This is a genomic window from Pseudorhizobium flavum (genome assembly GCF_044142885.1).
In the GTDB taxonomy this organism is placed as follows: domain Bacteria; phylum Pseudomonadota; class Alphaproteobacteria; order Rhizobiales; family Rhizobiaceae; genus Neorhizobium; species Neorhizobium flavum.
Genome location: NZ_JBIOKZ010000003.1, coordinates 122016 through 351053, shown reverse-complemented (window position 1 = coordinate 351053; position 229038 = coordinate 122016). Strand labels below are relative to the sequence as shown.

General features: G+C 61.9%; 204 protein-coding genes, 1 tRNA gene, 1 pseudogene and 3 riboswitches (2 of these 209 running past the window's edge). Of the genes and pseudogenes, 99 read left to right on the top strand and 107 right to left on the bottom strand.

Annotation, left to right across the window (positions count from 1 at the left end; all coding sequences use genetic code 11):
- Positions 1 to 569, bottom strand: partial view of a sulfite exporter TauE/SafE family protein gene (locus ACEPP2_RS08535; protein ID WP_395516321.1) — the 5' portion only. Its footprint begins 178 nt before the window's first position; 569 of the gene's 747 nt are visible here — the first part of the coding sequence; the start codon lies at positions 567 to 569; its stop codon lies beyond the left edge, outside the window.
- A gap of 292 nt (positions 570 to 861) precedes the next feature.
- Here ACEPP2_RS08535 and rplS point away from each other — a divergent pair, with 292 nt between their 5' ends.
- Positions 862 to 1395, top strand: a complete 534-nt coding sequence (gene rplS, locus ACEPP2_RS08530) for a 50S ribosomal protein L19 (protein WP_052640465.1) — start codon at positions 862 to 864, stop codon at positions 1393 to 1395.
- A 79-nt stretch (positions 1396 to 1474) separates the two neighbouring features.
- On the opposite strand, the gene ACEPP2_RS08525 is transcribed toward rplS, so the two are convergent.
- Positions 1475 to 2110 (bottom strand): NrsF family protein, encoded by a 636-nt coding sequence (locus ACEPP2_RS08525; RefSeq protein WP_077549291.1) that lies wholly within the window; start codon positions 2108 to 2110, stop codon positions 1475 to 1477.
- A gap of 1 nt (position 2111) precedes the next feature.
- Positions 2112 to 2663, bottom strand: coding sequence for a sigma-70 family RNA polymerase sigma factor (locus ACEPP2_RS08520; RefSeq protein WP_395516320.1), 552 nt, complete (start codon positions 2661 to 2663; stop codon positions 2112 to 2114).
- A 182-nt stretch (positions 2664 to 2845) separates the two neighbouring features.
- On the opposite strand from ACEPP2_RS08520, the gene ACEPP2_RS08515 reads away from it, so the two are divergent.
- The 6 genes from ACEPP2_RS08515 to ACEPP2_RS08490 all read left to right on the top strand — a co-directional run bounded on the left by ACEPP2_RS08515 (position 2846) and on the right by ACEPP2_RS08490 (position 7649).
- A complete protein-coding gene (locus ACEPP2_RS08515; RefSeq protein WP_077549290.1) occupies positions 2846 to 3127 on the top strand; it encodes a BufA1 family periplasmic bufferin-type metallophore in 282 nt (93 codons plus the stop codon).
- A 61-nt stretch (positions 3128 to 3188) separates the two neighbouring features.
- Positions 3189 to 4037: an MNIO family bufferin maturase gene (gene bufB, locus ACEPP2_RS08510; protein WP_395516319.1), complete on the top strand. Its 849-nt coding sequence runs from the start codon at positions 3189 to 3191 to the stop codon at positions 4035 to 4037.
- Positions 4038 to 4046: 9 nt separating this feature from the next.
- Positions 4047 to 4817, top strand: a complete 771-nt coding sequence (locus ACEPP2_RS08505) for an HvfC/BufC family peptide modification chaperone (RefSeq protein WP_395516318.1) — start codon at positions 4047 to 4049, stop codon at positions 4815 to 4817.
- Positions 4814 to 5284, top strand: coding sequence for a DoxX family protein (locus ACEPP2_RS08500; protein WP_395516317.1), 471 nt, complete (start codon positions 4814 to 4816; stop codon positions 5282 to 5284). Before ACEPP2_RS08505 ends, ACEPP2_RS08500 begins: the two co-directional genes overlap by 4 nt.
- A 255-nt stretch (positions 5285 to 5539) precedes the next feature.
- The gene (gene leuC / locus ACEPP2_RS08495; protein ID WP_052640478.1) at positions 5540 to 6946 is read left to right on the top strand and encodes a 3-isopropylmalate dehydratase large subunit; all 1407 of its coding nucleotides are present in this window, start codon (positions 5540 to 5542) and stop codon (positions 6944 to 6946) included.
- 154 nt (positions 6947 to 7100) lie between these two features.
- The gene (locus ACEPP2_RS08490; RefSeq protein ID WP_281977147.1) at positions 7101 to 7649 is read left to right on the top strand and encodes a SixA phosphatase family protein; all 549 of its coding nucleotides are present in this window, start codon (positions 7101 to 7103) and stop codon (positions 7647 to 7649) included.
- 98 nt (positions 7650 to 7747) lie between these two features.
- Here ACEPP2_RS08490 and ACEPP2_RS08485 read toward each other — a convergent pair whose 3' ends face one another.
- Positions 7748 to 8296, bottom strand: coding sequence for a L,D-transpeptidase family protein (locus ACEPP2_RS08485; RefSeq protein WP_395516316.1), 549 nt, complete (start codon positions 8294 to 8296; stop codon positions 7748 to 7750).
- Positions 8297 to 8433: 137 nt separating this feature from the next.
- On the opposite strand from ACEPP2_RS08485, the gene ACEPP2_RS08480 reads away from it, so the two are divergent.
- Positions 8434 to 9117, top strand: coding sequence for a response regulator transcription factor (locus ACEPP2_RS08480; protein ID WP_077549283.1), 684 nt, complete (start codon positions 8434 to 8436; stop codon positions 9115 to 9117).
- Positions 9118 to 9122: 5 nt separating this feature from the next.
- A complete protein-coding gene (locus ACEPP2_RS08475; RefSeq protein WP_395516315.1) occupies positions 9123 to 9575 on the top strand; it encodes a cyclic nucleotide-binding domain-containing protein in 453 nt (150 codons plus the stop codon).
- 3 nt (positions 9576 to 9578) lie between these two features.
- Here ACEPP2_RS08475 and ACEPP2_RS08470 read toward each other — a convergent pair whose 3' ends face one another.
- From ACEPP2_RS08470 to tesB, 6 genes are all read right to left on the bottom strand, one after another.
- Entirely contained in the window at positions 9579 to 10382 is an 804-nt protein-coding gene (locus tag ACEPP2_RS08470; RefSeq protein WP_395516314.1) for an exodeoxyribonuclease III, read from the bottom strand.
- A gap of 89 nt (positions 10383 to 10471) precedes the next feature.
- The gene (locus ACEPP2_RS08465; RefSeq protein WP_395516313.1) at positions 10472 to 11125 is read right to left on the bottom strand and encodes an outer membrane lipoprotein carrier protein LolA; all 654 of its coding nucleotides are present in this window, start codon (positions 11123 to 11125) and stop codon (positions 10472 to 10474) included.
- 69 nt (positions 11126 to 11194) lie between these two features.
- A complete protein-coding gene (locus ACEPP2_RS08460; protein WP_395516312.1) occupies positions 11195 to 13837 on the bottom strand; it encodes an FtsK/SpoIIIE family DNA translocase in 2643 nt (880 codons plus the stop codon).
- Between the two features lie 239 nt (positions 13838 to 14076).
- Complete coding sequence (locus ACEPP2_RS08455; RefSeq protein WP_395516311.1) at positions 14077 to 15438, bottom strand: ammonium transporter; 1362 nt, start codon at positions 15436 to 15438, stop codon at positions 14077 to 14079.
- Positions 15439 to 15463: 25 nt separating this feature from the next.
- On the bottom strand, positions 15464 to 15814 hold the full coding sequence (locus ACEPP2_RS08450; protein ID WP_281977142.1) for a P-II family nitrogen regulator: 351 nt from the start codon (positions 15812 to 15814) through the stop codon (positions 15464 to 15466).
- 212 nt (positions 15815 to 16026) lie between these two features.
- Positions 16027 to 16911, bottom strand: coding sequence for an acyl-CoA thioesterase II (gene tesB, locus ACEPP2_RS08445; RefSeq protein ID WP_281977141.1), 885 nt, complete (start codon positions 16909 to 16911; stop codon positions 16027 to 16029).
- A 41-nt stretch (positions 16912 to 16952) separates the two neighbouring features.
- Between tesB and ACEPP2_RS08440 the strand changes: the two genes are divergently transcribed.
- Positions 16953 to 18212 carry a ubiquinone biosynthesis hydroxylase gene (locus ACEPP2_RS08440; RefSeq protein WP_395516437.1) on the top strand — a complete coding sequence of 420 codons (1260 nt, stop codon included), beginning with the start codon at positions 16953 to 16955 and terminating at the stop codon, positions 18210 to 18212.
- Positions 18213 to 18221: 9 nt separating this feature from the next.
- On the opposite strand, the gene ACEPP2_RS08435 is transcribed toward ACEPP2_RS08440, so the two are convergent.
- From ACEPP2_RS08435 to ACEPP2_RS08420, 4 genes are all read right to left on the bottom strand, one after another.
- Entirely contained in the window at positions 18222 to 18410 is a 189-nt protein-coding gene (locus ACEPP2_RS08435) for a Trm112 family protein (protein ID WP_052640499.1), read from the bottom strand.
- Between the two features lie 6 nt (positions 18411 to 18416).
- Positions 18417 to 19091 (bottom strand): LON peptidase substrate-binding domain-containing protein, encoded by a 675-nt coding sequence (locus ACEPP2_RS08430; RefSeq protein ID WP_395516310.1) that lies wholly within the window; start codon positions 19089 to 19091, stop codon positions 18417 to 18419.
- Between the two features lie 106 nt (positions 19092 to 19197).
- A complete protein-coding gene (gene trxA / locus ACEPP2_RS08425; protein WP_395516309.1) occupies positions 19198 to 20178 on the bottom strand; it encodes a thioredoxin in 981 nt (326 codons plus the stop codon).
- 56 nt (positions 20179 to 20234) lie between these two features.
- On the bottom strand, positions 20235 to 20756 hold the full coding sequence (locus tag ACEPP2_RS08420) for a prolyl-tRNA synthetase associated domain-containing protein (protein ID WP_395516308.1): 522 nt from the start codon (positions 20754 to 20756) through the stop codon (positions 20235 to 20237).
- 279 nt (positions 20757 to 21035) lie between these two features.
- Between ACEPP2_RS08420 and ACEPP2_RS08415 the strand changes: the two genes are divergently transcribed.
- Positions 21036 to 21110, top strand: a tRNA-Gly gene (locus ACEPP2_RS08415).
- 152 nt (positions 21111 to 21262) lie between these two features.
- On the opposite strand, the gene ACEPP2_RS08410 is transcribed toward ACEPP2_RS08415, so the two are convergent.
- From ACEPP2_RS08410 to ACEPP2_RS08395, 4 genes are all read right to left on the bottom strand, one after another.
- Positions 21263 to 22276 (bottom strand): aldose epimerase family protein, encoded by a 1014-nt coding sequence (locus ACEPP2_RS08410; RefSeq protein ID WP_395516307.1) that lies wholly within the window; start codon positions 22274 to 22276, stop codon positions 21263 to 21265.
- Positions 22277 to 22338: 62 nt separating this feature from the next.
- Positions 22339 to 23520, bottom strand: coding sequence for a vWA domain-containing protein (locus ACEPP2_RS08405; protein WP_395516306.1), 1182 nt, complete (start codon positions 23518 to 23520; stop codon positions 22339 to 22341).
- A 1-nt stretch (position 23521) separates the two neighbouring features.
- Complete coding sequence (metA, locus tag ACEPP2_RS08400; RefSeq protein ID WP_077549269.1) at positions 23522 to 24442, bottom strand: homoserine O-acetyltransferase MetA; 921 nt, start codon at positions 24440 to 24442, stop codon at positions 23522 to 23524.
- Between the two features lie 54 nt (positions 24443 to 24496).
- A riboswitch (SAM riboswitch) is annotated at positions 24497 to 24574 on the bottom strand.
- A 52-nt stretch (positions 24575 to 24626) separates the two neighbouring features.
- Positions 24627 to 25466 (bottom strand): AAA family ATPase, encoded by an 840-nt coding sequence (locus ACEPP2_RS08395; RefSeq protein ID WP_395516305.1) that lies wholly within the window; start codon positions 25464 to 25466, stop codon positions 24627 to 24629.
- Between the two features lie 100 nt (positions 25467 to 25566).
- Here ACEPP2_RS08395 and ACEPP2_RS08390 point away from each other — a divergent pair, with 100 nt between their 5' ends.
- The 7 genes from ACEPP2_RS08390 (at position 25567) to ACEPP2_RS08360 (ending at position 33914) form a co-directional block, all read left to right on the top strand.
- Positions 25567 to 26217 carry a thiamine diphosphokinase gene (locus tag ACEPP2_RS08390; RefSeq protein WP_281977135.1) on the top strand — a complete coding sequence of 217 codons (651 nt, stop codon included), beginning with the start codon at positions 25567 to 25569 and terminating at the stop codon, positions 26215 to 26217.
- Position 26218: 1 nt separating this feature from the next.
- On the top strand, positions 26219 to 28042 hold the full coding sequence (locus ACEPP2_RS08385) for an ABC-F family ATP-binding cassette domain-containing protein (RefSeq protein ID WP_395516304.1): 1824 nt from the start codon (positions 26219 to 26221) through the stop codon (positions 28040 to 28042).
- 151 nt (positions 28043 to 28193) lie between these two features.
- Positions 28194 to 28643: a response regulator gene (locus ACEPP2_RS08380; RefSeq protein WP_395516303.1), complete on the top strand. Its 450-nt coding sequence runs from the start codon at positions 28194 to 28196 to the stop codon at positions 28641 to 28643.
- 60 nt (positions 28644 to 28703) lie between these two features.
- Positions 28704 to 28803: riboswitch (TPP riboswitch) on the top strand.
- A 70-nt stretch (positions 28804 to 28873) separates the two neighbouring features.
- Complete coding sequence (thiB, locus tag ACEPP2_RS08375; protein ID WP_395516436.1) at positions 28874 to 29842, top strand: thiamine ABC transporter substrate binding subunit; 969 nt, start codon at positions 28874 to 28876, stop codon at positions 29840 to 29842.
- Positions 29843 to 29848: 6 nt separating this feature from the next.
- Positions 29849 to 31480: a thiamine/thiamine pyrophosphate ABC transporter permease gene (gene thiP / locus ACEPP2_RS08370; protein WP_395516302.1), complete on the top strand. Its 1632-nt coding sequence runs from the start codon at positions 29849 to 29851 to the stop codon at positions 31478 to 31480.
- A complete protein-coding gene (locus ACEPP2_RS08365) occupies positions 31467 to 32192 on the top strand; it encodes a thiamine ABC transporter ATP-binding protein (protein WP_077549263.1) in 726 nt (241 codons plus the stop codon). Before thiP ends, ACEPP2_RS08365 begins: the two co-directional genes overlap by 14 nt.
- A gap of 219 nt (positions 32193 to 32411) precedes the next feature.
- A complete protein-coding gene (locus tag ACEPP2_RS08360; protein WP_449619204.1) occupies positions 32412 to 33914 on the top strand; it encodes a M48 family metalloprotease in 1503 nt (500 codons plus the stop codon).
- An 11-nt stretch (positions 33915 to 33925) separates the two neighbouring features.
- Here ACEPP2_RS08360 and ACEPP2_RS08355 read toward each other — a convergent pair whose 3' ends face one another.
- The 5 genes from ACEPP2_RS08355 to ACEPP2_RS08335 form a co-directional block, all read right to left on the bottom strand.
- The gene (locus ACEPP2_RS08355; RefSeq protein ID WP_077549261.1) at positions 33926 to 34786 is read right to left on the bottom strand and encodes an RNA polymerase factor sigma-32; all 861 of its coding nucleotides are present in this window, start codon (positions 34784 to 34786) and stop codon (positions 33926 to 33928) included.
- A 293-nt stretch (positions 34787 to 35079) separates the two neighbouring features.
- Positions 35080 to 35649 (bottom strand): CarD family transcriptional regulator, encoded by a 570-nt coding sequence (locus tag ACEPP2_RS08350; RefSeq protein WP_077549260.1) that lies wholly within the window; start codon positions 35647 to 35649, stop codon positions 35080 to 35082.
- 356 nt (positions 35650 to 36005) lie between these two features.
- A complete protein-coding gene (fdxA, locus tag ACEPP2_RS08345) occupies positions 36006 to 36344 on the bottom strand; it encodes a ferredoxin FdxA (RefSeq protein WP_077549259.1) in 339 nt (112 codons plus the stop codon).
- 239 nt (positions 36345 to 36583) lie between these two features.
- On the bottom strand, positions 36584 to 36928 hold the full coding sequence (locus ACEPP2_RS08340) for an RNA-binding S4 domain-containing protein (RefSeq protein WP_395516301.1): 345 nt from the start codon (positions 36926 to 36928) through the stop codon (positions 36584 to 36586).
- A 6-nt stretch (positions 36929 to 36934) separates the two neighbouring features.
- Positions 36935 to 39931 (bottom strand): helicase-related protein, encoded by a 2997-nt coding sequence (locus ACEPP2_RS08335; RefSeq protein WP_395516434.1) that lies wholly within the window; start codon positions 39929 to 39931, stop codon positions 36935 to 36937.
- A 329-nt stretch (positions 39932 to 40260) separates the two neighbouring features.
- Here ACEPP2_RS08335 and ACEPP2_RS08330 point away from each other — a divergent pair, with 329 nt between their 5' ends.
- Positions 40261 to 40416 carry a DUF3309 family protein gene (locus tag ACEPP2_RS08330; protein WP_065814554.1) on the top strand — a complete coding sequence of 52 codons (156 nt, stop codon included), beginning with the start codon at positions 40261 to 40263 and terminating at the stop codon, positions 40414 to 40416.
- A 28-nt stretch (positions 40417 to 40444) separates the two neighbouring features.
- On the top strand, positions 40445 to 40702 hold the full coding sequence (locus ACEPP2_RS08325) for a YMGG-like glycine zipper-containing protein (protein WP_172972469.1): 258 nt from the start codon (positions 40445 to 40447) through the stop codon (positions 40700 to 40702).
- Positions 40703 to 40774: 72 nt separating this feature from the next.
- Here the strand turns inward: ACEPP2_RS08325 and phbB are convergent, their stop codons facing one another.
- Positions 40775 to 41500: an acetoacetyl-CoA reductase gene (gene phbB / locus ACEPP2_RS08320; RefSeq protein WP_395516300.1), complete on the bottom strand. Its 726-nt coding sequence runs from the start codon at positions 41498 to 41500 to the stop codon at positions 40775 to 40777.
- 95 nt (positions 41501 to 41595) lie between these two features.
- Positions 41596 to 42777 (bottom strand): acetyl-CoA C-acetyltransferase, encoded by a 1182-nt coding sequence (locus ACEPP2_RS08315; RefSeq protein ID WP_395516299.1) that lies wholly within the window; start codon positions 42775 to 42777, stop codon positions 41596 to 41598.
- Between the two features lie 238 nt (positions 42778 to 43015).
- On the opposite strand from ACEPP2_RS08315, the gene phaR reads away from it, so the two are divergent.
- Positions 43016 to 43591, top strand: a complete 576-nt coding sequence (gene phaR / locus ACEPP2_RS08310; RefSeq protein WP_142586509.1) for a polyhydroxyalkanoate synthesis repressor PhaR — start codon at positions 43016 to 43018, stop codon at positions 43589 to 43591.
- 83 nt (positions 43592 to 43674) lie between these two features.
- Here the strand turns inward: phaR and rpmF are convergent, their stop codons facing one another.
- The 3 genes from rpmF to mtgA all read right to left on the bottom strand — a co-directional run bounded on the left by rpmF (position 43675) and on the right by mtgA (position 45421).
- Positions 43675 to 43860 (bottom strand): 50S ribosomal protein L32, encoded by a 186-nt coding sequence (gene rpmF, locus ACEPP2_RS08305; protein WP_006724402.1) that lies wholly within the window; start codon positions 43858 to 43860, stop codon positions 43675 to 43677.
- Between the two features lie 145 nt (positions 43861 to 44005).
- Entirely contained in the window at positions 44006 to 44653 is a 648-nt protein-coding gene (locus ACEPP2_RS08300) for a glutathione S-transferase family protein (RefSeq protein WP_395516298.1), read from the bottom strand.
- A gap of 69 nt (positions 44654 to 44722) precedes the next feature.
- The gene (gene mtgA / locus ACEPP2_RS08295) at positions 44723 to 45421 is read right to left on the bottom strand and encodes a monofunctional biosynthetic peptidoglycan transglycosylase (protein WP_395516297.1); all 699 of its coding nucleotides are present in this window, start codon (positions 45419 to 45421) and stop codon (positions 44723 to 44725) included.
- A 171-nt stretch (positions 45422 to 45592) separates the two neighbouring features.
- Here mtgA and ACEPP2_RS08290 point away from each other — a divergent pair, with 171 nt between their 5' ends.
- Positions 45593 to 46507, top strand: a complete 915-nt coding sequence (locus tag ACEPP2_RS08290; protein WP_142586512.1) for a polyprenyl synthetase family protein — start codon at positions 45593 to 45595, stop codon at positions 46505 to 46507.
- 18 nt (positions 46508 to 46525) lie between these two features.
- Positions 46526 to 47158: a LysE family translocator gene (locus ACEPP2_RS08285; RefSeq protein ID WP_395516296.1), complete on the top strand. Its 633-nt coding sequence runs from the start codon at positions 46526 to 46528 to the stop codon at positions 47156 to 47158.
- Between the two features lie 19 nt (positions 47159 to 47177).
- Here ACEPP2_RS08285 and ACEPP2_RS08280 read toward each other — a convergent pair whose 3' ends face one another.
- The 5 genes from ACEPP2_RS08280 to ACEPP2_RS08260 all read right to left on the bottom strand — a co-directional run bounded on the left by ACEPP2_RS08280 (position 47178) and on the right by ACEPP2_RS08260 (position 54852).
- Positions 47178 to 47828: an OmpA family protein gene (locus tag ACEPP2_RS08280; RefSeq protein ID WP_052640548.1), complete on the bottom strand. Its 651-nt coding sequence runs from the start codon at positions 47826 to 47828 to the stop codon at positions 47178 to 47180.
- Positions 47829 to 47903: 75 nt separating this feature from the next.
- On the bottom strand, positions 47904 to 49154 hold the full coding sequence (gene ispG, locus ACEPP2_RS08275; RefSeq protein ID WP_077549252.1) for a flavodoxin-dependent (E)-4-hydroxy-3-methylbut-2-enyl-diphosphate synthase: 1251 nt from the start codon (positions 49152 to 49154) through the stop codon (positions 47904 to 47906).
- Between the two features lie 95 nt (positions 49155 to 49249).
- The gene (locus ACEPP2_RS08270) at positions 49250 to 50437 is read right to left on the bottom strand and encodes an MFS transporter (protein ID WP_077549251.1); all 1188 of its coding nucleotides are present in this window, start codon (positions 50435 to 50437) and stop codon (positions 49250 to 49252) included.
- A gap of 113 nt (positions 50438 to 50550) precedes the next feature.
- The gene (gene pyc / locus ACEPP2_RS08265; protein ID WP_395516295.1) at positions 50551 to 54012 is read right to left on the bottom strand and encodes a pyruvate carboxylase; all 3462 of its coding nucleotides are present in this window, start codon (positions 54010 to 54012) and stop codon (positions 50551 to 50553) included.
- Between the two features lie 99 nt (positions 54013 to 54111).
- Entirely contained in the window at positions 54112 to 54852 is a 741-nt protein-coding gene (locus ACEPP2_RS08260; protein WP_077546961.1) for a helix-turn-helix transcriptional regulator, read from the bottom strand.
- 295 nt (positions 54853 to 55147) lie between these two features.
- On the opposite strand from ACEPP2_RS08260, the gene ACEPP2_RS08255 reads away from it, so the two are divergent.
- A complete protein-coding gene (locus ACEPP2_RS08255; protein WP_281977122.1) occupies positions 55148 to 56911 on the top strand; it encodes a glucan ABC transporter ATP-binding protein/ permease in 1764 nt (587 codons plus the stop codon).
- A 40-nt stretch (positions 56912 to 56951) separates the two neighbouring features.
- Here the strand turns inward: ACEPP2_RS08255 and ACEPP2_RS08250 are convergent, their stop codons facing one another.
- Positions 56952 to 65459 (bottom strand): GH36-type glycosyl hydrolase domain-containing protein, encoded by an 8508-nt coding sequence (locus ACEPP2_RS08250; RefSeq protein WP_395516294.1) that lies wholly within the window; start codon positions 65457 to 65459, stop codon positions 56952 to 56954.
- Positions 65460 to 65776: 317 nt separating this feature from the next.
- Between ACEPP2_RS08250 and ACEPP2_RS08245 the strand changes: the two genes are divergently transcribed.
- Complete coding sequence (locus ACEPP2_RS08245) at positions 65777 to 66949, top strand: M20 aminoacylase family protein (protein WP_395516293.1); 1173 nt, start codon at positions 65777 to 65779, stop codon at positions 66947 to 66949.
- Positions 66950 to 66963: 14 nt separating this feature from the next.
- Here ACEPP2_RS08245 and ACEPP2_RS08240 read toward each other — a convergent pair whose 3' ends face one another.
- From ACEPP2_RS08240 to ACEPP2_RS08215, 6 genes are all read right to left on the bottom strand, one after another.
- Positions 66964 to 67935 (bottom strand): threonine ammonia-lyase, encoded by a 972-nt coding sequence (locus ACEPP2_RS08240; RefSeq protein WP_395516292.1) that lies wholly within the window; start codon positions 67933 to 67935, stop codon positions 66964 to 66966.
- A 39-nt stretch (positions 67936 to 67974) separates the two neighbouring features.
- A complete protein-coding gene (locus ACEPP2_RS08235) occupies positions 67975 to 69408 on the bottom strand; it encodes an aldehyde dehydrogenase family protein (RefSeq protein ID WP_395516291.1) in 1434 nt (477 codons plus the stop codon).
- Between the two features lie 71 nt (positions 69409 to 69479).
- Complete coding sequence (locus ACEPP2_RS08230; RefSeq protein ID WP_395516290.1) at positions 69480 to 70319, bottom strand: endonuclease/exonuclease/phosphatase family protein; 840 nt, start codon at positions 70317 to 70319, stop codon at positions 69480 to 69482.
- A 35-nt stretch (positions 70320 to 70354) separates the two neighbouring features.
- The gene (locus tag ACEPP2_RS08225; protein WP_395516289.1) at positions 70355 to 71812 is read right to left on the bottom strand and encodes a phospholipase D-like domain-containing protein; all 1458 of its coding nucleotides are present in this window, start codon (positions 71810 to 71812) and stop codon (positions 70355 to 70357) included.
- Positions 71813 to 71881: 69 nt separating this feature from the next.
- Positions 71882 to 73240, bottom strand: a complete 1359-nt coding sequence (locus ACEPP2_RS08220; protein WP_395516288.1) for an aspartate aminotransferase family protein — start codon at positions 73238 to 73240, stop codon at positions 71882 to 71884.
- 87 nt (positions 73241 to 73327) lie between these two features.
- Complete coding sequence (locus ACEPP2_RS08215) at positions 73328 to 74761, bottom strand: amidohydrolase (RefSeq protein ID WP_395516287.1); 1434 nt, start codon at positions 74759 to 74761, stop codon at positions 73328 to 73330.
- Positions 74762 to 75236: 475 nt separating this feature from the next.
- Between ACEPP2_RS08215 and ACEPP2_RS08210 the strand changes: the two genes are divergently transcribed.
- The 5 genes from ACEPP2_RS08210 to ACEPP2_RS08190 all read left to right on the top strand — a co-directional run bounded on the left by ACEPP2_RS08210 (position 75237) and on the right by ACEPP2_RS08190 (position 80629).
- A complete protein-coding gene (locus ACEPP2_RS08210) occupies positions 75237 to 76832 on the top strand; it encodes an ABC transporter substrate-binding protein (protein WP_152341695.1) in 1596 nt (531 codons plus the stop codon).
- Positions 76833 to 76981: 149 nt separating this feature from the next.
- Positions 76982 to 77986 carry an ABC transporter permease subunit gene (locus ACEPP2_RS08205; RefSeq protein WP_142586527.1) on the top strand — a complete coding sequence of 335 codons (1005 nt, stop codon included), beginning with the start codon at positions 76982 to 76984 and terminating at the stop codon, positions 77984 to 77986.
- A gap of 14 nt (positions 77987 to 78000) precedes the next feature.
- Positions 78001 to 78924, top strand: a complete 924-nt coding sequence (locus tag ACEPP2_RS08200) for an ABC transporter permease subunit (protein ID WP_077546970.1) — start codon at positions 78001 to 78003, stop codon at positions 78922 to 78924.
- Positions 78925 to 78926: 2 nt separating this feature from the next.
- Positions 78927 to 79781: an ABC transporter ATP-binding protein gene (locus ACEPP2_RS08195; RefSeq protein ID WP_395516286.1), complete on the top strand. Its 855-nt coding sequence runs from the start codon at positions 78927 to 78929 to the stop codon at positions 79779 to 79781.
- On the top strand, positions 79778 to 80629 hold the full coding sequence (locus ACEPP2_RS08190) for a dipeptide ABC transporter ATP-binding protein (protein WP_395516285.1): 852 nt from the start codon (positions 79778 to 79780) through the stop codon (positions 80627 to 80629). Before ACEPP2_RS08195 ends, ACEPP2_RS08190 begins: the two co-directional genes overlap by 4 nt.
- On the opposite strand, the gene pbpC is transcribed toward ACEPP2_RS08190, so the two are convergent.
- The 3 genes from pbpC to ACEPP2_RS08175 form a co-directional block, all read right to left on the bottom strand.
- On the bottom strand, positions 80630 to 82714 hold the full coding sequence (pbpC, locus tag ACEPP2_RS08185; protein WP_395516284.1) for a penicillin-binding protein 1C: 2085 nt from the start codon (positions 82712 to 82714) through the stop codon (positions 80630 to 80632).
- A 1-nt stretch (position 82715) separates the two neighbouring features.
- Positions 82716 to 88154 (bottom strand): alpha-2-macroglobulin family protein, encoded by a 5439-nt coding sequence (locus ACEPP2_RS08180; RefSeq protein WP_395516283.1) that lies wholly within the window; start codon positions 88152 to 88154, stop codon positions 82716 to 82718.
- 90 nt (positions 88155 to 88244) lie between these two features.
- Positions 88245 to 89414 carry an acetyl-CoA acetyltransferase gene (locus ACEPP2_RS08175; RefSeq protein ID WP_395516282.1) on the bottom strand — a complete coding sequence of 390 codons (1170 nt, stop codon included), beginning with the start codon at positions 89412 to 89414 and terminating at the stop codon, positions 88245 to 88247.
- Positions 89415 to 89698: 284 nt separating this feature from the next.
- Between ACEPP2_RS08175 and ACEPP2_RS08170 the strand changes: the two genes are divergently transcribed.
- The 3 genes from ACEPP2_RS08170 (at position 89699) to ACEPP2_RS08160 (ending at position 93163) form a co-directional block, all read left to right on the top strand.
- Positions 89699 to 90031, top strand: a complete 333-nt coding sequence (locus tag ACEPP2_RS08170) for a hypothetical protein (RefSeq protein WP_281977110.1) — start codon at positions 89699 to 89701, stop codon at positions 90029 to 90031.
- Between the two features lie 85 nt (positions 90032 to 90116).
- A complete protein-coding gene (gene secD, locus ACEPP2_RS08165) occupies positions 90117 to 92657 on the top strand; it encodes a protein translocase subunit SecD (RefSeq protein ID WP_395516281.1) in 2541 nt (846 codons plus the stop codon).
- A 134-nt stretch (positions 92658 to 92791) separates the two neighbouring features.
- On the top strand, positions 92792 to 93163 hold the full coding sequence (locus tag ACEPP2_RS08160) for a YqaA family protein (protein WP_395516280.1): 372 nt from the start codon (positions 92792 to 92794) through the stop codon (positions 93161 to 93163).
- A 1-nt stretch (position 93164) separates the two neighbouring features.
- Here the strand turns inward: ACEPP2_RS08160 and ACEPP2_RS08155 are convergent, their stop codons facing one another.
- Together ACEPP2_RS08155 and putA are read right to left on the bottom strand one after the other, a co-directional pair.
- Entirely contained in the window at positions 93165 to 94325 is a 1161-nt protein-coding gene (locus ACEPP2_RS08155) for an iron-containing alcohol dehydrogenase (protein WP_395516279.1), read from the bottom strand.
- Between the two features lie 92 nt (positions 94326 to 94417).
- Positions 94418 to 98119, bottom strand: a complete 3702-nt coding sequence (gene putA, locus ACEPP2_RS08150) for a trifunctional transcriptional regulator/proline dehydrogenase/L-glutamate gamma-semialdehyde dehydrogenase (protein ID WP_395516278.1) — start codon at positions 98117 to 98119, stop codon at positions 94418 to 94420.
- 128 nt (positions 98120 to 98247) lie between these two features.
- Between putA and ACEPP2_RS08145 the strand changes: the two genes are divergently transcribed.
- Positions 98248 to 98709, top strand: coding sequence for an Lrp/AsnC family transcriptional regulator (locus tag ACEPP2_RS08145; protein ID WP_395516277.1), 462 nt, complete (start codon positions 98248 to 98250; stop codon positions 98707 to 98709).
- 3 nt (positions 98710 to 98712) lie between these two features.
- Here ACEPP2_RS08145 and ACEPP2_RS08140 read toward each other — a convergent pair whose 3' ends face one another.
- Positions 98713 to 99402: an NnrU family protein gene (locus tag ACEPP2_RS08140; protein ID WP_281977104.1), complete on the bottom strand. Its 690-nt coding sequence runs from the start codon at positions 99400 to 99402 to the stop codon at positions 98713 to 98715.
- A 28-nt stretch (positions 99403 to 99430) separates the two neighbouring features.
- Positions 99431 to 99586 (bottom strand): hypothetical protein, encoded by a 156-nt coding sequence (locus ACEPP2_RS08135; RefSeq protein WP_172972370.1) that lies wholly within the window; start codon positions 99584 to 99586, stop codon positions 99431 to 99433.
- A 118-nt stretch (positions 99587 to 99704) separates the two neighbouring features.
- On the opposite strand from ACEPP2_RS08135, the gene ACEPP2_RS08130 reads away from it, so the two are divergent.
- The 6 genes from ACEPP2_RS08130 to ACEPP2_RS08105 all read left to right on the top strand — a co-directional run bounded on the left by ACEPP2_RS08130 (position 99705) and on the right by ACEPP2_RS08105 (position 105378).
- Positions 99705 to 100256, top strand: a complete 552-nt coding sequence (locus tag ACEPP2_RS08130) for a cytochrome c oxidase subunit 3 (protein ID WP_281977103.1) — start codon at positions 99705 to 99707, stop codon at positions 100254 to 100256.
- Between the two features lie 5 nt (positions 100257 to 100261).
- Entirely contained in the window at positions 100262 to 100546 is a 285-nt protein-coding gene (locus ACEPP2_RS08125; protein WP_395516276.1) for a hypothetical protein, read from the top strand.
- A 233-nt stretch (positions 100547 to 100779) separates the two neighbouring features.
- On the top strand, positions 100780 to 101232 hold the full coding sequence (locus ACEPP2_RS08120) for a c-type cytochrome (protein WP_052640603.1): 453 nt from the start codon (positions 100780 to 100782) through the stop codon (positions 101230 to 101232).
- A 23-nt stretch (positions 101233 to 101255) separates the two neighbouring features.
- Positions 101256 to 102599 carry a nitric-oxide reductase large subunit gene (locus ACEPP2_RS08115; RefSeq protein ID WP_281977101.1) on the top strand — a complete coding sequence of 448 codons (1344 nt, stop codon included), beginning with the start codon at positions 101256 to 101258 and terminating at the stop codon, positions 102597 to 102599.
- Positions 102600 to 102659: 60 nt separating this feature from the next.
- Positions 102660 to 103472 (top strand): CbbQ/NirQ/NorQ/GpvN family protein, encoded by an 813-nt coding sequence (locus ACEPP2_RS08110; protein WP_395516275.1) that lies wholly within the window; start codon positions 102660 to 102662, stop codon positions 103470 to 103472.
- A gap of 7 nt (positions 103473 to 103479) precedes the next feature.
- A complete protein-coding gene (locus tag ACEPP2_RS08105) occupies positions 103480 to 105378 on the top strand; it encodes a nitric oxide reductase activation protein NorD (protein ID WP_395516274.1) in 1899 nt (632 codons plus the stop codon).
- 82 nt (positions 105379 to 105460) lie between these two features.
- On the opposite strand, the gene hemN is transcribed toward ACEPP2_RS08105, so the two are convergent.
- A complete protein-coding gene (gene hemN / locus ACEPP2_RS08100) occupies positions 105461 to 106813 on the bottom strand; it encodes an oxygen-independent coproporphyrinogen III oxidase (protein WP_395516273.1) in 1353 nt (450 codons plus the stop codon).
- A 203-nt stretch (positions 106814 to 107016) separates the two neighbouring features.
- Here hemN and ACEPP2_RS08095 point away from each other — a divergent pair, with 203 nt between their 5' ends.
- The 4 genes from ACEPP2_RS08095 to ACEPP2_RS08080 are packed head-to-tail and all read left to right on the top strand — an operon-like array spanning position 107017 to position 109470.
- A complete protein-coding gene (locus tag ACEPP2_RS08095; RefSeq protein WP_052640613.1) occupies positions 107017 to 107289 on the top strand; it encodes a DUF2249 domain-containing protein in 273 nt (90 codons plus the stop codon).
- Positions 107290 to 107300: 11 nt separating this feature from the next.
- Positions 107301 to 108656 carry a hypothetical protein gene (locus ACEPP2_RS08090; RefSeq protein ID WP_395516272.1) on the top strand — a complete coding sequence of 452 codons (1356 nt, stop codon included), beginning with the start codon at positions 107301 to 107303 and terminating at the stop codon, positions 108654 to 108656.
- Positions 108653 to 109177: a DUF2249 domain-containing protein gene (locus tag ACEPP2_RS08085; protein ID WP_395516271.1), complete on the top strand. Its 525-nt coding sequence runs from the start codon at positions 108653 to 108655 to the stop codon at positions 109175 to 109177. The genes ACEPP2_RS08090 and ACEPP2_RS08085 overlap by 4 nt, the downstream gene beginning before the upstream one ends.
- Positions 109177 to 109470: a metal-sulfur cluster assembly factor gene (locus ACEPP2_RS08080; protein ID WP_281977095.1), complete on the top strand. Its 294-nt coding sequence runs from the start codon at positions 109177 to 109179 to the stop codon at positions 109468 to 109470. The genes ACEPP2_RS08085 and ACEPP2_RS08080 overlap by 1 nt, the downstream gene beginning before the upstream one ends.
- Positions 109471 to 109502: 32 nt before the next feature.
- On the opposite strand, the gene ACEPP2_RS08075 is transcribed toward ACEPP2_RS08080, so the two are convergent.
- Entirely contained in the window at positions 109503 to 110714 is a 1212-nt protein-coding gene (locus ACEPP2_RS08075) for an NnrS family protein (RefSeq protein WP_395516270.1), read from the bottom strand.
- A gap of 183 nt (positions 110715 to 110897) precedes the next feature.
- On the opposite strand from ACEPP2_RS08075, the gene nirK reads away from it, so the two are divergent.
- From nirK to ACEPP2_RS08060, 3 genes are all read left to right on the top strand, one after another.
- Positions 110898 to 112028: a copper-containing nitrite reductase gene (gene nirK, locus ACEPP2_RS08070; RefSeq protein ID WP_077546991.1), complete on the top strand. Its 1131-nt coding sequence runs from the start codon at positions 110898 to 110900 to the stop codon at positions 112026 to 112028.
- Positions 112029 to 112120: 92 nt separating this feature from the next.
- Positions 112121 to 113029: an SUMF1/EgtB/PvdO family nonheme iron enzyme gene (locus ACEPP2_RS08065; protein WP_281977093.1), complete on the top strand. Its 909-nt coding sequence runs from the start codon at positions 112121 to 112123 to the stop codon at positions 113027 to 113029.
- A 79-nt stretch (positions 113030 to 113108) separates the two neighbouring features.
- Positions 113109 to 113804: a Crp/Fnr family transcriptional regulator gene (locus ACEPP2_RS08060; RefSeq protein WP_077546993.1), complete on the top strand. Its 696-nt coding sequence runs from the start codon at positions 113109 to 113111 to the stop codon at positions 113802 to 113804.
- 25 nt (positions 113805 to 113829) lie between these two features.
- Here the strand turns inward: ACEPP2_RS08060 and ACEPP2_RS08055 are convergent, their stop codons facing one another.
- The 3 genes and pseudogenes from ACEPP2_RS08055 to ACEPP2_RS08045 form a co-directional block, all read right to left on the bottom strand.
- On the bottom strand, positions 113830 to 115554 hold the full coding sequence (locus ACEPP2_RS08055) for a response regulator (RefSeq protein WP_395516269.1): 1725 nt from the start codon (positions 115552 to 115554) through the stop codon (positions 113830 to 113832).
- A 7-nt stretch (positions 115555 to 115561) separates the two neighbouring features.
- Positions 115562 to 121762, bottom strand: a pseudogene (locus tag ACEPP2_RS08050) (HAMP domain-containing protein); the annotation flags it as partial.
- 258 nt (positions 121763 to 122020) lie between these two features.
- The gene (locus ACEPP2_RS08045) at positions 122021 to 123073 is read right to left on the bottom strand and encodes a LacI family DNA-binding transcriptional regulator (RefSeq protein ID WP_395516432.1); all 1053 of its coding nucleotides are present in this window, start codon (positions 123071 to 123073) and stop codon (positions 122021 to 122023) included.
- A gap of 139 nt (positions 123074 to 123212) precedes the next feature.
- Here ACEPP2_RS08045 and bglB point away from each other — a divergent pair, with 139 nt between their 5' ends.
- From bglB to ACEPP2_RS08010, 7 genes are all read left to right on the top strand, one after another.
- Entirely contained in the window at positions 123213 to 124313 is a 1101-nt protein-coding gene (gene bglB / locus ACEPP2_RS08040; protein ID WP_395516268.1) for a beta-galactosidase BglB, read from the top strand.
- Positions 124310 to 125146, top strand: a complete 837-nt coding sequence (kduI, locus tag ACEPP2_RS08035) for a 5-dehydro-4-deoxy-D-glucuronate isomerase (protein WP_395516267.1) — start codon at positions 124310 to 124312, stop codon at positions 125144 to 125146. Before bglB ends, kduI begins: the two co-directional genes overlap by 4 nt.
- 11 nt (positions 125147 to 125157) lie before the next feature.
- The gene (locus ACEPP2_RS08030; protein ID WP_395516266.1) at positions 125158 to 127632 is read left to right on the top strand and encodes a hypothetical protein; all 2475 of its coding nucleotides are present in this window, start codon (positions 125158 to 125160) and stop codon (positions 127630 to 127632) included.
- 51 nt (positions 127633 to 127683) lie between these two features.
- On the top strand, positions 127684 to 128952 hold the full coding sequence (locus ACEPP2_RS08025; protein ID WP_281977087.1) for an ABC transporter substrate-binding protein: 1269 nt from the start codon (positions 127684 to 127686) through the stop codon (positions 128950 to 128952).
- A 125-nt stretch (positions 128953 to 129077) separates the two neighbouring features.
- Positions 129078 to 130100, top strand: a complete 1023-nt coding sequence (locus ACEPP2_RS08020) for a carbohydrate ABC transporter permease (protein ID WP_395516265.1) — start codon at positions 129078 to 129080, stop codon at positions 130098 to 130100.
- A complete protein-coding gene (locus ACEPP2_RS08015; RefSeq protein ID WP_281977251.1) occupies positions 130100 to 131164 on the top strand; it encodes a carbohydrate ABC transporter permease in 1065 nt (354 codons plus the stop codon). The genes ACEPP2_RS08020 and ACEPP2_RS08015 overlap by 1 nt, the downstream gene beginning before the upstream one ends.
- 10 nt (positions 131165 to 131174) lie before the next feature.
- Positions 131175 to 132287, top strand: coding sequence for an ABC transporter ATP-binding protein (locus tag ACEPP2_RS08010; RefSeq protein WP_395516264.1), 1113 nt, complete (start codon positions 131175 to 131177; stop codon positions 132285 to 132287).
- A gap of 6 nt (positions 132288 to 132293) precedes the next feature.
- Here the strand turns inward: ACEPP2_RS08010 and ACEPP2_RS08005 are convergent, their stop codons facing one another.
- From ACEPP2_RS08005 to ACEPP2_RS07990, 4 genes are read right to left on the bottom strand one after another with little or no spacing between them, the layout of a single operon-like run.
- Entirely contained in the window at positions 132294 to 133313 is a 1020-nt protein-coding gene (locus ACEPP2_RS08005; protein WP_395516263.1) for a YeiH family protein, read from the bottom strand.
- A 2-nt stretch (positions 133314 to 133315) separates the two neighbouring features.
- Positions 133316 to 133840: a flavin reductase family protein gene (locus tag ACEPP2_RS08000; RefSeq protein WP_281977082.1), complete on the bottom strand. Its 525-nt coding sequence runs from the start codon at positions 133838 to 133840 to the stop codon at positions 133316 to 133318.
- Complete coding sequence (locus tag ACEPP2_RS07995) at positions 133840 to 134733, bottom strand: aldo/keto reductase (RefSeq protein ID WP_395516262.1); 894 nt, start codon at positions 134731 to 134733, stop codon at positions 133840 to 133842. The genes ACEPP2_RS08000 and ACEPP2_RS07995 overlap by 1 nt, the downstream gene beginning before the upstream one ends.
- Positions 134733 to 135890, bottom strand: coding sequence for an LLM class flavin-dependent oxidoreductase (locus ACEPP2_RS07990; protein ID WP_281977080.1), 1158 nt, complete (start codon positions 135888 to 135890; stop codon positions 134733 to 134735). The genes ACEPP2_RS07995 and ACEPP2_RS07990 overlap by 1 nt, the downstream gene beginning before the upstream one ends.
- Positions 135891 to 135983: 93 nt before the next feature.
- Here ACEPP2_RS07990 and ACEPP2_RS07985 point away from each other — a divergent pair, with 93 nt between their 5' ends.
- The 3 genes from ACEPP2_RS07985 (at position 135984) to gdhA (ending at position 139493) form a co-directional block, all read left to right on the top strand.
- Positions 135984 to 136688 (top strand): GntR family transcriptional regulator, encoded by a 705-nt coding sequence (locus ACEPP2_RS07985; protein ID WP_395516261.1) that lies wholly within the window; start codon positions 135984 to 135986, stop codon positions 136686 to 136688.
- 11 nt (positions 136689 to 136699) lie between these two features.
- Positions 136700 to 137818, top strand: coding sequence for a Gfo/Idh/MocA family protein (locus ACEPP2_RS07980; protein ID WP_395516260.1), 1119 nt, complete (start codon positions 136700 to 136702; stop codon positions 137816 to 137818).
- A gap of 313 nt (positions 137819 to 138131) precedes the next feature.
- Positions 138132 to 139493: an NADP-specific glutamate dehydrogenase gene (gdhA, locus tag ACEPP2_RS07975; RefSeq protein ID WP_395516259.1), complete on the top strand. Its 1362-nt coding sequence runs from the start codon at positions 138132 to 138134 to the stop codon at positions 139491 to 139493.
- Between the two features lie 45 nt (positions 139494 to 139538).
- Here the strand turns inward: gdhA and ACEPP2_RS07970 are convergent, their stop codons facing one another.
- Complete coding sequence (locus tag ACEPP2_RS07970) at positions 139539 to 140192, bottom strand: phosphoribosyltransferase (protein WP_395516258.1); 654 nt, start codon at positions 140190 to 140192, stop codon at positions 139539 to 139541.
- Positions 140193 to 140246: 54 nt separating this feature from the next.
- A complete protein-coding gene (locus ACEPP2_RS07965) occupies positions 140247 to 140678 on the bottom strand; it encodes a DUF3775 domain-containing protein (RefSeq protein ID WP_395516257.1) in 432 nt (143 codons plus the stop codon).
- A 364-nt stretch (positions 140679 to 141042) separates the two neighbouring features.
- Here ACEPP2_RS07965 and ACEPP2_RS07960 point away from each other — a divergent pair, with 364 nt between their 5' ends.
- Complete coding sequence (locus ACEPP2_RS07960) at positions 141043 to 141681, top strand: CopD family protein (RefSeq protein WP_395516256.1); 639 nt, start codon at positions 141043 to 141045, stop codon at positions 141679 to 141681.
- Here the strand turns inward: ACEPP2_RS07960 and ACEPP2_RS07955 are convergent.
- Positions 141659 to 142159 carry a DUF2231 domain-containing protein gene (locus tag ACEPP2_RS07955; RefSeq protein ID WP_395516255.1) on the bottom strand — a complete coding sequence of 167 codons (501 nt, stop codon included), beginning with the start codon at positions 142157 to 142159 and terminating at the stop codon, positions 141659 to 141661. The genes ACEPP2_RS07960 and ACEPP2_RS07955 overlap by 23 nt on opposite strands.
- A gap of 57 nt (positions 142160 to 142216) precedes the next feature.
- On the opposite strand from ACEPP2_RS07955, the gene coxB reads away from it, so the two are divergent.
- From coxB to ACEPP2_RS07935, 4 genes are all read left to right on the top strand, one after another.
- Positions 142217 to 142888, top strand: a complete 672-nt coding sequence (gene coxB, locus ACEPP2_RS07950) for a cytochrome c oxidase subunit II (protein WP_395516254.1) — start codon at positions 142217 to 142219, stop codon at positions 142886 to 142888.
- Complete coding sequence (ctaD, locus tag ACEPP2_RS07945; RefSeq protein ID WP_395516253.1) at positions 142885 to 145398, top strand: cytochrome c oxidase subunit I; 2514 nt, start codon at positions 142885 to 142887, stop codon at positions 145396 to 145398. The genes coxB and ctaD overlap by 4 nt, the downstream gene beginning before the upstream one ends.
- Positions 145395 to 145748, top strand: a complete 354-nt coding sequence (locus ACEPP2_RS07940) for a hypothetical protein (RefSeq protein WP_395516252.1) — start codon at positions 145395 to 145397, stop codon at positions 145746 to 145748. The genes ctaD and ACEPP2_RS07940 overlap by 4 nt, the downstream gene beginning before the upstream one ends.
- Before the next feature lie 197 nt (positions 145749 to 145945).
- A complete protein-coding gene (locus tag ACEPP2_RS07935; protein ID WP_395516251.1) occupies positions 145946 to 147700 on the top strand; it encodes a SulP family inorganic anion transporter in 1755 nt (584 codons plus the stop codon).
- A gap of 18 nt (positions 147701 to 147718) precedes the next feature.
- Here the strand turns inward: ACEPP2_RS07935 and ACEPP2_RS07930 are convergent, their stop codons facing one another.
- Genes ACEPP2_RS07930 through napE form a run of 6 tightly spaced genes read right to left on the bottom strand, consistent with a single transcriptional unit; the run spans position 147719 to position 152334 of the window.
- Complete coding sequence (locus tag ACEPP2_RS07930; RefSeq protein ID WP_077548876.1) at positions 147719 to 148423, bottom strand: NapC/NirT family cytochrome c; 705 nt, start codon at positions 148421 to 148423, stop codon at positions 147719 to 147721.
- A 3-nt stretch (positions 148424 to 148426) separates the two neighbouring features.
- Positions 148427 to 148915 carry a nitrate reductase cytochrome c-type subunit gene (locus tag ACEPP2_RS07925; RefSeq protein ID WP_052640652.1) on the bottom strand — a complete coding sequence of 163 codons (489 nt, stop codon included), beginning with the start codon at positions 148913 to 148915 and terminating at the stop codon, positions 148427 to 148429.
- Positions 148885 to 151389: a periplasmic nitrate reductase subunit alpha gene (gene napA / locus ACEPP2_RS07920; RefSeq protein ID WP_395516250.1), complete on the bottom strand. Its 2505-nt coding sequence runs from the start codon at positions 151387 to 151389 to the stop codon at positions 148885 to 148887. Before napA ends, ACEPP2_RS07925 begins: the two co-directional genes overlap by 31 nt.
- Positions 151364 to 151651 carry a chaperone NapD gene (locus ACEPP2_RS07915; RefSeq protein ID WP_077548874.1) on the bottom strand — a complete coding sequence of 96 codons (288 nt, stop codon included), beginning with the start codon at positions 151649 to 151651 and terminating at the stop codon, positions 151364 to 151366. Before ACEPP2_RS07915 ends, napA begins: the two co-directional genes overlap by 26 nt.
- Positions 151644 to 152135 (bottom strand): ferredoxin-type protein NapF, encoded by a 492-nt coding sequence (locus tag ACEPP2_RS07910; protein ID WP_077548873.1) that lies wholly within the window; start codon positions 152133 to 152135, stop codon positions 151644 to 151646. Before ACEPP2_RS07910 ends, ACEPP2_RS07915 begins: the two co-directional genes overlap by 8 nt.
- Before the next feature lie 7 nt (positions 152136 to 152142).
- A complete protein-coding gene (gene napE / locus ACEPP2_RS07905; protein WP_077548872.1) occupies positions 152143 to 152334 on the bottom strand; it encodes a periplasmic nitrate reductase, NapE protein in 192 nt (63 codons plus the stop codon).
- Positions 152335 to 152549: 215 nt separating this feature from the next.
- Between napE and ACEPP2_RS07900 the strand changes: the two genes are divergently transcribed.
- A complete protein-coding gene (locus ACEPP2_RS07900) occupies positions 152550 to 153023 on the top strand; it encodes a hemerythrin domain-containing protein (protein ID WP_175637683.1) in 474 nt (157 codons plus the stop codon).
- Between the two features lie 58 nt (positions 153024 to 153081).
- Here the strand turns inward: ACEPP2_RS07900 and ACEPP2_RS07895 are convergent, their stop codons facing one another.
- Positions 153082 to 153846, bottom strand: coding sequence for a GNAT family N-acetyltransferase (locus ACEPP2_RS07895; protein WP_077548870.1), 765 nt, complete (start codon positions 153844 to 153846; stop codon positions 153082 to 153084).
- Positions 153847 to 154089: 243 nt separating this feature from the next.
- Between ACEPP2_RS07895 and ACEPP2_RS07890 the strand changes: the two genes are divergently transcribed.
- Positions 154090 to 156729 carry a bifunctional diguanylate cyclase/phosphodiesterase gene (locus ACEPP2_RS07890; protein WP_395516249.1) on the top strand — a complete coding sequence of 880 codons (2640 nt, stop codon included), beginning with the start codon at positions 154090 to 154092 and terminating at the stop codon, positions 156727 to 156729.
- A gap of 73 nt (positions 156730 to 156802) precedes the next feature.
- On the opposite strand, the gene ACEPP2_RS07885 is transcribed toward ACEPP2_RS07890, so the two are convergent.
- Positions 156803 to 157045, bottom strand: a complete 243-nt coding sequence (locus ACEPP2_RS07885) for a DUF6074 family protein (RefSeq protein WP_395516248.1) — start codon at positions 157043 to 157045, stop codon at positions 156803 to 156805.
- A gap of 239 nt (positions 157046 to 157284) precedes the next feature.
- Here ACEPP2_RS07885 and ACEPP2_RS07880 point away from each other — a divergent pair, with 239 nt between their 5' ends.
- From ACEPP2_RS07880 to ACEPP2_RS07850, 7 genes are all read left to right on the top strand, one after another.
- Positions 157285 to 158790, top strand: a complete 1506-nt coding sequence (locus ACEPP2_RS07880; RefSeq protein ID WP_281977060.1) for a globin-coupled sensor protein — start codon at positions 157285 to 157287, stop codon at positions 158788 to 158790.
- A gap of 141 nt (positions 158791 to 158931) precedes the next feature.
- Positions 158932 to 159702 (top strand): SDR family NAD(P)-dependent oxidoreductase, encoded by a 771-nt coding sequence (locus ACEPP2_RS07875; RefSeq protein ID WP_395516247.1) that lies wholly within the window; start codon positions 158932 to 158934, stop codon positions 159700 to 159702.
- Positions 159699 to 160640, top strand: a complete 942-nt coding sequence (locus ACEPP2_RS07870) for a 2-dehydro-3-deoxygalactonokinase (RefSeq protein ID WP_281977058.1) — start codon at positions 159699 to 159701, stop codon at positions 160638 to 160640. The genes ACEPP2_RS07875 and ACEPP2_RS07870 overlap by 4 nt, the downstream gene beginning before the upstream one ends.
- Complete coding sequence (locus ACEPP2_RS07865; RefSeq protein WP_281977250.1) at positions 160640 to 161272, top strand: 2-dehydro-3-deoxy-6-phosphogalactonate aldolase; 633 nt, start codon at positions 160640 to 160642, stop codon at positions 161270 to 161272. The genes ACEPP2_RS07870 and ACEPP2_RS07865 overlap by 1 nt, the downstream gene beginning before the upstream one ends.
- Before the next feature lie 81 nt (positions 161273 to 161353).
- Positions 161354 to 162064: a FadR/GntR family transcriptional regulator gene (locus tag ACEPP2_RS07860; protein WP_395516246.1), complete on the top strand. Its 711-nt coding sequence runs from the start codon at positions 161354 to 161356 to the stop codon at positions 162062 to 162064.
- A 15-nt stretch (positions 162065 to 162079) separates the two neighbouring features.
- Positions 162080 to 163282, top strand: a complete 1203-nt coding sequence (locus ACEPP2_RS07855; RefSeq protein ID WP_395516245.1) for a mandelate racemase/muconate lactonizing enzyme family protein — start codon at positions 162080 to 162082, stop codon at positions 163280 to 163282.
- A gap of 26 nt (positions 163283 to 163308) precedes the next feature.
- Positions 163309 to 164226 carry a DMT family transporter gene (locus ACEPP2_RS07850; RefSeq protein ID WP_395516244.1) on the top strand — a complete coding sequence of 306 codons (918 nt, stop codon included), beginning with the start codon at positions 163309 to 163311 and terminating at the stop codon, positions 164224 to 164226.
- Between the two features lie 188 nt (positions 164227 to 164414).
- Here the strand turns inward: ACEPP2_RS07850 and ACEPP2_RS07845 are convergent, their stop codons facing one another.
- From ACEPP2_RS07845 to ACEPP2_RS07820, 6 genes are all read right to left on the bottom strand, one after another.
- A complete protein-coding gene (locus ACEPP2_RS07845; RefSeq protein ID WP_395516243.1) occupies positions 164415 to 165419 on the bottom strand; it encodes a TRAP transporter substrate-binding protein in 1005 nt (334 codons plus the stop codon).
- Positions 165420 to 165459: 40 nt separating this feature from the next.
- Entirely contained in the window at positions 165460 to 166737 is a 1278-nt protein-coding gene (locus tag ACEPP2_RS07840; RefSeq protein ID WP_142586599.1) for a TRAP transporter large permease, read from the bottom strand.
- The gene (locus ACEPP2_RS07835) at positions 166738 to 167271 is read right to left on the bottom strand and encodes a TRAP transporter small permease (RefSeq protein WP_077548859.1); all 534 of its coding nucleotides are present in this window, start codon (positions 167269 to 167271) and stop codon (positions 166738 to 166740) included.
- Between the two features lie 17 nt (positions 167272 to 167288).
- Positions 167289 to 168434 carry a fumarylacetoacetate hydrolase family protein gene (locus ACEPP2_RS07830; protein ID WP_395516431.1) on the bottom strand — a complete coding sequence of 382 codons (1146 nt, stop codon included), beginning with the start codon at positions 168432 to 168434 and terminating at the stop codon, positions 167289 to 167291.
- Between the two features lie 161 nt (positions 168435 to 168595).
- Positions 168596 to 169315, bottom strand: coding sequence for a FadR/GntR family transcriptional regulator (locus ACEPP2_RS07825; RefSeq protein WP_395516242.1), 720 nt, complete (start codon positions 169313 to 169315; stop codon positions 168596 to 168598).
- 29 nt (positions 169316 to 169344) lie between these two features.
- Positions 169345 to 170790 carry an FAD-binding oxidoreductase gene (locus ACEPP2_RS07820; RefSeq protein WP_395516241.1) on the bottom strand — a complete coding sequence of 482 codons (1446 nt, stop codon included), beginning with the start codon at positions 170788 to 170790 and terminating at the stop codon, positions 169345 to 169347.
- Between the two features lie 178 nt (positions 170791 to 170968).
- Here ACEPP2_RS07820 and denD point away from each other — a divergent pair, with 178 nt between their 5' ends.
- From denD to ACEPP2_RS07805, 3 genes are read left to right on the top strand one after another with little or no spacing between them, the layout of a single operon-like run.
- On the top strand, positions 170969 to 171955 hold the full coding sequence (gene denD, locus ACEPP2_RS07815) for a D-erythronate dehydrogenase (protein ID WP_395516240.1): 987 nt from the start codon (positions 170969 to 170971) through the stop codon (positions 171953 to 171955).
- Positions 171952 to 172839, top strand: coding sequence for an NAD(P)-dependent oxidoreductase (locus tag ACEPP2_RS07810; protein WP_077548855.1), 888 nt, complete (start codon positions 171952 to 171954; stop codon positions 172837 to 172839). Before denD ends, ACEPP2_RS07810 begins: the two co-directional genes overlap by 4 nt.
- Positions 172840 to 172841: 2 nt before the next feature.
- Positions 172842 to 174626 carry an IlvD/Edd family dehydratase gene (locus ACEPP2_RS07805; RefSeq protein ID WP_152341629.1) on the top strand — a complete coding sequence of 595 codons (1785 nt, stop codon included), beginning with the start codon at positions 172842 to 172844 and terminating at the stop codon, positions 174624 to 174626.
- A gap of 17 nt (positions 174627 to 174643) precedes the next feature.
- Here the strand turns inward: ACEPP2_RS07805 and ACEPP2_RS07800 are convergent, their stop codons facing one another.
- Positions 174644 to 175339: a TetR/AcrR family transcriptional regulator gene (locus ACEPP2_RS07800; RefSeq protein WP_281977050.1), complete on the bottom strand. Its 696-nt coding sequence runs from the start codon at positions 175337 to 175339 to the stop codon at positions 174644 to 174646.
- A 149-nt stretch (positions 175340 to 175488) separates the two neighbouring features.
- Here ACEPP2_RS07800 and ACEPP2_RS07795 point away from each other — a divergent pair, with 149 nt between their 5' ends.
- Positions 175489 to 176439: a homocysteine S-methyltransferase family protein gene (locus ACEPP2_RS07795; RefSeq protein ID WP_395516239.1), complete on the top strand. Its 951-nt coding sequence runs from the start codon at positions 175489 to 175491 to the stop codon at positions 176437 to 176439.
- A gap of 64 nt (positions 176440 to 176503) precedes the next feature.
- Here the strand turns inward: ACEPP2_RS07795 and ACEPP2_RS07790 are convergent, their stop codons facing one another.
- Together ACEPP2_RS07790 and ACEPP2_RS07785 are read right to left on the bottom strand one after the other, a co-directional pair.
- Positions 176504 to 177271 (bottom strand): SDR family oxidoreductase, encoded by a 768-nt coding sequence (locus tag ACEPP2_RS07790; protein WP_077549012.1) that lies wholly within the window; start codon positions 177269 to 177271, stop codon positions 176504 to 176506.
- A 148-nt stretch (positions 177272 to 177419) separates the two neighbouring features.
- Entirely contained in the window at positions 177420 to 178460 is a 1041-nt protein-coding gene (locus ACEPP2_RS07785) for a glutamine synthetase beta-grasp domain-containing protein (protein WP_077548851.1), read from the bottom strand.
- Positions 178461 to 178821: 361 nt separating this feature from the next.
- Here ACEPP2_RS07785 and ACEPP2_RS07780 point away from each other — a divergent pair, with 361 nt between their 5' ends.
- Both ACEPP2_RS07780 and ACEPP2_RS07775 read left to right on the top strand, forming a co-directional pair.
- Positions 178822 to 179010: a DUF2735 domain-containing protein gene (locus tag ACEPP2_RS07780; protein ID WP_077548850.1), complete on the top strand. Its 189-nt coding sequence runs from the start codon at positions 178822 to 178824 to the stop codon at positions 179008 to 179010.
- Between the two features lie 143 nt (positions 179011 to 179153).
- A complete protein-coding gene (locus tag ACEPP2_RS07775; protein ID WP_077548849.1) occupies positions 179154 to 179909 on the top strand; it encodes an SDR family NAD(P)-dependent oxidoreductase in 756 nt (251 codons plus the stop codon).
- Between the two features lie 10 nt (positions 179910 to 179919).
- On the opposite strand, the gene ACEPP2_RS07770 is transcribed toward ACEPP2_RS07775, so the two are convergent.
- From ACEPP2_RS07770 to ACEPP2_RS07760, 3 genes are read right to left on the bottom strand one after another with little or no spacing between them, the layout of a single operon-like run.
- A complete protein-coding gene (locus ACEPP2_RS07770) occupies positions 179920 to 181137 on the bottom strand; it encodes an SAM-dependent methyltransferase (protein WP_077548848.1) in 1218 nt (405 codons plus the stop codon).
- Positions 181137 to 181922, bottom strand: coding sequence for a DUF1365 domain-containing protein (locus tag ACEPP2_RS07765; protein ID WP_395516238.1), 786 nt, complete (start codon positions 181920 to 181922; stop codon positions 181137 to 181139). The genes ACEPP2_RS07770 and ACEPP2_RS07765 overlap by 1 nt, the downstream gene beginning before the upstream one ends.
- Positions 181919 to 183238 (bottom strand): NAD(P)/FAD-dependent oxidoreductase, encoded by a 1320-nt coding sequence (locus ACEPP2_RS07760; RefSeq protein ID WP_198467611.1) that lies wholly within the window; start codon positions 183236 to 183238, stop codon positions 181919 to 181921. Before ACEPP2_RS07760 ends, ACEPP2_RS07765 begins: the two co-directional genes overlap by 4 nt.
- A gap of 251 nt (positions 183239 to 183489) precedes the next feature.
- Between ACEPP2_RS07760 and ACEPP2_RS07755 the strand changes: the two genes are divergently transcribed.
- From ACEPP2_RS07755 to ACEPP2_RS07730, 6 genes are all read left to right on the top strand, one after another.
- A complete protein-coding gene (locus tag ACEPP2_RS07755) occupies positions 183490 to 184074 on the top strand; it encodes an RNA polymerase sigma factor (protein WP_139346284.1) in 585 nt (194 codons plus the stop codon).
- Positions 184071 to 184748 carry a ChrR family anti-sigma-E factor gene (locus ACEPP2_RS07750; protein WP_077548845.1) on the top strand — a complete coding sequence of 226 codons (678 nt, stop codon included), beginning with the start codon at positions 184071 to 184073 and terminating at the stop codon, positions 184746 to 184748. The genes ACEPP2_RS07755 and ACEPP2_RS07750 overlap by 4 nt, the downstream gene beginning before the upstream one ends.
- A 25-nt stretch (positions 184749 to 184773) precedes the next feature.
- A complete protein-coding gene (locus ACEPP2_RS07745) occupies positions 184774 to 185175 on the top strand; it encodes a DUF2177 family protein (protein WP_395516237.1) in 402 nt (133 codons plus the stop codon).
- Between the two features lie 146 nt (positions 185176 to 185321).
- Positions 185322 to 187520 (top strand): ATP-binding protein, encoded by a 2199-nt coding sequence (locus tag ACEPP2_RS07740; RefSeq protein ID WP_395516236.1) that lies wholly within the window; start codon positions 185322 to 185324, stop codon positions 187518 to 187520.
- A complete protein-coding gene (locus ACEPP2_RS07735; RefSeq protein ID WP_395516235.1) occupies positions 187513 to 187971 on the top strand; it encodes a response regulator in 459 nt (152 codons plus the stop codon). The genes ACEPP2_RS07740 and ACEPP2_RS07735 overlap by 8 nt, the downstream gene beginning before the upstream one ends.
- Complete coding sequence (locus tag ACEPP2_RS07730; RefSeq protein ID WP_077548841.1) at positions 187958 to 188968, top strand: sensor histidine kinase; 1011 nt, start codon at positions 187958 to 187960, stop codon at positions 188966 to 188968. The genes ACEPP2_RS07735 and ACEPP2_RS07730 overlap by 14 nt, the downstream gene beginning before the upstream one ends.
- Before the next feature lie 12 nt (positions 188969 to 188980).
- Here ACEPP2_RS07730 and ACEPP2_RS07725 read toward each other — a convergent pair whose 3' ends face one another.
- Both ACEPP2_RS07725 and ACEPP2_RS07720 read right to left on the bottom strand, forming a co-directional pair.
- Positions 188981 to 189355, bottom strand: a complete 375-nt coding sequence (locus ACEPP2_RS07725) for a response regulator (protein WP_142586618.1) — start codon at positions 189353 to 189355, stop codon at positions 188981 to 188983.
- 83 nt (positions 189356 to 189438) lie between these two features.
- Positions 189439 to 189879 carry a hypothetical protein gene (locus ACEPP2_RS07720; RefSeq protein ID WP_152341617.1) on the bottom strand — a complete coding sequence of 147 codons (441 nt, stop codon included), beginning with the start codon at positions 189877 to 189879 and terminating at the stop codon, positions 189439 to 189441.
- A gap of 105 nt (positions 189880 to 189984) precedes the next feature.
- On the opposite strand from ACEPP2_RS07720, the gene ACEPP2_RS07715 reads away from it, so the two are divergent.
- Both ACEPP2_RS07715 and ACEPP2_RS07710 read left to right on the top strand, forming a co-directional pair.
- Positions 189985 to 191766: an ABC transporter ATP-binding protein/permease gene (locus tag ACEPP2_RS07715; protein WP_395516234.1), complete on the top strand. Its 1782-nt coding sequence runs from the start codon at positions 189985 to 189987 to the stop codon at positions 191764 to 191766.
- 112 nt (positions 191767 to 191878) lie between these two features.
- Positions 191879 to 193360 (top strand): S10 family peptidase, encoded by a 1482-nt coding sequence (locus ACEPP2_RS07710; protein WP_142586758.1) that lies wholly within the window; start codon positions 191879 to 191881, stop codon positions 193358 to 193360.
- 34 nt (positions 193361 to 193394) lie between these two features.
- Here ACEPP2_RS07710 and pcaF read toward each other — a convergent pair whose 3' ends face one another.
- Genes pcaF through ACEPP2_RS07695 form a run of 3 tightly spaced genes read right to left on the bottom strand, consistent with a single transcriptional unit; the run spans position 193395 to position 196014 of the window.
- Positions 193395 to 194600 (bottom strand): 3-oxoadipyl-CoA thiolase, encoded by a 1206-nt coding sequence (pcaF, locus tag ACEPP2_RS07705; RefSeq protein WP_142586621.1) that lies wholly within the window; start codon positions 194598 to 194600, stop codon positions 193395 to 193397.
- 8 nt (positions 194601 to 194608) lie between these two features.
- Positions 194609 to 195310 carry a CoA transferase subunit B gene (locus ACEPP2_RS07700; protein ID WP_395516233.1) on the bottom strand — a complete coding sequence of 234 codons (702 nt, stop codon included), beginning with the start codon at positions 195308 to 195310 and terminating at the stop codon, positions 194609 to 194611.
- The gene (locus ACEPP2_RS07695; RefSeq protein WP_395516232.1) at positions 195307 to 196014 is read right to left on the bottom strand and encodes a 3-oxoacid CoA-transferase subunit A; all 708 of its coding nucleotides are present in this window, start codon (positions 196012 to 196014) and stop codon (positions 195307 to 195309) included. The genes ACEPP2_RS07700 and ACEPP2_RS07695 overlap by 4 nt, the downstream gene beginning before the upstream one ends.
- A 111-nt stretch (positions 196015 to 196125) precedes the next feature.
- Here ACEPP2_RS07695 and ACEPP2_RS07690 point away from each other — a divergent pair, with 111 nt between their 5' ends.
- Positions 196126 to 196881: an IclR family transcriptional regulator gene (locus tag ACEPP2_RS07690; protein ID WP_077548834.1), complete on the top strand. Its 756-nt coding sequence runs from the start codon at positions 196126 to 196128 to the stop codon at positions 196879 to 196881.
- A 179-nt stretch (positions 196882 to 197060) separates the two neighbouring features.
- Positions 197061 to 197747, top strand: coding sequence for a L,D-transpeptidase (locus ACEPP2_RS07685; protein ID WP_077549009.1), 687 nt, complete (start codon positions 197061 to 197063; stop codon positions 197745 to 197747).
- Positions 197748 to 197779: 32 nt separating this feature from the next.
- On the opposite strand, the gene ACEPP2_RS07680 is transcribed toward ACEPP2_RS07685, so the two are convergent.
- From ACEPP2_RS07680 to pcaD, 5 genes are read right to left on the bottom strand one after another with little or no spacing between them, the layout of a single operon-like run.
- Positions 197780 to 198838: a 3-carboxy-cis,cis-muconate cycloisomerase gene (locus tag ACEPP2_RS07680; RefSeq protein ID WP_395516231.1), complete on the bottom strand. Its 1059-nt coding sequence runs from the start codon at positions 198836 to 198838 to the stop codon at positions 197780 to 197782.
- A gap of 7 nt (positions 198839 to 198845) precedes the next feature.
- Positions 198846 to 199463 carry a protocatechuate 3,4-dioxygenase subunit alpha gene (gene pcaG, locus ACEPP2_RS07675; protein WP_077548832.1) on the bottom strand — a complete coding sequence of 206 codons (618 nt, stop codon included), beginning with the start codon at positions 199461 to 199463 and terminating at the stop codon, positions 198846 to 198848.
- Between the two features lies 1 nt (position 199464).
- A complete protein-coding gene (gene pcaH, locus ACEPP2_RS07670) occupies positions 199465 to 200205 on the bottom strand; it encodes a protocatechuate 3,4-dioxygenase subunit beta (RefSeq protein ID WP_077548831.1) in 741 nt (246 codons plus the stop codon).
- Positions 200202 to 200621, bottom strand: coding sequence for a 4-carboxymuconolactone decarboxylase (gene pcaC / locus ACEPP2_RS07665; RefSeq protein WP_077548830.1), 420 nt, complete (start codon positions 200619 to 200621; stop codon positions 200202 to 200204). The genes pcaH and pcaC overlap by 4 nt, the downstream gene beginning before the upstream one ends.
- Complete coding sequence (pcaD, locus tag ACEPP2_RS07660; RefSeq protein WP_077548829.1) at positions 200618 to 201424, bottom strand: 3-oxoadipate enol-lactonase; 807 nt, start codon at positions 201422 to 201424, stop codon at positions 200618 to 200620. Before pcaD ends, pcaC begins: the two co-directional genes overlap by 4 nt.
- A 51-nt stretch (positions 201425 to 201475) precedes the next feature.
- Here pcaD and pcaQ point away from each other — a divergent pair, with 51 nt between their 5' ends.
- The gene (pcaQ, locus tag ACEPP2_RS07655) at positions 201476 to 202444 is read left to right on the top strand and encodes a pca operon transcription factor PcaQ (protein ID WP_395516430.1); all 969 of its coding nucleotides are present in this window, start codon (positions 201476 to 201478) and stop codon (positions 202442 to 202444) included.
- A gap of 6 nt (positions 202445 to 202450) precedes the next feature.
- Here the strand turns inward: pcaQ and ACEPP2_RS07650 are convergent, their stop codons facing one another.
- Entirely contained in the window at positions 202451 to 203518 is a 1068-nt protein-coding gene (locus tag ACEPP2_RS07650; RefSeq protein ID WP_395516230.1) for an ornithine cyclodeaminase, read from the bottom strand.
- Positions 203518 to 204438 (bottom strand): arginase, encoded by a 921-nt coding sequence (rocF, locus tag ACEPP2_RS07645; RefSeq protein ID WP_395516229.1) that lies wholly within the window; start codon positions 204436 to 204438, stop codon positions 203518 to 203520. The genes ACEPP2_RS07650 and rocF overlap by 1 nt, the downstream gene beginning before the upstream one ends.
- A 113-nt stretch (positions 204439 to 204551) precedes the next feature.
- On the opposite strand from rocF, the gene ACEPP2_RS07640 reads away from it, so the two are divergent.
- On the top strand, positions 204552 to 204989 hold the full coding sequence (locus ACEPP2_RS07640; protein ID WP_142586633.1) for an Lrp/AsnC family transcriptional regulator: 438 nt from the start codon (positions 204552 to 204554) through the stop codon (positions 204987 to 204989).
- A gap of 6 nt (positions 204990 to 204995) precedes the next feature.
- Here the strand turns inward: ACEPP2_RS07640 and ACEPP2_RS07635 are convergent, their stop codons facing one another.
- Positions 204996 to 205334 carry a hypothetical protein gene (locus ACEPP2_RS07635; protein WP_152341604.1) on the bottom strand — a complete coding sequence of 113 codons (339 nt, stop codon included), beginning with the start codon at positions 205332 to 205334 and terminating at the stop codon, positions 204996 to 204998.
- A gap of 130 nt (positions 205335 to 205464) precedes the next feature.
- On the opposite strand from ACEPP2_RS07635, the gene ACEPP2_RS07630 reads away from it, so the two are divergent.
- Entirely contained in the window at positions 205465 to 206721 is a 1257-nt protein-coding gene (locus tag ACEPP2_RS07630) for a glycerate kinase type-2 family protein (protein WP_152341603.1), read from the top strand.
- Here ACEPP2_RS07630 and ACEPP2_RS07625 read toward each other — a convergent pair.
- A complete protein-coding gene (locus tag ACEPP2_RS07625; protein WP_395516228.1) occupies positions 206718 to 207590 on the bottom strand; it encodes a helix-turn-helix domain-containing protein in 873 nt (290 codons plus the stop codon). The genes ACEPP2_RS07630 and ACEPP2_RS07625 overlap by 4 nt on opposite strands.
- A 119-nt stretch (positions 207591 to 207709) precedes the next feature.
- Between ACEPP2_RS07625 and pobA the strand changes: the two genes are divergently transcribed.
- Complete coding sequence (pobA, locus tag ACEPP2_RS07620; RefSeq protein ID WP_395516227.1) at positions 207710 to 208879, top strand: 4-hydroxybenzoate 3-monooxygenase; 1170 nt, start codon at positions 207710 to 207712, stop codon at positions 208877 to 208879.
- A 6-nt stretch (positions 208880 to 208885) separates the two neighbouring features.
- On the opposite strand, the gene ACEPP2_RS07615 is transcribed toward pobA, so the two are convergent.
- Positions 208886 to 209296, bottom strand: a complete 411-nt coding sequence (locus ACEPP2_RS07615; protein ID WP_395516226.1) for a TIGR02588 family protein — start codon at positions 209294 to 209296, stop codon at positions 208886 to 208888.
- 7 nt (positions 209297 to 209303) lie between these two features.
- On the bottom strand, positions 209304 to 210119 hold the full coding sequence (locus tag ACEPP2_RS07610) for a TIGR02587 family membrane protein (RefSeq protein ID WP_395516429.1): 816 nt from the start codon (positions 210117 to 210119) through the stop codon (positions 209304 to 209306).
- Positions 210120 to 210423: 304 nt separating this feature from the next.
- On the opposite strand from ACEPP2_RS07610, the gene ACEPP2_RS07605 reads away from it, so the two are divergent.
- Positions 210424 to 212112, top strand: a complete 1689-nt coding sequence (locus tag ACEPP2_RS07605) for a sensor histidine kinase (protein WP_395516225.1) — start codon at positions 210424 to 210426, stop codon at positions 212110 to 212112.
- A gap of 38 nt (positions 212113 to 212150) precedes the next feature.
- Here ACEPP2_RS07605 and ACEPP2_RS07600 read toward each other — a convergent pair whose 3' ends face one another.
- From ACEPP2_RS07600 to ACEPP2_RS07590, 3 genes are all read right to left on the bottom strand, one after another.
- Positions 212151 to 212840 carry a DUF1194 domain-containing protein gene (locus ACEPP2_RS07600; protein ID WP_395516224.1) on the bottom strand — a complete coding sequence of 230 codons (690 nt, stop codon included), beginning with the start codon at positions 212838 to 212840 and terminating at the stop codon, positions 212151 to 212153.
- Between the two features lie 188 nt (positions 212841 to 213028).
- The gene (locus tag ACEPP2_RS07595; protein WP_077548817.1) at positions 213029 to 213187 is read right to left on the bottom strand and encodes a YqaE/Pmp3 family membrane protein; all 159 of its coding nucleotides are present in this window, start codon (positions 213185 to 213187) and stop codon (positions 213029 to 213031) included.
- A gap of 65 nt (positions 213188 to 213252) precedes the next feature.
- Positions 213253 to 214233 (bottom strand): 1-phosphofructokinase family hexose kinase, encoded by a 981-nt coding sequence (locus ACEPP2_RS07590; protein ID WP_395516223.1) that lies wholly within the window; start codon positions 214231 to 214233, stop codon positions 213253 to 213255.
- Between the two features lie 207 nt (positions 214234 to 214440).
- On the opposite strand from ACEPP2_RS07590, the gene ACEPP2_RS07585 reads away from it, so the two are divergent.
- The 3 genes from ACEPP2_RS07585 to ACEPP2_RS07575 are packed head-to-tail and all read left to right on the top strand — an operon-like array spanning position 214441 to position 216048.
- Entirely contained in the window at positions 214441 to 214815 is a 375-nt protein-coding gene (locus ACEPP2_RS07585) for a GFA family protein (RefSeq protein ID WP_077548815.1), read from the top strand.
- Complete coding sequence (locus tag ACEPP2_RS07580) at positions 214812 to 215219, top strand: HD domain-containing protein (RefSeq protein ID WP_077548814.1); 408 nt, start codon at positions 214812 to 214814, stop codon at positions 215217 to 215219. The genes ACEPP2_RS07585 and ACEPP2_RS07580 overlap by 4 nt, the downstream gene beginning before the upstream one ends.
- Positions 215220 to 215265: 46 nt before the next feature.
- Positions 215266 to 216048 carry an SDR family oxidoreductase gene (locus ACEPP2_RS07575; protein ID WP_152341595.1) on the top strand — a complete coding sequence of 261 codons (783 nt, stop codon included), beginning with the start codon at positions 215266 to 215268 and terminating at the stop codon, positions 216046 to 216048.
- An 81-nt stretch (positions 216049 to 216129) separates the two neighbouring features.
- Here ACEPP2_RS07575 and ACEPP2_RS07570 read toward each other — a convergent pair whose 3' ends face one another.
- Both ACEPP2_RS07570 and ACEPP2_RS07565 read right to left on the bottom strand, forming a co-directional pair.
- Entirely contained in the window at positions 216130 to 216333 is a 204-nt protein-coding gene (locus tag ACEPP2_RS07570; RefSeq protein WP_395516222.1) for a hypothetical protein, read from the bottom strand.
- A 9-nt stretch (positions 216334 to 216342) separates the two neighbouring features.
- Positions 216343 to 216528, bottom strand: coding sequence for a hypothetical protein (locus tag ACEPP2_RS07565; RefSeq protein WP_052640714.1), 186 nt, complete (start codon positions 216526 to 216528; stop codon positions 216343 to 216345).
- Positions 216529 to 216649: 121 nt separating this feature from the next.
- Here ACEPP2_RS07565 and ACEPP2_RS07560 point away from each other — a divergent pair, with 121 nt between their 5' ends.
- The 4 genes from ACEPP2_RS07560 to thiD all read left to right on the top strand — a co-directional run bounded on the left by ACEPP2_RS07560 (position 216650) and on the right by thiD (position 220808).
- Positions 216650 to 218335, top strand: coding sequence for a glycoside hydrolase family 13 protein (locus tag ACEPP2_RS07560; protein WP_395516221.1), 1686 nt, complete (start codon positions 216650 to 216652; stop codon positions 218333 to 218335).
- Positions 218336 to 218442: 107 nt separating this feature from the next.
- Positions 218443 to 218537: riboswitch (TPP riboswitch) on the top strand.
- A gap of 38 nt (positions 218538 to 218575) precedes the next feature.
- A complete protein-coding gene (thiM, locus tag ACEPP2_RS07555; RefSeq protein ID WP_395516220.1) occupies positions 218576 to 219382 on the top strand; it encodes a hydroxyethylthiazole kinase in 807 nt (268 codons plus the stop codon).
- Positions 219379 to 220014, top strand: a complete 636-nt coding sequence (gene thiE / locus ACEPP2_RS07550) for a thiamine phosphate synthase (protein WP_395516219.1) — start codon at positions 219379 to 219381, stop codon at positions 220012 to 220014. Before thiM ends, thiE begins: the two co-directional genes overlap by 4 nt.
- Positions 220011 to 220808 (top strand): bifunctional hydroxymethylpyrimidine kinase/phosphomethylpyrimidine kinase, encoded by a 798-nt coding sequence (thiD, locus tag ACEPP2_RS07545; protein ID WP_281977018.1) that lies wholly within the window; start codon positions 220011 to 220013, stop codon positions 220806 to 220808. The genes thiE and thiD overlap by 4 nt, the downstream gene beginning before the upstream one ends.
- 57 nt (positions 220809 to 220865) lie before the next feature.
- Here the strand turns inward: thiD and ACEPP2_RS07540 are convergent, their stop codons facing one another.
- The 7 genes from ACEPP2_RS07540 to ACEPP2_RS07510 form a co-directional block, all read right to left on the bottom strand.
- A complete protein-coding gene (locus ACEPP2_RS07540; RefSeq protein WP_395516428.1) occupies positions 220866 to 222359 on the bottom strand; it encodes an acetyl-CoA hydrolase/transferase family protein in 1494 nt (497 codons plus the stop codon).
- A 222-nt stretch (positions 222360 to 222581) separates the two neighbouring features.
- Positions 222582 to 224852 carry an FdhF/YdeP family oxidoreductase gene (locus tag ACEPP2_RS07535; RefSeq protein WP_395516218.1) on the bottom strand — a complete coding sequence of 757 codons (2271 nt, stop codon included), beginning with the start codon at positions 224850 to 224852 and terminating at the stop codon, positions 222582 to 222584.
- A 224-nt stretch (positions 224853 to 225076) separates the two neighbouring features.
- The gene (locus ACEPP2_RS07530) at positions 225077 to 225799 is read right to left on the bottom strand and encodes an ABC transporter ATP-binding protein (RefSeq protein ID WP_395516217.1); all 723 of its coding nucleotides are present in this window, start codon (positions 225797 to 225799) and stop codon (positions 225077 to 225079) included.
- Positions 225796 to 226542, bottom strand: a complete 747-nt coding sequence (locus tag ACEPP2_RS07525) for an ABC transporter ATP-binding protein (RefSeq protein WP_395516216.1) — start codon at positions 226540 to 226542, stop codon at positions 225796 to 225798. Before ACEPP2_RS07525 ends, ACEPP2_RS07530 begins: the two co-directional genes overlap by 4 nt.
- Entirely contained in the window at positions 226539 to 227546 is a 1008-nt protein-coding gene (locus ACEPP2_RS07520) for a branched-chain amino acid ABC transporter permease (RefSeq protein WP_395516427.1), read from the bottom strand. The genes ACEPP2_RS07525 and ACEPP2_RS07520 overlap by 4 nt, the downstream gene beginning before the upstream one ends.
- A 29-nt stretch (positions 227547 to 227575) precedes the next feature.
- A complete protein-coding gene (locus ACEPP2_RS07515; RefSeq protein WP_395516215.1) occupies positions 227576 to 228436 on the bottom strand; it encodes a branched-chain amino acid ABC transporter permease in 861 nt (286 codons plus the stop codon).
- A gap of 49 nt (positions 228437 to 228485) precedes the next feature.
- Positions 228486 to 229038, bottom strand: partial view of an ABC transporter substrate-binding protein gene (locus ACEPP2_RS07510; protein ID WP_395516214.1) — the 3' portion only. Its footprint extends 620 nt past the window's final position; the window shows 553 of its 1173 coding nt (coding positions 621-1173); the start codon falls outside the window, past its right edge; it ends in the stop codon at positions 228486 to 228488.

The following is a 229038-nucleotide window of genomic DNA, read 5'->3' as shown; positions in this document are numbered from 1 at the left end:
ACGATGGCAACTGCCGCGATCAGGATCGACAGAAGGTTCTTGAGCGCATTGAGGTGGTGATAGGTGCCGCCGGAGGTGATGCCGAGCACGGCGAGCATCATGATGCCCATACCGGCGCCGAAGAAGCCGCCATAGATGGACGTGAAGAACTGGGCCACGACGCTGATCTTCGAATTGACCGGCTTGCCTGCACTCGCCTTGGGCTTGAGCCAGGGTCCGGCTGCGAAGATGATCGTCGCTGCCGCAAGCAGCCAGGGCACGATCTGGCGGAAGGAGGGATTGTCGAGCGACAGGAGAAGCAGCGACCCGCCAAGGGCGCCGATGACCGAGACCACAGAGAGGGCGATCGCGCTGCGCCAGCTCCTGGCGATCTCGTCGCGATAGGCGAACGTGGAGGTGATATAGCCGGGGAACTGGGTGATGGAGGACGTCGCATTGGCTGTGATCGGCGGCATGCCGACGAGAGTGAGCGCCCCGAAGGTCAGGAAGGTCCCGCCGCCGGCGATCGCATTCACCGCGCCGGCTAGAAATGCCGACGTGAACAGCAGCAGGATGGTTGCGATTGTCATGATGTCCCCCTTGGCTGGCGAGAGCACATAGCGGGGAGCGCATGCAACGGCAAGCCAGGCGGCAGCGGAAGCGTTACGGTGCAAAATCTCTGGCGCGCATGATGACAAACAGGATTCTTTGGTGTATTGGCGCACCCGGACATGGGCTCCGCGCATGCGCGTGATCTCCCGTCGACCAGCAAGAAAGAATGGCGAACCCGCTTTTGTTCCGCAAGGGACACCCTCCGGAGGCCCGGCCGAAGGACGATGGACGAGCGCTCTGGCTGTTTCAGAAGAACGGAAAGGTTTGACAATGAACATCATCCAGGAACTGGAAGCCGAACAGGCCGCCAAGATCGAAGCCCAGCGCAAGCTCCCCGAGTTCGAAGCCGGCGACACGGTCCGCGTCAACGTGCGCGTCCGTGAAGGCACCCGGACCCGCGTACAGGCCTATGAAGGCGTCTGCATCGCCCGTTCCGGCGGCGGCATCAACGAGAGCTTCACCGTCCGCAAGATCTCCTACGGCGAAGGCGTCGAGCGCGTATTCCCGGTTTACTCGCCGCTCGTCGAAGGCGTCGAAGTCATTCGCCGCGGTAAGGTCCGCCGCGCCAAGCTCTACTACCTGCGCGATCGTCGCGGCAAGTCGGCTCGTATCGTCGAGAACACCGGCACCCGCGCACGCAAGCTGAACGAAGCAGAGCGCGCTGCCATTGCCGAGGAAAAGGCACGTCTCGAGGCCGAGAAGGTAGCAGCCGCACAGGCGCTTGCCGCCGAGAAGGCCGCAGCAGAGGCTGCCGAAGCGAAGGCAGCGGAAGAAGCAAAGGCTGCCGAAGGTTCGGCAGAATAAGCTTCCTCCCACTGGAATTGAAAAGGCGGCTCTCGGGCCGCCTTTCTTATTGCCATCGGTGCCCTTCCGGCTTCGATTGCTACCAGACCAGCCAGCGCCGGCCGGCAAGATAGCCGGCACGGGTGACGATACCGATTGCAAGCGTGTACCAGAGCGCCACGAAGAGCGGGCTGTCGTCGGTACAATTCGCTGCGTAAAATGCGGCTGCAATGCCGCCTGCAGCCAGTCCGGCAACCGCGCCGGCCTTGCCCGGATCTGCCGGAGCGCCCTGGCGAAGCGCGAGCAGGAAGGCTGCGAGAGGGCCGATCGACAGAAGCGGTATCAGCGTCAGGCACTCATAGGCGTTGTGGCCGATCATGTTGAGCGCCCAGTCGGTCGGGCGAACCGCCGCCAGTTCCGCCAGCACCGCAAAGGCGAGCAGCATGGGGACCGCCAGAACCACGGCACGTGAGAAGAGGATCGGCACCCCGGGACGAGCCATCCGCGCCATCAGGTTGGCGGCAGCCAGGAACAGTGCCAGGGTGATCACGAACTTGAAGAGGAATCGCACGCTCTCCAGCGCCTCGTAGAAATCCGGCCGCGCGCCCATCGCGGCGAAGAAGAGCAGGCCGGCAAGCAGAACCGCAGCAACGAGTGCGCTCACCATGATGGTACCGAAGCGGAACCGGACATCGGAATCCTGGGACAGCATGTTGATCAGTTCATCAGTCTTCACGTCATTGGCTCCGATAGGTGAGACTTAGCGCCTTCAGCGCGCGGTGCAGTACCACCCGCACCGCCCCCTCGCTCATATTGACCCTGCCCGCAGTTTCCCGGACGCTGCTGCCCTCGACCGAAATCGCCTGCACGATAGTCCGCTGGGGCTCCTTCAGCGTCTTCAATATCCGGTCCACGTCCAGCCGCTCCTGTGTTTCCACCTGCTCGTCGATCTGCAACACCGCGACGACGTCCTCGAGCGGCACGTCCACGTGGCGACCGCGGCGGCGCAGGCTGTCGATCAGCTTGTTGCGGATGATGGTCGATATCCATGGTGCGATCGGCCGCGACGGGTCCCAGGTTGCGCGCTTCAGGTGTATCGACAGCAGGACCTCCTGCACGACATCCTCCGCTTCGCTGGCAGGCGCCCCGAACTGGGCGCAACGGCGGCGGGCCATGACGCGCAGGTGCGGTGTCACGGACGTCAGGAAGCGGTGATATGCCTGGGCATCACCGCGGACTGCCGCCCGCATCCATGCAGACCATTGCTCTTCGCGCACAACTTCACTCATCAATGAGCCCTACGCCGCCACAAAGCCGAATGTTACATGGATATCTGCAGATTTGGAGGGCGGGATTCCGATCGTTCGAGGGAGCAGCCAAGAAGTTTTGCTCGGGCGTCGTAACGGTCCGCCGAGTTCGCCCGTAGGTCTTCATGCAAGCCAGCAAGGCCTGCTCGAACGGGAGACCTGACATGAAGAACTCAACCATTTCGCTTGCCGTCGCGGCATCCGTCACCTCGGCACTGGCGTCGATCGCATCGCCGGCCCTTGCCCAGGAAGGCAAGGAGAAATGCTACGGCGTCGCCCTGAAGGGCCAGAACGACTGCGCTGCAGGCCCCGGCACCACCTGTGCCGGAACCTCCAAGGTCGATTACCAGCAGAATGCCTTCAAGCTGGTTCCCGCCGGCACATGCGAGGCGATGATGACGCCAAACGGTCACGGCAAGCTTGAGCCCGGCCCAGCCCCAGCCTGACATCGCAGTGCAGCCGCGGCGTCGCAGCAGGTGCGACGCCGGTTTCTTCAGGGAGAGAGACATGCAGCCTCCACAGCTTCCGGCCCGCGCCGGCGTCGGCTTCAAGCCGGAACACTTCGCCAGCATCGACATGTCGCGGCAACCCGTCGGCTTCTTCGAAATCCATGCCGAGAATTACATGGGGGATGGCGGCGTGCCGCATGCGCAGCTTTCGCGCCTGAGAGGAGACTACGCGCTATCGTTGCATGGAGTCGGGTTGTCGATCGGCTCCATGCAGCCGCTCGACCGGGATCACCTGCAGCGCCTGAAGACCCTCTGTGATCACTACCAGCCGGAGAGCTTTTCCGAGCACCTCGCCTGGTCGACGCATGACACGACCTTCCTGAACGACCTGCTGCCTCTGCCCTACACGGAGGAAACGCTTGCGCAGGTATGCCGGCATATCGACGAGGTGCAAACGACACTGGCGCGTCAGATGCTGCTGGAAAACCCGGCGACCTACCTCTTCTTCACGGAAAGCACCTATGAGGAAACGGATTTCCTCAGGCAAGTCGTGGCGCGGACCGGCTGCGGGCTGCTGCTCGACGTCAACAACGTCTTCGTGGCGTCCACGAACCACAACACAGATCCTCGCAGCTACCTCGCCCGTTTTCCGGTGAGGCACGTTCGCGAGATCCATCTGGGCGGTCATTCGGTCACCGAGGATGATCTCGGCGCACCCCTTCTGATCGACTCTCACGATAATCCGGTGCGCGACCCGGTCTGGGCGCTCTATGCGGAGGTGATCGAGCGCACGGGGCCGGTGGCGACGCTGATCGAATGGGACAATGACGTGCCAGACTGGCCGGTGCTGAGGGCGGAGGCCGAGGCCGCAGATGCAATCCTGCGCCGTTCCGCGCTCGCGGCATAGGAGCAGGCGATGTCGACGATGCATGATCGGTTCGCGCGCCCGCTGATGCACCCCGACAGGCCGCCTCCCGCCGGACTTGCGTCCTGGAATTCCAGCGACCCCGGCGTCCGGTACGATGTCTACCGCAACAACGTGATGATCAGCCTGCGACGTGCGCTGGCAAGCCGATTTCCGGTGACCGAAAGGATCGTCGGAGAAGCCTTCTTTGCGGCGATGGCGGACAGCTTCATCCGCCTCCATCCGCCGCGCTCCCCCCTGCTCTTCCGCTATGGTGATGAGCTGGCCGGATTCGCTGCAGACTTTCCGCCGGCCGCGGCGCTGCCCTACCTGCCGGACGTCATCCGTCTGGAGAGCGCGGGGGGACGCGCCTATCATGCCGCCGACATTGCCCCGCTCGATCCCGCGCGCCTTTCGGAAGTTCCGCCGGCACGGCTGCCGGGGCTGCGGTTTGCACTTCACCCCTCCGTCTCCGTCATCCGTTCCGCCTATCCGGTGGTGACCATCTGGGCGATGAATGCCGGCGAGGCGACGGTCGCGCCGGTCACCGACTGGGCAGGCCAGGACGCCCTTGTGGTTCGACCGCACTTGACGGTCGAAGTGCTGCAATTGCCGCGAGGCGGTGGCGCCTTCCTCGACGCGCTCGCCGCCGGACGAGACCTGCAGTCCGCGGCCGGGGAGGCGGCGGGAGCCAATCGTGACTTCGATCTTGCAGCCAACATCGCCGGCGCACTCCGTTCCGGCGTCTTCACTGCCATCCGCGATCAGGGAGAAGAGCCATGAGCAGTGCCGTTGCCGCATCCGCAGACAGGAGCCTAGCCCGCCGCCTGCGGGCGGGCGCAAGCCTGCTCGAGCGCATTCCCCATGACCTGATCGCGCTGGTCGCCAGGGTCTCCATTGCCGGGGTCTTCTGGCAATCGGGGCAGACGAAGCTCAAGGGATGGCGTGTGTCAGAAAATGCCATCTATCTTTTCGAACACGAATACGCGCTGCCGTTCCTCAACCCCTCGATCGCAGCGCATATGGCGACGCTGGCGGAGCATCTGCTGCCGGTCCTGCTGGTCCTCGGTCTCGGCAGCCGCCTCGCGGCGCTTGGGCTTCTCGCCATGACGCTGGTGATCCAGATCTTCGTCTATCCCGGCGCCTGGCCGACCCACGGGACCTGGGCCGCCTGCCTGCTGCTGATTGCCGCACGTGGTCCTGGGCGCCTATCGCTGGACCATGTGATCGCCTCTCGCCTCGGGCGCTGACGACGCCGGGCTCGCGGCATCGATATTGAATGGACCTCTCAAAACTGCTAATAAGGCGGCCATGGGATCGAAATTCGGATGCCTCGCGAACCAGTTCATCGTGCTGCAGGACCACAAGCGCCTGCCGGCACGGTTTTTCGCGCGCGTCCATGGCGCTCTGAACAGCCGACTTAGCTGAGCCGATCCATGCTCGCGCCGGCAGCGACACATGCCGGAACTCCCTTTTCGTGATAATCCCTAAATTGGATGGCAGCCATGAGCGCACCCCGTACCCTCTATGACAAGATCTGGGACGACCACGTCGTCAGCGACGACAACGGTACCTGTCTCCTCTATATCGACCGCCACCTCGTCCATGAGGTAACGAGCCCGCAGGCCTTCGAGGGCCTGCGCATGGCCGGCCGCAAGGTTCGCGCTCCTGAGAAGACGCTTGCCGTTGTGGACCACAACGTGCCGACGACGCCGGACCGCCACATCGGCATCAAGAACGAGGAAAGCCGCATCCAGGTCGAGGCACTGGCGCAGAACGCCCACGACTTCGGCGTCGAGTACTACTCGGAAAAGGACAAGCGGCAGGGCATCGTGCACATCGTCGGCCCGGAGCAGGGCTTCACCCTGCCCGGCATGACGATCGTCTGCGGCGACAGCCATACCTCTACGCATGGCGCCTTCGGTGCGCTGGCGCATGGCATCGGCACGTCTGAGGTGGAACATGTTCTCGCCACCCAGACGCTGGTGCAGAAAAAGGCGAAGAACATGCTGGTGCGCGTCGACGGGAAGCTTCCCGAAGGCGTGACCGCCAAGGACATCATCCTCGCCATCATCGGCGAGATCGGCACCGCCGGCGGCACCGGCCACGTCATCGAATTCGCAGGCGAGGCGATCCGCTCGCTATCGATGGAAGGCCGCATGACGATCTGCAACATGACGATCGAAGGCGGCGCCCGCGCCGGCCTGATCGCGCCCGACGAGACGACCTTCGCCTACATCAAGGACAAGCCCCGCGCGCCGAAGGGTGCGGCCTGGGACATGGCGCTGGAATACTGGAAGACGCTGCACACGGATGAAGGTGCCCACTTCGACAAGGTGGTCGTGTTGGACGCTGCCAACCTGCCGCCCATCGTCTCCTGGGGCTCTTCCCCGGAAGACGTCATCTCGGTGCAGGGCGTGGTGCCCAATCCCGATGACATCAAGGATGAGACGAAGCGCGCCTCCAAGTGGCGGGCACTGGACTATATGGGCCTGAAGCCGGGCACGAAGATCACCGACATTGCTATCGATCGCGTTTTCATCGGCTCCTGCACCAATGGCCGCATCGAGGATCTGCGCGCCGCTGCAAAGGTGCTCGAAGGCCGGCATGTGGCGCCGACCGTCTCGGCGATGGTTGTCCCGGGTTCCGGCCTCGTGAAGGAGCAAGCCGAGGCTGAGGGCCTGGACAAGATCTTCAAGGAAGCTGGCTTCGAATGGCGCGAGCCGGGCTGCTCCATGTGCCTGGCGATGAACGACGACCGGCTGAAGCCGGAAGAGCGCTGCGCCTCGACCTCGAACCGCAATTTCGAGGGTCGCCAGGGCTACAAGGGCCGTACGCACCTCGTTTCGCCGGCGATGGCGGCGGCTGCTGCGGTAGCGGGGCACTTCGTCGACATTCGCGAATGGAACTAGGGCCTCCTGCCTGATCATGTCTCCAGAAAAAATGCCGTTGACGTCCCCGTTGGCGGCATTTTTTCGTTTCGCTCCTGCTCCAAGGGAGGGAACGACTGGCCCCGTCGGCGCTTTGACGCCATATTGGCAGAGCGTGACAACGGGCAGGTGACCTGTGGCCGACACAACCGACAAGGACGCTCATCAGGGGCAGCGCCGTCTGCTTCTCCTGCGGCATGCGAAGTCTGCCTGGCCGGACGCAGTCGCCGATCACGAGCGGCCCCTTGCGGAGCGCGGGGAGAAGGCCGCACCTGCCATGGGCAACTACATGGCACGGGAACACCTCATTCCGGATCTCGCACTGGTTTCCGATGCGAGGCGAACACGAGAGACCTGGGAACTTGTGCAGCGCAGGCTGCCGGCCGAGGTCGCGAAGCGCATCGACCCGACTATCTATGAAGCCCCGGCCGACCGGCTTCTCGATACGATCCGCGCCCTGGGCGATTCCGCTGCCACGCTGCTGTTGATCGGTCACAATCCCGGGCTTCAGGATCTGGCACTGATGCTGATCGGCGACGGGGATGCACGAGCTCACGACGCGTTGGCAGCGAAGTATCCGACGGCCGCGCTGGCGGTCATCGACTTCCCCGTGGCGGACTGGCGGCAGGTCGGACCGGGCTCCGGCCTTCTGACCCGCTTCGTGACACCACGTTCCTTGCGGTAGGTCTCATCGGCACCCAGACCCGGGGACGCGCCGATATATGGTCGGTCGCAATGCCACCAAAAACCATGTCCTGCGAGGGATGGTGGGACAACGTAGACCTATAGGACGCGTATGATCGTCCCGCGGCGCAGGTGGGGAAGGAGCCTTAGCATGTCTCTGAGGCTGACGGCAACGCAGCCGGCGGTCGGCTGGTAGCCTGGCCTGATCAGGTGGAAGAAGATCGCCGACCCGCGATGGCGGCGGCGCGAGGTGACGTTCCAGTCGAGGACAAGGCAGATGTCGTAAAGGCCATCCTGCCGCATCATCTCCTCATGGCTTGGCCTGAACGGTGCGCGCACCAGCCGGTTGTAGCTCGGATGGTCCGGCTGATCACACCAGAGCATGTCATTCCTGATCCTCCGGATCGGCAGGGCCGTTTTCAGCGACTTCATCCGGTCGCCGCGGGTGAAGCCGTAGAGAAGCCGCATGTTCGCGATCGGCGTGGCGCCATCTCCTTCCCGCTTGAAGGCCGTGCGGCCACTACGGCCGAGCGCGGCCGGTACAGTGACGCCAGAGAAGGAAACAAACCCCCGGCGGGGATTGCCGGGGGCAGCCCGGACGGTCACGACACCTCGAGGGGAGCGCCCCTGTCTGCACAAATTCGCCATCCTTCCTCACGAATTCTTGCTTTGAAGATGATTTGGTTTGAAATCATAGCACGATGCGACTTAGATCAAGTGCCTGATCTATTTACCCTCGGCCGCCGTAGGACCTTTGGGACGCGAAAAACGAGAGGCAGGAGCATATGGCAGTTCGCACGATATTGCTGGTGGATGACGATGACGACCTGCGCGAGACGCTGTCCGAACAGCTCGCGCTCTACGAGGAGTTTTCTCTCCTGCAGGAGCCGAATGCCACCAGGGCGATGCAGGTGGCCAAGTCGAGCCAGGTCGACCTGCTGATCATGGATGTCGGTCTTCCGGACATGGATGGACGCGAGGCGGTGAAGCTCCTGCGCAAGAACGGCTTCAAGGCTCCGATCATCATGCTGACCGGCCACGACACGGATTCCGACACGATCCTCGGTCTCGAGGCCGGCGCCAATGACTACATCACAAAGCCCTTCCGCTTTGCGGTCCTGCTCGCCCGGATCCGAGCACAGCTGCGCCAGTACGAGCAGAGCGAGGACGCAACCTTCACGGTCGGCCCCTATATTTTCAAGCCAAGCCAGAAGCTCCTGACTACCGAAGACGGGAAGAAGATTCGGCTGACGGAAAAGGAAGCGGCGATCATCCGCTACCTCTATCGCGCCGACCAGAAGGTCGTGACCCGCGACGTGCTGTTGGAGGAAGTCTGGGGATACAATTCCGGGGTGACCACCCATACGCTCGAAACCCATGTCTACCGCCTGCGCCAAAAGATCGAGCGCGACCCCTCCAGCGCCGAAATCCTGGTGACGGAGAACGGTGGCTACAAGATCGTCCCGTAGCACCCATGGCGCTCAACGACGATATTCGCCTTCTTTCACAGGTCACCCTATTCAGGGAACTCGACGAGGACCAGTTGCGGCTCCTGGCATTTGGGGCGGAACGTCGTGCCATTGCAGCAGGGCAGGAACTGTTCCGCGAGGGGTCACCGGCGGAATGCGCTTTCGTGGTCGCCAAGGGCACCTTTGAACTCCACGCGTCCGATCGGGGTACCGCCCGCCTCCAGGACGTTGCGGTACCGGGGACACTTCTGTCGGAGCTGGCGCTGGTCACGATGGTGGAACGGAAATTCACGGCCATCGCGGTTGAGGACGCCGAAGTGCTTCGCGTCACCCGCACCCTCTTCCACCGACTGCTGGAGGAGTACCCGCAGGTAGGCCGAATAGTGGAAGCGCGAATCCGCGACAATATCGTTGCGATGGCCGGCGCCGTCGCGGGGCTACAGAGCCGTTTCAGCTAGGCGTCAGAACCTGAAGACGGCAGTGACCGGGACATGGTCGGATGGTTGGTTCCATCCGCGCGCCTCCTTCAGGACCTCTACCCGATCGAGGAAGGGGCCAAGATCCTGTGACGACCAGATGTGGTCGAGACGGCGGCCTCGATCGGCTGCTGCCCAGTCCTTGGCGCGGTAACTCCACCACGTGTAGAGCTTCTCGGTGTCCGGCACGTGCTGGCGCATCAGGTCCAGCCAGTTCCCCTTTCTCATCACCTCCAGCAGACCTTCCGTCTCGACAGGCGTATGGCTGATGATCTTCAGCATCTTCTTGTGCGACCAGACGTCGTGCTCGAGCGGGGCGATGTTGAGGTCTCCCACGAGGATCGAGGAGATGCCGGGGGTGAGGTCCGCCTTCAGGCACTTCATCTCCTCGACGAAATCCAGCTTGTGGCCGAATTTCGGGTTGACGGCACGGTCAGGCTCGTCGCCCCCGGCCGGCACGTAGAAGTTATGCAGCCGGATGCGCCGCGAACCGCGCTCGAAGATCGCCGAGATGTGGCGGGCGTCACCGACGCCGCAATAGTTCTGCCTATGGTCTTCGGTGAGGGGTACCCGCGAGGCGATCGCGACGCCATGATAACCCTTCTGACCGTGGATGATGATGTGCTGGTAGCCGAGATCCTTCAACGGCTGCAGCGGGAACTCATGCTCCTGGCATTTGATCTCCTGCAGGCACAGGATGTCCGGCTGGTGACGCACGATGAACTGCTCGACGATGGGCATGCGCAGCCGCACCGAATTGATGTTCCAGGTGGTGATGGAGAATGTCATTCCTAAACCTCGGCGGGGATGCCGGAGGTTTAGGAGATTTCACGGAAGCGGTGAAGCGAAAAAGGCCGCCGTTGCTGCTCCACCAACAGCTAGAGCTTGCGGACCTCGTCATACGGGATGCGGAAGACCCGGTCGTCGAACCCGACCCCGTTCTTGACGTTGTAGATCATCACCGACGTATCCTTGTTCTGCGCGTCGGTGATGGTCCACTGTCGAAGCTCGAAGGTCTTGGAATCGAACATCATGGTGATGGTCGAGTCGCCGAAGACCGTCTTGTTGCCAAGCACGATCGTGGTGAGATCGGGTTCTTCGCGAACACCCCGCACCATCTCGTGCGACAGGTCGATCCGATCGGAGAGAAGGAGGCTCAGCGGCGTCTTGGAGAGCGGGTACAGGTCCCAGGTCTTGAGCTTCATGTTGCCGATGACGACATTCTTGCCGTCGGCTATGACGCGCACGGGAGACGGGTCCTCGAAATTGAAGCGCAGCTTGCCCGGCCGCTCGATGAAGAACTTGCCGCCCGTCTGCTCGCCGCGCGGGCCGAACTGGACGAACTCGCCCATCATCGTCTTCACCGACGAAAAATGGTCGGCAATCCGTTGCGCGGCCGCCGATCCGGCGGCACCCTGGGCCGCGCCGGTTGACGGAAGCATCGCGGACACCCCGATACCGAGCAATCCGGCCGCAAAGGATCGACGGCTGATGGAGCCGAACTGACTGGAGCGAACGGTCTTTTTCTTCATTCTGTGTTCTCCTTCCGCCGCTTTCTGGGATCAAAACGCGGCGGCTTCATGACAACGCGTCGCAGAGCCTCAGCGTTCCAGAATGTCGCCCTCGGTGGGCACGAGGATCTCGCGTTTCCCCGCATGGTTGGCCGGGCCGATCAGCCCCTCCTGCTCCATACGCTCGATCAGTGAGGCGGCGCGGTTGTAGCCGATGCCCAGGCGCCGCTGGATATAGGAGGTCGAGGCCTTACCGTCACGCAATACGATCGCCACCGCCTGGTCGTAAGGATCGTCCGATTCCGACAGGTTGCCGGTCCCGGCTGGACCCATGCCGTCCATTTCCTCGTCCTCGTCCGCCGTGATGGCCTCGAGATATTGCGGCGCCCCTTGCGTCTTCAGGTAGGCGACGATTTCCTCCACCTCGGTATCGGATACGAAGGGGCCGTGGACGCGCTGGATGCGTCCGCCACCGGCCATGTAGAGCATGTCGCCCATGCCCAGAAGCTGCTCAGCCCCCTGCTCCCCGAGGATGGTACGGCTGTCGATCTTCGAAGTGACCTGGAAGGAGATGCGGGTGGGGAAGTTCGCCTTGATGGTACCAGTGATCACGTCCACCGACGGACGCTGCGTGGCCATGATGACGTGGATGCCGGCGGCACGCGCCATCTGCGCCAGGCGCTGTACGGCACCCTCGATATCCTTGCCGGCGACCATCATCAAGTCGGCCATCTCGTCGATGATCACGACGATGTAGGGCATAGGCTGGAGGTCGAATTCCTCCGTCTCATACATGGCCTCGCCGGTCTGGCGGTCAAAGCCCGTCTGCACGGTTCGGGTAAGGACCTCGCCCTTGGCCAACGCCTGCTCCACCCGGCTGTTGAAGCCGTCGATGTTGCGCACGCCGATCTTCGACATCTTCTTGTAGCGCTCTTCCATCTCCCGGACGGTCCATTTGAGCGCCACCACGGCCTTCTTCGGGTCGGTCACGACTGGTGACAGGAGATGCGGAATACCGTCGTAGACCGAAAGTTCGAGCATCTTCGGGTCGATCATGATCAGGCGGCACTTCTCCGGCGTATAGCGGTAGAGCAGCGACAGGATCATCGTGTTGATGGCGACAGACTTACCGGAACCGGTGGTACCTGCGACGAGCAGATGCGGCATCTTGGCAAGATCCGCCACCACCGGCTCGCCGCCAATCGTCTTGCCGAGCGCCATGGCAAGCTTCGCCTTGCTGGATTCGAAATCCTTCGACCCGATCATCTCCCGCAGGTAGACGGTCTCGCGGGTGCGGTTCGGCAGTTCGATACCAATTGCGTTGCGGCCCGGCACGACGGCGACGCGCGCGGCGATCGCGCTCATCGAGCGGGCGATGTCGTCGGCGAGGCCGATGACGCGGGACGACTTGATGCCCGGCGCCGGCTCCAGTTCGTAAAGCGTGACGACCGGGCCGGGACGGACGTGAATGATCTCGCCCTTGACGCCGAAATCCTCCAGCACGCCTTCGAGCATGCGGGCATTCTGTTCGAGCGCATCGGCCGAGAGCGTCGCATCCCGTGCAACCGCCTTAGGTTCGGCAAGGAGGTGCACCGAAGGCAGCTGGAAACCGTCCGGGTCGATGAAGGACGCCTGTGCTTCCCGAGCCACGCGGGGACTGGGTTTCGGAGGTGCCGGCGGTGCGGCCACCCGCGGCTGAACGCGCGGGCCCGGAGCGGATGGCCGGCTCGTCGCGCTGAACGGCACGTCATCGTCGTCAGCAAGGATGCCGGCCGGCCGGACGAGGGGCTCATCATCGAAATCATCGTCGTCATGAGCCATGGGCGGTGTCACGATCGACCGGCGGGCGGCGCCATCCAGAGAGGGCTCAATGCGACCGACGCCTGGCGCCTGGACCTTCGCGCGAACCGGCTCGTTCAGCGTCCCGAACTCATCCTCGTTGAAATCATACGGCTGGTCGAAACTCGGGCTCGCATGCCTGATGCCAAAGAGACGCCGGAAGCGCGCCTGGGCAATATACCAGTAATGTGCAAGGGCACCGAGTGCCAGGAAGCCAACAAAACCGCCTTCGTCCTCTTCATCGTCATCGTCCCCCTGCGCACGCGCACGCGGGCTTGATGGGACGGCAGGAGCATAAATCTCGTCGTCCGCTTCGAACGCTTCGCCCACAAGGCCCGACGCAAACAGCAGCAACCAGACGGCTGGCACGGCGAAGACGACACCCAGAGCAGTTGCCAGGACGCCTGTAGGATATGCGCCGACAAAGAGGGCAGGGAAGCGGAGGATCATGTCGCCGATCACGCCGCCGATGCCGTTCGGGATTGGCCACGTCAGCGGCGCCGGAAAGCAGCCGAGCGAGGCCGACGCCAGAAGAGTGCCGCCGCCCCAGGCCGCAAGTCTTGCGGGAATGCGGTTGAACTCGCGGCCGGAAATCAGGGCAAGCGCAAAGGCCAGAACCGGCAGGAGCGCGACGAGGCTCGACAAGCCGAGGAACTGCATCATCAGGTCGGCGAAGGCGGCACCGCCATGGCCGAGGAGGTTCGTGGGCTCGTTGTCAGTAGCATAGGAGAAGCTGGGATCGGCAACGTTCCAGGTGGAAAGCGCCGCGATCGCCAGCGCAAGACCGAGGAAGATCGCGAAGCCCGCCAGGGCCATCGCCTGTCGTATCACGAAGGCCAGCAGCATTGCCCGGGTCGTCCCGCTTCCCATCGCCGCTGATGTACTTCTGCCCATTACGATTCCGCCGTGCCAACACTCGTGGAAGATTGCGGTCGCATGAGGTCACACGCCGCCACATTGGGTCGCAAGGTAGCCCGGCGGTGGTTAATGCGTCTTTAACCACGATCGTAAGACCCGGCAGCCTGCCAGAAACAAAAAGGCCCGGACCGAGGTCCGGGCAAGCGCGACAACCGGAGGCGGCCGCGACGGGAGGTTCTACGGCGATCCTGGGGATCGCCGTAAGCTCTCTTTGATCAGGAGTGGTAGGCAGCTTCGCCGTGGGAGGCGAGATCAAGCCCCTCGCGCTCCGCTTCGACAGTGACCCGCAGTCCAACGATCAGGTCGACGATCTTGTAGAGGATCACCGAGCCGATACCGCACCAGACGATGGTGATGACGACGGCGGTCAGCTGGGTCATGAACTGGCCACCCATGGTGACGCCTTCGGCATAGCCAATGCCACCGAGCGACGACGAGGCGAAGATCCCGGTTGCCAGAGCGCCGAAGAAACCCCCGACACCGTGGACACCGAAGACATCCGCCGTGTCGTCATAGCCGAACTTGTTCTTGATCACGGCGATGAAGAAGTAGCAGATCGGCGAGACGAGGATCCCCATGACGATGGCACCCATCGGCCCGGCGATGCCGGCCGCCGGGGTGATGGCGACGAGACCGGCGATCATGCCGGAGGCGGCACCTAGCATGGAGGCCTTGCCGCGGGTGAACGTCTCGACGACGCACCAGGACAGGATGGCCGCGGCCGTGGCGACGAAGGTGTTGACTGCAGCCAGCATGGCGCCGCCGGAGGCTTCCAGGTTGGAGCCTGCGTTGAAGCCGAACCAGCCGATCCAGAGCATGGCTGCACCGACGAGCGTCAGCGTCATCGAATGCGGGGCCATCATGTCCTTGCCGAAGCCGATGCGCTTGCCGACCATGATTGCCCCGATGAGGCCCGCAACGCCGGCGTTGATGTGAACGACCGTGCCGCCTGCGAAGTCAAGCGCGCCCATGCCGAAGAGGAGACCGTTGGCATCCCAAACCATGTGCGCGACCGGGAAGTAGACGAAGGTTACCCACAGGATGCAGAAGAGGACGGATGCCGAAAATTTGATGCGCTCCGCAAACGCACCGACGATGAGCGCCGGCGTCAACGCCGCGAAGGTCATCTGGAACATCATGAACACGAATTCCGGGATGACCGCATCCGAGAAGGTCGCGGCCGTGGAATCCATGGTGACGCCCGACAGGAACATCTTCGCCGTGCCGCCGAAGAAGGCGCTTTCCGATCCGCCGAAGGCGAAGGAATAGCCGTAGAGCACCCAGACGATCATCATGCATGCGCCGACGACCGTGCACTGCATGAGGACGGACAGCATGTTCTTCGCCCGGACGAGGCCGCCGTAGAACAGGCCGATCCCTGGCATCAGCATGAAGAGCACGAGAAGCGTGCAGATGAACATGAACGCGGTGTCGCCCTTGTCCGGGACCGGAGCCGCGGCCGCAGCCTCGGCAGCGGGTGCAGCCGCCTCCTGGGCAAAGGCGACAACCGGCGCCATCAAGGCTGCAGACGCAGCCCCCAGGCGGCCGAGCGAGGTGGTAAATCTGGAAAATTGCATTGTTAGCTCCCCAATCAGCCGTTCGTTAAAGCGCTTCTGTGCTGGTTTCGCCGGTCCGGATGCGCACGGCCTGTTCGATTGAATAGACAAAGATCTTGCCGTCGCCGATCTGGCCGGTCTTGGCAGCCGAAGCGATGGCGTCCACGGCCTTGTCGACGAGGTCCGAAGGCACGGCCACTTCGATCTTCAGCTTCGGCAGGAAACTCACGGCGTATTCGGTACCGCGATAGATCTCTGTGTGTCCCTTCTGGCGGCCGTAACCTTTGACTTCGGTAACGGTCAGGCCCTGGATACCGACGGCTGTGAGAGCTTCGCGCACCTCGTCCAGCTTAAACGGCTTGATAATGGCCATCACGATTTTCATCTGGCTTCCCATCCTCTGTTAGTCCGGCCGAAGCCGAATTCCCTCATCGCCGGCGGATCAAGCCGAGGCGACTGACAGAGGAGATACAAGGGCCGTGCCAGACTGAGGTGGGGGAGCCTATCACTATGATTTCAATGAGAGAAAAGTGAACCGCCTAAGATGACGGCACTACGCGCGGCCCGCGCCGCATAAAAATTAATCACACTTACAATAATGCCGAATAACTATTCATCTGCTCGTTTCCGAATCAGGCCTTCCTGGGCAACGGATGCCACGAGCGTACCGGAGCGGGTGTACAGGCCGCCGCGCGTCATGCCGCGGGCACCTGAGGAACTGGGGCTGTCCTGCGTGTAGAGCAACCAGTCATCCATAGTGCAGGGCCTATGGAACCACATGGCGTGATCGAGGCTCGCCACCTGCAACTTCGGATTGAAGATGGACGTGCCATGCGGATAGAGCGACGTGTCGAGAAGCGTCATGTCGGAGAGGTAGGCGAGGATGCAGGCCTGGTAGTGGCGGTCGGCAGGTACCGCGCCGACCGCGCGCACCCAGATGTCCTGTCGAGGTTCCAGCTTATCCTTGGTGAGGTAGTGCACGAGCGAGACGGGACGTATCTCGATCGGCCGGTCCTGGCTCCAGTACTTCCGCACGACCTCAGGCGCCTGGGCGAGGAACAGCTCCTTGAACTCCTTTTCACCCATCAGCTTCTCGGGCGGCGTGACCGGCGGCATCGGCACCTGGTGATCGAGACCACCCTCCTCCACCTGGAAGGACGCCGACATCGAGAAGATCGGATGCCCATGCTGGATAGCGACGATCCACCGGGTCGCGAAGCTCGAACCGTCGCGTATACGGTCCACCTGGTAGACAATCGGGACGGACGGGTCGCCGGGCCGAATGAAATACGCATGCAGAGAATGGACGAACCGGTCATCGGCGACTGTCCGTTGCGCGGCCATCAGCGCCTGAGCGATCACCTGCCCGCCGAAGACGCGCTGCCAGCCAACCTGCGGACTGCTGCCGCGGAAGAGGTTCTCCTCCAGCTTTTCGAGATCGAGCGTGGCCAGAAGCTGGTCCATGGCGGCTTGCGATTCAGGCGGACGCGACATTCTGGAGACTCCGATGGTAGGAAGCTGGTGCCGGATGATCTATATGGACCCTATCGTCTTCTCAAGTCTCTCGGGAGAGTGCACAAATGCTGGATATGCTGGTGGTCGGCGGAGGCTATGTCGGGCTTTCTGCGGCGGTCGCGGTGAAGCAGTCTGCTCCACACCTGAAGGTCGAAGTGATCGAGGCCGCGCCCGAACATGTCTGGCAGAATGACCAGAGAGCATCCGCGATCATCGCCGCTGCAAGCCGCATGCTCGAGGTCCTCGGCGTTTGGCAGGACATCCTGCCGCAAGCGCAGCCGATCAACAGGATGGTCGTCACCGATTCCCGCACCGCCGATCCCGTCCGGCCGGTCTTCCTCACCTTTGACGGCGCCGTAGAGGAAGGCCGCCCATTCGCGCACATGGTGCCAAACGTCGAGATGGTCAGAGCATTGCGGGGCGCTTGCGAGCGGCTCGGCATTGCGATCCGGCACGGATTGTCCGCGACCGGCTTCATAACCACGAGCACGAAGACAACCGTCACCCTCTCCGATGGCAGCACGGTGGAAACACGCCTGCTCGTCGCCTGTGACGGCGTAAAGTCGAAGCTGCGCGATATGGCGGGGATCAAAACCGTCAGCTGGGACTACGGCCAGTCGGGAATCGTGACGACGGTGGAACATGAGCGGCCGCATGAGGGCGTTGCCGAAGAACACTTTCTCCCCTCGGGCCCCTTTGCCATCCTGCCTCTCACCGGCAATCGGTCGTCGCTGGTCTGGACCGAGCGGCGCGAGGAAGCGGAGCAGCTCGTTCGCGCTGATGAACTGGTGTTCGAGGAAGAACTGCAGCGTCGGTTCGGCCACAAACTCGGCGCGATTACCGTCGCCGGTAGCAGAAAGGCATTCCCGCTCGGGTTGACCCTGGCACGCGCTTTCGTTGCGCCGCGTTTTGCGCTGGCGGGAGACGCTGCACACGGGATCCACCCGATCTCCGGGCAGGGCCTCAACCTGGGCTTCAAGGATGTCGCCGCGCTCGCCGAGACGGTCGTGGAGGCGGATCGGCTAGGTCTCGACATCGGCGCGCTGAACGTGCTCGAGCGCTACCAGTCCTGGCGCCGTTTCGACACGTTCCGCATGGGGGTGACCACGGACGTGCTGAACCGCCTCTTCTCCAACGACATCACGCCGATCCGGATCGCCCGTGACTTCGGACTGTCGCTGGTGGAACGGCTGCCCGGACTGAAATCCTACTTCATCGGAGAGGCTGCCGGCACGTCCGCACCCAATCAGCCAAAGCTCCTGGCGGGCCAGCCGATCTGATGCCGGCGGCTAGTCTTCCAGCCGTCTGGCCTCCGAGACCAGCATGATCGGCACACCATCGCGGATGGGATAGGCGAGCCGCGCCTTTTCGGAGACGAGTTCATTTGCCTCGCGATCGAAACTCAGTCTTGCCTTCGACAGCGGGCAGACCAGAAGTTCGAGCAGTTTGGGGTCGACCTTGCTGACGATCTGATCCATGGCGCCCTACTGTAGCACGGTGTCGGTGTCGCCGGGCCCGCGGGCAAGCAGTATCTCCGTGATGGCGATCAGCGTCTCTGCCCGTGTCCTGAGGTCAGGAGCCTCGAGCAACGCCTGCTTCTCCGCCGGACCGAACGGCGACATCATCGAAAGCGAGTTCACCAGCGTCCGGTTGCCGGCCCGCTCTACGCTCTCCCAGTCAGCTTCGAGCTTGTTGGCATCGAGATAGGCACGAAAGACGCGCAGCAGTTGGGCGCGGTCGACCGCAGCCTCGTCGTCCTCGGCGGAGAGGTCCGTCATCAATGGAGCGATCCTGAAGCTGCGGAACGGATAACCCTCGCCGATCTCTTCCAGGAGGCGACAACGGCAAACCCCGCTGAGCGAGGTGATGTAGCGACCGTCTCCTGTTTCGGCAAACGATGTGATGCGCCCGATGCATCCGACGCTGCTGAGCGATGGCCTTGCGACGTCGTTTCCGCCGTGATCCGACAAGGCCGGCTGCACGATGCCGATCAGGCGGTCGCCTGCCAATGCAGCATCGAACATGGCAAGATATCGCGGCTCGAATATATTGAGCGGCAGCTGGCCACCAGGCAGAAGAAGCGCCCCGGTCAAGGGAAATACCCGCACCGTCTCCGGCAGGTCCTCCCGCTTCACATATCTTGCATTACCCACAATCATCAGGCCCAATCCTCCACAGGACCACCGGGCATGGTGCCCACACCGCCGTTGCCGGTAATGTGGGGCGCCAGACGCGGAGCGCAAGGCCGCCTAACGGCAGCCGGGCTCAGGCAAACAGGATGGACGACATCCGGCGGCGTGCGGCGATCGTGTTCGGATCCTTAGGCCCCCAGGCCTCGAAGAACTCGACGAGCTGGCGGCGTGCGCCGTCGTCGTCGAAGCTGCGGTCCTTGCGCATGATGATCAGCAGGTGCTCCGCTGCCTCCTCGCGCTTGCCTTCGGCGTTGCGGATCTTGGCAAGCTTCAGCCGCGTCTCGTGATCGTCCGGATGGAGCGACAACTGGTGTTCGAGCGCAGCCGGGTCACCGAGCTTACGCGCCTCCTCGAATTGCTCGAGCTTCTTCGCCACGGCCTGCACGGCAGGGTCGCCGGCAATCTCGGGGGGAAGTGACTGCAGCATCTGGGAAGCGCGCGCCAGATCACCCAGTTCGATCATGCAGCGCATCATCCCGGCAGCGGCCTTCGCATTTTCCGGATCCGCCTGCAGGACAGCACCGTAGAGCTGGGCGGCCGACTGGACGTCGCCGGCAGCAAGCAAACCGTCCGCCTCGCCAACGGCGGCCTCGATCTCGGCAGCCTGATCGGCACCCGCCGGACCGGCGACCTTGTCGATGAACTGCCGGATCTGGGTCTCCGGCACCGCCCCCATGAACCCGTCGACCGGCCTCCCGTCAACAAAGGCGACAACGGCCGGAATAGACTGGATTCCCATCTGGCCCGGTATGGCAGGGTGATCGTCGATGTTCAGCTTGACGAGCTTCACCCGCCCCTGCGCCTCGTTGACGACGCGCTCCAGGACGGGCGTGAGCTGCTTGCACGGGCCGCACCACGGCGCCCAGAAATCCACCAGGACAGGCTGGCGGCGCGATTCCTCCATCACGTCGGCAGAAAAGGCCGCCGTGCTGGTATCCTTGACGAAGGATCCTGCGCCATTGCCGCCGCTCGTTGCGGCCGCACCGCCGAACTGCGCCTTGGCCGTCATCTGGCCACCATAGGAGCCGCCATAGGGGTTGTCTGTACCGCTCATGAATGCTGTCTCCCGGTCTCGTCTTCGCCGCGTTATACGCCGCGAAACATCGTATGTCAGTCGGTGACTTTCAAGACAAGCGGCGTGTGGCCGGTCGCCTCCAGGAAGCGCAGCAGGTCGTCACGACTGACGGACGTGGTGGCATCGTTGGAAAGCGGGTGGCCGTTGATGACCTCGTGTTTCATCAGGTCCTCGTCGAGAACGAAGGTGACATTCCCGGCCGTATCGTTGATCGCGCCGAACACCGTGACCGAGCCCGGCACGACGCCGAGATATTCCATCATCTTCTCCGGACGGCCGAAGGAGACCCGGCCCGACGCACCGATCACCTTGTGGACCGCCTTCAGGTCGACCGTGGCGTTCTCTTCCACGGTCAGGACGAAGTAGCGGTCCTTCTTGTCCTTGACGAAGAGATTCTTCGTGTGCCCGCCAGGGATCTCGTCGCGCAGGCTCACCGACTCCGCCACCGTGAAGACCGGGGCATGCGTCTTCGTCTTGTGGGCTATGCCGAGCTTGTCGAGAAAAGCGTAGAAAGCCTCGGGGGTCGTGGGCGCAGGCAGGATCGCGATGTCGTTCATGTCAGCACTTTTCCATTGTTCAGGTCGGGCGGCCGTGCCGCCGCAGGCACCGGATTATCCTGTCTGCAGGAAGGGGGCAAGCACAGGAGCCTCATGGGTGGCTTGCGTCTCGCCGCTTGCCCATTGGCAAGCTCAGTCCGGGCGCCGGCGGCAGTCAAAAATTTCTCAACACCATCGTCTTTTCCCTGTTGCATTCAAAAACGAGTTAGGCCATATACCGCCCGTCGCCGCCACACGGCGGCCCACGATCCACCCACTACCCCAGGGTCGCGGATATGAGCGGGTGTAGCTCAGGGGTAGAGCACAACCTTGCCAAGGTTGGGGTCGAGCGTTCGAATCGCTTCACCCGCTCCAATTGTCTCTCCCAATGACGGTTCCGACCAAGGCTGACAACCCTCAGCAGTAGCGCGTGCGCTCGGTTTACTTGCCGTTTTACCCTCGTCGTCGCGCAGACGACCCGCCGCCGTGGTGCAGCGGTTCCAGCCTGCCGGTAGCCGAAGGCGGCTTCAGTTCTTCATGAAGACGTAATCCGTCTCCTGGCGCAGCACTTCGCCCGGCCGCAGGATCGCGCCAGGGAAGCCGGAATGGTTCACCGCATCCGGCCAACCCTGCGTTTCGAGGCAGAAGCCTGCAAAGGCCGGATACTGACGGCGTTCGAGGCCAGGGGTCGGCACTCTCAGCTTGTAGCCCGAATAAAACTGGATGCCGGGCTCCGTTGTGCGGACTTCCAGCGAGACGCCGGAATTGACGCTGCGGGCAAGCGCCACGGAGCGCTTCGCCGCCCGCTCCTCCGAAAGGCAGAAGTTGTGGTCGAAGAGGAGACGCTCGCCGTTCTGCAACCGGTCCATCGGGCCCATGACCCGCAGGTCGTAGGGGGTACCCTCGACAGCCGTCAGGTTTCCCGTCGGACACTGCCGCTCGTCGACCTCCAGAATGTGGTCGGCTGCAATCATGATGTCGTGGCCGAGCGCCGTCTCCGCGCCGTCGAGATTGAAGTAGCTGTGCTGGCAGATGTTGCAGGGTGTCGGCTGGTCTGCTGAGGATTCGTAGAGCACGCGGAGCACGCCATCGGCGGCAAGGTGATAGGTGGCGGTAATGGTGCAGTTGCCCGGATACCCCGCCCGGCCATCGGGATCGGTGATCCGCAACACGACCCGGTCTGCCGCAAGATCTCCGATGTCCCAGAGCCGCTTCGCGATTCCGTCGCTGCCGCCGTGGAGATGGGTGACGCCATTCTCGTTGAGTTCCAACTGGTGAAGCTTGCCGTCCAGCCTGAAACGGCCCCCGGTAACGCGGTTGGCGACGCGACCGGGCGTTGCCCCAAAATAGGGGGAGTAGCGGGGATAGTCGTCGAAGTTCTCGAAGCCGAGCACCAGCGGCGGCTTGTGACCCTCCAGGCGCAGGTCCTGGATCACCGCCCCCCACGTCAGGATGGAAGCCGTGAGACCACCGCCGGAAATCCGCAGACGGTGGACCGTCTCGCCCCGTGACGTTTTGCCGAAGACTTCCCGCTCTGCCATTGCACCCTCCCGGTCAGCGCCGCAGAACCTGATCGATTCAGGCGGATGATGCAACGACAAAGCTAGCGGCTGAGGACCCGCGTAACCTGCTCTAGGCCGCCGAGGGTGAGCGGGTACATCCGCTCCGACAGTATGTGGCGCATCATCGCGATAGACTGCACGTAGCTCCAGTGCGCTTCCGGTACCGGATTGATCCAGGCGAAGCGGTGGAAGTGTGCGATGATGCGGCGAAGCCAGGCTTCTCCCGGTTCCTTGTTCCAGTGCTCCACGGAACCACCCGGATGGCTGATCTCGTAGGGGCTCATCGATGCGTCCCCAACGAAGATCACCCGGTAGTCGCTGCCGAACCCGTTGATGATCGCTTCCGTGGGCAGTCGTTCCGACCGCCGGCCATTGTTCTTCCAGACGCTCTCGTAGAGGCAGTTGTGGAAATAGAAATGCTCCAGATGGCGAAATTCGCTGCGGACGGCGGAGAAAAGCTCCTCTACCTCCCGCACATGGTCGTCCATCGAGCCTCCGACATCGAAGAACATCAAGAGCTTGACGGCATTGCGGCGCTCCGGTCGCGTCTGCACGTCGAGATATCCGTGTTCCGCTGTGGAGCGGATTGTCCCCTGCAGGTCAAACTCCTCCGCCGCACCTTCCCGCACCCATCGCCGCAGCCGGCGAAGGGCGATCTTGATGTTACGGGTGCCGAGTTCCACCGTGTCGTCGAGATCGGAAAATTCCCGCTTGTCCCAGACCTTGACGGCGCGCCGATGCCGCGACCCTTCCTGCCCGATACGGACGCCCTCGGGATTGTAGCCATAGGCGCCGAAGGGCGAAGTGCCGGCAGTTCCGATCCACTTCGATCCACCTTGGTGGCGGCCTTTCTGCTCCTCCAGCCGCTTGCGCAGCGTCTCCATCAGCTTCTCGAAGCCGCCGAGCGTCTCGATGAGCCGCTTCTCCTCCTCCGTCAGGTGCTTTTCCGCGAGCCTGCGCAGCCACTCCTCGGGAAGTTCGCTCGCCTCCACTCCGGCCTCTCCCGATACCGCCTGCAGCCCGCGGAAATGCGACGCGAAGACCCGATCGAACCGATCGATATGTCGCTCGTCCTTTACCAGGCAGGTGCGCGCGAGAAAGTAGAAGGCGTCGACATCGAAATCCGCCAGGCCCTGCTTCATCCCCTCGATGAGGCTCAGGTATTCGCGCAACGTGACGGGCAGCTTTTCCGCCTTCAGCTGCAGGAAAAACGAAAGCAGCATTCTACTCGGTCCCGATCCGCTCCAGGTCGTAATGGGTGGTCTGGTAGATCTCGTTGATCCAGTTGCCGAACAGGAGATGCGCATGGCTGCGCCAGCGGTTCTGCGGCGGCAGCGTCACGTCATTGTGCGGAAAGTAGTCATGCGGCATCTTGATAGGCACGCCCGCATTGACGTCGCGGAAGTACTCCTCCGCCAGCGACGTGGAATCATACTCCACGTGATTGAACATGTAGAGGCGGCGGCCTTTCGCTTCCTCGACGAGGCAGACGCCCATCTCCTCCGATTCCATCAGGATCCTGAGGTCCGGGATCTTGTCGATGTCCTCGCGCCGAACCTCCGTCCAGCGCGACACCGGCACCTGGAAGTCGTCCGAGAAGCCGGTCAGGTAAACGGACGACGGGCAGAGATTGCGGTGGCGGTAGACTCCGAACGCCTTCTCCTTCAACTCGTGCTTCGGCACACCATGGAAGTGGTAGATCGCCGCCATTGCACCCCAGCAGACATTCATCGTCGAATGGACATTGGTGGTTGTCCAGTCAAGGATCTGCTGCATCTCGTCCCAGTAGGTCACGCTCTCGAAGGGCAGCGTCTCTACCGGCGCACCGGTGATGATGAAGCCGTCGAACTTCCGATGCTTCACCTCGTCCCAGGTATCGTAGAAGGAGAGCAGGTGCTCCTCCGACGTGTTCTTTGCCTTGTGGCCACCGATCCTCACCAGCGACAGCTCCACCTGAAGCGGAGTCGCGCCGACGAGGCGCGCCATCTGAAGCTCGGTCTTGATCTTGTTCGGCATGAGGTTGAGGAGCCCGATCTGCAGCGGCCGGATGTCCTGCCGCACCGCAACCGTCTCGGTCATCACCCGCACGCCCTCCTGCACGAGGGTTTCGAAGGCGGGCAGCGTATCGGGGATCTTGATCGGCATCGCACACTCACAAAACAAAAAGCCGGCGGCGACAAATCGCAACCGGCGCGTCAAAGTGAACTTCGCGCGGCCCTTTAGCGACTTGTTTAACGTGGCTGCAAGCCGGCCGGCCAAATCACCACGAAGTGCAATCTAGATAGGCTCTTCTTCCCCTCAGGTCAATTGCAGCCGCCGATGCCGGGGGCTACCGTTCCCGCCGGGCCATGAAGGCCAGCCGTTCGAACAGGTGGACGTCCTGCTCGTTCTTCAGCAGTGCCCCGTGCAGCCGGGGCAGGATCGTCTTGACGTCGGCACGCAGGTCAGCTGGGTCGATGTCGTCCGAGACCAGCAACCGGATCCAGTCGAGCGCCTCGGAGGTGGACGGCTTCTTGCGCAGGCCTGGCACCTCCCTGATCTGGTAGAACTGCGCCAGGGCGTTCCGGAGCAACTCCTGCTTGATGCCCGGATAGTGCACCTCGACGATGCGCGCGAGGGTCTCGGCATCCGGAAACCGGATGTAGTGGAAGAAACAGCGGCGAAGGAAGGCATCCGGCAGTTCCTTCTCGTTGTTCGAGGTGATGATGACGATCGGCCTCTGCTGCGCCTTCACCGTCTCGCCTGTCTCGTAGACATGGAACTCCATCCGGTCGAGCTCCTGCAGGAGGTCGTTCGGAAACTCTATATCCGCCTTGTCGATCTCGTCGATCAGCAGGACGGTCTTCTGCGGCGCGGCAAAGGCCTGCCAGAGCTTCCCCTGCCGGATATAGTTGCGAACATCATTCACGCGCTCGTCACCGAGCTGGCTGTCGCGCAGGCGCGAGACGGCGTCGTATTCGTAAAGGCCTTGCTGCGCCTTGGTGGTCGATTTGACGTTCCACGCAATGAGATCGAGACCGAGTGCCGACGCGATCTGCCGGGCGAGTTCCGTCTTGCCGGTCCCCGGCTCGCCTTTGACCAGGAGCGGTCGCTCGAGGCGGATGGCGGCGTTGACCGCGACCATCAGGTCGGTATCGGCGATATAGTCGGCTGTACCATGAAACTGCATGAGGAGACCTGTAGGGAATTTTGGCGGCAACCTAAAAGCTAGGCCGAACCGGTGCAAGCCGCTTTCCCTTGCCTGTCGGTCTGGGCTATGGACATCGCCAATGACCAAGTCCACGTTCACTATCCTCCTCGGAGGCGAGCTCACCGTCACAGAGCGGCTGCGCGAAGCGCTCGAAGGAAGCCGCTTCATCGCGGCCGACGGCGGCATGCGCCATGCCGCAACCCTCGGCATCGAGCCCGAGCTCTGGGTCGGTGATTTCGACTCGACACCGCCCGGGCTGATCGAGGCGCAGTCCGCAGTTCCGCGGCAGCCCTACCCCGCAGCAAAGAACGAGACGGATGGAGAGATCGCAACCGCGGAGGCGCTCGACCGGGGTGCCGAGCGCCTGGTGCTCGCTGGCGCGCTCGGCGGCGAGCGAAGCGACCACGCCCTGCAGCATGTCTTTCACGCCCTCAGCCTGGCCGACCGTGGCGTTGAAGTGCTTCTGACCTCCGGCGCCGAAGAGGCCGTCCCCCTGCTTCCCGGACGCCGCCTTCTGGACCTGCCGGCAGGCTCGCTGTTCTCTGTCATCGGTTTTTCCGAACTGGAAGGCCTCGACATCCTCAACGCACGTTATCCGCTCGAGAACTTCTTCTTGCCCTTCGGCTCGTCGCGGACGATTTCCAATGTGGCAGAGGGCCCGGTGGCCTTCTCGCTGAAGCGCGGGAAGGCGATGATCTTTGCCCGCCCCTACGATCTGACAGGAGCCTGACGTGGCACCTCCCATCCTCAAACTCGACGACATCTTCCTGAGCTTCGGGGGCACGCCCCTTCTGGCCGGCGCGGGACTGCAGGTGGAGCCGGGCGACCGCATCTGCCTGGTCGGCCGCAACGGATCCGGCAAGTCAACCCTGATGAAGATCGCGGCCGGTCTGTTCGAGCCGCAGTCCGGCGACGTCTTCCGACATCCGGGTGCCACCATACGATACCTGGAGCAGGCGCCGGATTTTGGAGATTACCGGACGGTACAGGCCTATGCCGAAGCGGGCCTCGGTCCAGGTGACGATCCCTATCGCGTCACCTACCTCCTGGAGCATCTCGGCCTAAGCGGCGAAGAGGATCCGAACCGGCTGTCGGGAGGCGAGGCCCGGCGGGCGGCGCTTGCCCGCGTCATGGCGCCGGAACCGGACATCCTGATGCTGGACGAACCGACCAACCATCTCGACCTGCCAACGATCGAATGGCTGGAGGAGGAACTGAGGAAGACGCGGAGCGCGCTCGTCCTCATCTCGCACGACCGGCGATTCCTTGAGAAAGTATCGACGGCGACGGTTTGGCTCGATCGCGGCACGTCGCGACGCCTCGACCGCGGATTTTCTCATTTCGAGGCCTGGCGCGACGAGGTCCTAGCGGCAGAGGAACTGGAGCAGCACAAGCTGGGCAAGGCGATCGAGCGCGAGGAGCACTGGCTGCGCTACGGCGTGACGGCCCGGCGCAAGCGCAACATGCGCCGGCTGGGGGAACTGCAGACGATGCGCGCCGCCTATCGCGGTCACAAAGGTCCGCAAGGGTCAGTCCAGGCGGCGGCATCGGAAGGTCGGGAATCCGGAAAGCTGGTGATCGAGGCAGAAGCGATCACCAAGAGTTATGGAGACCGGCTTATCGTCGCGCCCTTCTCCATCCGCGTACACCGGGGCGACAGGATAGGCCTTGTGGGACCCAACGGTGCCGGAAAGACGACGCTGTTGAAGATGCTGACGGGGCAGCTCGATCCAGATTCGGGCACGGTGCGGCTCGGGACAAATCTCGAAATCGCCACGCTGGACCAGAAGCGAGAGGACCTCGATCCCGACGACACGCTTTCCCACTACCTCACCGACGGACGCGGCGAAACGCTTCTCGTCAATGGCGAGCAGCGTCACGTCGCGGGCTACATGAAGGATTTCCTGTTCCAGCCCGAGCAGATCCGCACGCCGATCAAGAACCTTTCCGGCGGCGAGAGGGCGCGGCTGATCCTGGCACGCATCATGGCGAGGCCGTCCAACCTGCTGATCCTCGATGAGCCGACCAACGATCTCGACATCGAGACACTGGATCTGCTGCAGGAGATCGTCGCCGGCTACAACGGCACTGTCATTCTGGTCAGCCACGACCGCGACTTCCTCGACCGGACGGTCACCTCGACCATAGCACCCGCGGATCCGGAAGCGCCGGACGGGCGCTGGATCGAATATGCAGGCGGGTACTCCGACATGCTGGCACAACGCCGCGGCGTCCAGGAGGAACGGCGGCGTTCCGAACGCCAGGCAAGGGAGAGGACGGAGACTTCGGCGCCGGCCGCTGAGGTGCCGAAAAACCGCGGCAAGCTGTCCTTCAAGCAGAAGTTCGCGCTGGAGAACCTTCCGAAGGACATCGCCAAGGCCGAGGCCGAGGTTGCCGCCCGGGAGAAGCGAATGGCGGATCCCGACCTTTTCACGAAAGATCCGGCAGCCTTCACCGCGCTGGCTTCTGAACTGGAGGCGCTACGCAAGCGGCTCGCAGAGATGGAGGAGGAATGGTTCAAGCTTGAAATGCTGCGCGAGGAGTTGGAGGGCTGACGTTAACCATCTGTTATCCATGAAACCCACTCGAAACCCGTCAACCTGTCACAATGCGGAACAATGACGGCAGGTGGTCGTTCGGGTGGCAGTATCGATGCGGCACGGCCGGGATCGGTACGAAGCGGCACCGAACCATCAGGAGCATCCGATGCTGACAAGTGTAACGAGTGGTTGGCAGACCCCGGTCTCTGAGGAACATCGCGTCCTGATCGTGGAAGACGAGTTTCTCATCGCCTTGGACGTGGCCGATACGGTCGAAGCCATGGGCTTGAAGGTCGCCGGCCTCGCCAATGGCCGCAACCCCGCTCTCGCACTCGCCCAGTCTGCAGACATTGCCCTTGTCGATGTCAATCTGGCTGACGGCAAGACTGGACCGTCAATAGGCCGCGAGCTTGCCGAGAAATATGGCGTTGCCGTCATCTTCATGACTGCCAATCCTGAAGAGATCGAAGCCGGCAGCCATGGACCGCTCGGGGTGCTGACGAAGCCGGTAATGCCGCATGTGATCGAGCAGACGATCGGCTATATCCTTGCAGGCCGAACGGGAGGTTATGCCGAGCTCCCGCGCGAGCTTCGCGTCCTTCAAAGCGCCCACTGACGCTCATTGAGCAACCATGGACGGCGCTTGCCAAGCGCCGGATCGATCGCTACATCTCTGACCGATCTAACGGGGTGCCACTTCGTGGCTGAGAGGCTTTCGCCAACCCGCAGAACCTGATCCGGTTAACACCGGCGGAGGGATTAGACGGCGTCCATCAGCCCCTCGTCCTTTCTGCCAAAGAGGAGGCATTGATGCGGCTCTCGGCACTTTCGCTTATCATCGCGGCGATGACCGCTTCGACGCCGACCATGGCTCAGGAGCGCAGCCTGACCGTCTACACCTATGAGAGCTTCACCGCCGAGTGGGGGCCGGGGCCAAGGGTCAAGGAAGAGTTCGAGAAATCATGCGCCTGCCGCGTCAACTTCGTGGCGGTCGCGGATGGCGTCGCACTTCTTTCGCGGTTGAAGCTGGAAGGCGAGAATAACGAAGCTGACATCGTTCTCGGTCTCGACACCAATCTTGCCTATGAAGCCAAGGCCACTGGCCTGTTCGAAAGGCATGGACTGGATACAAGTCCCATCAGCGTGCCGGGCGGGTACGGAGACGACGTCTTCATCCCCTATGACTACGGACATTTCGCCATCATATACGACACGCAATCGGTCGACAGGCCGCCGGCCAGCCTGAAGGATCTGGTCGAGGGCGACCCTTCAGAAAAGATCGTCATCCAGGATCCGAGAACCTCCACCCCAGGCCTTGGCCTGCTTTTGTGGATGAAGTCGGTTTACGGCGAGGAGGCCGAAGCGGCGTGGGCAAAGCTTCGTCGACGCATCCTGACGGTCACGCCGGGTTGGTCGGAAGCCTACGGATTGTTCACCAAGGGAGAGGTCCCCATAGTTCTCTCCTATACCACCTCCCCTGCCTATCACATGGTGGCCGAAGATATTGATCGCTACCAGGCAGCGCCCTTCTCGGAAGGCCATTATATCCAGATCGAGGTCGCAGGTCTGTTGCGGACATCGGAGAACAAGGACCTGGCGCGCCAGTTTCTCGAATTCATGATGTCACCGGCCTTCCAAGACATCATACCGACCACCAACTGGATGATGCCGGCCGCTCAGACGAGCGAGCCCTTGCCGGAAGCGTTCGACCGCCTCGTCCAGCCGGAAAAGACCTTCCTCATGGACTCTGCGGACGTGGCGAGAAACCGGCAGGCCTGGATCGATGAGTGGCTGGCGGCGATGAGCGGACGCTAAAGCTCAATGCTGACGAGACGGGAGCAGCAAACTGCAATCGGTGGAGGTATCGTCACCTTCGCAAGCGTCGCTGCCTTCATCGGTCTTGCCACCTATTCCCTCCTTGCCGCGGCGCCAGACGCTGGCGGCGAGGCACTTTGGACAGCCTACACGGCGCGCGTGCTGCGGTTCACGCTTCTTCAGGCAGGGCTCTCCACTTTGCTGTCTATCGGCCTGGCGATTCCGGTCGCATTGGCGCTGGCGCGGCGGCCGCACCTCCCGGGCAGGCTCTGGATCCTGCGGCTGATGGCGCTGCCAATGGGTCTGCCCGCACTCGTCGCTGCCCTTGGCCTCATTACGATCTGGGGGAGGCAAGGACTGGTCAATTCGCTTCTCCTGCGCGGCGGACTCGACGAGCCGGTCAGCATCTACGGTCTGGGCGGCATCCTGCTCGCACACGTCTTCTTCAACCTGCCTCTCGCATGCCGCCTGATGGTGGCCTCGCTCGATAGGTTGCCGGGCGAATACTGGATGCTGGCCGCGCAGCTGGGCATGCAGCCCGTCGCCATCTTCCGGCTGATCGAGTGGCCGGTCCTCTTGCGGGTCCTGCCAGGCATCGCCGGCCTGATCTTCATGCTTTGCGCGACGAGCTTCACGCTCGTCCTGGTGCTGGGCGGAGGTCCGGCTGCGACAACCCTTGAAGTTGCGATCTACCAGTCACTGCGCTTCGATTTTGATCCTGCCCGTGCAGTTGGACTGTCACTGCTGCAGATCGGGCTGACGGCCATGCTCCTGATCATCCTGTCCCGGCTGCCTGTGACTGACGACCGATCGGGGAAAAGCGGGTACCGCGTTCGGCGCTTCGACGGCAAAGGAGCCGCGGCGCGGGCATGGGACACTCTGGTCATCGCCGTCGCCACAGCTTTCGTCCTGATGCCACTGCTCGCCGTTCTTCGGGCGGGGATCCAGGCAGACCTCCCGCGCCTCGTGGCGAGCGACGCCTTCCAGCGGGCGCTGGCAACGAGCATGCTGATCGCGCTGTCCTCAGGCCTGCTGGCGGTGATGGCATCGGTCAGGCTCATCGATGCGCGCCTGGCGATTGCCGACCGGAAGAATGCCGGCGTCCTCTTGCGCGGCTTTTCTTCCACCCTGGATGCCGCCTCCTTCCTCGTTCTCCTTGTCCCCCCGGTCGTGCTTGGGACGGGCTGGTTCCTGCTTCTGAGGCTTTCGGGCTCGGCATCGCTATTGGTCGGGTGGATTGTTGTTGCGATCAACGCGCTGATGGCAATCCCCTTCGTCATCAGGGTGTTGGAGCCGGCGATGAAGGAGCACCGCGACAGTTCCGTACGACTGGCAGCAAGTCTGGGGATCGGCGGCTGGACCCGCTTCTGGCGCATCGACCGACCGGTTCTGACGCGGCCGACGCTCCTCGCTTTTTCGTTTGCGATGTCGCTCTCCCTTGGAGATCTGGGAGCTGTCGCGCTCTTTGCTTCCAACGACTTCGTAACCCTGCCCTGGCTCCTCTACAGCAGCCTTTCCAGCTATCGTACGCAGGATGCCGATGGCTTGGCGATTCTGCTTGCCGCGGCATGCCTTCTGCTGACGATGATCGGCACGTCGGGCCGGCGAATGAACGGAACACATCATGCCCATCGATGACGATGCGCCGGAAATCCGCCTGGACCGCGTCGATTTGACCCTGGGAAGCACACGCTTCCACCTGGACTGCGACATTCCGCCCGGAGCGATCACAGCGGTTGCCGGACCGTCCGGTGCAGGCAAGTCCACCCTCCTGAACTTGGTCGCGGGCTTTGAGGTCCCCGACAGCGGTCGCGTCCTCTTTAACGGTCAGGATCTGACGTTGCAGCATCCATCGGAACGACCCGTTTCGCTGATCTTCCAGAACAACAATCTCTTCGGGCACCTTGACGTCTTTACCAACGTGGCGCTCGGGATCAATCCGTCCCTTCGCAGACTGACCGTAGGGGAGAGACAGGCCGTCCTCTCCGCACTTGATCGAGTCGGGCTCGGCGGGATGGAGCGCCGGTTGCCACGGACGCTTTCCGGAGGCGAGCAGCAACGCGTGGCCTTCGCTCGCACTCTCGTTCGCCAGAAACCGGTCCTTTTGATGGATGAACCCTTTGCGGCGCTTGATCCGGGGCTGCGGCAGAGCATGGCAGGCCTTTTATCGGAACTGCACCGAGAAACGAAAAGCACGGTCATCCTGGTGACGCACGACCGGGACGAACTGCGACGCCTAGCGACCCATGTGATCTTCATGAACGAAGGAATTGTTCTCGTGAGCGCTCCAGTGGAAGAATTCCTCCGGCGAAGCGACATCCCCGCCGTCGTTCAATTCCTCGCCAGCTGACGCCTGTGCCACAATTTGGTCGTGGCACGGTGGCATCGCAGCAACAGCGTCTTTCTGCTTTGGCCGCCACAGGCGATCTGAACAAGAAGCACTATATTGGCTGAGGGAAAATCGCTAAGCCGACGACAGGAACGGCCGGCCTTGTTTACGGTGGGGCATACCCGACGGATGATCGGGAAGCGGGTCTGGATAATGACGAAGCCGAGATTGCTGACGATGATGCGTGAAGGGGCGACGCCCCGCCGAGCCGGTACTGCGCGTGCGGCGAGGCATCTCGCTCTTCTGCTCGCAGGGGCTACAGCGCTCTCCGGCTGCCAGTCGATTCTTGACCAGGCTTACCAGCCGAATGTCGCCCCCTCGGAGAACCCGCAGATTGTCGACGAGGTCCAGAAGAACGACCCGCGGGCGCAGATGGGGGCGCGGGAACATCCAAGGATCGTCGCGAGCTATGGCGGAGAATATCACGATGCCAAGACCGAGAAGCTGGTCGCCCGCATTGCCGGAGCGTTGACTGCCGTCTCGGAAAACCCCTCGCAGTCCTATCGCATCACCATCCTGAACTCACCGGCGATCAATGCTTTCGCCCTCCCGGGCGGCTATCTTTACGTGACGCGCGGACTGCTCGCACTCGCCAATGACGCCTCGGAAGTGGCGGCCGTTCTTTCTCACGAAATGGCCCATGTCACCGCCAATCACGGAATCGAGCGTCAGAAGCGTGAGGAAGCGGAGGTAATTGCCAGCCGCGTGGTGGCGGAAGTCCTGTCCAGCGACTTGGCCGGCAAGCAGGCGCTGGCACGCGGGAAACTTCGCCTCGCGGCCTTTTCGCGGCAGCAGGAATTGCAAGCCGATGTCATCGGTGTCCGGATGCTGGGGGAAGCGGGCTATGACCCTTATGCTGCACCCCGGTTCCTCGACTCCATGGCGGCCTATGCGCGCTTCTCTTCGGTCGATCCGGACAGCGATCAGAGCCTGGACTTCCTGTCGAGCCACCCGAATGCGCCCCAGCGGGTCGACCTCGCCCGTCGTCACGCTCGCGCACAAGGCATGGAAGGCACCGTCGGCGACCGCGGCCGGGACTACTATCTGGCGGGCATCGACGGGCTTCTCTTCGGTGACAGCCCGGAAGAGGGCTTCGTTCGCGGACAGACATTCCTGCACGGGAGCCTCGGCATACGCTTTGAGGTGCCGAAGGATTTCCAGATAGACAACAAGGTGGATGCCGTCCTTGCAACGGGCCCCGGCGAGACCGCAATCCGTTTCGATGGCGTCGATGCCGGTGACACGACCAGCCTGACCAACTACCTCACCAGCGGCTGGGTCGCGGGTCTCAAGCCGGAAACGGTTCGGATGACCAGCGTCAACGGTCTTCCGGCAGCCACCGCCCGCGCCTCGGCGGAGCGTTGGGATTTCGACGTCACCGTCATCCGGATCGACGACCAGATCTTTCGATTCCTCACCGCTGTTCCGAAGGGCAGCCCGGCACTGGAAACGGTTTCCACCGTGCTGAAGTCAAGCTTCAGGAAGATGACGCCACAGGAAGTCGCGTTCCTCAAACCATTGCGTGTGAGGGTGGTAACCGCAGGCCCGCAGGATACGCTTGCGACTCTGGCGGCGCGAATGATGGGAACAGACCGGAAGCTGGACCTCTTCCGGGTGCTCAACGCACTCCCGGCTGGCGCTGCAGTCTCGCCGGGTCAGCGATTCAAAATCGTCTCGGAATGACCGCGGGCAGCTTAGCAAGCTGCCATCTGGGGGTTCGCGGAGACCAACGCCGACTTCAGCTTTTCCATGGCGCGGCTTTCGATTTGGCGCACTCGTTCCTTGGAAATGCCGAGTTCAGCACCAAGCGCCTCAAGCGTCGCTCCCTCGTCCGTCAAACGGCGAGCCCGGATGATCTTCTTCTCGCGGTCATTCAGCTTGGTGAGAGCTCCGTGTAGCCAACGCATGCGCCGCTCCCCGTCAATCATGCCGGAGACTTGTTCATCGGGAAGGGGCTCGCCGCTTGCGAGCATGTCCAGCCGCTCGCCGCTATCCGCATCGCCGGCTATGGAGGGGGCCTGCAGTGAGGCGTCGTTGCCGGATAGGCGGGCGTCCATAGTCTGAACGTCTGCGACGCTTACGCCGAGCGCAACAGCAATTTCCTCATGGATAGCCCGCGATGTAAGGTTGCTGTCGCCCCGTGCGAGCTTCGCACGCAGTCGGCGGAGGTTGAAGAACAGCGCCTTCTGGGCAGAGCTCGTGCCGCCGCGGACGATTGACCAGTTGCGAAGGATATAGTCCTGCATCGAGGCGCGAATCCACCAGCTGGCATAGGTAGAGAACCGGACATCGCGAGCCGGTTCGAAGCGGGCTGCCGCCTCCAGAAGCCCGACATAACCTTCCTGAACGAGATCACTCATCGGCAGGCCGAAGCCGCGGAATTTGGAAGCCATGGCGATGACGAGCCGCATATGGGCAAGGGCAATCTGATTGCGAGCATCCTGGTCCTGGTCATCCTTCCACCGGACCGCGAGATTGCGCTCCTCGTCTCTGGCCAGATAGGGAGCTGACATTGCAATCTTGATCATATTGCGGTCCGCAGACATGGCTTTCATCGTGTCTTCTCCGTGACGTTGGCTGGCTTCGACAAGAATGACAGTCAGATGGTGCCGCGGCCGCCGCCACGAATTACCCACTCCGCCTTCCTCGTCCCCTCTTCGTTCCCAAGAGGCCTTGCCATCTCGCGGCTGGCCCCTATTTCCTCTTTGTAGGAGCGGTTCTTGAAGCGTCTTGCAGGCGCGACAGTTGTCGCCGTTCCGGCGGGTTAACGTCCTGCGCGAAAAAAAGTTCCAATAAAAAAAACCCGGCGCAAAGGCCGGGTTTCTTGTAGTTACGATGCAGCCGAAGCTTATGCGGCTTCGTCCTGGGACTCTTCTTCCTCGACGACCTTGCCCCGCTTCGGGCCCTTGGCGAGGTTTACCTCGACCAGACGGACCGCTTCTGTGTCGGACATCTTGTTGACCGCTGCAATCTCCCGCGCCATCCGATCGAGGGCAGCTTCATAGAGCTGGCGCTCCGAATAGGATTGTTCCGGCTGGTTCTCCGCGCGGTAAAGGTCACGCACGACCTCCGCGATGGAGATCAGGTCTCCGGAGTTGATCTTTGCGTCATACTCCTGGGCGCGACGCGACCACATGGTGCGCTTTACGCGGGCCTTGCCCTGGACCACCTTGAGCGCCCGCTCGACAAAGTCAGTCTCGGAGAGCTTGCGCATGCCGATGCTGACGGCCTTAGCCACTGGCACCTTGAGCCGCATCTTGTCCTTCTCGAAATCGATCACGAAAAGCTCGAGCTTCATGCCCGCCACTTCCTGCTCTTCGATGGCGGTAATCATACCTACGCCATGTGCCGGGTAAACGATCGCTTCACCGGTCTTGAAGCCCTGGCGTGCCGAAGATTTTTTCTGCTGGGTCGTCATACGTTTCACAAACTCCCTGTTACGCACCCGGTGTACGACCGGGGCCGGGTCAGGCAGGCCCGGATGAGACGGGGGAAACCGTCGGGTCACTCGATACTGGTCCGACCAACGTGCGCGAAAAGAACCTCCACTGCGATAAACGACGACAAACACATTATGGGAATGTCACGGAAACCGCGTCGGATGATCTGTAACTTTCGTGATGTTTTTTGGGCACGCTTGTGCCGCTCGTGGAACAGTGATCCCTGTCTACCACAAAAAAGTGCGGAAATCAATTATTTGCTTTTATGCGCGCCGTGGCGGCACGCTGACCTAGCTGCCCAAATGACAGGCACACCGACTGCGCGGCACCAGCTTCAGTCGCCCTTTCCAGGCTCCGGCGAGAAATACTGGTCGAACTTGCCAGCAACTCCATCCATTTCCTTGGCCTCTGGCATCGGCTCGCGCTTCACCGTGATGTTCGGCCAGATCTGGGCGTATTCGGCATTCACCTTCAGCCACTTGTCGAGACCAGGCTCGGTATCGGGCTTGATGGCCTCAGCCGGGCATTCAGGTTCGCAGACTCCGCAATCGATGCATTCGTCCGGATGAATGACGAGGAAGTTCTCGCCCTCATAGAAACAGTCGACGGGGCAAACCTCCACGCAATCGGTATATTTGCAGCGAACACAGTTGTCAGTCACCACGTAGGTCATGCAGCACTCCAGAATTGCGATCTGGCGGGCTCGGCCTCGGGAGATTGGCCGCTCGCCGGCACAGACGAGAGGCCATCGCGGCCTTTGCGGCCACCCCGGCGCAACCCCTGCGCGTCGGTCTGTGAGGTAAGACCTTTCCCGACGCTTAGCAAGGATAAACCTTCTCCGGAAACGGATCAGGGAGGAGCATTATTCTCCCTGGTGTGCGGCCGCTCGCGCAATGCCGATACGCCCGATACTCACGGTCGAGGACGCCTCTGGGCGCGCTCGAAAGGCGTCAGCGGCCTCTGTGGGCCGAGGGTCTCGGAAATGTCGGAATAGAGGAGCCGCGCCTCCGCGAACGGCCCGCGACGATCGCCGCCGTCGCGCACGAGCAGCAGGACGTCGCGCCGCTCCATTGCAAGCCCGACCCTGTCTCCGGGACGAACGAGGCAGCCAGGCTGGACAACCGTTTCGCCGTTCAAGGTCACTGCGCCTGCGGCGATCAGCGATTGGGCGAACGAGCGCGACTTCACCATGCGCGTGAAGAAGAGCCACTTGTCGATGCGCTGGCGCGAACCTTCCCGAGGACCTTCTTCGTCCATGGCAGCCTACTTCTTCATCTGTTCCTTCAGCGCGGCCAGCTTGGCGAAGGGTGAATCCGGATCCACCGGCTTCTCCTTGCGCGGCGGCTTCGCCTCAAACCGCGCGGGCTGCGGCCCTTTGCCGCGGTCGGGGCGCTCACCCCGCTCAGGGCGGTTACCACGGCCAGGCTTGCCGTCCGGACGACGATTGGAGCGTCCCGGCCCCTTGGCCTCCCGCTCACCCTGTCCGCGGCCCTCGCCACGCTGCTCATCGCGGCCGTGACGACGCTCTCCCTGTTGCGGGCGGCCTGGACGCTGGTTCTCGTTGCGTCCCGCTGGACGCCATAGCAGTACAGGCTTCGGAGCCTCGGGCTCGGCTGCAGCAGCCGCTTCGCCTTCGTTAGCTTCGGCAGCGGCGGCTTCAGGCTCCGCCACTGCACCTTCGACGGGCGCTTCAGTGACTGGTTCATTACCGGGAGACGCGCTTTCATCGGCAGCATCCTCGGTCTTTTCAGCAGTTTCCGCCTGCGCCTCTGCCGTAGCTTCCGATGCCGGAGCGGGATCCTGTGCCGCCAGGAACGATGCCGCCTCTTCTGCAGTCACGGTATCGGCGCGATAGCCGAGACCCTTTAGGATTTCCTCCATGTCATCAGGGGTTGCTCCCAGGATGGAGAGCATCGATGTTGTCGTCATGAAGCGGCGCCCGTCATACGCGCCCTCCGGACGGGGTGATGTGCCGGGCTTCCACTGCAGGAGCGGACGTATGAGGTCCGCCAGACGCTCCAGAATGTCCACGCGCACGGCACGCTTGCCGAGGAAGCGAAAGCCGGCGAGCTTGTAGAAGGTGCGCTCGAAGCCAGGATCGGCAACAACGGATGTCCGGCCGGCAGCCAGTGCCGGAATGAGTTCGCCGTAGCCCGGCTTGTCCAAGCCGTCGTTCTTGAGCGCCCAGAGCAGGGTAATGAGTTCTGCCGGGGCTGGCTTCAGGAGCGCCGGCATGAAGATATGATACGCGCCGAAGCGGATGCCGTAGCGGCGCATGGAAGCGCGGGCGTCCTGGTCGAGCGACTTCACGTCGTCCGCGACATCACGGCGGAACATGACGCCGAGGTTTTCGACCAGCTGGAACGCAAGTCCCTTGGCAAGGCCCTGAAGGTCTTCGGCACGGGAGAGATCATCGAGTGGCTTAAGCACAGTCGCGATATGATGGTTCACGAACCGCTCGATTCGAGCGAGGACATGATCGCGTGCATTGCCGGTCAGTTGCTCATCGGAAAGCAGGATGACGCGCGGCCGCATCACATGATCGCTCGCCGCAAGGCGCGCAACCGGATCACCCAGCCAGCGGACGAAGCCATCCGAGCCGATCGCAAGATCGCTATTGCCGGACGCGAAAAGGCGTGCCGCCCGCGCCTCGAACTCGAGCGCCAGAGCCTTCTGTGCCGCCGCCTGGACAGCCCTCGCATCGGGACCTTCAGCACCCGATACCGGCGTAAACCGGAATCCAGCCAACTGCCCGACGTGATGTCCCTCTACGAAGACATCGCCATTCACACTGATTTCTGCTTCCAGCATCGCATTCTCTCTCAGGCGCCTCATGAGCACAGATGTCCTGCGGTCAACAAAGCGTTTCGTCAACCGTTCATGTAGCGCGTCCGACAGCCTGTCCTCAATTTCCCTGGTCTTTTCTTGCCAGTGTGTCGGATCAGTCAGCCAGCCCGGCCGGTTCGACACGTAAGTCCACGTGCGGATCTGCGCGATCCGCGCCGACAAGGTATCGATTTCACCATCCGTGCGGTCAGCGCGCTTCACCTGCTCGGCCATGAATTCCTCATTCACGGTTCCGCGACGCACAAGATCGAAGAAAAGAGTCGAAATGAGGTCCGCATGCTGCGCCGGCGCAATTCGACGGTAGTCCGGGAGCGCGCAAGCCTCCCAGAGCTTTTCGACCCGCGCCGGCGTCGTGGAGATATCCAGGATCTCGGGATAGCGGCAGAGGTGCTCCAGAGCCCGGCTGTCGGTGGCGGGCAGGGCGCGGGTGAGGCCAGGAACAGTGGGAGCCACTTCCAGGCTTTCACGCAGATCCCGGAGCGACGAAAAGTCGAGCGCCTTCGACCGCCACTGCAGGACTTTGACCTCCTGGAACTCATGGCTCTCGATCCGCTCGACAAGCTCGTCGTCGAGCGGCGGGACCTGACCTGTCACGCCGAACGTGCCATCACGGAGATGGCGGCCGGCTCGGCCGGCTATCTGGCCCATCTCACCGGGCGTGAGATGCCTGAACTGAAAACCGTCGAACTTGCGGTCCTGGGCGAAGGCAACATGATCGACATCCAGATTGAGGCCCATGCCGATGGCATCGGTCGCCACCAGATATTCGACATCACCTTCCTGGTAGAGCCCGACCTGGGCGTTGCGGGTGCGCGGGCTGAGCGCCCCGAGAACGACCGCGGCGCCACCCCGCTGACGGCGTATCAGTTCGGCAATCGCGTAAACCTCGTCGGCCGAGAACGCCACGATGGCCGATCGCTGCGGGAGCCGGGTGATCTTTTTCTGGCCCGCATAGAAAAGTTGCGACATCCGTGGGCGCTCGACGATCGTGATGCCGGGCAGGATGCGTTCCAGGATCGGCCGCATCGTGCCGGCGCCGAGAAGCAGCGTCTCCTCGCGACCTCGCAGATGCAGGATGCGATCGGTGAAGATGTGCCCGCGCTCGAGATCCGCAGCCAGCTGCACCTCATCGATCGCGACGAATGCAGCGTTTGTTTCCCGCGGCATCGCTTCGACGGTACAGACAGAAAACCGGGCATTCGGCGGGCTGATCTTTTCCTCGCCGGTCACCAGGGCGACAGCGTTCGTCCCCACCTTCTCCACCACGCGTGTGTAGACTTCGCGGGCGAGAAGTCTCAGTGGCAGACCGATCACGCCGCTGCCGTGGGCCACCATCCGTTCGATCGCATAGTGGGTCTTGCCGGTATTGGTGGGGCCGAGGACGGCGGTAACACCGCGGCCGCTGAGGATCATGGGATGGAAATTCAAATCCGTATCCGTACATGGTGAGTGCCGGAGCACGCGTCACCAGCGCCCCAGACATGGCAATCGCGAGCCGGCATGGCAAGACGCCAGCGTGCCTGTCCCGCTGTTTTGCAAGGTCGTCATGAACAAAGCGGAACAAATTGGCGACGAATCGCTGACTCGCTCGGATGCTGTTATGTTCTCACGCTGCTTATGGCCGCGTGTGCGTTCCTCGCGCCGGTCTGGAACAAATTGCTTTCCCGCCCATTGATGCCTCGGAACAAAACGGTAGAAGATGCGTTTGTTCCCGCATCCTGAATGTTGGATCGGAGAATAGCATGCTCGGTACGGTGTTGCTGGTAATCCTGATACTGCTCCTGATTGGCGCTTTGCCGAATTGGGGTTACAGCCGCGGCTGGGGCTACGGACCGTCAGGAGGTCTCGGGCTCATCCTGGTCATCGTCATAATCCTCCTGCTCATGGGCAGGATCTAGTAAAGCGTCGTCAAATCGGGAAGGAAAAATCATGAAGAAGATCTTGCTCGCCGCCGCCCTCATCGGCTCTCTCGCATCCTGCACGTCCACGGAACGCGGCACGGCCATCGGTGCCGGTACGGGCGCTGTTGTCGGCGGCCTTGCAACGAACAGCTGGGGTGGCGCAGCGGTCGGCGCGGTCGCAGGCGGCGCGGTCGGCGCGCTGGTGGGCGCATCCCAAGAGCGCTCGGGCTACTGCGTCTATCGGGATCGCTACGGCCGGACCTACGAAGCACGCTGCCGCTAACTGGCACCTTCTGGAAAAAAAAGCGGCGTCGGTTACCCGGCGCCGCTTTTCGTTTTGCCTGCCAGGCGGGTATCAGGCGAAGTATTGCCCCCCATTCACGGTCATGGTCGATCCCGTAATGAAACCTGCGTCGTCTGACGCGAGGAAGACCACGCAACGGGCGATTTCCTCCGGTTCGCCCAGTCGGCCAACCGGAATCTGCGGGATGATCCGCTCGTTCAGGACCTTTTCCGGTACTGCTTTCACCATGTCAGTGCCGATATAGCCTGGGCAGATGGCGTTGACGGTGATGTTCTTGGCAGCCCCTTCCTGCGCGAGCGCCTTCGTGAAGCCGAGATCGCCTGCCTTCGCGGCGGAGTAGTTGACCTGACCCATCTGTCCCTTCTGGCCGTTGATCGACGAGATGTTAATGATGCGTCCGAACCCGCGATCACGCATGCCGCCCCAGACCTGATGGGTCATGTTGAACAAGCCGGTGAGGTTCGTGCCGATGACCTCGTTCCACTGCTCGGGCGTCATTTTGTGGAACATCCCGTCGCGCGTAATCCCAGCATTGTTGACGAGGACTTCGACCGGACCGATCTCAGCCTCGATGCGGGCGACACCGTCCGCACATTCCTGATAGTTGGACACGTCCCATTTGAAGGCGGGGATACCAGTCTCTTCGCCGAAGGCCTTCGCCTTCTCCTCGTTTCCCGCAAAACTGGCGGCAACGCGAAATCCGGCGGCGGCAAGCGCGACCGATATGGCTGCTCCTATCCCGCGCGTTCCCCCCGTAACCAATGCAACTTTACTCATGCAGCTCTCCTCCGTTGCACCTTCAAGCAGCCCTCGCGAGCCCGCGCAGAATTAGTCAGACCGGCCGCCGCGTCGGTTGCGGCAGCCGTCGCCCGTCACATCGCCTCCAGGCACATGGCAACACCCATGCCGCCCCCGATGCAGAGCGTGGCCAGGCCCTTGCGGACGCCACGCCGCTTCATCTCGAAGACAAGCGTATTGAGAATGCGCGCACCCGAGGCGCCGATCGGATGACCGATCGCGATGGCGCCGCCGTTGACATTGACGATTGCCGTATCCCAACCGAGTTCCTTGTTGACGGCGCAAGCCTGGGCAGCGAAAGCCTCGTTCGCCTCAACCAGGTCCAGGTCCTGCGGCTTCCACCCTGCCTTCTCCAGCGCTCTCCTCGAGGATGGAATGGGTCCCGTCCCCATGATCTGCGGATCGACGCCGGCCGTCGCCCAGGAGACGATCCGCACGAGCGGCTGGATACCTCTGCGGCTCGCCTCCTCTTCCGTCATCAGGACGGCAGCGGCGGCACCATCATTGATACCAGAGGCATTGCCGGCGGTCACCGTACCCTCCTTGTCGAAGGCCGGGCGAAGCTTCGCCATGTTGTCGAGGGTTGCTCCGGCGCGGATGTACTCGTCGGTATCGACCGTAACATCGCCCTTGCGCCCCTTAACCACGAAGGGAACGATCTCATCCTTGAACCGTCCGGCAGCCTGGGCGGCTTCCGCCTTGTTCTGCGACTGGACGGCGAACTGGTCCTGCTCGTCGCGCGACAACTGCCACTGACGGGCGACGTTCTCGGCCGTGATCCCCATGTGATAGCCATAGAAGGCGTCGGTCAGGCCGTCCTTGATCATCGTGTCGATCATCTTCATGTCGCCCATCTTCACGCCGTTGCGCAGATGGGCGCAGTGCGGCGCCATCGACATGGATTCCTGCCCACCGGCGACGACGATCCTGGCATCTCCGAGAGCGATCTGCTGCATGCCGAGCGCGACGGCGCGAAGACCTGAGCCGCAGAGCTGGTTGACGCCCCAGGCGGTCGCCTCCTGGGGGACGCCTGCCTTCATCGCAGCCTGGCGTGCAGGGTTCTGGCCCTCACCTGCAGGCAGAACCTGACCGAGAATGACTTCGTCCACTTCGGCGGCATCGACCTTGGCGCGATCGAGAGCGCCCTTGATCACGGCGGCTCCCAGTTCATGCGCCGGCACGTTTGCGAACGCGCCGTTGAACGAGCCAACGGCGGTGCGGGCAGCCGAGGCGATTACGATGGAAGGGTTGGTCACGGACGTCTCCTCGTCATTTCCATTTTGCTGAAACAGTGACAAAGCTTCGATACGAAGTCAAACAGGCTTACCTGCAACTTTGATCGGATGAAGAGTTGACGTTTGACAGCTTGTTTTTGCGCAGCAAACCGCCTCCCCGCGGCGCACAAAAACACGTTGTCAGGCTGCTTCGTTTGGGCTTACATTTGCCCGGGGAGAGCTCTTCCGGCAGGAGCTTGGACGGAGCGAGGAGATGAGAATGGCCAAGACCGAAGGCGACACCGTCATCAAGAAATACGCCAACCGGCGTCTCTACAATACCGGCACCAGCACCTACGTGACGCTGGAAGACCTCGCGAAGATGGTCAAGAAGGGCGAGGAGTTCACCGTCCAGGACGCCAAGACGGGAGAGGATATCACCCACTCGGTGCTGACCCAGATCATCTTCGAGCAGGAGTCCAAGACGGGCAATACCCTTTTGCCGATCTCCTTCCTGCGCCAGTTGATCTCCTACTATGGCGACCAGATGCAGATGGTCGTACCGACATTCCTCGAGCACTCGATGCAGGCCTTCACCGATCAGCAGGCGCAGATGCGCGAACAGATGACGCGTGCCTTGGGGGAAAGCCCGCTTACCAAGAACCTCCAGGCACCAATGCAACTGATGGAAGAGCAGGTTCGGCGGAATACGGAGATGTTCCGCCAGGCGATGCAGATGTTCTCGCCCTTCGGCAGCGATGCGGCAGGGAGCGCTTCCAAAAAATCCGAATCTAAGGATCTGGAGGAACTGAAGGAGCAACTTCGGAACCTGCAGAGCAGACTGGACAAGCTCTGATCCTGCGAAAAACGCATCTTTCGCGCAACGAAAAAAGGCCGGATTGACCGGCCTCTTTTACGAATAGATCGGGAAGAAAACGCTTATGCGCTTTCCTTCGGCGTCAGAACCTGGCGACCGCGATACATGCCGGTCTTGAGGTCGATGTGATGCGGGCGGCGAAGCTCGCCGGAATTCTTGTCTTCGACATAGGTCGAGGCCTTCAGCGCGTCGGCCGAACGGCGCATACCGCGTTTCGACGGGCTTGTTTTTCTCTTCGGTACAGCCATTCTCGCTACTCCACTTCGTGCAAGGCATGTCGTCGGCCGGAACTCTAGCCGAACTGGACATCCCTCAATCTCGGAAATTGGGCCGGCTTATACATGCTGATCGCCAGCTTGACCAGTCCCTGTCGCAAAATTTCCGTCAAGCGTCTCAAGCTTCGTCTTCCGGAACGATCCAGGTCTCCTCTAGGGCGCCTTCGCACCATCGGATCCAGGCAGGATGAGACTTCACCGCCTCCATGTAGGCCAGCACCTCCGCGTCTCGCACCAGGTCATAGACGTCGAAACGATTGACCACCGGTGCAAACATCGCGTCCGCTGCCGAAAACGGCCCGAAAAGATAGGGCCCGCCCGACTTCTCGCAGCATTCCTTCCAGATCGCCGAGATCCGTTCGACATCCACCATGACGCCGTCGGGAAGAGAAATTCTTCGTTTCTCGCGGCGGATGTTCATCGGGCAGGCGCCGCGCAGCGCCCTGAAGCCCGAGAGCATCTCTGCCGAGATCGATCGCGCCACGGCCCGGTCATCGCGCCGGGCCGGCCACAGAGCCCGGTCCGGAAACAGCTCGGCCGCATACTCTATGATGGCGAGCGACTCCCATATCCGCAGCGGTCCATGATGAAGGACCGGAACGCGTCCCGTTGGCGAAATGTCGCGAAACAGAGGGTTTCCGGCAGGGAAGTCGAACGGGATCAGATGCTCCCTGAAGGGGACACCGGCCGCCGTCAGGGCGATCCATGGCCGAAACGACCAGGAGGAATAGTTCTTGTTTCCGATATAAAGGGTAAGCTCTTCCATGGGGGTCCTCCGTGCGGCTCACAAAGCCTAGCGGCCATCAGCAGCCGCGACCAATGAAAAGCCTGAACCTCATTCATAAATGCAGGTGATGTAATCGCCTGCATTCCGCGCCCTCCGCTCCACGACCCCCGCGATGCGCCGCATGCCGGGGCCCGGCTTGCCGGCAACTCGGGTGATCGGGTTGGGGAGTGCTGCCGCGAGCAGTGCAGCCTGCCCGCGCGTCAGCTCGCCGGCCGGCACGCCGAAATGGTGTTGTGCGGCAGCCTCCGCTCCGTAGATGCCCGGGCCCCATTCGGCGACATTGAGGTAGATCTCCATCGTCCTCGGCTTCGACCAGACAAAGTCGGCGGCGATCGCCAGCGGCATCTCCAGGGCCTTGCGAACGAAGGAGCGGCCATTCCACAAGAACAGGTTCTTGACGGTTTGCATGGGGATGGTGCTCGCACCGCGGGTTGTCTCGCCTTCGAGCGCCCCCTGCACGACCGCCTTCATCTCTCCCCAGTCGACACCGCCATGGCGGCAGAACTGCCCGTCCTCCGACATCATCACCGAGCGGACGAGATTGGGCGAAATGTCATCCAGGCTGACCCACCTGCGATCGTAGCCCTTCAGGGTCACGAGATCCGCCAGCATGAGCGTGGACACGGGATGCACGACCGGCGACGCATAGGCAAGAATGAGCACGTAGGGGACCGCCAATGCCACCAGTCCGATCAGGACAAGTCGGCGTAGAAAACGAGCGAGCGAGAGCTCTCTGCTACGATGCAAGCCTTCGCCTCCCTCTCCTGCCTGTTGCTCGGATCTCACAGCTGATTTCACCTCTTCATTCGGCCGCTTCTTAACGTTTGGTGCGGTCAAAGACCAGCAAATTGACCGATTGGCGTTTGCGGTGCCAAAGCCGAAGTTGAAGTCCGTCATGACCCGTGCCAAACAACCGAAATGACAATATCGACCGTTTCGTTTGAACAGCATCTGGGCGAGAGTGCCAAGCGGACGGAGGCCCTTCTCGCCTCCCTGCTCTCCGGCAACTGCCTGCCTGACGAGATCTCGCGCCCAGCGCCGCTGCTGGCGGCGATGCGGCATGGCACCCTGGATGGCGGCAAGCGGCTGCGGCCATTCCTCGTGCAGGAGAGCTCGGCGCTTCTTGGAGGCGACCCACAGGTCGCGGCGCGGGTAGGCTGTGCGCTGGAATGCGTGCATTGCTACTCGCTGATCCACGACGACCTGCCCTCGATGGACAATGACGACACGCGGCGCGGCAGGCCAACGGTCCACAGGGCCTTCGACGAAGCCTCCGCGATCCTGGCAGGGGACAGCCTGCTGACCTACGCCTTCGACATCATAGCCGCGCCGGAAACGAGGCTTGCCGACAGACAGAAGATCCAGCTCGTGCTGTCTCTGTCGCGGGCATCCGGCATGGGCGGCATGGCCGGTGGCCAGTCACTTGATCTGGCTGCCGAGAATTCGGCTCCCGACGAAGCCGAGATACAGACCCTGCAGGCCATGAAGACGGGTGCACTGTTGCGCTTTGCCTGCGAAGCGGGTGCCATCATCGCCGGCGCGGATATGGAAGATCGCCAGCGCCTCCGGACCTTCGGGCAGAAGATCGGGCTTGCTTACCAACTCGCGGACGACCTTCTTGACCTGAAGGCCGATGCGGCGACCATGGGCAAGGCAACCGGCAAGGACGCTGCCCGGGGCAAGGCAACGCTCGTGGCCTTGAAAGGTGCCGATTGGGCCGAGGAACGCCTCTCGGCCCTGACGGAGGAGGCTATCGGGCTGCTTGCCTATTTCGGCTCCCGGGCGACCACGCTGCAGCAGACGGCGCGGTTCATCGCAGAGCGCAAGAGCTGAGGACGGGAGAATGGGGACGTGATCGTCTATCTCCCGCAGATCTGGCCAGCTTATGTCGCCTATCTCGTTGCCGTCCTAAGTCCAGGCCCCGCAGTCTTCACCATCATCGGAACGGCCATCGCGCAAGGCAGAAAAGCGGGCCTGATTACCGCGCTCGGGATCAGTCTCGGCTCCGCCACATGGGCCATTTCCGCTGCCATGGGCATGGCCGCCCTGCTTCGCCACTATGCACTTGCCCTCGAGATCCTGAAGATTGCGGGCGGCCTCTATCTTCTCTATCTCGGCTGGAAGGCATTTCGCGCGGCAAGCCTGAAGGAAGAGGACCTGCCTTCGCTGGTGCGGAGTTCAGACCGCAGCTCGCGCCAACTCTTCCTGCGCGGCTACGCCATCCACGTGACCAATCCGAAGGCGATCTTCGCCTGGCTGGCCATCATCTCACTTGGGCTACCGCCGGGCGCGCCCGGCACCGCGATCGCCGTCATTATCGGCGGATGCCTGACCTCGGGCCTGCTGATCTTCACCGGCTATGCGATCCTGTTCTCGACATCGCAGGCGCTACGCGTCTACAGGGCCGCCCGCCGCTGGATCGAGGGCGCAATGTCTGCCGTCTACTGCTTTGCCGGACTGAAGCTCCTGACGAGCCGCCTGTGAGGCTCGCCAGGAATTTTCCTCAGCGGGTGATCGGCGCGATCAGCACTTCAACGCGGCGGTTCTGTGCCCGCCCTTCCGGCGTAGCATTCGAAGCTACCGGCTGCGACGGGCCGAAACCGAGGGTCGATATGCGGCGCTGGTCGACACCACGGCTTCCGAGGTAGTTTGCAACCGAAGCGGCACGCCGCTCGGACAGGCCCTGGTTGTGCGCAAGGCTGCCGGTCGAATCCGTATGGCCGTTGACGTCGATCAGAGTCCGGTTGAACTTGTTCAGCACGATCGCCACTGAATCTAGTGTCGGATAGAAAGGCGGGATCACCTGGTCCTGGTCCGTCGCGAAGGTAACGTTGGACGGCATGTTGAGAACGATGCGATCGCCCATGCGGGTCACGGAAACCCCGGTACCCTGCAACTGCGCACGCAGTTCCGCCTCCTGCTGGTCCATATAGTTACCGATGGCCCCGCCGGCGAGACCGCCCACTGCGGCGCCGATCAGCGCACCTTTCCCGTCACCGCCGACCGCAAGCCCGGTGAGGGCACCGAGACCGGCCCCTATGGCGGCTCCACCGGCGGTGTTGGAAACCTTCTGCTGACCCGTATAGGGATCGGTCGTGGTGCAGGCGGAAAGGTAGGTCGCGGCAAGCGCGACGAATGCAAGCTTCTTGATCATGCGAATCGAAGTCCCCGTCGTCTGTGATGAAAGGTCATTTACCACAGATTGCGGCGATTGCGGGACAGCCGCTTGTCATTCAGCAGCGGATCGCTGACCGAACCGCTGCTCGATATAATCGATGACCAGTCTTTCGAAATCCGCGGCGATGTCCGGCCCGCGCAGGGTCAGGGCCTTCCGACCGTCGATAAAGACCGGAGCGGCGGGAGTTTCCCCAGTGCCAGGCAGAGAAATCCCGATATCGGCATGCTTGCTTTCACCTGGACCGTTGACGATGCAGCCCATCACCGCAACGTTGAGCGCCTCGACACCCGGATATTTCTCCCGCCAGACGGGCATGTTCTTGCGGATATCCTCCTGGATGCGCTGGGCGAGCTCCTGGAACACGGTCGATGTGGTGCGGCCGCAGCCGGGGCAAGCGGCCACCACTGGGATGAACTGGCGGAAGCCCATGACCTGAAGCAGTTCCTGCGCGACCTGCACCTCGCGGGTACGGTCACCGTTCGGCTCCGGCGTCAACGAAACGCGGATCGTGTCGCCGATCCCGTGCTGCAGGACATAGCCCATGGCCGCCGACGAGGCGACGATACCCTTGGAGCCCATACCCGCCTCGGTAAGCCCAAGGTGAAGCGCATGGTTCGAGCGTTCCGCCAGCATGGAATAGACGGCAATCAGGTCCTGTACCTGGCTGACCTTCGCCGAGAGAATGATGCGGTTGCGTGGCAGGCCGATGTTCTCGGCGAGTTCGGCCGAGATCAGCGCCGATTGCACGATCGCCTCGTGCATGACCTGGCGCGCGGACATGGGCGAGCCTTCCGCGGCGTTCCGGTCCATCAACGTTGTCAGGAGATCCTGGTCGAGTGAGCCCCAGTTGACCCCGATGCGGACCGGCTTGTCGTAGCGGATCGCCATCTCGATGATGTCGGCGAACTGCTTGTCCTTTTTGTCCTTGAACCCGACATTGCCGGGATTGATCCGATACTTGGCAAGTGCCTCCGCACAGGCGGGATGATCGGCCAGAAGCTTGTGGCCGATATAGTGGAAGTCTCCCACCAGCGGCACGTCCATGCCGAGACGCAGCAGGCGCTCCCGGATCTTCGGCACGGCTGCGGCGCTCTCGTCGCGATCGACGGTGATGCGCACGATCTCCGACCCTGCCGCATGGAGTGCAGCAACCTGCGCCACGGTCGCATCAATGTCGGCCGTGTCGGTATTTGTCATCGACTGGACGACGACGGGAGCACCACCGCCGACAATCACACCGCCGACATCGACTGCCACGGTCGCCCGGCGTGGCTTCGGATCATATTCAAGCGGTGTGGACATAAAGCTCTCGCGTCTGAAAACCTGCCCTTCAGGTGGAGGATGCCCTTGCCAATGTCAACCTCGCGGCATTGTCCACCGATGCGGCTCTTGCGATTTCAGTCGTGACGCACCCCGTCTGCATGGCGCGCCAGCGGCGACAACATCAATACGACCAGGTGCAGCACAGAGAGCGCGGCGAATATCATGGCAAGCCCGCTGTACTCGGCGATGAACCCGATGGCCGACGGCGCAAGAAGGATGCCCGAATACCCCATGGTGGTGACGACGGAAAGGCCGACGCCCGGCCGCAATCCGGGAAGGTTTCCGGCCGCCGAGAAGACGATCGGCACGAGGTTGGAAATCCCGATGCCCGCGAGTGCAAATCCGAGGATGGCGGTATCGGCGCTCGGAGCCAGTCCGGCAAGCAGCAGGCCTGTGACGGAAATCACGGCACAGACTCGCAGCGTCCGCACAGCTCCGAACCTGTCCCGGACGAGATCTCCCGCGAACCGCATAATCGCCATGGTCAGCGAGAAGGCCGCAAACGCGAATCCGGAGGCGGTGACGGAGGAGCCCAGTTCCTGGCGAAGGTAGAGCGCACTCCAGTCGATGACGGCTCCTTCCGGGATCATGCAGAAGAGGGCCATCAGGCCGAGCAACCAGGGCAGCGCAGTTCGCGGCAACCGCAACCGCTCATGCACCTCTTCCGGATGGGGAGCGTCCCGCAAGACCATGGGCCAGGCGAAGGCAAGCATCAGCGCAGCAGCGATCGTGACGAGGATCACATGGCCGGTAACCCCCATTCGTTCGATCAGGAAGCCACCTGTGGCGGCGCCGAGAAGGCCCCCCAGGCTCCAGAAGGCATGGCAGGACGACATGATCGCCCGGCGCATGTGCTTCTCTACCGCAACGGCATTGGCGTTCATCGCCACATCCATCGCACCGATCAGGCCGCCAAAGAGAAAGATGGCGACGGCTCCCGACCAGATGCTGCCGACCCAGGTCAGGAACAGAAGCGTCGGCACGGCAAGCAGTGCGGTGATCCGGGATACGGTGCTGGAACCAAAGCGAGCAATCTGGGCGCCGGCTATCGGCATCATTACCAGCGAGCCGAGTCCGAAGACGAGGATCATCACACCCAGCGCGCTCTCCGTCAGGCCCAGCCGGCTCGCAAATTCCGGGATCTTCGGCGCCCAGGCACCCACGAAAAAGCCGTTCATCAGGAACAGCAGCGCGACGCCTGCCCGTTCCCGCGTAACGTATGCCTGCCGCACACCGGCCGTCCTGCTTTGGGGCATATCCATTCGATCCAGATCCCGTTGTGAGGCGAGATCTATTTCAATCGATTAGGATAGCAAGCCGCAAGTCCTCCTGCGGCCTCACATTTTGTTTCGACGTGCCACCCTTGTGAGAGGCCTTATGCCCCGTAGACGAGGAGAAGATCTTTCGCATCGATCTGGTCGCCGGCCTTTACCAGCAGTTCGGCCACGACGCCGTCCCGCTCGGCATGCAGTGCCGTTTCCATCTTCATCGCCTCGATCGACAGCAGCACATCGCCAGCCTTGACCGTCTGGCCGGCGGAGACAGCGACCGTGGAGATGACGCCGGGCATCGGCGCGCCCAGGTGGTTGGGATCCGCAGCATCCGCTTTCCGTCGTACGGCGGATCCCGAGGCACCATGCATCCGGTCCGGCACCTTGATGCGGCGAGGCTGACCGTTCAGTTCGAAGAAGACCGTGACCATACCCTTGTCATCGGTACCGCTGGTCGCTTGGTTGACGATGACAAGCGTCTTGCCGCGCTCGATCTCCGCAAACAGTTCCTCGCCGTCCTCCAGACCGTAGAAATAGGCATGGGTCGGCAGAACGGAGACCGGGCCATAGGTTTCGAGCGCCTGCGCGAAGTCAGTGAAGACCTTGGGGTACATGAGGTAGGAAGCGAACTCGAAATCCGTGACGGAGCGTTCAAGCTTCGTCTCGATCGCCATCCGTTCGGCATCAAGATCGGCATCGGCAAGCAGCGAACCCGGCCGCTCCGTATAAGGCGTGTCACCCTTGAGCGCCTTCTTCTGCAGCTTCTCCGGCCAACCGCCGGGGGGCTGGCCAAGGTCACCCTTCAGCATCGACACAACCGAGTCCGGGAATGCAATGTCCTTGTCCGGGTTTTCGACATCCGCCACCGTCAGGTCCTGGCTGACCATCATCAGCGCCATGTCGCCCACCACCTTGGAGGAGGGCGTGACCTTGACGATATCACCGAACATCCGGTTGGCGTCTGCATAGGTCTGGGCGACCCGGTGCCAGCGAGCATCGAGGCCAAGCGAGCGCGCCTGCTCCTTCAGATTGGTGAACTGCCCGCCCGGCATTTCGTGCAGATAGACTTCCGAAGCCGGTCCCTTGAGGTCGCTCTCGAACGCTGCGTACTGGTTGCGGACCGCTTCCCAGTAGAACGAGATCCGACGGATCCACTCCGGATCGAGGCCCGGATCTCGTTCCATACCCGACAGAGCCTCGACGATCGACCCGAGGCAGGGCTGGGAAGTCGTACCGGAAAACGCGTCCATGGCTGCATCGACGATGTCGACGCCGGCTTCGACGGCCGCAAGTACCGTCGCTGCCGCGATGCCCGAAGTGTCGTGCGTGTGGAAATGGATCGGCAGATCCGTCGCCTCCCGCAGCGCCTTGAAGAGGACGCGTGCGGCCGCTGGCTTCAGGAGGCCCGCCATGTCCTTGACCGCGATGATATGGGCTCCGGCCTTCTCAAGTTCCTCCGCCAGGGAGGTATAGTACTTGAGATCGTACTTCGGACGCGCCGCATTGAGCAGGTCACCCGTGTAGCAGATGGCGGCCTCGCAGATCCGATTCTCCTCCTGAACCGCATCCATCGAGACGCGCATGTTCTCGACCCAGTTGAGGCAGTCGAAGACGCGGAAGACGTCGATACCGCCGCGGGCTGCCTGCCGGACAAAGTACTTCACGACATTGTCGGGATAGTTCTTGTAGCCAACGCCATTGGCGCCGCGCAGGAGCATTTGCAGAAGAAGATTGGGGGCTCCCTCGCGAACCAGTGCGAGCCGTTCCCATGGATCCTCCGTCAGGAAGCGCATCGAAACGTCGAAGGTGGCGCCGCCCCAGCATTCCAGGGAGAACAGGTTCGGCAGGGCTCGGGCATAGACTTCCGCGATTCGGGCGATATCGTGGGTGCGCATGCGTGTTGCAAGCAGCGACTGGTGCCCGTCCCGCATCGTCGTATCGGTCATCAGAACGCGGTTTTCGCTGCGGATCCACGCGGCGAACCCCTTTGGCCCAAGCCGGTCGAGCATCTGCTTCGTGCCATCCGGCACCGGACCGTTGATATAGGGAACAACCGGCTTGGCGGCCTGCGGCGACGGCAGGGGCCTCCCCTTCACTTCCGGATGCCCGTTGACGCTGACATCGGCAAGATAGGTAAGCAACTTCGTGGCCCGGTCCTGCCTCTTCACCTGCGCAAAGAGCTCTGGCGTCGTGTCGATGAACTTCGTCGTGTAGGAATTGTCTCGGAAGCTCGGGTGGCCGATGATCGCCTCGAGGAAGGTGAGGTTGGTGGCGACTCCGCGGATGCGGAATTCCCGCAGGGCCCGGTCCATCCGGCTGATCGCTTCCTGCGGCGTGCTGCCGGATGCCGTGACCTTCACCAGTAGCGGATCGTAATAACGGGTGATGATCGCACCTGAATAGGCGGTGCCGCCATCGAGGCGGATCCCGAAACCGGCAGCCGAACGGTAGGCGGTGATGCGCCCATAGTCGGGAATGAAGTTCTGTTCCGGATCCTCGGTGGTGATCCGGCACTGCAGCGCGTGGCCGTTGAGGCGGATGTCTTCCTGCCGCGGCACACCGGACTCGGCTGTACCGATTGCCGCGCCTTCGAGGATGTGGATCTGCGCCTTCACGATGTCGATGCCCGTGACAACCTCGGTCACCGTATGCTCGACCTGAATACGCGGGTTAACTTCGATGAAGTAGAACCTGCCGGTATCAGCATCCATCAGATACTCGACGGTGCCCGCACCGACATAACTCGTGGCCCTTGCAATCTTCAGGGAGTACTCGGCCAGTTCCTGACGCTGCGCTTGGCTGAGATAGGGGGCCGGAGCGCGCTCGACGACCTTCTGGTTGCGGCGCTGAATGGAGCAGTCTCGCTCGAAGAGATGGACGACATTGCCGTGCGTGTCGCCAAGGATCTGGCTTTCCACGTGGCGGGCCCGCTCGACGAGCTTCTCGAGATAGACTTCGTCCTTGCCGAAGGCCGCCTTTGCCTCACGCTTCGCTTCCGTCACTTCCTTGGCAAGGTCGGCTTCCGATCGAATGACGCGCATGCCACGGCCGCCACCGCCCCAGGACGCCTTCAGCATCACCGGGTATCCGACTTCGGCCGCCATCCTAGCGACTTCAGCCATGTCGTCCGGCAGGGGTTCCGTGGCCGGCACGACCGGCACGCCGACCGATACCGCAAGATTGCGTGCGGCGACCTTGTTACCGAGCTTGCGCATGGTATCGGCGGTCGGACCGATGAAGATGATACCGGCCTCATTGCACGCGTCGACGAACTCCGGGCTTTCCGATAGCAGCCCATAGCCGGGATGGATGGCATCTGCGCCCGAGAGCTTCGCAACCCTGATGATCTCCGGGATGGAGAGATAGCTCTCGATCGGCCCGAGATCCCGCTCCAGATGCGGACCGCGGCCCACCTGATAGCTCTCGTCCGCCTTGAACCGGTGGAGCGACAGCTTGTCTTCTTCGGCCCATATCGCAACCGTCCTTATGCCAAGCTCGTTGGCGGCGCGAAACACCCGAATGGCGATCTCGGAACGATTGGCGACAAGTATTTTCGATATGGGCAAGGTAGATCTCCTCCATCAACCGCGGCCGTTGCTGCACTGCGAAGAGCAATAGCCGCTTAAGCGGAGAAGTTCAATTTACTCATTTTCAGAATAGCCGAGTCAGATCACGATGCCCTTGCGCAGCGCGAGGGCCACCACATGCTGACGGTTCTTGGCCTTCATCTTGTCCTGGAGCCCATTGATGTACCAGTCGACGGTGTGGCTCGATATCTGCAGCGTTCGGGCAATCTCCGGTGACGTCAACCCCTGAGTGAGATGGGAGATGACTTCCAGTTCGCGACGGGTGAGTGGGACACTGTCCGGTTCATGCTTCTCATGCTCCGAGGCCGCCCCCTGCAACTCAAGGTGCCGCCACATGATACGTTTTGCTGCCGTATCGAAGAGGCTGATCTCCACCGGTGAAAGTTCGACTGGCCGGCCAGTGATCGACATGTGGCCCATCAGGCCGTTCCGCCCATGGATAGGGAAGACATAGCCGTCGAGGATGCCGTGCCGCATCGCATCCTGCGTCAAGCGCTGGAGTCGGGCCCGCCGCGGATCATTACGCATCAGTGAGGCGGCATCCCGCATCCGAAAGGGACGCTGGGCGACGAGCAGCATGCGTGCGACGGGATCGACCAAACCATAGCGCTTCGCGACATAGACCTGCCGCCAGTTCTCCGGCATCCGCGCAGCGAGAACATGCTCCGATTCACCGTTTTCCGGCTTTGCACGAAGTGACAGCTCGTAGAAATCGAACCGGTAAGAGCCCAGAAGGGCCTCGAGTTGGCCGATCAATTCTCCTGCAGTCTTCGCTTCGCCTGCAAGAACGAGAAGTTGCACAATTAGATGAACACTCAAAGCTGCCCCCAGCTCAATGCGATTGCCAGCCTAGACGGCGAATCTCCCGCAAGTGTTGATATCCAGCAGCTATGGTTATCAACGGTTGAATTTGAATCGCTAGATTTAGCGCTTTGCGACGTAATACTGACAGAAACCGAATGAGCCGCCGTAGGTTCCCCAGCAGCCAGTGCAGAACTTTTCGACTTGCTATCCATTGTTCAGCGGGCCTTCATGGTGCTGGAGTTAAAGGTCCAGCAAGAAGCAGGCCGTCGAGCCGAAGATGAAGATAATATTAGGGAAAGGATAGCGGCAGGTGACGCTGTTCCAAGTTTATACGAGAGCACTGAAGTACCTGGCCGATAACCGGTTCCGGGTCGCCGTGGTGGTTCTTGCCAACATCGTGCTGGCGGTGATCACGATCGCCGAGCCGGTGCTCTTCGGTCGCATCATTGACGCCATCTCCTCGGGCGGAGAGGTGACCGCGATCCTGATGCTCTGGGCGGGCTTCGGCGTCTTCAATACGGTGGCTTATGTTCTCGTGGCCCGAGAAGCCGACCGGCTGGCCCACGGGCGCCGTGCTTCACTTCTGACCGAGGCCTTCGGGCGCATCATCTCGATGCCGTTGGCATGGCACCATCAGCGCGGAACCTCCAATGCGCTACACACGCTGCTGAGGGCAAGCGAGACACTCTTCGGCCTCTGGCTGGAGTTCATGCGAACCCATCTTGCGACGGCGGTGGCCCTGCTGCTCCTGATCCCCACGGCCTTTTCCATGGATGTGCGCATGAGCATCGTTCTTGTGCTCCTCAGCATCAGCTACTGGATGATCGGCAAGATGGTGATGAACCGCACCAAGGAAGGTCAGGCTTCCGTGGAAGGGCATTACCACAACGTGTTTTCGCATGTGAGCGATTCGATCAGCAATGTCTCTGTGCTGCACAGCTACAACCGCATAGAGGCGGAGACGCGAGCGCTACAGGACTACACGAAGAACCTTCTCGCCGCCCAATATCCCGTCCTCGACTGGTGGGCCTTGGCCAGCGCACTCAACCGGACGGCGTCGACCGTCTCGATGATGGTGATCCTGATCATCGGCACCATTCTCGTCCAGCAGGGAGAGTTGCGGGTCGGCGACGTCATCGCCTTCATAGGCTTCGCGAACCTGCTGATCGGCCGTCTGGATCAGATGCGGCAGTTCGCGACCCAGATCTTCGAGGCACGGGCGAAGCTCGAAGAGTTCTTCATTCTCGAAGACTCGGTCCAGGAGCGCGAAGAGCCGGCCGGCATGGCCGAACTGACGGATGTTCGCGGCACGGTCGAGTTCAGGAACGTGTGCTTCGACTTTGCGAGCACCGCGCAGGGAATCCGGGACATCTCTTTCCTTGCCAAGGCAGGTGAAACGGTTGCGATCGTCGGTCCAACCGGCGCGGGGAAGACGACCCTCGTCAACCTCCTGCAGCGGGTCTACGACCCAAGGCAGGGACAGATCCTCATCGACGGGATCGACATTTCGACCGTTACCCGACGCTCCCTCCGCCACTCCATCGCCACCGTCTTCCAGGATGCTGGCCTTCTCAACCGCTCGATCACCGAAAACATCCGGCTTGGCCGTGAAGGCGCTACCGAGGAGGAAATCACCAGGGCCGCAGAGGCTGCCGCGGCGACGGACTTCATCGAGAGCCGTCTCACCGGCTACGATACGTCCGTCGGAGAACGCGGCAATCGCCTCTCTGGCGGCGAACGCCAGCGAATTGCGATCGCACGCGCTATCCTCAAGAATGCTCCAATCCTGGTGCTGGACGAGGCGACCAGTGCCCTCGATGTCGAAACGGAGGCCAGGGTCAAGGCGGCAATCGATCGCCTGCGGGAGAACCGTACCACCTTCATCATTGCCCATCGCCTTTCGACCGTTAGGGACGCCGACAAGGTGATCTTCCTCGACAATGGCCGCATCGTCGAGATGGGCACGTTCGATGAACTGAGCCGTAGCGGCGGCCGCTTCACCTCCCTGCTTCGGACCAGCGGCATCCTGACGAACGAAGAGCACGCGAGCAGCATGCCCGTGGCACAGGCCTGAACAACGGGGAAGATCTCGTTCTGATATCTTCCCCGTTCACCTAGGCGATAACCTGCTCGCGTATCCTTGTGCTGGAAACCTCCGACAGGAGGATGCCTTGGTCGCCGTCTACTTGGATGCCGTTGACCGAAACAGAGAGCTCCTCATCGCGTCTCTCGACGACGACATTGCAGCAAACACCGTCGACCATGATCTCGGCTGAGTAACCAGGCCAGTCGGCTGGTATCGTCGGTCGGACGACAAGACGCTCCGCCTCCCGGCGGATGCCGAGAAAGCCCTCGACTGCGACTCGGTACAGCCATCCAGCCGAACCCGTATACCAAGTCCAACCACCGCGCCCGGCGAGATCCCCGGCGCCATAGACATCGGCTGCAACCACATAGGGTTCCACCCGATATTGCTCCGCAGCTTCCGCATCCCGTGCATGATTGATCGGGTTAAGGAGGTTGAAGCAACGCCAGGCCTCATCTGCTCGCCGGAGCCGGATCAGCGCAAGCACCACCCATGCAGCCGCATGGGTATACTGCCCCCCGTTTTCGCGCACGCCGGGCGGGTATGCCTTGATATAGCCTGGGTCTACCGCCGCTTCTGCGAACGGAGGCGTGAAGAGCCGGATGATCCCCGTCTTGTCATCGACAAGCTCCGAAAGGACAGCATCCATCGCCTGAGCAGAGCGTGAGGGATCGCCTGCCCCGGAGAGAACACTCCATGACTGGGAGAGGGAATCGATCCGGCACTCTGTGTTTTGCGCCGAGCCGAGCGGGGAACCATCATCGAAATAGCCGCGCCGATAGTAGGCCCCATCCCAGCCCGCAGTCTCCAGCGCTTCTTTCAGCCGCGCGGCATGCTCCTTCCAGAGTTCTTCACGAGTTAGGTCTCCCCGTTTCGCGGCATGGACGGCAAACGCGGTAAGCGTGCCGAGAAGGAACCATCCCAGCCAGACGCTCGAGCCCTTCCCGCCGATGCCGACGCGGTTCATTCCGTCGTTCCAGTCACCTCCCAGGATCAGCGGCAACCCATCTTCGCCGGTTCGGCTGACCGCCAGATCCAGAGCACGGGCAGCGTGCTCATAGAGGGTGGCCGCTTGCGAGCTGGTGCCAGGCTCGAAGAAGGAGTCGTGCTGTCGCTCGTCAAGGATAGGGCCCTCGATGAACGGAAGCTGCTCATCAAGGATCGTACCGTCCCCCGTTACCCGCACATATTCGTTTGCGGCATAAGCGAGCCAGACCACATCGTCGGCGATGCGGGTGCGCACGCCGGCTCCTCCCTGGGGTAGCCACCAGTGCTGCACGTCTCCTTCCGGGAACTGCCGCGATCCGGCCGCGAGGATCTGTGCCCGCGCGAGCGACGGATGCTGCGCGAGGAAAGCCAGCGTGTCCTGCAACTGATCGCGGAAGCCATATGCGCCACTGGCCTGATAGAAGGCGCTGCGCGCCGTGATGCGGCACGCGAGCGCCTGGTAAGGAAGCCAGTGGTTCACGAGCGTGTCGAAGGCCTTGTCGGGTGTCGCCACCGACAACCTGCCGGTGAGCTCCCGCCAATGACGCCTGGTCGCATCCAAGATCTGGCTGGCATCTTCGGCTCGAACCTGGCGCAGCAACGCGATCGCTTCCTCCGCTGTCTCGGCGTCCCCTAGGTAGAAGGCTATTTCCTTCTCCTCGCCGGGCGCGAGCGTGACGTCGCAGGCGACCGCCGCGCATGGATCACCGTCGATCCCAACCGAGCCATTCAAATCCTCCAGGGATGCCAGCGCAGCCGGATAGGCGATCGATCCAAAGCGACCGATGAAGTCGCGACGGCTGGCCGTGAAGCTGGAGATCTCGGCATTGGCGCCGAAGAACGCGTGACGGCGATAGGCGGTGTTGAAGCGGTTCGTCGCCAGCAGGGCGCCCGTCTCGCGATCACGGCTCGTGACGATATAGGGCATCGTCCTGGCCGAGCTGTTGCCGAGCAGCCATTCGGCATAGGCGAACACTCGCAGTTCCCGTGGGGTCGAACCCTCGTTCCGGACGCTGAGCGACGAAATCTTGACCGGATGCCGCTGGTCAACCGTCTGCGTCAGCGTGACCTTCAATCCTTCTTCGCGGGTCGAGAAGCTGGAATAGCCGAGCCCGTGACGCGCCTCGAAGATAGTGTCTCGCCGCCGTGCAAGGGCGGCAAAGGGGCTGATAACGGCCCGGCTGTCTCGGTCGAGGACGTAGAATGCCTCGCTCGGCCGGTTGACCACAGGATCATTCGTCCAAGCGGTAAGCTGGTAGTCTCGCGAGTTCTGTGACCAGGTGTAGCCACCGCCCTCGGCTGCGACATGGAAGCCGAACCGCTCGTTGGCGACGACATTGGTCCAGGGCTGCGGGGTGTTCTGGCCGCCGCGGAGGCGAACTACGTACTCGCTTCCGTCCTTGTCGAACCCGCCGAAGCCATTCCAGAAGTCCAGACCTTCACCAAGCGCCGCCCCGGATGCGGTCACCGGATCGTCAGCGGAGACCAGCGGCCGCCGGTAGGTCGCCGCATCGGCAGGTGTCGAGAATAGGGAGACTGCACGGTTGATCTGGTCGATGAGCTTGCCGTTGCGGGCATGAAGAACAATGCGCGCCGCGGATATGATTGCGTCGAAGGTCCCCTCGTCCATCAGATCCCGGCGCAGCACGAAGACGTGGTCACGCCCCGATTCTACTTGGCTCGCCCGGCGCAGACCCTCACTCATGCTCTCGAGCGCATGCTGCATTTCCTGTGCGTAGGAGGAAGCCTGCTCGTTGATGATGACGAGGTCGGCGATGACCCCGCGTGAGCGAAGGTATTCCTGGGCGCTCAGCGCCTCCTTCGCCACTGCCACGTCCATGTCGTCATTGATGCGCAGGACCAAGATCGGATGATCGCCGGATATGGCCATGGGCCAAAGAGCCGATTGTGGCTGCAGACCAGAGAGCAATGTCTCCTGGTCCGAACGGAGATGCATGTCGGGGTAGATCAGGTAGCGTGCTAGGTGCTGGAAGCTGGCGGCCTGCTGGGAGCTTACGCCCAGATGGCGCATCTGGACCTGGGTTCTCGTCCACGCCTGAACAAGTTCGTGAGCGAAGGCATCCGGATGGCGATAACGCTCGATCGCCTGATCAAGTTCGTCGCGCCTCGGTGCGGCAATCGTCCAGAAGATCATCGTGATCTTCTTCCCGGCCGGCACCCGGACCACACGCCGAAGGGACATGATCGGGTCGAGAGTGAAGCCGTCGGTCCCCGAGAGGGCAGCATCCCTGTCGAAGGCTGCGGCCTCTGCCAGGCTGCGGCCACGCCCGAGGAACTTGCGTCGGTCCGTCTCGAATTCGGTCGGCCGGGCCGAGCCGGCATTGTCGGCCGCCAGATGGGCAACCATCATGTCCGGATCGTTCGGGGTCCGCTTGTTTCGCCAAGCACGGATAACATCGCCGCGCTTGCCGATCTCGGTGCGTACGAACATTCGCGAGAACACGGGATGTGCGTTGTCGTCCTGTTCCATCGCCAGAACCGGTTCGAGATAGGATGTGATCTCGATGAAGCGATCGTCATCGCCCATGTTCAGCAATGTCACCCGCCGCCCTTCGGCGTCGTGTTCGCTGGCAACAATGCACTCCACCACGCTTGTCAGGTCGCCGACGGTTTTGTGGAACTCCACCTTGTCGTCGCCGAACATGGTCCGGGCAGTTTCACCTTCAGCGCGCCGGGGCTCGGCGGTCGTGGACCACCACTCGCCTGTCGCCGTATCGCGGAGGAAGATGAACTGGCCCCAGCGGTCCTCGGTAGGATCCGGCTTCCATCGTGAGACAACCTGTCCATTCCATCGGGAAGCGCCGGAACCGGTCGCTGTCAGCATCACCGAGTAGTGGCCGTTGGAGAGGAGAGCGATCTCGCGATCCCGGAACGCCGGGTTCTCGATCGTCCGGATTTCCGGGCGCAGCAGCTCTGCTCGACCCCTTCCGGGCGTCTCTTCGTACTTCGCGCTCATCACCGGAACGTCACGCGGGGCCTTTTCCTGCAGCAGGAGCTCCGCAGCCTCGATGACGGGATCGGCATGGAATAGCTCGCGGAGATAGCCGTTGAAGACGACGTTCGCGACCGCCGCGATCGACATGCCATGGTGGTGTGCATAGTAGTTATAGACGACGGCGCAGCGGGAACCGGCGGGCACCCGGGTCGGAGTGAAGTCTACGGCATCATGAAAGCCGTAGCGTCCGAGCGCTCCGAGCTTCTGGAGACTCTGGAGGTTGTCGATGGCGGCCAGCGGATCGTACTGGCTGGCCAAGATCGAGGCATAGGGGGCGATGACCGCGTTCTGCCCAAGCCCGCGCTTGAGGCCGAGCGTCGGAACCCCAAAGTTGGTGTACTGATAGTTCAGCAGGTGGTCGCGGGCGTTGAATGCTGCTTCCGATATGCCCCATGGCGTGCCAAGCCGCCGTCCGTGAGCGATCTGTTCCCTCACGACGAGGTTGTTGGTCTGGTTGAGGATGCCTCCTTGCCGTTCCTGCATGACGAGAGGCGGCATGAGGTATTCGAACATGGAGCCGGACCAGGAGACGAGCGCGCCCTGGGCACCGATCGGCACCACCTGACGCCCAAGCCGATACCAATGCTCATTGGGCAGGTCACCCTTGGCAATCGCGAAGAGACTTGTGAGACGGCATTCGGATGCAAGCAGGTCGTAGCAGGCCTCATCCAGTTCGTTGCCGTCGAGCCGGTAACCGATGGAGAGCAGTCGGCGATCCTTCCGGAACAGGAAGGTGAAATCCATGCTGAAGGCAATGTCTCGCGCCCTGTCAGCGAGGGCGACGAGCCGCCTGCGCAGAGGCTCGATATTGGCGTGGTCAAAGACGCTGTCGGAAATATGCGCCTCGCAGACCTCAACCAGTTCGTTCGACCAGTAGAGCAGTTCCTCGCTCAGGGAGGACTGCGTCTCGTGGTGAAGGTTTGCCGCAAGCTTTTGGATGTCGCGCGCCAGCACGGCGAGATTGATGATCCGGATCGATGCAAATTCGTGCTCGCGCTTCACGGCTGCCAGGGCATTGCCGAAGCCGTTCACCCGCTCCTCGATCCGGCGCCGCAACGGCCGGACGGTCTTTCGGTCGTCGGGTAGCGCCTTCAGCGCCAGCGACAGGATTCCCGCAACATCGCCGACGCCGTCGAGGCTGGACTGCAGGTGCGCAGAGGGTGCTTCCCCCCAGGCCTTGCAGGCCGAGGAAATCGCGATCAGGTGGCCGGCAAGATTGCCGCTATCAACTGAGGAAATGTACCTCGGTCCGAGCGGCGCAAGGCTGTCCGTATGATACCAGTTCACCAGGTGACCGCGGTATTTCTCCATCTTTCCGACGGTCTCGATCGTTCGCTCAAGCCGCTCGATGGTCTCTGCGAAGCTGATCCAGCCGAACTGGCGGGCGGATACGACGGAAAGGAGATAGACGCCGATATTGGTGGGTGAGGTCCGACGCGCAACGACCGGCTCCGGCCGCTCCTGGAAGTTGTCCGGCGGCAGGTGGTTCTCTTCAGCCGTCACGAAGATATCGAAATAACGCCAGGTCCGACGGGAAATCTGCCGAAGCTCGGTAGCGACCTCGTCGGGAACGAACAGCCGATCTTCCGTCTCGGCGGACTGGCTGACATACCAGGCCACCAGCGGAGAGGATATCCACAACATCGCGAAGGGGAGGCCGACGAGGAACGCGTTGTCACCCGGGATAGCCGCGAAGATGATGCTGAAGACAGCAATCGTCGGCGCATGCCACATCTGCTTGTAGTAGTCCAAAGGGCTGCCCTGGGCGCTGGACTGGATGCTTGCAGCAGTCTTCCATTCAAGCATCAGCTTGCGACTGACGAATAGGCGATAGAGCGACCGACCAATCGCATCCGTCATCAGGCAAGCCATGTCGGCGATGAACACGACGCGGAGCGCCACCTGTGCATTGGCAGAACGGATCTCCGACCAGACGGAGTAGAAGTGGGCACGCGGCACGATGTCCCGGCTTCTGGGCAGGAGCCCGGTGACGAGCGACAGGGTGGGCGCCACGAAGAGCAGGAAAATCAGGAATATCTGCCAGACAAGTGCGCCAAGCGGTTCGAAGAAGTACCAGCCAAGGACGGAAGCGAAGAACCAGGCGATCGGGGTCAGCGACCGGCGCAGGTTGTCGACCATCTTCCACCGGCCGAGCGCGGTGATCCCGCGGCTGGGATCGAGGATATAGGGCAACAACTGCCAGTCGCCCCGCGCCCAGCGATGCTGGCGGGACACCTCGACCTCATAACGTGTCGGGAAATCCTCGACCAGTTCCACATCGGTGACGAGCGCGCAGCGGGCGAACGATCCTTCGAGAAGATCGTGACTGAGAACCGAGTTCTCGTCGATCCGACCTTTGATCGCCTGCTCGAACGCATCGATATGATAGAGGCCCTTGCCTGTGAAAGTACCCTCTCCGGTGAGGTCCTGGTAGACATCCGAAACGGTGAAGACGTAAGGGTCCAGGCCGCGACCGACGGAAAACACCCGCTGGAAGACGGATGCGTCCTTGCCCGTCGTCAGCGACGGCGTAACCCGCGGCTGAAGGATTCCATAGCCTTCGATTACCCGACCGGTTTCCGGGTCGTGAACCGGCTGGTTGATCGGATGGTGGAGCTTGCCTGCCAGCTTGGTCACCGCATCACGCATGAGCCGTGTGTCGGAATCCAGCGTCATCACGTATTGGACGCCATCCGGAATCACATTTGCGCCCGGCAGGAAGCTCGTGTCCTTGTCTCCTCGCAGAAGCAGGTTGAGTTCATGAAGCTTCCCGCGCTTCCGCTCCCAACCCATCCATACACCTTCGCTGGGGTTGAACAGCCGGCGCCGGTGGAGAAGGTAGAAGCGCGTCCGGCCGTCGAAGGCGTATTTGCGCGCTAGGTTGGCGACTTCCCGCTTCGCGTATTCGAGGATTTCGATATCTTCGGGGGATTCCTCGACTTGGCTGTCCTTCCAGTCGCTCACCAGCGCGAAATAGATTTCGCCGCGCGGGTTCGCGAGATAATGGACCTCTAGGTTCCGGACTAGTTCATCCACCGTGTCCCGGTTCGTGAGCATGCATGGCACGGCAAGCAGTGTGCGGGCGTCCTCGGGAATACCGTCCTTGAATTCGTACCCGACGAGGCGCGCCGGCTTCACGAAATAGGTGACCAGCGTGTTGAACAGGCCCGTCGCTCCTTCCGATGCCGGCAGCGCGAACATCACGAGGAAGAGCGCAAGCAGCGGCCCCGGCATACCGGCTTCGGCGAGGAACCAGCCGACGACGATCATCGCCAGAAGCGTCAGCGCGACAACCGGAATGGCAACAGCCAGCCAATGGAGCCGCCGAACCTGGCGGATGGTGCGCTGCAGGAGCGGAGGGCTGTAACCCACTTCCGCCTCTAGCCGCCTGCGGCGGCGTCCGACGAGGAAGGCGCCTATATTTCGCTCACCTGCATCTGCACAGCTGCGCTCGGCCTCGGCTGCAAGCTCGATGGCCGCCCGTGCCACCTCGATCTCGGTCCTAGTGGAGCGACGCGCCAACTGCTCCACACGGTTGCGGTAACTGTTGCGCGAGCCGAAATCGAGAGCCTCGTAGTCGGACCTCTCACGGAAGATCCGATCCACATGCGAAACGTCTTCGAACCAGACACTCCATTCTGTGTCGTCGATCTCGCGTAGGCTCTTGATGATGTTGCCCATCGTCACGTTGCCGGAGGCAAGGCGGTTGTGCTCCGCCATCATGACCTCTTCGGCATCCGTGCCCGCCTGCTGGAGCCGCTCGTCGAGCCACGACACCGCAAAGCTGGATGTCTGGGAAGCGTTGCGAAGCCGGTAGAAGAACTGCGTCGCGAAGGTATGGTCGGCAGCAAAAGGCTCCATGTCCTTCAGGACACCGGCGCTGGCACCTTCGTCGTTCAGCCGGATGATGCGGTCTGCCAGCTCGTTCGCCCTGATCCGCATGCGCCGGGACTTGTCCACACGCACCGCGATCCGCCGGAGGTTTTCAATCAGCACGAAGCGAAGGATGGAAGGCAGCGCCCAGAGTTCACCGATTTCGAGCGGCTCCGTTTCCTGGAAGCCTTCAACGAGCGAAGCCAGCGACTCCTTCGAGACTGTGCTGTGGGTATGCGCCACATAGAGCCAGGCGAGCGCCATGACCCGCGGCATGCTGTGACCGCCGACGGTGACCCGGGGAAGCTGGCGATAGAACCTCCGCGGGAAGTCGCGACGAACCTCCTGGATCGCCTCTTCGACGATATAGTAATTGTCGATCAGCCACTCTGCCGCCGGCGTGATGGCCGCTCCCGCATCGACGTCGGCGGCGATCGTCCGGTAGATGCGAAGAATGTCCTTCTCATTGGAGCGATGGCGGCCGTAGAATTCGAAGGGCGCGAACTCCGGAAGGCGCTGCAGCCCGTCACGGCCGAATACCTGCCCCAGATCCCGCAATTCCTCGTTCTTCATGTACGCCGCACGGATCGTGTCGTTATGATCGACATGCTTGACGTCGGTATCGCGGGGGGAGGCTGACGGAGTGCTGTGAAAAGACATGGTTCTTCTGTCTACGCTTCGATCTGGAGCCGTGGGGCACATGCCTGCAGGACAAGCCGTTCATCGTCGTGCCGATCAAGGCACCCTGGTGACCAGAAAGTCTCCGAGACCGGGGAAAATAGAGGGGAGTCTGGATTTTGCAAACAGCGTCTGCCTGAGGAGGGAATCGTGCAGTTCGCGCTTAACCCGCGCAGGCTGAACGCAAGCTGAATGACGGCCACCGCGCGTGTCGGGGCTTACCTTGCGTGAGCGCCATGCTATGGGTGCCCCCGCGGCTCCGACAGGCTATCAACGTTACCACAAAGGCAAATAGAAACATGACGATCCACATCCCGAACGACATGCCGGAGCTGGTGGCAATCCGGCATCATCTCCACCAGCATCCGGAACTCGGCCTATCGGAGTATGGAACGTCAGAATACCTTGCCGGCATGTTGTCCACCCTCGGATATGAGGTGACGCGGGGGCTCGCGAAGACGGGACTGGTGGCAACGCTCCGGAACGGCACGAGCAACCGGTCGCTCGGCATTCGCGCCGACATCGATGCGCTGCCAATCATGGAGGAGACGGGGGCAGCACATGCCAGCAAGACCGATGGCCTGATGCACGCCTGCGGGCATGATGGCCATATGACCATGCTGCTGGGCGCTGCCCGGCTTCTCGCCGAGAGGCGCAATTTCGATGGAACGATCCACCTGATCTTCCAGCCGGCAGAAGAGAATTTTGGCGGCGCCCGGCTGATGATCGAGGACGGGCTGTTCGAGCGCTTTCCGTGCGATGCCATCTTTGCGCTTCACAACGATCCGGGCCTTCCATTCGGAGAAGTCCATCTGCGGGAAGGACCGATCATGGCGGCGGTCGACGAGTGCCGCATCGTCGTCAACGGCCGGGGTGGCCACGGTGCCGAGCCCCAGGAAACGGCGGACCCGATCATTGCCGGTGCAAGCATCATCATGGCGCTGCAGACCGTCGTATCACGCAACCTGCATCCGCTCGATCCCGCCGTCGTCACGGTCGGTGCCTTTCATGGCGGACAGGCGAGCAATGTCATTCCGGAACGGGCCGAAATGTTGCTAACCATCCGGTCCTTCGATCCCAAGGTCCGTGACCTGCTCGAGGCGCGCATTCGTGCGGTGGCGGAGGGACAGGCGGCAAGCTACGGCATGTCGGTCAGCATCGAATACGAGCGCGGCTACGAGCCGACCGTCAACCACGCTGCGGAGACGGAGTTCGCCCGGCAGGTGGCCAGGCGCGTGGTCGGCCCGGCGAAGGTGCACGATGTCCCGCGCCCGATGATGGGAAGCGAGGATTTTGCCTACATGCTGGCCGAAAGGCCCGGCAGCTACTTCTTCCTGGGCACGAGGCGGACGCAGAAGGACCCGCCGCTTCATCATCCGCGGTACGATTTTAATGACGACGTCCTGCCGATCGGCGCGGCCCTGTGGGTCGAGCTCGCGGAGAGTTGGCTGCCAGCGAGCAACCGAGCCTAAGCAGAGAGGGGCGGTCAACCGAACCGCTTGAAGGCCGCGTCGAAGACATCGTTGTCGATGTTGCCTCCTGAGGCGATTACGATGACCGTATCGCTAAGCGTCTCGCCATGAAACAGAGCGGCGGCGAGCGCCACGGCACCGCCGGGCTCGACCGCGATCTTCAGACGGCTGAACGCAAGCACGACTGCCTGAAGCGCCTCGTCATCGCTGACGGCGATGCCCGGTCCGGCAAGCCGCGACAGGATCGGAAAGGTGAGGCTGCCCGGTTGCGGGGTGACGATCGCGTCGCAGATGGAGCCGGTCTGGCTGGCATTCCGCTGAATGGTCCCCGCTTCCAGCGAGCGCGCGAAGTCGTCGAAGCCGAGGGGCTCACACGTCCGGACCCGAAGAGCGGGCGCCTTCGCTTCAAGCGCCAGCGCAACGCCGGACGCCAAGCCACCGCCGCCGGTGGGAACGAGTACATCTGCCGTCCCGATGCCCTCTTCCCCTGCCTGCTCGGCAATCTCCAGACCGGTCGTTCCCTGGCCGGCAATGACCAGCGGTTCGTCGAAGGGCCGGATGAGGGTGAGGCCACGTTCTTGCGAGAGCCTGGCGCCGATGGCGTCGCGATCCTCCGTTACCCGGTCGTAGAGCACGACCTCGGCACCGAAGGCCCTGGTGTTGGCGATCTTGATGCGTGGCGCATCCGACGGCATGACGATGACGCTCGGGATACCGTGAAGTTTCGCGGCAAGAGCCACGCCCTGCGCGTGATTGCCGGACGAAAATGCGATCACACCCTTTTCTCGGACCTCGGGCGACAAGGCCGAGATTGCGGACCATGCGCCCCGGAACTTGAAGGATCCGGTGTGCTGCAGGCATTCGGGCTTCACGAAGATCCGCCGTCCAGCGATCTCATCAAGGAAGGGCGAGGAAAGGAGCGGCGTGCGCCGCACCCGACCGGAAAGACGGTCGCGTGCGGCTTCGATCATCTGGATGCTTGTCATGCTGGACCCTGTTGGGGCGCCGATAGCCGGCGCCCTTGATCAGGGCAACGTATAGGCAGTTTTCACCACAGTGAAGAACTCGGCTGCGTACTTCCCCTGCTCGCGCGGACCGAAGGAAGATGCCTTGCGACCGCCGAACGGCACATGGAAATCGACGCCTGCTGTCGGAAGGTTGACCATGACCATGCCGGCCTCGGAGTTGCGCTTGAAATGCGTCGCATACTTGAGGCTGGTGGTGGCGATGCCCGCCGACAGGCCGAAGGGCGTATCGTTGGCAACAGCGAGAGCCTCGTCGTAATCCTTCACCCGGATGACGCTCGCGACCGGGCCGAAGATCTCCTCGCGGGAGATGCGCATCTGGTTGGTCGCTTCGGTAAAGAGCGTCGGCTGCAGGTAGAAGCCGGGGGTTTCGCGCTCGATGCGCTCGCCGCCGAACGCCAGCTTGGCGCCTTCCTTCTTGCCGATCTCGATATAGTCCATGTCCTGCTGGAGCTGCTTCTCGTCCACGACCGGACCGATATGCGTTCCCTGCTTGAGGGCATTGTCGACGTTGAGCGTCTTCAGCTTGTCCGTCAGCGCCGCCACGAACCTGTCGTGGATCCCTTCGGTCACGATGATGCGTGACGAAGCTGTGCAGCGCTGGCCGGTGGAGAAGAAGCCGGAATTGGCTGCCGCTTCGACGGCGACGTTGAGATCGGCATCGTCCAGAACCACCATAGGGTTCTTGCCGCCCATTTCCAGCTGGAACTTGCGATTATGCTCGATGGAAGCGAGCGCCACGCGCTTGCCCGTTCCGGTCGAGCCTGTGAACGTGATGCCGGCGAGATCCGGGCTGTCCAGCATGGCCTGGCCGACGACGGAGCCGCGGCCCATGACCAGGTTCAGCACACCCTTCGGCAGGCCGGCGCGGTGCAGAATGTCGACGATCGCCCAAGCGCAGCCCGGCACCAGGTCGGCAGGCTTGAAGACGACGGTATTGCCGTAGCAGAGCGCCGGCGCGATCTTCCAGGCCGGGATGGCAATCGGGAAGTTCCACGGGGTGATGATGCCGATCACGCCCAGCGGCTCGCGGGTGATTTCCACTCCGATTCCAGGACGTGCGGACGGTACGACCTCACCCGTCAGCCGCAGCGCTTCGCCGGCGAAGAAATCGAAGATCTGCGCGGCACGGATTGTTTCGCCGATCGCCTCCGGCAGCGTCTTGCCTTCTTCGCGCGCCAGGAGCGTGCCGAGCTCCTCCTTGCGCGCCAGGATTTCGTCCGCGGTCTTCTTCAGGATCGCGTGGCGCTCGAGTATCCCGGACTGCGACCACTTGGGGAAGGCTGCCTTGGCAGCAGCGATCGCCTGACGGGCATCTTCGGCCGAACCCTGAGCATACGAACCGACGACATCGTTGGTGTCGGAGGGACTGATGTTCCTGGAGGCGTCGCTGCCCACCCATTCGCCGGCAATGAGGTTCTGGTAGATGGTCATGGGTGCACGCTCCTTGTGTCTTCGGTCGGGGCCTGACTTACGACGTCGAGCTGTCGCGTTCAATAGTATGATTAATTTTCCGGAGGTTCATCCGCCGCCCCTTCCGCGCTCGGCAGCCGTACACGGGCCTTTATCGGCAGATGATCCGATGCCAGACGGGCAAGCGGCGTATCATGAGCGGCAACGGGACCGAGTATCTCGGGGCGGTTGGCCATGATCCGGTCGAGCGCGAGCACGGGAAGGCGGGACGGGAAGCTGGGCACGGCCGGCGGCAGGCCGAAAACGGATGTCAGCGTGTTGAGCGAAGAGCGGTCGCCGAGACGCCACTCGTTCAGATCGCCCATCAGTACAGTCGGCTGGTCGTCACGGGACCGGAGGAGATCGATGATCATGCGGGTCTGCTGGTGGCGGGACCGGTGAAGGAGACCAAGATGCGCGGCGATAACGCGCAGGCTGCTCCCGTCCTTCAGATCCAGCTCGGTCATCAGCGCACCGCGAGGTTCGAGCCCCGGCAGCTTCACCTGGTGTACGTCGCGGATCAATCCCTCTCGAAACAGGATCACATTGCCGTGCCAGCCATGCGCCTTGGAGCGTCCGCCAAGCGGCACCGGCAACAGCCCCGTTTCTCGCTCGAGCCAGTCGAGATCTAGGAGACCGCGACGCTCCCCGAACCGGGTATCGGCTTCCTGCAGCGCAAGCACGTCCGCGGCGATCTCGCGGATCACTTCCTTGGTGCGGTAGGGATCGAACCTGCCGTCGACACCGACGCACTTGTGGACATTGTAGGAAGCAATCAGCAGCCCCTCGCCTGCATCCTCGCCGGACGCGCCGCCTGCAGCCTTCCCCCGTCGCCGGTGCTCCCGGATAGAGGCGAGAATATTGGCCGAAAGTCGTTCTCGTTGCGTCCTCATGGTTCTCCAGCAAGCGCATTCATTGATCCGCTCAGTTACAGATAGGGTGACCCGAGCCAGAGCATCCTATCGAGCAGCCGCGCCGGGAATGGCCGGTTCCTCAAGCCGTCCAGTGTAACCTGGGTTGCAGTGGAAATGGCGAGATCAATCCTTCGTTCCAGCTCCTGCGCGAAAGAACTGTCCATCACCTCGAGGTCGACCTCGAAGTTGAGGCGCAGCGAGCGTGGGTCGAGGTTCGAAGAACCGACGAAAGCCCAGCACCCGTCGATCGCCATCAGCTTGGAATGATTGAACGCGCCCGGCGCCCGCCAGATCCGGCAATAGTTCTTCAACAACTGATCGAACTGGCCGGTCATCGCCCGATCGACGAGCGTCAGGTTGTTTGCCTGCGGCACCACCACGTCGACCTCAACCCCGCGCCTCGCAGCCGTGACCAGAGCAGTGATCAGTTCCCGGTCCGGCAGGAAATACGGGGACGCGATGCGTATCGACCGGCCTGCGACGGAGAACGCGCCCATCAGCATCTTGTGGTTGGTTTCGACACTGCGATCGGGACCAGAGGCGACCGCACGGATCGCCACGGGCTGGCCCGGCTCGCTCGTCGGCGAGATGATCTGCCATGGTTCGCCGTGGAGATCCTCGCCGGAACTGAAACGCCAGTCGGAGGCGGCAATGGCAAAGAGATCCGCAACGACCGGCCCCGTGATCCTGAAATGCGTATCAACCGCGCAATCCGCCCCGAAAAGTTCGCCGGAGAACGCTTCGCGAATGTTGACGCCCCCGGTGAATGCCACGCAGCCGTCGACGACCAGTATCTTCCGGTGGGTCCGCAGATTGGCATAGGGCAATCGCAGGCCCATGATGACATTGCCGTTGAAAACGTCGACCGTCACGCCACCATCGCGCAGCATCCCCAGCACGCTTGGTACCGAGTAGCGAGCGCCGACCGCATCGATCAACACCCGCACCGCCACTCCCCGTCCGACTGCGGCCGTGAGGGCCTCGACGAAACGGCGCCCCACCCGGTCGCGATCGAAGATGTAGGTTTCGAGTAGGATCGACCGCTGCGCCTCGCCGATTGCCGTCAGCATCGCGCGGTAGGCATCATCGCCGGTAACATGCGTCTCGATCGAGTTGCCGGTGGTGATGTCATGTTCGGTCACCCGGTCGCCCAGGATCTTCATTGCGGCGAAGCGCTCGCCGAACCGTTCGGCAATCATTTCTCCGGTCGCGTCATAGGCCTCGAAATGATCCCGGGCGTGGCCCAGGAGCAAACGCCGGTCGCTGATCGCGCTGCGGCGGATGCGGTTGATTCCCGCAATAAAATAGAGGACCGCCCCGACGATCGGCGAAAGGATGATGATGCCGACCCACCCGATTGCCGACCGCACCTCTTCCTTCGTCATAGCCGCGTGGATGGCAGCCGTCGCCCCAAGCACAAGCGAGAGCAGGAAGAGGATGTGGGGCCAGTACGGCTCAATGGCGGTCAGCATGATGCGAAGATATAGGCAGCTCTTCGCCCCCCGCAATCAGCGACCGCGCGATGCCGGTTACGGCTTTTATCAATCAGCGCCGATCTCCTTCGCGAATGCATCCAGGGAGGCTTCAAAGGTATCGAAGATGGTGTTGATTTGCTGCTCGTCGACGATCAATGGCGGGCAGAGCGCGATACTGTCCCCGATCGCCCGGCCGATCACGCCCTTGTCCAGCATGAGGGCCGCGAACTTCGGGCCCAACTGCCCGGCCGCAAAACCGTCCCTTGAATGGAGCTCCAGTGCACCGATCAGCCCGACGCCCCGCGCCTCCACCGCAAGCGGATGGGCTTCCATTGCCTTCAGGCGCTTCATGAACAGCGGGCTGAGTTCTCGCACATTGCCGACCAGGTCGCGCTCCTCGATGATTGCGAGGTTCTCCAGCGCGACGGCGGCTGCGACCGGATGGCCGCTCGCGGTGAAGCCATGCCCGAATGTTCCGATCTTCGCCGACTCGTCAGCCAGCGGCGCATAGACCCGTTCGTTGATGAGCAAGGCAGAGATGGGCTGGTAGGACGAAGACAGCTGTTTCGATACGGTGATGATGTCGGGCTGCAAGCCGAAGGTCGTGGTGCCAAACATTTCGCCGGTCCGCCCGAAGCCGCAGATCACCTCGTCGGCGATCAGCAGGATGTCGTACTTGCGGAGGACCACCTGTATGGCATCCCAATATCCTGGAGGCGGCACGATGACGCCGCCGGCGCCCATGACCGGTTCGCCGATGAAAGCGGCCACGGTCTCGGGGCCTTCCTTGAGGATCAGGTCCTCCAGATCTCCAGCGCATCGCGCGACGAATTCCTCTTCCGTCTCTCCCTCCTGCGCGAAGACGCGATAATGCGGGCAGGTCGTGTGCAGAATATTGGAGAGCGGCAGATCGAAGGACCGATGATTGTTGGGAAGGCCGGTCAGGCTGGCGCTGGCGATCGTGACCCCGTGATAGCCCTTGACCCGGGAAATGATCTTCTTCTTCTCCGGCTTGCCAAGGGCATTCGACCGGTACCAGACCATCTTCATGGCCGTGTCGTTGGCTTCCGAGCCGGAATTGGTGAAGTACACCTTCGACATCGGAACCGGGGCCATCTGGATCAGCTTTTCCGCAAGGTCGACGGATGGTCCATGGGTGCGACCCGTGAAGGTGTGATAATAGGGCAGGATCGACATCTGCCGCACGGCGGCGTTAACCAACCGCTGCTCCCCGAAGCCCACGGCGACGCTCCAGAGCCCGGACATCGCCTCGATGTAGCGCTTGCCGCTGTTGTCGTAGACATAGACGCCTTCGCCCCTGTCGATGACGAGCGCGCCATCACGCTCCAGAGCCCGTGCATTGGTATAGGAATGCAACTGGTAGGCCTGGTCGCGGGCTTCCACGGAATTGGGCTGAACGGTCACGATCGTCTCCTTGGCGAAATCACGCCCCACTCATATCGCCAAGCCGGACTCGCGTCAGCAGCGAAAACGGCACATGATGTCTCAGATCTACCTGGCAGTCATGGCGGCAACGGGCGGCGCTGCGCCGTCCGGTATCGGGCTGACATAAGCCTGGCCCTTGCGACGGCGGCGAAGGTCGGCCCAGGCGGCGTCGCGCAGATCGGCATTCTCCAGCGCGGCAAGGCCGGTCGCCGCCATGACCTTCGCGGTCGCAACCATGCCCTTGTGCGCCAGGGCGCTCTGACCTTGGGCGACGACCTGCCAGGTATGAAGCTGGGTCCCGACCGCCAGAGTGGGACCGTAGGCCTGAACGGTCGGGACGACCCAGCTGACGTCGCCCACATCCGTGGATCCCCCCATCTGCCGGATCTCGTTGTGCGGGGGCAGGATGAAGTCGGCGAGCGGGATATCGCGCGGGTCGAGCCGCTCCTGGCTCCAGCTCGCGGCGATGTCCTCAGGCGTCAATGTCGTCCGGATCTTCTCGGCGAACGCAATGTCGTCGCTGTCGAATGTGGGCGGTCCGAGGCTTTCCCAGATGCCCTGCATCGCGTCCATCAACGGCGTGTTGACGATGATGTTCGAGACGCCGGCGAGGATGGTGCTTTCCATCCGCGTCTCGGTCATCAGCGCGGCCCCTTCTGCAACCTTTTTGACCCGCTCTATCAAGGTCAGGAGCCCGCCGAGCTCCGTTGCCCGCACCACATAGCGAGCCTTTGCATAAGCCTGGACGACGTTGGGCGAGATGCCGCCAGCATCGAGGATCGCGTAATGGATGCGATAGTCGGACGGCATGTGCTCGCGCATGTAGTTGACGCCGACATTCATGAGTTCCACCGCATCCAGCGCACTGCGACCGAGCTCCGGCACGGCGGCGGCATGTGCCGCGCGGCCAAAGAATTCGAAATCGATCCTGCAGTTGGCCAGCGATGTCTCCCGCTGCACGCCCGCGAAATTGCTGGGATGCCAGCTGATGGCGACATCCACGTCCTCGAAAGCACCCGATCTGACCATGAAGGCCTTGGCGGCTCCACCTTCCTCGGCCGGGCAACCGTAGTAGCGAACGCGGCCCGGGGTCCCGGTCTGTTGCAGCCAGTCCTTCAGCGCCGTGGCCGCGAGAAGGGAAGCTGATCCGAGTAGGTTGTGGCCGCAGCCATGGCCGTTGCCACCGGTCACAATCGGGTCGTGCAAGGTGAGGCCTGCCTTCTGGCTGAGGCCCGCCAGTGCATCATATTCGCCGAGGAAAGCGATGACCGGGCCGCCTTCGCCGGCTTCGCCGATCAACGCTGTCGGAATGCCGGCAACATTCTCCCTGATCCGGAAGCCCTGCTTCTCGAGCATGTCGCGATGAGCGGCAGCCGACTCCGTCTCCATGTAGCAGGTCTCCGGCGTCGTCCACACGCGATCGCTGAGGTCGATGAAGGACTGCCTTTTCTGATCCACCATGTCCCAGATGACCGGATAATTCGGCGTGATGTAGTTCATTCGGCTTCGCCCCTGCTGCAGTGCCCGACGGGTGCGGACGGTACCGGTATTCCGGGACGGCCGCAAATGCAGCGGCCGAAGATGCCCGCTATTCACATCGAATTGCTCCAAGCTCAAAGCATCTCGACAAGCACGAGGTATTCGCTATGCTCCCGCGCCACAGTCCGGCCGCAATTTTCCAAGGATGCCACAAATGGTGGCAAAACGTGTCTAATTGCGGAGCATTCGAGGCAGATTGTTCTTCGAAGTCCGGACGGGGCGCCCGGGAAACAGATTCGCGGGCGCGACAGGCAGGAGCGTAGGCCGGTCATCCGGCTGCGAGCCAAAAGGGGTAAAGCTTGATCGTCGACCGGGTTGGGAATCCGGGTCGGCAGGAGGTGAAGCAAAAAAGACTGACAGGATGCGAAAAGCGCATCGACACCACGTCTCAATCGGATCCGGCGCCTTGCCGGCCACAAGAACTGGGAGAATACCCGTGAAACACAAGATCACACTTGCTGCAGCACTGCTTTCGGCGACCTTCTTCGCCAGCGCCGCCAGCGCAAAGACCTTCGTATACTGCTCCGAAGGCTCGCCGGAAGGCTTCGACCCGGGCATGTACACCGCCGGCACGACCTTCGATGCCTCGGCTCATCCGATCTACAGCCGCCTGATGGAATTCAAGCCCGGCACGACCGAGGCTGAACCCGGTCTCGCCGAAAGCTACGAAGTCAGCGAAGACGGCACGGTCTACACGTTCAAGCTGCGTCCGGGCGTCAAGTTCCACACGACCGAATTCTTTACGCCGAGCCGCGAGTTCAATGCGGACGACGTCATCTTCTCGCTTGAGCGCCAGCTCAAGGCGGACCATCCGTGGAACCAGTACGTCGCTGGCACCTCCTGGGAATATGCCGCCGGCATGGGCTTCCCGGAACTGATCAAGTCGATCGAGAAGGTTGACGACCTGACCGTCAAGATCACGCTCAACCGTCCGGAAGCACCGTTCCTCGCAAACCTGGCAATGCCGTTCGCGTCGATCGCGTCCAAGGAATATGCCGACAAGCTGGAAGCCGAAGGCAAGAAGGAACAGCTGAACCAGATGCCCGTCGGCACCGGCCCGTTCTCCTTCGTCGGCTACCAGCAGGATGCGGTCATCCGCTACAAGAAGAACGCCGACTACTGGGGTGGCGCACCGAAGATCGACGACCTCGTCTTCGCAATCACCACCGATGCCGCAGTTCGCTACCAGAAGGTGAAGGCCGGCGAATGCCACCTGATGCCGTTCCCGAACGCAGCCGACGTGGAGTCGATGAAGGCTGACGAGAACCTCACCGTTCTCGAACAGGAAGGCCTGAACGTTGCCTACCTCGCCTACAACACGACCCAGGCTCCGTTCGACAAGGTCGAAGTACGCAAGGCACTCAACAAGGCGATCAACAAGGAAGCGATCGTCGATGCCGTCTTCCAGGGCATGGCGACCCCCGCCAAGAATCCCATCCCGCCGACCATGTGGTCCTATAACGACGCAATCGAAGATGACACCTACGACATCGAAGCCGCCAAGAAGATGCTTCAGGATGCAGGTGTAGAAAACCTCTCCATGAAGATCTGGGCAATGCCGGTATCGCGTCCGTACATGCTGAATGCACGGCGCGCCGCCGAAATCATCCAGGACGACTTCGCCAAGATCGGCGTCAACGTCGAGATCGTTTCCTACGAGTGGGCCGAGTATCTCGACCGGTCCAAGGCGAAGGATCGTGACGGCGCCGTCATGCTCGGCTGGACCGGCGACAATGGCGACCCGGACAACTTCCTCGACACCCTGCTCGGCTGCAATGCCGTCGGCGGCAACAACCGTGCCCAGTGGTGCAACGAGGAGTTCGACGCGCTGGTGAAGAAGGCCAAGGTCACCTCCGACCAGGCTGAGCGGACGAAGCTCTACGAAGAGGCTCAGGTCGTCTTCAAGCGTGAGGCTCCGTGGGCGACCATCGACCATTCGCTGTCGATCGTTCCGATGCGCAAGGAAGTCTCCGGCTTCGTACAGAGCCCGCTCGGCGATTTCACCTTCGAAAACGTCGATATCGCCGAGTAATCGCGCGTAATTGATGAATCTGCCGCGGGATGCGTTGCGTTTCCCGCGGCATTTGCTTTATGAGCGCCAAAAAAATGAAGTGAAACCACTTCAAGCGCCACGTGCGGGGTTCGATACCTGACGCGGCTCAAGACACAGAAGGTTTCCTGATGTTCGGCTTTCTCCTGCGGCGTATCGCCGTTCTGATCCCGACCTTTATCGGGGTCTCGATCATTGCATTCTCGTTTATCCGGCTGTTGCCGGGCGATCCCGTCGCACTTCTCTCCGGCGAACGCGTCATGTCGCCGGAGCGGCACGCGCAGATCAGCGCCCAGCTCGGCATGGACCGGCCGCTGGTCGTTCAGTACCTGGATTATCTTGGCGGCGTCGTAACCGGCGACTTCGGCTCCTCCATCGTCTCCAAGACACCGATCCTCGACCAGTTCCTGGCGCTTTTCCCGGCCACCGTAGAATTGTCGCTCTGCGCAATCTTCCTGGCTGTCATTATCGGCATCCCTGCTGGCGTGATTGCTGCCATCAAGCGGGGCTCCTTCTTTGACCAGTCGCTGATGGGAATCGCCCTAGTCGGCTATTCGATGCCGATCTTCTGGTGGGGACTTCTGCTGATCATCCTGTTCTCCGGCATCCTGCAGTGGACCCCGGTCTCGGGTCGCATCTCGCTGATGTACTTCTTCCCGCAGGTCACGGGCTTCATGCTGATCGACTCGCTCTTGTCCGGCCAGAAGGGCGCCTTCATGTCGGCGCTGAGCCACCTGGCTCTGCCGTCGATCGTGCTGGCAACCATCCCGCTCGCGGTCATCGCCCGCCAGACCCGGTCGGCAATGCTCGAAGTCCTCTCGGAAGATTATGTACGCACGGCACGTGCCAAGGGCCTGTCGCCATTCCGCGTCGTCGGCATTCATGCGCTTCGCAACGCGATGATCCCGGTCATCACCACAATCGGTCTGCAGATCGGCGTCATGCTTGCAGGTGCCATCCTGACCGAAACGATCTTCTCCTGGCCGGGTATCGGCAAGTGGATGGTCGACAGCGTCTTCCGGCGCGACTACCCGGTCATCCAAGGCGGCCTGCTGCTGATCGCCGCGATCATCATGTTCGTCAACCTGATCGTTGATCTGCTCTACGGCCTGATCAACCCCCGTATCCGGCACTAGAAGGAGAAAATCCCATGGCCGATACCATCAATGACATCGACAACTCCCCGGAAGTCATTTCGAGCGCGGCGCTGCGCCGCAAGATGCTGAAGGAATTCTGGTTCTACTTCTCCGAAAACCGCGGCGCGGTGATTGGTCTTTTCGTCTTCGTGGCGCTTGTGCTGACTGCGATCTTCGCACCGCTGATTGCACCGCATTCGCCCTTCCAGCAGTATCGCGACGCCGTTCTGCTTCCCCCGGCATGGCTGGAGGGTGGCAATATGAGCTATCTTCTCGGAACCGACCCGGTCGGCCGCGACATCCTTTCGCGCCTGATCTACGGTTCGCAATACTCGCTCTTCATCGGCGTATTCGTGACGACGCTGTCGCTGACGAGCGGCATCCTGATCGGCGTCATCGCGGGATACTATCGCGGTTGGGTCGATACCGTGATCATGAGGCTGATGGACATCATCCTCGCCTTCCCGTCGCTGCTGCTTGCCCTTGTGCTGGTGGCGATCCTTGGGCCTGGGCTGATCAATGGCATGATCGCCATTGCCCTCGTGCTGCAGCCGCACTTTGTCCGCCTGACGCGCGCTGCCGTGATGACGGAAAAGACACGCGACTATGTAACGGCATCGCGCCTCGCCGGCGCCGGTCCGTTGCGCCTGATGTTCCGCACGATCCTGCCGAACTGCACGGCACCGCTCATCGTGCAGGCGACGCTCTCCTTCTCGAACGCCATCCTCGACGCGGCAGCCCTCGGCTTCCTCGGCATGGGCGCACAGCCGCCGGCACCGGAATGGGGCACGATGCTTGCCGAAGCGCGTGAGTTCATTCTCCGCGCCTGGTGGGTCGTTACCTTCCCGGGCCTGGCGATCCTCATCACCGTCTTGGCCATCAACCTGATGGGTGACGGTTTGCGGGACGCGCTTGACCCGAAACTGAAGAGGTCTTGATCATGGCGCTGCTTCAAATCGACAACCTCATAGTCGAATTCGAAACGGCCTCCGGCTGGTTCCGCGCCGTCGACGGCGTCTCCATCTCCGTCGAGAAGGGGGAAGTTCTGGCGATCGTGGGTGAATCCGGCTCCGGGAAATCGGTCGCCATGCTTGCTGTCATGGGCCTTCTGCCCTGGACGGCAAAGATCACAGCCGACCGGATGCTCTTCGAAGGTAGGGATATCCAGAACATCAGCGCGGCCGAGCGCCGCAAACTGATCGGCAAGGACATCTCGATGATCTTCCAGGAGCCCATCGCAAGTCTGAACCCCTGCTTCACGGTCGGCTTCCAGATCGAGGAAGTGCTGCGTATCCATCTCGGGCTGGACAAGAAGGCACGCCGCGAGCGGGCGATCGAGCTGTTCCGGCAGGTGGGTCTTCCCAATCCGGAGGACCGGCTCAACCACTTCCCGCACCAGATGTCCGGTGGCCAGTGCCAGCGCGTCATGATCGCCATTGCCATCGCCTGCGATCCGAAGCTGCTGATTGCTGACGAGCCGACCACTGCGCTTGACGTGACGATCCAGAAACAGATCCTGGATCTCCTGATGTCGCTGCAGGCAAAGAACGGCATGGGCCTCATCATGATTACCCATGACATGGGCGTGGTCGCCGAAACGGCCGATCGCGTGGTCGTGCAGTACAAGGGCAAGAAGATGGAGGAGGCCGATGTCCTCTCCCTCTTTGAAAACCCCAAGAGCAACTATACCCGGGCGCTCCTCGCCGCCCTTCCGGAAAACGCCACCGGCGACCGTCTGACAACGGTCTCCGAATTCTTCGACGGCACGCCGGAATCCGTGGAGACACGCGCATGACTGAAGCATCGAACGACATCATGCTCGAGGTTCGCGATATCAAGCGTGACTACGAGCTTCCGGGTGGTCTCTTCAAGCCGAAGAAGATCGTCCATGCCGTCAAGGGTGTTTCATTCAAGCTGGAACGCGGCAAGACGCTGGCCATCGTCGGCGAGTCCGGCTGCGGCAAGTCAACGCTTGCCCGCATGCTGACCTTCATCGACGAACCGACGGCCGGGGACCTCATCATCGACGGCAAGAAGATCGACACGCGTCCAGGCCAGCTGACCGCCGAAATGCGCCAGAAGGTGCAGATCGTCTTTCAGAACCCCTATGGGTCGCTGAACCCGCGCCAGAAGATCGGCGACGTCCTGGGCGAGCCGCTGCTGATCAACACCAAGATGTCCGCGGAGGAGCGGCGTGACCGCGCCACCCAGATGCTGGTGAAGGTCGGGCTAGGGCCGGAGCATTACAACCGCTACCCCCACATGTTTTCGGGCGGTCAGCGGCAGCGTATTGCCATTGCACGGGCCCTGATGCTGAACCCGAAGCTGCTGGTGCTCGACGAGCCGGTATCTGCTCTCGATCTTTCGGTCCAGGCGCAGGTTCTGAACCTTCTTGCGGACCTGCAGGACGAGTTCGGGCTGACCTATGTCTTCATCAGCCACGACCTCTCCGTCGTCCGCTACATCGCCGACGAGGTCATGGTAATGTATTTCGGCGAGGCGGTTGAGTATGGCACCCGCGACGCGGTGTTCTCCGATCCGAAGCACGAATACACCCGAACCCTGTTTGCGGCGACGCCACGAGCCGATGTGGACTCCATTCGTGCCCGTGTCGCACTTAAGAAGGCGGTGACTGCGGCCTGATCACTCCACGAAGATCCTGACGCTGGCGGCACGCCCGGCAGCGTCGATCACCGTCAGCGTGGCATAGCCGGCACCATCCGGCCTCCACTCGCTGGTACGGCGATAGGAAAGGCCCTCCAGCGGCCTGCCGTTCGCCAGCCAGCGAAAAGGCGCCTTGCCTCCCTGAAGCTTGAGCGCCAGCGGCATTTCGCCGGCTTGCGACGTCACACCGAGGTCGACCTTCGCGCCTTCCGGCGGGTAGACGATCTGCGGTGCCGGCGCGCCGGCCGACGCGGCAATCAGCCCGCCGGCCGTCATGGAGAAGCGGCGCTGGCTTATTGGTAGATCGCCTTGGGCGATGCGCGTGGCGCCGGTAGGCGGCCGAGGCAGCGGCGTGTGCACGACACCCGATCGTGCGAAGGCGTCGAAGAGGATGGGCGCCGCCGTCTGGTATCCGGAAATGCCGGGCACGGCACCGTTGTCCGCCCTGCCAACCCAGACGCCGAGGACGTGGCGCCCATCGTAGCCGACCGACCAGGCATCCCGATAGCCATAGCTCGTGCCCGTCTTGTAGGCGATGCCGAGGCGGGGGCTTCCGAGCGGCGGCAGGATGTCGGACAGGATGTCCGTTACATGCCAGGCCGCCGCCGGCTCCAGAAGCGGTCCACGCTCAAGCTCTCCCGGCTCTGCCGTGATCCCGTTACCGAGCCGAACCGGAGCGCCCTGGTTGGCAAGGGCCGCATAAGCCTGCACCAGATCGCCGAGCGTGATGCCGAGGCCGCCGAGACCGATTGCGAGACCCGGCGCCTCGTGCGGCGGCAGTACTGTCCGCACCTCCGCGCGACGGAACCGCGACATCAGCCTGGATGGCCCTACCACGTCGAGCAGCCTTACGGCTGGAATATTCAGCGACAGCTGCAGCGCCTGGCGCACGGTCACATCGCCCTGATAACCCATGTCGAAGTTCTTAGGCCGGTATCCGAAGAAATCGGAGGGGCGGTCCTCGATGATGGTTTCCTGTGAAACCAGACCCTGCTCAAATGCGAGCCCGTAGATGAAGGGTTTCAGGGTCGAACCGGGCGAGCGGTTCACCCGGGTCATGTCGATCCAGCCGGACCGGCTCGAATCGAAATAGTCGGAAGAGCCCACCTCGCCGATGATCTCGCCCGTCGCAGCGTCGGCCATGACCATGGCGACCGCAACCTTTGGGCTGAGCTTCGAGGCCGCCTCACGGGCGACGTCTTCCAGTGCCTTCTGCACGCTTCTTCTCAGCGTCGTGCTATGTTCCTGAACCGTCGGGTAGTTGCGGATTGCTGCTTCAGCCAGATGCGCCGCATGGCTGGGAAGCTCTCGTCGCCGTTGGGGCAGAGGATCGCGGGTCGCGCGCTGCAATTCGCCTTCGCCTATGACATCCGCCACGCCGGAACGCGCCAGAACCCGCTCCCGCGCCGCCATTGCTTGCGCCCACTTCCGATCCGGCCTGCGGCCTTCCGGCGCCTGCGGAAGGGCGACGAGGAGCGCTGCCTCCGCCACGGTGAGCCGCTTCGGCTCCTTCCCAAAATAGGCGAGGCTTGCTGCCCGCACGCCCTCCAGGTTGCCGCCGTAGGGCGCATGGGTCAGGTAAAGCTCAAGAATTTCATTCTTCGTGAGCCGCCGCTCGAGCTGGACCGCACGCACCACCTGCAGCAGCTTCGCCGAGAGGGAACGGGTCTCGCGCGGTTCGGTCAGCCGCGCGACCTGCATCGTCAGTGTTGATGCGCCGGACACGACGCGACCATTGGTCAATAGCTGCAGGAATGCACGTCCGGCGGCAAGAGGATCAACCCCCCGATGCTCGAAGAAGCGCCTGTCCTCGTAGGCGACGAGCATCCTCAAGAAACGGGGATCGACATCCTCGATCTTCGTTTCGAGCCGCCAACGCCCTTCGGCTGTCGCAAAGGCTCGGAGCAGGGCACCCTCGGCATCAACAACCTCGGGCGAAACGACGAGCGCCCGCTCCAGCGGCGGTGGGAATGCCCGGTCCGCGGCATCGAGCCCGAACGTCGCCGCCGCAGCAGCGGCGACCACCATGCCCAGACCAACGGCAATCCTTTGGAACCTGTTCATCTCACCGGGCCGCCAGAACCTCCATACGCCCCGCTGCTGTGCGGGCGGAGAATTGCGGCCGATACATGTCCTCGACCTGCGCGGCGGGATGATCATAGGTGCCGGGAGTCACGGCACGAACAACATAGGCGAGAGTAATATCGCGATTGTCGCCTGTGTTGCGATTTAAGGCGGCGACAAACCGGTCGTTGGGGAACTCGGTATGCGCGGGCTCGACCTCATCGATCCAGTCGAAGTTCGCGAGCTGCGCGCTGTCAACCAGGCTGGGATTGTCGATCTCGAACCCCGCCGGCAGCAGGTCCTGCACCAGGATCCGCGACGGCCAATCATTGCTCTCCGTGATTGTCAGCACCGCAACATAACGCTCGTTCTGTCGCGCCTGGGAGACATTCGCCGGTTCCCCGTCCAGTGTGTAGTAGCTCCTGTCGATGACGAAACCCTCCCCACCGGCGGCGAGCGGCCTGGCGGGAGCCGCGACCGTGGTGACGGTAGCCGAAAGCGCCTCGTCGCCATTGTTGGTCACGGTCAGCGGGTGATCGAGCACCGCCTCGCCTGCCATGCGCGTCATCAATGTCCCGGCATGCGACGCGCCGTTCACTTCGAGGTCGATGTCCTCGTCCCCTGTCTGCAAGGCGCGGGCGGCAAGCAGCATCCATGCTTGCTCTTGGGTACTCGTGTAGCTCTTCTGTTCCCACTCCCGTGCGACGACGTCCGCAAGCGCCGGGACGATTGGCGGAACAGGCCTGCTTTCCGCGGCAAGAGCCAGCACCGCCGCGCCGTCCCGCAGGGAGGAGCCGTAATCCGACCGGACCAGGCTCACCTGATGGAGCTGCGACTGCTCTGCCATTCCCAGCGCATCGGCATAGATCGACCGGGATCGCTGCGCATCCCCGTACAGTGCCAGTGATGCCGCAATATGCGCCTTGGCGAGCGGTGTAGGGAAGTCGCCGAGCATGGTGTCGGCGTAATAGCGAAGGTCGCTGATCGCGGCCTTGCGGTTTCGTGCGAGGACGTAAAGCGAATAGGCGATCTCGTTGCCCTGGTCGCGGACGTTGTTGGTGTAGGAAAGAGCGTTCTGCAGGTTCTCCAGTGCCTGTACCACCGCCCGCTCCGCCACGTCATAGCCCTGCTCCCTTGCCCGGGAGAGGAAATCGGTGACGTAGGCATCCAGCCAGAGATCGCCGCCTCCCGGCCCCCAGAGGCCGAAGCTGCCGGACGACGACTGGTTGGAGAGGATGCGGCGGATCGCATCCTGCACCCGTTGCTTCACCTCGCCGTCCTCGGTCAAGCCATTCCGAACTGCCAGTTCGCTCAGGTAGAGAAGCGGCAAGGCACGGCTCGTCGTCTGCTCGGTGCAGCCATACGGATAGCGGTCAAGGCTCATCATGAGGGCCGGGATGTCGAACGCGCTCGAACGGCTGACATTGAGGCTGACGGAAGCGCTCGGGAGGATGCTGTCCGCCAGAAGGTCACCGCTCACGGTCAGGCTGTTTCCGGGTGCCAGCGCGATCACTCGGCGCTCGGTCATCGGCAGCGTCGCAGGCCTGACCGGCAGGCGAAGAACCTGCTCCAGCGACAAGCCTGCGGCATTGCTCAACCGAAGGGTCACCTGCCCGTCTCCCGGCTCCAGACCGGTGAGAGGAATGGTGAGGTCCGTCCTGCCGTCTGCGTCCAGCGTGAGGCTCTGACGGGTCTCGTCCACGGAAATCGCATCATTGGTGTCGATGGCAAGCTCGTACGGGCCAGGCGCGCCGTCCGTGTTTGCGAAATCAAGCCTCAGCTCTGCCTCGTCGCCCGGCGCCAGGAAGCGAGGCAGGCTAGCGGTCACGACCACCGGATCGCGAATGACGACATCCTTGACGGCATGACCCACGCCACTCCTGGACCAGGCAACCGCCATAACCCGCGCGGTCCCGTTGAATTGGGGAATGTCGAACGAGGCATTCGCCCTGCCCTCGCCATCGACGCGGACCGGTCCGGAGAAAAACGCCACCAGTTTCTCAGTCGGTGGTTCGCCCTGCAGGGCCATGCTGCCACCATCGCCTCCTGTCCGGATACGGCCCGTAGCACCGAGCGATCCATCGATGAGCCGACCGTAAATGTCGCGAATCTCCATTCCCAGCCGGCGCTGGCCAAAATACCAGTCATCGGGAGCAGGCGGTTCGTAGCGGGTCAGGTTGAGGATGCCGACATCCACGGCCGCCACGGTGACATAGGCTTCCTCGCCGACAGCGGCACCGGCGATCTGGAGCGAGATGTCGAGGGGCTGCCGCGGCAGCGTCTGATCGGGCGCGTCGAGGACGATCTCCAGGTCGCGGTCCTGTGGATCGACCTTCAGCCAGCTGACACCGATCGCCCGCATCGGCATCCGGCTCTCCTGACTGTCGGCAGGGCGGAACAAAGTCGCGGTCACATAGGCACCGGCGCCCCAATCGGCGGTAACGGGAATCTCCACCTCGCCCCCGCCTGCTGCCAAGCTCTCGGTCTGCACGGAGATGAGCTCTTCCGACCCTGCGACGACGAGCAACTCCCCGGCATGGCGGGACGCGATCTTGAGTCTGGCGGTATCTCCCACCGCATAGCTTTGCTTGTCGAGCGCGATCTCGAGAGCGTCCGGAGTCTCGGTCGATGTTGCCGAGACGAACCAGCCCGCGTCGAACTCCACACCCGAGGCAGCGCCGATTTCGCTGCCTTCCACCTCCAGCCTGTAGCGTCCCCACGTAACAGGCATGGAGATCCGAGCGCCTTCTTGTTCCAGGTCCACCCGACCGTCGGAGACCTGGCTGGTGCGGGTGACGGGCTCAAAGCGCCAGGCAGATCCCTCCCTATACCATTGGTATTCCTGCTCCACCTTCAGCAGCTTCCAGCCAAGTCCCTGGAGCGGAAGTCGCTGACCATCCTGATTAATGCCGATCAGATGAAAGTTGGCGACTGCATTTTCGGGAAGGTCACCAGTGAACTCGGGCTTTATGCCGATCCGCGGGCCATCCGGCTTGACCGGCAAGGTCAGTTTCCTCTCGACCGCGCGACCTCCGGCCTCCTGCATGCGAATGATGATATCGGCCACAACGAGCTGCGTTGTCGCCGGAGCCTCCTCGACAGGGACATCGACGGTCGCCTTCCCGTCCTCATCCAGGTCGGGAAGCCCGTCGAGCGGCAGGCGAAGGGTTTCGCTCGCCTCCTCGTCGGTCAGGCCGAACTGGTATCCCGGATAGGCTTCCCGTTCGCGGCTCGGTCTCAGCACGACCTCTCCCTCGAGCGAAAGCCCTGAAGCCGGTGCGCCGTAGAGGTAACGGCCGTCGATCGCGACAGGCACCGCACTCCCCGGATCCACTTCGCTTGCGGTACTGGTGATATCGAACTCGATCCGATCCGGAACAAAATCATCGACAAGAAAGGATTTCTCGGCAATGGGCGAGCCCTTGGGATCGGTGAAGACCTGAATCGTCCAGGTGCCGCGCATGGCAGTCTCCAGCAGCGGCAGGTCTAGCGCATAGCCGCCGAGCTCACCCTCCCTGACCTCCCGCCGGTCCTCTACCCCATCGGGGCGCAGGAAAACGAAGGTCAGCGGCAGTCGTTCTATGGCATTGGCATCGACATCCCGGGCAAGCGCCGCTGCATGGACGGTCTCGCCCGGTCGATAGATGCCGCGCTCTGTCCAGAGAATGAGATCGATAGCACCCGGGGCCGGTCTTCCGGTGACGCCGCGATCGGAGAGGTCGAAGCCGGCTCGCGTCATGTCGAGGAAGACATAGTCCGAATCCCCCTTCCGCGCAGTGACCATCGCCGGCGCCGTTGACGCCGTCCCGCGGATCAGCCCCGCGGTGAAGACGGCGCGTCCATCCGCATCGGTCGTCACGGTTCCGAGCACGTCGTTATTCTTGGCCAGCAACTGGAGCTCGATGCCCTGCAACGGCTTCGCGGATGCCAGCGATCGGGTAAAGACATGAAGGCCGTCGGTTCCGGCATAGGTAGAAAGCCCGATGTCGGAAACGACAAACCATTGGGTCGCCTTGCTGTTCCATTCCTGGCTCGGAGCATTGGCCGCTTCCGCGGTCAGCATATAGACGCCGGGCTTGCGTGCCGGTAGCGCCTCATCCACGGGGAAGCTGGTGACGACCTCCTTGTTGAGATCCTGACCCATCTCGATCGAGCCCTCCCAGACGAGCTCTCCGCTTTCCTGCTCAATCCGGGAGGCGCTGTAACCGTCCATCTGGGTAAGGAATTGCGAATTGGTCATCAGCGACACGAGGTTTCTATCGCCGACACGGTAGAGCTTGAGTTCCGCCTGGTCCGTATTGACCGAGACGATCGGGATGCCGCGCCGCGCAGTGGACGGCAGGACGAAGGCGTCGCCGGTGAAGCGGACAGCCGGCGAACGGTCCTTCACGTAAAGCTCAAGATCAACCTGCTGCTGCAGGTCCTCGTCCACGGAAGACGGCAGGCCGCGGCGGAGTGAGAGCGCGAACTTCTGCCCGTGGGTCAGTCCCTCGACGCAGATCTGATTGTCGCTTGCTTCCAGAGCCGCCGGAGCCCTGCCGTCGACGACGACGAACGGCGCATAGTCGGCTGCTTTCAGGAGCGGTTCTGAGAATTGAACGCAAGCACGCGGGCTGGCGCTGTCGGTATCGATGGTATTCCCGACCACCCGGAACCCCTGCCGCTCGCGCAGATCATCATAGGCAGCCTGAACAGTCTGCGATCGCACCAGCGCCAGGCTCTCCCTGTAGGCGGTAAGGGCAGGGCGGTAGTTCTGCTGCCGCTCGAGCGCGGCGGCAAGTACGGCCAACGCGTCCGCACGGGCCTGCGCCGTCCTGCTGAGCTGGTAGCCGTTGATCGCGGCCAGCACCGCCTCGCTGGCCATCGCGTAGTTGCCGACTGCCGTCCCCGCCGCCCGCGACGTTGCCGTCCAGAGAGCACCGTCTTCTGGCATAAGAGACAAGGCGCCTTTGAAGTTATAGAGCGCATTGTCGATATTGCCGCCGAGAAGCTCGTTCTGCGCGATAGCCTTCAATTCTTCTGCGCCATAACCCTGCTGATTTTCCCCCAGCGCGAGATCGGACTTGTATTCACGCGCCTCGCGCAACAGATCGTCGGACAGGAAGCCAAGCCGGATCGGAGCGCCGATATCGGGCTCTGCATCCGCCTCGACGATCTTGCCGGCGACTGCCCCCGGAAAGCTGTTGAGTTGGTCGAAGTCCGACTTGAGGAAGCACCACTGCGCCCTGACATTGTAGGTGAACGCCTTGCAGGCCTTGTCGCCGATGCAGGCCGCCTCGCACTGGGCCTGCGAGACGTTCTGGACCGTGCGGAGGTCGAAGCCGAAATAATCCCCGTCCGGCGTAATCTCCAGGCGCCGCTCCGCCGCCTGGAGAGGCGCTGCCAGAGCAAGAATGGTGAAGACAAATGCAGAGATATCGACTATTGCGCGCTTAGACATCATGTCCCCCGAACGCTGCTATCGTGGGGGCCATCTTCTTCCTTGCGGGGCGTATGTCAATGTGGTCTCGGCTGCGGCCCGGCTCCCGGCTTACGTTACCCGTTCGAGAATCGAAACGTAGTTGGCGACGGCCGCGCCACCCATGTTGAAGACGCCAGCCTTCCCGGCATTCGGCAGTTGCATGTCGCCGGCCTCGCCGCAGAGCTGCATCGCCGCCATGACATGCATGGAGACCCCGGTGGCACCTACCGGATGCCCCTTCGATTTCAAGCCGCCAGAAGGATTGACCGGCAGCTTCCCGCCCTTCGCGGCCAGTCCCTCGCGGACGACTTTGTAGCCCTCGCCGGGCTTAGCCAATCCCATGGCCTCATATTCGATCAGCTCAGCAATTGTGAAGCAGTCATGAGTCTCGACGAAATCGAGATCATCCAGCGTCAGCCCCGCCTCCGAAAGGGACTTTTGCCAGGCAAGGCGCGCACCGTCGAACGCAATGGGATCGCGGCGCGACATGGCGAGGATGTCGTTGACATGCGTTCGGGCGCGGAAGGCAACGGCGCGTTGCATTCCTTCTGCGACGTCCGGGTGGGCGAGCACCAGGGCCGCCGCCCCGTCCGAGACGAGAGAGCAGTCGGTCCGTCGAAGCGGTGCTGCGACATAAGGATTCCTGTCGGAAACCGTGTTGCAGAAGTCGAAGGAGAAATCCCTCTGCATGTGAGCATAGGGGTTGGCCATCCCATTTGCATGGTTCTTGGCGGCAATCATCGCCAACTCTTCCGAACGGTCGCCATATCGCTGGAAATAGGTGTTCGCGATCCGTCCGAAGAGACCGGCAAAACCGCCTTCAATATCTGCTTCCTCCTCACGGAAGGACGCGCCCAGAAGCACGTCGCCCGTCTCCTTCGTCGGCAAGGAGGTCATCTTCTCCGCACCGACGACCAGCGCAACGCGGCCTCGCCCCGATCCGATGAAATCCAGCGCCGAATAGATCGCCGCCGATCCGGTTGCACAAGCGTTCTCCATCCTGGCTGCCGGCGTATGGGTGAAGCCATCTGCAGCCATGGCGACAAGCGCACCCTGAAAGTCCTGCTTGGTAAAGCCGTTGTTGAAGACGCCGACAAAGATGCCATCAACGTCCTTGGCCTCGATGCCCGCATGAGCGAGCGCCGGGTTGATCACTTCCGCCATGAGTTCTCGCGTGGTGGGCGCTTCGGATTTCCCGAACTTCGAGTGTGCCCAGCCGACGATCTGTGCTGTTGTCATCTTCTTCCTCCTGCCGCATGTCTCCTGCACAAGTTATATGCGATCCTGGCTGCCGGTCCATCAGCAGCCGCCAGAATGCTTCCGCGCGTCTCCCGGAAGAGCGCCGGAAGGCCAGCTTGGGTGGGAAACATTGACCCTGACCCGGCTCTCCATTAGAACGCCGCCACAAGCCCTCGGACGACAGGGTGCGAACGCTCCGGAGTAAGCGGATGGCGCGACTTCCGCCACGATTGCGGACATCATCGCGAAATAGACGGAGACCGGCGGAGGCTTGGTGGCTCCGGATGGTGCTCGGGCTTTTTCTGGCTGCCTTCGGCAGCTTGATTGCCGATGCCAGCCACCTCGTCCGACCCGATACCGCCACGCAAACCGACGCAATCGCCTCGGACATGGCCCATCCGTCCAAGCGAGAACCCTCCCGTGTCGTGGTCATCGACGTCCGGCGCGATAGCGTGTCCGCGTCGGCATCTGCGGATGGCGGCAGCTTCCTGCCACCTCCAGCGCACTGGTCGTTCCCTGCCGATGCCCCTGGCGCTTATCGCTTCGTGGTGCCAGGCGGGACAGCAGGCACCGGTGCCTCGCCATTCCAACCGCGAGCACCTCCGGTTGCGGCCTGAATGCGTGGATGAAAGATCATCCGCAGGCTAGAAATCAGCGCCCCGGCCGCGTGACGCGCCGCGAGGGCCGAGCAGGAACAATGACATGAGAAATTCTCCCTGGGTGGTGGCGACTTACGCCTTCATCATCTTCATCGGCATATTGGTTGCCTTGCCGAACGTACTTTCCCAGAGCGCTCTCGATCGCTTGCCCTCGTGGCTGCCGCATGACCGCGTCTCGCTTGGCCTCGACCTTCGCGGCGGCTCGCACCTTGTGCTGGAAGTGGATCGCGCAGACCTCGTCAACGAGCGACTCCAGAACCTGCTACAGGACAGCCGCCGGGTGCTTCGCGACAACGGGATCGACGTGGCAGGGGTGCGTCGCAGTGGAGACGCCATCACCGTGACGCTACGCGACCCCGCGCAACGCGGAGCCGCCGTCGACCAGCTGGAAACCCTTTCCAATCCCGTGGGCCTCGGCACCGCGGTGGGGCAGACGGACCTGAGCATCCGGACTCCGGCCGACAACACCATCACGCTCGCCTACACCGAAGCCGGCATCACCTCGCACGGCAGTGCCGCTGTCGAGCAGAGCCTCGAGATCATCCGCCAGCGCGTCGACCAGGTGGGCGTGGCAGAGCCAACCATCCAGCGGGTAGGCGACGACCGGGTTCTGGTTCAGCTGCCCGGAGAGCAGGATCCCTCGCGGCTGCGTCAGTTGCTCGGCTCCACTGCCAAGATGAGCTTCCATCTGCTGGGCAATCAGGGCGAGCCGGGGGTCACCATGCTGGCCGACGACCAGGGTCAGCAGTTCCCGGTTCTCGACCGGGTGGAACTGTCCGGCGATCGTCTGACCGATGCACGCGCTGCCTTCGACCAGCAGACCAACGAGCCCGTCGTAAACTTCCGCTTCGACACCGCCGGTGCAAGCCGCTTCGCCCAGATCACCCAGGCTAATGTCGGACGTCCCTTCGCAATCGTCTTGGACAACAAGGTGCTGAGCGCTCCTGTCATCCGCCAGCCGATCACCGGTGGCTCGGGACAAATTTCCGGCGGCTTCTCCGTCGACGAGGCCAACACGCTTGCCGCGCTGCTTCGCGCAGGCGCACTGCCGGCAAAACTTACCGTCATCGAAGAGCGTACCGTCGGCGCCGACCTCGGTTCCGATGCCATCGAGATGGGGATCTTCACCGGCTTCATCGGCTTTGGTCTGGTGGTCGGCTTCCTTCTGCTGCTCTATAGCGGCTGGGGCCTGATCGCCAACGTCGCTCTCTTCATCAATGTCATCCTGACCTTCGCGGCGCTGACGCTGCTCGGGGCGACGCTTACTCTGCCTGGTATCGCGGGTATCGTCCTCGGCATCGGTATCGCCGTTGATGCGAACGTTCTCATCAACGAGCGCATCAAGGAGGAAAGCCGGAAGGGCCGCAGTGCTTTCGCCGCGATCGACGCTGGCTTCCAACGTGCCTACTCGACCATCGTCGACAGTAACGTCACGACGCTGATTGCAACGGTCCTGCTGTTCTGGTTCGGCTCCGGGCCGGTTCGCGGCTTCGCGATCACCATGGGCCTCGGCATCATCATCTCGATGTTCACCGCAGTTGCGATCGTCCGCATCGCGATGATCTGGGCGACCGGCCGGATGAAGCTCAAGAAGATCGAGATCAAGCCGCTTCTGCCCATCAACCTGATCCCGGACGGCACGCAGATCCGGTTCATGAAGGCGCGTTTCTTCGGGATTGGTGTCTCGCTCTTCCTTTCCGTCGCGTCGATCATCCTGTTCTTCACACCCGGGCTCAACTACGGCGTGGACTTCAAGGGCGGGATCCAGATGGAGGTTGCGACCGAAGGTCCAGCTGACCTTGCTGCCTTCCGCAGCGGTCTGGGCGAGCTCGGGCTCGGCGAGGTGGCGCTTCAGGAATTTGGCAGCTCCAATCACATTCTCGTTCGGGTCGAGCGGCAGCCGGGAGGCGAGGAGGCACAGACCACCGCAGTCGAGCAGTTGCGTGCAACGGTGACGCAGATCGACGCGACCGCCAAGGTGGAGCGGACAGAAGTGGTCGGACCGAAGGTCAGTGACGAATTGGCGACGGCAGGCATTCTCTCCGTCGTGCTGGCGGCACTGGCGATGCTCATCTACATCTGGGTGCGCTTCGAGTGGCCATTCGCCGTGGGCGCGATCGCCACGTTGATCCTCGACGTCACCAAGACCATCGGCTTCTTCGCCATTACCGGGCTCGATTTCAACCTGACGGCAATCGCCGCAGTCCTCACCCTCGTTGGCTATTCGGTCAACGACAAGGTGGTGGTCTACGACCGGATGCGCGAGAACATGCGTCTCTACAAGAAGATGCCACTCCGTGAATTGATCGACCGATCGATCAACGAGACATTGGCACGAAGCCTCTACACATCCGCCACGACCTTCCTGGCGATGATCCCTATGGCGATCTGGGGCGGTAGCGCCGTTTCGAGCTTCGCCATTCCAATGGTCTTCGGCATCGTCATCGCGACATCATCCTCCGTCTTCATCGCGGCGCCGATCCTGCTCTTCCTCGGAGACTGGCGCACCCGCCGCGCCAAGGCAGCCGCGGAGGCTACTGAGGACACGGCGCTGGAGGACGGTGAACGGCCAAAGCAAGCCTGAGACCGAAACAGAAATCGGAAGGGGCGGGTGCTGCATCCGCCACTTTTTCTTTAGCCACGATTCGGGAGGAGACGATACTGGCCGCCTATGTCGCGCTCTTCGCGGCCGCCTTTCTGGCCGCTACCATCCTTCCGATGCAGTCGGAGGCGATTCTCGTCGGGCTGATCCTGTCCGGCGACTATTCCACGCCGGCCGTCGTCGCCGTGGCATCGATCGGCAACACCTTGGGAGCGGTGGTCAACTGGGCGCTCGGGCGTGGTATCGAGCAGTTCCGCAACCGCCGCTGGTTTCCGGCATCACCTGAGAAACTCGAAAAGGCGCGTAACTGGTACCACCGCTACGGAAAGTGGTCGCTCCTGTTGAGCTGGCTTCCGATCGGGGGCGACGCAATTACGGTCATCGCCGGCGTCCTTCGGGAGCCGCTGCCAACCTTCCTGCTGCTGGTCTTCATCGGCAAGGGGGCGCGCTACCTCGTACTGGCTGCCGCGACCCACGGGCTCCTCTGACTCACCATGCGGCCTTGTAGATTGCCAGCGCGTCCGATTCTCCGACCGGTCGCGGATTATTGACCAAAAGCCGCGTCTGCTTCATCGCGTCCGCCGCCATGGCCGGCAGATGCTCCTCACCTATACCGACATCCCGCAGACGCTGTGGCAGGGCGAGGCGCGCAGAGAGCTGCTCGAGACACTCGATGAATGCCCTGCAACGGGCCTTGATATCCCGTTCCCCGGCGAGGTGCGGAAAGGCATCGACTGCGATGTCCGCATAGGCTGTCTCTGCATGGGGTACGTTGAACCGCATCACATGCGGAAGGACGAGCGCGTTCGAAAGCCCGTGAGGAACGTGAAACCTGCCGCCGATCGGATAGGCGAGTGCATGAACGGCGGCGACGGGCGAATTGGCGAAGGCCTGACCCGCCAGCATTGAGCCAAGCAGCATGGCACCCCGTGCTTCCCGATCCGCGCCATTGAGGACCGCACGTTCGATGTTGGCGCCCAGCAGCTGCAGCGCCTGTCGCGCCAGCATCTTCGACAAGGGGTTGTTGTTTGCGTTAAGCGAGGCGTACGCTTCGATAGCATGCACCATGGCGTCGATGCCGGTGGCGGCCGTGATCGCTGGCGGAAGGCCAAGTGTCAGATCCGGATCAAGAACGGCGATGTCCGGCAGCAGGATCGGTGAGGAGACGCCGCGCTTTTCGTCAGCCTCAACGGTGATGATGGAAACCGGGGTTACTTCCGATCCCGTGCCGGCAGTGGTTGGCACCAGAACGAGCGGCATGCGCGGCCCCTTCGCATTCCCTACACCCCAGGCTTCATCTATGTCCTCGCCGGAGCCGAGCAACAGGGCTGCAATCTTCGCGACGTCGAGCGAAGAGCCGCCGCCGAAGCCGACCACGCCGGTGACACCGGCTGCCTGACCGGTTTGCACCGCCTTCAGCACCGTTGCGAGCGAAGGATCGGCCTCCACCGCATCGAACACAGTCGCCGAGACGCCAGCTTCCGACAGGGACTTCAGGGCTGCATCGCAAAGGCCCAGCCTGCGCAGGCCCGCGTCCGTCACGAGCAGAACGCGAGAGCCGCAGCGTCCATCGACAATTCTGCCGAGATCGCTTGCGCCGCCGGGCCGAAAGACGATCCGGGCAGTTGTGGCGAAGACGAACGGTTCCATGCACTTCTCCCGGCATTGCACCGGAAGGCATGTCCCGGCAGGCCATCAAAGCCGCACCGGGGAGCAATGGCAAGGCCCGAGGGTACCGACCGTCAGCCGATCGCCATGAGGCTGGCATTGCCGCCTGCTGCCGCCGTGTTCACCGAGGTGGACACTTCTTCAAGGAGCCAGCTAAGGCAATAGGCATCCGCCCTTTCCTCAAGAGCCTGCGGTCGCGCCGCCTGCACCAGCACCAGCGGACCCGGAATTTCGGTGATCCGCGCGGTCATTGTCCGAACCCGCTCCGGTTCACCTTCCACCAGGGCACCGGCATAGGGCCCTTCGACCGACCAATCGCCCGACCATCTGAGCCGGGCAGCCACGGTAACCGGAAGCGTCGCAGCGAGCGGCCGCAACCCGGTCGCCTCGTCAATCACCGCATGGTTGCCTGTGGCCAACACAGCGCCCAGCTGGTGCAGCAGCCCAGTCTCCGTCTCCGGCGCAAGCAGGATGCGCCCCCTGGGGTGAAGAGCGTAGAGGTTGTTTTCACCGACCGGCCCGGGAAGCTGGATGTCGAGGCCAAGTGTCGAGGCGCTGCCCATGGCAGCAGCGATCTCGGCCATCTCGGCCTTGCCTGTTGCCTGCAGCCAGCGCACATAGTCAAGCAGCACCGGATCGGTGTGGACGGAACTGTGCTGCGGTGGCACTGGCGGATTTTCCACCAGCCGGCCGAGATAAAGCGGTCCGCCAGCTTTCGGCCCGGTGCCAGAAAGCCCGCGTCCGCCAAACGGCTGCACACCCACCACGGCGCCGATGATGTTGCGGTTGACATAGAGATTGCCTGCCCTGATGCGGCTCGTCACATGCGCAATGGTCTCGTCGAGCCGCGTGTGGAGCCCGAACGTTAACCCGTAGCCTGTCGCGTTGATGTCATCGATCAGCCTGTCGAGCTCGTTGCGGCGATAGCGGATCACGTGCAGGACGGGGCCAAAGACCTCCCGCTCCAGGTCCTTCAACGACTGCAATTCGATGATCGTCGGCGACACGAAAGTGCCTGCCGCTGTTTCCGCAGGCAGCTCGACCTGCTCGACTCTGCGCCCCAGACCGCGCATCTTCTCGATATGGGATTCGATCGACGTTTTCGCTTCTTCGGTGATGACCGGACCTATGTCGACGCTGAGACGATCCGTACGGCCGATCGACAGTTCCTGCAAAGCGCCCTTGAGCATGGTCAGTGTCCGCTCCGCGACTTCCTCCTGCAGGCACAGGACGCGGAGTGCGGAGCAACGCTGGCCCGCACTGTCGAAGGCAGAGGCAATGACATCGGCCACCACCTGCTCGGCAAGAGCCGAGGAGTCGACGATCATGGCGTTCTGGCCGCCGGTTTCGGCGATCAGCGGGATTGGCTTGCCGTTCGGCAGCAACCGGTCGGAGAGCTGTCGCTGGATAACGCGGGCAACCTCTGTCGATCCGGTGAACATCACTCCGCAGGTTTCCGCAGCACCGACCAATGCCGCGCCAACCCGTCCGTCCCCCGGGACGAACTGCAGGGCACGCTCCGGAACGCCGGCTTCGTGCAGAAGGCGAATGGCTTCTGCGGCAATGAGCGGCGTCTCCTCGGCAGGCTTCGCCAGCACCGGGTTGCCGGCGACAAGTGCCGCTGCCACCTGACCCGTGAAGATCGCCAGTGGAAAGTTCCAGGGGCTGATGCAGACGATCGGGCCAAGCGGCTTGTGCGCGGCCCCCAGTGTCCGTCGTGCCTGCGCTGCGTAGTAACGCAGAAAATCGACGGCCTCGCGCACTTCGGCAATGGCATTGGGAAGCGACTTACCAGCCTCGCGCATGATCAATCCCAGCAGGACCTGCATGCGCGCCTGCATCAGGTCCGCCGCCCGCTCCAGCTGTGCGGCCCGCTCAGCCGGAATGACAGCCGACCATTCCAGCGCGACTTCAGCCGCCAACCGGACTGCTCCTTGCGCATCCTCCTCGCTCGCCTCGATCACCTGGCCGACCACATCCGCATGATCGGCAGGATTCAAGACCGCCCGCGCGATCCCGCTCGGACGCATGCCTTCAGCCAATGGAACCGCCGACCAGTTCATGGTGGCGCTTCGCTGCAGCTCTGCACTGAGTGCAGCCAAGGTCTCTTCGTTCGAAAGATCGAGACCGGAGGAGTTTGACCGGGCCTTCCCGAAGATATCCCGCGGCAGCGCGATTTGGTCGTGCCGCGAACCTGGACTGGCCATGGCGCGGACCACGGATACCGGATCGGCGACAAGCTCTTCGACCGAGACCGTCTCGTCGGCGATGCGGTTGACGAAGGACGAGTTCGCGCCGTTTTCCAGCAGCCGTCGAACGAGATAAGCAAGCAGCGTCTCGTGCGTGCCAACCGGCGCATAGATGCGACAGGGCCTGTCAAGCTTGTCGGCGCCGACGACCTCCTCGTAGAGCGGCTCGCCCATCCCATGAAGGCACTGGAACTCATACTTGCCGACGTAGAAGTCCGGTCCGGCGAGATGATAAATTGTCGAAAGCGTTTGGGCGTTGTGGGTCGCGAACTGCGGGAAAACGAGATCCATCGCGCCCAATAGCTTCCTGGCGCAGGCGATGTAGGACACGTCCGTGTGGACCTTGCGGGTAAAGACCGGATAGTCCTCTAGCCCGTCGAGTTGGGCACGCTTGATCTCCGCATCCCAATAGGCGCCCTTCACGAGCCGCACCATGATGCGATGACCCGAACGACGGGCAAGATCGATGATGAAGTCGAGCACGAAGGGGCAGCGCTTACCGTAGGCCTGCACGACAAACCCGATGCCGTCCCAGCCGGAGAGGTCCGGATCGAGGCACAGCTCCTCCAGAAGGTCGAGCGACAGCTCCAGTCGGTCCGCCTCCTCGGCGTCGATGTTGAGCCCGATGTCGTAGCCTTTGGCGAGCAGCGCCAATGCCTTCACCTTGGGCAGGAGTTCCTCCATGACGCGGGATGCCTGCGACCGCGTGTAACGCGGATGCAGTGCAGACAGCTTGATGGAGATGCCGGGCCCAGCATAAATGCCGCGCCCGTTCGAGGCCTTGCCGATCGCATGGATCGCGGTTTCATAGTCGCGGAAGTAGCGCTCGGCATCCGCCGCGGTCGTGGCCGCTTCACCCAGCATGTCGTAGGAATAGCGGAAGCCCTGTTCCTCCAGGTCGCGTGACCGCTTCAGTGCCTCGTCAATCGTCTCGCCGGTGACGAACTGCTCGCCCATCATGCGCATCGCCATGTCGACGCCACGACGAATGACCGGCTCGCCGCACCGGGCGATGAGCCTCGTCAGCGCCGCGGAGAGGCCGCGATCGTTGACGGTGGCCGTCAGCTTGCCGGTAACGACGAGGCCCCAGCTCGCTGCGTTGACGAAGAGCGATCGGCCGCCGCCGACATGCGACTTCCAGTCGCCGGCGGAGATCTTGTCGCGGATGAGGGCATCGCGCGTGGCTGTGTCGGGGATGCGAAGCAGCGCCTCCGCAAGGCACATCAGCGCCACGCCTTCCTGGCTGGACAGCGAATATTCGTGCACCAGTCCCTCGACGCCGGAGCCGGTATGCTTGGCGCGAAGTGCGGTGATCAGCTTCCGGGCGGTATCCCTAATATCGAGGCGCATGGTTTCCGGCAGCGTCGCCCCTTCCAGCAGCGGCTGCAGGCATTCCGGCTCTGGCTGGCGGTAGGCGGCCGTGATCAGCTGCCGTAGTGGAGTCCGCGGCCGGATGGACGGCGCGAAATCGGCAAAGGGCGTTCCGCCCGGGTGAGTGTTGGAACGAAGCTGGGCCTGGCTGGACATCGGGCTCTTCCGAAGGTGAAACGACGATGCCTAGATAATACTCCGGAGCAGGACGGACGACAGACTTTTCAGGGCCAGCATGATAGACTAATCGTCTTTTGATGGCGCCGAGATAGAGAAAATCTCCTATGCAGATCCCAAAAGATAGCCAACTTGACCCCTTCGATCGGAAGATCCTGGAGATAGTCTCCGAAGACGGGAGGATCGCGGTTACCGAACTCGCGAACCGTATCGGCCTCTCCAAGACCCCGTGCGCCGCACGGCTCAAACGCCTTACCGAAGAGGGCTACATCCTGGGCTTCCGGGCGATGCTCGATCCTCAGAGGCTCGGGCTCGAGCATGTGGCTTTCGCGGAAGTGACCCTGTCGGACACCCGGGAGAAAGCCTTGGCGGAATTCAACCAGGCCGTCCGGAAAATCCGGGAGGTGGAGGAGTGCCACATGATCGCCGGGCGTTTCGACTATCTCCTGAAGGTTCGCACGCCGAACATCCGCCGCTACCGCGAGATCCTCGGCGAGAAGATCTCGAGCCTGCCGCATGTCGCAAGCACCTCCACTTCGGTCGCCATGCAGTCGGTGAAGGAACGTTGAGGCCTAGAAGCTGCGGATGAAGAGCAGCGGGTCGCCGCCGAACAGCCAGGCGTGCCCGCCCGCCAGCAGCCATGCAGCCAGAACCGCCGTACCGACCACTGCCAGGAGCATCGGCATGTCGAACCGCAGCCGTGCCCGCCCCTGCAGGATCGCCGCGAAAGGAACAATCGACGTATCCGCTGCCATCTCCGTTAAGGCGTCACCGTACTTCTTGCGGCTGCGTTTCTCCATCATCGCCATGCTGCCGGCGCTGAAAATCGCAAAGCCTCCGAAGAGGAGCAGCGAACGCAGGTCGCCGTTCGGCGGAATATGGCCGAGCGCCCAAAGGACGAAGCCCCACAGTACCGGATGTCGCGTCACCGCAACGATGGCGCCCGGCTCGCCCCCTCCGCGCCGCGCGGTGGTCGAGAACGGGTTCCGGCTCAAGAGCCCAGCCAGAATGAAGAAAAGGCCCAGCGGTGCTGCGGCGAAGGCCACATGCCCTTGCCATGCGGCAGGCGCCCACAGTTCGATGTAGTCCAGATTGAACGCAGAATAGAACAGCCAAGCCAGTGCGACCAGCGAGACGGCGGAGTAGAGCGCAATATACGTTCCATGCCCAAGATGCGACACGAGCGCCCCCCGAACCCGGGGCGACGCGGGAATAGAGTGAAGGGCGACGAAAACGGTGAACGCTGCCAGGAATTGCGTCATGGCCGAACCTCGTCTCGATCGGCCGCGGCTATTGCTGCAGGAACAGCACGGCCGCGATCGCTACAGAAAATAGGACGGCGGCAAAGGAACTGTAGCCCTGCAGCACGCCCATTCTCTTGAGTGCGATCGCGAAGGCGACGATGATCGGGGTGGCAAGCGCAAGGCCGACTTGGGCATCAGTCATCTTGGAACATCCTTTTTGCGCCCATTCTAGACGGCGAACCTTCACCGTCTTTGCGATTTGACAAAGAACAAGCCGCGGCGGCTCGCCATCTTCACCGGCAATGAACTGGAGATGACAGATGGCGGACGTCCCGGCTTCCCATGCAGAGCCCGTTGACGAGGGAGGAGATCTTCTCCTCTGGATCCTGGTGTGGAGCGAACTGGTTACCTTCGGCATTCTCTTTGCCGCATTCCTGGTGGTCTCGCTTTTCCAGCCCGCCGAATTTGCTGCCGCCAAGCTTCAGCTCTCCACCCGGATTGCCGGCTTCAACACGGTCGTGCTCCTTGCCAGCAGCTGGACAGCGGCCCTCGCCGTGCATGCCGTCTCGAACCGCCGCCTGCAGCAGGTTTACCTTGCGGCAACGGCGGTTCTCGGATTCGGCTTCGTCGCCGTCAAGCTTGCAGAATACGCCGCCGAGATCCCGGCGGCCGGAGATGCCGCTTTCGGCTCCTTCTTCGAGCTCTACTTCCTCATAACAGGCTTCCATCTGGCCCATGTTGCCTTCCTGGCGCTGGTCCTGCTGCTCATCGCCTGGAAGCCGCGCCAGTCGAACGTCGTGATGGCCACAACGATCTGGCACGTCGTCGACCTCATCTGGCTGGTAATGTTCCCGCTCCTCTACCTCGGATGAATGTCATGACCGCGAAGCAGTCTGCTCGTCTCTTCACCAGCGCCAATTGGGTCATGATGCTTGCCATCATCGGTGCGCTGATGGCAGCTCAATGGAAACATCAGGCCGTACCGCTGGCGATCCTTGCGGTGCTCCTCATTTTTACCGTCATCAAGGCACGGCTGATCATCCTCGACTTCATGGGCCTGCGCGCAGCACGTCCCGCCATGGCGATTGCGCTCTGGACCTGGCCAGCCCTCTTTTCGTTCGCCTCCCTGGGTCGTGCGCTCGGCTCTTACTGGTTCGGTTGAGCCTCTGCGACGCAGCAAATTAGCCGGCTACCCACTAGGGCGGTCGGCTTTTGTCGTTTTCCGCCGTGTCGCCAGCTACCGCTGATGTATTTGCCAAAAAGCAAAGAAGGGCAGCCTGAAAAACCGCAAACACAGCATGGCCCACCGAGTCCGATCTGACATCGCGTCGGTGGCCGCGACGCAAACATGCCCGCCGGAGATCAGCCGGACGGGCGCCAGGAAAGGACCTCGGCATGTCAGAACGCCTGACAAAGACCGGAGCGCGCAACGTCTTCTACGGCGGGTCCGCGTTCTTCTTCGCGATATTCCTCGGGCTGACGGCGCACAGCCACTACTACATACGCACCACCTCCACCGATGAATCGACGCTGACGGATGCCGTCGCGCGCGGCAAGCACGTCTGGGAGGAAAACTCCTGCATCAACTGCCACTCCCTCCTCGGCGAGGGCTCCTACTTCGCACCTGAACTCGGCAATGTCTGGATCCGCTATGGCGGCCACGAAGACGCTGAAACGGCCCGCGACACGCTGAAGGGTTGGATGGCGGCCATGCCCACCGGCATAGAGGGACGTCGCCAGATGCCACAGTTCAACCTCACCGACCAGCAACTCGACGACCTCGCTGCCTTCCTGGAATGGACGAGCCGGATCAAGACGCAGAACTGGCCGCCAAACGACGCCGGCTGACCTGAGGGAAAAGGAAGACCACCATGAAATATCAAACCCAGAAGGTCGCGATGCTGTACTTTTACGGCGCGCTTGGCCTCTTCGTCGCCCAGGTCCTGTTCGGCGTTCTCGCCGGCACGATCTATGTCCTGCCCAACACGCTCTCCGAGCTCCTGCCGTTCAACATCGTGCGGATGATCCATACCAACGCGCTGATCGTCTGGCTGCTGATCGGCTTCATGGGTTCCACCTACTACCTGCTTCCGGAGGAGGCGGAAACGGAGCTCTACAGCCCGAAGCTCGCCATCATTCAATTCTGGCTCTTCCTCGGCGCCGCAGCGGTTGCCGTGGTGGGCTATATGTTCAAGATCCACGAAGGCCGTGAGTTCCTGGAACAGCCCTTCATCATCAAGGTCGGCATCGTCGTCGTCTGCCTGATGTTCCTGTTCAACATCACCATGACCGTCCTCAAGGGCCGCAAGACGGTCGTCACCAACATTCTGATCTTCGGCCTCTGGGGTGTGGCGATCTTCTTCCTCTTCGCCTTCTACAACCCGGCCAACCTGGCGCTCGACAAGATGTACTGGTGGTATGTCGTCCATCTGTGGGTCGAAGGTGTCTGGGAACTGATCATGGCGTCCATCCTCGCCTACCTGATGATCAAGCTGAACGGCATCGACCGCGAAGTCGTCGAGAAGTGGCTCTACGTCATCGTCGGCCTGGCCCTCTTCTCAGGCATCCTCGGCACCGGCCACCACTTCTACTGGATCGGCGCTCCGGGCTACTGGCAGTGGATCGGCTCGCTCTTCTCCACGCTTGAAGTGGCGCCCTTCTTCACCATGGTGATCTTCACCTTCGTGATGACCTGGAAGGCCGGCCGCAAGCACCCGAACCGCGCTGCGCTTCTGTGGTCAATCGGCTGCTCCGTCATGGCCTTCTTCGGCGCCGGTGTCTGGGGCTTCCTGCACACCCTGTCGTCGGTGAACTTCTATACCCATGGCACGCAGGTCACTGCCGCCCACGGCCACCTCGCCTTCTTCGGCGCCTATGTCATGCTGAACCTCGCGGTCATGGCCTACGCGGTACCGGAAATCCGTGGTCGCGCCCCGTACAACCAGATGCTCTCAATGGTCAGCTTCTGGATCATGTGCACGGCGATGTCGGTGATGACCTTTGCACTGACCTTCGCAGGCGTGCTGCAGGTCCACCTCCAGCGCGTGCTGGGCGAGAGCTACATGGACGTCCAGGACCAATTGGCGATGTTCTACTGGGTCCGCCTGGGTTCAGGCGTCTTCGTGCTGCTGTCGGCCATCATGTTCCTCTGGGCCTTGTTCGTGCCGGGTCGCCAGCGGCTTCCCTCCGCCTCGGCGGCAGTTCCGGCCGAATGAGAGGTGCGGCCCCGCCACGACCGGGGCCGCACCCACCTCCTCCGTTGAAAGGATCCGACAATGAACCTCCATCTTTCCGCCACGGCGCCAGGTAAAGCGCTGGTGCCCCACTACATCCCGGCGGGCAACGAGTGCGAACTCTTCGAACTGGCCTGGAAGCGGAAGCTGCCACTTCTTCTCAAGGGGCCGACTGGCTGCGGCAAGACCCGCTTCGTCAGCCATATGGCCGCCAAACTGGGCCTGCCGCTCTCCACCGTCTCCTGCCATGACGACCTTGCCGCCGCTGACCTCACAGGGCGCTATCTCCTGAAGGGCGGTGATACGGTCTGGGTTGACGGTCCCCTTACCCGCGCCGTCCGCAATGGCGGCGTCTGCTATCTCGACGAGGTCGTGGAAGCCCGCAAGGATGTCGCCGTCGTCCTGCACCCTCTGACCGACGACCGTCGTATCCTGCCGCTCGAGCGAACCGGCGAGACGCTGGAGGCTCCCGCAGAGTTCATGCTCGTCGTGTCCTACAATCCCGGCTACCAGAACATCCTGAAGGCCCTGAAGCCGTCGACGAAGCAGCGATTCGTCGCGATCGAGTTCGATTTCCTGCCGAAGGAGCAGGAGATCGCGATCGTTTCCGCCGAAAGCGGCCTTGAGGAGCGCCATGTGGCACCGCTGGTCAATCTCGCTCAGAGGCTGCGCGCGATGAAGGGACATGATCTCGAAGAAGGCGTTTCGACCCGCCTGCTCGTGTACTGCGCATCGCTGATCCAGAGCGGTTTGAAGCCACGCGAGGCGATCTCCGCAGCGCTGATCGAGCCGTTGACGGACGATCCGGATGTACGGCTGGCGCTACGCGAAGTGGCAGGCGCAATCATTCCCTGAGGCAATCATGTTCGAGTTCCTGGAACTGGAAGAAACCGTCGGGAAGACATGGCATCGCCTTGTCGGCCAGACCCGCAGCATGCCCCGCTATCCGGAGCAGGCCGTACGCCTTGACGAGGTCTCTCCCGTGCTGGCCTCCTGCTTCCGCGGCTTCGGCGGCGAAAGCACGTGCCAATTGGTGCCTGCGGCACAGAAGACGAACGGCCACAGGCTGAAATTGCGACAATTGGTCGGTCTCGGAGAGGAACGGGTGGCGCGCATCGGCCGTGACTTCGCGCGCGTCATGTTGCCGGCAGAAATTGACTTCTTCCCCGACCGGGCCCTCAACCGCGGTCTCTATATCTGGCTCACCGCCTATCTCGCGCTCGCCCCGTCACGGGGGATCAATGCGGACGAGCCGCTGGCGCGTGACCTTGCCCGGATCGACCGGGCGGAGGAGACGGTCCGGGAGGTGCTGAAGGCCTTCCCGGGTCTGGGCGCAAGTTATCGCAACCTCTGCGGCGCCATTCTTGCCGAGCGGCAGCGCGGAAAGCTGCCGCCGGTGGAACAGCTCGTTGAGAACAGGATCCTGAGCATCCTGCGAAAGGCGGCCTCGCTAGAGGATCCGCTGCCCGCATCGATCTTTCCGCGACAGTCGCCGCCCGGCTACCAGCCGATGATGGATGTGCCCCTCTGGCCGGAGTTCTTTCATACCAGCGAGACGGCACCCGCCAATTCCGAAACTGACAGTCCACTAGGTGATGCCAGCGCACCTGCCGGCGGCAAGCGCTTCGTCGCCCAGCGGGAGGCCGTCGACGACAAGCGCAACGAGCGGAGCCCGTTCATCCTGAATCGCTTCGAGAAGATTCTCGCGATGGCTGAGATGGTCAATGTCGACCGTCCGACCGACGACAAGGATGATGAGGACGGCAAGGCTGCGGAGGATCTCGATGACATGGTCCTGGGGCGCCGTCGCGAACGCCCATCGTCGCGATTCCGCTTCGACCTCGACCTGCCGCCGGAAATGCTCGACCTGAGTCACATAGAAGCGGAACTCAGCTACCCCGAATGGGACTACCGGAAATCGACCTATCTCAAGAGCTACTGCCGCGTACTGGCGGCACCGGCTTCCGAGAAGGGAGATGCACTGGCAACCGATGACGAGACACGGAGGCTCGTGAAGAAGGTCCGCCGTCAGTTCGAGATCCTGAGGCCGCGCCATGAACTGCTGAAGGCGCAGCTGGACGGCTCGGAGCTCGACATGGACGCCGTCGTCCGTTCGCGGACCGACCTCATCGCCGGCGGGCAGGGCAGCGACCGGATTCATCTGATGAGCCGGCCGCAGACCACGGATCTGGCGGTGACCATCCTTGTTGACGTGTCCCTGTCGACGGATGCGTGGATCGACAATCGCCGCGTTCTCGATGTCGAGAAGGAAGCGTTGCTGGTGCTGGCGCAGGGCCTTTCCGCCTGCCGTACCGACCATTCGATCCTGACCTTCACCTCGCGGCGCCGCTCCTGGGTTCGCATCGAGACGGTCAAGGGTTTCGACGAGGCGATGGGGCAAGCGGTCGAGAATAGGATCGGCGCTCTGAAGCCCGGTTACTATACGCGTCTCGGGGCGGCGATGCGCCATGCGACTGCCGAACTACAGAAGCGGCCGAACCGCACAAAGCTCCTGCTGGTGCTGACGGACGGAAAGCCGAACGACATCGACCATTATGAGGGTCGTTTCGCTTTGGAAGACAGCCGCCGTGCGGTCCAGGAAGCGCGCCGCAACGGCACCAAGGTCTTCGCCGTGACGGTTGACCGGGACGCCCAGTCCTACCTGCCGATCATGTTCGGCCGCAATGGATTTGCACTCGTCGGCAATATCTCGAAATTGCCGGCAGCACTGCCGGCCATCTATCGCGGCCTGACGACTTAGGGCGGGGGCGTCGGCTGCACGGAAGAGCCCGGCGGGACATCCCCCAGCCGGGCTCTTTCTGTTTCTGTAGAAGTTCTTTTGTCTACGCGGCCTTGCTGTAGCTCCGCTGGGAGGCTCCGAGATAGGCATCGAACGCAGCCGCAACGGCGCGAATGACAAAGCGATGGGCGTCATTGACCTGGACCGTACCGGCACCACGATGGATCAGTCCGTCGCTTTCCAGCGCGTCAAGCGCCTTGTTATCCTTCAGCAGGAGGTCTGCGTCGAAACCATGCGCATCGCAGATTGCAGCCACGTCGACTGAGAAGTCGCACATCAGCCTCTCGATAACTTCAGCACGGAGCCGGTCTTCCCGCGTCAGCGCATAGGTCTTCGCCGTCGGCAGCTCGCCGGAGGACACGCGGTTGGCGTAGAGGCCAGGTGGCACTTCGTTCTGATGGTATCCCTGGCCGAGCCTGCCGATCGCCGACGCACCGAGGCCGACGAGCGTCTCACAGGTATCGGTGGTATATCCCTGGAAGTTCCGGTGCAGGCGTCCTTCGCGTTGTGCAACGGCCAACTCGTCATCAGGCAAGGCGAAGTGGTCGAGACCGATCTGTCGATAGCCGGCCGCCACGAGCCTCTCCGCAATCGCCTCCGCCTGGGCGTGGCGTCCCTGCGCATCCGGAAGTGCAGCCTCGTCGATCAGTCGCTGGTGCTTCTTGAAGGTGGGGATATGGGCGTAGCCGAAAACCGCGAAGCGATCCGGACGCATCTGGACGGCAGTGTCCACCGTTTCGACGCAGGATTCGACCGTCTGGAACGGTAACCCGTAGATCAGGTCGAAATTGATGGCATGGATGCCGTTCGCCCTCAGGCCATCAACGGCCTTCAACGTCGTCTCCGCAGTCTGGATGCGGTTGATCGCCTTCTGCACCTTCGGATCGAAGCTCTGCACGCCAAGGCTCGCGCGCGTGACGCCGGAACGTCCGAGCGCTTCCATCATCTCCGCCTGCAGCCGGCGGGGGTCGATCTCGACCGCCGTGTTGACCTCGGGAGCAAAGCCCAGCTTCGTCCGCAATGCCTGCATCAGCGCAACGAATTCCTCGGGCTCGATGATTGTCGGAGTGCCTCCGCCGAAGTGAATCTCCCCGACATTGAGGCTGTCTTTCCGCTGAGCGGCGACCAACTCGATCTCGCGGTGCAGGACGTCGAGATAATCGAGGATCGGCTTGTCCTTCTCCGTGATAGTCGTGTGACAGCCACAGTACCAGCACATGGAGCGGCAGAAGGGGATGTGGAGGTAAAGCGAGGTGGCACGGTCGGTCGGAATCGAGCCCAACCAGCCGGCATAGGTGCCGGGAACCACATCAGCCGTGAAGTTCGGAGCGGTGGGATAACTCGTATAACGCGGCAGGCGCGCTTCGCCGTATTTTTCCACGATGGACTGCGACATGGAAATCTTCCTTCTAGCATTTCAGCTCAGCCACTACCGGCGATCGACGGGGTCGTCTTTGCGCAATGTCAATTGATCGGTGCACCAGCGGGATTGTTTGTCGCACCACAAAGTGGGCCGCCAACGGCCGCGATAGGTTGAGATCGGGATGAGTTCGGCCTGCTCTTCCACCCATCATCAACCAGGCCTTCGGAAAGACATAGATGTCGAACACTGCCGAGATCCCTCTGATCGACGTGAGGCTCATTCCGCCTCCGGAGCGTCACCCGCGCATCTTTGGTCTGTTGACCACACTTGAGCCAGGCGCCGCGATGCATGTCGCGAGTGACCATGACCCGCGACCGCTGCACTATCAGATCGAAAGCCGCTACCCGGAACAGTTCGACTGGAACTATCTTGAACAAGGCCCGATGACCTGGCGCGTCGAGATCACGCGCGCAAAAAGCTCCGGCTGCGACTGCTGCTGCGGACACTGAGGAACAGAGACATGCAAGGCGCCTCGATTTCCCGCTGGACCATGACCTACTTCGCGACCTCGCTCGTCTTTCTTCTGATCGGGCAGGCACTTCTTGTCGTGGGTTTCGGATACCCTGTCCTGCAGGTCGAGGCGCCGGAAACGCTGGTCATCGTCCATCTGCTGGCGATCGGCTGGCTAGGGCTGCTGTTCTGCGGCGCCTTGCTACAGTTCGTCCCTGTTCTCGTAGCCCGCCCCCTTCATGCACCGTCGCTCGCAGTCCACGCATTGATCCTGCTCATAGCCGGACTTCTCCTTCTCTGTCTCGGTTTCCTCCACCTGGCGGGACGCATCGAGGTCAGTGTCTTCCTCCTGCCGATGGGGGCACTGCTGCTGACGATCGGATTCGGTTTCGTTATCTACATGATCGGCGGAACGCTGGTCGCCGGCACACCACTCGCTCTGCCGGCCCGCTTCGTTGCCCTGGGACTCCTGTCGCTCGGCGGCACAGCCGGCCTAGGATTTCTCTTTTCTCTTCAGCTGTCAGGCCTCGCCGGCACTACGCCGCTTGCGAATTTCCTGCCTGACGGCCTGTCGATCCATGCCTATCTCGGTCTCGTCGGCTGGATGAGCGTCAGCGCCTTCGGCGTCAGCTACCGCCTGTTGGCGATGTTTCTGCTGGCACCGGAGCGGGAGCGGCGGACGAGCCGGTTCGCGTTCTATCTGCTTGCAGCCTCGACAACGATTGCCCTGTCGCTTGTGCTTGTCCTTCTGCTGGGTGGCGCGATACACGGCCTTATCTACGCGAGCCTGGCACTCGCCGCCGTCGCTGCGCTTCTCTTCAGTACAGACGTCGTCGCCATGTATAGACAGCGCAAGCGAAAGGTGCTGGAGCTGAATACCGTCATCACCGCCGTCGCCGTGGCTGCGATGCTGGTCTCCGTGCTCGGCTTCGTTCTGCTGGCCTCGTTCGGAACACTCGAGCAACAGCTCGCACCCCTCGTCTATCTCGTCTGCTTCGGATGGCTGACGACGCTTGGCCTGGGTCAGCTCTACAAAATCGCTGCCTTCATGACATGGCTCGAGCATTACGGCCCCGTGCTGGGCCGACAGGCTGTTCCGAGGGTGCAGGATCTTGTCAATGAACGCCGCGCCTCCAGATGGTTCTACCTCTATATCTGTGCGGTTGCCGCGGCTGTTCTCGCGCTTCTTCTGGGATCCGTGGCCCTCTTCCGCACTGTCGCCTTGCTGCAGACAGTGTCGGTCGGCATGCTGGCGCTCGAGATCGCCCGCACCCGCCGGCTGCGCTATGTATCACTTTCGTCGGGCAGTGCGGTGACCATGCCGCGCCCGAATCTCTTCCTGCCCCACCCGCTCGAAAGGAAATGACTATGGCCACAGAATTCAAGACGCTGGATGTTCGGCCGATCCTTGAGTCGGGCGGCGAGCCTTTTCAGGCCATCATGGGAGCAGTTGACGCCTTGGCTCCGGGCGAGGGCCTGAAACTCCTTGCACCCTTCCGGCCACAACCGCTGTTCACGGTCATGGCGCGGCGTGGCTTCGACTATGAACTCGAAGAACTGCAGGATGGCGACTTCGAAGTCCGGTTCCTGCCCAAACAGGTGGAGCCGGAAATCCGGTATTCGGGAGATGGTCCGTCGCCCGACCTCTGGCCGGATCCTTCGATAGACCTTGACCTGTCGGAACTGGATCCGCCGGAGCCGATGGTCAGGCTGCTAGCGGAAGCAGAGCGTCTCGATGCAGGGGAGGTCATCTTCGCCGTCCTGTCTCGCGAACCGGTGTTCCTGTTTCCCGAGCTGACGAGCCGTGGACATCAATGGGTCGGCAACTTCGACGCGACCGGAAACCTTTATCGTATCATGATCCGTATCGGATCGAGGGCCGAGTGATGCCCAGTGACCATCAGAGCGATCTGACGGAACGGGTCCGTGAGGCTTTGACCGCCGTCATCGATCCAGAGCTGGGCAAGAATGTCGTCGCGCTGGGCCTTATCTACGGCATCGAGGCAAGCGACGCGGGAACTGTTCGGATTACGATGACGACGACGACGCAAGGATGTCCGGCTTCTGCCTTCCTGGTGGATGCCGTTCGCTATGCTACCCGGTCAGTCGATGGCGTGCTTGAGGCGGATGTCCGACTGACTCACGAACCACGCTGGGACCCCGGGATGATGGCCCCCTGAACGAGGGGCCACCAAGACACGCTTCCCGGCGCTCAACCGATCTTGCGCCTGACCCGTGTCAGCATCGGCGCATATTCAACCAGAAAAAGACCGAAGGCCAGCAGCCAGCTCGCGCCCGAGATGACATACAACAGCCGGGCATGGTCCGGGAGGAAATCCGCTATCGGCCGGACAATGGCTGCGAGCACAATCGCCATATAGATGATCGAGGTCGTGCGGGAGGCGGTCAACACGCGGCCGGTGTGGCCACGGGTGGCCCGCGTCATCACGGCAAGCATCATCGAGGTCACGGTACCGACCGTCAGGACATGCAGGGCCGCGGTCGGCGAAACCACGCCGAGAGCTGCGACGGCAATACCGAGAAACCCGAGCGGCACGAAGAGATAAGCCACGTGCAGGACGGTGACCAGATGTTCATCCAGCGTGGTCCAGCCACGCCAGCGCGTCAGCCGCACTGCATGAAGCATAAAAGCGGCACAGGTCAAAGCGGCAACGATCCATCCTTCCGCAAGAAGCACCCAGGCGGCGAGTGCGGCAACTCCGGTAAGGATCGCCACGCTATCAAAGCGCCCGTAGGGGGCCGGGAAGTCCGTGCGACCGACCTTGTTGATCCAGTTCCGGGTGAAGCTTGGGATGATGCGTCCACCGATGATCATCACCAGCACGACATAGGCCGAGACCGCAAGCTTGATCGCGATATCCGGATGGCCGCCCTGCATCACCTGGAGATGAAACAGGATATTGCCGGAGGTGAGCGCGAGCAGTCCCCCCATGACCTTCAGGTCCTTCCACTTCCGGCCGGCGACAACCTCCCGAACACAGATCAGCAACAAGGTCGGCAGAAACAGGCTTTCTATGGCGGCCACCGTTCCGGTTGCAATCCCCGGAATGAGGAGCACAAGCCGCCCGACTAACCACAATGCAAACAGCCAGAACAGCGGCCAGCCGGACACCGGCAGCCTGCCCGTCCAATTCGGCACCGCCGTCAGAAGAAAGCCGGCGAGCACGGCGGAGGAATAGCCGAACAGCATTTCATGCGCATGCCAGTGGGCGGGCCCATAATCCTCGGCGACCGGTAGAAGGCCCGTCAGACTTGCGATCCAAAGAGCCATGGTGACGACGGCCCACACGGCCGCGCCGAGGAAGAACGGCCGGAACCCATAGGAAAACAGCACTGGCGCGCTCTGCGACAGCCCCCTCGGAATGCCGCCCTTTCGGGCTTGTTCTGCGGAACCTAAGGCCATGAATACTCTCCTTCTGTATCTTGATCTTTGTCTATTCCGGGAGAGCAGAAGGGTCTTTGCGAATGCGCAATGAAAATCGCTCGCCAAATTTGTCTTGGCTCAAAGATGCTATTGCGAACCAATACTAGTTTCCGTGACCAGAGAGACGGAGATGGCTCCGCCACTCAGTCTAGGAGAAAGACGATGACACAGTTCAATTTGACCAGACGTTCGATGTTGGCCGGTGCTGCCATTGCCGGCGCCATTGGTCCACTCGTCCAGGCCTCGTTCGCCAGGGCGAATGAGGAAGTCGCCCCCATTACCACCCCGACGGATCTGTCTGCGCTGAAGCGCGTCAAGGTTGACCTGGTAAAGCCCCCATTCGTTCATGCCCACACCCAGAAGGCCGATGGCCCGCCGAAGATCGTCGAATTCACAATGACGATCCAGGAAAAGAAGATGGTCATCGACGACCAGGGCACCGAACTTCACGCCATGACGTTTGACGGTTCTGTCCCTGGTCCGATGATGGTGGTTCACCAGGACGACTACGTCGAGCTGACGCTGATCAACCCGGAAACGAACGAACTGCAACATAACATCGACTTCCACTCGGCAACGGGTGCGCTGGGCGGTGGAGCGCTGACGATCGTCAACCCCGGCGAGAAGGCTGTGTTGCGCTTCAAGGCCACCAAGGCAGGTGTCTTCGTCTACCATTGCGCACCTCCCGGGATGGTTCCCTGGCACGTTACCTCGGGCATGAACGGCGCGATCATGGTATTGCCGCGCGAAGGCCTGACGGACGGCCACGGCAAGGAACTGGTCTACGACAAGATCTACTATGTCGGCGAACAGGACTTCTACGTGCCGCGCGACGAGGCGGGCAACTTCAAGAAGTATGACAGCGTGGGCGAATCCTATGCCGACACTCTGGAAGTCATGCGGACCCTGACACCCACGCACATCGTCTTCAACGGCGCCGTCGGTGCCTTGACGGGCGAGAACGCCATGACCGCCGCTGTCGGCGAAAAGGTGTTGATCGTCCATTCGCAGGCAAACCGGGACACCCGTCCGCACCTGATCGGCGGTCATGGCGACTATGTCTGGGCAACCGGCAAGTTCCGCAACCCTCCGGATCTGGACCAGGAGACCTGGTTCATCCCTGGCGGAACCGCCGGCGCAGCCTTCTACACCTTCGAGCAGCCGGGCATCTACGCCTACGTGAACCACAACCTGATCGAGGCTTTCGAACTCGGCGCCGCGGCACACTTCAAAGTGACCGGCGACTGGAACGACGACCTGATGACGGCCATCGTTTCGCCGACCGGAAGCTGATCGACAACCGGAGGCGCGGGTTCGCCCGCGCCTCCAAACCTCAAATGACATGTTGACGGGCCACTGCCCGAGGTTCGCCCAAGGAGGCGATCATGTCCGCCGCAGCAAGCAAGACCGCTTTCTCGCTCTTCCAGACCGCCCTTCCACTGGCCCTGATTTCGGCTCTCGGCATCGGCATTGCTCACCAGGCCGGCTTCTTCGCGGCCGCTCCGTCCACGGCTGCTCTCTACCAGCCACAGACTGTGGTCATCCCACCCCGTACCTTCCAGTATCGGACAGACGGCGAGTACGTGCGGGGAGTTCATCCGATCGACGCTCCGAAATCGACTGTAACGCGCACAGATGCACTCACCATCATGAAGTATCAGGTGACGCTGTCGGAATACGACGCTTGCGTCATGGACGGCGCCTGCGCGCCTGCAGCACGTCCCAGCACATCCGACACGAACCTTCCCGTCACCGGCGTCAACTACGACGACGCCCAGGCCTACGCGCGCTGGCTTTCGGAGAAGACCGGCGAATACTGGACCTTACCATCCGATCAGGACCTAGCGTTTGCCGCCGGCAAGAGCTTTCCCGACGATGCCTCCGGGCTCGATCCAGACAACAAGAATCCGGCCCTGAAATGGATCGCCGACTACGAACGTGAAGCCGCGTCGCGATCAAAGCGGAATCCGGCACCGCAGCCTATCGGCAGCTTCGGGGAAAACGAATTCGGCCTTGCCGATTTCGGTGGAAACGTCTGGGAGTGGACAAGCACCTGCCACAGACGGGTCAACCTCTATGACAACGGGAGCCAGAAGGGCGTGGAGACCATCTGCGGCGTCAACGTGGCCGTCGGTCCACATCGTTCGCCGACCAGCAGCTTCATCCGCGACCCTCGCGGCGGCGGTTGCTCAGTCGGGACGCCCCCGGACAATCTGGGCTTCCGGCTGGTGAAGTCGACAGCGTGGTACGCCCCGGTTCTGCAGATGCTTCGCGCGAAGGGCCTGGCAGGTTAGCCGCGCGCCGTCTGGCTTCGCCTCTTCCGACAGCGGTAGTGATCATGTATCCTGCACCGCGATATCGGAGAGTGACAGAGTGAAGATCGACAAGAGCCTGGTCCGGGCATTCCCGCTGTTCGAAAAGATGAGCGACGAAAGCCTGGAGAAGCTGCTGGCGCATTCCACCTCGCGGCGCGTCCCACCCGGCGAAGCCGTTTTCGAGCAAGGGGCAGCGGCGACGCATTTCTTCCTGCTTCTCCATGGACGCCTCAAGGTCACGCAGGTGACAGCGAGCGGCCAGCAGATCATCGTCCGCGTAGTCCACCCCGGGGATCTCTTCGGGTTCGCGAAGGCGCTGCAGCGAGCAGACTACCCGGGAACGGCGATTGCCGCCGCTGAAAGCGTTGCACTCAGTTGGCCGACGCATCTCTGGCCAGAGTTCATCGACCACCATCCGCGCCTTGCCGTCTCGGCAATGCACACGATCGGTCAGCGTCTCGAGGAGGCCCATACCCGAATTCGTGAGATGTCGACCGAGGAAGTGGAGCGGCGCGTTGCCCACGCGGTGCTCCGTCTGACGAAGCAGGCTGGCAAGGCCGAGGGCTCAGGCGTAAGGATTGACTTCCCGATTTCGCGCCAGGACATCGCCGAGATGACGGGAACGACGCTCCATACCGTTTCACGGATCCTAAGCGCCTGGGAAAGCAAGGGGCTTGTGGAAGGCGGGCGACAGAAGCTCCTCGTCCGCGATATCAAGGGCCTATCGGACTTGGCTGAGACTGCCAAGGATTAGGTCTGATCAGAGGCCGCGGACGCGGTCACATTGTCCCGTTTCTTTGAAGCGGAGCGTGGCCGGATGTCGTAGCGTCCCTGCTGATCGCCATGGATATCGCCTGTCCCAACTGCTCTTGCGTAAACGGCTTGACGAGCCGCGACAGGGCTCCGACCGATGCGCCATCCGGAAGCTCGGCATAGCCGGATGCCAAAATGATTGGCTGTCCCGGATTGGCGCTAAGCAACGAGCGGGCAAGATCGGCTCCCGACATTCCGGGCATGGCGTGGTCGGTGATAACCAGATCGAAACTCTGCCCTGAGTTCACGATTTCCAGGGCCGCCTGTCCGGAATTGGCTTCCGTGACCCTGTGGCCAAGGTCTTCCAGCATGTCGACCGTGCCCATGCAGACAAGGACATCGTCGTCCACCACCAGTATCCGCAGGGAGGCGGCAGCCTCGGCCTCCGTGGAAGCGCTCCAAGCAGATTGCTCCCCGGCCTGCTCGGAAACGTCATCCTTGGCGACGGGCAGCCAAAGCTCTGCCGTGGTCCCTTCGCCAGGGGTGCTGTGAAGCTGCAGAATTCCCCCTGACTGGGCAGCCAGCCCGTGGACCATCGAGAGTCCGAGACCCGTTCCCTTGCCGAGCCCCTTGGTGGTGAAGAAGGGCTCGGCCGCACGCGCAAGCGTCTCTTCGTCCATACCCGAACCGGTATCGGCAACCCGCACCCGCAGATAGCGTCCAGCCGACAGCCCTGGCGGGAGATCGTGATCGCCGGGAATGGTTTCTTCGGCGTCGATCGAGATGACGCCTTCCTGCTGGATTGCATCGCGGGCGTTGACGGCAAGGTTGAGGATCGCCAGCTCGAGCTGGTTGGCATCCACGAGGGCCGGAGGCAGTTCACCGGGAAGCCGGTTCTCAAGCCGGATGGTCGGACCCACCGCCCGCTGCAGCAGCCCTTCGATGCTGCCGAGGAGTTGCACGAGATCGACGGCCTGAGGCTTGAGCTCCTGCCGGCGTGCGAAGGCAAGCAGGCGCTGGGTCAGTGCCGCGCCACGTTCGGCAGCCTGGACCGCATTGTCGAGCAACCGAAGGTTCTTCTCCTCGGGCGGGATGCGTTTGCGCAAAAGGCTGAGGCTGCCGAGCGCGGCCATCAGCAGATTGTTGAAATCATGGGCGACCCCGCCGGTGAGTTGACCGATCGTATCCAGCTTCTGGGCCTCGAAGAGTTGCGCCATCGCCTCCTCCCGCTCCCGGGTACGAAGCTCGATCCGGCTTTCGAGTTCCTCGTTGAGGCTCTGTAGCTGCTGGTAGGACGTTTCGAGTTCGGCTGTCCGCTCCTGAACCCTGCGCTCAAGGTCCGCATTCAGCCGCTCGAGTTCCCGGGTCTTCCGGTAGAGTTCCACGAAGACCCGCACCTTGGCACGAAGGACTTCCGGAACAATCGGGACGGACACATAGTCGACCGCGCCGGCCGCGTAGCCTCGCAGGCGGTCCGGTTCGGTCATCATCACGGCCGATACGAAGATCACGGGCGTCTTCTCGAACCGAGGGTGGGCGCGGATCAGCTCGACAAGCTCGAACCCGTCCTGTTCTGGCATGCAGACATCGACCAGGATCACGGCGACATCGGTGCGAAGCAAATGTTCCAGCGCCTCCCGCGCCGACTGAGCCACGAGCAGGTTTTCGCCAAGCTCCTGGAGAATTACCTCATAGCTCAAGAGCTTGGCGGGCTGGTCGTCCACGAGCAGAATGTTGACGGGATCAGGCATGGTCATCTCACTCGTGGAGCCACATGCGCAGTGCCGAAAGCAGCTCCTGCGTATTGACGGGCTTGGCAAGGTAATCCGAGGCGCCCGCCTCCAGGCATTTCTCACGGTCGCCCTTCATCGCCTTGGCCGTCAGCGCGATGATCGGCAGGCGGCTGTGACGTTCGTCCTTACGGATTACCTGCATTGTCTCATATCCGTCCATGCCCGGCATCATGATATCCATGAGCACCAGCGAGAGGTCGGACTGGGCGTTGATGATCTCAATCGCCTCGCTTCCGGTCGTCGCCGTCAGCACTTTCATGCCGCGCCGTTCCAGAACGCTGCTGAGGGCAAAGATGTTTCGCGCGTCGTCATCGACGAGCAGCACCGTCTTGCCGGCAAGCTCCACGTCCGAACTATGCAGCTTCTCGAGCATGTCCTGCTTGGCGGGTGGCATGTCGGCGATTACCCGATGGAGGAAAAGGGAAGTCTCATCCAGCAGACGTTCCGGCGATTCCACACCCTTCACTACCACGCTCCGCGCCATGGTCTGAAGCCGGGCACTTTCGGTCGGGGAGAGGTCGCGTCCCGTGAACACGACAACGGGCACATCCGTCATCCTCACATCTTCGGAGATTTTCTCCAGCACCTCGAACCCGGACATGTCGGGCAGTGAAAGGTCGAGGACGACGCAGTCGACTGGCTCGTTCTCGAGTATTCGAAGCGCCTCCGAACCGGTACCGACACTGGTTATGTCAATATCGCTATGGCCGAGCAGGGCAGTGATGCTGAAGCGCTCGTTTTCGTCATCCTCGACAAGCAGGAGACGCTTCCGGCTGGTTTCCGAGAAGCTCTTCAACCTCGAGAAGACTTCTCCCAGTCCGTCACTTGTCGCCGGCTTATGGGTGAAGGCGAAGGCGCCGCGCGTGAGGCCATGCTGGCGGTCTTCGTCAACGCTGATGATCTGTACCGGGATGTGGCGGGTCTCGGGGCTCTGCTTCAATTGGCTGAGAACAGTCCAGCCGAGCATGTCGGGGAGGCAGATGTCAAGCGATATGGCAGTCGGACGATAATCCCGGGCCAGCGCCAGCGCATCCGTGCCGCGGCCGGCGATCAGCACCTTGAAACCCTTGTCGCGTGCAGCATCCCGCAGCAAGGAAGCATATCCGGCGTCATCTTCGACGACCAGCAGGATGGCATCGCGACCACTGATTTCGTAGCGATCGTCTTCGGGCACTTCACCGATGCCGTTGGAACGGCGCGCGAGCCCATGATTGTGGCTCTTCATCCCGCCCGTCCTGCTACGGACCGGCTGCGTCGCCGCCCCGACGAAGGTCAGCGGAAGGTAGAGCGTGAAAGTGCTCCCCTCGTCAGGAGTGCTGGAAAGCTGGATCTCGCCGCCCAGGAGGTTGGCAAGCTCGCGACTGATTGCCAGTCCCAGGCCGGTCCCGCCATAGTTCCTGCTCGTCGAGGCATCCGCCTGCTGGAATGCCTCGAAGATGATCTTCTGCTTCTCGACCGGAATGCCGATGCCGGTATCGGAAACATGGAAGGCGATGACGGCCGGGGCGTTCTTGAGGGAAGGGCGGCTCTCACTCCATCCACTTGCGGCCGTTTCAACTCTTAACTGGACACCGCCCTCGGAGGTGAATTTGAACGCGTTCGACAGGAGGTTCTTGAGTATCTGCTGCAACCGCTTGGCATCGGTGATCAGAGTGCGGGGCAGGCTGTCATCCAGGTCGACCGCGAACGTAAGTGCACGGGATTCCGCCTCGTGCCTGAATGGCCGCGCCATCACTTCGAGAAGATTGCCAAGGGCGATCTCCTCGGCTTCGACAGAGACCGTTCCGGACTCGATCTTCGACAGGTCCAGGATATCGCTGATAAGATTGAGAAGGTCGGTGCCCGCACCATGGATCGTCTTTGCGAATTCTACTTGCTTGGACGACAGGTTTCCGTCGGGGTTTTCCCCGAGCTGCTGCCCGAGGATCAGGATCGAATTGAGCGGCGTCCGCAGTTCATGCGACATGTTGGCCAGGAATTCGGACTTGTATTTCGAGGTGAGCGCCAGTTCCGTCGCCTTCTCCTCGAGAGCCCGTCTTGCCTGCTCGATCTCCTGGTTCTTCGCCTCCACTTCCACATTGCGTTCTTCCAGCTGCTGGGCCTTCTGCTCCAACTGCTCGTTGGTCTGCTGCAGTTCGCTCTGCTGCGTTTGAAGTTCCGCCGCAAGTTGCTGCGACTGCTGCAGCAAGGCTTCAGTCTGCATCGTTGCTTCGATCGAGTTCAGCAGGATTCCCATGGACGATGTGAGCTGTTCCAGGAAGGAAAGCTGCAGCTCGGTGAAGTTCGCGACGGAGGTCAGCTCAACCACCGCCTTGACCTGTCCCTCGAAGAGGATCGGCAGGACGATGGCGCTGCGCGGCAAGGCCGAGAAGGTTCCCGAGCCGATCGGCACGACGTTCTCCGGCATGTCGCTGATCAGGATCTGCCGGCCATCACGCGCACACTGCCCGATCAAACCCTCGCCGAGCTGCATCCTGCGCGGATGCGATTGGCCGACGCCGTCCGCGTAGGTCGCAAGCAGCACCAGTGCCGGTTCATCCACCTCCTGCTTCACTTGGTAGACGACGCCCTGATGTGCGCTGACCAGCGGCGCCAGCTCCCGTAGCAGCGTCTGGCCGACGAGAGCAAGTTCCCGCTGGCCCTGCAACGTGGTGGTCAGGCGAGCGAGGTTCGTCTTCAGCCAGTCCTGGTCGGTATTCTGCTCTGTGGTAAGCCGCAGATTACCGATCATCGTATTGATATTGTCCTTGAGCTCGGCGACTTCGCCCCTTGCCTGGACCTGGATAGACCGCGTCAGATCACCCTTGGTCACTGCCGTGGCAACCTCGGCGATGGCGCGGACCTGGGTCGTCAGGTTCGCGGCCAGAAGGTTTACGTTGCCGGTGAGATCTTTCCAGATACCCGCCGTACCCGGGACTCTCGCCTGGCCGCCCAGCCGCCCCTCGACGCCGACCTCTCGGGCAACCGAGGTCACCTGGTCGGCGAAGGTAGCAAGGGTGTGGGTCATGTTGTTGATGGTGTCTGCAAGGGCAGCAACCTCCCCCTTCGAGGCGACTGTCAGGTTTTGGGTGAGGTCACCATTTGCAACCGCCGTCACCACCTTGACGATGCCTCGGACCTGTTCGGTGAGGTTCGTCGCCATGACGTTGACGGTATCCGTCAGATCCTTCCACGTGCCCGCGACCCCGGGAACCTGGGCCTGACCTCCGAGCTTACCTTCGGTCCCAACTTCGCGGGCAACACGCGTCACTTCGCCGGCAAAGGCGTTCAACTGATCAACCATCGTGTTGATCGTGTTCTTCAGCTCGAGGATCTCGCCCTTTACCTCGACAGTAATCTTGCGGGACAGGTCACCGCGCGCAACTGCCGTGGTGACCTCGGCAATGTTGCGCACCTGCGTCGTAAGGTTGGCCGCGAGAAGGTTGACGTTGTCGGTCAGGTCCTTCCAGGTGCCCGCGACACCGGGGACGACGGCCTGGCCGCCGAGCCGCCCGTCCGTCCCCACCTCGCGAGCGACGCGCGTCACCTCGCCGGCGAAGGACCGCAACTGGTCGACCATCGTATTCAGCGTATCCTTCAGCAGGAGCATTTCGCCGCGCACGTCGACCGTGATCTTTCGGGAAAGGTCGCCGCCGGCGATCGCCGTCGCGACTTCGGCGATATTGCGGACCTGCGCCGTCAGGTTGCCCGCCATGGAGTTGACGTTATCGGTCAGGTCCTTCCACGTTCCGGCAACGCCCGGTACCTGAGCCTGGCCGCCGAGATTGCCCTCCGTCCCGACCTCGCGGGCGACCCGCGTCACTTCGCCGGCAAAAGCGTTCAACTGGTCCACCATCGTGTTGATGGTGTCCTTCAGTTCGAGGATCTCTCCCTTGACGTCGACGGTGATCTTCCGCGACAGGTCGCCGCGAGCAACCGCAGTCGTTACCTCGGCAATGTTGCGGACCTGATCGGTGAGGTTCGAGGCCATCGAATTGACGTTGTAGGTCAAATCCTGCCACGTTCCGGCAACGCCCGGCACCTGTGCCTGGCCACCGAGCTTCCCCTCCGTTCCCACCTCGCGCGCAACGCGCGTAACTTCCGAGGCAAAGCGGTTCAACTGGTCGACCATAGTGTTGAGAGTCTCCTTCAACTGAAGGATTTCACCCTTCACGTCGACGGTGATCTTCTTCGACAGGTCGCCATTGGCGATCGCTGTCGACACCTCGGCGATGTTGCGCACCTGAGCCGTCAGGTTGGATGCCATGGAGTTGACGCTGTCGGTCAGATCCTTCCACGTGCCGGCAACGCCGCGCACATTCGCTTGGCCGCCCAGCTGACCTTCGGTCCCGACCTCTCGTGCGACACGGGTCACTTCCGAGGCGAACCCGTTCAGCTGGTCCACCATCGTGTTGATGGTTTCCTTCAGTTCGAGAATCTCACCCGAGACAGTCACCGTGATCTTCTTCGAGAGATCCCCCTGCGCGACGGCGGTCGCCACCTCGGCGATGTTGCGCACCTGCGCCGTCAGGTTCGATGCCATGGAGTTGACGCTGTCGGTCAGGTCCTTCCACGTACCGGCAACGCCGCGGACATTGGCCTGGCCGCCCAGCTGACCCTCCGTCCCGACCTCGCGGGCGACGCGCGTGACCTCGCCGGCAAAGCCGTTCAGCTGGTCGACCATCGTGTTGATGGTCTCCTTGAGTTCAAGGATTTCGCCCTTCACATCAACGGTGATCTTCTTCGACAGGTCGCCGTTGGCGATCGCCGTCGAGACTTCAGCAATGTTGCGGACCTGAGCCGTGAGGTTTCCGGCCATGGAGTTGACGTTCTCGGTGAGGTCCTTCCAGGTTCCGGCAACGCCGCGCACATTTGCCTGACCGCCCAGTCGGCCCTCGGTACCGACCTCTCGGGCGACGCGCGTGACTTCACCGGCGAAGGAGTTCAACTGGTCGACCATCGTATTGATAGTCTCCTTCAGCTCGAGAATCTCGCCCGACACGGTCACCGTGATCTTCTTCGACAGGTCGCCGTTAGCGATCGCCGTCGAGACTTCAGCGATGTTTCGCACCTGGGCTGTCAGGTTGGAGGCCATGGAATTGACGTTGTCGGTGAGGTCTTTCCAGGTGCCGGCGACACCCGGCACTTTCGCCTGTCCGCCAAGCCTTCCCTCGGTGCCGACTTCACGCGCAACGCGCGTCACCTCGCCCGCAAACCCGTTCAACTGATCGACCATCGTATTGATGGTCTCCTTCAGTTCCAGGATTTCGCCCGACACGTCGACCGTGATCTTGCGCGAAAGGTCACCACGCGCCACGGCCGTGGTCACCTCGGCAATATTGCGAACCTGATCGGTCAGATTGCCGCACATGGCATTGACCGAGTCCGTCAGGTCCTTCCAGGTGCCCGCGACACCCGGTACGATCGCCTGGCCGCCAAGCTTGCCTTCCGTGCCGACTTCCCGGGCGACTCGCGTCACTTCCGACGCGAAGGACCGCAACTGGTCCACCATCGTGTTGATCGCTTCCTTCAACTGGAGGATCTCGCCCCGAACATCGACGGTGATCTTCTTGGACAGGTCACCATTCGCGACGGCGATCGTCACGTCGGAAATGTTTCGCACCTGCGCCGTCAGGTTCGACGCCATGGAATTGACGCTTTCGGTCAGGTCCTTCCAGACGCCGGTCACCTCTGGAACATGAGCCTGCCCGCCGAGCTTGCCATCCGTGCCGACTTCCCGGGCGACGCGCGTTACCTCTGAGGTGAAGACACCCAGCTGCCGGATCATACCGTTGACGATCTCCGCCGAACGCAGGAACTCCCCTTTCAGGGGGCGTCCATCGACATCGAGAGGCACCGTGTGGAGCAGGTCACCCTTGGCAACAGCCGAGATCGTTCGCGTCATAGCATGGGTCGGCCATACGAGATCGTCGATCAGAGCGTTGACGGAATCCTCCATGTCACTCCAGGCACCGCCCGAAAGGCTAAGCCGAACACGATTCTTCGTCCGCCCGTCCCGGCCCACGAGCTGGCCTACATGGTCAAGCTGTGCCGCCATGCGCTGATTGGCCGCGATGATCTCGTTGAAGGCATCCGCGACCCGGCCTGACAGGCCGGTATAGTCGGAGCTCAGCCTTGCTGTGAAGTCGCCTCCGCGAACCCGTTGCAGGACATCCAGCAAGGCCGCCAACTGCAATGCCTCGCCTGTGGACATGCCGGCTGATCCCTGGGATGAGACCATCTCGGCAGCTGACTGATCCGGATTGTCGGCCGAATTTTCACGTGCCTTGACCAACTGCGCCCCCTCAAAGTCGATACACGATCGGCAGAAAATAGGGCGGCGATCATCTGCGGCAACGGCCAGCGCGATTTACACGATCAAGTCGCCAGACCTGTCGTCCCAAAGATACAAAGGTTGTTGAGGGAAGGCTGTCGGAGAGCCCTTCTATGCTTCTTCCGCCGCCTTGTTTTCTCGACGACCCGCGACCGACTGGCGCTCGACGATGTGGCAGGCAAGTTCAACCCGGCGTGGCAGTGCAGGCGATCCCGCACATATGTCGCGCAGAAGATCCACTCCCGTCATCCCGATCTCCCGTGCCGGTATGTGCACCGTTGTCAACGGCGGGCTAAGGAAGGCGGCCTGGGGAAGATCGTCCATTCCCATCACTGACACGTCGTCAGGAACGCCATAGCCGGCGCGTTCAAGGGCACGCATGGTACCCACGGCAAGGCTCTCGCCGGCTGCCAGGACGGCGGTGAAGTCAAGCCCACGCTGCCCGATCCGATCCGAGATGACCTGATCGGCGAGTTCCGGCAGCCAGTCATCGACCGACATCACAAGGTCGTCCGGATGGGGCAGTCCATGCTGCGCCAGGGCGTCTCGCCATCCTTCCAACCGCCTAACGATGGTTCTGCGGCCCGGACGCATGAGAAACAGGATGCGCTCATGTCCTCGTTCGATCAGGTACTCCGTCGCCAGTTGGGCGGCCGACCTGTTGCAGGGGGTGACGCTTGAGAGCCTCATGAGCGGGTCATCGCCATTGATCAGAACGACCGGCTTGCCAACGTCGCGTGTGGCCGCAAGCATTCGCTCGTCATCCACCGTGAGGAACAGCAGGCCGGCAACCTCTTCATCAAGCCTAGCCTCCTCGAGGACCCTCTGCTCCTCGGCAGCGTCCGCCACGGGCCTGGTAACGATCTCGATCCCGACTGCCTCGGCCCTGTCACGGATCCCCTCAAGGACATAGAGCGTGAACTGATTTCGCACGTAATCGATCATCGCCGCACTGGAGGCCGCAAGAACGACCTTTGTCCCGGCCACCGGCTTCGGCAAGGCGTAATTCGCATCACGTGCCGCATCCAGAATACGCAGGCGAACATCCTCGCGGACGCCCTTCTCCCCGGAGAGGGCGCGCGACACGGTGCTGAGCGACACGCCGACCTTGGTCGCGATATCCTCCAGCCGTACGCGCCGCGGTTTCTTCCCGCGCTTGCCCATGCCGCCATTCATCGACGTCCCCTCCACATTTGACAAACTGCAAAAAATTTTCAGATTGCGCAAGAATTTTTCCAATGTTTACATCCGCCGCAACCGGAGGAGGCGCCAGTCCGACATTGGACGGAGTGGGAGGATGCACATGCAAGGATCGGCTGGAGAAATCCGCCGCAAGCTCGACCTGCTGGTCGCGGGGATGACCGGCCTGCGCCATGATGGTCGATTCGACGAGCCCAATCTTGACGGTAGCGCAGGCGACTACATCTCCTTCGACAGCTGGGAATGGCCGCAGGGCGTCGGCCTCTACGGCCTCATCCGCCTTTGGCTGTTCACCGGCCGCCAGGACCTGAGGCAACTGGTCGAGGACTGGTATGCCGAACGAATCGGTGCCGGACTGCCCTCCCTCAACGTCAACACCACAGCACCCATGCTGGGCCTTTCCGTTCTGTGGCGAGAGACCCGTGATCCGCGCTGGCAGAAGCCGCTCGATTCCTGGGCGGACCGCGTGATGACCGAGATGGGACGAACGGAGGAAGGTGCCTTCGAGCATCACGTCTCCGACAAGGTCAATCATCACGAATTATGGGATGATACGCTTTACATGGTGGCCCTGTTTCTCGCCTCCTACGGACAGGCAAGCGGTCGCCAGGAGCTCGTCGACGAGGCGGCGCGCCAGTTTCTCGTCCATGCCCGCTACCTTTCCGACCGCAAGACCGGCCTGTGGTTCCACGGCTGGACATTCGACGGCCGGCATAATTTCGCCAAAGCCCGCTGGGCACGAGGCAATGCATGGATCACTGCAGGCATTCTTGATCTGTTCGACTTGGCGGAGGTGGCGAGGCCCGTGAAGGATTTTCTCCTCGGTGTTCTCGTGGCGCAGGTAAACGCACTGCTACCGCTCCAGACAGTTTCCGGTGCATGGCGGACGCTGCTCGATGATCCGACCTCCTACGAGGAGATCTCTGCGACCGCGGGCATCGGCTACGGACTTCTCAAGGGGCACCGCTTGGGTTTGGGTACCGCGGAATGGCGCGTGGCGGGGCTAAAGGCCGTCGAGGCGGTGCTGAACAATATCGATGAGACCGGTACGGTACTCAACGTCTCCTACGGCACGCGGATGGGTCACGACCTGCAGTTCTACAGGGACATTCCTCTCCAGCCTACCGGCTACGGGCAGGCGCTGTCGATCCTTTGCCTGTCGGAAGCCCTTCGGCACATCGATGCAGGAGTGCAGGCAGCATGACGATGAAGATTCTCTACGGTGCGGGTCCGCAAGATGTTAAAGGCTACGATACCGAGCGGTTGCGTGCCGAGTTCCTCGTCGAGGATCTCTTTCGTCCCGACGCAGTGAGCTTCACCTATACCCATGTGGATCGACTGATCCTTGGCGGCGCAGTTCCGGTGTCGAAGACACTTGAGTTCGGAAGCGGCGAGGACATCGGAACTTCCCACCTCCTGTCCGCCCGCGAGATGGGCATCGCCAATCTCGGGGGCCCGGGCACCATCACCGTCGACGGCCAGAGCTTCGACCTCAACAATCGCGACGTGCTCTATGTCGGCCGGGGCGCACGAGCACTGACGGCATCGAGCGTATCGGCGGAGCGTCCAGCCCGCTTCTACATGAACTCGGTACCCGCCGGCGCTGACGTCCCGCACCGGCTCATCACGCAGGCGGGATCGAAGCCGCTTGACCTCGGGGATGCGCGGCGTTCCAACAAGCGCCAGTTGCGCATGTACATCCACCCGGAGGTCGCGCCGTCGTGCCTTCTGCTCATGGGGATCACCGATCTCGCCGAGGGCAGCATCTGGAACACCATGCCTCCACACCTGCACGAGCGGCGCATGGAAGCCTATTGCTACTTCAACCTATCGAAGGAGGACCGGGTGATCCACCTGATGGGGCGGCCCGAGGAAACCCGGCATCTGATTGTTGCCGACGGGAATGCGGTGCTTTCGCCGGCCTGGTCGATCCACATGGGCGCCGGAACCGGGCCCTACGCCTTCGTCTGGGGAATGACCGGCGAGAACCAGGAATACAACGACGTGGCACCTGTTGCCCTCTCCGAGTTGAAGTGAGCGCGAAACTGATGAACGCACAGACACACTGGATGCAGAAGGCGCTCAACCCTGGAGATCCCATCCGCTACTGGCAGTTGGGCACGCTCTCCGAAGAACGATTCGACGTGCCGGATGCACCGATGCAAGGGGAGATGGATCCCTTCTTCTTTCTCACCAAGGTGAAGAACTTCATCCCACATGAGTATCCGTGCCGCACCCAGTTTGCGGAGACCTACCGTGACAAGCGGCCCGATGTGCGCGGCATCTTCGAGGCATCCCGCTGGTGGCTGCCGTTCGACTCACCCCGCCTCGATCTCTCCGGCTTCTGGTTCCGCCCGACGCGGCTTGCGGCCTGGGCGCGGACGTATATCGAGGCAGATACCGCGGGAACTGCGGCGATCCGGCTCGGAACCTGCGGCGGCGCCGTCATCTGGGTGAACGGTGAAGAGATCGGCTGGATGGCGCCCTACAGCCGCAATCTCGAAGCTAAGCAGGAGTTCGACCTGCCACTCTCTCAGGGGCTGAACGAGATCACCATCTTCTTCGACGATCTCGCCGAACGCGACGCCCGCTACTTTTTCCAGATGGACTACCTTTCGGGCCCCGGCGCACGCCTTTCGCTCCCGGTTCCGGTGGCGGGTTCAGTGGCCGAAAGCCTGGAAGCAGCGCTTGACGGAATGCACTTCGACCGTCCCCACTATTTTAGCGGCGACATCGCGCTGAAGCTGGCGGCACCACTTCCCGTGGAGGTCCAGGTAAATGTCGCCATCGAAGGCGACTTCATGTCGACCGAACGCTTCGACCGCGACTTTGTCCTGGCGGCTGGCGCAACGGACCTGAACATTGGGCCCTCGGAAGCTTGCCCAGCCGATTTCCGCCATTTCCGTGTCACGCTGGATGCCGGTGGCTTCGTCGCTTCCCGTTCGCTGGGCGTCGAGATCTGCCATGTTGCTCGTCAGGGAACGGCGCCGGCAACTCTGTCCGGCCGGATCACTGAAGCCTTGGACGAGGTTTCCAAACATTCGGAACGCGACACGGTACGTGCCTTCGCCCGTCTCGCGAGCGGCCGTAGCGGATCCGAGACCGACGCCATGATTGAGGAGATTCTTCCCTCCATCGAAGACTGCCATGACTGCGCTGACTTCTCGCTGGTGCCGCTGATCTGGTCGAGGACGGTTTGGGGTGCAGACATCGGCGACGCGACGCGGAGCCGGATCGACGATGCCATTCTCCATTATCGCTACTGGATGGACGAGCCTGGCAACGATGTTCAGTGGTATTTCTCTGAAAACCACGCCCTGCTCTTCCACACCTCCGCTTATTTGGCCGGCCACCTGCTGCCCGAGGCAACCTTCGCCCGCTCGGGGCGTATCGGCCGGGAGCAGAGCCGGATCGGCGCCGAAAGAGTCAGGGCCTGGCTGGACCATTTCGAGAAGTGGGAAATGGCGGAATACAACTCCGCGCCGTACTTCCCGATCGATCTTAAAGGGCTGACGGCCCTCGCCGCGCTTTCCCCGGATACCGACATCGCCGAGCGGGCGAAAAGCGGGATCGTCCGGCTGTGCAAGGTCATTGCCCGCTCCGCCCATCACGGCATGGTGACGGCGGCACAGGGCCGGTCCTATGAGCATACGCTCTGCGCCGGACGGTCGCTGGAGCTTTCCGGTGTCGCGCGGCTTCTCTGGGGCAAAGGCTGGTACGGCCGGCGGATGCACGCCCTCCCGCAACTGGCCGTCTGCCTGCGCGATCATGGCCTGCAGGTGCCGGCAGACCTCGAGGCTATCGCTGATCACCGATACGCAACGCACCAGGAATGGCGCTTTGCCCAGGGCGAGAACCGCTTCGCCGCCCTCTACCACTACAAAGGCAAGCACTTTGCCATGGGGTCGGCGGTGCATTACCGATGGGACGATTGGGGATACCAGGAGACGATCCTGCACCTGCGCCTTGGCGAAAGACCCGAGGCTGCGGTCTGGATCAACCATCCGGGCGAAACGATCCAGTTCGGCTACGGCCGGCCATCCTATTGGGGTGGCTGCGGCACTGTTCCACGGGTCCAGCAGTATCGGGGTCTCGCAGTGCTCGAGTTCAGGCTGAAGCCGGAACAGCCGGATTTCACCCATGCCTGGTTCCCGCAAGCGGAGTTTGACGAGGTGCGGGTCTCGGGCCGCGCCGCGCTGGCGAAAAGCGGTGGAGGAGCCGTCTTCCTGAAGGGCAGCAGCGATCTGCTCCCCGTTGAAGAAGGTCCGTCCGCGGGTAGCGAGCTACGACAGCATGGCGCTAAAACCCGGTGGATAGTGCGAGTTAGCGAAGCTGAAGACCTGCAATCCGTTGAGCATCGCTTTTCTGCACTGGCACTGACGGAGGGGGCAGGCGATAGCTGGACGGTCGAGGATCCGGAATACGGCCCTGTCCGCTTCCTGGCGGACGGCTCGGTGGAGGCCGAGGGCCGGCGACTGCTGCGAAGTGATTATACGGTCGCAGGCGACACCACTATGATCTAACCCATGCTAACCGGACGGAAGGAGGCTCCGTCCACAAAGGGAGGAAATGAAATGAAAACAACGTCGATGATCGCGGGGCTTGCCCTCGCACTCTTGACATCCACGGCCGCAGTCGCCGGCGATGTCCGCGTCATGTGGTACTCCGATGGGGTCGAGGGCGAGGTCATGAAGGACCTCGTCGATCGATTCATGAAGGAGAACCCGGGGATCAACGTGATCCTCGACAATGTCGCCTACAGCGTCATCAAGGAGCAGCTGCCGGTGCAGTTGGAGGCCGGAAACGGCCCAGATATTGCCCGGGTCACGGCCATCAAGGACCTCGCCCGCCATTGGCTCGACCTGCGGCCGCTGGTGAAGGACGCCGCCTACTGGGACGAGAACTTCGGCGACAAGGCCGACTGGATGCGCCCGGATGGCTCTGACCAGATTTCCGGCTTCATGACTCAGCTGACGCTGACGGGCGGGTTCGCCAACAAGACGCTTTTCGATCAGGCGGGCGTCGAAGTCCCCGGACCTCAGGCGACCTGGGAGGAATGGGCGGAGGCGGCCAAGAAGGTGGCTGACAGCCAACAGGTCCCGTTCCCAATGGCGATCGACCGTTCGGGTCACCGCATCACGGCTCCCATGCTTTCTTATGGAGCAAACTATATCGGTGCGGACGGGAAGCCTGCCCCGCTCGACCAGGGTGGCAAGGACTTCCTGAGCAAGTTCGTGGGCTGGACCGAAGACGGCACTTTTGCCAAGGACGTATGGGTTTCGGCCGCGGGCAATACCTATCGCGCTGCAGCGGATGACTTCATCAACGGCCAGCTCGCCTTCTACTATTCAGGCTCATGGCAGGTCGCAAACCTGGCCACCAAGATCGGCGACGCCTTTGACTGGGTGGCAACCGGCAGCCCCTGCGGTCCCGCAGCCTGCACCGGCATGCCCGGCGGCGCGGCGCTAGTTGCTGTAAAGTACACAAAGAACCCGCAAGAGGTTGCGACCTTCATGGACTGGATGGCGCGGGAGGAGATCGTCAAGGAGTTCTCCGAACGGACACTCTTCCTGCCGGCCCACAAGGCGGTCGTGGAAAAGGGTGGCTTGGACTTCCAGACCGATAACGAGCAAGCCAAGGCGGCACTCGGAACATTTGTCGAGGCCTCCAAGGCAACCTCCGAGACGGCATTGAAGCTCCCCGCCTGGCGCTGGGCCGACACCGTCTATGCAGCCATCGTGACCCGTATCGGCCAAACGCTGGCGGGAGAATTGCCGCTTGAGGATGCCTTCGCACGCATCGACGCCGACGTTGCGCAGAAGGTGAAGGACAGCGGTCTCTAGATCGCTGAGACCGCTACAGGGAGGGCCCTGTATCACTGCAGTGATAAGGGCCCACGCCATTCCTCCTCTCCCGCTGGGAGAGGAGGACGTTAGGCCGCAGAGGTTAGGCGCGGAGAGGACAAGATATGAACAGCAGCAAGCGGTCCGCGCCGTCGCAGTTCGGCGCCATCATGATGGCGCCGGTCAACGGCCTCATGACCCTTGTGGACATACCTTTGCGGGCGTTGCAGAGGCTGACCGGAATAACGGGCATGGCAGCCTTCTTCCTGATGCCGAACATGCTGATCTTCGGCATTTTCGTGCTGCTGCCGCTCGCCATCAACTTCGTCTATTCCATGAGCGGAGGGACAGCGCTGTTCCTCTCGGAACGCAGCTTCGTGGGACTGGACCAGTACCAGCGCCTGTTTCAGTGCGGCTCCTATCTGGATCCGATGTCGTGCCAGGAAGACGCCTTCTGGACCGCCGTCGGGAATACGGCGTGGTTCGTCCTGCTTCAGGTTACATTGATGATCCTGCTGGCTCTGGCCACGGCTCTGATCCTCAATCGCGATCTGCGTGCCCGTTCCTTCTGGCGTGCGGTCTTTTTCTTTCCTGTCCTCCTTTCGCCTGTGGTCGTGGGCCTGATCTGGAAATGGATCCTGCAACGCCAGGGGCTGCTGAATTTCGCCCTCTTCGAACTCGGGATGGAGCCACACAACTGGCTCACGGACCGCACCTGGGCCTTTGCCGCAGCGGTGGGCGTATCGATCTGGGCCCATATGGGCTTTTACGCGCTCATCCTGCTCGCGGGCCTGCAGGCAATCCCGAAGGACCTCTACGAGGCGGCCGAGATGGACGGAACGAAGCCGGCGCGTGTCCTCTGGCGGATCACACTGCCGCTCCTGGCTCCCAACCTCCTGGTCGTCGTGGTGCTGGCGCTCATCAAGGCCGTTCAGGTGTTCGACGAAGTCTACGTCCTCACGGGCGGCGGGCCGGGCACGAGCACCCTCTACCTCACCCAATACATCTACGAGACCGGGTTTGCCTCGCAGCTGCGCAATCCAGGCCTTGCGGCCGCTGCCTCCATCCTGATGGGGCTGGTTCTGGTGGTGCTGACGCTGATCCAACTCGGCATTGGCCGCCGTTCGGAGGCGAAGGGGAAAAGATGATGGGATCGGCGGCACGCTTCATCTTCCGGCGCAGGGGAACAAGCGGAACGGGGAAAGGCTGGCATTGGACGGACATCGTGACTTGGGTCTGGCTCGTCGGCGGACTGCTGGTCATGTTCGGTCCCGCAGTATGGCTGGCCTTTTCCTCTTTCAAGACGCCGGCGGCACTGGCCGAGTTCCCGCCAACGATCCTGCCCTACGTGACGCAACAGGTAACCGTCGAGGGTTACGACAAGCCACTTGCCCTCTATGAGGCAGCCATGCCGGATGGGAGCACCCGCGTGCTTGCCGAAGTCCGTCGCATCGGCATCGTCAGCCAGATGGTCGACCCGCAGGCGCCGGGAGAAATCATCAGGGTCAACATCGCCGACCGGAAACCGGTGCGCACAATGTCCCTTGCGACGGAGAACTACACGCAGCCGTTCGTGCAATTCGACTTCGTCCAGTATCTCTGGAATTCGGTCTTCGTCACCGTCACGGCGACACTGATCACCCTCGTCGTCAATTCCATGGCAGCTTTTGCGCTCTCGAAGTACGAGTTCCGCGGCCGTACGCTAGCGATGCTCGTGATCCTCGCGACCCTGATGGTACCGCTATCGGTAATCATGGTGCCGCTCTACTCGATCATCTCGTCAATGGGGCTCTTCAACAACCTCTGGGGCGTGATCCTGCCAACGGTAGCGACGCCGACCGGCGTCTTCATCCTGCGGCAGTACATGCTGACCATTCCGGACGAGCTGATCGATGCGGCCCGTATGGACAAGGCATCGGAATGGCAGATCTATTCGCGCATCGTCCTTCCGCTTGCCGCACCTGCGCTCGCCGTGCTCGCCATCTTTTCCGTCGTCTGGCGCTGGAACGACTTCCTCTGGCCGCTGATCGTTCTCTCTCGCCGGGAGCTCTACACGCTGCAGGTCGGCCTGAGCATTTATGCGGGCGAGCTTAACGTGCAGTGGCACTTCATCCTCGCGATGACTGTCGTGACGATGATCCCGGTCGTCCTGGTATTCATCTTCCTGCAGCGCTTCATCACCACCGGCATCGCCGGTGCCGGACTGAAATAGGGATTCACAAATGGGCCAGATCAAGCTCACCAACATCAAGAAATCCTTCGGCGCCGTCGATGTTCTGCATGACATCAACCTTCACATAGACGATGGCGAACTGGTCGTCTTCGTTGGCCCGTCCGGGTGCGGAAAATCGACGCTCCTGCGGGTCATCGCAGGGCTTGAGCAGGTGAGTGGTGGGACACTTGAGATTGACGGGCGACGCGTCAACGACGTCACCGCCGCCGAGCGTGGCCTCGCCATGGTCTTCCAGTCCTACGCGCTCTATCCACATATGACGGTACGGCAGAACCTCGCATTCGGCCTCGAGAATTCGAAGATGCCGAAGGCGGAGATCGCCGAGCGGATCACGGAAGCGGCCCGCATGCTGGAGATTGAGGCATACATGGATCGGCGGCCTGGCCAGCTTTCCGGCGGCCAGCGCCAGCGCGTCGCGATCGGACGTGCGATCGTTCGGCGTCCCGTGGCATTCCTGCTCGATGAGCCGCTCTCCAACCTCGATGCCGAGTTGCGGGTATCGACAAGAGCTGAACTGGCCGCCCTTCATGCACGTCTGTCCTCGACGATGATCTATGTCACGCATGATCAGGTGGAGGCTATGACGCTTGCAGACCGCATCGTCGTCATGCGGGCCGGCAGGATCGAACAGGTCGGCACGCCGCTGGAACTCTACAACAAGCCGGCCAACCGTTTCGTCGCGGGTTTCATTGGCGCGCCGCACATGAACTTCCTGAGCGGCGAGATCCTGGAAGCGGCCGGCAGTTCCGCGGTTCTTTCCCTTGCCGGCGGGCATCGAATCGCACTGACGGCAGATGACGCCGGGCTGAAGGCGGGCCAGCAGGTAACGGTAGGTGTACGCCCGCAGCATCTTGCTTTGAGCCGGGATCCGGCCAGCCCCCGGATGACGGTGAGGCTCGTAGAGGCGCTAGGGTCTGAAACGGTGATCCATGGTGATATCCACGGCGAGCGGCTCCTGGCGGTTCTGCCCGGGCAGCAGGTCTATCGAGCCGGTGACGAAGTTCCTCTCGACTTTGATGCTGCGCCCCTGCACCTTTTCGATGAGCAGGATCTGCGGCTGTTGTCGACGAGACCCATAACGCAAAGTGGCGCAGCGGCCTGACGACACTCAGCTCCCGGCAGGGTGCAGCAGCATCAATGCCAACAGGGCCAACCCCGCAAGGAAGAGCGTTTCCGCGACAAGCAGGCCGATCGCACGCCTGCCTACGCGGAAGATGGAGGCCAGGGAGGTCTTGACACCGACGGCGGCGATTGCCGTCAGCAGCAGCCATTGCGAAAACACACCCGCCAACTGGCCCACGACCGGAGGGAACCCGATCAAGGAATTGATCCCGGCCAGGACTATGAAGACGGCGAGAAAGCCCGGGAAAAGAACGGGCGACGGTCCGGTTGCGCGGCTGCCACTGAATGCGAGCGCCGTAAGCAACACCACGGGCGCAAGCATGCTGACACGGATGAGCTTGACGAAGACGGCGGTCTCGCCGGCCGCGGGACTGACGGAGAATCCGGCGCCTGCAACCTGAGCGACATCGTGGATGGTTGCTCCCAGGAAGATGCCCGTGGCTAGATCGGAGAGGCCGATCAAGTCTGCAAGGATGGGATACAGGATCATGGCAATTGTCGACAGCATGGTGACGCCGATCACCACGAATGCCATCTCCCGCTCGGCCTCTTCGGAGCGCGACCGCCCAAGCACGGCTGCAATGGCCATCGCCGCCGACGCACCGCATATCGCGACGGCACCTCCCGTCAAGGTCCCGAAGCGCGCGTCCTGACCGAAGAGACGGGACGAAAGCAGGCCGAAGGCAACCGTTGCTGCCACCGCGGCTATCACGAGGAGAATCAGGCCGAATCCCAAATCACCGATCAGCGCGGCGCTGATGCGAAGCCCGAGCAGCGCCACCCCCGCCCGCAGAAGGTTGCGCGAGGCGAAATCCAGCCCCGCAGTAGTCCTGGGATCGTCCGACAGGAAGTGAAGGGCGAGGCCGATCAGGATCGCCAGCAGCATCGCTGGCGCATCGTAATGCTCGGAGAGAAACGCGGCGGCGAGCGCGACCAGAATGGAAACCGCGACGCCACGGAAATACCTGCGCCAGGCGTCATGGACGCCAGCCACGAACAGGGGCAATCTCAGTTCCTTCCTGCAAAACGACCAAGCATGCCGCGGGAGTAGCAAAGGGGCTCCCCATCCCGCAAGGCAACCCGAAGCACGCGCCCGAGAATAAGGCTATGGTCTCCGGCATCGTGCGTGGCGGAACGCCGGCATTCGAACCGCGCGAGGGTATCACACAGGGTGGGAACCCCTTCTTCACTTGTCGTCCATGGAAGGCCCGCGAAACCCGCCCCACCACGCGAAAATGCCTGACACAGGTGATCCTGTTCGGCCGCCAGGACATGAATGGCGAAATGAACCGCCTGCTGGAAGGAACCATGCTTCGAGGAACTCTTCGCGGGCGACCACAACACCAGCGGGGGCTCAAGCGACACCGATGTGAAGCTGTTCACGGTCATGCCAATGGGCCCCTGGTCAGTCATGGCTGTGACCACGGTGATGCCTGTAGTGAAACTGCCGAGTGCATCCCGGTAGGCGCGCTCGTTGCCGCGTTCCGGTACGAACAGCCTTTCGGAACTGCAGGGGGATGCGATCGCGCCCATCACGGCACCTCCCGGCCAAGTGCCAGACTGTAGAGTTCGAACCATGTCTGCCGATCCAGCACCACCCTGCTTGCCTCCGCGAGGCTTCCGATACGCTGTGGATTGTTCGTTCCCAAAATCGGGAGGATCTTCGCAGGATGGCGCAGAAGCCAGGCTACCGCGACCGCTCCCGACTCGACCTCCTGCTCCGAACCGATCCGCTGCAATGCGGCCAGAAGCTCAGGATTTCTACCAGCCAGCAACGCGCCCCCGCCGAGCGGTGACCACGCCATGACCGGAATCATTTGCTCGTAGAGGAAGGCAAGATCACCGTTGGTGAAGGCTTCAGCGGCCAGGAGGCTCATCTCGATCTGATTGGTAATCAGCGTCGATTCCATGGACGATTGCAGAAGCGAGAAATCCCATGGCCGGAAGTTTGACACGCCCACGGCTCGAACCTTACCCGATTGCACGAGCGCATCGAGTGCCGCACCCGTCTCGTGGGGATCAAGAAGAGGATCGGGCCGGTGGATGAGGAACAGGTCGAGGTAGTCCGTTGCCAGATCACGAAGAGAGGCTTCGACGGAAGCGTTGATGTGATCTGCGCTGGTATCGTAATGCTTCACCCGAGCCGCTGCATGACGTCCGAATGGACCTATTATCCCGCACTTGCTGACAATCTCGATTCTGTCGCGCAGACCTGGCGCCGTTTTCAGCGCAGCGCCGAGAATGGCCTCGGCTTGATAGCCGCCGTAGATATCCGCCTGATCCATGGTCGTGATCCCCTGTTCGAGACAGGCTTCGACTTTGGCTATGACATGAGCGGGTGACGTCTCAGGATCATCTCCCAGGCGCCACATCCCGTAGACGATCCGGCTGACCTCCAGCTCCGGAGAAAGCGTTATGCGTTCCATCAGACGCGTTCTCCTGTCCCTAGCGGCGTCGCCGGCGTCTGGCTCGGCACCCTGCCATAGGCATGGGGCAGCGAGCATGTCCTCAGATGGGGGAGCACCTTGGAGCCGAAGTGTCGCGCTTCGTCCATATGAGGGTAACCCGAGAAGATGAACGCGCGGATCCCCATCTTGCGATAGGCCTCGATCTCCGACAGGACCTGGTCGGCGGAACCGACAAGTGCAGCGCCGCAGCCGGAGCGGGCACGCCCTATCCCTGTCCACAGATGCGGCTCGACGTAGCCAAACTGGTCTGCAAGTTCTCGCGCTCGCGCCTGATGGGCGACACCGAGAGAGATGCTGTCATGGGCACGCGAACGGATCAGCTTTCCGTACTCGTCGTCCAGCTTCGACACGAGGTGCTTGGCATAGTCTCTCGCTTCCTGCTCCGTATCGCGCACGATCACATGCACGCGCAATCCGTAGTCCAGCACCCGGCCATGAGCTTCGGCGCGGGCATGGACGGCGCGCATGCGTTCTGCCAGTTGATCCTTGGGCTCCGGCCACATGAGATAGACGTCACATTGAGCGCCGCACAGTTCGAGCGCATCGGGCGAATAGCCGCCGAAATAAAGAAGCGGTCCGCCATTCTGCTGGTAGGGCCTGGCCGGATCCGTCGGCACGTTCCTGAACTGGTAGACCTCTCCTTCGTGATCAATCCTGTCGCGCGTCCAGGCCTGCCTCAGGATTTCCACGACCTCATGGCTGCGCTGGTAGCGATAGCTGCTGTCGGCCACTTCGCCCGGGAAATCGGAACTGATGACATTGAGCGTCAAGCGTCCCTTCAGCATATGATCGAGCGTGGCGATGGTACGCGCCAGCATGATCGGCTGCATTTCTCCGCACCTTATGGCCGCGAGCATGTTTATGCGGCTGGTAATCGGTGCGCAGCCCGCGACGAAACTCAGCGTGTCCTGCCCGACCTGATAGGACGAGGGGCACAGGATGTTGCGAAAGCCCAGCTCCTCTGCCTGCTGCACGATCCCAGAACAGTGTTCCCAGCTGGACCTCAGGCGCCCGTCCGGAACCCCGAGATATTCGTAATCGTCGGAGCAGAGAGCGGCGAACCAGGATATTTCGGACCCATCAAGATCGGCAGAGCGCACCGGCACCACAGTCATCGAATTCCTCCCGATGATTTTGTCCTTGCGTAACACCCGACTTGATGTAAATCAATAGTGTATCAATTTCCGCAGCTGAGTCCGTCGGATCCAATGCAGCAAACGGCAGGCAGCCTTCCGATCTACCTTCAGATCACGGAGCTTCTTATCCGCGATATCGCGGCCGGCCGCCTGATTGACGGCGAAAAGCTGCCGCCGGAGCGTGAGATGGCGGAAAACCTCGGGATCGCCGTCGGCACCTTGCGGAAGGCACTCTCGGAGCTCCAAGCGCACGGGATGCTTGAACGCGTCCAGGGCTCGGGCAACTACATTCGCGCGGTGAGTGATCCGAAGAGTGTCTACGCCATGTTCAGGCTCGAACTCCTTGATGGGGGTGGACTGCCGACTGCCGAAGTCCTTGATGTCGCACGCATGCGCAAGCCAGACGGCCTGCCGCGATTCGGAACGAGCGCCGATGCTCATCGAATACGCCGGCTTCGCCGCCTGTCCGGGAAGCCGGCCGCTATCGAGGAGATCTGGCTAGACGGATCCTATGTGGACCGGATCGAACGGGAAGACCTGTCTGAGTCCCTCTACCTCTATTACCGGACGAGGATCGGCCTCTGGATCGTCCGCGCCGAGGATCGCATCGGGCTAGATGTCGTGCCGGACTGGGCGCCGAAGGCGTTCCGGCCTCTCCCCGGCGCCGCCGCCGTCCATGTCCTCAGAATTAGCGAAGACCAGGAGGGCCGCCGCGCGGAAATATCGCGCACCTGGCTCGATCACGAAGTCGCTCGCTATGTCTCACGGCTTAAATAGGAAAGCTCAACATGAAACTGCTGTACGGCGTTATCGGCTGCGGGATGATGGGACAGGAACATCTGCGCAATATTGCACTTCTACCTGACGCCGAAGTGGTCGCGATCTTCGAACCGGATGCCACGATGCGTCAGCGGGCAGCGGCGATCGCTCCTCAAGCGGTTTTTGTGGCCTCCATTCCCGAACTGCTACAGATCAACGCCATCAACTGCCTGCTGATCGCCAGCCCGAACCATGTACACCTGGAGCAGTTGGAAGAGGTAGCCTCCATCCGCCCGCTTCCCGTTCTCGTGGAGAAACCTCTGTTCACGAGTATGCAGGAGCTACCGAGGCTGGAGGCGCTGCGCAGCCGCTACCTCGCGCCGATCTGGGTCGCTATGGAGTACCGCTACATGCCTCCGGTGGCCCGGCTGATCAGCGAAGCGGAGGAGGCGACCGGCGGAATCCGGATGCTGACCATTCGCGAACATCGCTTCCCGTTCCTGCAGAAGGTCGGCAACTGGAACCGCTTCAACGATCAGACAGGCGGTACTCTGGTGGAGAAATGCTGCCACTTCTTCGATCTTATGCGTCATATCCTGAAATCGGATCCGATCCGGATCACGGCATCGGGCGGACAGGCTGTCAATCACCTGGACGAGGTCCATGACGGTCGCAGGTCCGATGTGTGGGACCACGCCTACGTCCTTGTCGACTTCGATACCGGTGCCCGCGCAATGCTCGAGCTTTGCATGTTTGCAGAAGGAGCACGCTATCAGGAAGAAATCTCGGCGATCGGACCGCACGGGAAGATCGAGTGCAAGGTGCCCGGGCCTGGCAGGTTCTGGCCACAACACCTTGGCGCTCCTCCGATCGCCCAGGTCATCATCTCGCCGCGCGATCCGAAAGGTCCGAGGAAGCTGGAAATCCCGGTCGATCCGCTGCTTCTGGAGGCCGGAGACCACAACGGCTCGACTTTCTATCAGCACCAGCGCTTCCAGAGGGCCGTTGCAGGCCAGGCACCCGTCGAGGTTACGCTCGACGATGGGCTCTGGGCCGCCTTCATGGGCAAGACGGCCCAGGAAGCGGCAGCGTCGAACCGCGTGATCGAGGTTCCACCGATCCGGCAGGCCGAACGCATCACCGCCTGACAATCCTGCCGCCCTCCGCGGCAGCCAACCAAACGGTCTACGCTGCGCCCCGCCTTTACGTGCGGAGCGGCGTCCGACGCTCAACTATTTCATCGCGGCCCGGCGGTGGTCGACGTCACGGCCATTCTACACAACGCCATATCCGATCGAAATGGCCTGTCGGCTGATGGCGACGCCCCCAACGCTGCGACGAAACGTCTCTCCTCTGAACCGTTCGGCAGGGTTCTTGTGCATAAAATCTAATCGACATCCGACGGCTTTCCGCTATTGCAATCTGCATTTGCTTATTTGGTGCGCAGTCAGTGGTGTGATCATGGTCAATGTAGACGAGAAGCTTGAGCCGGTCCTTCAGGAGGTACTGCGGCGCAACGCAGGCGAACTGGAGTTCCATCAGGCCGTAAGGGAAGTCCTGGAGAGCCTTGGAAGGGTGATTGCAAAGCACCCGCGCTACCTGGAGAATGCGCTGATCGAGCGCATCTGCGAGCCGGAACGACAGATCATCTTCCGCGTGCCCTGGGTCGACGATGAGGGCCAAGTTCAGATCAATCGCGGCTTTCGGGTCCAGTTCAATTCGGCGCTGGGCCCTTACAAGGGCGGCATCCGCTTCCATCCATCCGTCAATGTCGGCATCATCAAGTTTCTCGGCTTCGAACAAACCTTCAAGAATGCTTTGACCGGCATGCCGATCGGTGGCGGCAAGGGGGGCTCCGACTTCAACCCCCGCGGTCGATCGGATGGCGAGATCATGCGCTTCTGCCAATCCTTCATGACCGAGCTTCACCGCCATATCGGTGAATATACGGACGTGCCGGCAGGCGATATCGGCGTCGGTGGACGCGAGATCGGCTACATGTTCGGGCAGTACAAGCGTCTGACGAACCGCTACGAAGCAGGCGTACTTACCGGCAAGGCCCTCTTCTACGGGGGCTCCCGCGCAAGGACGGAAGCGACCGGTTACGGCAACACCTACTTTGTCCAATCCATGCTTGCCACGAAGGGCCAGAGTTTCGATGGAAGGAACGTCGTCGTGTCCGGCTCCGGCAACGTCGCGGTCTATACCGTAGAGAAGGTACAGTCCTTCGGCGGCAAGGTCCTCGCGGTCTCCGACAGTTCCGGCTATATCGTGGACGAAAATGGTATCGACCTGAAGCTCCTGAAGGAAATCAAGGAAGTTCGCCGCGCCCGCATCTCCGACTATCTCCGCGCCAAGGGCGAAGGCAAGGGCGTCTACTTCGTCAAGGCCGACACCGGCTCCATCTGGGATGTACCCTGTGATGTTGCTATGCCGTCTGCGACGCAGAACGAACTGACCGGCGCCGACGCGAAGACGTTGGTGAAGAACGGCCTCGTCGCACTGGGCGAAGGCGCAAACATGCCTTGCACGCCGGAAGCGATCCGCATCTTCCAGGAAGCCGGCGTCCTTTTCGCTCCCGGCAAGGCTGCGAACGCGGGTGGCGTCGCCACCTCTGCCCTCGAGATGCAGCAGAACGCCTCGCGCGACAGCTGGACCTTCGAACAGACCGAGGCACGCCTCGCGGTGATCATGAAGAACATCCATGACACCTGCGCCGGCACTGCTGACGAATACGGCGCACCTGGCGACTATGTCCTCGGCGCCAACATCGCCGGTTTCGTCAAGGTTGCGCAGGCCATGGACGCGCTTGGCGTAATCTGAGCGGCCGTACACTTGCGCTAAAGCGGGCCGTCGGCTCGCCGGCCCTCAAGGTGCGGGATCGATCTTCTCGGCCTGCTTCAGAACATCCAGCACCTCCTGATCCGTCAACTGCGGAAAATGGCGGTAATGCATCCCGACAGCCCGAAAATCCGAAGGCGCCTCGAGGCAGACCACATCGTCTGCCTCGAGGCGCATCATCGGCAGCACATCAAGGGCACAAACGGGCACCGCGACCACTATCTTGTCCGGTTGCCGCGCACGAAGCCCCTTGATCGCGGCCCGCATCGTCGCACCCGTCGCCAGACCATCATCGACGATGACTACCGTCCTGCCGCGGACGTCGCGGCCACCCCGGCCGCCGAGATAGACGCCACGACGACGCTGAATCTCCGCAAGCTCGCGTTTCAGGCATGCTTGGAAGTCCCGCTCGGAGATCTGCTGATGCGAGATCACCTCGTCGTTGCGGATGACTGCCGGCGGGTCCCCATCCATCACGGCTCCCATGGCCACCTCCGGGTAGAACGGGAGCCCAATCTTGCGGACCAGCGCCAGCTCTAGCGGCGCCCCGAGAGACTTCGCCACTTCGAGCGCTACGGGAAGACCGCCCCGCGGTAGCGCAAACACAGTGGCAGGTCGGCCGGCATAGGATTGCAGGGCAACTGCAAGCTGGCGCCCGGCGCCGTTACGATCAGAGAACATTGTTTTGCCCCCTCAGCTCGGCATGGAGCTGGACCCACTGCCGCTTTCTAAACGTCACAGATATTGGCGCTCGACATCCTCGCAGGAATGGCCCAGCGCTGCCAGACCTTCGGCCAGATGATCCGACAGCAATGGGTCACCGAGCAGGTAGCTGGCGGTATGGCGATTGTGGGCTTCGGCAGCCTGGGCCCGGATGTCGGCCCAGGCGGCGTTAGCGTCGTCGCGCCCGAGCCAGCAAATCGCCACGAGGTCGATCTGCTCCTCGATCGACAGGTCATCGATCAGCGAGCGCAGTTCCTCTTCGACCGGATCATCCGCAGTGTCCTCGAGAACGGTGACTTCCCCGTCGTCAGTCGGATTGGAACCGGTATCCGGATCCGTATCCTCCTCCTTTACGTCGAACTCTCTGGCCTTGATGATCAGGAAGCAGACCTTCTCGAGCGCGATTTCCAACGGCACCGGATCAGGATCGTTGCGGTATTTCATCACTCATCTCCATCCTGGAACAAGCTGTATCTGTCTAGTCGCGGAGTATTTGCCGCTTCGAACAGGGAGAGGTTATGACGGAGAGGCTACCTTGACTGCAGTCAAGGAGGGCAAGGTCCAGGACCCGTCTGCACGCACGCACTGCAAGCGCCGAGCGAAGTCACTCTCCTGCCCGAGTGCCTACAGGACTGGAGCCCCTGGCGAAGCCGAGCCAGGCCGTACAGCGGCGTACAGCCTCGCCCTGCCACGAAACGTCACGACATTGATGCAACCGGCGGCGGGATCCTGCCATCTCAAGGAAATCACGAAGTTGGATCCAACGCCATCGGGTTAAGGATGAGCCTTCCCTAGAAGCTTTTCCTCGTTGCGCTACATCCTGCCTCATGTGCATTCAGGCGAAGGCGAAAGAACAAACCCGGGCAAGCCCGCATCCCTCTGCAACTCCGGCAGTGATCACGGCTGGGCAGGCTCGATCCTGTCCGCGCTCCTCGCGGTGCGAAGCATGATCGCTGCGCTGAAGTTCCTGCACATAGCGGCGATTGCGATATGGGCAGGTGGCCTCCTCAGCCTCCCGGCCCTCTATGTACAGCGGGCACATGTGAGGGATGATCGAGCACTCTATCAGTTGCAGATGATCGTACGCTTCAGCTACGTCGCGGTCATTTCGCCAGCCGCGTTCCTTGCCGTCGGAAGCGGCATCGCGCTCATCTTCGGCCAGCAGACATTCGCGGGGTGGTTTTCGGTCAAGCTCTTCTTCGTCGCCCTGCTGGTCATGCTTCACGTACTGACGGGGCTCGTCATCATCCGTCTTTTCCGGGACGGGGAGGTTTACCCGGTCTGGAGGTTTTTGCTTGCCACGGCAGTCACAGGTGCGGTCGTCGTGATCATCCTCTTCGTGGTGCTTGCCAAGCCCGCCCTCACGGTAGAGCTGAACAGGGACATCCTGGAGCCCGGCGGGCTGCAGCGCCTCATCAGGACGCTCAGTCCTTGGACGTTACCATGAGCCCGATGCCATGATCAAAGATCAGTTTGCCACCATGCCAGCCGGCCATGCCGGTCATGACCGCCGCCAAGATGGAGACGAGGAGCCCATGCGGCAGGATTTCTGCGGCATTGGTCACGCGCAGGCCCCAGTTGAGTCCAGCCAGAGCGATCAACATCATCGCTGCAATCGCGTGCGCCCAGCTCGCGACGCGTTCGCGAATTCCGGCGACCGACAGCAGTTCCACAGTTCCGACCGCACCCGCGGCCATACCGGAAAAGAAAGCACCACCTGCCGACCAGAGGCCGGCCCGAAGCCAGAAAGGATCGCCGGACCACCAGTACAGGAGGTCGATTGCAAGGGTTATGAACACCAGCGCGATGGGAAAATGGACGCTCATCGCGTGGAGCGGGTGGCCCGCGACCGCGACGGCGGAGCTGACGTCCTTCTCCTCCAGCTTGGAAATCACCGGGTTGGCAGTGTTTGCGGTTTCGTCCATCCGGGTTCTCCTTTTGCGGCTATAATCCGACGATCCCGCCCATGGTTCCAGTACCTGTTGGGGCTTGCCGCCTTTGTCGCTCTGTCGGGATGCACCGGGGATCTCTCCGCCCTGGATCCCGCTGGGCCTTCCGCTGCATCCATCGCCCGGCTCTGGTGGGTGATGCTCATTGCCTCGATCCTCCTTTTCATTCTAGTGGTCGGGCTCTTCCTGGCGACGGTCTTCGTTCCGAAATTCGGAAGGCGCTTTTCTCCCCGCTTCTGGATTGTTGGCGGTGGACTGGTCCTGCCGCTACCCATCCTGTTTGCGCTGACTTTCTACGCCTTCTGGCAAGGTGAATACCTCCTGCGGGGCGGCACCGATCATACAGGCGACACGATCAGGATAGAAGCGAAGGCCACCCGCTGGGCATGGAACTTCCGTTATCCGGAACACTTCGAGGCAGCGGTCACGGAAGGCGTTCTCCATATTCCGGCAGGGGTGACGGTCGAACTCGCCGTCACCAGCGACGATGTGATCCACAGTCTGTGGATCCCGCGCCTGGGAGGCAAGATCGATGCGGTCCCTGGTCACACGACATATCTTCGTCTCAAGGCGGATCGTCCGGGCCGCTTTGGCGGTCAGTGTGCCGAATACTGCGGCGCGGGTCACGCTGGCATGCGCTTCCTCGTTCAGGCGCATGCGGAAACGGACTATGCGGCCGCCTTGGCGCAGGAGGAGATCCGATGAGGGAGAATACGGGATTGCAGCCTTCCCCCATCGCCCGCCACAAGGCCTTCGAAAAGGTATGGGGAACGCCGCCTGGATGGGCGCGACTGGCTGCCGTGAACCACAACATCGTGGGCAAGCGCTTCATGCTGACAGCGCTCGTATTCTTCACGATCGGCGGCCTCCTGGCCATGCTGATCCGGACGCAGCTCGCCTCGTCGGAAAGCGCCTTCATGGACGCCGAGCAGTATGCGCAGGTCTTCACCATGCACGGCACGGTGATGATGTTCCTCTTCGCCATCCCCTTTTTCGAGGGCGGCGCGATGTACCTCCTCCCCAAGCTCCTCGGAACGCGCGACCTCGCCTTTCCGCGCATGTCTGCCTACGGGTACTGGTGCTACCTGTTCGGAGGAACAATACTGATCGCGGCGCTCATCGGAGGAGTTGCCCCCGATAGCGGTTGGTTCATGTATACGCCGCTGTCCTCCAACATCTTTTCCCCCGGCATCAATTCAGACGTCTGGTTGCTCGGCATCACCTTTGTCGAAATCTCCGCGCTCTCCGCGGCAATCGAGATCATCGTTTCGATCCTCAAGTTGCGCGCGGCGGGAATGTCGCTCGACAAGATGCCGATCCTCGCCTGGTACATGCTCGTCGTCGCGACCATGATGCTTGTCGGATTCCCGCCGCTCATCCTGGGATCCGTGCTGCTCGAGGTCGAGCGCGCATTCGGGCTGCCTTTCTTCGACCCGACCCGCGGCGGAGACCCGCTCCTCTGGCAACACCTGTTCTGGCTGTTCGGGCATCCAGAGGTCTACATCATCTTCCTGCCGGCTGCGGGAGCGATCTCAACCATCCTGCCTGTGTTTGCCGGCACGCCGCTCGCCGGCTACCGAATCATTATCGCGGCACTGGTGTCCATGGCCTTCCTCTCCTTCGGGCTCTGGGTACATCACATGTACACGGTTGGGATTCCCCATGTGGCACTGTCGTTCTTCTCGGCAGCCAGCGCCATGGTGGCGGTGCCGACGGCGATCCAGATTTTCGCCTGGCTCGCGACGATCAGCCATGGCCACCCCCGCTTTTCCGTCCCGATGCTGCACATCTTCGGCTTCTTCTTCGTGTTCGTGATCGGCGGCCTGACGGGCGTGATGCTGGCGATGGTGCCCTTCGACTGGCAGGCACATGACACGCATTTCGTCGTCGCTCACCTCCACTATGTTCTGGTCGGAGGCTTCGTCTTCCCGATGCTTGCTGCCGCCTACTACTGGCTTCCGCACATCACTGGGCGGCAGCCGGTCCAGCACCTCTCCAAGGCCGCCTTCTGGATGGTCTTCATCGGGTTCAACGTGACTTTCTTCATGATGCACCTGACGGGTCTGCGCGGCATGCCTCGACGGGTCTTCGAGTATCCTGCGGAATCGGGATGGGAGACGCTGAACTTCATTTCCTCCATGGGCAGCTTCGTCATGACCATGGGTTTCGCGCTGATCGCTCTGGATTTCATCCTGCTGTTCCGGTTCGGCAGGCGCTACCACCGCAATCCATGGAAGGCCGGCACCCTCGAATGGGCGATGCCGACGCCGCCTCCATCCTACAACTTCGCGTCCCTCCCTTCGGTCGAGCACCGCGCCGACCTGCTCGATCCCGATCGTCTGGGACCGGCACTGGCCGCCGGCGAAGGGTATCTCGGCATGCCGCGCAACGGACGCATGGAACTCCTTGCCGTCGATATTGCCAGCGGGCGTCCCGACCATGTCGTCCGGTTGCCTCGTCAGACCTTTCTTCCTTTCGCGACAGCTGTTGCCACGGGCAGCTTTTTCCTGGCGCTCCTGTTCAAGGTCTACTGGATGGCACCCTTGGCTCTCGCGCTCGTCACCGCCTTGTTCCTCCTCTGGACGGGTGACACCGCCGAGAAGGAGGACCTTGAAGACTTGGATATCGGGCACGGTCTAGCGCTTCCACCGCATATGCAGGCTCCCTACCCGCCTGCCTGGTGGGCCATGCTGCTTGCCCTGGTCGCCGATGCCACGGCATTTATCTCGCTTCTGTTCGGTGCGCTGTTCCTCTGGATATCCGCCCCCAATTGGCCGCCGGCGGAAGTCTCGGCCGTTGATCCCCTTCCGGCTCTTGTCGCAGCCACGGCCCTGGTGATCTCAGCATGGACGGGTCACAGAGCCGTTCAAGTCGCACCGGACGCGGCGCGCCTGCTTCTGCTCAACATGGTCTGCCAGCTTGTTGCCGTTGCGATATTCGGCTGGCTCCTGCTGCTGGTCTGGCCGCAGGCTCAAGCTCACGGCGCCGGAGCGAGTATCTTCGTTGTTATCGCTTTTGCGACCCTGCACAACAGTATCGGGGTGGTGCTGGCCTCCTTCGGCCTTTTCCGTATCAGCAAGGGCTATGTTTCCCGGAAGAGGCTTCTGGATTTGCGCATCGGTCAACTCTGGCACGGCTACAGCGCGGCCGTGGGGCTGACTGCACTAGCCTTCCCGATCCTGCTCGTGGCGCTTGTGGGAGAGACATCCCGATGAAGGTGCCTCCCCTCCTCTCCATCATGGCGGGTTTCGCTCTGTGGAGCGTCCTCTTCCTGCTGCTCTATGGGGTTCAGGCGGCCGGTTGCCATCTCGCGGGCGGAGAGGCTGCGGCCATGGCAGGTCCCTACCCGGCCCTGCGATGGACCTTGGTGGTACTGGCGGCCCTTGGCACCAGCGCTGTCATGCTTCTTTCCTGGAAGAAGCGGACGACGCGACCAGACCCATCAAAGGTGGACGATCTGACGGACTTCACCCGGGAAGTCTCGCGCTACGTCTGGTTGGGTGCGGCCGTCGCAACGCCTTTCACGTTCATCGGCGTCATTTCCCTGACCCTCTGCGGGACGTGATCCCAGACCTTCTTTTCCGGTCGATTAAGGTTCCGGCGCTACTTTGGTAGCAGTTGCAATCTTCCGCGACGCTGACTGGTATGGCGATATGGCTACCGCCGGCGGATCGACGGAGGAGGCCTCATGCAAAAATGGACGGTACCGGCGGGGAATGATCACCGCTGGCGCTTGGCAACACCGCGAAGGTCGCAGGACGCATGGCTCACCCGACGACGACATTTGGACCACAAGAACCCTCGTTCTCAGAGCTGTTCACGCCTAAGCTCGTCACGGTCCTGCGGGAAGGCTATCGCCTGGAGCATCTTCGTGCGGACGCCATCGCCGGCTTAACGGTTGCCATCGTGGCCCTGCCGCTTTCCATGGCGATCGCCATCGCCTCCGGCGCATCACCGGCCCAAGGCCTCTACACGGCCATCATCGGCGGCTTCCTCGTATCCGCGCTCGGCGGCAGCCGCTTCCAGATCGGGGGACCCGCGGGAGCCTTCATCGTTCTGGTCGCGGCGACGGTGCAGGCGCACGGGATGGACGGGCTGATCCTTGCGACCTTCATCTCGGGCCTCATTCTGGCCGCGATCGGCTTCCTGCGCCTAGGCACCTACATCAAGTTCATTCCCTACCCCGTCACCGTAGGCTTCACCGCCGGAATCGCGGTTATCATCTTCGCCAGCCAGATCAAGGAATTGCTCGGGCTTACTCTCGCCTCCGCCGAACCGGGCGCTCTCCTGGAGAAGCTACCCGTCCTGTGGAATAACCTGCCGACAGCAAACCCCGCCACGATCGCCCTTTCTGCATCGACCGTCGTCATCATCGTTGCGCTGAAGAGGCTGCGGCCGCGCTGGCCAGGCCTCCTGATTGCGGTTGCCGCAACTGCAGCGGCGGCAGCACTGCTCGCCCTCCCGGTCAGCACCATCGGCAGCGCGTTTGGGGGAATACCCGGCTCGCTCCCCACGCCTCACCTGCCGCAGATCACCATCGAGAAGATGATGGCCGTCATGCCTTCGGCCTTTGCTTTCGCACTTCTGGGTTCGATAGAATCACTGCTGTCGGCGGTGGTGGCAGATGGCATGACGGGGCGCCGACACCGCTCGAACTGCGAACTGGTGGGGCAGGGCGTCGCGAACATGGGCTCCGCCCTTTTCGGCGGCTTCTGCGTGACGGGCACGATTGCCCGGACGGCCACCAATGTCCGTTCCGGTGCCCATGGCCCGGTTGCAGGGATGCTGCACGCGCTCTTCCTGCTGATGTTCATATTGTTTGCAGCACCACTGGCCAGTTTCATTCCGCTGGCAAGCCTCGCGGGTGTGCTGGCCGTCGTGGCTTGGAACATGTTCGAGAAGCAGGCATTCTGGACCCTCTTGAAGGCTAGCCGGGGTGACGCGGCCGTGCTGCTCGTCACCTTCCTTCTCACCATCTTCAGGGACCTGACAGAGGCGATCATCGCCGGGTTCGCACTGGGTTCCGTGCTCTTTATCCACCGCATGTCGCAGACCACCGCGGTGCATGCCCATGCTCCATTCGTCGCCGAAGACGAGGCGGATGCGACGACGGGAGGTCGAACTACCTATGACGAGGCGGCCGCGAGTGATCCTGATATCATGATCTATCGCATCTCCGGGGCCTTCTTCTTCGGCGCGGCCGCCTCGATCGGCGCCGTGCTCGACCGCATCTCCGATCGGCACCGGGCGCTGATCGTTGACCTGGAAGCGGTTCCGTTCATCGATTCGACGGCCGCAAACACGATAGAAAACCTTGCCCACAAGGCCGGCCGCCGAGGACTGACCATCTTGCTGACGGGTACGACTGAGGCGCTCAGGGCCGAACTCTTCGCCCAGGGGATACGGCCGCCCATGGTCCAATTCGAGACCACGATAGAGACAGCCCTTGCACGCTTGAACCTGCCGGGCGGCGCCGACAGGCTCCACTCCGCTCCTGCGGTGGTATCACCCCACTGATCGCTGCGCCGACCCGTCCTATTTCATGCTTGCGAGCCCGACATGTGCCTGGTCCATCGCCTTTCGCAGTTCGTCGAGTGCGGATGCACTCGGCAGGACCTCGCCTTCGAGCTCGTCGGGCATCTGCCAACCCGGCTCCACACCCTGCATGTTGGGAAGCTCATGGGCGATGCCCTTGTGGCAATCGATACAGGTCGCGCGGCCTGAAAACAGGTAGCGTTGATGGATATTAGCCGCACGCTCCGTCTGCTTCGACAGATCCATGGCCACGGAGGAATGGCAGTTGCGGCATTCCAGGCTGTCGTTTGCCTTGAGACGAGCCCATTCATGCTGGGCAAGCCGTAGCCGTTCGTCGAGGAACTTCTGGCGCGTGTTGATGGTCCCGAAGATCTTGCCCCACACCTCCTTGGAGGCCTGCATCTTACGCGCGATCTTGTCCGTCCACTCGTGCGGCACATGGCAGTCAGGGCACGATGCCCGAACGCCGGAGCGGTTGGAGAAGTGCACGGTGCGGGTCAACTCCTCGTAGACATTGGTCTCCATCTCGTGGCAGCTGACGCAAAAGGCTTCGGTATTGGTCAGCTCGAGCGCCGTATTGAAGGCACCCCAGAAGATGACGCCACCCACAAAGCCGCCGAGTGTTAGGAAGGCTAGGCTGAGCGTTGCGGCGGGCGTGCTGAGAACCTTCCAGACCCAGGCCCAGAGACGTTTTACTCTGTCCATTCTCTAGTGCTCCCCGAGATGCTTCACACCCATTTCGCTCATATCGCGAAAGGTGTTCTCGACGAGCGGATTGACCTCCGCCTGCGGCACGTGGCACGCCGTGCAGAAGTACCGGCGCGGCGACACATCCGCCAACATCTGGCCGTCCCGCGTCATGTAATGGGTGACACTGATCATCGGCGCACCCGAGCTTTCGGTGAATTCCCGTTTGTGGCACGAAAGGCAGCGGTTGGTGTTCACGGACAACTGGTAGCCCTCGATCGAATGCGGAATCACCGGCGGCTGGTCCGGATAGGCTCGCATCTTGCGGACATCATCGACTGTCCACTTCGGCAGTGGCCTGGCGGGCACATTCTCCATCTTCTCCGACGGCCCGGACAATTGCGGCACCGTCTGTGCCACAACCATCGTCGCCATGAACAGGGCGGCGAAGGCTGCCGCAATTCCAATCGGGCCGCGGCTCACGCGACGGGTACGATCTTGACTGCGCATTTCTTGAAATCCGTCTGTTTGGAGATGGGATCGGTGGCGTCGAGCGTGACCTTGTTGATCAACTGGCTTGCATCGAACCACGGCACGAAGATCAGCCCCGGCGGCATGCGATTTCGGCCGCGGGTTTCCACGCGTGAGCGCATCTCGCCACGGCGCGATATGATCCGGACTTCTGCTCCCTGGTTGATACCGCGCTTGCGCGCATCGTCGGCGTTCATGAAGCATCGGGCCCCCGGGAACGCCTTGTAGAGCTCCGGCACCCGCATGGTCATGGAGCCCGAATGCCAATGCTCCAGCACCCGCCCCGTCACCAGCCAGACGTCGTACTCCTCGTCAGGAGACTCGGCCGGCGGCTCATAGGGGACTGCGAGGATGACAGCACGGCCGTCCTTGCGCCCGTAGAACTTCACACCCTCTCCGGGCTTCACATAAGGATCATAGCCCTCGCGATAGCGCCACTTGGTTTCCTTCCCGTCCACCACGGGCCAGCGCAGGCCGCGGACTTCGTGGTAGGTATCGTAAGGGGCAAGGTCGTGCCCGTGACCGCGCCCGAACTCGGCATATTCCTCGAAGAGGCCCTTCTGGATGTAGAAGTCGAAGGCCTCCGCCTCGCGGTTGGCATAGTCCTTGTTCACCTCCGCCAGCGGAAACTGGTCGACCTTGCCGTTCTTGAACAGCACGTCGAACAGGCTCTTGCCGCGATAGTCCGGGTGGGCATCAAGGATCTCCGCCGGCCACACCTCGTCCGTGGTGAAGCGCTTGGAGAATTCCACAATCTGCCAGAGGTCGGAGCGGGCTTCCCCCGGAGCGTTCACCAGCTGGTGCCAGACATGGGTACGGCGCTCGGCGTTACCGTAAGCCCCTTCCTTCTCCACCCACATGGCGGCCGGCAGGATGAGGTCCGCAGACATCGCAGTGATCGTCGGATAGGCGTCGGAGACGACGATGAAGTTGTCCGGGTTGCGATATCCCTGGTAGGTTTCGTTAGCGGTATTGGGCGCCGCCTGGACGTTGTTGTTGACCTGAACCCAATAGAAATTGAGCTTGCCGTCCTTGAGCATCCGGTCCTGCTGGACCGCATGATAGCCCGGCTTGTCCGGCAGAAGCCCTTCAGGAAGCCGCCAGATTTCTTCCGCATGGTGCCGATGCTCGGGATTCGTGACCACCATGTCGGCGGGCAGGCGGTGGGCGAATGTACCCACCTCGCGCGCGGTGCCGCAGGCGGAGGGCTGGCCGGTGAGCGAGAAGGGTCCGTTGCCCGGCTCGGAGATCTTTCCCGTCAGCAGGTGCAGGTTATAGATCATGTGATTGGCCCAGACACCGCGGGTGTGCTGGTTGAAGCCCATGGTCCAGAGCGACATGACCTTGCGGTCCGGATCAGCGTAAAGCTCGGCCAGTTCCTCCAGGAATCCTGGATCGGCACCGGTGAGTTCCGCCGTCTTTTCCAGGGTGTAGTCGGATACGAACGACTTGAATGCCTCGTAGTCGATCGGTTCCATCTTTGTCGGATCGCCGGCGTTTGTCGCCTTCAGTTCCAGCGGATCCTCTGGGCGAAGCCCGTAGCCGATGTTGTCGACGCCCTTCATGAAGGTCGTGTGGTTCTTGACGAACTCCTCGTTCACGCGCCCGGTCGTGATGATGTGGTTGGCGATGTAATTCATGATCGCCAGGTCGGTACTCGGCGTGAAGATGATCGGTATGTCCGCCAGATCCATGCTGCGATGAGTGAAGGTGGACAGCACGGCTACCTTCACGTGTTCGTGCCCGAGCCGGCGGTCCGCAAGCCGGGTCCAGAGGATCGGATGCATCTCCGCCATGTTCGAACCCCAGAGCACGAACGCATCGGCATGCTCGAAATCGTCATAGCAGCCCATCGGTTCGTCCATGCCGAAGGTGCGCATGAAGGCGTAAGCGGCCGATGCCATACAGTGGCGTGCGTTGGGATCGAGGTTGTTGGAACGGAAGCCGGCGCGCATCAGCTTCGTCGCCGCATAGCCTTCGAAGATCGTCCATTGGCCGGAGCCGAACATGCCGACGGCCGTCGGTCCCTTCTCCCGCAGGACGCGCTTGGCCTGGTCAGCCATGACGTCGAAGGCTTCTTCCCAACTGACCGGCTCGAACTCCCCGTCCTTCGCGTAAACGCCGTCGCGCTTGCGCAGAAGCGGCTGCGTCAGGCGATCCTCGCCATACATGATCTTCGACAGGAAATAGCCCTTAATGCAGTTGAGGCCTCGATTAACCTCCGCCTGCATGTCGCCATGAGTGGCGACAACCTGGCCTTCCTTGACGCCGACCATAACGCCGCAGCCGGTGCCGCAGAAGCGACAGGGCGCTTTCGACCACTTGATCTCCAGCGACTCCACCCCGCCGGGAACCGGCTGTGCGCCCGCCGGTAGCGCAATCCCCGCTGTCGCCGCGGCAATTCCGGCCGCATGCGCCTTTAACAGGTTACGCCGCGTCAGTTCTGCGTTCATCGCCGAAAGCCTCCTCGTCTTCTGCGTGTTCAAAAACCATATTGGCCGCGAAGACCCCGGGCAGCCCCGAGATCTCGGAAAGCACGGCACCCAGCTGGCCGCTGGTCCTGCCCTCGATGACGACGACGATCTTGCCGTCCTGGACTGCGAAGATTTCGACACCTTCCATGACTGCAAGTGCTGCGGCGACGCTGTCGGCCGCATCCGGTCTTGTCACCACGACTGCGCTGGAAACGTGGTAGCGCTGGGGCGTCTCAGGCATCTGCGAACTCCCTTGCAGTCTTGGCGGCGACCGCAGCGACCGGGCACACGCCGATGCAGGCACCGCAGCCGCTGCAGGCATCTTCGTTGATCTCGGGCAGGAAGGGTCCCCCGAGGCGTGGCCGAAAGCGTATAGCGTCGGTTGGGCAGTGATCGCGGCAGGCCTGGCAGTCAACGCCGTTCATGGCGAGGCAGCCGCCCTCGATCTCAACGACATGCGATAGAAGGACAGGTCCGGCAAAGAGATTTTCGGACTGAGGACAATGGCTTCGGCACTCACCGCAGAACGTGCACTCGCCCCGGGTGAAGTCGAGGGCAGGGAGGCCGTGATCCATCACGATGATGCCGGAAGGACATCGTTCAAGGCAAAGACTGCAGGAAGAGCAGACTTCAGGTCGGCCACCAAGGAAACCGGGAGGAACCACCTTGCCCTTGGTGGGGCCGCGCCCGCGCAGAAAGTCACGTCTTGAAAGAGGCGCGCCCATGGCCGCCTCAATGGCCCGGAGGCCCAGGTGGCCCCGCAATGATCTGATACATCCAAACCAGGAAACCGTAACCACCGACCACGCCAACGGCAACGACCGGCCAGATCCCGAATGCGAGAACGAGAAAGGTCGCGATCTCAGATCGGCGTCGTGACTTTGGCTCCTTCGCCGACGGATCGTTGACCGGGTAGTCAGCCATCCGGATCTCCTCATTCCCATTCGGCTCATATCAAGAATGGACCGTGAGACGCTAAAGTCAACACCCTCAGTTTTCGCTGGGGCCGCGCCGAGGCCGGATTCGTGACTATCAGCGGGTATGTCCGGCCCGCTGAATTTGTTTGCGGAAGCGCAAGCTGGTGAAACATGTGCCGGACTAGAATTCTTTGTTTGATGGGGAAGAAGATTGCGAGAAGCATGACGAGAAACGCGAAACTGCGAGCGGCAGATGTTGCCGCGCTGGAGCGCAATCACCATACGCTTCTTTCGCTCTGCCTTCTGCTCGAGGAGATCGCTACCTCTGGTCCGTCAGAGATTGCCCCGGAGAACTGGCGAACTGCTGCCGATGCCATGCAGCCGCTTCTGGAGGACACGCATGAGTTGGAAGAGCGCAGCCTGTTTGCGAGCTTCGACAGGACGGTCGCATCGCCGCTTTCCCCGGGCGCTGTCCAACGGTTGAGGGCCGAACATCGCGGCGACGCTCATGCCTGCAAGCGCGTCTTGCAGGCCTTGACCCGGCTGGAGGCCGGGAACGAACCTCTAGTCGAGCAGGCTGACCGACAGCTCGTGACCGGCTTTGCCGAGGCTCTTCGTCGCCACATCCTGTGCGAACAGTTCATGCTCGAGACGCTGATCGCTGCCAAGGACGACCGGAGCCTGATCACCACGTGACCTGGGCTCTTCTTCGGAAAGCCTGGCGCCAATCCTGTTGCTCATCGAGGATGGGATGTCACTTCGGTGCGTCGCTAACGCCGCCCTTTCTGTACAGACTGACGTCGATCAATCCGTACCCCACGCGCAGGCGGCGCTGAATCAGGTGCACTTCGAATCCGGCCTTCTGGCAGCCTTTCAGCGAGGCAACATTGTCCGTTCCGACGAAGGTGAGGACATAGCGCGCACCGAACGCGGCCGCGCGCTCCGCGATCAGCGCCATAGCAGCGGACATGATACCCAACCCCCGATGACTAGGGGGTGTATAGGCATTCTCGAGTAGCGCAGTGTCCTCATCAAGCCGCGGGAAGCCTCCCAGCCGTCGGATCAGATCGTTCTGCGACGCGCCGAGAAGCCACTGCACATAGCACGGCCGACCGTCGCGACCGTCAATCGCCACATAGCCACCGCTTCCCACTGTGTCGGCGAAACTCCGTCGCCATGCGATCTCCTGCTGTTCATCGAAGGATCTTGAAAGATCATCCTGCGGCATCAGCAGATCGAGGTCATCCGCGCACAAGGGCCGGACCGTTATGGGGATCTTGGCGGGTCGCGGAGCAAACTGCAATTCGAGATCGCGCCGCAGGGCGTAGCGGGACTGCGAGGAAATAAGCCCCATGGCGAGCCTGCTCGCAAGCCTTCGCCGATGCTTTCTCAGCCATTCCTGCGTCTTCGGCAAGTGCGGGCTGCTTGGCTGGTTGTGCCAACTTGCATTTTGCTTCTGCCCCATTTCGAGACCCGGTTGCTCGCTCTGTAACACTTTATCGCCCATGCTGCGCTCCATCAGTTCGTTGATGGGTGTAGCTGCATGATCCGTGCCATCTTGCAGTATTCTTCCGGAGATCAGGTTCTGAAGGGTAACGGATGGTGGCAGCTTTTCGCGCCATCGGCGACCCGGCGGTTCAGGGCAATCCGGGATAGAATATCTTAAAGTTTATCGGAGAGATTGCAGCTGAACTGGCGGACACAGCTTATGCAATCAGAGCCCCCTCATCGCGCTCCTAAAGCCACCCGTAAGAGGTGGGGGTTGACCTATTACGTCCCGGCCTTACTCGCGATCACGACCGTTCTGACCATCTTCGTCCTCTCCGATTCTGATCGGCTTTCGCAGCATCGGGAAACCCAGCGCGCCAAGGCTTCTGAACAACTGGCCGATGTCATCTCACGCCTCGAAACGAACGTGCACGGGAACGTGAACCTCGTGCACGGTCTTGTCGCAGCTGTTGCGGCCGATCCGCATATGAGCCAGCCCCGCTTTGCAGCGGTCGCGGAAAGGATCTTCGCGGTCCCCTCCCAACTCCGCAATGTTGCCGGCGCACCGGACTTTGTCGTGCGGTTGATCTACCCCCAGGAGCCCAACAAGGCCAGCCTGGGCCTCGACTACATGGCAACGCCCTCACAGCGGGAGACGGCCGTTCAGGCTGTCGCCCGTCGCCTGGTAATGATCACGGGCCCGGTTGATCTCGTCCAGGGCGGACAGGGACTGATCGCCAGGTACCCTGTCTTCTCGCTCAGTTCCAATCGCTTCTGGGGTCTGGTATCCGCAGTCATCGATCTCAACCGGCTCTACTGGGACAGCAACGTCAACTCGCCGTCCCAGACACTCGATATTGCTATCTCGCGGCGCCCGACGCCGCACGAGGGTGATGTCTTCTTCGGTCGACCGGAGCTGTTCTCTGAAGATCCGGTGACGGCAGCGATCGATCTGGGCTACGATAGCTGGTATCTCGCGGCAGTTCCCAAAGGCGGGTGGAGCAGCGAGCCTTCGGACATGTCCCGGTTCCGCTTCCTGGCGGCGCTCGTGGCGTTCTTCATCGTCGCGCCTCTCGTGTGGGCGGGGCTTTTGATGCAGCAACGACATCGAAGCCATCTCCTGCTGCGGGAACGCGAAGAGCGGCTGGAGGTATTGTCTCGCCGCCTGCAACTGGCGCTTGAGGCCTCCAAGATCGGGGTTTGGGAATACCACCCCGAGACAGACAATCTCCTGTGGGATTCGCACATGTGCGACCTCTATGGTCAACCCCATGACCAGAACCAGGGATCGTTCCAGGACTGGGCAGCAAGGCTCCACCCCGACGACCTGATCGACGCCCAGGCCACATTCAAGCGATCGATCGACCAACGTCTCCCCTACTTGAAGGACTTCCGGATAGTCCTGCCCTCCGGAGAGATCCGCCACATCCGCGCCCATGGCGCAGTGGAGGAAGCTCCTGACGGGACGGTGCGGGTCGTCGGTGCCAACTGGGATGTCTCCGAGGACATCGCCATGCAGGTCGAGTTGCGGACAGCAAGAGCGAAGGCGGAGGAGCAGAACCGGGAATTGCGGACAACGCGCCGTATTCTCGAGCACCAATCCCTGCACGATGCCCTCACCGGACTGCCGAACCGGCGGTTTCTCGACCAGTTCATGGTTACGGCAGACACGTCCGATCTTTCCCAAAAGCTCGCCTTCATTCACATCGATCTGGACCACTTCAAGCATGTGAACGACACGCTTGGGCACGGCACGGGCGACGAGGTGCTCAAGGCCGCAACGACGCGCCTTCGGGAAATTGTCGGACCGGAGGAAGTCGTGTCCCGGATCGGCGGCGACGAGTTCGTGATCGTCACCTGCGGACCCGATCCGGCGGACCGGGCGCAGGAAGTGGCTTTGGAGATCGTCGCCATGCTGGCGCGTCCCATCGAGATCGAAGGCCAGGAGTGCCGTATCGGTTGCAGCGCTGGCATTGCCTGCCAGACCATGGCGGGGGAGACGCCGCAGCAACTGCTGATGAACGCCGATATCGCCCTCTACGAGGCAAAGAAGAAAGGGCGTAACCGCGTCGAGATCTTTTCTGATGATCTTCGAGCAGTCACGATCCAGACGAAACAGACGGCGGACGAGTTGCTGAGAGCGCTGGAGTGCGACGCGTTTGTCCCCTTCTTCCAGCCGCAGTTCGACGCCCAGACCCTCGCTATCAGCGGCGTCGAGGCGCTGGCGCGATGGGAGCACGCGGAACGAGGCATCCTGACGCCCGACAAGTTCCTGGAGGTTGCGGAAGGCCTCGGTCGGGTTGCCGAGATTGACGCGCTGATCCTTGAGAAGTCCCTGTTCCAGATGACGCGCTGGGGCGCCCACGGCATCGAGATACCAAAGCTCTCGGTCAATATTTCAGCGCAGCGTCTCAAGGACCCGAAACTGCTTGGGATGCTGGAGGCCCTTCCGACCGACGGCTATACCGTTGCCTTCGAGCTCCTGGAATCCATCTCGTTCGAGGATCAGGAAGAAGACTTGAAAGCGGCCATACGCCTCCTCAAGGAGCGCGGCGTACAGGTGGAGATCGATGATTTCGGTTCGGGCCATGCATCCATAGTCAGCCTGCTAGAACTTGCACCGCACCGCTTGAAGATCGACCGGAAGCTGGTGGCGCCCATCGACGTCTCGGAATCGCAGAGGCGCCTGGTCGCGTCGATCATCGAGATCGGGCGCTCTCTCGGGATCGGCATCGTGGCGGAAGGCGTGGAGACGATGACCCATGCGGAGATCCTGAGGGAGATGGGTTGCCAGACCTTGCAGGGCTACGCCTTCGCCCGTCCGATGTCGTCAGCGGACCTCATGGCATTTGCCGAGGACTGGCAGTCACGTTATCCCGCAACGAAGACACGGGCCAGCTTGCGGCGCGCATGAGGAGGCTCCGGAGACCCCGGAGCAAGCGCGTCAGGAGTCCGTAACTAGCGGCAGAAGCGCTGAGAGCGGTTAGTCAGCCGATCGATTCGTTGGCAAAGCCCGCCTGCAGTTCCAGTTGAACCGCATTCATGAACATTTGAGCCTGATGCGAGATTTCCGCCTCGCACGCCCCAACCTCCCGGAGCGCTGACACCAGCAGAGCCATCTCATTGCGCCAGAACTGGTTGGCCTTCTCACCATGCAGGTCGCGAAGGGTCGCTGCACATCGACGGATGTCTGCAGCGCGGCGATGGGACGGGAATTGGAGAAGGGTCATATCTACTCGTGGCACTGGAACGATTCGGAACTCAGGTGCCAGCTTGGCGTCACTTCCTTCACAAAAGCTGAATCGCAACCTGACCCAGGCATCAGACTGTTCGGGAGTAGCACCCTCCGCCTCTTCGCTCTTTCACGCATGCAGCGCCAATCATCGCTAACGCTAAATTAATTGCGAATTGAGAATTGTGGAGCGACCCGCCTCGTAGCGCCCATAACAAACATCTCACCGAGGGCACCATGCCAGACCACCGCACAACTGATCTTCAAGACCGACTGCAGTTTGTAGGGCTCGATGCCGCGCAATTGCGTAGCCTTTCCGGGATCCAGCCTCTCATCAGCCGTGTTCTTGGCCCGGCCCTCGACACCTTCTATGGCAAGATCACCCGCCACCCGCACACGGCGAAGTTCTTCAAGGACAAGTCCCACGTTGCGCATGCCAAGTCCCGCCAGGAAAAGCACTGGACCCTAATTGCTTCGGGAAGCTACCGTGACGACTATGTCGACGGTGTGACGACCGTTGGCAAAACCCATGCGCGCATCGGTCTTGAGCCGCGCTGGTATATTGGTGGCTACGCTCTGATCCTCGAGCAGATCATCAAGGCGGTCGTTCAAGAGGAACTCAAGGGCTTCCTGCACGGTCGCAAGGCCGAGAAGCTGAGCAACGACCTTGCCGCCGTCACCAAGGCGGCTCTGGTCGACATGGACTATGCAATCACGGTCTATCTTGATGCTTTGACTGAGGAACGTACTCGGCTCGAGGCCCAGCGCCAGGCGGAAAAAGCAGAACAGGACGCTGCCCTGTCTGCACTCGCCACTGTTCTTTCCCGGCTGGCGCAAGGTGATCTCACCTGCCAGGTAAGCGAGCAGCTTGCTTCCCACTTCGACGTATTGAAGGCGAACTTCAACGATTCCGTGGCAGCGCTTGAAACGGCAATGCAGGAAATCAACCAGGCCGTCTTCGAGGTGCGCGCTGAGGTGGATGGCATCGCGTCGGCTGCCGACAACATGGCCAAGCGTACGGAGCATCAGGCGTCTGCGCTCGAAGAAAGCGCTGCCGCCCTGGAACAGATCACGACGATCTCCGGCCAGTCTGCAAAGCGCGTCATCGAGGTTCAGGCGGTCGTCCAGGAATCGGAATCGGAGACCGTTAAATCGGGGCAGATCGTCAAGGAAGCCATTGCCGCCATGGGCGATATCGAAGGTTCGTCACAGAAGATGAACCAGATCATCGGTGTCATCGATGAAATTGCCTTCCAGACCAATCTTCTGGCACTCAATGCCGGTGTCGAGGCCGCGCGGGCCGGCGAACAGGGCAAGGGTTTCGCCGTCGTCGCCCAGGAGGTCCGGGAGCTGGCTCAGCGATCGGCTGCTGCCGCGAAGGAAATCAAGGAGCTGATCGACCGGTCCTCCGCCGACGTCAAGCGCGGGGTGGATCTCGTCAATCTGACGGGAGAATCGCTCAGTTCCATTGGGAAGCGGGTCGGCTCGATCAACGAGAACATCGCGTCCTTGACGCGATCCGCGCAGGAGCAGGCGTCCGGTATTGGCGAGATCAACTCCGCTGTGCGAAGCATGGACCAGATTACCCAACAGAACGCCGCCTTGATGGAGGAGGCGAATGCCTCGGTACAAAGTCTTTCGGCCATCAGCGGGCGGTTGGCTGCACTGATCGGGCGCTTCCGCATCGCGGGAAGTCAACAGAATGCCACCCCTGCATCGCGGATGAAAAAAACAGCGGCTTGAGAAGTAGCCTCCGTCGCCGGAGCGCTTCCTAAAACGCGCCGACAGATCAAGAAGTCTCCGTTGGAGGCTTCTTGTGTTTTGGTCGTTGCCTGCATAGAACACCCTCAACTGACGAAGCAGCGCCGACAGGAAGGGCAAGCCTTGTCCGCACTCATTGGCCAGCACTCCGATCTTGCCGGAAAGGGTGTCCTCGTGACCGGCGGCGGCTCGGGCATAGGGGCCGCGTTGACTGCGGGATTCGCCGCCCAGGGTGCGAAGGTGGCTTTCATCGACCTTGCCGAAGAGCCGAGTCGCGAGTTGGCGGCTGCACTCTCCGCCGGATCAGTGCACCCGGTGACATACGTCAAAGCCGACCTGAGAACCGTCGAGCAGGCACAGTATGCCGTTCGGGAAGCCGCAGCCGGCCTTGGCTCCATTTCCGTGCTCGTCAACAATGCAGGCTGGGACGATCGGCATGACGTGGACGAGGTGACAGAGGCCTATTGGGACGAAAGCCAAGCCGTCAATCTGAAGCAGATCTTCTTCGTCACCCAGGCCAGCCTTCCCTATCTGCGGCAGGCGTCCAGCGCTTCGATCATCAACTTCTCGTCCATCTCCTATCTTCTCAACATGGGCGACCTGCCTTCCTACGCGGCGGCCAAGGCCGGAATCATCGGTTTGACGAAAAGCCTCGCCGGCCGACTGGGGCCGGAAGGTATCCGAGTGAATGCCATCCTGCCCGGCATGATCGTCACTGAGCGACAGAAGCGTTTGTGGCTGACGGAGGAGAGTATCTCCAGCACCGTTGCCCGGCAATGCTTGAAGCGCCCGCTCACGGAAGCTGATCTTGTTGGCCCCTGCCTATTTCTCGCCTCCTCAGCCTCTGCTGGGATGACGGCACAAACCATCATCATCGACGGAGGATTGCTTTGACGACGCCCGCCTATGCCGCAGTGGACTGGGGGACCAGCAGCTTCCGCCTGTGGCTGATGGACCCGGCCGGCAGAATTCTGGCCGAGCGCCGCAGTGGCGAGGGCATGACTTCCGCAGCAAAGATGGGCTTCCCCCAGGTCCTGGAAAGCCACCTGCAGGCGGTCGAAGCCCCGGCGGATCTGTCGGTCATTATCTGTGGGATGGCAGGCGCCCGCCAAGGTTGGATCGAGGCTGGCTACGTGGACGTCCCGGCGCTGCTGCCGGCCGTCCTCTCCGGCGCTGTGGAGGTTCCAGAAGTTAACCGAAAGGTACACATCCTGCCCGGACTTGCACAGCGTGCGCCCGAGGCTCCTGACGTGATGCGTGGGGAGGAGACGCAACTGCTTGGTGCGCTTGACGGATCTGAGCCAAGCGGTGAGCAGATCGTTTGCATGCCCGGCACTCACTCGAAGTGGGTGCATCTCAGCGGTGAGACAGTCAGTGGATTCTCCACCTACATGACGGGCGAGCTTTTCGAGGTGGTCTCGAAGCATTCGGTGCTGGCGCATTCCCTTGCCGATGCAGGCTCGTTCGATAGCGACCATCCCGTTTTCACTGCAGCGGTCCGCGCAGCCTTCAAAGTTCCGCAGCGTCTCACGAACCTCCTCTTTACGGTTCGCTCCGGCATGCTGCTCACCCGACTGACATCCACGGATGCCGCTGCGCGCTTGTCGGGAGTACTGATCGGCGCTGAGATCGCAGGCGGCTTGTCTTCCTCCGGTTCGCAGGCCGCGTCCATTCGCCTCGTCGCCTCAGGACGGTTGCGAGGGCTCTACGAGGGCGCGTTTGCTGCGGTGTCGCTGCCGTTCACCACGATCGACGCGGACGAGGCCGTTCGCGCCGGCCTTTCGGCAGCCGCCCGTCAGATACTGCCGCTTCAATTGCAAAGGACCACATGATGACGCGCATCCCGTTCCCAGACATGGCCTATCCCCTTGTCGCCATCCTGCGGGGTCTGAAGCCGGCGGAAGCAGAAGCGGTGGTCGGCAAACTGATCGAGGCTGGTTTTACGGCAATTGAAATTCCCCTGAACTCTCCCGAACCCTTTCGCTCGATTGAAATTGCCGCGAGACTGGCGCCGGCCGATTGCCTGATCGGCGCCGGCACCGTGCTGACTGTGGAGGATGTGGAACGGCTTGATGGGGCAGGTGGGAGGCTGATGGTGAGCCCGAACGTGGAGCCGGACGTCATCCGCGCCGCTGCCGCGCGCGGCATGGTGACGCTTCCGGGTGTCTTCACTCCGACCGAAGCTTTGGCCGCCGCAAGGGCCGGAGCGACAGGCCTCAAGTTCTTTCCCGCCAATGTACTCGGCCCGGCGGGTATCACGGCGATCCGTGCGGTCCTGCCGAAGGACTTGCTGATCGCCGCCGTCGGCGGTGTTTCCGAAAAGAACTTCCGCGACTACATCGATGCCGGCATCACCGCCTTTGGTCTCGGCTCCAGCCTCTATAAACCGGGCATGAGCGCCGCTGAGGTCTTCGAGAGGGCGCAAGCCACGATTGCCGCCTACGATTCTGCATCCGCCATATAGGGCCGCAGCACAAGGTTCTACTTGTCAAACCCTGGCGACGCTCGTAAAACCTATCATACAGGTTTGCGAAGAATGTAGGACATGCTTGAGCCTCAGGGTCAGATAGGAAACGATTATGTCGGCGGCGCCGTCGCGGCGATCGCCCGGCTTATTCGTGATCGGGACCTGAAACCAGGTGATCGCCTCCCTGCCGAAGGCACCTTGTCGAAAGAACTCCAGGTATCGCGGACGGTAATCCGTGAAGCGCTGCGATCGCTCGCTGCGCTCCATCTTGTCCAGCTTGGCGCCGGCAAACGCCCGACCGTGGCGCAACTGGATGACGACGCATTCTCGCTGACGATCGAGCACGGCGTGGTAACGGATCAGATCGATATCCAGCAGATCTACGATGCGCGCCGAACCATAGAAGCCCGTACCGCGGCTCTGGCGGCCCTGCGCCGGACGGATGCGGAGGCAAGGGCGATCGCGGCTCATGCCCGCGCGATGCTCGATAATTCTGACGATCCGCGAAAGGTGATGGAGCACGACATTGCCTTGCATCTTGCCATCGCCCACGCCTCCCGCAACCCGCTGTTCGCCTTGATCATCGGTGCCTCCGGCGGCGTCACCCGACAGACGTGGCCGATAGGCTGGAAAAGTCGCACGAGCAACGACGAGCGGCAGGCGATGAGCGAACTCCATGTTGCGATTGCCGAGGCCATCGCTGCCGGAGATCCCACAGCAGCAGCGCGCCTGATGGATGAGCACTTCGACCAGAGTATCAAGGCCCTGCTGCGCGCGGGCCTTATTTGACAACAGGACATCACGATGAAGATCACCCGGCTCGAAACCGTGCGCATCGCCGAGCGCAGCAATCTCCTCTGGGTCCTGGTCCACACCGACGAAGGCATCACCGGGCTCGGGGAGACATTCTTCGGCGCGGAGACGGTGGAAAGCTATATGCACGAATACGTCGCGCCACGGGTCATCGGCCGCGACCCGCTGCAGATCGATCTCCTGGCGAACGAACTGGTGGGGTATCTCGGCTTCCGGTCGTCCGGCGCAGAGGTCCGAGGGAATTCTGCCTTCGACATCGCACTTTGGGATATCTTCGGCAAGGTGACGAGCCAGCCGATCGCCCAGTTGCTCGGTGGCTTCAGCCGCAAAGAGATCCGGACCTACAACACCTGCGCCGGCACCGAATACATCAAGAAGAACACCGGACAGACGACCGCAAACTATGGCCTCACCGGAGGCACCGCCTACGACGACCTGAACGGCTTCCTGTATCGCGCCGACGAGCTGGCGGAATCGCTGCTCGCGGACGACATAACCGCGATGAAGATCTGGCCCTTCGATGCAGCCGCAGAAAAGACGCGCGGCCAATATATCTCGATGCCCGACCTGAAGCTCGCCCTCGAGCCTTTCGAAAAGATCCGCAAGGCTGTCGGCGACAAGATCGATATCATGGTGGAGTTTCACTCCATGTGGCAGCTCCTGCCGGCCATGCAGATCGCCAAGGCGCTCGAGCCATACCAGACCTTCTGGCATGAAGACCCGATCAAGATGGACAGCCTGTCGAGCCTGAAGCGCTATGCCGAAGTCTCGCCGGCGCCGATTTCCGCATCCGAAACGCTGGCGACCCGCTGGGGCTTCCGCGATTACCTGGAAACGGGAGCCGCGGGCATTGTCATGCTCGACATATCCTGGTGCGGCGGCCTGTCGGAGGCGCGCAAGATCGCCTCTATGGCCGAAGCATGGCACCTGCCGGTCGCCCCGCATGACTGCACCGGGCCGGTGGTTCTTTGCGCCTCGACCCACCTATCGCTGAATGCCCCGAATGCCCTTGTCCAGGAAAGTGTCCGCGCCTTCTACAAGACCTGGTACCGCGATCTCGTGACCGCGCTTCCGGAGGTCAAGAATGGCATGATCACCGTTCCGCCGGGTCCCGGCCTTGGCATGGAACTGCATCCGGAGCTAGAGAAGACCTTCACCGTCAGTCGTCGATTCTCCGACGCCTCCACCATCTGACGCCACGCATTTTTTCGGGAGGAATCATGACCAAGATCGCTTCGGCTGCGGCCGGGTTCGGGGTCTCATCTGCAGCCGGGCCGCTGGTCATGTTGCTGGGAATGCTGTTGTTTGCCCTGAACGATGCCATGGGGAAATGGCTCGTGTCGTCCTATGGCTTGGGGCAGGTCATCCTGATCCGTAGCGTGGCAGCCCTCATCATTCTGTCGCCGCTGTTGTGGAAGGTGGGTCTCGCGCCCATCGTGAACGCGGAGCGAAAGGGCATGCAGCTTGCCCGCGTACTCTTCTCCACGGGCGAGGTGTTCTGCTTCTACTATGCCGTCATGTACCTGCCGCTGGCCGATGTGATGACGTTCTGGCTCGCGGCTCCGATCTACGTGGCCGCACTTTCTCCATTCCTGTTGGGCGAACGCGTGGGCTGGCGGCGCTGGACAGCGATCGCGATCGGATTTGTCGGTGTCATCATTGCACTTGAGCCCTCAAGCGCCATGTTCACCCTGCCTGCGATCATCTCCATCATCGGCAGTGCAGCATTTGCCTTCATGATGATCTCCGGCCGCTTCCTGCGCGGCACACCGGATACGACGCTGGTTCTGTTCCAGACCGGCGCCGCCGGCGTGGCTGGCCTCATCTTCGCGCCTTTCGACTGGTCGCCCATCCAGTCTCAGACCGACCTTCTGCTGCTCGGGCTGCTTGGGGTCGTGGCAATGTCCGCACACATGCTCGTCAACCGCGCGCTCAAGATGTCCGATGCCGCGACGGTTGCTCCGCTACAGTATACGCTGCTGCTCTATGCAGTGATCTTCGGGTGGATGTTCTTCGGCGATGTTCCGCGCCTGACAATGATGGCCGGCGCTGCACTGATCATTGCTTCGGGCCTGTTCATTTTCATCCGGGAACAGATGCTGAAGAAGAAGCAGGACCGCCCGATGGAGGTGCCGTAAGCGTCGCGGTTTCGACGTGCGACCAGGACAGGCCGCCCTTTGGGGCGGCTTTTTCCTGCCTCTCGTTTATCTGAAGAGGCGGAAGGTGGGTCACCTGTGCGGCGTGGAAACAAAAAAGAGGCCCGGGACATCCTCCCGAGCCTCTCCTGATGGGCGGCTGCAAATCGCAGCCACGTAGGGCAGATCCGTTACTTGCGGATCTCTTCCAGCTTGGCGAGGATACCGTCGACGACATCCGCACCGATGGTTGCCTTGTGCTTCTCGTAAACGACCATGGACTTCTCGCGGATACGAGCCTGCTCTTCCGCAGAGAGGACGTTCACCTCGAGACCAGCTTCCTTGATCTTTTCCAGCGACTTCTTGTTGAGGTCCTGGATGACCTTGCGCTCTTCGTCACGGCCGACGATCGCGCACTCGCGCAGAGCTGCCTGCTCTTCCGGAGTGTATGTATCGAAGATTGCTTTGGAGAACAGGAAGAGGAACGGCGTGTAGGCGTGGTTCGTCTCGGTCACATACTTCTGCACTTCGTAGAACTTCGAAGTGTCGATCGTAACGTACGGGTTTTCCTGTGCGTCGATCGCATTGGTTTCCAGTGCCGAGAACACCTCACCGAATGCCATCGGCGTAGCGTTGGCGCCAAGGTTCTGGAAGGTGTCGAGGAAGATGTCGTTCTGCATGACGCGAACCTTCATCCCTTCGAAGTCTTCCCACTTGGTGACGGGACGAACCGAGTTGGAGAGGTTGCGGAAACCGTTCTCCCAGTAGCCGAGATTGACGAGACCGGCTTCTTCGAGCTTCTGGCTCATCATGTCGCCGAACTCGCCGTCGAGGACCTGATAGGCCTCTTCCGGGCTTGCGAACAGGAACGGCAGGTCGAATACGCCGAGCGCCGGAATGATGCCAACCAGCGGGGACGACGAGGTGACGACGGCTTCCTGGACGCCCGAACGCAGGGCCTGCGTTGCCTGAAGGTCACCGCCCAGCGCGCCGCCCCAGAATGCAGTCAACTTCAGCTTGCCGCCCGACTTCTCGTCGAGGCAGGCCTGCATGGCCTTGATGCCGTTGCCGACGGGATGGTCTTCATTGATGCCGTTCGAAACGCGGATGTTGCGGTCGTTGAACTCCGCGAAGGCCGGCGCTGCAGCCGACAGGCCGAACGCAATAGCAGTCGTGGCAAGAAGCATTTTCCTCATGATATATCCTCCCTTGGATAAGTTGTTGAGGGGTTGCGGATCAGTAGAGCCATCGTGCGGGCACGAGGACGATGTCGGGGAACAGGACGAGCAGGAAAAGGACGAGAACCTGCGTGACGAGGAACGGCCATACGCCTACGGTCACCTTTCCGAGAGGGACGCGACCGACGCCGCTGACGACGTTGAGCACGACGCCGACCGGCGGCGTCAGCAGCCCGATGCAGGTGTTCATGATGAACAGCACGCCGAAATAGACCGGATCGATTCCGGCTTGCTTGATGATCGGCATCAGCACTGGCGTCAGGATAAGGATGGTCGGCGTGAGGTCGAGCGCGGTTCCGACGACGAGGACCACCAGCATGATCACGAACATCAGCAGCATCGGGCGATCGATCAGGGGCTCGATGAAGCCTGTAATTTCTGCCGGGATGTTAGCCGCAGTGATCAACCATGACGATACAAGTGCGGCGCAGACGAGGAACATGATCACTGCAGTCGTCTTTGCGGCCTGCAGGATGACCCCCGGCAATTCGCGCGGCTTCAACTCGCGATAGATCACCATGCCGACGAAGAGCGCGTAGGCCGCGGCGACCACGGCCGCTTCCGTCGGAGTGACGACGCCCATCTTGATCCCGCCAAGGATGATGACGGGCATGCCTAGGGCCCAGAGCGCGCGCCCCGTGGCACGCAGGCGTTCCTTGGCATCAGTGCGCGGCAGCGTCTCAACCTTGTCCTTGCGAACAACGATCAGCCAGGTGATGACGAGTGCAATTCCCATCAACAAACCGGGCACAATGCCGGCCATGAACAATTGGGTAATCGACACGTTGGCCGCGACGCCGAAAACGATGAAGGCCATCGATGGTGGAATGACAGGCGCAATCACGCCGCCTGCAGCGATCAGGCCAGCCGAACGCGGCACGTTGTAGCCAGCCTTGGCCATCATAGGAATGAGGATAGCCGCGAGTGCGGCAGTGTCGGCGGCAGCAGAGCCAGAGATACTGGCCATGATAACGGCTGCCATGATGGCAACGATACCTAGTCCGCCACGAATGTGGCCGACGCATGCGATCGCAAAGTCGATGATGCGCCGCGATAGACCTCCGGCGTTCATGAGTTCGCCGGCGAGAATGAAGAAGGGGATAGCGAGGAGCGTGAAAGTATCAGCGCCCGCGATCATGTTCTGGGCTATGATCTGCGTGTTGAACATGCCCATGTACCACATGAGCATGACGCCGCAGAACATCAGGGAGAAGGCGACCGGGACGCCGATCGCCATGGCGCCGAGAAGCGATACTATAAAGACACCCAGAGTCATTTATGTGCGCTCCGACAGCTGCTCGAGTGACATGTGCTCTCCGGCGAAGGCGGCGATTTCCTCTTCCGTGATCCTGCCGGTCAGCAGGCGGAACAGGCGCTCCAGTGCGATAATGACAACGCCGGCGCCGGTAAAGAAGCCGATGCCATAGACCCAGATCATCGGCAGCTTGGTAACGGGGGCCACCATGCTGGCATTGATCGGTGCCTGCTTCCAGGTTCCCCAGAAGAAGATAGCCGACACGGCAATGATGATGATGTTCGACAGGATCATGCAGATGATGCGACCACGGCGTCCGAACATCATCACCAGCGTCTCGACGCCCACATGGGAATGTTCACGAAACGTAACCACGGCGCCAATGAACGTCACCCATACGAAAAAGTACCGCGACAGCTCATCGGACACGTTCAGTCCCGAGTTGAAGCCGTAGCGCAGTACGACGTTCAGGAATACCATGATGGCCATGCCGGAAAGCAGCAGGATCAGCAGGAATTCTAGAAACTTATAGAAAAGATCGATCGCCCTTTGCATCGTGTCCCTCCCGTTGATTACAAGAGCCCACGCTGGGCCAGGTTCTTCATCAAGGCCCCGAGGCCGAAGCTCCACTTCGGGCAGCGGTCGCTGGTTTCCACCCAATTTATAAGTCGACCGAGCCGCGGCGTCGAGATTTCCACGCGATCACCTATCTCATGGGTGAATCCGAGCCCCGCCCCGCGACGATCCTTGACCGGCGCGAACATGGTCCCGAGGAAGAAGACGACGCCGTCCGGGTATTGATGGTTCTCGTTGAGCAACTGGCCCACGAGGTCTTCCGGCGACCGGCTGATAGCGGCCATCGGGCTCAGTCCAGTCATCCTGAAGCCATCGCTGCCCTCAACATCAAGCGACACTTCGGCCTGCTTGACATCCTCCAGGGTGAAGCGATCGTCGAACAGGCGGATGAACGGCCCGAGTGCGCAGGAGGCGTTATTGTCCTTGGCCTTGCTGAGGAGAAGGGCAGACCGTCCCTCGAAGTCGCGCAGGTTCACGTCGTTGCCGAGCGTTGCGCCGACGATCCTGCCGGCCGAGGTAACCGCCAGGACCACCTCCGGCTCGGGATTGTTCCAGTCCGATTTCGGGTGAATGCCAATGGTCGCGCCACAGCCGACGGAGGACATGGGCTGCGCCTTGGTGAAGATCTCCGCATCCGGTCCGATGCCGACTTCCAGGTACTGCGACCACAGGCCAAGCTCCTGGAGGAGCTTCTTGACTTCGGCAGCCTTCTCCGAGCCGGCGACGAGCCCCTTCAGGTTGTCGCCCAGAACCGGCGCCAGCCGGCCGCGGATCTCCTGTGCCCGGAGCGGATCGCCCTTGGCCTGCTCTTCGATCACGCGTTCAAGCATACTGTCGGCAAAGGTCACGCCAGCGGCCTTGACCGCCTGCAGGTCAGCCGGGGCAAGAAGATCGCCCGCAGAGCCGTCCAGGAACTGGTCCAGGGTTCCGAGCGCGTTGAGGTCTGCGGCGGTTCGAAGACGGGCCACCAGGTCTTCATGCTCGAGCAGTCCCGAGAGCGTCGGCGCCAATGGCGAAAGATCGAAAATGCTGCCCGACCTGTAGAGAACGGGGCAGGGGCCATTGGCAGCCTTCGACCAAACCCGGCCAACCAGCAGAGCATCACCTGCATCTTGCGGCAGGATAGACTGTGCGCGCAACATCGTCTCGGACTTCACCAAATTTCCTCCTAGGCGGGAGATGCCAAATCTCCCTGATTGTCAGGATGTCTGACAAGCGTCGGCGTTTCTAGTATGACTTTTCCGCCCTGTCCAGTCACCAGCCCCCTTGTGGGAAAAACTCGGTAAATGTCGGTAGAGAAAGATCAGCAGGTCTCCAAGGTAAGGTCCAAGCGCCCCGCAGCCTTGATCAGGTGCTGGCGCATGGCATCGCGCGCCCTGGCGGGGTCACGGCTGACAATGGCATCGCGGATCGTCACGTGCTCGGCAATGGTGACCTCGACGATCTCCTCCAGAACGGCTTTGGCACGAGCAGCCTTGATTGCGAGGCTTATTCGTTCGGCGATGAAGCCAATGAAGAGAGGAAAATATTCGTTCTGAGTGGCGGTGGCGACGACTCGATGGAAAGCCAGATCGGCCACGATCCCCTGCTCGGTCCACTTTTCGGCACCCGTCATCTGCTCGAGTGTCTCATCGAGACGCGCTAGATCATCCGCCGTGTGATGGAGCGCTGCAAGTCCCGCGGCCTCGATCTCCAGCGGTATGCGCAACTGGTAAAGGTTCTTGAATGCTTCGCGATCGGTCAGGTCGCCCTGCTCGATCCTCAGCGATTGCCGTTGGCCGAACTCGGTGGCAAAGGCTCCGACACCCTGCCTCGTTTCGACCAGACCTTCATTCCGTAATTGGGCGATGGCCTCTCTGACCACGGACCGACTGACGCCAAAGGTCTTGGCCAGCAGATGCTCGGTCGGGAGTTTTTCACCTGGTGCTATCCGCCCCTCCAGGATCTCCCGCCCGATTTGGCCGGCAATTCGCGCGGGCAGGTGCTCGCTTCGTCTGATTTGGTTGAAATCGGCAACAGCCACGTCCGCCCTCCCCTGGCATTCCCCTAGTTCTACGAGTTCGCAGGAAAATTCAATTGGCAGCCAGGGTTCATCATCATGCCAGGATCAATTGCCTGCTTCAACGCCGCCAGCAAGTGGCGCCGCACCGGCGACAGGCGCGCCTCGAAATCCCCCCGCTTCAGGCGGCCTATGCCGTGCTCGGCACTGATGCTGCCCTGATAGCGGTCGAGCACAGCGTTGATCGCGCCCTTGGCTACGTAGATCTGCTGCAGCCTTTGCTCCGGCTCCGCTTCCGCCGCCGGCAGGACATTGAGGTGAACATTGCCATCGCCGACATGGCCATAGGAGACGCAAGTCGATCCCGGCACGGCTTCCGCGACCGCCTTCTCCGCCTCGGCAACGAAGTTTGCCAGCTGCGACAGCTTGACGGACACATCGGTCCGAAGATGCATGCCGCGCTTCGCCTGACCTTCATTCATGCCCTCGCGAATGAGCCACAGGTTGCGGGCCTGCGTCTGCGACGCTGCAAGGGTCCCGTCGAGCACGATACCCTCCTCCATGACTGCCTCGAGAAAGCGGCCCATGAGGTCGTCGATATCGACGAGACCGGAGCCGGATATCTCCATCAAAACATAGGCGGGATAGTCGGCGGCGATCGGGATCGGCAGGTCCGGCATCGCCTCCTTCGCCAGTGTGAAGGCGAGCGGCGGCATGAACTCGAAGGCCGACATCAGGTCGCAGCAGTCGCGGCGCGCCCGGCGGAACAATTTGATGGCGTCATCGAGCGAGGCAAGCCCGAGAAGCGCCGTCGCCACCTGGTCCGGATAGGGCGTCAGCTTTACGGAGACGGCCGTGATGATGCCCAGTGTTCCCTCGGCTCCGATGAACAACTGCTTCAGGTCGATACCGCGATTGTCCTTTCGCAGCGTCGATAGCCCGTCAAAGATGCTGCCGTCCGGCAGTACCACTTCGAGGCCGAAGATCAGCTCACGCGTCATCCCGTAGCGCAAGACATTGATGCCCCCCGCATTTGTGGAGACATTCCCGCCGATCCGGCACGTGCCCTGGGCGCCGAGTGCAAGCGGAAAGAACATTTCTTTTTCCGCGATCGCGTCCTTGAGCTCGGAGAGGATGCAGCCGGCTTCGACCACGGCGGAAAAATCGTCCGCATCGATCTGTCGGATCCTGTTCATCCGCTCAAGGCTCAGCACCACCTGGTTGGCATCCGCATCCGGGACGGCGCCGAGAACAAGGCCGGTATTGCCCCCCTGGGGCACGATCGATAGGCCAAGTTCGCTGCACAACTTTACTGCCTGCGCCACCTGCTCCGTCGAGCGCGGCCTTAGAACCGCCACCGCGTTGCTGGTCACGTCACCGTGCCAATCCCGGCAGTAGGGAAGCATCTCATCGCTCTCGCTGAGGACGATGTCGTCGCCTAGCGTGCTGCGCAGCTTTACCCGCCATTCGGCCATGGAAGCGGTAGTATCCTGTATCATGTGCCTCGTGCCCCTGCTCGCCGCCGGCATCGATTACGTGGATCGGCGAGCCCGGCGGCATGGAAATAACAGTTTTCAATGCGACCATATAAAGTTATCAGACAACCTTACAAGCAGGATCTTAGTCGCACCTGAGGCCCCTCAGGCAGCGACACTTCGCCAGGAGGGAAAGCACCCAATGCACATTCTCATCATCGGGGCCGCCGGTATGGTTGGCCGCAAGCTCGCGCAGCGACTCGTCGCGGACGAGACGCTCGGCGGCAAGACGGTCGACAAGTTGACACTCGTCGATGTGGTGAAGCCGGAACCCCCGGCTGGCTATTCGGGCATCGTGGATGCGCGCGAAAGCGACCTTTCGGCGGCCGGGGAAGCCGAAAAACTCGTTGCCGGTCGCCCCGACGTCATCTTCCACCTCGCCGCCATCGTTTCCGGTGAAGCAGAGCTCGACTTCGATAAGGGCTATCGCATCAACCTGGACGGCACCCGTTACCTCTTCGATGCGATCCGCCTAGCCCATAACGCGGACGGCTATAAGCCTCGCGTCGTCTTCACCTCCTCGATCGCCGTCGTGGGAGCACCGCTGCCCTTCCCGATCCCGGACGATTTCCACCTCACCCCGCTAACGAGCTACGGCACCCAGAAGGCGATCTGCGAACTGCTGCTGTCCGATTACACCCGCCGCGGCTTCTTCGATGGCATCGGCATTCGCCTGCCGACGATCTGCATCCGGCCGGGCAAGCCGAACAAGGCGGCCTCCGGCTTCTTCTCCAATATCCTGCGCGAGCCATTGGTCGGACAGGAAGCGGTGCTTCCTGTCTCCGAAGACGTTCGCCATTGGCACACGTCGCCGCGCTCCGCGGTCGGCTTCCTGATCCATGGCGCAACCATGGATCTCGACAAGGTCGGTCCGCGCCGCAATCTTTCCATGCCCGGCCTCAGCGCGACCGTCGGCGAGCAGATCGAAGCATTGCGCCGCGTTGCCGGCGACAAGGCAGTCGCGCTGATCCGCCGCGAGCCCGACGAGATGATCATGAAGATGGTCGCCGGCTGGGCACCTGGCTTCGAGGCGAAACGGGCGAGGGAACTGGGCTTTACCGCCGAGACCTCCTTCGACGAGATCATTCGGGTCCACATCGAGGATGAACTGGGAGGCAAGCTGCCATGACGGCCAAGAAGAAGATTGCCTTTCTGGGTACCGGCTTGATGGGCGCACCCATGGTGCGCTGCCTCCTGAAGGCAGGTTTTCCCGTCACCGTATGGAACCGGGACGGCGCGAAGGCCGCTCCCCTTGTCGCGGACGGCGCGCGGCAGGTGCATTCACCTTCCGAAGCCGCGGCGGGGGCGGACGTTGTCTTCACGATGTTGACGAACGGCACGGCGGTCAGCGAGATCCTGTTCGACAAGGGCGTGGCCGACGCCATGTCGAAGGATGCGATCTTCGTGGATTGCAGTTCCATCGCCCCGCCGATCGCGAAGGAAAACGCCGGCCGGCTGGCCGACCGGGGGATCCGCAGCCTCGACGCACCGGTTTCCGGCGGCACCGCCGGCGCTACCGCTGGCACCCTTGCCATCATGGCCGGCGGTGATGCCGCCGATGTCGCGGCATTGAGCGACGTCTTCGCCGCACTCGGCCGCGTCACGCATGTCGGCCCGAGCGGCGCAGGCCAGATCTGCAAGCTCGCCAACCAGCAGATCGTCGCCGTCACCATCGGTGCGGTCGCGGAGGCGATGATTCTGGCCGAAGCCGGCGGCGCTTCGCGTGCGGCATTCCGAGACGCGATTCGCGGTGGCTTTGCCGAAAGCCGTATTCTCGAGTTGCACGGCCAGCGAATGGTCGAGCGGAACTTCGTTCCCGGCGGTGCATCCGCCAACCAGCTCAAAGATCTCGACGCGGTCATGGCCATGGCCGAAAGCCTGTCGCTGACCCTGCCGCTGACCCATCAGGTCCGCCAGGAGTTCGCCGATTTCGTGGCCGAAGGCGGCGCCGAGAAGGACCACAGCGGCCTCCTCCTTCATCTCGAAGAGCTCAACCGGAAAGATCAGGCATAGCCATGAGCGACAACACGACCCCAAAGCGCCGCCTCCGCTCGCAGGACTGGTTCGACAATCCCGACCATGTCGACCTGACAGCACTCTACCTTGAGCGCTTCATGAACTACGGCGTCACGCCGGAGGAGCTGCGTTCCGGTAAGCCGGTAATCGGCATTGCCCAGAGCGGCAGCGATCTTACTCCCTGCAACCGCGTCCATGTGGAATTGGTCAAGCGCGTGCGCGACGGCATCCGTGATGCGGGTGGCATCCCGATCGAGTTCCCCACGCATCCGATCTTCGAGAACTGCAAGCGACCGACCGCGGCGCTTGACCGCAACCTCGCCTATCTGAGCCTCGTCGAAGTGCTATACGGCTACCCGCTCGACGGCGTCGTCTTGACCACCGGCTGCGACAAGACCACGCCCTCAGCGATCATGGCCGCCTCGACCGTCGACATTCCGGCCATCGTACTCTCCGGCGGACCAATGCTCGACGGCTGGCACGAAGGGGATCTCGTCGGCTCCGGTACCGTCATCTGGCGCATGCGCAGGAAGTTCGCAGCCGGTGAGATAGACCGTGACGAGTTCCTTCAGGCAGCGCTGGATTCCGCCCCATCCGTCGGCCACTGCAATACCATGGGGACTGCCTCGACGATGAACGCCTTGGCCGAGGCGCTCGGCATGTCGCTCACGGGATGCGGCGCCATTCCCGCGGCCTATCGCGAGCGTGGGCAGATGGCTTATCGCACCGGTCGTCGGGCGGTGGAACTGGTCTGGGAGGACGTCAAGCCATCCGACATCCTGACCCGCGAAGCCTTTCTCAATGCGGTCCGAGTCAATTCCGCGATCGGCGGTTCGACCAACGCACAACCGCATCTTGCCGCGATGGCCAAGCATGCAGGTGTCGAATTTTTCCCGGACGACTGGCAGGTGCACGGGTTCGACATCCCGCTGCTCGCCAATGTCCAGCCAGCGGGCAAGTATCTCGGAGAACGCTATCACCGCGCTGGCGGCACACCGGCCATCATGTGGGAACTGCTGCAGGCCGGAAAGCTTGACGGCAGCTGTCGCACCGTAACCGGCAAGACGGTTGCGGAAAATCTGGAAGGCAGGGAAGCCACGGATCGCGAGGTCATCTACCCGTTCGATCAGCCCCTGAGGGACAAAGCGGGCTTCCTGGTGCTGAAAGGCAATCTCTTCGACTTCGCCATCATGAAGACCAGCGTCATCTCCGAAGGCTTCCGCGAGCGCTACCTGCAGGAGCCCGGCCGTGAGGGCGTGTTCGAGGGCAAGGCGGTCGTCTTCGACGGTTCGGAAGACTATCATCATCGCATCAATGACCCGTCGCTCGACATCGATGTGAACACGATCCTGGTGATCCGGGGTGCCGGCCCTCTGGGTTGGCCGGGCTCGGCCGAAGTCGTCAACATGCAGCCGCCGGATCAGATCCTCAAGCAGGGCATCATGAGCCTTCCGACGATCGGTGATGGTCGCCAGTCGGGCACGGCAGACAGTCCCTCCATCCTCAATGCCTCGCCGGAAAGCGCGGCAGGTGGCGGGCTTGCCTGGCTGCGCACCGGCGACATCATCCGCATCGACCTCAATCAGGGACGCTGCGACATGCTGGTGGCGCCCGAGGAGATCGAGCGGCGAAAGGCCGAAGGCGTCCCGGCGGTGCCCGCAGACGCCACTCCCTGGCAACGCATCTACCGCCGGTCGGTCACCCAGCTTTCGGACGGCGCCGTCCTGGAGGGCGCGGCCGACTTCCGGCAGATCGCGAAAACGCCGCCGAGGCACAATCACTAGGATCAGTGACGGCAGGTTTAGCGGCTGAACAGGATCTTGATGAAGGTCCTGTAGGACAGAACCTGCCTCTCGAGCTGGCCTGGGTCCTTCAACGCCTTCGACATGATGATGGCGCCATCGAAGATGCAGGTCAGCGTTTCGGCAAGGTCTTCAAGAGACACATCCTCCCGCGGCGGATAGACAGCCGCAATCTGCGCCAGGTAACCGTGAAACCGAGCGTTCCACTTGCGGACGGAGGATGCGTTGAGGGCGTGAACCTGATGGTCGAACAGTCGTTCCTGGTAGCATATGGAAGCGACAAGGCATCCAGGATGGCCTCCCGGCAGATCCCGTGTCATTTCCGCGAGCAGCTTCAGGCCAAGCAGGTATGACTGCAGGGGATCGTCCGTAAGTTCCTGAGCGCGCCCGAAGATCTCGTCGAATATTTCGTCGTTCTCTTCCACGTAGCGCTGCAGCATTGCGCGCGCCAGCTCGTTCTTGTCCCGGAAGTGATAGAAGAAGCCGCTCTTGGTTATGCCGGCTTCTGCAATCACTTCGTCAATCGACGTCGCCGCAAACCCCTTGGCAAGGACTGAAGCCTGCGCGATCTCGAGCAGGCGCTGGCGGGTCGCCTCGCCCTTGGCACGCCGGGACGCAGGAGCTCGCTGTACCGCAGGTGCAGTTTCGGGCTCACCCGACGGCTCACCTACTCCGACGATTGCGGAAGTCAGCATCTTAACCTCCTGATACTTAAAAGATTTATGTCACGGCAAGTCGAGCTTGACCGCGAGCTTACTATTTCCTGGTCCGTTATGCGGCGAAAACCCGTGGGTCAAAACAAAGGCCGGCCCCAAGCCGAGAAATACTAACACGGGAGTAACTCATGACAAAATACAGATCACGACTGCCACAACTGGAGGGTGGAACCTTCCTGACGGATGGAGGACTCGAGACAACCCTGCTGTTCCAGCGCGGCATCGACCTGCCGCTCTTTGCATCCTTTCCACTCGTCGATGACGAGCAGGGGCGGCAGGAGCTGACGGAATACTATGTAGCCTACCTGGCAATTGCGAGCGAGAGGGATCTCGGGTTCATTCTGGACACGCCGACATGGCGAGCGAACCCGGATTGGGCAGCACAGCTCGGCTACGACCTCGAGAGGCTTGCCGCCATCAACCGCCGTTCCGTCGCCTATGTCGCGTCCTTGCGGGAACTATGGGAACGGCCAGGGCGGCCGATCGTCCTCAACGGGGTGCTCGGTCCGCGCGGTGACGGCTACAAGGCGGGTGCGATGACCGTCGACGAGGCGCAGTCCTATCATGCCTTCCAGATCGGCGCCTTCGCCGGATCCGAAATCGACATGGTAAGCGCCATCACCATGAACAACGTCGAGGAAGCGATCGGCATCGCCCGGGCGGCAAGCGGCGCTGCTCTGCCCTGCGTGATCTCTTTCACAGTCGAGACCGACGGCCGGCTGGCGAGCGGGATGGCGCTTCGCGAGGCGGTCGAGGAAACCGATCGCCAAACCGGCGGCACACCGGTCTACTACATGGTCAACTGCGCCCACCCCACGCATTTCGAGGATGCACTCAATCGCGGTGAACGCTGGATAGAACGGATCGGCGGCGTCCGCGCCAATGCTTCAACCAAAAGCCATGCGGAACTGGACGACGCGACCGAAATCGACATCGGGGATCCCGCAGACCTTGCTCGCCGCTACAGCGACTTGCGCCGGAGTTACCCCACGATGCGGGTCCTCGGTGGCTGCTGCGGCACCGACCACAGGCACGTCAACGCTATCTGCGAAGCGTGTCTGCCGGTCGCGGCGGAGTAGTGGATCCAAGGATAACATCCTCCGCGGTATTGCCGCGGAGGATCATTTGCCAAGAGAATGAAGCCTAGATAACGGCGCTCATGCCGCCGTCGACATAGATGATCTGGCCATTGACATAGTTCGACGCGTCCGATGCCAGGAAGACGGCAGCACCAACCAGTTCCTCCGGCTTTCCCCAGCGCTTCGAGGGCGTGCGGCCCTTGACCCAGTTGTCAAACTCCGGGTTGTCGATCAGCGCCTGGTTCATGTCCGTCAGCATATATCCGGGGCCGATGGCATTGGCCTGCACGCCATGCTCCGCCCATTCTGCGGCCATCGATTGGGTAAGGGTCTTAATACCGCCCTTGGCCGCGGTATAGGGTGCCACCGTCGCCCGTCCCAGCCCGCTCATCAACGAGCCGATGTTGACGACCTTGCCGCGCTTGCGCGGCAGCATTCGCTTAGCGGCCTCGCGGGAGACAAGGAAGGCGCTAGTCAGGTTGGTGTCGATGACGCGTTGCCAATTGGCGCTGTCGAGTTCGATGATCGGCTTGCGGTACTGGATGCCGGCATTGTTGACGAGAATGTCGATTTGCAGCTTCTCGGCATCAAAGCGCTCAAACGCAGCAACGACCGATGCTTCATCGGTAACGTCGAAGGCAGCCGTGGTAACGGCAAAGCCGCGGTCGCGCAGTCTTGCCGCGCTCTCCTCGAGACGGTCTGCATTGATCCCGTTGAGAACGATGGCGGCGCCAGCTTCCGCAAGTCCGGTCGCGATGGCCAGCCCAAGACCGCGCGACGAGCCTGTTACGAGTGCAGTGCGTTTCTCCAGGCTGAAGAGCGGATTGTTCATGAGCATTGTCTCCCGTGATGCGCAGTAATGGCAGACAGCCATATGCGTCGGTCGAGGACCTTGTCCAGCAAGGCTTGGGAGATCACCGGGGATCGCGCAGCTGATCCCAAGGTTGCGGCGCCGGAGCATGTCCGACGCCGCAGGAGGGTCACGCGGCGTTGCGGGCGAAGTCCGCCGTCGGCACTTCCGCAATCGTCTTCAGGACCTGCGAGGCGATCTGGTAGGGGCAGCCCTGGGAGTTCGGGCGGCGGTCTTCGAGATAGCCACGATAGCCATTGTTGACGAAGGAGTGCGGGACGCGGATGGAGGCGCCACGGTCGGCAACGCCATAGGAGAACTTGTTCCACGGCGCGGTCTCATGCTTGCCCGTGAGACGCATGTGGTTGTCCGGGCCGTAGACGTCGATGTGCTCCTTCCAGTTCCGGCCGAAGGCTGCCATCAGGGCCTCGAAATACTCCTTGCCGCCGACTTCACGCATGTACTTGGTGGAGAAGTTGCAGTGCATGCCCGAGCCGTTCCAGTCGGTATCGCCGAGTGGCTTGCAGTGCCATTCAATGTCGATGCCATATTTTTCGCACAGGCGAAGCAGCAGGTAGCGCGCCATCCAGATCTGGTCGGCGGCTTTCTTGGACCCCTTACCGAAGACCTGGAACTCCCACTGGCCCTTGGCCACCTCGGCATTGATGCCTTCGTGGTTGATGCCCGCCGCAAGGCAAAGGTCGAGGTGCTCCTCGACGATCTGGCGAGCGATAGAGCCGACATTCTTGTAGCCCACGCCGGTATAGTAAGGACCCTGGGGAGCCGGGAACCCATATTCGGGGAAGCCGAGCGGACGCCCGTCCTGGTAGAAGAAGTATTCCTGCTCGAAGCCGAACCACGCATCTTCGTCGTCGACGATCGTCGCGCGGGCGTTGGACGGATGCGGCGTGACGCCGTCCGGCATCATGACTTCGCACATGACCAGTGCACCATTGGTGCGGGCGGGGTCCGGATAGATGGCGACCGGCTTCAGAACGCAATCCGAGCTATGACCCTCGGCCTGCATGGTCGAGGAGCCGTCGAAGCCCCAGAGCGGCAACTGCTCCAGCGCCGGGAACGAATCGAACTCCTTGATCTGCGTCTTGCCGCGCAGGTTCGGAACCGGGGTGTAGCCATCAAGCCAAATGTACTCGAGCTTGTATTTCGTCATCGGAACTCTCTCTTCGTGGATACCGCGATCAAATCGCCGTCCAGCCCGGCGCCGTACGCCTGCCGGTTCGGATACTTCGCTCAAGCAAATCGCATGCCAGATTGCACGAACGTACCTTCCGCATGTCCTTCATCCGGCCTCTCCACCCCTTTCGCCGCGTCGATACCCCAGTTTTCGCGCCATTGTTTGCAGCTAGCTTGCAACCGGCATGAAGCGGAACGCCAAGACCCCATCGGCGTTGTCTCATGAGGTGCCTGCCAAGGAAGGTTGGCCAACAACAGAGGCAATACGTGACCACTGAGAGTGCATTTGCGCAAAATATGTGCGATAGTGCACGCGAAGCCCGTGGTGAGGAAACGACATGACCCCAGGTGTTGAGTTCGGATCTGCCGAGATAATTCCTTTTCCGGTCCGGTCGGGCCGGCGGAAAGCTGAAACCGGCAAAGTCGCCGGGGACAAGGTAGCTCAGCTTGCGGCCGCTGCCCTTGATACGTGCTGGTACCACGATGAGGCGGTTCGAGACACCAGCCCACCGCCCGTCCGCGACTGAGCAAATCTTGCATCGGATGAAGGCTGACACTCAGACGTCCTCAGACCGCAAGTCTGGCGTCGCCTTCTTTACCTTTTAGCGATCCAAGTTCCGTGACTTGCCGTATCATTCGTCAGAAATGATACCGCGAGAGGATATCGCTCATGTCCGAGGCCTCCAGAACTGCCTGGGTGACCGGCGCCAGCTCGGGCATTGGACGCGCCGTCGCCCTTGGTCTCGCAAACGAGGGCTGGACGGTTGCTGTAAGTGCGCGCAGCCGGGACAAGCTTGCCGAGCTTGAGGCTGAACACCCCGGCAACATCGTCGCCTACCCGCTGGACGTCACGGATCGCGATGCCACGCTCTCGGTCGCCTCCCGCGTCGAAGCGGCTCATGGTCCGATCGAACTGGCGATATTCTCGGCCGGAAGCTACCGGCGCGACAGCGCCAGGCGCTTCAATTCCCAGGCGCTGGCCGATGTCATGACGCTGAATGTCATCGGCACCGGTCACTGCCTGGAAGCGGTCGTGCCGGGTATGATGGCGAACAGGTTGGGCAGGATCGCCGTCATCGCCTCAGTCGCGGGATATGTCGGGCTTCCGGGCGGCGCATTCTACGGCGCCACAAAGTCGGCGCTGATCACGCTTTGCGAGGGCCTGTACCCGGAGTTGAAACGCGCCGGCGTGCAGCTGAGCGTCATCAACCCCGGCTTCGTCAAAACACCCTTGACCGCAAGGAACGACTTTCCGATGCCGTTCCTGATCGGCACCGATGAGGCCGCGAAAACAATCCTGAGAGGCCTCGCTACGGACCGCTTCGAGATCATCTTTCCATGGAAGATGGCACTGGCGATCAGACTGCTGCGTGCGCTCCCGAGGCCTCTGCTGTTCATGATCACGAAGCGGATGGTGCGGCAGTAGCCAAGATCCGCTACCCGACCTTTAGGTGGAACTGCACGACATCCAACCGCTCGGTCCTGAAGCCGACAGCGCAATATTGCAGGTAGTAGTGCCACATGCGTCTGAAGCGTTCATCGAACCCCAGCGGTGCGATCCGGGACCAGTTCTTGTGAAACGCCTTGTCCCACTGCAGCAGTGTCCGCTCGTAATCTCGGCCGAACCGGAAGCTCCCCGCAACTCGCATCTCTGCTTTTTGGACGGCATCCCCGAAGGCGGAAACGGATGGAAGCATCCCGCCCGGGAAGATGTAGGTCTGGATGAAATCGGCATTCCGTCGATAGTGCTCGAAGCGGTCGTCCGCGATCGTAATGGTCTGAATGACCGCTTCGCCTCCCGGCTGCAGCAGCCGGCGGACGCGATCAAAAAAGATCGGCCAGTTCTCTTCGCCGACGGCCTCGAACATCTCGATCGAGACGATCTTGGTGAATTGCCCCCGGCAGTCGCGATAGTCCTCCAGACGGATTTCCACTCGATCCGCCAGGCCCATGCGTTGCAGCCTATGTTGCGCGTAGGCAGCCTGCTCAGTCGACAGTGTGAGCCCGGTAACGCGGCATCCGGTTTCCCTCGCCGCATATTCGGCAAAGCCTCCCCAGCCACAGCCAATCTCCAGCACATGATCCTCAGGACCGATGCCGAGACTCCTGACGATACGATGGTACTTGGCGCGCTGGGCCGTCTCGAGCGACTGGTCCGCACTGTCAAAGCAGGCCGAGGAGTAGGTCATCGTCTCATCGAGCCAGGCACTGTAGAAATCGTTGCCGAGGTCATAGTGATACGAGATGTTCCGCCGACTGCCTGAGCGCGAGTTCGCGCGAAGCCGGTGGCGCACATATGCCACGAGCTTTCGCAGACCGCTGCCGACAAGAAGCCCCCCCCAAGCGGCGTCATTGGCGACGGCGAGTTCCAGGACAGCTCCCAGGTCGGGAGAACTCCAGTCTCCGTCCAAGTAGGAACGGGCAAAGCCAAGGCTCCCTCCCGCCAGGAGGCGGCGGACTGGACGTGCGTTGGCGAGCTCGATGATCGCACTGGGCCCGGCGGCAGAACCCTCGAAATGACGTTCTGCTCCACCCGGTAAGCGAAGCGTCAGACGTCCCGCCACGATCATTTCCGCCCAGCGGCAAAGGGCTGCCTGCCAGATCGGCGACCGCGAATATCCGCGGTGGTGGTCGACATGCTGGAGATCCGTCATCACCGCTCCTCCAACTGTACGATCGTCCGGGCATGTGGGTTCAGGCTCTTGATGTGCCGGTGAATGGGCACGCCTTTCAGCCACAGCCGCAGCGCCTCCCAATGAATAGCCGCAGTCACCTTCAACGTCATCAGCGGAAAGCCGATCAATGTGCGCAACAGGCTTGCATCGGACAGTACCCTTCGTTCGCCGGAAAAAGACGCCGATAGCAGAGAGCCCTCGCCGTCCGTTTCCCGTATCGCGATGGCAACCCGAGAGTCTGGCCGTCGCGTGGTAAACTGATACGAGCAGTCCATCGGGATGAATGGCGAGACATACATTTGCTTGCGGCAGGAGTGCCGCACGACGCTCTGCGAACCGCCGTCGATCGAGATCACATAGGTGTGCCGCTCGTGGAACGTGTTGCATACCTCGTAAAGGATCGCCACCAGATCCCCATCCCGCGTTTCGCAGAAATAGACCGTCAGCGGATTGAAGACATAGCCAAACAGGCGTGGGTAGCAGAGAAGACGAATTCGAAGGTCCGCTCGATCCAACCCGGCATCGGTGAGCTGGGCTTCCACCCACTCCCGAAGCTTCCCCGGCTGCCCGGAGCCATGATCCTTGTCCCAGAAGCTGATCAATGCTCTGCGGTTATATCCGAACACCCGAAGATGGCGATCGAGATCCGGCAACTCATCCAGGTCGATGAGGAGAGAGAACACCTTATAGCGAAGCCGGTGTTCCTTCGGTCGATATCGACGGTGCACGACGTCGCCGACATAGATGGCCGATCCTCTGTTCATTCCGCAGCCTCGAGCATCTCGGGCACAAAAATCCGTCCCGACGGTTCAGCAAGTTTCCAGGGTCTTTGGTTGCCGGTCAATCGTTCCGCCACGGCAAGGCCGGCCTGCAGCCCGTCTTCGTGAAACCCGCTCCCGAAATGGGCGCCGCAGAACCACACGCCCCGCCGTCCCTGCAGGGCCCAGATCTGCCGCTGTGCCTGCAGTGCCGCCGCGTCGAACAACGGGTGCTTGTAGTCGAACGTCCGGATGACGTGCTCCTCGGCGATGGTACGGCATGGGTTCAGGGTCACGAACAACGGCCTGCTCGTTTCGAGGTTCTGCAGACGGTTCATCCAGTAGGTTACGCAAAGTTGCCGATCCTCACCGGAAGCTTTCGCGCCGATGTAATTCCAGCTCGACCAGACCTGCTTGCGCTTCGGCATGAGCGACCGGTCGCAATGAAGGACGGCCTGATTGCGCGTGTAGTTAAACCGACCGAGCACATCACGCTCCCGCCGGTCTGCATCGGCGAGAACGGCGAGCGCATCGTCGGCATGGGTTGCCAGGATCACCTGATCGAAGCGGTCGGCATTTCCGGAGGAATCCCTTACGATGACCCGGCCTCCTTCGGATCGAACCTCCGTGACCCGGCTCTTCAAGCGTATCTCGCCTTGGAAATCTCCCATGAGACGCCGGACATATTCCACACTGCCACCCGTTACCGTCCGCCATTGAGGGCGATCCTTGAGCTGCACCAGTCCGTGATTGATGAAGAAGCGCAGGAAAGCGGTGAGCGGGTAGTCCCGCATGTCCTTCGCTGTGGCAGACCAGATGGCGGCGCCCATAGGCAGCAGATGATCGTCGATGAATGCTTGAGAGTACGCCTCGCGCACCAGGAACTCTCCCAGCGAAAGACCATCGAGATCACGTCTCTGCAGCAACTGAGGCGCGTCCCGATAGAATCGCACCACATCGGACACCATGCGCCAGAATCGCGGGCGGGCCGCATTGCGCCGCTGGCCGAGCAGCCCGCCGATGCCGGTCCCCGAGTATTCGAAGGCGCCGTCATCCAGAGAGGCCGCGAAGGACATATTCGTCGCCTCACTCGCAACGCCGAGGTGATCGAACAGCGCAACCAGGTTCGGATAGTTGCGCTCGTTGTAGACGATGAACCCGGTATCGACGGGAACTCTTCCTTCATCGACATCGACAGTCACCGTATTCGAGTGCCCACCAATACGATCCTCGGCCTCGTAGATCGTCACCTCACAGCTCTTGCTGGCGAGCCAAGCCGCCGACATGCCACTGATGCCCGAGCCAATGACGGCAATGCGCATTGGTCCCACACCGCCCGAAAACTCCAGTCCCATACGTAAAAGCCCTACATGATTGATTGATCGCTTCTACGCGCTTGATCGGGCGATGGATCGCCCGGCCGTGGGAAAGGGCAGCGATTTTTTTTATGATCCATCCTGATGCGGCGGGCGTAGAGGGCCGCATGAGCTTGAGCATTCCATTTGCACCCCAGACGTGCCAGAACCATGCATCCGCACCGCTTCGGCGGCGGCGCGCAAGGCAAGGCATAGGTATGACAAAGCCGAAGATACCGGCGAGCAAGGCAGCCGAACCCACACCGGCGCAGCTCGCAACTCTGCTGGTGACCGTGGGACGGGACCGCGATGTGGAGGCGTTCGAAGCGCTTTTCCGGTTTTACGCACCCAAGATCCGCGCCTTCATGGCGCTGAAGACGAAGGATAGACAGGCCGCGGAAGAACTGATGCAGGAAACGATGATGGCGGTGTGGTCGAAGTCGGCCCAGTTCGATCCGGCAAGAGGCACTGTATCCGCATGGGTCTTTACCGTAGCGCGGAATATCCGCATCGACGCCTACCGGCGCAAGCAACCCATGTTCGACCCTCAGGATCCGGCCTTCGTCGCAGACGATATCCCTCCTGCAGACAGCGAGTTCGAACAAGCGCAGGAGGCAGATCTGCTGCGACGGGCACTCTCGACACTCCCGAGCGAACAGCAGGATGTGCTCAAGAAGGCGTTTTTTGAAGACATCCCGCACTCTGCCATCGCGCAGCAGATGAACCTGCCGCTTGGGACCGTGAAATCGCGTATCCGGCTGGCCTTCGCAAAGCTCCGCACGGCGCTGGAGGATCGGCGATGAAGGTACGTCACCACATCAGCGAGGAAATGCTTCTTGATTATGCCGCCGGCACATTGTCGGAAGGATGGAGCATTGCAATTGCCTCTCACCTTGCCCTTTGCCCGGCCTGCCGCAATCACCTCTCTGCCATGGAAGGCGCAGCCGGCGCGCTCCTGGACAAGATTTCGGTGTCAGATGACCTGGGCGATTCATGGAACCGTTTCCAGACGCGCTTGAAGGAGAAGGCAACTGACCCGGAAGCTGCTGCTCCCGGCAACAGCGTGCGGGCAGTTCCCCCTGGCACGCCGAGTGCTGTCCTGCCGGAGCCCTTGCGCTCCTATGTGGGCAGCGATGTGGACGGCCTGAAATGGCGCGCCTTGGGACGCGGCGCCTATCAGATCCGCATTCCAACCAGCGACCCCTCCACGCAGGTTCGCTTGCTCCGTATCCCGGCTGGCAAGCCGGTCCCCGAACACACCCACAGGGGGCGGGAGCTTACGCTCGTGCTGTCGGGAAGCTTCCGCGACGGAGACGAGCTGTTCGAGCGTGGCGATATGGAAGAGGCGGACGATGATCTCCTTCACACGCCGGTGGCGACGGAAGGGGAAGACTGCATCTGCCTCGCCGTCACCGAAGCGCCGCTGAAATTCACGAGCTGGATCGTTCGGATGATCCAGCCGATCCTCAAGATCTGATCCAAGAGCCGGAGAGGTATGTCCGATGCCAGTACCTGTCGTCGCTTATCTTGTCACCGCCGTCGCATTCTTCGCCATTGACGCAATCTGGCTCGGTCGGGTTGCAACCGGTCTCTATCGCGGTTGGCTCGGCGACATGATGCTTGAGCAGCCGAACTTCGCAGCCGCGGGCGCCTTCTACCTCGTCTACGTGGCGGGCATCGTCTACTTCGCCGTCATGCCTGCGCTGGCCGCAAACAGCTGGACACAGGCCGCCATCGCAGGGGCAATCCTGGGCATTGTAGCCTATGGAACCTACGACATGACCAACCTTGCGACTTTGAAGAATTGGCCGCTGGCCATGACCATCATCGATATGGCATGGGGCACCGCCCTGACTTCCTTCGCTGCCACTGCCGGGTTCTTCATCACGCAGAAGATCGCTTGAAGCGACACGAAATGCCTAACTTCAGGGCAGAAGGTTTACATCGAGATGGTCCGCTCTATTCTGCCAGACACTAGCGTCCAGGAGTACGGCGGAGGCGGTTCAGTGAGAGAAGCCTACCGCCGGAGGTGAAGCAGGAGGATGTTCACGTGGTGCAGCCCGAATCGGATCTCGAAGGCTGCGCGCGGGAGCCAATCCACATCCCCGGAGCAATCCAGCCACACGGAGCATTGTTTGTGCTCCGCCCCTCGGACATGAACGTCATTCAGGCCAGTGCGAATACAGGAAATCTGCTCGGATCGACCCTCATCCTGAGCGAGAAGCCACTAAACCTCGGCCCTAACGTTGAACGCATCCGGGAATGGTATGAAAGCGGCGAGCCGGCTTTACAGATAGCCATACCGGACCGGGGCCTGATCCTGATCGCCCATCGCTCCAACGGCCTCATCATTGTCGAAGTGGAAGAGGCCGAAGAGGCGACGGCCTCCGGTATCTTTTCCGGGCTGCGGAGTTTCATCGAACGCCTGGCTGCCCAAGCAGACACGCCCGGCTCCCTCAATGAGACGGTGCGGTTCGTGCAGGAACTCACCGGCTTCGATCGGGTCCTCGCCTACCGTTTCGATGACGCCTGGAATGGCCAGGTCGTCGCCGAGGCCGGGAACGGAATACTTCCGTCTTATCTAGACCTGCGCTTTCCGGCTTCAGACATACCCGCGCAGGCACGGGCGCTATACGCCACCAATCGGGTTCGCCTTATCCCGGATGCAAGCTACGAACCCGTTCCACTCGAGCCCGCTCTCAACCCCGAGACGAACGAGCCGCTTGACCTGAGTTCCGCACAGTTGCGCAGCGTCTCTCCCGTTCATCTTGAGTACATGAGAAACATGGGCACTGCTGCTTCCATGTCGATCTCGATCATGATTGACGGGCATCTTTGGGGCCTGGTCTCCTGCCACAGTGCGCAGCCGCACAAGGTGAGTTCGACCCTTCGGGATCTCTGCGACTTTGTCGTTCAGTCGCTGGCCATGCGTATTGCCGCCCAGGAACGCGCCGCCGAAGCTTCCCAACGAGTTGACCTCAGCCAGGTTACCGGACGGCTGCTTGCTTCCATGAGCGCTAGTTCCGATTGGGTCGAAGGATTGGCGGAAGCCCGTGACGACCTGCTGAGGCAGGTGGGCGCAACAGGTGCGGCAATCATGACCGATGCCCGCTGCATCTGCCTGGGAAGCACCCCGGCCGAGCCGCAGCTTCAGGCCATCGTCCATTGGCTGGAACAAAGTGGGGATGCAGAAGAAGTCTTCGCCACGGCCTCGCTGTCTGCCCAATTGCCCTCCGCCACCGACTTCGCCGATACGGCGAGTGGGATTCTGGCAATCCGACTCTCCAAGCTTTACCCCAGCTGGCTGATCTGGGTCCGCCCGGAGGTTCATCGGACCGTCACGTGGGGAGGCGACCCCCATAAGCACGTCGCCGAGAACGGGCGTATCCATCCCCGCAAATCTTTCGAGGCCTGGCAGGAGCAGGTGCGCCTGCAGGCACTACCCTGGACGGCAGCGGAGATCGCGGCAGCACGCGACCTCCGTGCTGCAATTGTGGGGATCGTCCTTCGACGCGCGGAAGAACTCGCGGAGCTGACCAGTGAGCTGCAGCGCTCCAATAAGGAACTGGAGGCCTTCTCCTATTCCGTCTCGCACGATCTGCGGGCGCCATTTCGACACATCGTGGGTTTCGCGCAGCTACTGCGGGAACGCGAGGGGGAACTTGACGAAAAGTCCCGGCACTATCTTAGCAACATATCGGAATCAGCGCTCGCTGCGGGCCGGCTGGTCGACGACCTCCTGAACTTCTCGCACCTCGGACGCACTGCGATCGTGCCCAAGAAGGTGGATATGAACAAGCTCGTCTCGGAAGTGGTCAAGAGCGTGATGTTGACCCAGAGTGAGCGGAAGATCGAATGGCGGATCGCCCCCTTGCCTGTCGCCTGGGGTGACTCTACTCTGCTGCGGCAGGTCTGGTATAACCTGGTCGACAACGCGGTGAAATATACGAGAGATCAGGATCCGGCCGTCATTGCCATTGACGGTTCCGCAGATGCAGAACAAGTCGTTTACCGGATATCTGACAACGGCGTAGGGTTCGACATGGCTTACGTCGGGAAACTGTTCGGGGTATTTCAGCGGCTCCAGCGCGCAGAAGATTTTGAAGGCACCGGCATCGGCCTAGCGCTCGCACGACGCATCATTGAGCGCCACGGCGGATCGATCACGGCAACAGGTGAAGTTGGCAAGGGAGCCGAGTTCGTATTCGCCCTGCCGACACCGGATAGAAAGGGAAGAGCGATTGCCTGAACTGAGACCGATCCTTCTCGTGGAAGACAGCCCGCGGGATCTTGAACTGACGCTCGCGGCCTTGGAGAAATGCCAGCTCGCCAATGAGATCGTGATCGCGCGCGATGGCGCGGAGGCGATCGACTATCTGTTTGGCACGGGCACTTATGAAGGCCGTCCGGATGGCGACCCCACCGTCGTGCTGCTCGACCTGAAGTTGCCCAAGGTCGATGGGCTGGAAGTGCTTGAACGGGTCAAGCGCAACGAAAGGCTTCGTCAGATCCCCATCGTCATGCTGACATCATCGCGAGAAGAGCAGGACCTCGTTAAGAGCTATGAGCTCGGCGTCAATGCTTTCGTGGTCAAGCCTGTCGAGTTCAACGAGTTCTTCAAGGCCATCCAGGACCTCGGCGTATTCTGGGCGCTGCTGAACGAACCCCCACCCGGATCGCTGCGCAATGGACGTGCATAATCAGCTTCGCCAACCCCGTGTCCTGGTTCTCGAGGATAGCCACCTGGATGCGGAACTGATCCGGGAGCACCTGGAGACGCTGAAGCCCGTCCCGGAAATCCGGTACGCGCAGAACCGGAAGACCTACGAAGAGGCTCTCGACGGGGGCGACTATGACGTCATCCTCGCAGACTTTTCCCTGCCCGACTTCGACGGCATGAGTGCCCTGGAACTGGCCCGCGACGTGGCACCGGAGGTGCCCTTCATCTTTGTCTCCGGCATCCTGGGGGAGGAAGTTGCAATCGAATCCTTCCGACAAGGCGCCACCGACTATGTCCTCAAGCAACGCCTGATAAGACTACCGGCGGCAGTCGAGCGGGCGCTCGCGGAGGCACGCGAACGGACGGAGCGTCGAGACGCCGAGCGTCAGAAGGAACTGCTGGTCCGCGAGCTCAGCCATCGCGTGAAGAACACCATGGCAATGGTGATGTCGCTGGTACGCCGCACGGTGAAGACGAGCTCCTCGCTTGATGATTACGTTGAGAACCTCCTCGGCCGCCTGCGTGCATTGGCCGATGCGCATGCCCTCCTGTTCGAGACGAACTGGAACGAGGCGGAACTGCTGGAAGTCGTCAGGCGGACGCTTGCGCCGCAGGATCGTGGCACCGGACGCGTCCGGATCGATGCCGGGCCGCTAACCTTGCTGACCCCGAAGGCCGCCCTTGCGCTGAGCATGGTGCTGAACGAACTTGCCACCAACGCAGTGAAGCACGGCGCGCTCTCGAGCGAGCACGGGACTGTCCATGTCAATTGGCAAACAGATAGCAAGGGTGTGTTGACGCTCCGCTGGGAGGAAAGCGACGGGCCTGCGGTCCAGCTTCCTGAAGAAGCCGGGTTCGGCATGACGCTGATCGAACGTAGCGTTCGTTACGAACTGAATGGCGAGGTGCGCCTGGAATATCTCAAGACCGGGCTGGTCTGCGAAATAGGCATCCCCCTCGCAGATCTTTCCGGATAGGCGCGCAAGCCGTCAGTTGCTGGCAGCACGCCGCTCGGGCAAGGACGGGAAATGCTCGTTCATGAGCATTGACATCTTCTGAGGATTCCAGGGCTTTGCGATCAGCGGCAACCCTGCGAGCTTGGCCTTGAGTTCCGGGAGCTCTGCATAGCCGCTGCACACGATCAACGGTATGCCTCGCTCCTGAAGGGCTTCGATTACGGGAAAGGAGAGTTCTCCATTGAGGTTCAGGTCAAGGATCGCGCCATCGATCCTGCCCTCCCGGATGGCAGCAAGCGCCTGCGGGATGCGCGCGAATGGTCCGACAACCTGGTGGCCTTGTTCGATAAGGTAATCCTCCACATCCATCGCCAGGAGAACGTCGTCTTCCAGAACCAGAACATTCATTGCTGCTTACCCATACTCCACTCGCCCGCTTCCGGTGTCGGGACATGGCGAGCTATCTGTCCGCTCAAGACAGCATTTCAAGGCTACCTTAGATCAATCTGCCGCTTTTCCTGCATTGGGTCGCCTTGCTCCTGTACAGTCAGCCACTCGTCCAGGGCCGCAATCACCCGCAACCGAAGACTCCGTCCCTTCGCGAGCGCGCGGACAAGGTCTTTTCCCTCGCCCGGAAAGCCTAGTTCTTCCATCAATGCATCCTGTGAGAGGCGCCGTCGGACCAGGATAGTCTCGATCCGCTTGATCGTATTCGGCAGCAGGTATCGTCCATCCGCAATCAGGTGCCGCTCGCCGATAGCGCTGGAAGCCGGAATCTGCAGTCCCACTTCCGCCCGGAAGGCCTGTCGTTCGCTCTCGGATGCCCTCTTCCATGCCTTCCGAAGCTTGTGGAGTGCCGACCGCGCCTGTTCGCGGTCCTGCACCTCGCCCTGCATCGGAAGCGTTCTCTGTTTCTGCTTCTTCTTCGTCATGCTCTCCGAGCCGAAACTGGCGACAAGCGCCGGATATTGATCTGCTTCAATCCCTCGTAAAGGAGGATGGGCTATGGAGATAGCCGGCGAAGAGGCAGCGTCGGCATGGCGACAGAGCAATTGACCATCCGGGGCCTGGACGAGGATGTCCAGGATCATCATCTTTCCTTTTCCGAGCAAGTCGGCTTCATGGCGTCGGCCTTCTGGCGCACACACGCCAGAGACCGCATCCTCGCCCTCGCGGTTGCCCTGCTGGTGATCATCCTGACGACGGTCTACGCGCAGTATCGCCTCAATCAGTGGAATGTGCCCTTCTACAACGCCATCGAGAGGAGGGATCTGGACGAGTTCATGGTCCAGCTGGGCGTTTTTGCGCTGATCGGAGGCTCTCTCCTCCTGCTGAACGTCGTCCAGACCTATCTGAACCAGATCACTGCCCTTCACATGCGCGAGGGATTGGCACGAGACCTGGTAGACGAGTGGCTAAGGCCTCAGCGGGCGTTGAAGCTTCTTCACATGCGGACAATGGGGGTCAACCCTGACCAACGGCTGCACGAGGATGCCCGAAATCTTTCCGAACTGACCACCTCGCTCGCTATTGGGCTCGTAAACGCAACCATCCTCTTGGTCAGTTTTATCGGCGTCTTGTGGACAATCTCCGAAACCTTCAGCTTCCAGTTTAACGGCGAACGCGTCACCATACCGGGCTACATGGTCTGGGCTGCGCTCGGCTATGCGGGCCTCGCTTCGATCCTCAGCAATATCGTCGGCCGCCGTTTGCCGGATCTGAACGCCGAGCGCTATGCCAAGGAAGCGGAGCTTCGCTTCGCCCTGATGCACACGAACGAGAACATTCTGGCGATCACCCTTGCGAGAGGGGAAGACCGTGAACGCGACCGCGTGCAGAACGCCATCACGGTTGTTCTTCATGTCATCCGCCGGCTCGCCCGAGGATATACGAATCTAACCTGGGTTTCCGCGGGTTTTGGCTGGCTCTCCACCGTCGCGCCGATCCTGATCGCGGCACCCGTTTACTTTGCCGGCAACCTGACCTTCGGCGGACTGATGATGGCGGTGGGCGCGTTCAATCAGGTCTATGGTGCCCTGCGCTGGTATGTCGACAACTTCCGCCAGATCGCCGATTGGAAGGCGACGCTGATGCGGGTCTCGACATTTCGAAAGGTGTTGCTTTCCCTGGACGAGACGCCCGGCGCCGGCGACTTGCGATATCCGACGACGGAGCAGGATCGCTTGGTCCTGCGGGGAGTTGAACTCTACACCGCAAGCCCCGACACGCCGCTAAAACACGGTCTGCGTCTCCCCGCCGACGAGACGATCCTCCCGGGTGAGCACATCATGATCAACGGCGACGTCGGCGCCAACCGTCGGCTCCTGTTCGAAGCTCTTGCGGGCATCTGGCCGTGGGGAAAGGGCGAGATTGCCCTGCCGAGTGACGGTCGGATAGTGTTCGTTCCTCAACAGGGTTACCTGCCGCATGCCCGTCTGCGCGATGTGCTGGCTTATCCGCTCGATTCCGCACTCATGGACCAGGATCGCTTTCGGACTGCACTCGAACGGGTAGGGCTTTCTCCCCTGGTAGCTGCGCTTGACCTGACGGAGCGCTGGGATCGGAAGTTGTCAGAGGAGGATCAGGCGCGCCTGCGGTTGGCAAATCTGTTCTTGATCGAGCCGCGCTGGCTCGTCCTGGACGACATTCTTGAGGGCCTGGAGGCAGATGTTCAGCTGGAGTTGGCCGCGACGCTGGCAGAACTGGACAATGCCGCGATCATCTACATCGGAAGATGCGAAGCTTTCGACAGCGTTCTTAAGCCACGCCAATTGCATCTCCAGCCGCTTGCCGCAGCAAAGCCCAATGATCATGCGTGAGCGGCAAGGGCGGTCCTGACCGCGGGATCTTCAATTTCTATTGAAGTGTCTGTGCAGGGCGATCGCCCTAGATTGCCTGCTCCGACAATCCGGAGTGATCTACGTGTCTTTCATGCCCCGCCTCCTTCTATCCCTCGCGCTTCTGCCAGGGCTCGTCGCTCCCGCGGCAGCCCAGCAAGCGGAAAGTCAGCCGCCAGGCATCTTCAGCCTCATTCCGGCCGACTCAATCACCGAGCATCGGCTGTCGACTGAAGGCTCGCCACTGGAGTACCAGGCGACTGCCGGCACTCTGGACCTCTACGGTCAGGACGGGAGACAGACGGCAAAGGTGTTCTACACGGCCTATGTGGCTGAGGGCCCGTCACCGCGTCCCGTTACCTTTGCATTCAACGGCGGGCCAGGCGCCGCATCAGCCTACCTCCACCTCGGGCTGGCGGGCCCGAAGGTGGTGGATTTCGGCCTCGACGGCAATAGCGGCACTTCGCCAAGCCTCGTCGACAACCCCGACAGCTGGTTGCAATTCACTGATCTCGTTTTCATCGATCCTGTGGGCACGGGCTGGAGCCGCGCTGCCAGCGATGATGTCGCCCGCAGCTTCTATGGCGTGAATCAGGACGCCGACAGCATCGCCAAGCTGATTGCCCTCTACGTCCAGAAGAACGATCGCTTCCAATCCCCGAAATACCTGCTCGGAGAAAGCTACGGAGGGTTCCGAGCGGCCAAAGTAGCCACTGCTCTGAAGGATAACCAGGGCCTTCTGGTGTCGGGGATCATCATGCTCTCGCCACTTCTCGAAGGTCGCTTCCTCTTCAACTCCGGGGACGATCCTTTGAGCGCGGCGCTGCAACTGCCTGCTCTTGCAGCTGGCGAACTCGAACGACGGGGAGCATTCACGAGAGAGGCGCTGGCCGAAGCGGAACGCTTCGCCATGACAGACTACTTGGTGACGCTCGCCGGACCGCCACTCACCGGGGACGCTGCGGGAGAATTCTATAGCAGGATCTCCACCCTTACCGGCATGCCGGAGAATGTCGTCGCTGATAGCCGGGGGTTCCTGGCGGACGCCTACAGCAAGAACTCCGGGGGGAGCGGGCAGATTGTCAGCCGCTATGACGTCTCCTATGCAAGGCCGGATCCCTATCCGGAAGCCGCCTATGGACGGAACGACGATCCGATCCTAGATGGTTATACGCGCGCCTATGGCGGTGTCTTCGCGTCCTATGCCGAGCATCATCTGGGCTATCGCAGCAGGATGACCTACACGCTCCTCAACGAAGAGGTGAACCGACGTTGGGAATGGAACGGCGATCATGGCGGGGGTGGACGTGCTATCGCGTCTGCTGTGGACGATCTGCGCGATCTGCTATCCGTCATTCCCGAGTTTCGTATGCTCGTTGCCCACGGCTACAGCGATGCGATCACGCCCTACGGGATGAGCCGCTACGTGCTTGACCACCTGCCGCCCCTGCTTGCGGCAGAACGCACCTCTTTGCAGATCTATCGCGGCGGACACATGTTCTACACGGATCCCGCATCGAGGAAGGAGTTCTTCGACGACACAGCCGCCTTCTTCGCAGGAGGCGCGCCGGAGTGAGCATCACCGGCGCGCGATTGACAGGATTTCTAGCTCAGGCGCGCTCCAGCGCTACGGCGACGCCCTGGCCGACGCCGACGCACATCGTCGCAAGTGCGCGCTTCGCGTTTCGGAGCTGAAGCTCGAGCGCGGCCGTACCCGTGATCCGCGCGCCCGACATTCCGAGCGGGTGCCCCAGCGCGATTGCGCCGCCATTCGGATTCACCCGATCCGAATCCTCCGGAATACCCAGTTCGCGCAGCACGGCGATGCCCTGAGACGCGAAGGCCTCGTTCAGTTCGATGATGTCGAAGTCCTGGGGCGATAGGCCGAGGCGGCTGCAAAGCTTCAGCGTCGCCGGAGCGGGGCCAATTCCCATGATCCGGGGTGGAACACCGGCGCTGGCACCACCCAGGATACGAACGATCGGAACAAGCCCGTGTTTTCGTGCGGCGGCTTCCGAAGCGATGATCAGCGCAGCCGCTCCGTCATTGACGCCGGAGGCATTGCCGGCCGTGACCGTGCCACCTTCCTTCTTGAAGGGCGTACCAAGCTTGGCGAGCGCCTCGAGCGTTGTCGCGCGCGGATGTTCGTCCCGCTCGACTACGACCGGTTCCCCCTTCCGTTGCGGGATGGTGACGGAAACGATCTCACGAGCAAGACGGCCATTGCCTTGGGCTTCGGCGGCTCGCGCCTGGGACCGGAGCGCAAATGCATCCTGGTCTTCGCGCGTGACCTGGTAGTCCTCCGCGACATTCTCCCCGGTCTCTGGCATGGAATCGACGCCATACTGCTTCTTCATTACGGGATTGACGAAGCGCCACCCGATGGTCGTGTCGTAAATCTCGGCATTGCGGGAGAAGGCCGTCTCGGCCTTGGGCATGACGAAGGGAGCCCGGCTCATGCTCTCGACACCGCCAGCAACCATCAGGTCAGCCTCACCCGCCTTGATGGCACGCGCTGCCGCGATGACGGCATCCATCCCTGATCCGCAAAGGCGGTTGATCGTGGTACCGCTTGTGGAGACCGGCAGACCGGCGAGGAGAAGCGACATGCGGGCGACATTTCGATTGTCTTCACCGGCCTGGTTGGCGCAGCCGAAGATGACATCATCCACTGCGTCCCAATCGACACCGGTGTTTCTCTCCATCAGCGCGCGGAGCGGAACCGCACCGAGATCGTCGGCGCGCACCGTAGATAGGGAGCCGCCAAAACGGCCGATCGGGGTACGAATGTAGTCACAGATGAAAGCTTCGGTCATGGATATCCTCAAAGAGCGGGAACAACGAGATCGGCGACGGGGCCGTCTAGGTGAAGCGGCGCACCGGTCATGGCCTGCAGTTCCTCCAGCGTCATGGCCGCCAGTTTCTCCCGCAGGACGAAGCGCCCACCGACAATGTCCACCACGGCATGGCTCGTATAGACGCGTGTGATGCAGGCAACCCCGGTCAGCGGGAAGGTGCATCGCTCAACAAGCTTCGGCTCGCCCTTCTTCGTCACATGCTCGGTGATGACGCAGACCTGCTTTGCCCCATGTACCAGATCCATCGCACCACCGACAGCCGGAACGCCCTTGGCGCCGACGCGCCAGTTGGCGAGGTCGCCGTTCTGGGCCACCTGATAGGCGCCAAGGATCGCCACATCCAGATGACCGCCGCGGACCATGGCAAAGCTGTCGGCATGGTGAAAGAATGCGGCGCCCGGCTTCAGGGTGACGGCCTTCTTGCCGGCATTGATCAGGTCCCAGTCCTCCTCCCCTTCAGGCGGCGCCTCGCCGAAGTCCAGGATGCCGTTTTCCGTGTGGAAGATCGCCTGGCGCCCGGAGGGCTGGTATCGCGCCACCATCTCCGGAAATCCGATCCCGAGGTTCACATAAGCGCCGTCGGCGATGTCCTGCGCCGCCCTCCAGGCGATCTGGGCGTTGGAGAGCTTGATGTCTTCGCGAGTGTTGACGGGGGGTTCGGCGGTCATACGTAGGCCACTCCGGCTCGAATGAGGTCTTCTTCCTGTCGGGGCTGGCTGACCTCGACAACGCAGTCGACGAAGATCCCGGGCGTTACGACATGTTCCGGGTCTATACCGCCGGGCGAAACGATCCGCGTCACCTGTGCGATTGTCTTCGCCGCGGCCATGCACATCAGCGGATTGAAGTTTCGGCCAGCCTTGTTGTAGGTCAGGTTGCCGTGGGTATCGCCGACCTGTCCCTTGACGAGGGCGAAATCCGCCTTCAGCCAGCGCTCCTGTATATAGTGGCGGCCATCGAATTCGGCAGTCGGCTTACCCTCGGCAAGCTCGGTGCCGTAGGCGGTGGGAGTATAGAAGGCAGGGATACCGGCCCCGCCTGCGCGTATGCGTTCCGCAAGCGTGCCCTGCGGCACCAGTTCCAGTTCGATGTCGCCGGCGAGATACCGGTCGGTGAAGGCGCGTGGGTCCGTGGAGCGGGGGAAGGAGCAGATCATCTTCCGCACCATCCCGGCATCGATCATCGCTGCAATCCCGATCCGGCCATTGCCGGCGTTATTGTTGATGACGGTGAGACCCTTTGGCCCCTTATCGATCAGGGCGTGGATAAGCTCGATCGGCGCGCCCGACCCGCCGAAGCCGCCGATCATGATGGTGGAACCGTCTTCGATCCCGGCCACGGCATCTGCAATGTTTGCGACAGACTTGTCCATGCGATCCTTCCTGTCTCCGTTGGTTCAGGAGTACCGGGTCGGCCTATCGACATCAACCGATTTGTGCGCTATTCGACGTTTGTTCGCATATCGCACATTGAGGAGTATCCATTGCAGGAGACAGATTTCCTTGGAGGGTTCGCAAAGGGCCTTCGGGTATTGGAGGCCTTCGCCGATGCAAGGCCGAAACTGTCGATTGCGGATGTCGCGAGGCTAACGGGACTGGACCGGGCCACCACGCGCCGCTGCCTGCTCACCCTCGCTCGCCTCGGCTATGCAGATTACGACGGGAAGTTCTTCTCGCTGACCCCACGCGTGCTCCGCCTTGGTCACGCTTATCTTTCAGCGACACCCCTGCCGCGGATCGTGCAGCCGCATATCGACCGTCTCTCGCAGGACGTCGCGCAAAGCGCCTCGGTCAGCGTCTTGGACGGCAGCGAAATCGTGTATGTCGCACGGGCGTCATATCAACGGGTAATGTCTATCAATCTCATGCCTGGAAGCAGGCTGCCCGCCTATTGCGCCTCGATGGGCAGGGTGATGCTGGCGGCCCTGCCGCCCGAGGAGGCATTGGCGCGAATCCGCCAGAGTGAGCTCCGCGCCTTCACTCCCTCGACACTAACGGAGCCTGAAGACCTGATGGACGAGCTTGTCCGGGTTCGGGAGCAAGGCTACGCCATCATCGACCAGGAGCTTGAGGTCGGTCTCTGCTCCATCGCCGTACCCCTGAAGGATGAACGGGGAGATGTTCTCGCGGCGCTTAACATCGGTGCATCCGCTGCGCAGATTCCTGCCAGTGAACTAGTCGGCCATTTCCTCGCGCCACTCAGGAAGACGGCGGACGTACTGGGACCGATGCTTCGATGAGGTTGATGGCGGCACGCCTCACTCACGGTTTGGTGACCGACCGTGAATTGCCGTCCGTAGCGAGCTGGCGCTAATACCGGAGGCGCCGTCTTTGAACGTTCTGCTCCAGGCCGGCATCTCATTCCTTGGGCCAACCCCAGCCCAGGTCTCCCCTCCATCCTCCCGGAAAACCTGCCTTGTTGAAGTTCACGCGCCGTTCACTGTTGATCGCAGTTCCCTTACTTGCTGCCGGATGCACCACCACCACCTCGCCCCGCACCCGGACCGTGAAGCCGCTGATCCCCGACGAGTATGTAGCCATGTATGGTGCCGTTGATGGAGAGGCTTTCCCGGTTGCAGCAACGGATCTGACGCGCGTCGAGCCGCAGTTTCTTCGGCGTGATGTTGCCTATCCGACCGATCAGCCTCCGGGAACGATCGTCGTCGATACCGAAGCGCGGTACCTCTACCTGGTCCGCGAGAACGGTCGGGCGCTGCGCTACGGGATCGGCGTCGGCAAGGCGGGCCTGGAATTCGAGGGCGAGGCGGTGGTGCAGTACAAGCGGCAGTGGCCGCGATGGACCCCGACCCAGGCCATGATCGCCCGGGAACCAGAACGCTATGGCCCCCTCGCCGCCGGCATGGAACCGGGCGTCATGAACCCGCTCGGCCCGCGGGCGCTTTACCTGTTCAAGGACGGCAAGGACACGCTCTACCGCATCCACGGCACGACGGAGGCATGGACCATCGGCAAGGCAGTCTCGAGTGGCTGCATCCGTCTGTTGAACCAGGACATCATCGACCTGTACCGGCGGGTACCGAACGGGTCACGAGTTGTGGTCCTGCAGGGGGGAAACGCAAATTCGCGGCAACTGCCTCAGGTCTGAGCTAACGGGCCTCCCCGTACCAAGCTAGGCGGCTAGCTCTTGCGTCCGATGTCGCGGATGTCACGCACAAGCCGATCCGCCAGGCGGAGGGCAGCTCCGGTGGCCCCGACCATGGATGGCAGGATCATCCATTCCAGGGTCCATGCAGCCCCTGAGCGCTCCTGCTCATGGACGAGGGCCTGATGAAGCCCGCCGGCCTGAGCCGCATTGTACCGCGCGAGCCCCACCAACATTTCCGCAGCGACGGGATTTTGCTTATGCGCCATGGCGGAAGAGCCACCGCCACCGGCCAGGATGATCTCCTCACCCATCTGGGCAAGCAAGGTGATGTCCTGCCCAAACTTGCCGAGGCTTCCTGTCAGGAGTGACAGGAGGCTCCCGAAGCCGGCAATCCTGTCACGCTGGCTATGCCATTGCGGAGCATCGAGAAGTCCAAGCTCGGCCGCCATCGTTCGCCGGACCGCTTCTGCCTTGTCGCCAAGCTTCTCCAGTGTCCCGGCAGCACCACCGAACTGGATGACGAGATCGGTGGTCCTGTAGCGATCCATCTGGGACATGTGACGATGCAGCGGCTCCCGCCATGCACGCATGCGGTCCCTGACGGTGATGGGGATTGCCGCCTGCATGCGCGTATGCGCCATCAGCATCCTGTCGCCGAACGTTTCCTCGACCTTCTCCATCTCACCCTGCAAGGCGAGGACCCGCGAATGAAGTAGGTCGCACACGCCCTTCAGCCGCAGTATCAGCGCCGTGTCGATCACATCCTGGCTGGTGGCCCCCATGTGAAGGTGCGGCTTGGACTCCTCGCTCAGGCTTTCGCGCACCTGCTTGACCAATTCCGGCACGACTACACCATCCCGGGCAATCCCCGCGCGCAGCCGTTCCATATTGGGCCGGAAGTTCCTGCAACACGCCACGATCTCCGCTGCAGCAGGCGCCGGGATCACCTCCCATTGCGCCTCGGCCTTCGCGAGTGCGGCTTCGAAGGAAAGCATCGCCGCAATCTCCGCCTCCGCCGAGAAGAAACCGGCAGCCTCGTCGTCGCCGACGAGGGCGGAGAGATAGGGATGGTCGAAGGCGGAGAAGCTCATCGGCAGCTCAGACGTCGAAGAAGATCGTCTCTTTGTCACCCTGGAGATGGATGTCAAAGGTCACGGTATCGCCGTCGCGCTTGCCGATCAGGGTCGGGACGCGGACCTTGTGCTCGATGCGGGCGAGGATGGGGTCCTGCGCGTTCGCCTCCTCCTCGTCGGAGAAGTACATCCGCGTATTGAGGCCGATGTTGATACCCCGCGCCACGAGCCAGAAGTTGACATGCGGCGCCATCATCCGACCGTCGCGGAACGGCACCCGGCCAGGCTTGATCGTTTCGAAGACGAACTCACCCGTATCCATGTCGCCGGGGCAACGGGCCCATCCGAAGAAGTTCGGATCCGCCTCGCCGCGAGTCTCCGATGGGCTGTTGTAGAAACCGTCGGCATCGGCCTGCCATATCTCGACGAGCGCATCCCGTAGCGGTGTTCCGCTGCCATCGATGACGCGGCCACGGATGGTGATCCTTTCGCCGCGCGTCTGCTCGTTGATCATGGATCCGGAGCCGAGATCCTTGTCGAAGATGCCGTGTACGCCGGTGAAGTTCGGCGTGCAGCCGATATGGACATAGGGGCCCGCAGTCTGCGACGGCGATTCCTTGAGATAGCCGAGTGGCTGGACCATGTCAGTTCCCCTCCATGCGATTTTCGAACAGGGTTGAGCGGCGGCCGCGAAGCACGATGTCAAACTTGTAGGCGCGCATATCGTGCGGAATGGTCGCATTCATGTCGAGCGGCGCAATCAGCCGCTTGATTGCTTCCTCGTCCGGAATTGTCTTCACGATAGGGCAGATCCAGATCAGCGGATCGCCTTCGAAATACATCTGGGTGATCAGGCGCTGGGCAAATCCGTGTCCGAAGATGGAGAAATGGATATGCGCCGGGCGCCAGTCATTGACCCCGTTCGGCCAGGGATAGGGGCCGGGCTTGATGGTCTTGAACCAGTAGAAGCCGTTCTCGTCCGTGATCGTCCGGCCGACGCCGCCGAAATTGGGGTCCAGAGGAGCTAGGTAGGTCTCCTTCTTGTGGCGGTACCTGCCGCCCGCATTGGCCTGCCAGAACTCGACAAGCGCTCCCGCAACGCCAATGCCCCGCTCGTCCAGTACCCGACCATGGACGAGAATCCGCTGGCCGATCGGTCCGTCGCCGGGCTTTGAATAGTTGACGATCAGGTCGTTGTCGAACTCGTTGATGATATTGTGTCCGAAGACGGGTCCGGTGATCTCGCTCTTCGTACCTTCCAGCGAAATCAGCGCGCGCTGCGGGGACCGAAGCACCGTCGTCTTGTACCACGGCGTGTAGGCCGGCGGATGCATGTCGCGGTCGCGGGCAAAGAAAGGTGTCGTTTCAGGCGGTGCGTTTCTCATTTCTTGTCTCCCCCGTCCTCGGTGTTGGCGTCCATTTCGGCGTAGACCGCCTTGGCGATCTTGAAGGCATGATTTGCCGCGGGGACGCCTGCATATACTGCCACATGCATGAGGGCCTCGCAGATGTCGTCCATTGTCGCACCGGTGCGAGCCGTCGCCCGCACATGCATGGCGACCTCCTCGTGGTGACCGAGAGCCGCCAGCAGCGCAATCGTTACGATCGAGCGCTCCCGCTTCGTCCAGCCCGGCCGCGACCACAAGGTCCCCCAGGCCCCCTCGGTGATGAACTGCTGGAATGGGCGATCGAAAGGGGTTTCGCGGGCAAGGGCACCGTCGACATGCGCATCGCCAAGAACGGACCGTCTGGTTTGAAGACCCTGTCGATAGCGTTCCGTCTCGCGAGATGAATCGGTCATGGTCTCAATCCCTCGACGTCATTAAACAGGAAACTGCGGATTAGCGCCGCATAGGCGGCAGGCGCTTCGGCGCAGGGTATATGAGCCGCATCCTCGATGATGCTGTATTGCGCCCCGTCGATGAGGTCGGCCATCGATCGGACCAGAGCCGGCGGCGTTGAGCCGTCATGTTCACCGGCAATGCAGAGGACGGGGACCGCAATCTTCTGCGCTGCTTCCGTGAAGTCCGCATCGCGGATTGCCGCGCAAGTACCGGTGTATCCGGCAGCAGGCTGACGTTGCAGCATGTTGCGGTAGCCTTGATAGGCTGCATTGCCCGGATCCCGGAACTCCGGCGTGAACCATTTGGCCATGATATCGTCGACCATGCTGGCGATCCCGCCTGTCTCGATTACCGATATGCGCTGGTTCCACATCTCCGGCGTCCCAATCTTGTGGGCCGTATTGGACAGGATCATCGCCCGAACCAGATCCGGGCGTCGCTCATAGGCTCGCTGCGCGATCAATCCACCCACTGACAGGCCACAGATAAAGACCTCCGCCATTTCGAGATGGTCGAGCAGGCCGACGAGATCGCTGACATGGTCATCTATGCTGTAGGGCGGAGTTCCGAGATCGGAAAGCCCGTGCCCCCGTTTGTCGTAGGTGAGGATGGTGAAGTCATCGGAGAGTTTCGGCAGGACGTGGTGCCAAATGCGGGAATCGGTGCCCAGAGAGTTAATGAAGACCAGCACCGGCTTCCCGGAATCCGCAACGGTCACATCGTAATGAATCGTGACGTCGCTGATGCGTACAAACTGCATTGTCTCTCTCCTCCCGAGAATACCATTGCAGCTCCGCAATGGTTAGGTAAAATGACATTATCAGCCATTTGCTTAACTCCCAGGTTATATCAGTTGGGCGACCCTCGCATCAAGTTTCGGCACTTGCATACATTTCTGGAGGTCGCTCGGCAAAGAAGCGTCGTCAAGGCGGCGGAGATCCTTCATGTCAGCCAACCCGCGGTAACGAAAACCATCCGCGAGTTGGAGGAAGCGCTGGGTGTCGCGATTTTCGAGCGCGACGGACGAGGCATCCGTATCACGCGCTATGGCGAGATCTACCTCCGTTACGCCGGCGCGGCGCTGACCGCTTTGCGGCAGGGATTTGATGCCGTTTCGCAGGAACTTTTCGACGCCGCCCCGCCTGTTCGCGTTGGGGCGCTGCCAACCGTTTCGATGCGCATCATGCCGCGCGCGATGTCACTATTCCTCGAACAGAAAACCGGGAGCCGCATCAAGATCGTGACGGGTGAAAACGCCGTTCTGCTGGAGCAGCTGCGGCTTGGTGACCTCGACCTCGTCGTGGGGCGCCTCGCCGCACCTGAAAAGATGACCGGATTCACGTTCGAGCACCTTTACTCCGAACGCGTCGTCTTGGCGGTACGGCCGGGACACCCGCTGCTGGAGGGCTGCCCCTCGATCTTCTCCAGCCTGCCGACATTCCCCATCCTGATCCCGACAAGAGGTTCCATCATCCGCCCCTTCGTCGAGCAGCTCCTAATCGCAAATGGTGTGGGAAGCCTTCCGACACAGGTCGAGACTGTCTCCCACGCCTTCGGTCGCGCCTTCACCCGTTCAAGCGACGCCGTATGGATCATTTCGGAAGGCGTGGTGTCGGGGGACCTGGCGGAGGGGTTCCTGGTGTCATTACCCGTGGATACCAGCGAGACCAGAGGGCCCGTTGGACTGACCCTCAAGGCAGATCAGCCACCTTCCGCCCCGCAATCCATCCTGATGCAGACAATCAGGCAGGCCGCGACGGAGATTATGCCACTTCCTTGAGGGCGCCTATGCGAGGCAGGCCTGTCTCAACCAGGCCTGCCGCCGAAGCAACATGCCGTAGAGGTCCCGCGGCTCGTCCGGGTCTGCCAGCAGGTCCAAGGCGGTATAGTGCCTGCTCTCCTTCAGCTTCTCGTTCACGTAGCGCAATGCGGAGAAATCTTCGACGGCAAAGCCGACGCTATCGAAGAGCGTGATCTGGTCCGCACGGTCGCGACCGGCTTCCTTGCCGCAGATGACGCGCCAGAGCTCCACCACCGGATGGTCCGGGTCGAGTTGCTGGATCTCCCCTTCGACACGGGTTTGCGGTGGATATTCCACGAAAATGCTGGAGCGCAGCAGGATGTCGCGATGCAATTCCGTCTTGCCTGGGCAATCCCCGCCCACTGCATTGATGTGAACGCCGGCACCGATCATGTTGTCGGTCAGGATCGTGGCATTCTGCTTGTCCGCTGTTGCGGTGGTGATGATCTCCGCCCCTTCGACCGCCTCCTCCGGCGAAGCGCAGAGGGCAATGGATAGGCCCAGATCCGCCAGATTGCCGCGGCAACGCGCCATCGCTCCGTGGTCGACGTCGAACAGACGCAGGCTCTCGATCCCGAGCAATGCACGGAAGGCACGCGCCTGGAACTCGCTCTGCGTTCCGGTGCCGATCAGCGCCATGGTCCGCGCATTCTTTGGAGCAAGATAGCCGGCAGCAACCGCCGACATGGCTGCTGTCCTCAGCGCCGTCAGGATCGTCATTTCCGAAAGCAACAGCGGATAACCGGTCTCGACATCAGCGAGCACTCCGAATGCCGTCACGGTCTGTCGTCCAGAACGTGTATTCTTCGGGTGCCCGTTGACATACTTGAAACCGTAAAGCCTGCCGTCGCTGGTCGGCATAAGTTCGATCACGCCTTCGGCCGAATGCGACGCGACACGGGGCGTCTTGTCGAAGTGCTCCCAGCGGCGGAAATCCTCCTCGATATACTGGGCCAGCTCGACCAGAAAGGCATCGATGCCGGTCTCAAGCACGAGGTCCATCATGTTCTCGACGCTTACGAACGGAACCAGGTTCAGGTTTGCGATCGGCATCAGTAGCTCCTTGTGGGTCGATCCAGCACCTTCCGGCCGAGCAGGCTAGCCGTCAGGTCGACCAAGAGGAGGGCGGTGCGCCCCCGCTCATCGAGAAAGGGGTTGAGTTCGACCAGGTCCAGACTGGTCACCAGCCCACTGTCGTGCAGCATCTCCATGACCAGATGGGCTTCGCGGAAGGTAGCGCCTCCGGGCACAGTCGTGCCCACGGCCGGCGCAACACTCGGCTCCAGGAAATCGACGTCCAGGCTGACATGCAAACGGCCACCGGCCGCCGATACCCGCTCCAGGAAATTTCTCAGGAGAGCCGCGACACCATGTTCATCGATTGTCCGCATGTCGTGCACGGTAATTTGAGTCTCCTCCAGCGCCGCCCGCTCGGCCGGATCGACGCTGCGAATCCCGATCATGCAGACATTCGCGCCGTCAACAGGCGCGGCGAGAGGCGGAAAGTATCCTTCGAAGCCGGGCCGCCCGGTGAAATAGGCCACCGGCACCCCGTGAAGATTGCCGCTTTGCGTCGACTGGAGCGAGTGCAGATCAGTATGGGCGTCGAGCCAGAGCACGAAGAGGGGTTTTCCTTCCTCAGCCGCGCGACGGGACACGCCGGCGACCGTGCCGGCCGACAAGGCATGATCGCCTCCCATAAAGATCGGCATGCCTTCATCGCTTTCCCGATATGCAACCTCCGCAAGGAGCTCGGTCCAGGCTGCAACAGGTCCCAGGTTTCGGATCGCCTGATTCGCATGCGGCATGCCCATCGCGGCCCCTACGCTGACATTGCCGAGGTCACGGACGTCATGGCCCAGGCTCTCGAGAGTGCCCGCCAATCCCGCGACGCGAAGCGCGCTCGGTCCCATCTCGCAACCAAGTTGCGAAGCACCATCCTGCAGTGGAACGCCGATCAGTTTGCAGATCATACAAGTCTCCTTTGATGGAAAGGAGCACGGACGGATGGCAGAATGAATAGTTGGAATTGCCAAGAATGGCAGCTGAAGCTAGCATTCTGGAACGATCAAGAGGTCAAACCGGAATGCACTCCCTCGACGAGAAACTCATTCGCCTTCTGCGGCACAATGCCCGCAGGAGCATTTCCGACCTTGCGATCGAAGTGGGAACTTCGCGAGCCACCGTCCGCGCCAGGATCGACAAGCTGGAACGGAGCGGCAGCATTATCGGCTATACCGTTGTACTGCCGAACGATGTTACAGGCTCCCCTGTTCGTGGCATCATGATGGTGGAGATCGAAGGCCGCGTTACCGATCGCGTGATAGCCGCACTTCAGACGTTCCCGGAAATCTCGGCGATCCACACGACCAACGGTCGCTGGGACCTCATCGTCGAACTCGGCGCCGACAACCTCGCAGACTTCGACGCGGTCCTCCGCAAGATCCGCCTTGTCCCCGGCATCACCGCAAGCGAAACCAGCCTGCTGCTCGCCACGCCACGCAGCACCCGGGCAAAGCTCTGACCGCTGTCAGTTTGCCTTGGATCCAAGCTCGGGAAAAGTTCGCGCCAGCTCATCCATGCTTCTGCATACGAACTCCTCGGCGCGGAGGGTCACGGCGATATTGTCGGCGACGGTAAGGGTCTCCTCGAAATGAACGGGGACGGGATCTCCCTTTGTCCGCCGTAGTACTGCCTCGTGGCGAAAGCCGTGCTTCAGCAGCCAGTCGCGGGGAGCCGTCAGGCTCAAATCAACATGTATGGCTCCGTCGTCCTCCTTCATCGCCTTGATCTTGTAGGTAACGGGGGCCCGATCGCCTTTGATGTCGATCTCGCCTGGATAACTCGCCTGCGTGAGATGCTCGCTCATGCCTTGCACTCCCTGTGTCTGCGATTACGCGAATCCAATCCTTGGAAGCGCGCTTTGTTCCGTTTGCGGCGGTTGACGGTGAAGGCCCGGCGTGGTGCAAGAACGATGATCGACGTTGGAGGCGTGATTGATGAACGACCGGGAGCTGCTGGCTGATCTATTCAGGGCGGCCGTCGCGGCAGCCGATCCGACGGAAGGTATTCGCCGGCACCTGCCTGCCCTCGGCAAGAGCGGCCGAACGATCGTTGTGGGCGCGGGGAAAGGCGCGGCACAGATGGCGGCTGCGCTGGAAGACCTATGGGACGGCACGCTCTCGGGGGTGGTGGTCACACGCTACGGCTATGGATGCGCCACCCGAAATGTCGAGATCCTCGAAGCCGCTCACCCCGTCCCCGATGCTGCAGGCCTCGTCGCGTCCCGGAGACTGTTCGACACCATTTCCGGCCTGACGGAGGACGACCTGGTGATCGCCCTGATCTGTGGGGGAGGGTCGGCACTGCTTCCTGCGCCGCCAGCAGGACTCACGCTCGCGGATGAGGTGGTGCTCAACGAGGAACTGCTCGCCAGCGGCGCCCCCATTTCAGCAATGAACGTGGTGCGCAAGCACCTCTCGACCATCAAGGGCGGGCGGCTTGCGGCGGCAACCCGGGCACAGGTCGTGAGCCTGATCGTCTCGGACATACCGGGGGACAATCCGGCATTCGTCGCGTCGGGGCCAACTGTACCGGACGCGACGACGCGGCAGGATGCACTTGATATCGTCGCCCAATACGGACTGCGTCTTCCGGAACGCATGCTGGCTCATCTGCAATCTCCCGCAGCGGATGCACCCCATCCCGATGACGCGGTCTTCAGCCGCAACGAGCATCACGTGATCGCTTCGGCTGCGGTTTCGCTCGAGGCCGCGGCCGAGGTCGCGCGCCGCCAGGGCATCCATGTGCACATCCTCTCCGATTCCATTGAGGGGGAGGCTCGGGATGTGGCGCGGGTTCATGCCGCCATTGCTCGGGAAATCTGCGACCGAAATCGTCCCTTCCAACGGCCTGCCATTCTCCTCTCCGGCGGAGAAACGACAGTGACCCTCGACGGGAGAGGCGGACGCGGTGGTCGGAACGGCGAGTTCGCACTGTCCCTGGCGCTGTCGGTCGATAGCTATCCTGTCCTCGCGCTCGCAGCCGATACCGACGGAATAGACGGCTCCGAAGCGAACGCCGGCGCCTTTGCCGACGGCAGCTCGGTCCGTCGATTGCGCGCCTGCGATCTCGATGCCCGCTTGCTTCTTGCGAGAAATGACAGCTTCACGGCCTTTGAGGCCATAGATGATCTCTTCGTAACCGGTCCCACCGGTACCAACGTGAACGATTTCCGGGCGATCCTGATACGTTAGCGCTCAAGGCTTGCGCGTTCATCGGATCTGAACTGGCCCGGCGTCCGACCGGTCCGCTTGCGGAACCAGCGCGAGAAATAGGCGGGATCCGCGAACCCTAGGTTGACGGCGATCTGCTTGATACTTGCTGGCGTGAAAAGGAGCGCCCGGCTGGCCTCGTCCACTACGCGTGTCATGATGAATTCGTGAAGGGTCTGTCCCGTGACCTCGCGAACCACGCGATTGAGGTGTGTCACCGACAGGTTGAGCAGCCGCGCGTAGTCTTGCGCGGTCAACTGGTCACGAAACCGTTCCGCAATGAGGGTCCTGAGCGACTCTACCCGCGCCTGCTTTGCGTCATGACGGGGCTCGTTGTCGGGCGGGGCAGCCGAGCTGCCGGTTAGAAGGATAGCAGTGGTCAGAAGAGACCCCATCAGGCTGCGGCGTTCACCGCGATGTTTCTCAAACTCGTCGGCAATGCGCTGGAGAGTCGCATCCAGATAGGGCGCTTCCTTAGCTTCGATGACTGCCATTCGCGGCCGGGAGAGCCAATCTCCCCGGTTCTGCGAAACACGTGCCGTGATCGGCAACCTGTCGGCGACAACTGTTATCACGAAGCCTTCTATGTCCTTGGAAAACCGATATCCGTGACTGACGCCGGGTGGCATGAGAACTACGCACGGTGGAGTGAGCAAGATCCGTTCTGCCGCGACGTCTGCATCACCCGATCCGGTCCGAATGTACAGGAATTGAAAGAAGCTGTCGTGCCGGTGGGGCCTGATTTCCCATCGATGCGCACTGCTTCGAGCCGCAATCGTTTCACAATGCACCCAGAAATCAGCTTCCTGAGGCCTCTTCTCGCCGTAAAGATCGTAAGTTGGTACGAACATCGTCTGACTGTTGGATGGCGGAGAATGTCGGGTTTGTCCCATAAGTTGGTGGGAATGTCCATTTCTGCAGCATGCGCGTCGGGTTAGCTTTTGTCAGTTCCAGGCTGAGGGAGGACATCGTGCGTACACAGGTCGTCATTATCGGATCCGGGCCGTCAGGGCTGCTCCTCGGCCAACTGCTTACCGATGCCGGCATTGATAACATCATCCTGGAGCGGGTCACGAAAGACTATGTGCTGGGGCGCGTGCGTGCCGGCGTTCTGGAGGAGGGCATGGTCGAGCTTCTCGATCGGGCCGGGGCCGGCGCGCGAATGCATGCAGAAGGCCTGCCTCACGATGGCATATCGCTCGCCTTTGATGGGCAGGATCACAGGATCGATCTGCATGCGCTGACCGGAAAGCGCGTGATGGTCTACGGCCAGACAGAGGTCACCCAGGATCTCATGCAGAAACGCGAGGCCAGCGGTGCAGTCTCGATCTACGAAGCGGCGAACGTCCTGCCCCATGCGTTCGACGGCGAGCATCCCCATGTCACCTATGAGAAGGATGGGGTCACGCATCGCCTCGATTGCGATTTCATAGCCGGATGCGACGGCTTCCATGGGATCAGCCGCAAATCAGTCCCGGAAGCCGCACTCCAGACCTTCGAGAAGGTTTATCCCTTCGGCTGGCTTGGCATCCTCGCCGATGTGCCGCCGGTCAGCCATGAACTAATCTATGCGAACCATCCTCGAGGCTTCGCCCTCTGTTCCATGCGCTCCCCCACCCGCAGCCGTTATTACATCCAGTGCTCGCTCGATGAACGGCCGGAGGACTGGAGCGATGAGCGGTTCTTTGACGAATTGCGCGCCCGCCTGCCCGCCCGGCATGCGGAGGCTATGATCACAGGCCCCTCCTTCGAGAAGTCTATCGCTCCATTGCGGTCCTTTGTCGCCGAGCCCATGCGTTTCGGACGGCTGTTCCTAGTGGGTGATGCGGCCCATATCGTTCCCCCCACCGGAGCCAAGGGACTCAATCTCGCCGCTAGTGACGTCCATTACCTCTTCGAAGGCTTACGGGAATTCTACCTCGACCGGTCTTCTTCGGGCGTCGATGCCTACTCCATCCGTGCCCTGAAGCGGGTGTGGAAAGCGGAACGGTTCTCCTGGTCCATGACAACGATGCTTCATCGGTTTCCAGAGACGGGCGGTTTCGAGCAACGGGTTCAGGAGGCGGAGCTCGACTATCTGGTCCGTTCGACCGCCGCCTCGACGGCGCTGGCAGAGAATTATGTCGGCCTGCCCTACTGAGCCTGATCAGGGATCGGTGTATCCGAGCGCCCGCAGCCGGACCTCTCGTCCTGCCGGATCCTGCAGGAGAAAGAGGCCACCGCTTCCCTTTGAGCGCCCCGGTACGTAGTCCAGTGTGACCTCGGCGCTATCGACAACCTGTCCCGAATCGACGACATCCGCCCGCACCAGCACGGCTGCCGCTGTCGATGTACCCTGATTGAGGATGTCGAATTCCAGCCGGTAGCCGCCCTCGACTGCAGCGGTCCGTGTCACCGTTAGTTGGAAGCTCGGCGGGACATCGTCCCGCACCAGGGCGTCCATCGCGATCCAGCCGATCATCGACAGGACGAGCAGGAAGGAAACCACTCCCGTGGCCCATTCTACCCAGTGGGCCTTGCCGGATTCGACATGACGGTTCTTGAAGGTCTTTGTCATCGAGGCTCTACAGAATAAGGCGTGCAGCGGCCGCGCCGATCGCACCTGGGAAACTGAGGACGATCGCAGACATCAATGCCTGCATGCCAGCAGTGTCGTCCAGTCGGCCGAATGTCCACAGGACATAGAAGCTGATGCCGAGCGCCACAATGTATCCCGGCAGCGTGAAGCGGATGAAAGCGTGTGACCCCGGTGTATCTTCCGTCAGTTCATGCGTACCGCGAAAGGCGACGGCATAGACGAAGCCGTGCATGATCAGGATGGATGCAACGATCATCACAAGTGCATGCCATGCGGTCATCTTGAAGGAGATGAGGATAATCTCCTCAGTCGGCGCCACGTTGAGGCTGAGAAAGAGAGCGCCGATCGCCATCATGAACAGTTCCCGTCCGTAGCTGGTGCTGATTTCGCTATCCTCTTTTTCGTCCTGCTGCTCGGCCTCCTCGTCATTCTGGCCGCCGAATTGCGATCTTCCAAGCAGTGCGCCGATACTCGCCGGCACTGCTTGGATGGCTATCTTTCCGAGTATTTCACTATCCGGCATTCCCGGTTTGATGTTGCCGAAGAGCAGCAGAACGAGGACGCTCATCACGATGGCGATGGCATAAGCAATCACGGCGTCGCGGGCAGCCTCCCGCCAGGTGAAGGTCTCCTCGAATCCTATCCGATGGGCGAGTACGAGCAGCAGCGGAATGTTGAGGAGGAGGAGGAGAAGCAGACGATACCGCTCGATGTAGAATCCCAGGTGCCAGAGCTCCATCGTCATCAGCATCGGGAGCCCGAAAATCAAGGCTCCGGCGCCGCCGCGCCCGAGTCCGATCATGAACCGTTGCGTCCGATGCTGGTCGTGATCCAACTCGGTATTCACTCCCGTCGCCAAGTCCTTGCTCCCCGTCGCCGATCGCGAGCATGGCCCGGATGCGTCCCCGCGCAGGGATCAGGTGAGCTGCGCAGCAAGACCACCGTGACATAGCTAGAACAACGCGGCTTGAGATCAAGCGGCCACTAGTTATACTGCGCCGCTTGAAGCAGACTGCCTCTGTGTTTTCAGAGCTCTCGCGGACTTGGCGGGCCGGTGGAGCTACAGGTGAAGATGCAGAGGGCGCGGCGGCCTAACGGGGGACGCGATGAAAAGAAGGTCGGTCACGGCGCGGCTGCTACTCCTGACGCTTCTTGCCCTTATGCCGGCCATGCTGGTGTTGATCTACAACCTGATATCTGCACGGCAGGCTGCCTATCGCGAGATTCACATCAACGCCCTCACCGCCGGCCATGTGGCGTCGCTTGAGGTGCGTCGCATCGTCTCCTCAGTGCGGAGCACGCTTGAGGTCCTGTCGACCGTTCCCATTACCCGAACCGGACCAGGCCGACCATGCAGCGACTATCTGCGGATCGTCGACGACAAGCTCGACATGATCGAGAGCATTACCGTCCTGGACAGCAGCGGCGCGCTCCAGTGCGCCTCCCAGCCGACGAGCGCTACCGACTTTTCCGACCGTGACTATTTTCGCGACGCCGTTGACCGGAAGGAATTCATCGTGGGCACCTACATCATAGACCGGATCACCGGGGAGCCCGCGCTACCGCTCGCCCTGCCAGTGCTGGAGGGTGAGCGGACTGCGAGAGTGGTCGTCGCCTACCTCGACCTGAACTGGTTGGGGGCTCGTGTTCGTGAGCGGGAGCTCTTTGGCGGCAATGCGCTTACCATCGCCGATCGCAATGGGATTATCCTGGCGCGCGAACCATTTCCCGAGCGGTTCGTAGGCACTCCCATTCCCGAGGAGTACCAGCGGCTGGTGCGGGCCTCGGTTCCAGGCACGCTCGAGCTGACAAGCCAGGACGGCACGCGACGCGTAATCGGCTACTATCCGGATCAGGAGAGCCTCTACGTCAGCGCCGGCACGTCGGTGGAAAGCGGGCTCCAGCAGGTGGGGAAAGTCACGCGCTTCGGCTTGGCTGTTATTGCGCTTGCGATCGTAGGACCATTCCTCGTCGTCTGGTGGGCAGGCCATGCGCTGATCCGCCGGCCCGCACGCCAGCTCGTTAGATCCATCAATGCCTGGCGCGCTGGCAACGAGTCTGCCCGTACCGGCATGAGCGGCGACGGGACCTTTGAGACAATTGGCGGCGCCATCGACGCCTTCATGGACGAACTGGCCCTCCGCAGGGAGCAGCAGCAGAAGGACGACCGGATGCGGCAGATGCTGATCCGCGAGCTCGACCATCGCATCAAGAACATCTTGAGCATGGTCCAGGCGGTCGCTCGACAGACATTTCGGTCCTCCCAATCCATGGAGGAAGCCTCCGAGGCCTTCTTCCGCCGACTGCATGCCATGGCGGGAGCCCATCAGTTGCTGACGAAGAACTGGCAGAGCGCCTCACTGAAAGCCACCGTGGAGACGGCGATACAGCCTTTCGAGGATCCGGCGCATCCGCGTTTCTCGATCGACGGGCCCGATCTGGAGGTCGCTTCGAAAATAGCCTTGTCGCTTTCCATGGCGCTGCACGAGCTTTGCACCAACGCCGCCAAGTACGGAGCCTTGTCGAACGACGCTGGGCGGATAGAAATTCGCTGGTGCTTCGGAGAAGGCGGCGCGCCCTTCACCTTTTCCTGGACTGAGCAGGGCGGACCATCGGTCGAGCGACCGTCCCGCGAGGGTTTCGGCACTGTTATGATCGAGCGCGTGCTGTCGCAGCAGCTGGATGCGGAGGTTACACTCGAGTATCGCCCTGACGGATTGCGTTGCGATGTGCGCTCTCGAATGACGGATCTCTTGGGTACCGCGTCGGAGGAGGAGGAAGCAGCGGAGATCTAGCCCTCCCTGAAGACCCAACGTCGAAGGACGGCAGCTTGCTACCGGTCGAACAGGTTCTGCCACTGCCGCTCGCCAACCAAACAGTCCGTCTGTGGGTCGTCAATCGGGATAGGGTCGGAGGAAGCTCCGCGGTCACTGATCTCAAGGACCAGCTTTCGCCTGATAGCAGTCGTGAAATCCTCGACGCGATGAACCGGCAGCACGAAAGAGCCAGGTCCACCGATGACACAGTCAGCATAGTATTGATCGAGAGCGACGGTGGTCGAGGGACGCAGCATGATCGCCAGTCCGTTGATGACGATGCCTGCCGCGACAGCCTTGTCGCGGGCGAGCGCCACCGGCTGCCCCACGTTATTGGCCCCGTCCCCGGAAACATCGATGACACGGCGCATTCCGGCATAGCGGTTAGATAGGAGGGCGATCGTACCTTCCTCGATCGCGGCGGAGATCGATGTTCTCCGGTTGGTGATGATCGGCCTCTCCTGAAGCCGGGCCGCAAAAGCCTTGGCGTCTTCAGCAGTCTCAATGGTCTGCCAATCAATCCGGGAAGATGGATCGACTACGCCTGCCCATTCGAAATAGCTGACAGCGATCCGGCCGAGCAGGCCGCCGCGGACTGCGTTGATGAAGTCCGGGTGCTGGATCGCCGCGATATAGCCTTCGCGCTGCATGCGGACTTCTTCGTAGTCCATGGACCGGGATACGTCGACGGCCAGCAACAGCTCCACATCGACCTCCCCGCCATTCTCTGCAGCAATCGCCCAGGCCGCTGCGCCCGAGAGGGAAAAAGCATCGCAAGCGTGGCAAGCATGGCGGCTCCGTTCCTGCGTTTCGCAGATACTAGCACAGGATGGGCTGCTCGCGACGCTGCACGTCAGCGGCGGTTCAAAAATGGGTGATGACGGAAGGAAGGGCCCTATTTCTTGAGGATGACCCAGAGGGCGTGAACAATGCCCGGCAGCCACCCCAGCAACGTCAACAGGATGTTCAGCCAGAAATGCAGCCCGAGTCCGACCTGGAGGAAGACTCCGAGCGGCGGCAGCAGGAAGGCAAGCAAGATGCGAATAATGTCCACGGGTCGGCTCCTGATGTTGTCCGTTGCTCCCACAACGCATCAGTTCGGCGGGGGTTCACGTGATGTCAGGGCTGGCGGCCCTTCTGCACGCTTCTTGGCGAGGTTAGCCCAGCAGAGTCGAGAGCGTCTTCGCCATGCTGGTAGAGCATGAGGACGTCCTCCCGGCGGCATAGGTCCGTGCCCTCGCTCATAACGGTCGCGGCTCCTGCGGCTACACCCACCCGGAAAGCCTCCCGCACCGGATAATCGTGGATAAGCGCCCAGAGCATTCCACCAACGAAGCTGTCGCCTGCGCCAACCGTCGAACCCACCTTCACCTGGAAGGAGGGTAGCTTGAGATGATCTTGCGCACTGACCAGCACGGCGCCCTCTCGCGCCAGGGACACGGCGACATATTGCACAGAGCCCCGCGCGATGAATTCCTGGCAGACCTTGATTGCCTCCTCCAGGTTCAGGCTGCGCCCGACGATTCCTTCAAGTTCGTCGAGGCTTGGCTTGATCAGGAAAAGCCCTCCAACGTCCAGCGCTGCCTTCAAGGCCGGACCAGAAGTATCGAGGATGATCCTGCAATTGCGGCCGGCCAACTGCCGCACCATGGACGCGTACTCATCCTTTGGCATTCCGCGCGGCACGCTTCCGCTGAGCACCACGTAATCCCAGGCGCCAGTATCTAGGAACCGGCGAGCCTCCTCGCATTCCGCCGGGGAGACCACAGGCCCCTCCGGAACGAAACGGAACTCCTCCCCCGTCTCCATGTCCTTGACCATGAAAGCGATCCGGGTCGAGCCGGCAATTCTGACGGTGTGGAGGTTGACTGGCAGCTTCTTCACGGCGTCGAGGAAGACTTCGCCGGTCGCGCCACCCGCCATGACCAGCAGATCGCAAGTGTCGCCCATCTCTGCGAGGACGCGCGCGACGTTCACGCCCCCGCCCCCTATGTTCTGCCGTTGATTGCGCGTCCTGACCTTCTTGGTGGGAACTATTCTCGATGCCTCATTGGCGATGTCGATGGACGGGTTGAGCGCCACGCAGAGGATCGATGTCATTGTTCCGAAACCTTTCGCCATTCCATGAGGCGGCACCTGTCGAAGTTATGTTGCCCTAGCCATTTAGGAGGTCCGCCGCGTGCAGCCAAGGGCCATCCCGTTTCCAAGAGCAAGCGGCGCGGAACGAATGGGGCAATGAGGCCGTTCACGGTGCGAGAATCAGCGTAACTGGCTTGATCCGCAGTGATGATGAGGGGAGAGGCCTGGATGATTATCCGTTCCGGACGCTGCCTCTGCGGCGAAATCACCTACTCAGTGAAAGGTCCGCCGTTGAGGGTCGGCCTCTGCCACTGTGCCGACTGCAGGAAGGAAAGCGGCTCCAGCTTCGTGACATTTGCAGTCTGGCCGGCGCACGCGTTCGAAAGCAGCGGCGACATCACCGTTTTTGAGGGCCGGGGCTTCTGTCGAACCTGCGGCTCGCGATTATTCAATCCCGGCGAGGGAGAAGTCGAGATCCGAGTTGGCTCGCTTGATATGGCCCCTACGGATCTTGAGCCGACGTACGAGATCTGGATCAAGCGCCGTGAGCACTGGCTATCCCCCATCGGTACCGCAGAACAATTTGCCGAGGACCGGCGATGAAGTCCGATGTCGCACATGCACGCGAGATTGCGGAAGCGGCTCTTGCTGGCCGGGTGAAGAAGGGCGGCGAACCTCTGCTTGATCATGTCGCCCGTGTTGCTGCATCCGTCGCCGACGACGTCGAGCAGATCATTGCCTGGCTCCACGACGTCCCCGAGAACGCCCCGGAATGGACACTCGAGCGCTTGCAGCAGGAGGGATTTGCGCCAGCCGTTCTGGCGGCAGTGGACGCTCTTACCCGGAGGGACGGAGAGTCCCACGCTGACTTGGTAAGGAGGGCGGCGGCAAATCCTTTGGCTCGGAAGGTTAAGCTCGCGGACCTGAGGGACAATCTGGCAACTGCCGAGCGCACGGGAGGCGACGGCGAAAAATATCGAAATGGGCTTCGGCTTCTGGAAGCGTGACAACCAGCTAGCCACCTCAGCGATCGGGCGGAAATGGAGAGCCAACATGGAACTGCAATCTCGCGTGGCCCTGGTGACGGGTGCCGGATCAGGAATTGGCCGTGCATCAGCCATTACCCTTGCCGCTCAGGGGGCGAAGGTCGGCCTTCTCGGCCACACGCGGAAGGATCTGGAAGACGCTGCTACTGAAATCACCAGTCAGGGCGGGCAGGCCGTCGTCCTTGAGGCCGATGTTTCCGACGAGGCGCAGATGAGCAGCGCCGTAACACGCCTGATCGATGCTTTTGACCGCCTGGACATCGTTGTCGCCAATGCCGGCATCAACGGAGTGTGGGCCCCCATCGACACTCTCCAGCCCGATGAATGGGATCAGACGATCGCTGTGAATCTGCGCGGCACATATCTCACGCTCCACACGACCGTTCCCATCATGAAAGCGCGCGGTGGCGGGTCCATCATCATCGTCTCCTCCATCAATGGCAACCGGACGTTTAGTTCGCCGGGCGCCACCGCCTATTCGGCCACCAAGGCTGCACAGGTTGCCATCACGAAGCAGCTCGCGCTCGAACTGGGCAGGTACAAGATACGGATCAACGCCGTCTGCCCCGGCAAGATCGACACCGAGATCGATGACAACACCAGCATTCGTAATCCGGGCAAGACGGCCGTTCCCGTAGAGTGGCCGGAGGGCGACATCCCTCTGACCGAAGGCAGACCGGGCGCCTCTATGGATGTTGCTGACGTGATCCTGTTCCTCGCCTCGCACAGGGCGAGACATGTGACCGGCGTTCCGATCTACGTCGATGGCGGCCAAGGTCTGTTGCGATAACATGGGTCAGCCGCGAGCGGCGTAGAGCATGGTCCAGGAGAAACCGGCACCGATCCGTGGTGCCGGTTATCCCCATGTCGTCTAGTGGCTGCCGCCGCCTTTACGTACTGAGTCATGGGTATGATGGCTGTCATGTTCGCCACCTCCGCCCGAGACCTTGCTGCGGGAACGATCGTCTGGATCAGCCGACGGCTTCTTCAAGTCGAGTGGCGCCTTGGCGTTCTCGTGAGAGGAGCCGGGTCCTCCTTGCCGGATGCTGGCCGGCGTCTTTTGCGATGTAGACATGCAACGCTCCTAACGGTCCTGCTGGTAGCCTTGATGCGTGGTGTTCACCTTGCTGTTGCCCTGTTGGCCCTGCTTGTCGAAATTCTTTTCGCGTGGGTCGACGGGGCTGCCCTTGGAAAGGCTGGCGGCGGAACGCTCGCCGGTGCCCTTGTCGCTGCGGTTCTCGTCGGGGACGGGTGGGAGTTTGCTGTTCATGACGACCTCCTGTGCAAGTAAGTCGTATGGCTAACAGACAGGATGGCTCAATGTTCCGGCAAACGGGAACCGGCCCGCCAATCCTGCGTTGCGGATCGTGATGTTGATATCGGAGCCGCCCATGAAAGAGCTTGTCAACAAGCCAAAATCCCTCTCGATCATCGAGCGAAAATGGTGGCACGCGGCAACCGTCTACCAGATCTATCCGCGCAGCTTCTGCGACAGCAACGGCGATGGGATTGGCGACATTCCCGGCATCATCGGTCGGCTGGACTATCTGCAGTCCCTTGGCGTCACCGTTTTATGGCTGTCGCCCATCTACAAGTCGCCCATGGACGACAACGGATACGACATATCCGATTATCAGAACATCGCAGATGAATTCGGCACCCTCGCTGATTTCGACAAACTGGTCGCCGAGGCACGCCAGCGCGGCATCGGGATCCTTCTGGATCTGGTGGTCAATCATACCTCCGACGAGCACCCATGGTTCGTCGAGTCCCGCGGTTCGCGCGAAAGCCGCCTGCGCGACTTCTACATATGGCGGCCGCCGTCAGCCGATGGGGGCCCTCCCAATGATCTGACCTCGTCCTTCGGAGGTTCAGCTTGGACGCTCGATCCCCGCACTGGCGAATATTACCTCCACCTGTTTTCAAGGCGGCAGCCGGACCTCAACTGGAAGAATCCAGAGGTCAGGTCCGAAATCTACCGCATGATGAACTGGTGGCTTGATCGAGGTATTGCCGGTTTCCGGATGGACGTAATCGACCTGATCGGCAAGGAGGTCGATGCCGGCATCACCGCAGACGGCCCGCACCTCCATGATTACCTGCAGGAAATGAACCGCGAGACATTCGGAGAGCGGGACGTTTTGACAGTCGGCGAGGCCTGGAGCGCGACACCCGATTCCGCCCTGCTCTACTCAGGGCGGGACCGCAGGGAGCTCTCCATGGTCTTCCAGTTCGAATACGTCACCCAGAGTTGGGACGAGACCCACGGCAAGTGGCGACCAAAGCCCGTCGATCTGGTGAAGCTGAAGGCCGTCCTGGGCAAGTGGCAACATGCTTTGGCAGAAGACGGTTGGAACTCCCTGTTCTGGGGCAATCATGACCTGCCACGCGCCGTGTCACGATATGGGGATGCCACGGGATATCATGTTGAATCGGCCAAGATGCTGGCGACCGTGCTGCACCTGATGAAGGGCACGCCGTTCATCTATCAGGGGGAAGAGATCGGCATGACGAACGTCTCCTTTACGTCCCTCAACCAATACAAGGACATCGAAACCCTCAACATGCATCGTCTGCACGTCGAGGCGGGCCTTTCGACGGAGGATTTCATCCGCGGTGCCAATGAGAGCGGCCGCGACAATGCGCGAACGCCCATGCAGTGGAGCGCCGATCCCCACGGCGGTTTCACGACCGGCTCCCCGTGGATTGAGGTTAATCCCAACTACGCGACGCTGAATGCAGCCAGCCAGGTATCTGACGATCGATCGATCTGGGCGCATTACCGGGAACTCGTTTCGCTGCGCAAGCAGCATCCTGTCATCGTCTATGGTCGCTATCAGGCTTGGCTGGATCACCATCCCGACGTCTTCGTCTACACGCGCACGCTGGACGACGAGGAACTGCTGGTAATCGCCAATTTCACTCCTCGCACGATTACGATCGAACTTCCGGATGAACTCCACCGACGCGGTCGTCCCTTGATCAGCAATTACTCGCCGGTGGGGGAGGTTGGAGAGACCCTTGGCCTCGGGCCTTACGAAGCCTTCGCACTGCTCTCGTCCCGCCTCGCACCCTAGGTGCACCGGAGTGACCTCCGCCCGACGCGAGCCAGTGTGGACAGAATCCTGTCCCTTGCAGTCGAGACGCTTTCCAGAGTGACAACTGGCAGAATTCTTCCTAAGTTGGGAACAGACGGGGGCGTCCGCTGAAGCGGGCTGAGAAGCACCCTTTGAACCTGAACCAGATCATGCTGGCGGAGGGAGTCGCGGGTCGAGATACCGTTGCCTTACCTCGCTGGACGAAGAAAGGCGTTTCTCTTGACCGATTTTCCTTCCAGTTGCGGGACATTGCTGGAGGCGCTGCGCGCAAGCAACCCGCTCATCCAATGTATCACCAATGATGTGTCGATGAACATTGCCGCGAATGTCCTTCTCGCTGCCGGCGCATCTCCGGCGATGGTCAGCGCCGAGGAGGAGGCTGCCGAGTTTGCCCGAATTGCAGCGGCCGTCACGATCAATATTGGCACATTGTGGGCGGCTGACGTCCCAGGCATGAAAGGTGCCGCCGGCGCGGCAAAGGAGACAGGCAAGCCTTGGGTCCTCGATCCCGTGGCCCACTATGCCACGAGCTTTCGTCGCCAAGCTGTAAGCGAACTCCTTGATCTCCAGCCGACCATCATCCGGGGAAATGCTTCGGAAATCATGGCACTCGCTGGCCTTGAGAGCAGGGGACAAGGCGTCGACAGCCGTGACAGCAGCCTGGCGGCAGAAACGGCGGCCGTGGATCTTGCCCGACGCTTCGCCTGCGTCGTTGGCGTCACCGGGGAGATCGATCTCGTCACGGATGGACGTCGCCGCGTTTGGATCGAGGGAGGCTCGGCGCTCATGCCGAAGGTTACCGCGCTGGGCTGCGCATTGACCTGCCTTACCGGAGCCTTCGCCGCCGTCGCGCCGGGCCGGCCGCTGGAGGCGACCGTCGCCGCCATGACTTTGTTCGCCGTTTGTGGTGAGGATGCCAGCCACCGGGCCGAGGGCCCTGGCTCTTTCCCGCCCCTGTTCCTCGATGCGCTGGCGGCGATCGGCCCGCAGAGGCTGGAATCGGAAGCAAGGATACGAGCGGAATGAAGATTTTCGACCTGTCGCTCTATGTCGTCCTCGATCCCGATCTTTGCCGCTCGGTGGGCGTGGTCGAGACTGCACGCCTTGCCGCGGAAGGCGGCGCCACCATGATACAGCTTCGAGACAAGCGCGCCGACCGGACGAGCCTGATCGAGACGGGCAAGGCGCTCAAAGCTGCCCTGGCCGGATACGGAATAGCGCTGATCGTCAATGATGACGTAGAGGCCGCACTCGAGATCGGTGCAGACGGCGTGCATGTCGGGCAGGAAGACATGTCGGCAGCTGCGGCGCGGCTTGCCATCGGCGAGCGACTGATCCTTGGCCTTTCCGTCGAGACGGCACAATTGATGCGCGATGTGGACCCAGCTATCGTCGACTATGTCGGCGTTGGCCCGGTCTTCGCCACCGGGACCAAGCCGGATCACAAGCAACCAGTCGGCCTGGAGGGTCTCGCCCATATCGTATCCGTCTCACCGGTTCCGGCAGTCGCGATCGGTGGACTGAAGATGGAGCATGCCGCTTCGGTCATCGCCGCTGGAGCCGCCGGCCTTGCCGTCGTCTCCGCCGTCTGCGGCACGCCCGCTCCACGCAGTGCAGCCCGTGCCCTGATCCAGGAAATAGAAAAGGCGCGGCCATGATTGCGAACATTCTCTCCATTGCCGGCTCCGACCCGTCCGGCGGGGCAGGCATACAGGCCGATCTGAAGACTTTCGCGGCTCACGGTACCTATGGAATGGCGGTCGTGACCGCCCTCACCGCGCAGAACACGAAAGGCGTCTACGGCGTCCAGATCGTTCCGGCGGGCTTCGTTGCTGATCAGATCCGGGCCGTTTTCGACGACGTCCGCGTCGATGCCGTTAAGATCGGCATGATCGCAAATGCGGAAATCGCCGAGACCGTGGCCGACATCCTGTCCCGGCAGCCCGGCGTGCCGATCGTGCTCGACCCAGTGATGATTGCCAAAGGCGGCGCCTCGCTTCTCGCAGAACAGGCTGTCGCAGCGCTTCGGGATCGCCTCCTGCCGCTTGCCACGGTGCTGACGCCGAATCTCCCCGAAGCAGCCGCCCTTCTGGGAGAGCCAGAGGCGCGGGATCGCCATACGATGGCCGAGCAGGCGGAAGCGCTCAGAGCCCGCGGTGCCCGAGCCGTACTGGTCAAGGGGGGCCATCTTCCGGAGGATGAAAGTCCCGACGTCCTTGCCGATCCCGCGGGCCTGACATGGCTTGAAGGGCGGCGGGTCCAGACCTCCAATACCCATGGGACAGGATGTACGCTATCCAGCGCGATTGCTGCCGAACTGGGCAAGGGTAATGATGTCGTGGCCGCCGTCCGAACGGCCAAGCTGTACCTCGCATCAGCGATCCATCGTTCCGGGGAACTCGATGTGGGGTCCGGTCATGGCCCCGTGCACCATCTCCATGCCACCAGCTGAAAGCGCAGTCGGACGAAGCCTCGGCACCAATTACTTTGGCAGCGGGCCGATAGCTGGCTAGCTCTTGTGCATTGTCCCCGTCGCCTGAGCATGGATGTGCCAGGACAGCGCCTCTTCCAGGAGATGTGGCGTGTGGCCGCCGCGCGCGCAGGCGCGCTCGAAATAGCTCATCAGGGCTTCCCGGAAACTGGGGTGAACGCAGTTCTGGATGATTTCCCTTGCCCGCTCCCGTGGCGCCAGCTCGCGAAGGTCAGCGAGCCCGTTTTCCGTGACGATGATATCGACGTCATGCTCGGTGTGATCGACATGCGGCACCATGGGGACGATGGACGACAGCTTGCCGTCCTTGGCGAGCGACTTCGTGACGAAGATAGACAGGAAGGCATTCCGCGCAAAGTCGCCGGATCCGCCGATGCCATTCATCATGTGTGTGCCATTGACATGCGTCGAGTTGACATTGCCATAAATGTCGAGTTCCAGCGCCGTATTGATGCCGATCACCCCCAGCCGGCGGATGACTTCAGGATGGTTGCTGATCTCCTGCGGCCGGAGCACCAGGTGCTCCTTGTATTTGCGGAAGTCCGCAAAGACCCGGTCAGCGCACGCCGTCGAAAGGGTGATGGAGGATCCGGAGGCGAAGGCAAGCTTTCCCGCATCGAAAAGATCGAAGGTGCTGTCCTGCAGCACTTCACTGTACATGCGCAGGTGATGGAACGGGCCATCGGCAAGACCGGTCAGTACGGAGTTGGCGATTGTGCCGATACCAGCCTGCAGCGGTTGCAGAGTCAGGTCCAGCCTGCCTTTTTCGACCTCGTCCTCGAAGAACCGGATGAGGTGCGAGGCGATCGCGCTGGTGTCGGCATCCTGCGGCTCTATGGTTGACGCACTGTCCTTCTCGTCAGTGACTACGATCGCGGCGATCTTGTCGGGATCAATCGGCACGAATGGGAAGCCAACGCGACTGTCGCAGGTTACGACCGGGATCGGCACACGGGTTGGTCGCTTGCCGGGGAAGTAGATGTCGTGCAGGCCTTCCAGTTCAGCCGGCTGGCTGAGATTGATCTCGACGATGATCTTCTTGGCAAGAACCGCAAAGCTCGCGGAGTTGCCGACGGAGGTCGAAGGAACGATGTTTCCCTCTTCGGTGATGGCAGCAGCCTCGACAATGGCATAGTCGATAGGACCGAGCTGATTGGAGCGGAGGTGCTCCACCGTTTCTGATAGATGCTGATCGATGAACATCACTTCGCCGCGGTTGATGGCGGCGCGTAGGGTCCGATCCGCTTGGAAAGGCATGCGGCGGGTGAGTACCTTTGCCTCGGTCAGCATCCGGTCGACATCGTGGCCAAGAGACGCGCCGGTGATCAGCGTAATCTTGAAGGGTTCTGTGCGGGCGCGCGCTGCCATGGAGATGGGAACTGCCTTGGCGTCGCCGGCGCGGGTGAACCCGCTCATGCCGATGATCATCCCGTCCTTGATGAGGGCTGCCGCCTCCTCCGCCGAAACGATCTTGTCAAGGAGCGCGGGGCGGCGGATACGGTCGGAGATCATCTTCTCATCCTTCGATTTCATCCGGCCATTTATCGAGGGCCGGGCAGCCGTGTCAAAGACAGGCGACGACCGCCTGTCCAGGCGGCGCACTTTAGTGCCGGGAGATCCTCTGGCATTGACAAGTATCAAGGACCTGCAGCTGATCCTCCGGAGCCACCGAGGGCGCCGGCAAAGCGCGGCGTCCCGAGGTCCCGGAAGGTCAGGCCATCCTTGCAACAACAGTCACGGCAGGATTCGGACAGGCACAGCCTTCGACGCCGGTGTCTGGGACAGCCTCTCATGGAGTGAGAGAGGGATGAGCGGGTTGAGTTCCGGATAGTAGCCTGCAACGCAACCGTCGGGCAGCTGGAAAGGCAGGACCTTCAAGCCTTCCACTTTGCGCTCCCGGCCATCCTCGATATCCGTCTGCAACCCGACCAACTGGCCCTCTTGAAGACCGAGCTTTTTCATCTCCTTCGGGTTGATCAGCAGGACGTTGCGCGTCCCTTCGATGCCTCTCAGGCGGTCGCTGTAGCCGTAGATGGTCGTGTTGAACTGGTCGTTGCTGCGAAGGGTCATCAGGCGATAGCGGCCCTCCCGGTCCTCGAAGCCTGCCGCAGAAAGTGCTTCCGGTACCGTAAACTCGGCCTTGCCGCTATCCGTCTTCCAGATCCGCTCCCGCGCGCTGTTTCCCCGGTAGAAACCTCCCGGCGTGAACAGGCGCTTGTTGAAGTCGTGGAACTTGTCCGGGTAGGTCTCCTCGATCAGATCGCGGACCTTTCCGTAGTCGCCCCGCCATTCATCCCACTTCACCTTCGGATTGGGGGGAAGTGTGGCCTTCGCCATGCCGGCCACGATGGCGAGCTCTGACAATAGATGCTCGCTCGCCGGCTTGTGCTTGCCGACGGAGCCGTGGATGCAGCTCAAGCTGTCTTCCATGGAGACTGTCTGCGGCCCTGCCTCCTGCATGTCCACCTCGCTGCGTCCGAGGCAGGGGAGGAGATAGGCGACTTCGCCATTGATCAGGTGGCTGCGGTTGAGCTTGGTGGCAATCTGCACCGTCAGGCGCATCTTCGTCCACGCTGCCTCCATGACATCGTGATCGGGGATAGCACGGACGAAATTGCCGCCCAGGCTGACGAAGCCGCGGATGCTGCCATCGATAATTCCTTCACAAGCCTCGACGGTGTTCACACCCTTTTCGCGCGGCGGCTCGAAATCGAACATCTCCGCGAGCTTGTCGAGCGGAACCAACTCCGGCTTTTCAGAGATGCCGACCGTCCGCTGCCCCTGGACATTGGAGTGGCCCCGGACGGGGGAGATGCCGGTGCCGTCCCGACCGATATTGCCCTTCAGCAAGAGGAGGTTCACCAGCATGGCGATACTCTCGAAGCCGCCGACCTGCTGTGTCAGTCCCATGCCGTAAATGCCGATGACCCGTTCCGCATCCACGTAGACTTGTCCGGCGGCCTCCAGGGCTGCCCGCTCAAGCCCCGATTCCCGCTCGATCTCGTCCCAGCTGGTTGCACGTACCTTTTCCTCGAACGCACCGAACCCGCTGGTGTGCTGCTCGACGAAATCCCGGTCGATCACGTTGCGGCCCTGCTGCTTGGCTTCGTCATCCTTGGCGAACACGTGCTTGCACATGCCCATGATGGCCGCGATGTCGCCGCCGGTCTTGACCTGATGATACTGGCAGGAGATCTGCGTCTCCTTGCCCGTCAGCATCTCCGTCGGGCTCTGCGGGTTAATCATGATCTCCAGCCCTTTTTCGCGGACTGGGTTGAAGGTGATAATCTTGCAGCCGCGCTTGACCGCCGCCTGCAGCGGGTGAAGGAAGCGGGGGCTGTTGGAGCCGGTGTTCTGGCCGAAGAAGAAGATCGCGTCGCAGGTCGAGAAGTCACCGTAGACGGAGGTGCCGACGGAGGCTCCGATAACCTTCTTCAGGCCGACCGACGTGGTTTCATGGCACATGTTGGAGCTGTCGGGCAGGTTGTTGTGGCCGTAGAGCCGCGCGAAAAGCGCATAGAGATAAGAGGTCTCGAGGCTTGCTCGGCCGGACGCGTAGAAGACCACGGACTTCGGATCGAGCGCCTTCAGCTCCTGACCGATGGCGGAAAAGGCCTCCTCCCACGCACAGGGGACATAGCGGTCACTGTCGTGATCGTAGCGCATCGGATGGGTGAGACGGCCTTCCTGTTCGAGGTCGTGGTCCTTCCAGCCGCGTAACTCCGTAACTGTATGCTTGGCGAAGAACTCCGGCGTGCAACGGCGGGTCGTCAGCTCCCAGAGCGTCGCCTTGGCGCCGTTCTCGCAGAACTCGAAGGGGTGATGATCGGCCGGCTTCGTCCAGGCGCAGGAGACACACATGAAGCCTCCTGGTTTGTTCTGGCGACGCAGCGTATCGGCAACCGCCGGCGAGTTCAGCTCCTTGGCGAAGATGCGAGCGATCCCTCGCACCGAACCCCAGCCTCCAGCCGGGCCATCATAATGTACGGTCTCGTTCTTCGACATTGGCGTCCCCAGGTGAACAGATGGAACAGAATCCACCCCGCCGACCAGTGTCGACAGGCTGAGGGGGCAACCCGAAGAAGAGCCCAAGGTTCCGCATGTCGGCGGACTGGCGCCGGGGATGCAGGTCAGACATTCGTGATCAACGGATCTGGAAGAAAGGATGCTCGCTCGGAGCAAGGCGGTTCATGGTCCGGCGGCAAGTCGAGGAGATAATCCTCGCGCCGTCACGCCGGTGTCGCTGCCCGCCCTACTCCCAGGTGCTGCGCCATGACCTCATCATCGTCGAGCAGTTCGGCGCTCGTTCCGGAATAGACCACCGCGCCACGGTCCAGGATGATGGCGTCATCGGTCAGGGGCAGGATCTTGCGTGCCTTCTGTTCGATGATGATGGCCGACATCCCTTCTCCCTCGACGATCTGGCGAAGTGCGGCAAGAAGCTCGTCGACGATGATCGGGGCAAGTCCTTCGAGAGGCTCGTCCAGCAGGAGAAGCCGGGGATTGACCATGAGCGCGCGGGCCACGGCGAGCATCTGCTGCTCGCCGCCGGACAGTTGGCTGCCAAGGTTACGTCGCCGCTCTTCCAGGCGGGGAAACATGGAAAAGACCCGCGGCAGCGTCCAGGGGCCGGACCGCGCAATGGCGGTCAGGTTTTCTTCCACCGTGAGCGATTTGAAGATGTTGCGCTCCTGCGGGACCCAGCCGATTCCTGCCGCCACGCGGCGATCGGCGCGAAGGCGGGTGATGTCGCGCTCCAACAGCTTGATGCTACCCGAGTGGTGGGTGGTCAAACCGGCGATGGTGTCCACCAGGGTCGTCTTTCCGGTACCGTTCCTGCCGAGCAAGGCCAGCGTCCGGCCTTCGTCCATCGTCAGACTGATCCCGGCGAGGACGCTCGCTTCGCCGTAGCCGGCGACGAGGCGATCGATGACGAGCAGCGGCCGGTTCATGCATTCTCTCCGAGGTAGACCGCCTTGACCCGGGTGTCGCTGGAGATGTCTGCTACTGAACCTTCGGCAAAGACCGCTCCTGCGACAAGGACGGTAATCCGGCTCGCAAAGGAAAAGACGAGGTCCATGTCGTGCTCGATCAGCAGGACGGTCACGTCGCCCGGCAGGTCCGAGACGATCCTCAGCACTTCGTGACGCTCGTCTTCGGGAACGCCGGCAGCAGGCTCGTCGAGCAGAAGCACCTTCGGCTTCGACGCGAATGCCAGAGCGATCTCGAGAAGCCGCTGTTTGCCGTAAGGAAGCGTCGCCGTCCGGCTGCCCATAACGGCATCGAGGCCGAACCGTCCGAGCAGTTCCGCCGCCTCGTCGACTGCCGGCCTGTAGCTCGCAATCCCGCGAAAGAGATTGCCTCCGACACCGTCCCGCTCGCTGATCGCCAGCGCCACCGTCTCCAGCGGGGTGTAATCGACAAACAGCTGGTTGATCTGGAACGTACGCGTCAATCCCTTCTTCACCCGCTGATAGCCAGGCAGATCCGTGATGTCTTCGCCTCCCAGCAGAACCTGGCCTCCGGTCGGCTTGAGTACCCCGGTCAGCAGGTTGATAAGAGTGGTCTTGCCGGCGCCGTTCGGCCCGATCAGCGCGTGGCGGGCACCCTGTTCCACCTGTAGGTTCACATCATTGGTGACCACGAATGCCCCGAACCGGCATTTCAATCCCCTGGTTTCCAGTGCGATGGTCATGGCTTCATGCCTTTCAGCCGCGATAGCCGCTCCGGAAGGAAGTCGATCCAGTTGGACAGCCGATTGCGTCCTACAAGAACCAGGATGATCAGCAACAGCCCGATCCAGAACATCCAGTATTGCGGCGTGACCACGGACAGCCAGTCCCGCAGAAGCGTGAAGGCGATTGCGCCGAAAATGCCGCCGTATAGATAGCCGGTGCCACCGATGACCAATACGAGAAGGACATCGGCAGACCGGTGGAATGCCAGCACATCTGGCGAGACGAAGGAGGTCGTCTGCGTCAGGAGAGCACCGGCGAAGCCGGCCATGATCGCGGCGATCGTGTAGACGAGGATTATGCGGCGGCGGGCGGGAACGCCGACCATAGCCGCACGGACCGGGTTTGCCTTGATCGCCTTGAGGGACAGGCCGAAGGGTGAGAACGCAATCCGCCGCGCGATCATGGTCGAGACGAACAGCACCACCAGGCAGTAGATGTAGCCGTTACGGCCCCAAAGATCGAATTCGAACATGCCGAGGATGGGCCCCAGGCTGAAGCCGCTGAGCCCATCCGCACCGCCTGTCAGCCAGCCGAGTTGGTTTGCAGCCTCCGCCAACATCAGGGCGATGCCGAGCGTCGTCATCAACCGGGTGAGGTCGGAGCCGCGCAGGATGAGGAAACTTGTTGCATAACCCAGCAGCCCGCTAGAAAGCCCCGCTACCACCAAACCTACGACCGGCTCCGCGTAGTAATGACGCGCAACGAGACCCGCGACATAAGCTCCAACGCCGAAGAATGCCGTGTGGCCGAGGGAGACGATTCCGGCAAAGCCCAGTACAAGATCCAACGACACAGCGAATAGCGCCAGTATGGCGATTTCGGTCAGGATAAGCATCTTCGAGGGCAGCACGAAGATGGCGATGACCGCCGCAAGCCAGACGACCACCTCATAGATGCGGATGCGGCTGCGCTGGCGCACCAAGGATTGCGCCTGCTCCGAACCGAATACCGGTTCCGGCATCGGCTTGGAATGCTGTTCTGCCAGCATGCTCATCGCGCACCGCCCCGAGCAAACAATCCGCTCGGTCTTACGATCAGCATGATGATCATCAGGCCGTAGATCACGAAGGGCCCGATTGCCGGGACGTAATACTTGCCAGCCACGTCGGCGATACCGAGCAGGATGGCAGCAAGAAACGGCCCACTGACCGTGGAGGTGCCGCCAACGGCAACGACGATCAGGAAGTAGATCATGAACTTGAGGGGAAAGTTCGGGTCGAGACCAAGGATCTCCGCTCCCATGGCGCCGCCAAGCCCGGCAAGGCCGGAGCCGAAGGCGAAGGTGAGTGCGAACACCGCCGAGACATTGATGCCGAGGCCCATTGCCACACGACGATCATCCACGGCGGCACGAAGCCGGCTGCCGAACCGTGTCTTCGACAGGATCAGTTGAAGCGCGATCGCGAGGATCGCGCAGATAACGATGGTGAAGAGACGATAGCGGCCAATGCCGACGCCGAGCACCTCGGTCCGTCCCGAAAGCTCAGGCGGCAGCTGTATCAGTTGCTGCTGTCCTCCCATGATGTAGTCGGCCGCGGCAACGGCCATGAAGACGAGTCCGACCGAGAAGAGAACCTGATCGAGGTGGCTTGCCGTATAGAGGCGCCGGTACAGCGTCCGCTCCAAGATTGCTCCCAGAGCGGCGCTGACGAGAAACGCCGCCGGCAGGCACCAATAGAACAACAGACCGTATCGGTTCATCATCACGACGGTCACATACCCACCGGTCATGGCGAAGGCGCCATGGGCAAGATTGATGAAATTCATCAATCCGAGCGTGATCGTCAGTCCGCAAGCGAGGATGAACAGGAGCATGCCATAGGCGATGCCGTCGAACAGGATGGTCAGCATTGGCCCTCACGCGATTGGAGGGGCCGGCAAGCCAGCCCCTCGCTGTAACTCATTGTGCCGAGTTCGGATCGCGGATCTTCTCGTACTTGGTGAACTCGACGTTGTAGAGCTCACCATCGACTTCCTTCACCTCGCGGATATAGATGTCCTGGACGATGTCGCGGGTCTGCGGGTCGATCATGATCGGGCCGCGCGGGCTGGTCCATTCGGCGCCCTTCATGGCTTCGATGAGTTTGTGGCCGTCCGTGTCGCCACCCGTCTTTTCCAATGCCATGTAGGCGAGATGCATAGCGTCATAGCCGCCGACCGACATGAAGTTCGGGCGCATGTTGTTGTTCGACTTGCGGACCTCCTCCACGAAAGCCTTGTTTTCGGGGCTATCGTGGTTGGCGGAATAGAAGTGGCCGGTGATGACGCCCTTGGCCGCTTCACCGATTCCGTTCAAGAGGTCATCATCGGTGACGTCGCCGGTCGCGATCAGCTTGATCCCCGCATCCGCCAGGCCGCGTTCGACAAACTGTTTCATGAACAGCGAACCGATGCCCGAAGGCACGAACACGAAGACGGCATCCGGCTTGGCATCCCGGACGCGCTGCAGGAAC

Excerpts from the sequence above, each read along its gene's own strand:
- rplS (WP_052640465.1), top strand. The coding sequence starts at position 862 with ATGAACATCATCCAGGAACTGGAAGCCGAACAGGCCGCCAAGATCGAA.
- ACEPP2_RS08520 (WP_395516320.1), bottom strand. The coding sequence starts at position 2,663 with ATGAGTGAAGTTGTGCGCGAAGAGCAATGGTCTGCATGGATGCGGGCG.
- ACEPP2_RS08515 (WP_077549290.1), top strand. The coding sequence starts at position 2,846 with ATGAAGAACTCAACCATTTCGCTTGCCGTCGCGGCATCCGTCACCTCG.
- bufB (WP_395516319.1), top strand. The coding sequence starts at position 3,189 with ATGCAGCCTCCACAGCTTCCGGCCCGCGCCGGCGTCGGCTTCAAGCCG.
- ACEPP2_RS08505 (WP_395516318.1), top strand. The coding sequence starts at position 4,047 with ATGTCGACGATGCATGATCGGTTCGCGCGCCCGCTGATGCACCCCGAC.
- ACEPP2_RS08500 (WP_395516317.1), top strand. The coding sequence starts at position 4,814 with ATGAGCAGTGCCGTTGCCGCATCCGCAGACAGGAGCCTAGCCCGCCGC.
- leuC (WP_052640478.1), top strand. The coding sequence starts at position 5,540 with ATGAGCGCACCCCGTACCCTCTATGACAAGATCTGGGACGACCACGTC.
- ACEPP2_RS08485 (WP_395516316.1), bottom strand. The coding sequence starts at position 8,296 with ATGGCGAATTTGTGCAGACAGGGGCGCTCCCCTCGAGGTGTCGTGACC.
- ACEPP2_RS08480 (WP_077549283.1), top strand. The coding sequence starts at position 8,434 with ATGGCAGTTCGCACGATATTGCTGGTGGATGACGATGACGACCTGCGC.
- ACEPP2_RS08475 (WP_395516315.1), top strand. The coding sequence starts at position 9,123 with ATGGCGCTCAACGACGATATTCGCCTTCTTTCACAGGTCACCCTATTC.
- ACEPP2_RS08470 (WP_395516314.1), bottom strand. The coding sequence starts at position 10,382 with ATGACATTCTCCATCACCACCTGGAACATCAATTCGGTGCGGCTGCGC.
- ACEPP2_RS08465 (WP_395516313.1), bottom strand. The coding sequence starts at position 11,125 with ATGAAGAAAAAGACCGTTCGCTCCAGTCAGTTCGGCTCCATCAGCCGT.
- ACEPP2_RS08460 (WP_395516312.1), bottom strand. The coding sequence starts at position 13,837 with ATGGGCAGAAGTACATCAGCGGCGATGGGAAGCGGGACGACCCGGGCA.
- ACEPP2_RS08455 (WP_395516311.1), bottom strand. The coding sequence starts at position 15,438 with ATGCAATTTTCCAGATTTACCACCTCGCTCGGCCGCCTGGGGGCTGCG.
- ACEPP2_RS08450 (WP_281977142.1), bottom strand. The coding sequence starts at position 15,814 with ATGGGAAGCCAGATGAAAATCGTGATGGCCATTATCAAGCCGTTTAAG.
- tesB (WP_281977141.1), bottom strand. The coding sequence starts at position 16,911 with ATGTCGCGTCCGCCTGAATCGCAAGCCGCCATGGACCAGCTTCTGGCC.
- ACEPP2_RS08435 (WP_052640499.1), bottom strand. The coding sequence starts at position 18,410 with ATGGATCAGATCGTCAGCAAGGTCGACCCCAAACTGCTCGAACTTCTG.
- ACEPP2_RS08430 (WP_395516310.1), bottom strand. The coding sequence starts at position 19,091 with ATGATTGTGGGTAATGCAAGATATGTGAAGCGGGAGGACCTGCCGGAG.
- trxA (WP_395516309.1), bottom strand. The coding sequence starts at position 20,178 with ATGAGCGGTACAGACAACCCCTATGGCGGCTCCTATGGTGGCCAGATG.
- ACEPP2_RS08420 (WP_395516308.1), bottom strand. The coding sequence starts at position 20,756 with ATGAACGACATCGCGATCCTGCCTGCGCCCACGACCCCCGAGGCTTTC.
- ACEPP2_RS08410 (WP_395516307.1), bottom strand. The coding sequence starts at position 22,276 with ATGGCAGAGCGGGAAGTCTTCGGCAAAACGTCACGGGGCGAGACGGTC.
- ACEPP2_RS08405 (WP_395516306.1), bottom strand. The coding sequence starts at position 23,520 with ATGCTGCTTTCGTTTTTCCTGCAGCTGAAGGCGGAAAAGCTGCCCGTC.
- metA (WP_077549269.1), bottom strand. The coding sequence starts at position 24,442 with ATGCCGATCAAGATCCCCGATACGCTGCCCGCCTTCGAAACCCTCGTG.
- ACEPP2_RS08395 (WP_395516305.1), bottom strand. The coding sequence starts at position 25,466 with ATGCAGTTTCATGGTACAGCCGACTATATCGCCGATACCGACCTGATG.
- ACEPP2_RS08390 (WP_281977135.1), top strand. The coding sequence starts at position 25,567 with ATGACCAAGTCCACGTTCACTATCCTCCTCGGAGGCGAGCTCACCGTC.
- ACEPP2_RS08380 (WP_395516303.1), top strand. The coding sequence starts at position 28,194 with ATGCTGACAAGTGTAACGAGTGGTTGGCAGACCCCGGTCTCTGAGGAA.
- thiB (WP_395516436.1), top strand. The coding sequence starts at position 28,874 with ATGACCGCTTCGACGCCGACCATGGCTCAGGAGCGCAGCCTGACCGTC.
- thiP (WP_395516302.1), top strand. The coding sequence starts at position 29,849 with ATGCTGACGAGACGGGAGCAGCAAACTGCAATCGGTGGAGGTATCGTC.
- ACEPP2_RS08365 (WP_077549263.1), top strand. The coding sequence starts at position 31,467 with ATGCCCATCGATGACGATGCGCCGGAAATCCGCCTGGACCGCGTCGAT.
- ACEPP2_RS08360 (WP_449619204.1), top strand. The coding sequence starts at position 32,412 with ATGCGTGAAGGGGCGACGCCCCGCCGAGCCGGTACTGCGCGTGCGGCG.
- ACEPP2_RS08355 (WP_077549261.1), bottom strand. The coding sequence starts at position 34,786 with ATGAAAGCCATGTCTGCGGACCGCAATATGATCAAGATTGCAATGTCA.
- ACEPP2_RS08350 (WP_077549260.1), bottom strand. The coding sequence starts at position 35,649 with ATGACGACCCAGCAGAAAAAATCTTCGGCACGCCAGGGCTTCAAGACC.
- fdxA (WP_077549259.1), bottom strand. The coding sequence starts at position 36,344 with ATGACCTACGTGGTGACTGACAACTGTGTTCGCTGCAAATATACCGAT.
- ACEPP2_RS08340 (WP_395516301.1), bottom strand. The coding sequence starts at position 36,928 with ATGGACGAAGAAGGTCCTCGGGAAGGTTCGCGCCAGCGCATCGACAAG.
- ACEPP2_RS08335 (WP_395516434.1), bottom strand. The coding sequence starts at position 39,931 with ATGATCCTCAGCGGCCGCGGTGTTACCGCCGTCCTCGGCCCCACCAAT.
- ACEPP2_RS08330 (WP_065814554.1), top strand. The coding sequence starts at position 40,261 with ATGCTCGGTACGGTGTTGCTGGTAATCCTGATACTGCTCCTGATTGGC.
- phbB (WP_395516300.1), bottom strand. The coding sequence starts at position 41,500 with ATGAGTAAAGTTGCATTGGTTACGGGGGGAACGCGCGGGATAGGAGCA.
- phaR (WP_142586509.1), top strand. The coding sequence starts at position 43,016 with ATGGCCAAGACCGAAGGCGACACCGTCATCAAGAAATACGCCAACCGG.
- rpmF (WP_006724402.1), bottom strand. The coding sequence starts at position 43,860 with ATGGCTGTACCGAAGAGAAAAACAAGCCCGTCGAAACGCGGTATGCGC.
- ACEPP2_RS08300 (WP_395516298.1), bottom strand. The coding sequence starts at position 44,653 with ATGGAAGAGCTTACCCTTTATATCGGAAACAAGAACTATTCCTCCTGG.
- ACEPP2_RS08290 (WP_142586512.1), top strand. The coding sequence starts at position 45,593 with ATGACAATATCGACCGTTTCGTTTGAACAGCATCTGGGCGAGAGTGCC.
- ACEPP2_RS08280 (WP_052640548.1), bottom strand. The coding sequence starts at position 47,828 with ATGATCAAGAAGCTTGCATTCGTCGCGCTTGCCGCGACCTACCTTTCC.
- ispG (WP_077549252.1), bottom strand. The coding sequence starts at position 49,154 with ATGTCCACACCGCTTGAATATGATCCGAAGCCACGCCGGGCGACCGTG.
- ACEPP2_RS08270 (WP_077549251.1), bottom strand. The coding sequence starts at position 50,437 with ATGGATATGCCCCAAAGCAGGACGGCCGGTGTGCGGCAGGCATACGTT.
- ACEPP2_RS08250 (WP_395516294.1), bottom strand. The coding sequence starts at position 65,459 with ATGTCTTTTCACAGCACTCCGTCAGCCTCCCCCCGCGATACCGACGTC.
- ACEPP2_RS08245 (WP_395516293.1), top strand. The coding sequence starts at position 65,777 with ATGACGATCCACATCCCGAACGACATGCCGGAGCTGGTGGCAATCCGG.
- ACEPP2_RS08240 (WP_395516292.1), bottom strand. The coding sequence starts at position 67,935 with ATGACAAGCATCCAGATGATCGAAGCCGCACGCGACCGTCTTTCCGGT.
- ACEPP2_RS08235 (WP_395516291.1), bottom strand. The coding sequence starts at position 69,408 with ATGACCATCTACCAGAACCTCATTGCCGGCGAATGGGTGGGCAGCGAC.
- ACEPP2_RS08230 (WP_395516290.1), bottom strand. The coding sequence starts at position 70,319 with ATGAGGACGCAACGAGAACGACTTTCGGCCAATATTCTCGCCTCTATC.
- ACEPP2_RS08225 (WP_395516289.1), bottom strand. The coding sequence starts at position 71,812 with ATGCTGACCGCCATTGAGCCGTACTGGCCCCACATCCTCTTCCTGCTC.
- ACEPP2_RS08215 (WP_395516287.1), bottom strand. The coding sequence starts at position 74,761 with ATGAACTACATCACGCCGAATTATCCGGTCATCTGGGACATGGTGGAT.
- ACEPP2_RS08205 (WP_142586527.1), top strand. The coding sequence starts at position 76,982 with ATGTTCGGCTTTCTCCTGCGGCGTATCGCCGTTCTGATCCCGACCTTT.
- ACEPP2_RS08200 (WP_077546970.1), top strand. The coding sequence starts at position 78,001 with ATGGCCGATACCATCAATGACATCGACAACTCCCCGGAAGTCATTTCG.
- ACEPP2_RS08195 (WP_395516286.1), top strand. The coding sequence starts at position 78,927 with ATGGCGCTGCTTCAAATCGACAACCTCATAGTCGAATTCGAAACGGCC.
- ACEPP2_RS08190 (WP_395516285.1), top strand. The coding sequence starts at position 79,778 with ATGACTGAAGCATCGAACGACATCATGCTCGAGGTTCGCGATATCAAG.
- pbpC (WP_395516284.1), bottom strand. The coding sequence starts at position 82,714 with ATGAACAGGTTCCAAAGGATTGCCGTTGGTCTGGGCATGGTGGTCGCC.
- ACEPP2_RS08180 (WP_395516283.1), bottom strand. The coding sequence starts at position 88,154 with ATGTCTAAGCGCGCAATAGTCGATATCTCTGCATTTGTCTTCACCATT.
- ACEPP2_RS08175 (WP_395516282.1), bottom strand. The coding sequence starts at position 89,414 with ATGACAACAGCACAGATCGTCGGCTGGGCACACTCGAAGTTCGGGAAA.
- ACEPP2_RS08170 (WP_281977110.1), top strand. The coding sequence starts at position 89,699 with ATGGTGCTCGGGCTTTTTCTGGCTGCCTTCGGCAGCTTGATTGCCGAT.
- secD (WP_395516281.1), top strand. The coding sequence starts at position 90,117 with ATGAGAAATTCTCCCTGGGTGGTGGCGACTTACGCCTTCATCATCTTC.
- ACEPP2_RS08160 (WP_395516280.1), top strand. The coding sequence starts at position 92,792 with ATGCAGTCGGAGGCGATTCTCGTCGGGCTGATCCTGTCCGGCGACTAT.
- ACEPP2_RS08155 (WP_395516279.1), bottom strand. The coding sequence starts at position 94,325 with ATGGAACCGTTCGTCTTCGCCACAACTGCCCGGATCGTCTTTCGGCCC.
- putA (WP_395516278.1), bottom strand. The coding sequence starts at position 98,119 with ATGTCCAGCCAGGCCCAGCTTCGTTCCAACACTCACCCGGGCGGAACG.
- ACEPP2_RS08145 (WP_395516277.1), top strand. The coding sequence starts at position 98,248 with ATGCAGATCCCAAAAGATAGCCAACTTGACCCCTTCGATCGGAAGATC.
- ACEPP2_RS08140 (WP_281977104.1), bottom strand. The coding sequence starts at position 99,402 with ATGACGCAATTCCTGGCAGCGTTCACCGTTTTCGTCGCCCTTCACTCT.
- ACEPP2_RS08135 (WP_172972370.1), bottom strand. The coding sequence starts at position 99,586 with ATGACTGATGCCCAAGTCGGCCTTGCGCTTGCCACCCCGATCATCGTC.
- ACEPP2_RS08130 (WP_281977103.1), top strand. The coding sequence starts at position 99,705 with ATGGCGGACGTCCCGGCTTCCCATGCAGAGCCCGTTGACGAGGGAGGA.
- ACEPP2_RS08125 (WP_395516276.1), top strand. The coding sequence starts at position 100,262 with ATGACCGCGAAGCAGTCTGCTCGTCTCTTCACCAGCGCCAATTGGGTC.
- ACEPP2_RS08120 (WP_052640603.1), top strand. The coding sequence starts at position 100,780 with ATGTCAGAACGCCTGACAAAGACCGGAGCGCGCAACGTCTTCTACGGC.
- ACEPP2_RS08115 (WP_281977101.1), top strand. The coding sequence starts at position 101,256 with ATGAAATATCAAACCCAGAAGGTCGCGATGCTGTACTTTTACGGCGCG.
- ACEPP2_RS08110 (WP_395516275.1), top strand. The coding sequence starts at position 102,660 with ATGAACCTCCATCTTTCCGCCACGGCGCCAGGTAAAGCGCTGGTGCCC.
- ACEPP2_RS08105 (WP_395516274.1), top strand. The coding sequence starts at position 103,480 with ATGTTCGAGTTCCTGGAACTGGAAGAAACCGTCGGGAAGACATGGCAT.
- hemN (WP_395516273.1), bottom strand. The coding sequence starts at position 106,813 with ATGTCGCAGTCCATCGTGGAAAAATACGGCGAAGCGCGCCTGCCGCGT.
- ACEPP2_RS08095 (WP_052640613.1), top strand. The coding sequence starts at position 107,017 with ATGTCGAACACTGCCGAGATCCCTCTGATCGACGTGAGGCTCATTCCG.
- ACEPP2_RS08090 (WP_395516272.1), top strand. The coding sequence starts at position 107,301 with ATGCAAGGCGCCTCGATTTCCCGCTGGACCATGACCTACTTCGCGACC.
- ACEPP2_RS08085 (WP_395516271.1), top strand. The coding sequence starts at position 108,653 with ATGACTATGGCCACAGAATTCAAGACGCTGGATGTTCGGCCGATCCTT.
- ACEPP2_RS08080 (WP_281977095.1), top strand. The coding sequence starts at position 109,177 with ATGCCCAGTGACCATCAGAGCGATCTGACGGAACGGGTCCGTGAGGCT.
- ACEPP2_RS08075 (WP_395516270.1), bottom strand. The coding sequence starts at position 110,714 with ATGGCCTTAGGTTCCGCAGAACAAGCCCGAAAGGGCGGCATTCCGAGG.
- nirK (WP_077546991.1), top strand. The coding sequence starts at position 110,898 with ATGACACAGTTCAATTTGACCAGACGTTCGATGTTGGCCGGTGCTGCC.
- ACEPP2_RS08065 (WP_281977093.1), top strand. The coding sequence starts at position 112,121 with ATGTCCGCCGCAGCAAGCAAGACCGCTTTCTCGCTCTTCCAGACCGCC.
- ACEPP2_RS08055 (WP_395516269.1), bottom strand. The coding sequence starts at position 115,554 with ATGCCTGATCCCGTCAACATTCTGCTCGTGGACGACCAGCCCGCCAAG.
- ACEPP2_RS08045 (WP_395516432.1), bottom strand. The coding sequence starts at position 123,073 with ATGGGCAAGCGCGGGAAGAAACCGCGGCGCGTACGGCTGGAGGATATC.
- bglB (WP_395516268.1), top strand. The coding sequence starts at position 123,213 with ATGCAAGGATCGGCTGGAGAAATCCGCCGCAAGCTCGACCTGCTGGTC.
- kduI (WP_395516267.1), top strand. The coding sequence starts at position 124,310 with ATGACGATGAAGATTCTCTACGGTGCGGGTCCGCAAGATGTTAAAGGC.
- ACEPP2_RS08030 (WP_395516266.1), top strand. The coding sequence starts at position 125,158 with ATGAACGCACAGACACACTGGATGCAGAAGGCGCTCAACCCTGGAGAT.
- ACEPP2_RS08025 (WP_281977087.1), top strand. The coding sequence starts at position 127,684 with ATGAAAACAACGTCGATGATCGCGGGGCTTGCCCTCGCACTCTTGACA.
- ACEPP2_RS08020 (WP_395516265.1), top strand. The coding sequence starts at position 129,078 with ATGAACAGCAGCAAGCGGTCCGCGCCGTCGCAGTTCGGCGCCATCATG.
- ACEPP2_RS08015 (WP_281977251.1), top strand. The coding sequence starts at position 130,100 with ATGGGATCGGCGGCACGCTTCATCTTCCGGCGCAGGGGAACAAGCGGA.
- ACEPP2_RS08010 (WP_395516264.1), top strand. The coding sequence starts at position 131,175 with ATGGGCCAGATCAAGCTCACCAACATCAAGAAATCCTTCGGCGCCGTC.
- ACEPP2_RS08000 (WP_281977082.1), bottom strand. The coding sequence starts at position 133,840 with ATGGGCGCGATCGCATCCCCCTGCAGTTCCGAAAGGCTGTTCGTACCG.
- ACEPP2_RS07995 (WP_395516262.1), bottom strand. The coding sequence starts at position 134,733 with ATGGAACGCATAACGCTTTCTCCGGAGCTGGAGGTCAGCCGGATCGTC.
- ACEPP2_RS07990 (WP_281977080.1), bottom strand. The coding sequence starts at position 135,890 with ATGACTGTGGTGCCGGTGCGCTCTGCCGATCTTGATGGGTCCGAAATA.
- ACEPP2_RS07985 (WP_395516261.1), top strand. The coding sequence starts at position 135,984 with ATGCAGCAAACGGCAGGCAGCCTTCCGATCTACCTTCAGATCACGGAG.
- ACEPP2_RS07980 (WP_395516260.1), top strand. The coding sequence starts at position 136,700 with ATGAAACTGCTGTACGGCGTTATCGGCTGCGGGATGATGGGACAGGAA.
- gdhA (WP_395516259.1), top strand. The coding sequence starts at position 138,132 with ATGGTCAATGTAGACGAGAAGCTTGAGCCGGTCCTTCAGGAGGTACTG.
- ACEPP2_RS07970 (WP_395516258.1), bottom strand. The coding sequence starts at position 140,192 with ATGTTCTCTGATCGTAACGGCGCCGGGCGCCAGCTTGCAGTTGCCCTG.
- ACEPP2_RS07965 (WP_395516257.1), bottom strand. The coding sequence starts at position 140,678 with ATGAAATACCGCAACGATCCTGATCCGGTGCCGTTGGAAATCGCGCTC.
- ACEPP2_RS07955 (WP_395516255.1), bottom strand. The coding sequence starts at position 142,159 with ATGGACGAAACCGCAAACACTGCCAACCCGGTGATTTCCAAGCTGGAG.
- ctaD (WP_395516253.1), top strand. The coding sequence starts at position 142,885 with ATGAGGGAGAATACGGGATTGCAGCCTTCCCCCATCGCCCGCCACAAG.
- ACEPP2_RS07940 (WP_395516252.1), top strand. The coding sequence starts at position 145,395 with ATGAAGGTGCCTCCCCTCCTCTCCATCATGGCGGGTTTCGCTCTGTGG.
- ACEPP2_RS07935 (WP_395516251.1), top strand. The coding sequence starts at position 145,946 with ATGGCTCACCCGACGACGACATTTGGACCACAAGAACCCTCGTTCTCA.
- ACEPP2_RS07930 (WP_077548876.1), bottom strand. The coding sequence starts at position 148,423 with ATGGACAGAGTAAAACGTCTCTGGGCCTGGGTCTGGAAGGTTCTCAGC.
- ACEPP2_RS07925 (WP_052640652.1), bottom strand. The coding sequence starts at position 148,915 with ATGCGCAGTCAAGATCGTACCCGTCGCGTGAGCCGCGGCCCGATTGGA.
- napA (WP_395516250.1), bottom strand. The coding sequence starts at position 151,389 with ATGAACGCAGAACTGACGCGGCGTAACCTGTTAAAGGCGCATGCGGCC.
- ACEPP2_RS07915 (WP_077548874.1), bottom strand. The coding sequence starts at position 151,651 with ATGCCTGAGACGCCCCAGCGCTACCACGTTTCCAGCGCAGTCGTGGTG.
- ACEPP2_RS07910 (WP_077548873.1), bottom strand. The coding sequence starts at position 152,135 with ATGGGCGCGCCTCTTTCAAGACGTGACTTTCTGCGCGGGCGCGGCCCC.
- napE (WP_077548872.1), bottom strand. The coding sequence starts at position 152,334 with ATGGCTGACTACCCGGTCAACGATCCGTCGGCGAAGGAGCCAAAGTCA.
- ACEPP2_RS07900 (WP_175637683.1), top strand. The coding sequence starts at position 152,550 with ATGACGAGAAACGCGAAACTGCGAGCGGCAGATGTTGCCGCGCTGGAG.
- ACEPP2_RS07895 (WP_077548870.1), bottom strand. The coding sequence starts at position 153,846 with ATGGAGCGCAGCATGGGCGATAAAGTGTTACAGAGCGAGCAACCGGGT.
- ACEPP2_RS07885 (WP_395516248.1), bottom strand. The coding sequence starts at position 157,045 with ATGACCCTTCTCCAATTCCCGTCCCATCGCCGCGCTGCAGACATCCGT.
- ACEPP2_RS07880 (WP_281977060.1), top strand. The coding sequence starts at position 157,285 with ATGCCAGACCACCGCACAACTGATCTTCAAGACCGACTGCAGTTTGTA.
- ACEPP2_RS07865 (WP_281977250.1), top strand. The coding sequence starts at position 160,640 with ATGACGCGCATCCCGTTCCCAGACATGGCCTATCCCCTTGTCGCCATC.
- ACEPP2_RS07860 (WP_395516246.1), top strand. The coding sequence starts at position 161,354 with ATGCTTGAGCCTCAGGGTCAGATAGGAAACGATTATGTCGGCGGCGCC.
- ACEPP2_RS07855 (WP_395516245.1), top strand. The coding sequence starts at position 162,080 with ATGAAGATCACCCGGCTCGAAACCGTGCGCATCGCCGAGCGCAGCAAT.
- ACEPP2_RS07850 (WP_395516244.1), top strand. The coding sequence starts at position 163,309 with ATGACCAAGATCGCTTCGGCTGCGGCCGGGTTCGGGGTCTCATCTGCA.
- ACEPP2_RS07845 (WP_395516243.1), bottom strand. The coding sequence starts at position 165,419 with ATGAGGAAAATGCTTCTTGCCACGACTGCTATTGCGTTCGGCCTGTCG.
- ACEPP2_RS07840 (WP_142586599.1), bottom strand. The coding sequence starts at position 166,737 with ATGACTCTGGGTGTCTTTATAGTATCGCTTCTCGGCGCCATGGCGATC.
- ACEPP2_RS07835 (WP_077548859.1), bottom strand. The coding sequence starts at position 167,271 with ATGCAAAGGGCGATCGATCTTTTCTATAAGTTTCTAGAATTCCTGCTG.
- ACEPP2_RS07830 (WP_395516431.1), bottom strand. The coding sequence starts at position 168,434 with ATGTTGCGCGCACAGTCTATCCTGCCGCAAGATGCAGGTGATGCTCTG.
- ACEPP2_RS07820 (WP_395516241.1), bottom strand. The coding sequence starts at position 170,790 with ATGATACAGGATACTACCGCTTCCATGGCCGAATGGCGGGTAAAGCTG.
- denD (WP_395516240.1), top strand. The coding sequence starts at position 170,969 with ATGCACATTCTCATCATCGGGGCCGCCGGTATGGTTGGCCGCAAGCTC.
- ACEPP2_RS07810 (WP_077548855.1), top strand. The coding sequence starts at position 171,952 with ATGACGGCCAAGAAGAAGATTGCCTTTCTGGGTACCGGCTTGATGGGC.
- ACEPP2_RS07805 (WP_152341629.1), top strand. The coding sequence starts at position 172,842 with ATGAGCGACAACACGACCCCAAAGCGCCGCCTCCGCTCGCAGGACTGG.
- ACEPP2_RS07800 (WP_281977050.1), bottom strand. The coding sequence starts at position 175,339 with ATGCTGACTTCCGCAATCGTCGGAGTAGGTGAGCCGTCGGGTGAGCCC.
- ACEPP2_RS07795 (WP_395516239.1), top strand. The coding sequence starts at position 175,489 with ATGACAAAATACAGATCACGACTGCCACAACTGGAGGGTGGAACCTTC.
- ACEPP2_RS07790 (WP_077549012.1), bottom strand. The coding sequence starts at position 177,271 with ATGAACAATCCGCTCTTCAGCCTGGAGAAACGCACTGCACTCGTAACA.
- ACEPP2_RS07785 (WP_077548851.1), bottom strand. The coding sequence starts at position 178,460 with ATGACGAAATACAAGCTCGAGTACATTTGGCTTGATGGCTACACCCCG.
- ACEPP2_RS07780 (WP_077548850.1), top strand. The coding sequence starts at position 178,822 with ATGACCCCAGGTGTTGAGTTCGGATCTGCCGAGATAATTCCTTTTCCG.
- ACEPP2_RS07775 (WP_077548849.1), top strand. The coding sequence starts at position 179,154 with ATGTCCGAGGCCTCCAGAACTGCCTGGGTGACCGGCGCCAGCTCGGGC.
- ACEPP2_RS07770 (WP_077548848.1), bottom strand. The coding sequence starts at position 181,137 with ATGACGGATCTCCAGCATGTCGACCACCACCGCGGATATTCGCGGTCG.
- ACEPP2_RS07765 (WP_395516238.1), bottom strand. The coding sequence starts at position 181,922 with ATGAACAGAGGATCGGCCATCTATGTCGGCGACGTCGTGCACCGTCGA.
- ACEPP2_RS07760 (WP_198467611.1), bottom strand. The coding sequence starts at position 183,238 with ATGCGCATTGCCGTCATTGGCTCGGGCATCAGTGGCATGTCGGCGGCT.
- ACEPP2_RS07755 (WP_139346284.1), top strand. The coding sequence starts at position 183,490 with ATGACAAAGCCGAAGATACCGGCGAGCAAGGCAGCCGAACCCACACCG.
- ACEPP2_RS07750 (WP_077548845.1), top strand. The coding sequence starts at position 184,071 with ATGAAGGTACGTCACCACATCAGCGAGGAAATGCTTCTTGATTATGCC.
- ACEPP2_RS07745 (WP_395516237.1), top strand. The coding sequence starts at position 184,774 with ATGCCAGTACCTGTCGTCGCTTATCTTGTCACCGCCGTCGCATTCTTC.
- ACEPP2_RS07730 (WP_077548841.1), top strand. The coding sequence starts at position 187,958 with ATGGACGTGCATAATCAGCTTCGCCAACCCCGTGTCCTGGTTCTCGAG.
- ACEPP2_RS07725 (WP_142586618.1), bottom strand. The coding sequence starts at position 189,355 with ATGAATGTTCTGGTTCTGGAAGACGACGTTCTCCTGGCGATGGATGTG.
- ACEPP2_RS07720 (WP_152341617.1), bottom strand. The coding sequence starts at position 189,879 with ATGACGAAGAAGAAGCAGAAACAGAGAACGCTTCCGATGCAGGGCGAG.
- ACEPP2_RS07715 (WP_395516234.1), top strand. The coding sequence starts at position 189,985 with ATGGCGACAGAGCAATTGACCATCCGGGGCCTGGACGAGGATGTCCAG.
- ACEPP2_RS07710 (WP_142586758.1), top strand. The coding sequence starts at position 191,879 with ATGCCCCGCCTCCTTCTATCCCTCGCGCTTCTGCCAGGGCTCGTCGCT.
- pcaF (WP_142586621.1), bottom strand. The coding sequence starts at position 194,600 with ATGACCGAAGCTTTCATCTGTGACTACATTCGTACCCCGATCGGCCGT.
- ACEPP2_RS07700 (WP_395516233.1), bottom strand. The coding sequence starts at position 195,310 with ATGACCGCCGAACCCCCCGTCAACACTCGCGAAGACATCAAGCTCTCC.
- ACEPP2_RS07695 (WP_395516232.1), bottom strand. The coding sequence starts at position 196,014 with ATGGACAAGTCTGTCGCAAACATTGCAGATGCCGTGGCCGGGATCGAA.
- ACEPP2_RS07680 (WP_395516231.1), bottom strand. The coding sequence starts at position 198,838 with ATGAGCTTCTCCGCCTTCGACCATCCCTATCTCTCCGCCCTCGTCGGC.
- pcaG (WP_077548832.1), bottom strand. The coding sequence starts at position 199,463 with ATGGTCCAGCCACTCGGCTATCTCAAGGAATCGCCGTCGCAGACTGCG.
- pcaH (WP_077548831.1), bottom strand. The coding sequence starts at position 200,205 with ATGAGAAACGCACCGCCTGAAACGACACCTTTCTTTGCCCGCGACCGC.
- pcaC (WP_077548830.1), bottom strand. The coding sequence starts at position 200,621 with ATGACCGATTCATCTCGCGAGACGGAACGCTATCGACAGGGTCTTCAA.
- pcaD (WP_077548829.1), bottom strand. The coding sequence starts at position 201,424 with ATGCAGTTTGTACGCATCAGCGACGTCACGATTCATTACGATGTGACC.
- pcaQ (WP_395516430.1), top strand. The coding sequence starts at position 201,476 with ATGACATTATCAGCCATTTGCTTAACTCCCAGGTTATATCAGTTGGGC.
- ACEPP2_RS07650 (WP_395516230.1), bottom strand. The coding sequence starts at position 203,518 with ATGCCGATCGCAAACCTGAACCTGGTTCCGTTCGTAAGCGTCGAGAAC.
- rocF (WP_395516229.1), bottom strand. The coding sequence starts at position 204,438 with ATGATCTGCAAACTGATCGGCGTTCCACTGCAGGATGGTGCTTCGCAA.
- ACEPP2_RS07640 (WP_142586633.1), top strand. The coding sequence starts at position 204,552 with ATGCACTCCCTCGACGAGAAACTCATTCGCCTTCTGCGGCACAATGCC.
- ACEPP2_RS07635 (WP_152341604.1), bottom strand. The coding sequence starts at position 205,334 with ATGAGCGAGCATCTCACGCAGGCGAGTTATCCAGGCGAGATCGACATC.
- ACEPP2_RS07630 (WP_152341603.1), top strand. The coding sequence starts at position 205,465 with ATGAACGACCGGGAGCTGCTGGCTGATCTATTCAGGGCGGCCGTCGCG.
- ACEPP2_RS07625 (WP_395516228.1), bottom strand. The coding sequence starts at position 207,590 with ATGTTCGTACCAACTTACGATCTTTACGGCGAGAAGAGGCCTCAGGAA.
- ACEPP2_RS07615 (WP_395516226.1), bottom strand. The coding sequence starts at position 209,296 with ATGACAAAGACCTTCAAGAACCGTCATGTCGAATCCGGCAAGGCCCAC.
- ACEPP2_RS07610 (WP_395516429.1), bottom strand. The coding sequence starts at position 210,119 with ATGATCGGACTCGGGCGCGGCGGCGCCGGAGCCTTGATTTTCGGGCTC.
- ACEPP2_RS07605 (WP_395516225.1), top strand. The coding sequence starts at position 210,424 with ATGAAAAGAAGGTCGGTCACGGCGCGGCTGCTACTCCTGACGCTTCTT.
- ACEPP2_RS07590 (WP_395516223.1), bottom strand. The coding sequence starts at position 214,233 with ATGACATCGATCCTCTGCGTGGCGCTCAACCCGTCCATCGACATCGCC.
- ACEPP2_RS07585 (WP_077548815.1), top strand. The coding sequence starts at position 214,441 with ATGATTATCCGTTCCGGACGCTGCCTCTGCGGCGAAATCACCTACTCA.
- ACEPP2_RS07580 (WP_077548814.1), top strand. The coding sequence starts at position 214,812 with ATGAAGTCCGATGTCGCACATGCACGCGAGATTGCGGAAGCGGCTCTT.
- ACEPP2_RS07575 (WP_152341595.1), top strand. The coding sequence starts at position 215,266 with ATGGAACTGCAATCTCGCGTGGCCCTGGTGACGGGTGCCGGATCAGGA.
- ACEPP2_RS07570 (WP_395516222.1), bottom strand. The coding sequence starts at position 216,333 with ATGTCTACATCGCAAAAGACGCCGGCCAGCATCCGGCAAGGAGGACCC.
- ACEPP2_RS07565 (WP_052640714.1), bottom strand. The coding sequence starts at position 216,528 with ATGAACAGCAAACTCCCACCCGTCCCCGACGAGAACCGCAGCGACAAG.
- ACEPP2_RS07560 (WP_395516221.1), top strand. The coding sequence starts at position 216,650 with ATGAAAGAGCTTGTCAACAAGCCAAAATCCCTCTCGATCATCGAGCGA.
- thiE (WP_395516219.1), top strand. The coding sequence starts at position 219,379 with ATGAAGATTTTCGACCTGTCGCTCTATGTCGTCCTCGATCCCGATCTT.
- thiD (WP_281977018.1), top strand. The coding sequence starts at position 220,011 with ATGATTGCGAACATTCTCTCCATTGCCGGCTCCGACCCGTCCGGCGGG.
- ACEPP2_RS07540 (WP_395516428.1), bottom strand. The coding sequence starts at position 222,359 with ATGATCTCCGACCGTATCCGCCGCCCCGCGCTCCTTGACAAGATCGTT.
- ACEPP2_RS07535 (WP_395516218.1), bottom strand. The coding sequence starts at position 224,852 with ATGTCGAAGAACGAGACCGTACATTATGATGGCCCGGCTGGAGGCTGG.
- ACEPP2_RS07530 (WP_395516217.1), bottom strand. The coding sequence starts at position 225,799 with ATGAACCGGCCGCTGCTCGTCATCGATCGCCTCGTCGCCGGCTACGGC.
- ACEPP2_RS07525 (WP_395516216.1), bottom strand. The coding sequence starts at position 226,542 with ATGACCATCGCACTGGAAACCAGGGGATTGAAATGCCGGTTCGGGGCA.
- ACEPP2_RS07520 (WP_395516427.1), bottom strand. The coding sequence starts at position 227,546 with ATGCCGGAACCGGTATTCGGTTCGGAGCAGGCGCAATCCTTGGTGCGC.
- ACEPP2_RS07515 (WP_395516215.1), bottom strand. The coding sequence starts at position 228,436 with ATGCTGACCATCCTGTTCGACGGCATCGCCTATGGCATGCTCCTGTTC.